Origin of the sequence: Nannocystis sp. RBIL2, from assembly GCF_026626745.1 — a bacterium.
GTDB lineage: Bacteria > Myxococcota_A > Polyangia > Nannocystales > Nannocystaceae > Nannocystis.
Map to the genome: position 1 here is coordinate 4669413 of NZ_JAPNJW010000002.1, position 230686 is coordinate 4900098.

At 71.4% G+C, this 230686-nt stretch carries 191 protein-coding genes, 1 tRNA gene and 1 pseudogene (2 of these 193 only partly in view); 125 read left to right on the top strand and 68 right to left on the bottom strand.

Annotated features, from left to right (window positions below; genetic code table 11):
- Window positions 1-269: the final stretch of a VWA domain-containing protein gene (locus OV090_RS43360; RefSeq protein WP_267710783.1), read on the top strand. The gene continues 832 nt to the left of window position 1, outside the view; only the last 269 of its 1101 coding nucleotides appear in the window; its start codon lies off the left edge, out of view; its stop codon occupies window positions 267-269.
- A gap of 145 nt (window positions 270-414) precedes the next feature.
- Entirely contained in the window at window positions 415-1404 is a 990-nt protein-coding gene (locus OV090_RS43365; protein ID WP_267710784.1) for a DUF3578 domain-containing protein, read from the top strand.
- Between the two features lie 205 nt (window positions 1405-1609).
- On the opposite strand, the gene OV090_RS43370 is transcribed toward OV090_RS43365, so the two are convergent.
- A complete protein-coding gene (locus tag OV090_RS43370; RefSeq protein ID WP_267710785.1) occupies window positions 1610-1801 on the bottom strand; it encodes a hypothetical protein in 192 nt (63 codons plus the stop codon).
- Between the two features lie 227 nt (window positions 1802-2028).
- Between OV090_RS43370 and OV090_RS43375 the strand changes: the two genes are divergently transcribed.
- From OV090_RS43375 to OV090_RS43390, 4 genes are all read left to right on the top strand, one after another.
- Entirely contained in the window at window positions 2029-3639 is a 1611-nt protein-coding gene (locus OV090_RS43375; protein WP_267710786.1) for an NAD(P)/FAD-dependent oxidoreductase, read from the top strand.
- A 432-nt stretch (window positions 3640-4071) separates the two neighbouring features.
- Window positions 4072-5439, top strand: a complete 1368-nt coding sequence (locus OV090_RS43380) for a hypothetical protein (protein ID WP_267710787.1) — start codon at window positions 4072-4074, stop codon at window positions 5437-5439.
- A gap of 443 nt (window positions 5440-5882) precedes the next feature.
- On the top strand, window positions 5883-6608 hold the full coding sequence (locus OV090_RS43385; RefSeq protein WP_267710788.1) for a M15 family metallopeptidase: 726 nt from the start codon (window positions 5883-5885) through the stop codon (window positions 6606-6608).
- A 190-nt stretch (window positions 6609-6798) separates the two neighbouring features.
- On the top strand, window positions 6799-7227 hold the full coding sequence (locus tag OV090_RS43390; protein ID WP_267710789.1) for a hypothetical protein: 429 nt from the start codon (window positions 6799-6801) through the stop codon (window positions 7225-7227).
- Between the two features lie 59 nt (window positions 7228-7286).
- On the opposite strand, the gene OV090_RS43395 is transcribed toward OV090_RS43390, so the two are convergent.
- From OV090_RS43395 to OV090_RS43410, 4 genes are all read right to left on the bottom strand, one after another.
- Window positions 7287-8477 (bottom strand): DUF4328 domain-containing protein, encoded by a 1191-nt coding sequence (locus tag OV090_RS43395; RefSeq protein ID WP_267710790.1) that lies wholly within the window; start codon window positions 8475-8477, stop codon window positions 7287-7289.
- 9 nt (window positions 8478-8486) lie between these two features.
- A complete protein-coding gene (locus OV090_RS43400; RefSeq protein ID WP_267710791.1) occupies window positions 8487-9803 on the bottom strand; it encodes a hypothetical protein in 1317 nt (438 codons plus the stop codon).
- Window positions 9804-9866: 63 nt separating this feature from the next.
- Window positions 9867-11594, bottom strand: coding sequence for a GDSL-type esterase/lipase family protein (locus OV090_RS43405; RefSeq protein ID WP_267710792.1), 1728 nt, complete (start codon window positions 11592-11594; stop codon window positions 9867-9869).
- A gap of 28 nt (window positions 11595-11622) precedes the next feature.
- Entirely contained in the window at window positions 11623-13275 is a 1653-nt protein-coding gene (locus OV090_RS43410; RefSeq protein WP_267710793.1) for an MBOAT family O-acyltransferase, read from the bottom strand.
- A 996-nt stretch (window positions 13276-14271) separates the two neighbouring features.
- On the opposite strand from OV090_RS43410, the gene OV090_RS43415 reads away from it, so the two are divergent.
- Window positions 14272-15447: a hypothetical protein gene (locus OV090_RS43415; protein ID WP_267710794.1), complete on the top strand. Its 1176-nt coding sequence runs from the start codon at window positions 14272-14274 to the stop codon at window positions 15445-15447.
- A gap of 53 nt (window positions 15448-15500) precedes the next feature.
- Here OV090_RS43415 and OV090_RS43420 read toward each other — a convergent pair whose 3' ends face one another.
- The 4 genes from OV090_RS43420 to OV090_RS43435 all read right to left on the bottom strand — a co-directional run bounded on the left by OV090_RS43420 (window position 15501) and on the right by OV090_RS43435 (window position 19823).
- Window positions 15501-17735 carry a serine/threonine-protein kinase gene (locus OV090_RS43420; protein ID WP_267710795.1) on the bottom strand — a complete coding sequence of 745 codons (2235 nt, stop codon included), beginning with the start codon at window positions 17733-17735 and terminating at the stop codon, window positions 15501-15503.
- A 3-nt stretch (window positions 17736-17738) separates the two neighbouring features.
- Window positions 17739-18308, bottom strand: coding sequence for a sigma-70 family RNA polymerase sigma factor (locus OV090_RS43425; protein ID WP_267710796.1), 570 nt, complete (start codon window positions 18306-18308; stop codon window positions 17739-17741).
- Window positions 18309-18411: 103 nt separating this feature from the next.
- A complete protein-coding gene (locus OV090_RS43430) occupies window positions 18412-18984 on the bottom strand; it encodes a hypothetical protein (protein ID WP_267710797.1) in 573 nt (190 codons plus the stop codon).
- 323 nt (window positions 18985-19307) lie between these two features.
- Window positions 19308-19823 carry a hypothetical protein gene (locus tag OV090_RS43435; protein WP_267710798.1) on the bottom strand — a complete coding sequence of 172 codons (516 nt, stop codon included), beginning with the start codon at window positions 19821-19823 and terminating at the stop codon, window positions 19308-19310.
- Window positions 19824-20286: 463 nt separating this feature from the next.
- Here OV090_RS43435 and OV090_RS43440 point away from each other — a divergent pair, with 463 nt between their 5' ends.
- From OV090_RS43440 to OV090_RS43450, 3 genes are all read left to right on the top strand, one after another.
- A complete protein-coding gene (locus OV090_RS43440; RefSeq protein ID WP_267710799.1) occupies window positions 20287-21849 on the top strand; it encodes a hypothetical protein in 1563 nt (520 codons plus the stop codon).
- A gap of 609 nt (window positions 21850-22458) precedes the next feature.
- Entirely contained in the window at window positions 22459-23181 is a 723-nt protein-coding gene (locus tag OV090_RS43445; RefSeq protein WP_267710800.1) for a hypothetical protein, read from the top strand.
- Between the two features lie 51 nt (window positions 23182-23232).
- The gene (locus tag OV090_RS43450) at window positions 23233-23901 is read left to right on the top strand and encodes a hypothetical protein (protein WP_267710801.1); all 669 of its coding nucleotides are present in this window, start codon (window positions 23233-23235) and stop codon (window positions 23899-23901) included.
- 69 nt (window positions 23902-23970) lie between these two features.
- Here OV090_RS43450 and OV090_RS43455 read toward each other — a convergent pair whose 3' ends face one another.
- On the bottom strand, window positions 23971-25428 hold the full coding sequence (locus OV090_RS43455; protein ID WP_267710802.1) for a peptidoglycan-binding domain-containing protein: 1458 nt from the start codon (window positions 25426-25428) through the stop codon (window positions 23971-23973).
- A gap of 184 nt (window positions 25429-25612) precedes the next feature.
- On the opposite strand from OV090_RS43455, the gene OV090_RS43460 reads away from it, so the two are divergent.
- Complete coding sequence (locus OV090_RS43460) at window positions 25613-27523, top strand: hypothetical protein (RefSeq protein ID WP_267710803.1); 1911 nt, start codon at window positions 25613-25615, stop codon at window positions 27521-27523.
- 179 nt (window positions 27524-27702) lie between these two features.
- Here the strand turns inward: OV090_RS43460 and OV090_RS43465 are convergent, their stop codons facing one another.
- From OV090_RS43465 to OV090_RS43475, 3 genes are all read right to left on the bottom strand, one after another.
- On the bottom strand, window positions 27703-29769 hold the full coding sequence (locus OV090_RS43465) for a CHAT domain-containing protein (RefSeq protein WP_267710804.1): 2067 nt from the start codon (window positions 29767-29769) through the stop codon (window positions 27703-27705).
- A 165-nt stretch (window positions 29770-29934) separates the two neighbouring features.
- Window positions 29935-38592: a LamG-like jellyroll fold domain-containing protein gene (locus OV090_RS43470; RefSeq protein ID WP_267710805.1), complete on the bottom strand. Its 8658-nt coding sequence runs from the start codon at window positions 38590-38592 to the stop codon at window positions 29935-29937.
- A gap of 214 nt (window positions 38593-38806) precedes the next feature.
- Window positions 38807-39853, bottom strand: a complete 1047-nt coding sequence (locus OV090_RS43475; RefSeq protein ID WP_267710806.1) for an AraC family transcriptional regulator — start codon at window positions 39851-39853, stop codon at window positions 38807-38809.
- 353 nt (window positions 39854-40206) lie between these two features.
- Between OV090_RS43475 and OV090_RS43480 the strand changes: the two genes are divergently transcribed.
- Entirely contained in the window at window positions 40207-40716 is a 510-nt protein-coding gene (locus OV090_RS43480; RefSeq protein WP_267710807.1) for a hypothetical protein, read from the top strand.
- A 54-nt stretch (window positions 40717-40770) separates the two neighbouring features.
- On the top strand, window positions 40771-41472 hold the full coding sequence (locus tag OV090_RS43485) for an MBL fold metallo-hydrolase (protein WP_267710808.1): 702 nt from the start codon (window positions 40771-40773) through the stop codon (window positions 41470-41472).
- Between the two features lie 122 nt (window positions 41473-41594).
- On the opposite strand, the gene OV090_RS43490 is transcribed toward OV090_RS43485, so the two are convergent.
- Together OV090_RS43490 and OV090_RS43495 are read right to left on the bottom strand one after the other, a co-directional pair.
- Window positions 41595-41957, bottom strand: a complete 363-nt coding sequence (locus OV090_RS43490; RefSeq protein WP_267710809.1) for a hypothetical protein — start codon at window positions 41955-41957, stop codon at window positions 41595-41597.
- 446 nt (window positions 41958-42403) lie between these two features.
- Window positions 42404-42931, bottom strand: coding sequence for a DUF4142 domain-containing protein (locus OV090_RS43495; RefSeq protein ID WP_267710810.1), 528 nt, complete (start codon window positions 42929-42931; stop codon window positions 42404-42406).
- Window positions 42932-43464: 533 nt separating this feature from the next.
- On the opposite strand from OV090_RS43495, the gene OV090_RS43500 reads away from it, so the two are divergent.
- A complete protein-coding gene (locus tag OV090_RS43500; protein ID WP_267710811.1) occupies window positions 43465-44088 on the top strand; it encodes a hypothetical protein in 624 nt (207 codons plus the stop codon).
- Window positions 44089-44160: 72 nt separating this feature from the next.
- Here the strand turns inward: OV090_RS43500 and OV090_RS43505 are convergent, their stop codons facing one another.
- Window positions 44161-45234 (bottom strand): hypothetical protein, encoded by a 1074-nt coding sequence (locus tag OV090_RS43505; protein WP_267710812.1) that lies wholly within the window; start codon window positions 45232-45234, stop codon window positions 44161-44163.
- Between the two features lie 456 nt (window positions 45235-45690).
- Between OV090_RS43505 and OV090_RS43510 the strand changes: the two genes are divergently transcribed.
- The 10 genes from OV090_RS43510 (at window position 45691) to OV090_RS43555 (ending at window position 59981) form a co-directional block, all read left to right on the top strand.
- Complete coding sequence (locus tag OV090_RS43510) at window positions 45691-47187, top strand: CoA-acylating methylmalonate-semialdehyde dehydrogenase (protein ID WP_267710813.1); 1497 nt, start codon at window positions 45691-45693, stop codon at window positions 47185-47187.
- Window positions 47188-47240: 53 nt separating this feature from the next.
- Complete coding sequence (locus OV090_RS43515; protein ID WP_267710814.1) at window positions 47241-48563, top strand: aminotransferase class III-fold pyridoxal phosphate-dependent enzyme; 1323 nt, start codon at window positions 47241-47243, stop codon at window positions 48561-48563.
- A gap of 10 nt (window positions 48564-48573) precedes the next feature.
- Window positions 48574-50238 carry an efflux RND transporter permease subunit gene (locus OV090_RS43520; protein ID WP_267710815.1) on the top strand — a complete coding sequence of 555 codons (1665 nt, stop codon included), beginning with the start codon at window positions 48574-48576 and terminating at the stop codon, window positions 50236-50238.
- A 64-nt stretch (window positions 50239-50302) separates the two neighbouring features.
- A complete protein-coding gene (locus OV090_RS43525; RefSeq protein ID WP_267710816.1) occupies window positions 50303-50698 on the top strand; it encodes a DoxX family protein in 396 nt (131 codons plus the stop codon).
- Between the two features lie 208 nt (window positions 50699-50906).
- Window positions 50907-51890: a calcium-binding protein gene (locus tag OV090_RS43530; protein ID WP_267710817.1), complete on the top strand. Its 984-nt coding sequence runs from the start codon at window positions 50907-50909 to the stop codon at window positions 51888-51890.
- Between the two features lie 386 nt (window positions 51891-52276).
- The gene (locus OV090_RS43535) at window positions 52277-53002 is read left to right on the top strand and encodes a hypothetical protein (protein ID WP_267710818.1); all 726 of its coding nucleotides are present in this window, start codon (window positions 52277-52279) and stop codon (window positions 53000-53002) included.
- Between the two features lie 250 nt (window positions 53003-53252).
- Entirely contained in the window at window positions 53253-54764 is a 1512-nt protein-coding gene (locus OV090_RS51265) for a Rieske 2Fe-2S domain-containing protein (RefSeq protein WP_267710819.1), read from the top strand.
- Window positions 54765-54767: 3 nt separating this feature from the next.
- Complete coding sequence (locus OV090_RS43545) at window positions 54768-55562, top strand: sterol desaturase family protein (protein ID WP_267710820.1); 795 nt, start codon at window positions 54768-54770, stop codon at window positions 55560-55562.
- A gap of 88 nt (window positions 55563-55650) precedes the next feature.
- Window positions 55651-56796 carry a hypothetical protein gene (locus OV090_RS43550; RefSeq protein WP_267710821.1) on the top strand — a complete coding sequence of 382 codons (1146 nt, stop codon included), beginning with the start codon at window positions 55651-55653 and terminating at the stop codon, window positions 56794-56796.
- A gap of 407 nt (window positions 56797-57203) precedes the next feature.
- The gene (locus OV090_RS43555) at window positions 57204-59981 is read left to right on the top strand and encodes a PAS domain S-box protein (protein ID WP_267710822.1); all 2778 of its coding nucleotides are present in this window, start codon (window positions 57204-57206) and stop codon (window positions 59979-59981) included.
- An 89-nt stretch (window positions 59982-60070) separates the two neighbouring features.
- On the opposite strand, the gene OV090_RS43560 is transcribed toward OV090_RS43555, so the two are convergent.
- Entirely contained in the window at window positions 60071-61180 is a 1110-nt protein-coding gene (locus OV090_RS43560; RefSeq protein WP_267710823.1) for a histidinol-phosphate transaminase, read from the bottom strand.
- Window positions 61181-61210: 30 nt separating this feature from the next.
- On the bottom strand, window positions 61211-62515 hold the full coding sequence (gene hisD / locus OV090_RS43565) for a histidinol dehydrogenase (protein WP_267710824.1): 1305 nt from the start codon (window positions 62513-62515) through the stop codon (window positions 61211-61213).
- 78 nt (window positions 62516-62593) lie between these two features.
- Here hisD and OV090_RS43570 point away from each other — a divergent pair, with 78 nt between their 5' ends.
- Window positions 62594-63745 (top strand): hypothetical protein, encoded by a 1152-nt coding sequence (locus tag OV090_RS43570; RefSeq protein ID WP_267710825.1) that lies wholly within the window; start codon window positions 62594-62596, stop codon window positions 63743-63745.
- 184 nt (window positions 63746-63929) lie between these two features.
- A complete protein-coding gene (gene metK / locus OV090_RS43575) occupies window positions 63930-65087 on the top strand; it encodes a methionine adenosyltransferase (protein ID WP_267710826.1) in 1158 nt (385 codons plus the stop codon).
- Between the two features lie 179 nt (window positions 65088-65266).
- Here the strand turns inward: metK and OV090_RS43580 are convergent, their stop codons facing one another.
- Window positions 65267-65698, bottom strand: a complete 432-nt coding sequence (locus OV090_RS43580; protein WP_267710827.1) for a hypothetical protein — start codon at window positions 65696-65698, stop codon at window positions 65267-65269.
- A gap of 210 nt (window positions 65699-65908) precedes the next feature.
- Between OV090_RS43580 and OV090_RS43585 the strand changes: the two genes are divergently transcribed.
- From OV090_RS43585 to OV090_RS43650, 14 genes are all read left to right on the top strand, one after another.
- Window positions 65909-66706, top strand: a complete 798-nt coding sequence (locus tag OV090_RS43585) for a dihydrolipoamide acetyltransferase (protein ID WP_267710828.1) — start codon at window positions 65909-65911, stop codon at window positions 66704-66706.
- A 4-nt stretch (window positions 66707-66710) separates the two neighbouring features.
- The gene (locus OV090_RS43590; protein ID WP_267710829.1) at window positions 66711-69155 is read left to right on the top strand and encodes a hypothetical protein; all 2445 of its coding nucleotides are present in this window, start codon (window positions 66711-66713) and stop codon (window positions 69153-69155) included.
- Window positions 69152-72619, top strand: a complete 3468-nt coding sequence (locus OV090_RS43595; protein ID WP_267710830.1) for a tetratricopeptide repeat protein — start codon at window positions 69152-69154, stop codon at window positions 72617-72619. Before OV090_RS43590 ends, OV090_RS43595 begins: the two co-directional genes overlap by 4 nt.
- Before the next feature lie 14 nt (window positions 72620-72633).
- Complete coding sequence (locus OV090_RS43600) at window positions 72634-74466, top strand: tetratricopeptide repeat protein (protein ID WP_267710831.1); 1833 nt, start codon at window positions 72634-72636, stop codon at window positions 74464-74466.
- Window positions 74467-74789: 323 nt separating this feature from the next.
- Complete coding sequence (locus OV090_RS43605) at window positions 74790-75131, top strand: hypothetical protein (RefSeq protein WP_267710832.1); 342 nt, start codon at window positions 74790-74792, stop codon at window positions 75129-75131.
- A 183-nt stretch (window positions 75132-75314) separates the two neighbouring features.
- A complete protein-coding gene (locus tag OV090_RS43610) occupies window positions 75315-75944 on the top strand; it encodes a MotA/TolQ/ExbB proton channel family protein (RefSeq protein WP_267710833.1) in 630 nt (209 codons plus the stop codon).
- A 105-nt stretch (window positions 75945-76049) separates the two neighbouring features.
- On the top strand, window positions 76050-76625 hold the full coding sequence (locus tag OV090_RS43615) for a biopolymer transporter ExbD (protein WP_267710835.1): 576 nt from the start codon (window positions 76050-76052) through the stop codon (window positions 76623-76625).
- Window positions 76625-77158 carry a biopolymer transporter ExbD gene (locus OV090_RS43620; protein WP_267710837.1) on the top strand — a complete coding sequence of 178 codons (534 nt, stop codon included), beginning with the start codon at window positions 76625-76627 and terminating at the stop codon, window positions 77156-77158. The genes OV090_RS43615 and OV090_RS43620 overlap by 1 nt, the downstream gene beginning before the upstream one ends.
- Before the next feature lie 250 nt (window positions 77159-77408).
- A complete protein-coding gene (locus tag OV090_RS51270; RefSeq protein WP_267710839.1) occupies window positions 77409-78743 on the top strand; it encodes an AgmX/PglI C-terminal domain-containing protein in 1335 nt (444 codons plus the stop codon).
- On the top strand, window positions 78740-79399 hold the full coding sequence (locus OV090_RS43630; RefSeq protein ID WP_267710840.1) for a hypothetical protein: 660 nt from the start codon (window positions 78740-78742) through the stop codon (window positions 79397-79399). The genes OV090_RS51270 and OV090_RS43630 overlap by 4 nt, the downstream gene beginning before the upstream one ends.
- Window positions 79400-79639: 240 nt before the next feature.
- Window positions 79640-80977 carry a hypothetical protein gene (locus OV090_RS43635; RefSeq protein ID WP_267710841.1) on the top strand — a complete coding sequence of 446 codons (1338 nt, stop codon included), beginning with the start codon at window positions 79640-79642 and terminating at the stop codon, window positions 80975-80977.
- Between the two features lie 19 nt (window positions 80978-80996).
- Complete coding sequence (locus OV090_RS43640) at window positions 80997-81608, top strand: polysaccharide biosynthesis/export family protein (protein ID WP_267710842.1); 612 nt, start codon at window positions 80997-80999, stop codon at window positions 81606-81608.
- An 11-nt stretch (window positions 81609-81619) separates the two neighbouring features.
- Window positions 81620-82222 (top strand): imidazoleglycerol-phosphate dehydratase HisB, encoded by a 603-nt coding sequence (hisB, locus tag OV090_RS43645; RefSeq protein ID WP_267710843.1) that lies wholly within the window; start codon window positions 81620-81622, stop codon window positions 82220-82222.
- A 240-nt stretch (window positions 82223-82462) separates the two neighbouring features.
- A complete protein-coding gene (locus OV090_RS43650) occupies window positions 82463-83503 on the top strand; it encodes a hypothetical protein (protein WP_267710844.1) in 1041 nt (346 codons plus the stop codon).
- A 110-nt stretch (window positions 83504-83613) separates the two neighbouring features.
- Here the strand turns inward: OV090_RS43650 and OV090_RS43655 are convergent, their stop codons facing one another.
- Window positions 83614-84147 (bottom strand): hypothetical protein, encoded by a 534-nt coding sequence (locus OV090_RS43655; RefSeq protein WP_267710845.1) that lies wholly within the window; start codon window positions 84145-84147, stop codon window positions 83614-83616.
- A gap of 61 nt (window positions 84148-84208) precedes the next feature.
- Between OV090_RS43655 and OV090_RS43660 the strand changes: the two genes are divergently transcribed.
- Together OV090_RS43660 and OV090_RS43665 are read left to right on the top strand one after the other, a co-directional pair.
- Window positions 84209-85834: an acyl-CoA carboxylase subunit beta gene (locus tag OV090_RS43660; RefSeq protein ID WP_267710847.1), complete on the top strand. Its 1626-nt coding sequence runs from the start codon at window positions 84209-84211 to the stop codon at window positions 85832-85834.
- Window positions 85835-86184: 350 nt separating this feature from the next.
- A complete protein-coding gene (locus tag OV090_RS43665; protein ID WP_267710849.1) occupies window positions 86185-86595 on the top strand; it encodes a tetratricopeptide repeat protein in 411 nt (136 codons plus the stop codon).
- Window positions 86596-86676: 81 nt separating this feature from the next.
- Here the strand turns inward: OV090_RS43665 and OV090_RS43670 are convergent, their stop codons facing one another.
- Together OV090_RS43670 and OV090_RS43675 are read right to left on the bottom strand one after the other, a co-directional pair.
- Window positions 86677-87381, bottom strand: a complete 705-nt coding sequence (locus OV090_RS43670; protein ID WP_267710851.1) for a putative DNA-binding domain-containing protein — start codon at window positions 87379-87381, stop codon at window positions 86677-86679.
- Window positions 87372-88211, bottom strand: coding sequence for a DUF692 domain-containing protein (locus OV090_RS43675; RefSeq protein WP_267710853.1), 840 nt, complete (start codon window positions 88209-88211; stop codon window positions 87372-87374). The genes OV090_RS43670 and OV090_RS43675 overlap by 10 nt, the downstream gene beginning before the upstream one ends.
- 257 nt (window positions 88212-88468) lie before the next feature.
- Between OV090_RS43675 and OV090_RS43680 the strand changes: the two genes are divergently transcribed.
- Window positions 88469-89170, top strand: a complete 702-nt coding sequence (locus OV090_RS43680) for a hypothetical protein (protein WP_267710855.1) — start codon at window positions 88469-88471, stop codon at window positions 89168-89170.
- Between the two features lie 75 nt (window positions 89171-89245).
- Here OV090_RS43680 and OV090_RS43685 read toward each other — a convergent pair whose 3' ends face one another.
- Complete coding sequence (locus OV090_RS43685; RefSeq protein ID WP_267710857.1) at window positions 89246-89656, bottom strand: DUF488 family protein; 411 nt, start codon at window positions 89654-89656, stop codon at window positions 89246-89248.
- A gap of 89 nt (window positions 89657-89745) precedes the next feature.
- On the opposite strand from OV090_RS43685, the gene OV090_RS43690 reads away from it, so the two are divergent.
- Window positions 89746-90906: a hypothetical protein gene (locus OV090_RS43690; protein WP_267710859.1), complete on the top strand. Its 1161-nt coding sequence runs from the start codon at window positions 89746-89748 to the stop codon at window positions 90904-90906.
- A 617-nt stretch (window positions 90907-91523) separates the two neighbouring features.
- Window positions 91524-91913 carry a hypothetical protein gene (locus tag OV090_RS43695; protein WP_267710860.1) on the top strand — a complete coding sequence of 130 codons (390 nt, stop codon included), beginning with the start codon at window positions 91524-91526 and terminating at the stop codon, window positions 91911-91913.
- Window positions 91914-92058: 145 nt separating this feature from the next.
- On the opposite strand, the gene OV090_RS43700 is transcribed toward OV090_RS43695, so the two are convergent.
- Complete coding sequence (locus tag OV090_RS43700) at window positions 92059-93072, bottom strand: metallophosphoesterase (RefSeq protein ID WP_267710861.1); 1014 nt, start codon at window positions 93070-93072, stop codon at window positions 92059-92061.
- A 112-nt stretch (window positions 93073-93184) separates the two neighbouring features.
- Between OV090_RS43700 and OV090_RS43705 the strand changes: the two genes are divergently transcribed.
- The 7 genes from OV090_RS43705 (at window position 93185) to OV090_RS43735 (ending at window position 99659) form a co-directional block, all read left to right on the top strand.
- Complete coding sequence (locus OV090_RS43705) at window positions 93185-94168, top strand: hypothetical protein (protein ID WP_267710862.1); 984 nt, start codon at window positions 93185-93187, stop codon at window positions 94166-94168.
- A 101-nt stretch (window positions 94169-94269) separates the two neighbouring features.
- Entirely contained in the window at window positions 94270-94539 is a 270-nt protein-coding gene (locus tag OV090_RS43710) for a hypothetical protein (protein ID WP_267710863.1), read from the top strand.
- 300 nt (window positions 94540-94839) lie between these two features.
- Entirely contained in the window at window positions 94840-95088 is a 249-nt protein-coding gene (locus tag OV090_RS43715) for a hypothetical protein (protein WP_267710864.1), read from the top strand.
- A 283-nt stretch (window positions 95089-95371) separates the two neighbouring features.
- On the top strand, window positions 95372-95707 hold the full coding sequence (locus OV090_RS43720; RefSeq protein WP_267710865.1) for a hypothetical protein: 336 nt from the start codon (window positions 95372-95374) through the stop codon (window positions 95705-95707).
- A 241-nt stretch (window positions 95708-95948) separates the two neighbouring features.
- Window positions 95949-97082 (top strand): ligase-associated DNA damage response exonuclease, encoded by a 1134-nt coding sequence (locus OV090_RS43725; RefSeq protein ID WP_267710866.1) that lies wholly within the window; start codon window positions 95949-95951, stop codon window positions 97080-97082.
- Between the two features lie 184 nt (window positions 97083-97266).
- A complete protein-coding gene (locus tag OV090_RS43730) occupies window positions 97267-98853 on the top strand; it encodes an ATP-dependent DNA ligase (RefSeq protein WP_267710867.1) in 1587 nt (528 codons plus the stop codon).
- Window positions 98854-99152: 299 nt separating this feature from the next.
- Window positions 99153-99659, top strand: coding sequence for an OmpA family protein (locus tag OV090_RS43735; protein WP_267710868.1), 507 nt, complete (start codon window positions 99153-99155; stop codon window positions 99657-99659).
- Here OV090_RS43735 and OV090_RS43740 read toward each other — a convergent pair.
- Window positions 99656-100540, bottom strand: a complete 885-nt coding sequence (locus tag OV090_RS43740) for a LysR family transcriptional regulator (RefSeq protein ID WP_267710869.1) — start codon at window positions 100538-100540, stop codon at window positions 99656-99658. The genes OV090_RS43735 and OV090_RS43740 overlap by 4 nt on opposite strands.
- A gap of 80 nt (window positions 100541-100620) precedes the next feature.
- Here OV090_RS43740 and OV090_RS43745 point away from each other — a divergent pair, with 80 nt between their 5' ends.
- The 4 genes from OV090_RS43745 to xth all read left to right on the top strand — a co-directional run bounded on the left by OV090_RS43745 (window position 100621) and on the right by xth (window position 104638).
- Window positions 100621-101535 carry an alpha/beta hydrolase gene (locus OV090_RS43745; RefSeq protein WP_267710870.1) on the top strand — a complete coding sequence of 305 codons (915 nt, stop codon included), beginning with the start codon at window positions 100621-100623 and terminating at the stop codon, window positions 101533-101535.
- A 494-nt stretch (window positions 101536-102029) separates the two neighbouring features.
- Complete coding sequence (locus tag OV090_RS43750; RefSeq protein WP_267710871.1) at window positions 102030-102629, top strand: hypothetical protein; 600 nt, start codon at window positions 102030-102032, stop codon at window positions 102627-102629.
- 8 nt (window positions 102630-102637) lie between these two features.
- Window positions 102638-103483 (top strand): hypothetical protein, encoded by an 846-nt coding sequence (locus tag OV090_RS43755; protein ID WP_267710872.1) that lies wholly within the window; start codon window positions 102638-102640, stop codon window positions 103481-103483.
- A 348-nt stretch (window positions 103484-103831) separates the two neighbouring features.
- On the top strand, window positions 103832-104638 hold the full coding sequence (gene xth / locus OV090_RS43760; RefSeq protein WP_267710873.1) for an exodeoxyribonuclease III: 807 nt from the start codon (window positions 103832-103834) through the stop codon (window positions 104636-104638).
- 229 nt (window positions 104639-104867) lie between these two features.
- On the opposite strand, the gene OV090_RS43765 is transcribed toward xth, so the two are convergent.
- Window positions 104868-105518, bottom strand: coding sequence for a hypothetical protein (locus tag OV090_RS43765; RefSeq protein ID WP_267710874.1), 651 nt, complete (start codon window positions 105516-105518; stop codon window positions 104868-104870).
- Window positions 105519-105642: 124 nt separating this feature from the next.
- Complete coding sequence (locus OV090_RS43770) at window positions 105643-107130, bottom strand: sigma 54-interacting transcriptional regulator (RefSeq protein ID WP_267710876.1); 1488 nt, start codon at window positions 107128-107130, stop codon at window positions 105643-105645.
- A gap of 111 nt (window positions 107131-107241) precedes the next feature.
- Here OV090_RS43770 and OV090_RS43775 point away from each other — a divergent pair, with 111 nt between their 5' ends.
- On the top strand, window positions 107242-108426 hold the full coding sequence (locus OV090_RS43775; RefSeq protein ID WP_267710877.1) for a cytochrome P450: 1185 nt from the start codon (window positions 107242-107244) through the stop codon (window positions 108424-108426).
- Between the two features lie 49 nt (window positions 108427-108475).
- Here OV090_RS43775 and OV090_RS43780 read toward each other — a convergent pair whose 3' ends face one another.
- Window positions 108476-109372: a hypothetical protein gene (locus tag OV090_RS43780; protein ID WP_267710878.1), complete on the bottom strand. Its 897-nt coding sequence runs from the start codon at window positions 109370-109372 to the stop codon at window positions 108476-108478.
- Between the two features lie 531 nt (window positions 109373-109903).
- Between OV090_RS43780 and OV090_RS43785 the strand changes: the two genes are divergently transcribed.
- Genes OV090_RS43785 through OV090_RS43795 form a run of 3 tightly spaced genes read left to right on the top strand, consistent with a single transcriptional unit; the run spans window position 109904 to window position 112919 of the window.
- Complete coding sequence (locus OV090_RS43785) at window positions 109904-110860, top strand: HlyD family efflux transporter periplasmic adaptor subunit (RefSeq protein WP_267710879.1); 957 nt, start codon at window positions 109904-109906, stop codon at window positions 110858-110860.
- Window positions 110860-111798, top strand: coding sequence for an ABC transporter ATP-binding protein (locus OV090_RS43790; protein ID WP_267710880.1), 939 nt, complete (start codon window positions 110860-110862; stop codon window positions 111796-111798). The genes OV090_RS43785 and OV090_RS43790 overlap by 1 nt, the downstream gene beginning before the upstream one ends.
- Window positions 111795-112919, top strand: coding sequence for an ABC transporter permease (locus OV090_RS43795; RefSeq protein ID WP_267710881.1), 1125 nt, complete (start codon window positions 111795-111797; stop codon window positions 112917-112919). The genes OV090_RS43790 and OV090_RS43795 overlap by 4 nt, the downstream gene beginning before the upstream one ends.
- A 34-nt stretch (window positions 112920-112953) precedes the next feature.
- Here OV090_RS43795 and OV090_RS43800 read toward each other — a convergent pair whose 3' ends face one another.
- Window positions 112954-113145, bottom strand: a complete 192-nt coding sequence (locus OV090_RS43800) for a hypothetical protein (RefSeq protein ID WP_267710882.1) — start codon at window positions 113143-113145, stop codon at window positions 112954-112956.
- 316 nt (window positions 113146-113461) lie between these two features.
- Between OV090_RS43800 and OV090_RS43805 the strand changes: the two genes are divergently transcribed.
- The gene (locus tag OV090_RS43805; protein WP_267710883.1) at window positions 113462-117484 is read left to right on the top strand and encodes an N-6 DNA methylase; all 4023 of its coding nucleotides are present in this window, start codon (window positions 113462-113464) and stop codon (window positions 117482-117484) included.
- 55 nt (window positions 117485-117539) lie between these two features.
- On the opposite strand, the gene OV090_RS43810 is transcribed toward OV090_RS43805, so the two are convergent.
- Both OV090_RS43810 and OV090_RS43815 read right to left on the bottom strand, forming a co-directional pair.
- Window positions 117540-118676: a hypothetical protein gene (locus OV090_RS43810; protein WP_267710884.1), complete on the bottom strand. Its 1137-nt coding sequence runs from the start codon at window positions 118674-118676 to the stop codon at window positions 117540-117542.
- A 355-nt stretch (window positions 118677-119031) separates the two neighbouring features.
- Window positions 119032-119367: a CHRD domain-containing protein gene (locus OV090_RS43815; RefSeq protein WP_267710885.1), complete on the bottom strand. Its 336-nt coding sequence runs from the start codon at window positions 119365-119367 to the stop codon at window positions 119032-119034.
- Window positions 119368-119379: 12 nt separating this feature from the next.
- Between OV090_RS43815 and OV090_RS43820 the strand changes: the two genes are divergently transcribed.
- Window positions 119380-119598, top strand: coding sequence for a hypothetical protein (locus tag OV090_RS43820; RefSeq protein ID WP_267710886.1), 219 nt, complete (start codon window positions 119380-119382; stop codon window positions 119596-119598).
- A 342-nt stretch (window positions 119599-119940) separates the two neighbouring features.
- On the opposite strand, the gene OV090_RS43825 is transcribed toward OV090_RS43820, so the two are convergent.
- Both OV090_RS43825 and OV090_RS43830 read right to left on the bottom strand, forming a co-directional pair.
- Entirely contained in the window at window positions 119941-120528 is a 588-nt protein-coding gene (locus OV090_RS43825; protein ID WP_267710887.1) for a hypothetical protein, read from the bottom strand.
- Between the two features lie 36 nt (window positions 120529-120564).
- Complete coding sequence (locus OV090_RS43830) at window positions 120565-121062, bottom strand: hypothetical protein (protein ID WP_267710888.1); 498 nt, start codon at window positions 121060-121062, stop codon at window positions 120565-120567.
- Window positions 121063-121200: 138 nt separating this feature from the next.
- On the opposite strand from OV090_RS43830, the gene OV090_RS43835 reads away from it, so the two are divergent.
- Window positions 121201-121277: transfer RNA gene (locus OV090_RS43835), tRNA-Arg, on the top strand.
- 240 nt (window positions 121278-121517) lie between these two features.
- Here OV090_RS43835 and OV090_RS43840 read toward each other — a convergent pair.
- Entirely contained in the window at window positions 121518-121880 is a 363-nt protein-coding gene (locus OV090_RS43840; protein WP_267710889.1) for a VOC family protein, read from the bottom strand.
- A gap of 28 nt (window positions 121881-121908) precedes the next feature.
- Window positions 121909-122811 carry an AraC family transcriptional regulator gene (locus OV090_RS43845; RefSeq protein ID WP_267710890.1) on the bottom strand — a complete coding sequence of 301 codons (903 nt, stop codon included), beginning with the start codon at window positions 122809-122811 and terminating at the stop codon, window positions 121909-121911.
- Between the two features lie 92 nt (window positions 122812-122903).
- On the opposite strand from OV090_RS43845, the gene OV090_RS43850 reads away from it, so the two are divergent.
- Both OV090_RS43850 and OV090_RS43855 read left to right on the top strand, forming a co-directional pair.
- A complete protein-coding gene (locus OV090_RS43850; RefSeq protein WP_267710891.1) occupies window positions 122904-124451 on the top strand; it encodes a c-type cytochrome in 1548 nt (515 codons plus the stop codon).
- A 127-nt stretch (window positions 124452-124578) separates the two neighbouring features.
- Window positions 124579-127053 (top strand): PAS domain S-box protein, encoded by a 2475-nt coding sequence (locus OV090_RS43855; protein ID WP_267710892.1) that lies wholly within the window; start codon window positions 124579-124581, stop codon window positions 127051-127053.
- Window positions 127054-127163: 110 nt separating this feature from the next.
- On the opposite strand, the gene mutY is transcribed toward OV090_RS43855, so the two are convergent.
- Window positions 127164-128243 carry an A/G-specific adenine glycosylase gene (mutY, locus tag OV090_RS43860; protein WP_267710893.1) on the bottom strand — a complete coding sequence of 360 codons (1080 nt, stop codon included), beginning with the start codon at window positions 128241-128243 and terminating at the stop codon, window positions 127164-127166.
- Between the two features lie 150 nt (window positions 128244-128393).
- Between mutY and murC the strand changes: the two genes are divergently transcribed.
- Genes murC through OV090_RS43875 form a run of 3 tightly spaced genes read left to right on the top strand, consistent with a single transcriptional unit; the run spans window position 128394 to window position 131050 of the window.
- Window positions 128394-129818, top strand: coding sequence for a UDP-N-acetylmuramate--L-alanine ligase (murC, locus tag OV090_RS43865; RefSeq protein ID WP_267710894.1), 1425 nt, complete (start codon window positions 128394-128396; stop codon window positions 129816-129818).
- Window positions 129819-129823: 5 nt separating this feature from the next.
- The gene (murB, locus tag OV090_RS43870) at window positions 129824-130783 is read left to right on the top strand and encodes a UDP-N-acetylmuramate dehydrogenase (RefSeq protein WP_267710895.1); all 960 of its coding nucleotides are present in this window, start codon (window positions 129824-129826) and stop codon (window positions 130781-130783) included.
- A 9-nt stretch (window positions 130784-130792) separates the two neighbouring features.
- A complete protein-coding gene (locus OV090_RS43875; protein WP_267710896.1) occupies window positions 130793-131050 on the top strand; it encodes a BolA family protein in 258 nt (85 codons plus the stop codon).
- A gap of 7 nt (window positions 131051-131057) precedes the next feature.
- Here the strand turns inward: OV090_RS43875 and OV090_RS43880 are convergent, their stop codons facing one another.
- The gene (locus OV090_RS43880) at window positions 131058-131618 is read right to left on the bottom strand and encodes a Uma2 family endonuclease (protein WP_267710897.1); all 561 of its coding nucleotides are present in this window, start codon (window positions 131616-131618) and stop codon (window positions 131058-131060) included.
- 189 nt (window positions 131619-131807) lie between these two features.
- On the opposite strand from OV090_RS43880, the gene OV090_RS43885 reads away from it, so the two are divergent.
- The 8 genes from OV090_RS43885 (at window position 131808) to OV090_RS43920 (ending at window position 139021) form a co-directional block, all read left to right on the top strand.
- Window positions 131808-132305, top strand: a complete 498-nt coding sequence (locus OV090_RS43885; RefSeq protein WP_267710898.1) for a redoxin domain-containing protein — start codon at window positions 131808-131810, stop codon at window positions 132303-132305.
- A complete protein-coding gene (locus OV090_RS43890; RefSeq protein WP_267710899.1) occupies window positions 132302-132841 on the top strand; it encodes a thioredoxin domain-containing protein in 540 nt (179 codons plus the stop codon). Before OV090_RS43885 ends, OV090_RS43890 begins: the two co-directional genes overlap by 4 nt.
- Before the next feature lie 3 nt (window positions 132842-132844).
- A complete protein-coding gene (locus tag OV090_RS43895; RefSeq protein ID WP_267710900.1) occupies window positions 132845-133303 on the top strand; it encodes a (2Fe-2S)-binding protein in 459 nt (152 codons plus the stop codon).
- A complete protein-coding gene (locus tag OV090_RS43900; RefSeq protein WP_267710901.1) occupies window positions 133300-134289 on the top strand; it encodes a xanthine dehydrogenase family protein subunit M in 990 nt (329 codons plus the stop codon). The genes OV090_RS43895 and OV090_RS43900 overlap by 4 nt, the downstream gene beginning before the upstream one ends.
- 24 nt (window positions 134290-134313) lie before the next feature.
- On the top strand, window positions 134314-136506 hold the full coding sequence (locus tag OV090_RS43905) for a xanthine dehydrogenase family protein molybdopterin-binding subunit (RefSeq protein WP_267710902.1): 2193 nt from the start codon (window positions 134314-134316) through the stop codon (window positions 136504-136506).
- 129 nt (window positions 136507-136635) lie between these two features.
- Complete coding sequence (locus OV090_RS43910) at window positions 136636-136941, top strand: hypothetical protein (RefSeq protein WP_267710903.1); 306 nt, start codon at window positions 136636-136638, stop codon at window positions 136939-136941.
- Complete coding sequence (locus tag OV090_RS43915; RefSeq protein ID WP_267710904.1) at window positions 136938-137981, top strand: AAA family ATPase; 1044 nt, start codon at window positions 136938-136940, stop codon at window positions 137979-137981. The genes OV090_RS43910 and OV090_RS43915 overlap by 4 nt, the downstream gene beginning before the upstream one ends.
- A gap of 194 nt (window positions 137982-138175) precedes the next feature.
- On the top strand, window positions 138176-139021 hold the full coding sequence (locus tag OV090_RS43920) for an STAS domain-containing protein (RefSeq protein ID WP_267710905.1): 846 nt from the start codon (window positions 138176-138178) through the stop codon (window positions 139019-139021).
- Window positions 139022-139090: 69 nt separating this feature from the next.
- Here the strand turns inward: OV090_RS43920 and OV090_RS43925 are convergent, their stop codons facing one another.
- Window positions 139091-139495, bottom strand: a complete 405-nt coding sequence (locus OV090_RS43925) for a hypothetical protein (protein ID WP_267710906.1) — start codon at window positions 139493-139495, stop codon at window positions 139091-139093.
- Window positions 139496-139507: 12 nt separating this feature from the next.
- The gene (locus tag OV090_RS43930) at window positions 139508-139648 is read right to left on the bottom strand and encodes a hypothetical protein (protein WP_267710907.1); all 141 of its coding nucleotides are present in this window, start codon (window positions 139646-139648) and stop codon (window positions 139508-139510) included.
- A gap of 133 nt (window positions 139649-139781) precedes the next feature.
- On the opposite strand from OV090_RS43930, the gene OV090_RS43935 reads away from it, so the two are divergent.
- The gene (locus tag OV090_RS43935) at window positions 139782-141077 is read left to right on the top strand and encodes a site-specific DNA-methyltransferase (RefSeq protein ID WP_267710908.1); all 1296 of its coding nucleotides are present in this window, start codon (window positions 139782-139784) and stop codon (window positions 141075-141077) included.
- Window positions 141078-141208: 131 nt separating this feature from the next.
- Here the strand turns inward: OV090_RS43935 and OV090_RS43940 are convergent, their stop codons facing one another.
- Complete coding sequence (locus OV090_RS43940) at window positions 141209-143569, bottom strand: serine/threonine-protein kinase (RefSeq protein ID WP_267710909.1); 2361 nt, start codon at window positions 143567-143569, stop codon at window positions 141209-141211.
- Window positions 143570-143901: 332 nt separating this feature from the next.
- On the opposite strand from OV090_RS43940, the gene OV090_RS43945 reads away from it, so the two are divergent.
- On the top strand, window positions 143902-144123 hold the full coding sequence (locus tag OV090_RS43945; RefSeq protein ID WP_267710910.1) for a hypothetical protein: 222 nt from the start codon (window positions 143902-143904) through the stop codon (window positions 144121-144123).
- A gap of 489 nt (window positions 144124-144612) precedes the next feature.
- On the opposite strand, the gene OV090_RS43950 is transcribed toward OV090_RS43945, so the two are convergent.
- Window positions 144613-145008 carry a hypothetical protein gene (locus tag OV090_RS43950; RefSeq protein WP_267710912.1) on the bottom strand — a complete coding sequence of 132 codons (396 nt, stop codon included), beginning with the start codon at window positions 145006-145008 and terminating at the stop codon, window positions 144613-144615.
- A 1244-nt stretch (window positions 145009-146252) separates the two neighbouring features.
- Between OV090_RS43950 and OV090_RS43955 the strand changes: the two genes are divergently transcribed.
- Window positions 146253-146954, top strand: coding sequence for a hypothetical protein (locus OV090_RS43955; protein WP_267710913.1), 702 nt, complete (start codon window positions 146253-146255; stop codon window positions 146952-146954).
- 549 nt (window positions 146955-147503) lie between these two features.
- Here OV090_RS43955 and OV090_RS43960 read toward each other — a convergent pair.
- A complete protein-coding gene (locus OV090_RS43960) occupies window positions 147504-149042 on the bottom strand; it encodes a DUF4215 domain-containing protein (protein ID WP_267710914.1) in 1539 nt (512 codons plus the stop codon).
- Between the two features lie 355 nt (window positions 149043-149397).
- Here OV090_RS43960 and OV090_RS43965 point away from each other — a divergent pair, with 355 nt between their 5' ends.
- Window positions 149398-150594 carry a hypothetical protein gene (locus OV090_RS43965; protein ID WP_267710915.1) on the top strand — a complete coding sequence of 399 codons (1197 nt, stop codon included), beginning with the start codon at window positions 149398-149400 and terminating at the stop codon, window positions 150592-150594.
- A gap of 135 nt (window positions 150595-150729) precedes the next feature.
- Here OV090_RS43965 and OV090_RS43970 read toward each other — a convergent pair whose 3' ends face one another.
- Complete coding sequence (locus OV090_RS43970; RefSeq protein WP_267710916.1) at window positions 150730-151623, bottom strand: LysR family transcriptional regulator; 894 nt, start codon at window positions 151621-151623, stop codon at window positions 150730-150732.
- Window positions 151624-151736: 113 nt separating this feature from the next.
- Here OV090_RS43970 and OV090_RS43975 point away from each other — a divergent pair, with 113 nt between their 5' ends.
- Both OV090_RS43975 and OV090_RS43980 read left to right on the top strand, forming a co-directional pair.
- Complete coding sequence (locus OV090_RS43975) at window positions 151737-152480, top strand: glucose 1-dehydrogenase (protein WP_267710917.1); 744 nt, start codon at window positions 151737-151739, stop codon at window positions 152478-152480.
- 137 nt (window positions 152481-152617) lie between these two features.
- Entirely contained in the window at window positions 152618-153316 is a 699-nt protein-coding gene (locus tag OV090_RS43980; RefSeq protein WP_267710918.1) for a metal-dependent hydrolase, read from the top strand.
- A 50-nt stretch (window positions 153317-153366) separates the two neighbouring features.
- Here OV090_RS43980 and OV090_RS43985 read toward each other — a convergent pair whose 3' ends face one another.
- Complete coding sequence (locus OV090_RS43985) at window positions 153367-154245, bottom strand: hypothetical protein (RefSeq protein WP_267710919.1); 879 nt, start codon at window positions 154243-154245, stop codon at window positions 153367-153369.
- A 140-nt stretch (window positions 154246-154385) separates the two neighbouring features.
- Here OV090_RS43985 and OV090_RS43990 point away from each other — a divergent pair, with 140 nt between their 5' ends.
- The 7 genes and pseudogenes from OV090_RS43990 (at window position 154386) to OV090_RS44015 (ending at window position 160057) form a co-directional block, all read left to right on the top strand.
- A complete protein-coding gene (locus OV090_RS43990) occupies window positions 154386-155228 on the top strand; it encodes a PQQ-binding-like beta-propeller repeat protein (protein ID WP_267710920.1) in 843 nt (280 codons plus the stop codon).
- An 18-nt stretch (window positions 155229-155246) separates the two neighbouring features.
- Window positions 155247-155381: pseudogene (locus OV090_RS51275) on the top strand (NmrA family transcriptional regulator); the annotation flags it as partial.
- 97 nt (window positions 155382-155478) lie between these two features.
- Window positions 155479-156570, top strand: a complete 1092-nt coding sequence (locus OV090_RS43995; RefSeq protein ID WP_267710921.1) for a hypothetical protein — start codon at window positions 155479-155481, stop codon at window positions 156568-156570.
- Window positions 156571-156679: 109 nt separating this feature from the next.
- Complete coding sequence (locus OV090_RS44000; RefSeq protein WP_267710922.1) at window positions 156680-157255, top strand: hypothetical protein; 576 nt, start codon at window positions 156680-156682, stop codon at window positions 157253-157255.
- 467 nt (window positions 157256-157722) lie between these two features.
- Window positions 157723-158514, top strand: coding sequence for a methyltransferase domain-containing protein (locus OV090_RS44005; RefSeq protein WP_267710923.1), 792 nt, complete (start codon window positions 157723-157725; stop codon window positions 158512-158514).
- A 272-nt stretch (window positions 158515-158786) separates the two neighbouring features.
- Entirely contained in the window at window positions 158787-159668 is an 882-nt protein-coding gene (locus OV090_RS44010) for a TIGR02587 family membrane protein (RefSeq protein WP_267710924.1), read from the top strand.
- Entirely contained in the window at window positions 159665-160057 is a 393-nt protein-coding gene (locus tag OV090_RS44015) for a hypothetical protein (RefSeq protein WP_267710925.1), read from the top strand. Before OV090_RS44010 ends, OV090_RS44015 begins: the two co-directional genes overlap by 4 nt.
- A gap of 60 nt (window positions 160058-160117) precedes the next feature.
- Here the strand turns inward: OV090_RS44015 and OV090_RS44020 are convergent, their stop codons facing one another.
- Both OV090_RS44020 and OV090_RS44025 read right to left on the bottom strand, forming a co-directional pair.
- On the bottom strand, window positions 160118-160789 hold the full coding sequence (locus tag OV090_RS44020) for a CPBP family intramembrane glutamic endopeptidase (protein WP_267710926.1): 672 nt from the start codon (window positions 160787-160789) through the stop codon (window positions 160118-160120).
- A gap of 154 nt (window positions 160790-160943) precedes the next feature.
- Window positions 160944-163649 (bottom strand): serine/threonine-protein kinase, encoded by a 2706-nt coding sequence (locus OV090_RS44025; RefSeq protein WP_267710927.1) that lies wholly within the window; start codon window positions 163647-163649, stop codon window positions 160944-160946.
- A 165-nt stretch (window positions 163650-163814) separates the two neighbouring features.
- Here OV090_RS44025 and OV090_RS44030 point away from each other — a divergent pair, with 165 nt between their 5' ends.
- Window positions 163815-164207, top strand: a complete 393-nt coding sequence (locus tag OV090_RS44030) for a hypothetical protein (RefSeq protein ID WP_267710928.1) — start codon at window positions 163815-163817, stop codon at window positions 164205-164207.
- 69 nt (window positions 164208-164276) lie between these two features.
- Here the strand turns inward: OV090_RS44030 and OV090_RS44035 are convergent, their stop codons facing one another.
- Genes OV090_RS44035 through OV090_RS44045 form a run of 3 tightly spaced genes read right to left on the bottom strand, consistent with a single transcriptional unit; the run spans window position 164277 to window position 169132 of the window.
- Complete coding sequence (locus tag OV090_RS44035; protein ID WP_267710929.1) at window positions 164277-167084, bottom strand: serine/threonine-protein kinase; 2808 nt, start codon at window positions 167082-167084, stop codon at window positions 164277-164279.
- A gap of 3 nt (window positions 167085-167087) precedes the next feature.
- Window positions 167088-168116 carry an ADYC domain-containing protein gene (locus OV090_RS44040; RefSeq protein ID WP_267710930.1) on the bottom strand — a complete coding sequence of 343 codons (1029 nt, stop codon included), beginning with the start codon at window positions 168114-168116 and terminating at the stop codon, window positions 167088-167090.
- Between the two features lie 56 nt (window positions 168117-168172).
- Window positions 168173-169132 carry an ADYC domain-containing protein gene (locus OV090_RS44045; RefSeq protein WP_267710931.1) on the bottom strand — a complete coding sequence of 320 codons (960 nt, stop codon included), beginning with the start codon at window positions 169130-169132 and terminating at the stop codon, window positions 168173-168175.
- 193 nt (window positions 169133-169325) lie between these two features.
- On the opposite strand from OV090_RS44045, the gene OV090_RS44050 reads away from it, so the two are divergent.
- Window positions 169326-170714 (top strand): sigma-54-dependent Fis family transcriptional regulator, encoded by a 1389-nt coding sequence (locus tag OV090_RS44050; RefSeq protein WP_267710932.1) that lies wholly within the window; start codon window positions 169326-169328, stop codon window positions 170712-170714.
- 102 nt (window positions 170715-170816) lie between these two features.
- Here the strand turns inward: OV090_RS44050 and OV090_RS44055 are convergent, their stop codons facing one another.
- On the bottom strand, window positions 170817-171545 hold the full coding sequence (locus OV090_RS44055; RefSeq protein WP_267710933.1) for a hypothetical protein: 729 nt from the start codon (window positions 171543-171545) through the stop codon (window positions 170817-170819).
- Window positions 171546-171648: 103 nt separating this feature from the next.
- Between OV090_RS44055 and OV090_RS44060 the strand changes: the two genes are divergently transcribed.
- The 5 genes from OV090_RS44060 (at window position 171649) to OV090_RS44080 (ending at window position 177442) form a co-directional block, all read left to right on the top strand.
- Window positions 171649-172170 carry an EF-Tu/IF-2/RF-3 family GTPase gene (locus OV090_RS44060; protein WP_267710934.1) on the top strand — a complete coding sequence of 174 codons (522 nt, stop codon included), beginning with the start codon at window positions 171649-171651 and terminating at the stop codon, window positions 172168-172170.
- A 139-nt stretch (window positions 172171-172309) separates the two neighbouring features.
- Window positions 172310-173116 carry a hypothetical protein gene (locus OV090_RS44065; RefSeq protein ID WP_267710935.1) on the top strand — a complete coding sequence of 269 codons (807 nt, stop codon included), beginning with the start codon at window positions 172310-172312 and terminating at the stop codon, window positions 173114-173116.
- 263 nt (window positions 173117-173379) lie between these two features.
- Complete coding sequence (locus tag OV090_RS44070; protein WP_267710936.1) at window positions 173380-173634, top strand: KTSC domain-containing protein; 255 nt, start codon at window positions 173380-173382, stop codon at window positions 173632-173634.
- A 195-nt stretch (window positions 173635-173829) separates the two neighbouring features.
- On the top strand, window positions 173830-174777 hold the full coding sequence (locus OV090_RS44075; RefSeq protein ID WP_267710937.1) for a hypothetical protein: 948 nt from the start codon (window positions 173830-173832) through the stop codon (window positions 174775-174777).
- A 400-nt stretch (window positions 174778-175177) separates the two neighbouring features.
- Complete coding sequence (locus OV090_RS44080) at window positions 175178-177442, top strand: hypothetical protein (protein WP_267710938.1); 2265 nt, start codon at window positions 175178-175180, stop codon at window positions 177440-177442.
- A gap of 33 nt (window positions 177443-177475) precedes the next feature.
- Here the strand turns inward: OV090_RS44080 and OV090_RS44085 are convergent, their stop codons facing one another.
- Window positions 177476-177802 (bottom strand): hypothetical protein, encoded by a 327-nt coding sequence (locus OV090_RS44085; RefSeq protein ID WP_267710939.1) that lies wholly within the window; start codon window positions 177800-177802, stop codon window positions 177476-177478.
- 403 nt (window positions 177803-178205) lie between these two features.
- Window positions 178206-178751: a hypothetical protein gene (locus OV090_RS44090; RefSeq protein WP_267710941.1), complete on the bottom strand. Its 546-nt coding sequence runs from the start codon at window positions 178749-178751 to the stop codon at window positions 178206-178208.
- Window positions 178752-179031: 280 nt separating this feature from the next.
- Here OV090_RS44090 and OV090_RS44095 point away from each other — a divergent pair, with 280 nt between their 5' ends.
- The 3 genes from OV090_RS44095 (at window position 179032) to OV090_RS44105 (ending at window position 180567) form a co-directional block, all read left to right on the top strand.
- On the top strand, window positions 179032-179502 hold the full coding sequence (locus tag OV090_RS44095) for a hypothetical protein (protein WP_267710942.1): 471 nt from the start codon (window positions 179032-179034) through the stop codon (window positions 179500-179502).
- A gap of 150 nt (window positions 179503-179652) precedes the next feature.
- On the top strand, window positions 179653-180192 hold the full coding sequence (locus OV090_RS44100) for a hypothetical protein (RefSeq protein ID WP_267710943.1): 540 nt from the start codon (window positions 179653-179655) through the stop codon (window positions 180190-180192).
- A gap of 3 nt (window positions 180193-180195) precedes the next feature.
- Window positions 180196-180567, top strand: coding sequence for a hypothetical protein (locus OV090_RS44105; RefSeq protein WP_267710944.1), 372 nt, complete (start codon window positions 180196-180198; stop codon window positions 180565-180567).
- Between the two features lie 39 nt (window positions 180568-180606).
- Here OV090_RS44105 and OV090_RS44110 read toward each other — a convergent pair whose 3' ends face one another.
- The 3 genes from OV090_RS44110 to OV090_RS44120 all read right to left on the bottom strand — a co-directional run bounded on the left by OV090_RS44110 (window position 180607) and on the right by OV090_RS44120 (window position 183957).
- Window positions 180607-181560 carry a hypothetical protein gene (locus OV090_RS44110; protein ID WP_267710945.1) on the bottom strand — a complete coding sequence of 318 codons (954 nt, stop codon included), beginning with the start codon at window positions 181558-181560 and terminating at the stop codon, window positions 180607-180609.
- Window positions 181561-181623: 63 nt separating this feature from the next.
- Window positions 181624-183012, bottom strand: coding sequence for a hypothetical protein (locus tag OV090_RS44115; RefSeq protein WP_267710947.1), 1389 nt, complete (start codon window positions 183010-183012; stop codon window positions 181624-181626).
- A gap of 153 nt (window positions 183013-183165) precedes the next feature.
- Window positions 183166-183957: a DUF1295 domain-containing protein gene (locus OV090_RS44120; RefSeq protein WP_267710948.1), complete on the bottom strand. Its 792-nt coding sequence runs from the start codon at window positions 183955-183957 to the stop codon at window positions 183166-183168.
- 196 nt (window positions 183958-184153) lie between these two features.
- On the opposite strand from OV090_RS44120, the gene OV090_RS44125 reads away from it, so the two are divergent.
- Window positions 184154-185479: a cytochrome P450 gene (locus OV090_RS44125; RefSeq protein ID WP_267710949.1), complete on the top strand. Its 1326-nt coding sequence runs from the start codon at window positions 184154-184156 to the stop codon at window positions 185477-185479.
- 248 nt (window positions 185480-185727) lie between these two features.
- Complete coding sequence (locus OV090_RS44130) at window positions 185728-187149, top strand: hypothetical protein (RefSeq protein ID WP_267710950.1); 1422 nt, start codon at window positions 185728-185730, stop codon at window positions 187147-187149.
- Between the two features lie 102 nt (window positions 187150-187251).
- On the opposite strand, the gene OV090_RS44135 is transcribed toward OV090_RS44130, so the two are convergent.
- Entirely contained in the window at window positions 187252-187827 is a 576-nt protein-coding gene (locus OV090_RS44135; RefSeq protein WP_267710951.1) for a hypothetical protein, read from the bottom strand.
- A 7-nt stretch (window positions 187828-187834) separates the two neighbouring features.
- Between OV090_RS44135 and OV090_RS44140 the strand changes: the two genes are divergently transcribed.
- The 6 genes from OV090_RS44140 to OV090_RS44165 all read left to right on the top strand — a co-directional run bounded on the left by OV090_RS44140 (window position 187835) and on the right by OV090_RS44165 (window position 196976).
- Complete coding sequence (locus tag OV090_RS44140; RefSeq protein ID WP_267710952.1) at window positions 187835-188293, top strand: hypothetical protein; 459 nt, start codon at window positions 187835-187837, stop codon at window positions 188291-188293.
- Window positions 188294-188900: 607 nt separating this feature from the next.
- Window positions 188901-190310, top strand: a complete 1410-nt coding sequence (locus OV090_RS44145) for an N-6 DNA methylase (protein ID WP_267710953.1) — start codon at window positions 188901-188903, stop codon at window positions 190308-190310.
- Complete coding sequence (locus OV090_RS44150; RefSeq protein WP_267710954.1) at window positions 190303-191589, top strand: restriction endonuclease subunit S; 1287 nt, start codon at window positions 190303-190305, stop codon at window positions 191587-191589. Before OV090_RS44145 ends, OV090_RS44150 begins: the two co-directional genes overlap by 8 nt.
- Window positions 191590-192187: 598 nt before the next feature.
- Window positions 192188-193906, top strand: a complete 1719-nt coding sequence (locus OV090_RS44155; protein WP_267710956.1) for a hypothetical protein — start codon at window positions 192188-192190, stop codon at window positions 193904-193906.
- 270 nt (window positions 193907-194176) lie between these two features.
- On the top strand, window positions 194177-194983 hold the full coding sequence (locus OV090_RS44160; protein ID WP_267710957.1) for a hypothetical protein: 807 nt from the start codon (window positions 194177-194179) through the stop codon (window positions 194981-194983).
- 238 nt (window positions 194984-195221) lie between these two features.
- Window positions 195222-196976: an amidohydrolase family protein gene (locus tag OV090_RS44165; protein ID WP_267710959.1), complete on the top strand. Its 1755-nt coding sequence runs from the start codon at window positions 195222-195224 to the stop codon at window positions 196974-196976.
- 295 nt (window positions 196977-197271) lie between these two features.
- On the opposite strand, the gene OV090_RS51280 is transcribed toward OV090_RS44165, so the two are convergent.
- Entirely contained in the window at window positions 197272-198105 is an 834-nt protein-coding gene (locus OV090_RS51280) for a Kazal-type serine protease inhibitor family protein (RefSeq protein WP_267710960.1), read from the bottom strand.
- Between the two features lie 664 nt (window positions 198106-198769).
- Complete coding sequence (locus OV090_RS44175; RefSeq protein WP_267710961.1) at window positions 198770-199720, bottom strand: DUF6748 domain-containing protein; 951 nt, start codon at window positions 199718-199720, stop codon at window positions 198770-198772.
- A gap of 258 nt (window positions 199721-199978) precedes the next feature.
- Between OV090_RS44175 and OV090_RS44180 the strand changes: the two genes are divergently transcribed.
- The 3 genes from OV090_RS44180 to OV090_RS44190 are packed head-to-tail and all read left to right on the top strand — an operon-like array spanning window position 199979 to window position 202317.
- On the top strand, window positions 199979-200560 hold the full coding sequence (locus tag OV090_RS44180) for a TetR/AcrR family transcriptional regulator (protein WP_267710962.1): 582 nt from the start codon (window positions 199979-199981) through the stop codon (window positions 200558-200560).
- Window positions 200561-200578: 18 nt separating this feature from the next.
- A complete protein-coding gene (locus OV090_RS44185; protein WP_267710963.1) occupies window positions 200579-201814 on the top strand; it encodes an acetyl-CoA C-acetyltransferase in 1236 nt (411 codons plus the stop codon).
- Between the two features lie 20 nt (window positions 201815-201834).
- Entirely contained in the window at window positions 201835-202317 is a 483-nt protein-coding gene (locus tag OV090_RS44190) for a PaaI family thioesterase (RefSeq protein WP_267710964.1), read from the top strand.
- 18 nt (window positions 202318-202335) lie between these two features.
- Here OV090_RS44190 and OV090_RS44195 read toward each other — a convergent pair whose 3' ends face one another.
- Window positions 202336-203019 (bottom strand): hypothetical protein, encoded by a 684-nt coding sequence (locus OV090_RS44195; protein ID WP_267710966.1) that lies wholly within the window; start codon window positions 203017-203019, stop codon window positions 202336-202338.
- 85 nt (window positions 203020-203104) lie between these two features.
- Window positions 203105-204037, bottom strand: a complete 933-nt coding sequence (locus tag OV090_RS44200) for a methyltransferase domain-containing protein (RefSeq protein WP_267710967.1) — start codon at window positions 204035-204037, stop codon at window positions 203105-203107.
- Window positions 204038-204090: 53 nt separating this feature from the next.
- Here OV090_RS44200 and OV090_RS44205 point away from each other — a divergent pair, with 53 nt between their 5' ends.
- The 3 genes from OV090_RS44205 to OV090_RS44215 all read left to right on the top strand — a co-directional run bounded on the left by OV090_RS44205 (window position 204091) and on the right by OV090_RS44215 (window position 207464).
- Window positions 204091-204894 (top strand): DUF1338 domain-containing protein, encoded by an 804-nt coding sequence (locus OV090_RS44205; RefSeq protein ID WP_267710968.1) that lies wholly within the window; start codon window positions 204091-204093, stop codon window positions 204892-204894.
- A 172-nt stretch (window positions 204895-205066) separates the two neighbouring features.
- A complete protein-coding gene (locus OV090_RS44210) occupies window positions 205067-205924 on the top strand; it encodes a hypothetical protein (protein ID WP_267710970.1) in 858 nt (285 codons plus the stop codon).
- Window positions 205925-206303: 379 nt separating this feature from the next.
- Window positions 206304-207464, top strand: a complete 1161-nt coding sequence (locus OV090_RS44215) for an acyl-CoA dehydrogenase family protein (RefSeq protein ID WP_267710971.1) — start codon at window positions 206304-206306, stop codon at window positions 207462-207464.
- A gap of 163 nt (window positions 207465-207627) precedes the next feature.
- Here OV090_RS44215 and map read toward each other — a convergent pair whose 3' ends face one another.
- The gene (gene map / locus OV090_RS44220) at window positions 207628-208389 is read right to left on the bottom strand and encodes a type I methionyl aminopeptidase (RefSeq protein WP_267710972.1); all 762 of its coding nucleotides are present in this window, start codon (window positions 208387-208389) and stop codon (window positions 207628-207630) included.
- A 356-nt stretch (window positions 208390-208745) separates the two neighbouring features.
- Between map and OV090_RS44225 the strand changes: the two genes are divergently transcribed.
- Window positions 208746-210059 (top strand): cytochrome P450, encoded by a 1314-nt coding sequence (locus OV090_RS44225; RefSeq protein ID WP_267710973.1) that lies wholly within the window; start codon window positions 208746-208748, stop codon window positions 210057-210059.
- A gap of 288 nt (window positions 210060-210347) precedes the next feature.
- The gene (locus tag OV090_RS44230) at window positions 210348-210677 is read left to right on the top strand and encodes a LysR family transcriptional regulator (protein WP_267710974.1); all 330 of its coding nucleotides are present in this window, start codon (window positions 210348-210350) and stop codon (window positions 210675-210677) included.
- 143 nt (window positions 210678-210820) lie between these two features.
- Here OV090_RS44230 and OV090_RS44235 read toward each other — a convergent pair whose 3' ends face one another.
- On the bottom strand, window positions 210821-211531 hold the full coding sequence (locus tag OV090_RS44235; RefSeq protein WP_267710975.1) for an EF-hand domain-containing protein: 711 nt from the start codon (window positions 211529-211531) through the stop codon (window positions 210821-210823).
- Window positions 211532-212042: 511 nt separating this feature from the next.
- Between OV090_RS44235 and OV090_RS44240 the strand changes: the two genes are divergently transcribed.
- On the top strand, window positions 212043-213764 hold the full coding sequence (locus tag OV090_RS44240) for a VCBS repeat-containing protein (protein WP_267710976.1): 1722 nt from the start codon (window positions 212043-212045) through the stop codon (window positions 213762-213764).
- Window positions 213765-213994: 230 nt separating this feature from the next.
- On the opposite strand, the gene OV090_RS44245 is transcribed toward OV090_RS44240, so the two are convergent.
- From OV090_RS44245 to OV090_RS44265, 5 genes are all read right to left on the bottom strand, one after another.
- Window positions 213995-214699 (bottom strand): nitroreductase, encoded by a 705-nt coding sequence (locus tag OV090_RS44245; RefSeq protein ID WP_267710977.1) that lies wholly within the window; start codon window positions 214697-214699, stop codon window positions 213995-213997.
- 210 nt (window positions 214700-214909) lie between these two features.
- Window positions 214910-215725 (bottom strand): NAD(P)-binding domain-containing protein, encoded by an 816-nt coding sequence (locus tag OV090_RS44250; RefSeq protein ID WP_267710978.1) that lies wholly within the window; start codon window positions 215723-215725, stop codon window positions 214910-214912.
- Window positions 215722-216468 (bottom strand): NAD(P)-binding domain-containing protein, encoded by a 747-nt coding sequence (locus OV090_RS44255; protein WP_267710979.1) that lies wholly within the window; start codon window positions 216466-216468, stop codon window positions 215722-215724. Before OV090_RS44255 ends, OV090_RS44250 begins: the two co-directional genes overlap by 4 nt.
- Before the next feature lie 30 nt (window positions 216469-216498).
- Complete coding sequence (locus OV090_RS44260) at window positions 216499-216930, bottom strand: MarR family winged helix-turn-helix transcriptional regulator (RefSeq protein WP_267710980.1); 432 nt, start codon at window positions 216928-216930, stop codon at window positions 216499-216501.
- 252 nt (window positions 216931-217182) lie between these two features.
- Window positions 217183-217866 (bottom strand): TetR/AcrR family transcriptional regulator C-terminal domain-containing protein, encoded by a 684-nt coding sequence (locus OV090_RS44265; protein WP_267710981.1) that lies wholly within the window; start codon window positions 217864-217866, stop codon window positions 217183-217185.
- A 71-nt stretch (window positions 217867-217937) separates the two neighbouring features.
- On the opposite strand from OV090_RS44265, the gene OV090_RS44270 reads away from it, so the two are divergent.
- The 4 genes from OV090_RS44270 (at window position 217938) to OV090_RS44285 (ending at window position 222597) form a co-directional block, all read left to right on the top strand.
- Complete coding sequence (locus OV090_RS44270; RefSeq protein ID WP_267710982.1) at window positions 217938-219443, top strand: FAD-dependent monooxygenase; 1506 nt, start codon at window positions 217938-217940, stop codon at window positions 219441-219443.
- A 163-nt stretch (window positions 219444-219606) separates the two neighbouring features.
- The gene (locus tag OV090_RS44275) at window positions 219607-220518 is read left to right on the top strand and encodes a hypothetical protein (protein WP_267710983.1); all 912 of its coding nucleotides are present in this window, start codon (window positions 219607-219609) and stop codon (window positions 220516-220518) included.
- 284 nt (window positions 220519-220802) lie between these two features.
- Window positions 220803-221048 (top strand): hypothetical protein, encoded by a 246-nt coding sequence (locus OV090_RS44280; protein WP_267710984.1) that lies wholly within the window; start codon window positions 220803-220805, stop codon window positions 221046-221048.
- A 415-nt stretch (window positions 221049-221463) separates the two neighbouring features.
- Window positions 221464-222597, top strand: coding sequence for a hypothetical protein (locus tag OV090_RS44285; RefSeq protein WP_267710985.1), 1134 nt, complete (start codon window positions 221464-221466; stop codon window positions 222595-222597).
- A gap of 91 nt (window positions 222598-222688) precedes the next feature.
- Here OV090_RS44285 and OV090_RS44290 read toward each other — a convergent pair whose 3' ends face one another.
- Complete coding sequence (locus OV090_RS44290; RefSeq protein ID WP_346660416.1) at window positions 222689-224281, bottom strand: R3H domain-containing nucleic acid-binding protein; 1593 nt, start codon at window positions 224279-224281, stop codon at window positions 222689-222691.
- A 594-nt stretch (window positions 224282-224875) separates the two neighbouring features.
- On the opposite strand from OV090_RS44290, the gene OV090_RS44295 reads away from it, so the two are divergent.
- From OV090_RS44295 to OV090_RS44315, 5 genes are all read left to right on the top strand, one after another.
- Window positions 224876-225574: an ABC transporter ATP-binding protein gene (locus tag OV090_RS44295; protein WP_267710987.1), complete on the top strand. Its 699-nt coding sequence runs from the start codon at window positions 224876-224878 to the stop codon at window positions 225572-225574.
- Window positions 225558-227993 carry an ABC transporter permease gene (locus OV090_RS44300; RefSeq protein ID WP_267710988.1) on the top strand — a complete coding sequence of 812 codons (2436 nt, stop codon included), beginning with the start codon at window positions 225558-225560 and terminating at the stop codon, window positions 227991-227993. The genes OV090_RS44295 and OV090_RS44300 overlap by 17 nt, the downstream gene beginning before the upstream one ends.
- Window positions 227994-228269: 276 nt before the next feature.
- Window positions 228270-228767, top strand: a complete 498-nt coding sequence (locus OV090_RS44305) for a hypothetical protein (protein ID WP_267710990.1) — start codon at window positions 228270-228272, stop codon at window positions 228765-228767.
- A 44-nt stretch (window positions 228768-228811) separates the two neighbouring features.
- Window positions 228812-230197 carry a multicopper oxidase family protein gene (locus OV090_RS44310; protein WP_267710991.1) on the top strand — a complete coding sequence of 462 codons (1386 nt, stop codon included), beginning with the start codon at window positions 228812-228814 and terminating at the stop codon, window positions 230195-230197.
- 136 nt (window positions 230198-230333) lie between these two features.
- A protein-coding gene (locus OV090_RS44315; protein ID WP_267710992.1) for a fibronectin type III domain-containing protein crosses the window boundary here: on the top strand, window positions 230334-230686 show its 5' portion. 103 nt of this gene lie beyond the right edge of the window; the window shows 353 of its 456 coding nt (coding positions 1-353); it begins with the start codon at window positions 230334-230336; its stop codon lies beyond the right edge, outside the window.

Consider the following 230686-nt stretch of genomic DNA (forward strand, 5'->3'; position numbering starts at 1 on the left):
CACAGGCGCTCGCCGACGCGTTCGCCGACATCGTCGACGGCGTGCGCGACTGCAAGCTCACCCTCGACGGCACCGTCTCCGAGGGCGGCGAGGACCAGTGCACCGTCTACGTCAACGGCGAGATCGTCCCGTTCGGCGACGACAACGGCTGGCAGCTCAACAACCCCGGCGAGGTCGAGCTGGTCGGCGACGCCTGCGACGCCATCCAAAACGGCGAGGTCCAGGTCTCGATCAAGTGCGCCTGCGGCGTGGTCGTCCCGCCCGGCTGAGCGCTCGCGCTCGTCATTAGACAGTGCGAAATCGACCGCGGGAGCGATGCCGCCCCCGCGGCAAAACCGCGAGCGGAAGTGCCCACAAAGGCTTCATGACGGCAGGCGAAGACGCCTGTAGGATCGGCGATCAGGTGATCGCTGGATGCGGGCGGAACTCGAACATTGGGCTAGAAACTATCCCGTCGAGCGTAACAAAGGTGACGCCGCTTTTGCCGGCTCCCACATGGTTCAGTTTGTAGCGACCGTGCTCCCCGACGCGATCCGGGATCGGATTCCCGAGCTCGCTGGTCGCTATCTTGTGAAAGGCAGCGCCGGTCAAGGCAAGTGGACCTTCACGCCATGGGTAGCCCTCCTTCACCCGGCGGTCACGACCTCAGTACAGGACGGTTACTACATCGCCTACCTCATGAGCATAGATGGGTCGTCGATCTATCTCACGCTCAACCAGGGCTGCACCACTCTCAAGAATACCGTCGGCCTGGGTGCAGCGCGCGAGGAGCTCGGACGAAGAGCGGTGCTCATGCGGGGACGTATCGCTCACCATGTGAGACAGATGAAACCAGGGGCACCCGATTTCGGAACACAATGGTGGCGGGCAGATCTTTACACGGCGGGAAACATAGTCGCCATTCGCTATGATACTGCGACCTTGCCTGATGAACCCCGGCTCATAGCGGATCTCTCCGAAGCAACGGCACTGTACGAGGCGCTACGACGAGAAGGCGGATGGGACTCACCCGAGGAGATCTTTCAGGAGTCCGAAGCGGCCAAGGAGACAGGCTCGTTCGTCCACGCAAAGAAGTACCGGCAACATCGCTCGGTCGAACGACAATCGACCCATTCCAAAAAGGTGAAGAAGCTCCAAGGATATCGCTGCAAAGGCTGCGACATCTTGTTGACGGAGAGGTATGGCAGCATCGCGCACCAACTCATAGAGGCGCATCACCTGACGCCGCTCAACACCTTGGATGAAGGGGTCGAGGTCCGATTCGATCCGGCCACAGACTTCGCCGTGCTCTGTCCGAACTGTCACGCGATCATCCATCGGATGGACGATCCATCGGACCTGGAAGGTTTGCGGCGTCTGGTTCAGACGGCTTCCTCGAGAACTTCCTCCCCGTCCTCGGGATGACGAGCGCGCCACCTCGCTCTGCCGCGGCGCCTCTCCCGCCCGCCTAGCAGGTCGCTGAAAAATGGCGACGGAGCCCGCGAAGCCGCCCCACTCATCATCGAGAAGTGCCCTGCGCGGCCGAATTCGGCCATGTTCTGTCCGAATGGACATGCCGATTTGGGCCGGCCGGGACTTTTTCAGCAACCTGCTAGACCGGACTCGGCGCTCACCCGCGATCCACGCGCGGTCGCAGCCAGCGGTGCCGCACCGGCACCACGGGCACCACGAAGTCCTTGAGCGTCGTGCGGCGCTCCTCGCGGCCGCGGCGCAGCGCCTCCGCGCGTTGAGCACGATCGCTGATCGCTCCGAACAGCCCGAAGGCGACGAACATCAGGAGCAACAGGACGAGCGGCGTCATCGTGTGTGACCTCCTCGCCTCGAGCGTGGGACCGATCGGGCCCGTGCGCCCTCGTGATCGCGCGAACGCCAGCACAGGCCCCGTCAATCGCTCGTGTACTGTCGTGCTCGCCGGCGTCGCTGCGGCCGCCGCCCGGCGCATGCCCGAACACGCGAGCTTGGCGGGCTCTGCCGCCGTTCTGCGCCCTGCCGCCACCGCGGCCGCCGCGCGCTGTATGCTGGGCGCGCATGTCCGACCGCCCTGTGCGTCACCCCTGGTCGAAGAACCTCCCGTCCGGCTTCGCCGCACCTGCACTTTGGGACAGCATCGTCATCGGCTCCGGCATGGGCGGCATGACCTGCGCCGCCATGCTCGCCGCGCTCGGCCAGCGCGTCCTCGTGCTCGAGCAGCACTACGTCCCCGGCGGCTTCACGCACAGCTTCAAGCGCGGCAAGTACCACTGGGACGTCGGCGTCCACGCCGTCGGCGAGGTCACCGAGCGCAGCATGCCCGGGCGGCTCCTGGCCGGGCTCACCGGGCGCCGGCTGCAGTGGGCCTCGCTCGGCCCCGTCTACGACGCCTTCGTCTTCCCCGACGGCCTCCAGCTCGGCTTCCCCGACAACCCGCAGGCCTTCCGCGCCCTCCTGCACGACACCTTCCCGGCCGAGCGCGACGCCGTCGACGCCTACTTCGCCCGCGTCCGCGAGGTCTCGGCGGCCATGCGCTCGTACTACCTGGCCCGCCTCGCCCCGCCCTCTGCACATGTCTTCATGGACATGTTCACGAGGACAGCCCGCCGCGCCTTCGGCGAGACCGCCAAGCACGCGCTCGACCGCCTGACCGACGATTCGCGGCTCAAGACCGTCCTCGCCGCCCAGTGGGCCTACCACGGCGCCACCCCGAGCCGGGCCTCCCTGACGATCCAGGCGCTCGTCACCAAGCACTTTCAGTGGGGCGGCTATTACCCCGTCGGCGGCTCCTCGGCGATCGCCCGCGAGCTGCTGCAGACCGTCGCCGACGCCGGCGGCTACACGCGGATCTCCGCCGACGTCGAGCAGATCCTGCTCGAAAACGGGGCGGCCGTCGGGGTGCGCCTGCGCGACGGCGAGGAGATCCGCGCACGCCGGGTGATCAGCGCGGCGGGCGTATCTTCGACCGTGCAGCGGCTGTTGCCGCGCGAGGTCGCCGACACCCGCTGGGCCGCCAGCGTCCGCGCGCTGCCGCCGGCCCCGGCCCACGTCTGCCTGTACCTCGGCTTCAAGGGCGACATCCGCTCGGCCGGCGCCGGTGCTTACAATCAATGGTACTACGATACTTGGGACACCGAGGTCGACGCCTGGGACATCACCGACCCCGAGCGGCTCGCCGACGCGCCGGTCCTGTACTGCAGCTTCCCCTCGCTCAAGGACCCCGCCTACGACCCCGGCCCCGAGCAGCGGCACACAGGCGAGGTCGTCACCTTCGTCCCGTGGGACCGCTTCTCCGGCTGGCTCGGCACCCGCTGGATGCGCCGCGGCGACGACTATGATCAATTCAAAAAGGTGCTGCAGGACCACCTGCTCGGCCAATTTCTGAAAAAACTGCCGGGCCTCGCGCCCATGATCGATCACGTCGAGCTGTCGACCCCGCTGTCGACCGAGACCTTCGCGCGGCCGATGCAGGGCTCGATCTACGGCATCCTCCCGACCCCCGAACGGTTCGCCAACCCCTACCTGCGACCGCGCAGCAAGATCGCCGGGCTCTTCTTCGCCGGCAGCGAGGTCGCCACCGTCGGGGTCATCGGCGCCATGATGGGCGGAGCCCTCGCCGCCGCCGCAGTCGACCCGCTCGGCGCCACCCGCCTCCTCCGCAGCCTCTGACAGCACGTTTTTTTTTAAAGACTCGCGGCGTGCTGACGCCGCAGCGCTCGAACGACCCGCGACTGCGGAGGTCGCGGGAGACGTCGCGTTCTGCCGATCGCTCGGGAAAAGCAGGAGCGCGGCGGGGCGCGAAAGCGAGCGGCACGGGGCCACGAAGGTCACGAAAATTTCTGTGACGGGAATCGGCGCGGTCGGAGATGGGACCGTCATGCACACGCGCCCTCCACCACGTCCTTCGTCCTCGCCCCCGAAAGTGCGGCGTGGGACGGCCTGGACGACGGTGACACCGCCTCCGGCGCCACGGCCGCGGCCTCGCCATTGACGACGAGCCCGACCGACGACCACACACGACAAAGCTGCCAACCGGCGACGACGACGCTGACGGTAATACCACCGGCAGCGCCGGGTCGCCCTGATTCGGAGTTGATTCCAATGCGTTCCCTACACACCTTCTATTGCTTCGCCCTCCTTCTGACTGCCTGCCCTGGCCCGAACTCGGCCACCTCGGCCAGCGATTCCGGTGACGACTCGACCACCGGTGCGACCGGCGATCCCACAACCGGTTCGACCAGCGATGTCCCCACCGGCGGAGACACCGAGCAGTCCGTCGATCGGGTCGACCTCGCCTGCGACCTCATGCGCGAGGCGTGCGAGCGGCAGGTCGCGTGCGGCCACGCGATCGTCAACAACAACCCCGGCGGCGTCGATGCTTGCCTCGCGGAGCAGCGGTGCGAGACCGTGAGCGAGCTGCTCGACTTGCCGAACATCGAGCTCGACCCGGACGCCGTGGCGGCGTGCATCGCGGCGCTCGAAGCCGCGAGCTGCGGCGAACTCGTCACGCACGGGTTCGACATCGATCCGGGCTGCTCGCAGTACCTCGCCGGTACCCTCGGCGAGGGCGAGGCCTGCCACGGCGGTCTCGTCTCCGACTGCGCGCCGGGTCTGTCCTGCGTGTCCGAGGACGACACCTGCCCGGGCTCCTGCGTGGCCGTGCCCCCGCCTTGCAGCGAGGGATCGTGCGGCGCCGACGCGTTCTGCACGTTGGACGGCTGCCAGCCGCGGGCCGCGCTCGGCGAGGCGTGCGACGAGACGAAGATCGAGCTCGACAACCTGAGCGACAGAGCTTGCGCGGCCGGGAGTCATTGCGAGGACTCCGTCTGCGTGGCCGACCTCGGCGTCGGCGCGCCGTGCGGCGATCTGGACGTGCACGCCTGCGGCGACGGGGCGTGCGTGTGCGCCGATCTCGATAATTGCGATGATCCGGCCGCTTTCGCCTGCGGGCCCGCGCCCGGGGCGGGTGAGCCGTGCTCGACCGCCTTCGATTGCACCGATGGTCTCTATTGCGACTTCGACGCCGGTGGCCGCTGCGCCGCGCGCGGGGGGCCAGGCGAGGCGTGCAACGATTCGTTCGGCGCCTGCCTCCATTCGCTCGTGTGCGCGGACGGGACGTGCGTCGACGAACAGGAGAGCGTCTCCGACGTGCCCTTGTTCGAGGAGGGCGAGAGCTGCATCGGCGGCGGCTCCTGCCCGCTCGGCACGGCGTGCACTTGCGACGACGCGGACTGCCTCGACAAGCACTGCGTGCCTGCGCCCGGCCTCGGGGAGAGCTGCGAAGCGCAGGACCTCGACGGCCACGCCTGCTCCGAAGGCCTGTGCGACATCATCGCCAGCCACACCTGCGTGCTCCCGGGCGCCGCGGGGGAGACCTGCCCCGTGGACGGCTTGACCTTCGCCTGCGCCTCGCTCCTCTGCCTCGAGGGCCAGTGCGCATCCGCGGAGCAGACGCTCTGCCAGGAGTGACGCTTGTTCGGCCGCGGTCCGCGGGGCCCTGAGCCTCGCGGCCGCGCCCGTGCGAGGGCCTTTGCGGGGGCCCGATCGAACGCCGGCGACCGACACCGGGCGCTTCGGCGACGTGGCCGCCGGCGTCGCGGGCCATGACGATGACCCCGGCGGACTTCGGCGTGCTCGTGGCGCGGCTTCCCGCAGCCGGGGGTCGCTGCTAGTCTCTCCGCTCGCAGGCCGCGGCGGCGAGGACAGCCATCATGCAAGACCGGCTTCGTCACGACCGTGATCGCGCCCGTGCCGCCCACGCAGGACGGGCCGATGCTTCGACCTGGGATGATACTCAGTCCGTCGCGTCCGGCCCGCGATCGGCGATCTCGCGACACCTGGGCCTCCTCGTCCTCACCGCCGCCTGCGCGCAGCATGCACCTGTCCCCGAGGACATCCAGCGCCCCACGGCCGTGAGTGAGCGCCCTGTCCGCGCAGATTCATCCGATGTCCCCGAGGACATCCATGCCCCATCCGCGACTGACTCCGCGGACTCATCCCATATCCAAAAAAACAGTTCTCTCCCACTCGATCAACCTGTCCCCGCGGACATCTCGCCCCGCCTCGCCCCCCCGCCACCTGGCCTCGTCGACCTGCGCGCCGAGCTGCCCGGCGCCTGCTTCGACGTCCGCTACGCCACCGCCGACAACTTCACCGGCGCCGTCCTCCCGGGCTACGCCGCCGCGGGCGCGTGGCTGCGGCCGCGTCCCGCCGGCGCGCTCGCGCGGGTCCAGGCCGCGGTGAGCGCGGAGGGCCTCACCCTCCTCGTGTACGACGCCTATCGGCCCGCGCGGGCCAGCCTCGCCATGGTCGAGTGGGCCGAGCGCAGCGGCCGGCGGCAGCTCGTCGACGCCGGTTACATCGCCCGGCGCTCCGGCCACAACCGCGGCGACACCCTCGACCTCACCCTCGCCCGGCCCGGCACCTGCGAGCCGCTCGACATGGGCACCGCCTGGGACCACTTCGGCCCCGAGAGCCACTACGCGCGGGCCGGCGGCGACGCCCTCGCGCATCGCCGGCAGCTGCGTCGAGCCATGCAGGCCCAGGGCTTCACCCCGTACGACAAGGAATGGTGGCACTTCACCTTCCACGATCCCGACGCCGCCGCGCTCGACATCCCGTACCAGCCAGCTCCCTGATCTTTTGCGCCAGCGCCCGCGCCCGGCCCGATCTCCCGCGAACCGACACGAATCCTCCCCCTCGCGGGTCGCCCCGCGCGACGAACCTCGTTCTCCCGCGCTCGCTCGTCACTCTTCCCCCACTCGCAGACATCGACCCCCGGTTTGACAGCTCGGGGGCGCGCTGGGAGCATCGCCGGCGGAGGTCCGAATGCGCCCACTGCTGTCTGTTTCACTCCCCGCGCTCGCGCTCGCGGGCGTCGCCCTCACTGCCGGCGAGGCCCAAGCCGGCAAGGGCATCGTCCTTATCACCCACGGCGAGAGCGTCCTGCATTATGACGACCTCACCGGCGACGCCAAGAAGTTCGCCGACGAGACCACCGGCCACGAGGTGAAGGTCGGCTATCTCTACAGTCACTTCGGCGTGTTCTGGCTCGACCTGTGGACCTGGGACGGCAAGTATTGCCTCTACCACGGCGACGACGTGTGGGAGCTGACCCCGGAGGACGCCGCCGGCCTGCTCGGCGTCAAGGTCGACGACCTCGGCAAGCCGCTGCTCTACCGCGTCCCCCTGGGCATCCTGATCCTGCTCGGCCTCGGCGTCGGCTTCGGCCTGTGGCGCCGCTTCAGCCGCGATTAATCGCACCCGCGTCGGGCTCGCCGAATGGCGCGAGCCCGACTGCACTCATTCGCATACGATCACATCTTGGCGCGCATCGTCCGCACCAGGTGCCACAAGATCCCGTAGGCCGCGAGCACCACCACGAGCCCGCCGATGCCCGAGCTCGTCATGATGTAGAAGTCGGCCGCCGGCTCCGGCAAGTGGAACCCGCCGCCCGCCGGGAATGACATGTACCAGTCGCTGCCGTCCGCGCGGCTGAGCTGCGCCCGCATCCCGCGCATCATCTCGTTGGCGATCTGGATCAGCCACGCCACCCACCACACCAGCACCATCAGGCCCGCGCCGGCCCCGACCACGGCCTTGTAGGCCCCGCGCACGATCAGCGGCGGCATGAAGAAGTTGGCCACCGGGATGATCCACCCGGCCACCGCCATCCCCGGCCCGAACGGCGTCTTGCCGCGCTTCGCCGCGTACACCTTGTACAAGAACACCAGCAGGGCGACCCCGATCACCAGCGACAGCAGCGTGTAGAGCGGAACCACCGCCGGCCACAGCTGATGGCTCAGCGACGGCACCGTGTACGCCAGCGCGAACATCACCAGCGGCAGGCCGAAGCGCACCAGCAGCAACGCCTCGAGCAGCGTGCCGGGCTTCGGCCCCGCCGCCTCCGGCAGGCGCCGGATCGTCGACCGCCCCGCGCTCGTCCGCGCCGCGCCGGCGGCCACGAACGCCGCCGCGGTCACCGGCTCGAGGCTGCTCTCGAGGCCCGCCAGCGAGACATTGAGGATCTTCTCGAGCTGGGTCTTGAACGCCTGCAGGTCGAGGCCCTCGTGGAACCCGTAGTTGCTGCGGCTGCCGTCGGGCCGCGTCTCCGCCAGCACCGCCTCCTTCGCGTGCACCTGCCCGGTGGCGAGGTCGGCGCAGCGCTCGTAGAAGAACACGCTCGGCGCGCCCGCCCGCCGCACCAGCGCCAGGAACATCGCCTCGTTGGCGTTGAGCGCCGGCGGCATCGACACCACCACGACCTCGACGTCGCCCGACTTCACGTGGCCGACCACGTCGAGCTTCGCCATCTCGAGCCCGCCCGGCGCCAGCCCCACGTGCGGCAGCGCCTCGGCCAGGCCCTTGCCCGACTCGGTCCACAGGAAGAACAGGAACGCCTCGCGCTGCGGCCCGGTCAGCTCGGCGAACATGCGGTCGGGCGCGCGGAACGTCTCCGCCGGGATGACTTTCTTGGCGAACGAGAAGTGGTGCTGGCGTGCGGACATGCGGAGCTCTCAGGGCTGGGCGATGGTGGCGAGGAGCGCGGAGTAGTCGTCTTGGCAGATCGAATGGAACTCGAGCGGCCCGAGGCTGGCGCCGACCTCGAGCATGCGCACCGGCGGCCGGGCGACCTGCGGGAAGTCGGGGTCCTGCGGGTTCGCCAGCACGCAGCCGGGGCCGATGCCGAACAGCTCCTGATCGGCGGGATCGGGGTCGTCCTCGAACACCAGCGGCACATCGCCGGTCTCGAAGCCGACCGGCACGCCGGCGATCGCCAGCAGCCGCACCCGCGCCCCGCCGGTCTTGCTCGCCTGAATGTCGGCGAGCAAGCCGGTATAGCGCGACACCGGCCACAGCACCGCGTCGTCGTCGGCGACGTGGGGCTCGCCCTCGATGTCGTGGTTGGTCGCCGGGCACGCCGTGTACGTCGGCGCCCCGCCCTCGCACCGGACCCCCGCGTTGAAGCACACCGCACTGGTCGCGTCCGGGCGGTCCTGGTTCTCCCAGAAGATCTTGTTGTCCTGGAAGATGGACTTGAACGCCGGGTTGTAGCTGCAATCGACCTCGTCGGTCAGGAGCACAACCACCAGGTCGGCCTCCGGCCGCAAGAACCCGTACTCCGGCTGGTTCGCGTCCATCGACCGGACCAGGGCCATACGCATGCTCTCGAGCTGCGACTCGAAGCCGCAACCATTCACCCCCCGCGGCAGCGCGCACTGCAGCGCCTGCACCAGGCTCAGGCCCTCGTCGGCGAGGTTGGTGACGCCGCCGGTGCGCTCGAACCACGGCCGCACCTCCGGCTCGGGCTCCAGGCTCGTCGGCGTCGGCACGAGGTCGAACGCCCCGCGGTCGCACACGTCGGTGCACGCGTACGAAAAATCTTCCATGTTGAACGAGAACTCGCCCTTCGCGACCCGTTCGATGCAGCTGAGAGTCGCCATCGCCCCGTTCTCCGGCGTCGTCTGGGCCGACGGGCAGCGCGGATTGCCGGCGTCGGTCGTGGTGACGCCGATTCGCAGGTCGCGCTCGGTGTTCACCAGCGCGGCGATGTTCTTGGCCAGCCGCGCCTGCTCGTCCGCCATCGAGCCGGAGTTGTCGATCACGAACAGCACGTCGATCGCATTCGTCCCCGACGGCCCGCCCGTCGTCGTCGGCTCACCCGTCGTCGCGCTCGTCGTCGGCTCGTCGCCCGAGTCGTCCGGCTCACCCGAGGGCCCGTACGTCGGGCCTTGAGTCTGACCGGCGCTGACCGTCAGCTCGTCGAGGATGCTGCCCTTGCCGCCGCAGCCGGCCACGGCCAGCGCGAGGGCCCACGTCACCGGCGTTCGCACGCCGCGACTGTACCAAGCTTCGCCAGGAGCCGCGGGCGCGATTTCGCGCCGCTCTCGTCTTCGTCAATCCCCGGTCAGCGCCTTGACCGGCGTTCCTGCGACGCGCTTGCGATAATCGACGTACCCCTGCATCAGCGAGCGGTACAACATGGCGCCGACCACCTTGTGGCCGTGATGGGTCAGGTGCGACAGATCGCCGGCGCCGAGGGCCGGTGACGAGCGGACCCACCGGCCCATCGAGCCCGCGCCGCCCATCGCCTCGTAGGTGTCGAAGAAGGCGCAGCCCTCGGTCTCGGCCACCTCGCGCTGGGCCTGGACCAGCTTCGTCACGATCGGCCGCGTCACGATCTTGCCCGAGCCGTCGCGCTCGCCGTGGTCGAGCGGCGCCATCACCAGGCACGGCAGCTGCGGGTCGGCCTTGCGGAACAGCTGGATCACCGCCGAGTACTCCGCCTTGTACTTCTCCATCGAGCCCTGAGTGTTCATGTCGTTGCCGCCGAACATGAGCACCAGCAGGTCGGGGTCGCGGCGCTGGATCTGGCGCTGCAGGTGCTCCGCGTCGAAGTTGAGCAGGCGGCGGGTGAGCGCGCCGATCTGGCTCATCTCGTCGTAGACCACCCCCGGCACCGTGCGCTCCATCGCCACCCCGTAGGCGCGGACCTTGCCGCCGCCGGCCGCGCGGACCGACAGGGTGTGTTCGCCGTCGTCGGTCTCGATCACGTGCCAGCGGTCCTCGAGCTGATCGGCCGCCGTCTCGAGCTCGACCGGCTCCTGATCGTCGAGCTTGAGCCGCAGCTTGCCGCCCTTCGGCAGGCCGGCGTACCACACCTCGTAGCGGGCCACCTTGCGGCCCATCGGCCCCTTTTGCGCCGTCGACAGCCGGATCTCCGCCCCGCCGGCCGATTCGAAGGTCGTCCCGCCGACCCCGTAATAGCCGTCCTTCTTGCAATCGAAGATGATGAAGCAATGTTGCCACTGGCTGCGCTCGTCGAAGCGCACGCCCTGGTGGCGGTAGCTCGCGTTGGGCTGGCCGAGCAGGTGGAAGCCGTGGCCGGCGTCGCCGAAGCGGGCCTGCAGCTTGCTGCGGATCGCCCCGGTGATCCCGTCGTTGCCGATCGCCGAATCACCGTAGTGCATCGCCCGCGTCACCGCGCCCGGCAGGCCGAGCTGCGTGCGTGTCAGCGCCGCGTAGAAGCGGTCGAGCGCCTCGGGCCGCTCGAGCGGCACCTCGACCGGCAGCGCGTCGTCCTCGTGCGGGGCGAGCGGCGGCACCTTCTCGTCCTCCTGCACCGGCGTCGCGCGGACCTCGACCTCCTTGAACTCCTCGACCTCGGCCTTCTCGGCCTCCTCGCGGGCGACCGCGATCGCCTCCTTGACCTCCGCGTCGGCGACCTCGGCCTTCTGGCCCATCCCCAGCAGTTCGCGGCCGATCAGGTTCCAGAACGGCACGTACAGAAACTCGCCGGTGTCCGGGTCCGTCGCCAGCGTCCACGGCCGCACCAGGTGCAGGCAGCCGAGCCCCTCCGGCCCGGCCGCCGCAGTGACGCAGGCCGCCAGCGACGCCGCCACCGAGCTCTCCTGCGTCTCCGCGGTCTCCGCCACCTCTGCGGCCGGCGGCGCCGGCACTGCGTAGGTCAGCCCGATCGCCAGGCCCAGCCCGATCATCGCCCCGATCGCCTTGCGGAAGGTCCCGGGCGGATAGCTCGCGCCGTGCTCCTCGTCGCGCGTGAGGTCGACCTTGACCTTGCGCTCCTCGCCGTCGAGGAGCCCCTCGTGTTCGTCCGCGGCCATGGCTCTGCTGGTCACCTTGTCATGCCCCTCAGAACTGGAAGTAGATGTTGGCCCGCGGCCCGCTCGACAGCAGCAGGTGGATCGCCAGGCCCAGCGCCGCGAGCAGCAGCCCGATCAGCGGCCCCGGCAGGCGGCGGAACACCGCGTACGTCTCGCGGTCGGTCAGGCCCTTCGGCGTCAGCAGGTGGTAGCCGATCCCGAACAGCAGCACCGCCCACACCGCCGGCGTGATCAGGCCCTCGCGGATCCCGTGGGCGTCGAAGCGGAGCAGCCCCGCGATCATCTTGCGCGAGGTGTCGAGGTCGTCGGCGCGGAAGAACACCCGCGACAGCACCGTGAAGTGGAACGTCAGCAGCACGTGGAGCGCGGTGTTCCACGCGGTGCCCGTCTCCGGCAGGCGGGCCACGATCAGGAACATCAGCACCGCGAAGCCGGCCAGGCCCAGGCTCTCCGGCTGGCCGAGCTGCAGCACCCCGGTCGACAGGCCGTACACCGCGCCGAACAGCAGCAGCATGCCCGTGACCCACATCGCCCGCGTCTTCGCCGTCCCCGCCCCGCGTTTGCGCAGCCGGTTCCAGCGGTTGAACACCATCGCCAGCGCGTGGATGTTCGAGTACAGGATGAAGTTCCAGCTGGCCCCGTGCCACATGCCGACCAGGAACATGGTCAGCCACAGGTTGAAGTACACCCGCCCCGGCGAGCCCTTGCTGCCGCCGAGCGGGAAGAACACGTAGTCGCGCAGCCAGGTCGACAGCGTCATGTGCCAGCGGCGCCAGAACTCGCCGAGGTTCTTCGCCTGGTACGGCCGCTCGAAGTTCTCCGGCAGCACGAAGCCGAGCATCAGCGCCACGCCGATCGCGATGTCCGTGTAGCCGCTGAAGTCGGCGTACAGCTGCAGCGTGAACGCGTACAGCGACAGCAGGATCTCGAGCGACGTGTAGTTCTCCGGCGCGTTGAACACCGCGTCGGTGAACTGCGACGCGATCCAGTCGCCGAGGATCGCCTTCTTCGCCACGCCGATCATCACGCGGTACATCCCGCGCGTCATCGTCTCGGCCGACAGGCGCGGCGGGCGGTGCAGCTGCGGCAGGAACTCGTGCGCGCGCACGATCGGCCCGGCCACCAATTGCGGGAAGAACACCACGAACAGCGCGAACTTGCGGAAGCTCGGCTCCGGCGTCAGCCGGCCGCGCCACACGTCGATCGTGTAGCTCAGCGTCTGGAACGTGTAGAAGCTGATGCCGATCGGCAGCAGCAGCTCGAGGTGCGGCACCACCACCGACATCCCCAGCGCGTGGGCGACGTCGGAGAACACCCCGAGGAAGAAGTTGGTGTACTTGAAGTAGCCGAGCAGCCCGAGGTTGCCGACCAGGCTGACGCCGAGCCAGAAGTTGCGGACGCGGGCCGCGGCCGCCTTCGTCCGCGGCTCCTTGCTGTCGAAGGCCGCGCGCTGCTGCCAGATCTGGTGCGAGCACACGTAGTCGAGCACCGTCGACAGCAGCAGCAGCCCGACGAAGTACCACGGCGGCTGCAGCGGCTCCGTCTCGGGCCCCGCCATGTAGAAGAAATAGCTGGCCGCGATCAGGAACAGGACCCGCATCACCGGCACGTGCGACAGCCCCCACGAGATCAGCAGCACGGGGACGATGAAGAGCAGAAAGTCGAAGCTGACGAAGAGCATCGGTTGCCGGCGACGTCGGGCGCCCACGCTACCCGCGCGGCCCGAGAACGCGAAACTTTTCCCTAAAAATTCACAGGGCGCTTCGCTCACGCTATAGGCGCAATTCGGGACACCTCCGTCTCGTCGGCGGCGGCGGCGGCCCGCTCGGGGCGGCGGGAGCGACCGCCCGACGCGTCGCCACCCCGTCCGATCGGGCCACTCCCTCCCTCAGACCGCTCGCGGCGATGGCGGGCCCGCAGGGGCAGACCATGCTTGGCATGGCGTGAATCGGAGCTCCCGCGCCCGGCCCGTACCCAGAAAGACCGGCCCGCGAGCTTGCGGCCACGACGCTGCGCGAGGCCGAGGTCACCGTCGTGAGCGGCCTCGGGAGCTGAGTTCGCGCCAGACGCGCCGAGGGAGAACCCACGTGCGCTCGCAGCCCTTGATGCTTCAGCGCCCGGAGCGCCCGGACACCTCTGGGAGTGAGCGGGACCTCCGCATCCACGCCAGACCTGTCCTGAAGGACAGCCACTTTGCGCGTTCACCGATGCGGAGGCGACCGTCGGACAGCGAGAGGCAGAGGACTTTCTCGCAGCTGTCGAGATGCACGTCTACCCTGCCTCCCAGCGAGGGGCGGCCCATGGACCGTCGACTGATGCCGCGCTCGGACCGGCGACGGGGATACTGCCGAAATTATGTATATATATATATATATATATATGACCTTTAAGACATATCACGAAGCACAGTCTTGATGTCGCGGCGGGAACTTGCGCTCGAGCTCTGAGGCTCCGCGGTGCGGCCGGCCTCGCGGTACTCGTCGCCCAGGTAGCTGACGACCATGCGGGTCCCGAAGTACGCCGCGCCCAGGCTGGCGATCGGCTGCTTCAGCGCGCCCAGAAAAGGCGTTCGGTGGCCGCCTGGTCGCCGGCGACGCGGTGCGCCCGGCCAGGCCGACCTCGAAGGCGGTACGCGAGCCGGTTGCCCTCGAGCCGCGGTTCTGTGTAGCGTGCGGAAATGCCTCGAACCACCGGCCCATGGGCGGTCACCACCGCGTTGACGATCGCGGGATGCTCGACCGGCGATCGGCGGCGCGAGGTCGACGCGGCGCCGTCGAAGATCGACGACGGCGCAGTCGCTGCCACGCGACCGCAGGATGACTCGCCGACGTTGCCCGGCGCGTGGGGGCCGGCGCCCGGCCGGATCGTGGACATCGCGGCGACCGACGACACGCTGTTCCTCGCCGACGTGCCGGAGGCGGGGCACCCGATGCGCGTGCATGCCGGGCGCTGGCAGGGCGGGCAATGGCGGTGGGAGACGCCGTGGAGCGTGCCGTGGCCGCCGACAGTCCCTCCTGGTCACGATCTCGCGGGCAGCGACGCGTGGCTCGGCGTCGACGCGGGCCCGGACGGCACCCACGTCGCGCTCGCCCGCATCGAGTACCAGGGCGGCTCGCACGGCATCGCGCTCGCCACGCTGAACGACGGGGCGTGGACGGACCGCGCGGAGATTTCCAGCCCGACCGACTCCGACATCGCCTTCGGACGGCCGGCCCTGCGCCGCGGCGACGCGCTGTGGACCGCCGACGGCCACGATCGCCTGTGGCACTACGCCCGCGCCGGCAACCGATGGCAGGGGCAGCCGATCGCGGCGCCCCAGGGCGGCACGCTCCGGGCCTGGCCGCCGATGGATTGGATGGCCGACGGCAACCGACTGGTGGTCGCGTACGACGACGCTGCGGCGAAGCCTGCGCTCGCGCTGTATTCTATTAAAAACATCGGCGGCCATGCGCTCGCCGGGACCCGGGCGCTGCCGGGTCCCGTGAGCGCGCTGGCGTTCGCCGGCGCGGAGCTGCTCGTCGGCTTCGCGCGCCCGGGCGCGGATGGGGCGATCGTCTGGGCGCTCGCGCCGGCGCTGCCCGATCCGCTGGCTCCGGCGCGTCGCCTCGAGTTCCCCGCGCCGGCCGATCCGAAGCTCGAGCACCTGTCGGACCTCGACGTCTCCGCCGACTGGGTCCTGGTCCTGCAACCCGACGCCGCGTGGGTGCGCGACATCGGAGCCGCGGGCCCGCCGCGTGCCCTCGATCTACCCCCCGCGGACGACGGCGAGCCGCGCCGGCCGTCTGGCGTGTTGATGGGCTCGTTCGCAGTGCTGCTCGTCGACGGTCGACTCGGGACCTTCGCGCTCGAGTGAGCCGATATGCCTATCGATATATGTCCTTTCGGACATAAACAGCGCATCCTCGCCTAGTGTCGCGGCGGGAACCGGCGCTCGAGCGCCGCCAGCTCCGCGGTGCGGCCCGTCTCGCGGTACTCGTCGCCCAGGTAGCTGGCGATCATGCGGGTCCCGAAGTGCTCCGCGCCCAGGCTGGCGATCGACTGCTTCAGCGCGCGCAGAAAAATGCGTTCGGTGGCGGCACGGTCACCGGCGGCGCGGTACGCCCTGGCCAGGCCGACCTCGAACGACAGGCGGTACCACGGCGGGAGGTCCGTCTCCTGGTCGAGGAGCTGCAGCGCGTGCTCGAAGGTGGCGATCGCTCGGCCCGGCCGGCCGACGCGGCGGTAGGCCGTGCCAAGGTCCATGAGCGAGGGATACGCCGGCAGCCCGCGCCCGGCGAACTCGGCGGTGATGCGCTCCCACTCCGCGACCGCGGCGGAGGGATCGCGGTCCCACAGCCGCTGGGCGCGAAACAGACGATATGCCATCAGATCGATCTGCTCGCGCGTGGTCGAGGCGCGCGCCCCCAAGAGCGCGTGGGCGTGGCCGAGCAGCGGGGCGTCCGCGTGCCCGCGCTGCATGGCCGCGAGGGTCGCCACCGCGAGCCGGGTCGTGACGCGCGCGCGGGCCCCCTCGTCCAGCTCGTGCGCGCGCACCGAGAGTGTGGGGAGGAGCCAGGGCTCGGCGGCATCGAGGTCCTCGGGCGGGCCGGCCGCCCACGCGAGCTCGAGCCGGACCTCGGCGACCTCGAGGTGATCCTCGCCCTTCTGCGCGATGCGTTCGTCGAGCGCCCGCCGCAGCAGCGCCTCGGCCACCTCGGACTCGCCCGCGCCGCGGAACAGGCGGGCCAGCACGACCCGCAGCTCGGTGTCGATCTCGGGGTCCTCGTAGACGCGCTCCTGCGCGAGCAGGCTGCGGCCGTAGTCGAGGATCTGGCCGACGGTGAGCTCGCGCGCGCGGAGGCCGTCGGCGCTCGCGTTCGTCACGAGGTCGACGAGGAACGCCGAGATCGTCTCGGCAGTGCGCCGCTCCTCCTCGAGGTGGGCGGCCTGGACCGCCATCGCCACCGAGAAGCCGACGAGCAGCGCGAGCCCCAGCGCCGCCGCCACGAGCGCGCGCCCATGTCGCCGCAGGAGCTTGCCCGCGCGGTAGCGGAGCGTGCCCTGGCGCGCCTGCACGGGCAGCCCACGCTGGTAGCGGCGGATGTCCTCGGCCAGCTTGTCGATGGTGTCGTAGCGCCGCGCGGCCTCGTGCCGCAGCGCCTTGAGCACGATCGCGTCGAGATCGCCGGCGACCTGCCGCCGCAGCCGCGCCGCCTCGCGCTGGTCCTCGCGCGTGCCCCGGCTCGCGCTCGCGGGATCTGGCGCGCTCGGCCGGCGCGGCTCGGGCGGCGCCCTCCCGTGCTCGGAGTCGACGACCGCCGCGTCCGCGTGCGGCAGCCGCCCGCTCAGCAGCCGATACAGCACCACGCCGAGCGAGTACACGTCGCTCGCGGTGGTCAGCGATTCGCCTGCGCGCTGCTCCGGGCTGGCGTAATGCGGCGTGTGCGGCCGCGGGCCCGCGCGGGTGGTCTGCAGCGTCGACGCCCCCGCGGGGTCGAGCAGCTTGGCGATCCCGAAGTCGAGCAGCTTCGGCGTGCCGTCGGCCATCACCAAAATGTTCTCGGGCTTGAGGTCGAGGTGGAGCACCAGTCGGTGGTGGGCGTAGTCGACCGCGTCGCACACCGCGAGCACCAGCGCGAGCCGCTCGGACAGGCCGAGCCGGCGCTCCTCGCAGAAGCGGTGCAGCGGCGCGCCCTCGATGGGCTCCATCACCAGGTAGGGCCGGCCGTCGACGTACGTGCCGCCGTCGTACAGCCGGGCGATGTTCGGGTGATCGAGGCGCGCGAGGATCTGCCGCTCGGCCCGGAACCGCCGCACGAAGTCGCGGCCGTACAGCCCCGGCGCCAGCAGCTTGACCGCCACCTCGCGCTCGAACTCCTGATCGTCGCGGCGGGCCAGATACACGTCGCCCATGCCGCCGCTGCCGAGCCGGCGGATCACGCGATACGGCCCGATGCTCGTCGGCTCGTCCTGCTCGGGCAGGGGCTCGGCGGGGTGCTCGAGGAAGTCGCCGGCGCGGTCGTGCGCCGCCGCCAGCTCGAGCGCCTCGGCGCGCAGCGCAAGGTCGTCGGAGAGCGCGACCACGACGGCATCGCGGCGCTCGACCGGGCAATCGAGCGCCGCCTGCACGAGCTCCTCGAGCTGCTTCCAGCGATCGGTCACGGTTCACCTGCCCAGCTCGCGGAACAGCCACGCGCGGGCCATTCGCCAGTCGCGGACCACGGTCGCGCGCGAGCAGCCGAGCAGCTCGGCGGTCTCCTCGAGCGACAGGCCGCCGAAGAAGCGCAGCTGGACCAGCTGCGCCTTGGGCGGATCGATGGCGCCCAGCCGGGTGAGCGCGTCGTCGATCGCCAGCAGTTCGGGCGCCCGCACGATGCCCACCTCGGTCTCGACGTCGTCCCAGCCCGCGAGCGTGCCGCCGTCGCGTTTGCCGGCCAGGCGGGCCCGCGCGTGGTCGACCAGCACGCGGCGCATGGCCTGGCTGACGACCGCGAAGAAGTGGCGCCGATCCTGCCACTCGATGCGGTCGCGCGCCATCAACCGCGCGTAGGCCTCGTGCACGACCGCGGTCGGCTGCAGCGTGTGATTCATTCGCTCGCCGCGGAGCTGGCGGCGGGCGATGCTCCGCAGCTGGCCATACACGACGACGATGAGCGCCTCGCGGGCCCGCTCCTCGCCGGAGCTCCACGCCTTGAGCAGGCCCGTCAGGTCCACCGAAGACTCGTGGTCCGTCATCGATCCTCGATCATGCGCCAAAAGATCTGTCGATCCCAGAGGGGGTCCACGGGGCCGGGCGATCCGTCGCTACCGCGGCGGATCACCGGCCCCATGGCGCGGGCTACGGGTTCTGAACGTCCGGCTTCAGGCACCCCGTGCCGCAGCAGACGCTCTTGCCGGTGCCGCTGAGCAGCGGGCTGTTGGCGTTCACGTCCCAGTTGCCGTTCGCGTCGACGTTGATCCCGTGGATATAGATGGTCTCGACCTCGCCGGTCTTGAGCGACGCCGGGGTGTTGATGGAAAACCCGTGATACTTGTCGGTGAACGGCAGGTCGCCGCGATAGAGGTCGGCGAGGACGGTGGCCACGTGCTCGCCATACGGATAGGGCGCGTAGCGATCGATGGTGACCCAGGTCGGCGCAGTCGTGTCGCCGTCCTTCACCCAGCCGGCGATCTTGCTGCAATTGAAGGTGTCGTGGGTACCGACGGGCGTGAAATAGTTGCCGGCAGAAGGCCGCGGGCCGGTGGTCAGATCGGGGAGACCGGGCAAATCCCCCTGCTCCTCCGCGTCCCCGGCGTCCTCCGCCGTCTCTTCGCCCTCCGCGTCCGCCAGCTCGCCTCCGGCCTCGTCGACCTCCGCGAGCTCCTCCCCCACCCGCGGCTCCACGTCACAGCCGAAGGCCGCCCAGCTCATCAGCAATACCGTATTCAAGAACATGCGTTGCATTTCGCCTCTCGTTTCTGCGAGTCATGGCGGCGGTCGCCTCGATCGCCGCCCTCACCGGGAAAGGCGAGAAGCCCGGTCAAACCGGCTCACGAATTTTTTAAAATGCGTCGAGATTCTCGTCGGGCGAGTCCGCGCGGAATCGTCGCTACGGCCGGCGCCATTTCGTGCGCGCACAAATGCGCCCGCGGTCGTGCCTCGTACCACGTCCGCCGGCTTTCGCTGTGAGCCCACCTTCGGTCCAGCGCGTCGCCAACCACGCGCGCACGGTCGCGGCGTCCGGGCCCGATGCTTCAGTAGGCTTCGTCGCGCGCGGACATCCACGTCTCCCAGGTCAGCCCGACGACGAGGTGTTCGAGCAGCCGCGCGTCGGCGACCTCGAACTCGAGGGTCTGCACCATTTGCAAATCGCGGAACGCGGGGAGCTCGGGGCTGCTGCTGTTGTTCTGTGCGTGCCACGCCGCGGCCTTCTCGAAGTTCGCGTTGCTGAGCTCGACGATCCGGACGATCTCGGCCTCGGCGCTCTCGATGAGCTGCTCGTTGAACGCCTCGTCGTGGTTCGCCTGGAGCCCTTCGGAGTACGCGACCAGGCGCGCAGGGGCGCGGGCCGCGAGCTTCGTCGCGCTCTTCTTCGTCTGGTTCGTGTCCTTGTAGCTGTCGCGCAGCGCGTGGTGCGCGTCGGCGAGGAGCTGGAGCCCGAGGCACTTGTTGGCGGGCACCTCGGGGTACTGAAAGTTCAGGAGGAGCACCCGCGCGCGAACGGTGCGCTCCTCGAGGGCCTCGATGGTGATCTCGTAGGTCGTGCTCATCCGAGGGTCTGTACCAGAGACGGCGTGGACGACGCGAGTTCAAATTCCGAGGCCCCCAGTGAGCGAGCGTACTCGCCAATGGATTGGCTCAGCGCGAACGGGACAGAGCGTGGGTGGACGAACGGACCGACAATGGGTGCTGTCATTTCAGAGGTGCTAGCCGTGCGCCTGGGCTACGACCCATCACTCCTGGCCACGGTCGCGGAGCGCCTCGCGCGGGCGGTGATGCAAGAGCACTCGCTTCGAGCGGCGAGAACACCGCCGCGCGCCTGAATCAGGCCGACTCGCGCCGTGGAGCCGCCGCCGCAATTGATCCTGACGCCGCCGTCACTGACCCTCCTGACGGTGCCACCGCGACCATGCCGCCTCGATCCGGCACGACGAGGCGCGGCGACCACCAGCGACCGCGATCCGGCCATTCTCCGGGCGGCGACGACCGACCTTTTTCTTCAGCAGAGCGACCATGCCTTCACGCGACGACAGACGCCACGAGTTTCAGCGCCGACTCCTGACCTGGATCGGCGGATCTTTCCTCGCGCTGGGATGCACGCTCGACCCCGCGAACGACATCGAGCTCCGCGAGCTGAGCGAGGGCACCGACGCGTCGACGGACGGGCCCGGCACCACGGACGACTCGACGACCGACGAATCATCGACGAGCACCGGCGCTCCGTCCGAGTGCGGCGACGAGAACGTCGACCCGGGCGAGGACTGCGACGACGGCGGCGAGTCGGCCGAATGCGACGACGACTGTACCGCGCCCGTCTGCGGCGACGGGGTGCTCAACCTCCTCGCCGGCGAGGTCTGCGACGACGGCAACCTCCTCGGGGGCGACGGGTGTACGCCGGCCTGTCTGGCCAACCCGAAGATCGTGCAGATGGTGATGAACAGCTTCCACACCTGCGCGGTGCTCGACGACGGTGCGATGCGGTGCTGGGGTCGCGGGCAGCTCGGCGCGCTCGGGTACGAGAACATGGACCACCTCGGCGACCAGCCGGGCGAGCTGCCGACGCCGGATGTCGACGTCGGCGGGCACGTCGTGCGCGCCAGCACGGGCATCCACCGCACCTGCGCGGTGCTCGACACCGGCGCGGTCCGCTGCTGGGGCAGCGCCTCCTTTGGCGCGCTCGGGAACGGCCTGGCGAGCGGCTTCTTCGGCAACGATCCAGGCGAGATGCCGCCGCCCGACGTCGCTGTCGGCGTGCCGGTCAAGGACATCCAATCCACCGGCCTTTACAGCTGCGTGATCACGCAGGACGACAACGTGCGCTGCTGGGGCACCGGCACCGGCGGGCGCCTCGGCTACGGCAACACCAACGCGCTCGGCGACCAGCCCGGCGAGCTGCCCGTGCCCGACCTCGATCTCGGCGGGCCCGTCGCCCAGCTCTCCGTCAGCGAGACGCACGCGTGCGCCCTTTTGCAGGACGGCACGCTGCGCTGCTGGGGCAGCAACTTCTACGGCCAGCTCGGCTACGGCGACACCAACCACCGCGGCGACGCCCCCGGCGAGATGCCGCCGCCGCCGGTCGACGTCGGCGGTCCGGTCGCCCGCGTCACCGCCTCGACGGACTTCACCTGCGCCGTCCTGACGAGCGGCGAGGTGCGCTGCTGGGGCCGCAATTCGGGCACCCAGCTCGGCTACGCGGCGAGCGGCACCGCCGTCGGCGACGCGCCCGGAGAGATGCCGCCGCCGGCGCTCGCCCTCGCGGACGACGCGACTGCCGTGTCTCTCGGCGCAGGTCACGGCTGCGCGCTGCTGCAGACCGGCGCGCTGCAGTGCTGGGGTAGCAACAGCTTCGGCGCCGTCGGCGTGCCCTTCGCCTCTACCGTCGCCGCGCCGACGACCATCGATGTCGGCGGCCCGGTCATGCACGTGGCCAGCGGCAACAGCCACAATTGCGCCGTGTTGACCGATGACACGCTGCGTTGCTGGGGCGGCGCAGTCTTCGGCAGGCTCGGGCTCGGGCATGAGGATGTCATCGGCGACGACGAGACGCCGGCGTCGGCGGGGCCGGTCCCGTACTGACCCCAGATCTTGTGGGCGCCCCCGATGAAGGGGCGCCTGCGAATCGATGCCAGGGGCCATTCCTTTTCCTCGGCGCGTTTATGAGATCGGGGCGAATATGCACATTGCCCCGCGCACGCCGGTAGGGCACGGATCGAGCGTATGGCACGTCGCCTGCGCGGAATCTCCGGGTCCCGCCAATTGCGCACAGGCCCGTCGGCCGCTTCCGCGAAACAATGCGGACAAGCCCCCGTCACGCGCCCGAGTTGTTCCGCCTCCCAGGGCGACGTACCGTGAGCCATCGAACGCTCGCGCCAAACCGTTCGTGCGCGACGACGGCCCGCTGCGAAAGGAGCATCACGGAGCCGCCCATCGCCGCGCCGAATCTTCTTCGACCCGGTACAAGCCCATAAGGCGCCCCCCGATTTTTCGCTGAAGTGCAATTGATCGCGGGCTCGCGTCCACTGTCCCGCAGGGGCGAGAGGCGCGGGGGCAAAAATCGTCCTTGCCTCGACTCACGGCATACCGCCGCGGGTTCAATCAAGCCTGTCGTCGAATTGTGCTACAGAAAAGCGCAAACGCATGAGCCAACCTACTTTGACTGGTAGCCTGGAAATCTACGAAGAGAGCGTGCGGCCCGCACGCGCCCGTTTCGCCGCTGGCGAGTGGGTGACGCGGGTAATCGGCGGCGAGCTGACCCCCGACGCCCTCGAGCTGTTCCTCCTCTCCTTCTGCGCCCTCGGCGTGCAGATGACCGCCCCGGTCGAAGGGTGGATCCGCCGCGCCGGCGAGCGGTGCCTCGCCGACGGGCTGAACGAGATCGGCAACGCCCTGGTCGCGCACGCCCGCCACGAGGCCGGGCACGACGCGATGATGGTGGACGACACTCGCTCGCTCGCGGCCTGGCGCGAGCAGGCGGGCCGCCCCGTCCCCTCGCTCGAGAAGTTGCTCGCGCACCCGCCGACGCCGGGGATCCAGCGCTACGTGCGAGTGCACGAGGACGTGATCGCCGGGCCCGCGCCGTACGCCCAGATCGCCATCGAGTACGAGATCGAGCGCCTCTCGGTGACCTACGGCCCGAGCTTCATCGCCCGCTGCCTCGCCGACCTCGGGGCCGACGTGAAGCAATGCCTGAGCTTCGTCCAGGACCACGTCGAGCTGGACGTCGGCCACACGAAGTTCAACGCGAGGAAGCTCGACCAATTCCTGAAGCAGCGCCCCGAAGCGCTGGACGACCTGGTCGCGGCCGGCTCCGAGGCGCTCGCAGCCTACGACCAATTCCTGGGCGACGCGCTCGCGCTCGCGCTCGGCATGTCCGCCGAGACGCAGGCGCGCGGCCCGGTCGCGTCCTGACAGGGCTCGCTCGCCTGGCGCGAGCCGGCTCTACCCTCATTAGGAGATGTCGTGACCCAAGCTTATTGTGTGTTGCTCCCGGGCTCTCGACCCGAACCGTCCGGCGCGGACCTTCACGCCGCCGCCTATCGCTGCTGGTACGAGTCGTGGAGCGAGGCCTTCCGCGAGCTCGGCAAGCCGGGGCCGCTCCACTCCGACGCCTTCACCCGGCAGAAGGAGATGTGCGCGCTGTTCATAGGCGAGCAGTGCATGGCGCTGAGCTTCATGACCACGGTGGACCTCGAGTACCCGATCGCGCGGGCCGACTCGTACTTCCACAACTGGTCCGAGCGGGCCCTCAGCTCGCTCGCCCGCGACGGCAACCTCGTGATGCTCAACGGCAACTTCACGGTCCACGCCGACGCCCGCCGCGCCGCCCCCGGCTTCTCACTCAAAGACGTCCTCCTGGGCCTGTGCCTCGAGCGCTTCCTCGAGTCGCCCGCCACTGCGATGACGGGCGCCGTTCGCAAGACCCGCAACGTGCACGGGCTCGTCCGCCGCTGGGGCGCCCTGACCCTCGAGGAGGACAAGCCCTCCGGACACGGTGACCTGGTCGACCTCGTCGCGTTCTACAAGCCCGAGGTGAGGCGCCGCCCCCCGCTCGAGTTCGACGCGACGGTCCGCCAGCTGTGGGACGCCCGCACCGTCGTGCGCCCGCAAGCATCGTCCCCCTGGGGTTGACGACCGCCTCGGCCGCGCAGCGGAAATCCCAATGAGGGTCGTGCGAATTGCTCGCACGACCCTCGCTACTCACGATTCACGGCCGGCGGTGAAGCTGCCGCGGACGCGGGACAGGTCGAGCGCATAGGTATCATAGCTCCCGGACTTGACCCGCTTGCGCTCGTCGCAGACCCTGGCGACAAACGCGTCCTCGAGCTGCTGGTTCCAGTGGTAGGGATCTGCGAGGTCGAGCTTCGGGTTGCGCGCCTGGAGCTCGGCGATGAAGCGATTCGACCACGTGGTCACGTAACCGGGCATCCAGTTGTGAAGGCGCACCAGCACCGCCAGGCCGCGCTCGGAGGTGATGAATCGGCGCACCGCTCCGCCCCCGGAGCCATCGGCCCGCTTGGCTACGTGCTTGACGATCGCGCGCGACAGGAAGCTCCGGCGCCAGAACTCGATCTGCCCGAGCTGGATCGCCGGGTCGTTGCCGGCCAGCATGAACGCCCCGAGCAGCCGCGGCTCGGTGCGCACGTGCTTCCAGCCGTCGTTGCCGCGCAGCGTCCGGCCCTCGCGGGTCGTGACCACCACGTGCCAGCCGACCTTCGTCTGGCCGTTCTTCCACGGGTACTCGCCGCGGGCCACGTCGAGGCCGTTGGCGGCGAACCACTTCTGAAAACTCGCGCGGCTGCGCGGGCTCTCCTTGAGCTCGGCCAGCAGCGCCGCCAGCGTCCCCGCCTGCCCGGCGAACTGCGCCATCCCCCACGACACGATCTGGTCGTCCCACGTGTTGATCGCCCCGAACGCCCCGCCCGACTCCTTCAGCGCGTTGGCTTGCAAGATCTTCAGCTCGCTGCCCGAATAGCCGAGCGCCAGGATCTGCGAATCGCTGAGCAGCCCCTTGCGCGCCCCCTTGTAGCGGCTGACGTTGTGAGGCTTGTAATTGCGAAAGTCCGGGGTCCAGTACGAGAACTTCACCGCGTCGTCGCCGCCGCGGATCGTGTACTCGGTGACGCCGTCGACCTGCTGCTCGCTCACCTGCAGCGCGCCTGTCTGCGTCGCCGGGCTCGCGGGCGGCTGCACGACCGTGCTCGCGGCCGGGGCGCTGCGGCCGGTCAACCGCTCGAGCGCGGCGAGGGTGCGCGGCCCGACCTGGCCGTCGACGGTCAGCGCCCCGCCGCCGAGCGCCTGTGAGCGGCGCTGAAACAGCTGCACCGCCCGGATCGTGCGCGGCCCGATCTGGCCGTCGACGGTCAGCGCCGGAGCGACCAGCGCCTTGAGGGCGCTTTGCAGCCAGCGCTCGCGCGTGCTGGTGTCGGCGAGCGCGAGCGGGTTGCCGCCGAAGCTGACCGGCCCCTCGTCGTCATCTTGTTCGGCCTCCGGGTCGAAGTCGGCCCAGGGCTCGTCGGCGAAGGCCGCGGCGTCGAGCGCATCGCCCTCGGCCGGCGCTTCGAAGCTCAGCAGCCCCTCGGGGTCGACCCCCGGCGGCGTGGTGTCGGCGATCTCGCGGGTGGGGTCATTCGGGTCAGGGAACAAATTCGTCGGCATGATCAACTCCTGCGGCGAGCGCGGCGAAATTCCGCGCTCTCCGTCATCTGGTCATTATTCTGAAGTGTGCGCAATGAAGCGCAGGTGGAGGTCCTGTGATGCGAACGCGGCGCGGAATCGTCGCACCGCGTCGCCGTTCGCAATTGACATTGCAATCGCGGCGGTGCGGCCGTAGGGTCGCACCATGGATCTGCAGAGCCCCTTGTACTTCAACGGCGTCAATGTCGGCACCGGCGCCTATCTGTTCCCGCCGACCAGCGCCGACGAGCTCGGGCGCCAGCTCGGCCGCGCCGCCGCGCCGGTCGACCCGCAGCACACCTGTCACCTCGCCGACCTGCGCGCCCGCGTCGACGCGCACGTCACCAGCCATTACGGCGTCAAGCCCGGGCTCGACGCGAACGACCTCGCGCAGGCCGGCTGGGCCGCGGTGTTCCCCGCGACGCGGCCGGACACCCCCGAGGCGGCGCGTCAGGACGCGATCGCCGAGGCGCTTCAGCCGCTGCTGGCCCTGCGCAGCGCCCAGGCGAGCGCTCATGATGGACGGCTCTTCAAAATCTACCGCGGCCCCGACGGCTACCGACCCGGCGAGAGCAAGCAGAAGTTCCTCGCGCGCCTCGGCGCCGGGCCCGGCCCGGCCGACCCTGTCAAGGTGCCCTATTACTTGCTGCTCGTCGCCTCGCCGGAGGAGCTGCCGTTCTTCGTGCAATACCAGCTCGACGTGCAATACGCGGTCGGCCGCCTGCACTTCGACGAGGTCGCCGAGTACGCCGCGTACGCGCGCAGCGTGGTCGCGGCGGAGACCGGCGGCCTGCAGCTCGCGCGCGAGCTGGCGATGTTCGCCGTCAGCAACCCCGACGACCCCGCGACGCAGCTCAGCAGCAAGCACCTGGTCGCGCCGCTCGCCGATTTGCTCGCTCCGCATGCGCCGGGTTGGGCCATTCGCCGCCATGAAGGCGAGGCCGCGAGCAAGGCGACGCTCGGGCGATTGCTCGGCGGCGACGCCACGCCGGCGCTGCTGTTCACCGCGAGCCACGGGGCAGGCTTCTCGCGCGGCGACCCGCGCCAGCGCGCGCACCAGGGCGCGCTGATCTGCCAGGACTGGCCCGGCCCCGCGCAGTGGCGCGAGCCGCTGCCGCAGGACTTTTATTTCGCCGGCGACGACCTCCGCGCCGACGCGAGGCCGCACGGCCTCGTCATGTTCAACTTCGCCTGCTACGGCGCGGGCACGCCGATGTACGACGATTACGGCCAGCGTGCGGCCAGCACCACGCGCACGCCGATCGCCGACGCCGCGTTCCTCGCCGACCTGCCGCGGCGCCTGCTCGCGCACCCGAACGGCGGCGCGCTGGCGACGATCGGCCACGTCGAGCGCGCGTGGGGCTGCAGCTTCCTGTGGTCCGGCAGCGGCAAGAAGACCGGATCTGGCGCCCAGCTCGCGGTGTTCGAGGGCGCCATGCGCGAGCTGCTCGGCGGCGCCCGGGTCGGCGCGGCGCTCGAGTGCTTCAACGAACGCTACGCGGAGCTCGCCTCCGACCTGAGCGGCGAGCTCGAGGAGATCGGCTACGGGCGCCAGTTCAACCCGCGCGAGCTGGCCGACATGTGGACCGCCAACAACGACGCCCGCGCCTTCGCGATCGTCGGCGACCCGGCGGTGCGCCTCCCGCTCGCGCCGATCGGCGAGCCCGCCCGCCGGATTCCGCTGCCCGCGATCGAGGTCGGCAGTGCGGAGGCTGCTCCCGAGTTCACCCTGTCCGACGCTGCGCCCGCGACGATCGATGATTCGCAGCCGGCAGTGAAGACCCTCGAGCAGGCAATGCGCAGCCTCGGCGACCTCGAGGTCCGCACCTTCGTCACCTCCGACCTGAAGGCGGTCGCCACCGCGGGCCGCGAGCAACTGCCGGCGCTGGCGGAGCTGCGGCTCTTCACGCGCATCGGCCCGAGCGGCGACGTCGACACCCTCGTCCCTGGCGACGACAAAGGGCTCGACGGCGAGCTCGTGAAGCTCCACCTCGAGCTGGCGAAGCAGGCCCAGGCCCAACGCAGCGAGCTGCTGCGGGCGCTGCTCGCCGCGCTCCGGTCCGAAAGCGCCGGCTGACGGCGCTGACGAAGAGGCACCCGCTGCCGCCGCGCTGCCAGATCCGCCCTGCGCGGGGCTGGTTCGTCCGCGGCGAAGAATGATATGTCTCTTAAAACATATCATGGCAGTATGGGTCCTGCGCCGGACGGACTCGCCAGCGACGAATGATGATATGCCTTTTTGTTTTCAAAGGCATATCATGGCAGTGTGCGGTGATGGAGGCCGCCGGCCGGGTCGAGGCCGAACACGTGCAGCTCGCCCGCGCCGTCCTCGGCGGCGACGAGGCGGACGAGCGCCGGGCCGCCGAGCGCGACGTGAGTCCCTGCGCCGGAAAAGCAAAAGGCCGCGCCCTCGCCGTCGATCGCCAGCAACGCGACGTCGGCCCCCTGCAACGCGGCGATCGCATCTCGGTATGCCCCCACGATGCGCTGCCACGGGCCCCAGGGGCCGCCGGGCTCACGCTCGCCGCGGTGCAGCAAAGACCCGTCCTCACCGATGGCAGTGAGCCGCAGGCGGCCGCCGGCGTCCGCGAGCATGTGCACGCGCCGCAGCTCCGTCGCCAGTCGCCGCCAATCGCGGTACTCGCCGCGGATGTCCTGCGAGGATTGCCACAGGCTGTGATCGGTGCGCAGCGTGAACACCGACAGCGGGCCGCGGCCGTCGCGGGCCAGGCCGATCTGCAGGTGCTGCTCGTCGTCGTCCTCCCAGTCGCCCTCCCATTCGTCCCACGCGCCGCCGGCCGTGCGCTGTGCGCACGATTGCAGCAGGCCGCCGCTGTCGACTGCGAGCGCAGTGAACGCGCCGCGCAGGCCGCAGGCGACGACGAGCTGCGTCGCCTCGCCGGCGAGCGGCTGCCGTCGACCCCAGCCTCCCGCGTCGGTGCGCTCGCGCCAGGTCACCTCGCCGCGGGGGCCGATCGTGAACAGCGACAGGACGCCGCGCTCGTCGACCGCCGCGCACGCATCGACGACGCCGGGCTGCGGGGTCTCCCACGCGCCCCACGGGCCGCCGGGCCGCTGCTGTCGGCGCACATGCAATTGCCCGGTCTCGGCGTCGACCGCGAACAGCTCCACACAGCCGTCGCGCCCGCGCGCCGCGCAGACGCCGTGATACGGCCCGCCGAGCGCCTGCCATGCGTCGGGGTCCGGATCTCTGCTGCCGGCGACGTCCGTCTGGATACTGGGTATGAACAATCTTTGCGATTCGCCGGCGACGGCCGCCTGCGGTATGAGCAATCGATTGTCGGCGAGCGCGCTGTACAGCACCGGCACCGCGCTGCCGCGCAGGCCGCCGGTCAGGAGGATCGCGCGCGCCCGGTTGGCCGCGCGGTCGACCTCGCCGACGGCCCACAGCTCGCCGTACAGCGCGCGGGTGAAGGCGCGGCCGGTGTCGATCGGCATCAGGTCCTGCATCGCCAGCACCGCCGGCACGCCTGCCGCAAGCACCGCGGGGGCCAGGCCGCGCCGCGGATCGTCGACGCTGCGGGTCGCGCTGCTGCAGACCATCAGGACCACCAGGCGTGGCCGGCGATCGAGCCGCTCGAGCATCGCCGCGAAGCTGGCACCTGCGACGCGCTCGATCCCACCTTCGGGCCGCTCGAGGAACAGGGCCACCTCGCCCTCGCGGAGGACGCCGTGGGCCACCAGGTGCAGCACGTCGTGGCCGCCCTCGAGCGCCGCCTCGAGCGCGACCAGGCTGCAGCGGCCGGCCAGGGCCGTGTGCGCGACCAGCCCCGCGGGCGCCCCGGCCATCGCCGCGGCCAGGCAGGCCTCCTCGCCGGGCCGATCGATGGCAGGCAGCCCGTAAGCGTCGAGCCCGGCGGGCGCCGCGACTGCGCCGAGGACCCGCAGCGGGCGCCCCGCGACCGGCTCGGGCAGCGCCCACGACCACGGCACCTGGCGTGAGAAGGGCGTGTCGCGGTCGGCCGCGGGGACGCGCGCGGTGGCGGCCGCCGAGGTGTCGCGCAGGGCCTCCCACGGCAGCGCGTGCAGCTCGGGCGCGTCGTCGTCGATGCGCAGGCAGATCCGCCGGCGCGGCGCGAGGGCTGCGGCGAGCCGCCAGGCCTCGCGCGCGGCCGCGTCGAAGGCCGCGAACAGGCGCGCGCCTTGCTCGTCAGGGCCGACCTCGGCGACCGCGGCCAGCGCCGCGGGGTCGAGGGCGCCGGCCGGGAGCTCGCGCCCCTCCAGCCGGCTCTCCACGACCAAGCCGCGGCCGATGCGAATGTAGAGAGTCTCGACGCGCTCGCTCTTGTGCGTGACCACCACGATGTCGCCTCGTTGCTGAAAAAAAGAGTGTCGAGCCGTGCTCGGCTCGATGTGTATGCAATGTCGATTCGCCCGCCCTGCCTCCATGGCCTCAATGGGGGCAGGGCGAGCACGGGCAGCGCGGCCCGGCTGTGCTCGCAGCGCCGGGCCGCGCCGCCGTCGCGGCTACGGGTTCTTCGGCGCCTGCAGCAGCTTGAGCATCAGGTCGACCTTCTGCTCGAGGCTCTCGACGCGCTTGTCGACCGTCGGGGCCGCGGGGGCCGCGGGCAGCGGGCGCAGGTCGGCGCCGAAGTTGGCGAGCGCCGGGCGCTCGACGTACGTGACGCGGTGCAGCACGCGCCACGCCTTGTTAGTGCGGCCGCGGGTGTCTCGCAGCGCGCGGGCGTTCTCCGAGTTGCCGCTCAGCCACTCGGGGTCGACGACGTAGGCGAAGAAGTCGTCGAAGTGCTGCGTCGCTCCCTCGAGGTAGAAGCTCATGAAGCGGTAGCGCCCCACCTTCTCGCCGGGCACCAGCGGCCGGTCCTTGTGGTCGGTGACCCCGCGGCTCTCCACCCCGGAGAGCGACACGCCGAGGCCGAAGCCGCGGCTGGTCGAGACCGTCTTGGTCAGCGTCTGGCTCATCTGCATGTTGAACATGCTGGTGAGCTCGACCCCGACGCCGCCGACGAACACCTTGGCCTCGAGGCCGAGGGCGAAGTTGACCGACGCGTTGCTGCCGACGCTGTGCAGCACGCTGCTGGCGAACTGCTGCTGCTCGGTGTGGAGGCCGCCGTTGGCGTCCCACACGTACGTGTTGACGATGTTGCGCTTGCCGGCGCGGATCCGCAGATCCTCCATGCGGCTCTGCCACGCGTCGAGCCCGCGGGTGGCGTTGTACAGCTGCTCGCGGTCGGCGAACGCTTTCTCGATCTGCGCCCGGCGCTCGGCGGCGCGGTCCTCGTAGTCGTCCTGCGCCGCGCTGCCCGCATCGATCACGCCGTCGGCCGCGGACGACTCCGACGCTGCCCCGCCGGATGGCGGCGTGTCCTCCTGGCGGCGCACCGTCACCGCCACGGGCGCGTCGCCCTTGTCGATCTCGTCGGCCAGGTTGTCGTCGCCGACCGGGCCGAGCGACTTGAGCGAGGCGTCGAAGTTGAAGAAGTACGCCTCGCGCCGCTTGTCCTGCTCGGCGATCTGCCGCTTGAGGTCGTAGGCCTCCTGCAGCCGGTAGTAGCTGGCCGGGTAGCGCGAGCCGTACTGCGCCCGCAGCTCGGGCACGTGGGCGAAGAAGCGGTCGCTGGTCGGCGCCGAGCCGGTCATGCCGTCGAGGCTGCCGGCCATGGTGTACGCCGGGTTGATGAGGAACGAGACGGTGTTGACGTCCGGCGGGATGTCGGCGTTCGGCACCACCTCGTAGCCGACCATGCGCCCGCTGCCGCGCAGGCTGGTGACGAACACGTCGGCCAGCCCGGACACGACCAGCGCGTAGCCGACGTTCTTGGGGATGAAGCGGTTGCCGAGCTGGGGGAACCGCGGCTGCTCCTCGAGGGTGCCGCGCAGCTCGAGCCGGTCGGTCATCTTGAGGCTCGAGCTGGCGCCGATCGTGCTGGCACGGGTGCTGCCGGTCGCGCCGCCGGTGGAGCCCTTGATCCCGATTCGCACCTTGGCGAGGTCGGTGCTGAGCCCGAACCCCAGGGTCAAACCGATGAGGTGCTCCTTGGTGGCCTCGTAGCCGACGAACAGGTCGGTGCTGCTGCCGAACTTCTCGTCCTTCGCGCGGTTCCACTGGAACGCGACGTCGTCGGAGGTCGACAGCTCGACGGTGGCGGCGCCGTTGTAGCTCGCCGACATCGTCAGGTTCTCGCTCGGGACCGGCGGCGGGCCCTCGATGTAGCCGAGCAGGGTCGGCTGGAACTGGGCGTTGCCGACCCACCGCAGGTCGAGCTCCTCGACCCGCTGCTCGGCGAACAGGCGCACACCGCGGGCCGTCTCGACCGCGAAGGCGCGGCGCATCAATGCCATCATCGCCGTACCGCCGGGGCGCTGGCCGATCGTGTCGTACTCGGCGACCACCATCGCCTCGCCGCGCAGCTCGCCCGCCTGGCGACCGATCGGCGCGTCGAGGGCGACCCATGGCGCGCCGCTTACCGCGCCGTGGTTGCCGCGGCCGGACACGTCGCGCAGCTGCCCGCCCTGGGCCTCGGTCATCGGGTAGTAGGCGACGAGGCCCGGCTCGCGACCGGTGAGCAGGGTGCGGCTGTTGGCCGCGATCTCGTCGTCCTTGAGCGCGAGCGACCACAGCCGCACCTCGGCGACCCGCCCGAACTGCTTGCCGCCGCCGCCGTGGTTGCCGATCGTGACGACGGTGAGGGGGGCCTTGTAGACGGTGTTCTTGATCTCGTCGAGCCGGGCCTGGTTGCCGGCCCGCATCTGCGCGATGGACCGCAGGTCGCCGACGCGCTGGCCGTCGATGTAGAAGGCGGTCGTCGACGCAGAGCCGCTGCCGCTGGCGACCACCGCGAGGTGATGCCAGCCGGTGGCGAGGCGGGATACGTCGAAGCCGCAGTCGACGATGCCGCGGAGCCACATGCCGAGCATGTTGTCCTTGACCAAGATCTCGCACTCGCCGATCACGCCGAACAGGGTGTTGCAGTAGCCGGTCTTCGGCAGCGGGGTCTGGAACCACGCCTCGACGGTCCAGTCGTCGCCGAGCGAGACCGGGCGGTCGAGGCGGACGATGTCGCCGGGGTTGCGGAAGTTGAGGCCGGCGCGTCCGAGGGTCGGACGCCAGGCGTCGAAGCTCGCGCCCTTGCCGTCGCGCGTGGCCTGATACCGGAGCTCGCGCATCCGCCCGCGCACGTCGAGCCAGCTGAGCTGGACGTCGCCGTCGCAGGTCTGCGTGGCGGTGACGCGCCCCGGCGGGCGCACGAAGGCCAGCAAGGCTCCGAGAGTGGTCAATCCCCGCTTCTGCTCCTTGCGCAGGAGGGCGAGCTGCGGCGCGTTGGCCTGGTCGGCGATCATGGCGGCGAGCACCGGGCCGTTCACGCCGTCGATCGCGGCGCGCACCGCCGGCAGCTCGGTGCCGTCGATCGCGGTCAGCCGGGCCTGCCAGGCGTCGCGCAGGGCCTGCGAGGCCTGCTGGGCGGCGCGCAGCTGCTCGAGCTCGGCCCGCTTGGCGACGAGCCGGCGGTTGCAATCCTCGAGCGCGACCCGGCTGGCGATCGTGATCGGCGAGTCGCGGACGACCTGCAGGGTGAACTGCTGGTTGGCCTCGTTGTGCGAGTCGTACTGGATGACGGCCTCGCCCTGATCGCTGCTGCCGTCGTACACGTCCAGCACCTTGCCGCTGTGCTTGGCCCGGATCACGTAGGTGTTGGCGACCCCGGCCACCGCCTCGAAGCGGAACCGCTGGTTGTCGCCGCCGGTGTAGATCCACTGGTGCAGTCGGGCGCCGTTGTCGTGGCTCGGGCCCTCGACGTCGACCACCATGCCGTTGTTGTGGCCGGGGCGGAGCAGGAACCAGTCGTTCAGCGACGGGACGGTGACTTGCCCCGCGGCCTGGTTGGGGTCGGCGTAGAACAGCTCGTTGTCGGTGCCGCGGTAGCTGATCTGGATCAGGTCGGCGCCGGTCGAGTTGCTGGCGCCGTCGATCGCCAGGGCCATGCCGCTGTGCCGCGGGGTGATGCGGCAGTAAGAGAACATCGGCATCTGCTGGTGCTGCGCGCGCACTGCGGACAGGCGCGCGTGCTCGGCCTCCAGCGCGGTGACCTCGGCCTGGACCGCGGCGATGCGGGCCGGGCGGTTGGGGTCGACCGCGAACGCGAGCTTGTCCTCGAGCACGCGCTTCTCGACGAGCAGCGTCCCCTCGTTGCGCTCGCTCGCCGCCAGGGCGGCCAGCTTGACGCCGAGGTCGGTCGGCGCGGCGGAGGCCGGCGCGAGCGTCGGCTGGGCCGCGTACTCCCACTCGGTGATCGCTGCCGGCAGCTCGACGAGCCGGTGGCGGCGCAGCTCCATCGCGGTGCACGTGCCGGCGACGTCGACGAGCTTGAAGGCCCGCATCAGGCTGGTCGTCGGCGGCACCGCGAACTGGCACGAGGCCCGGACCCAGCCGCCGCCGATGTCGACCAGCTGGGCCGCGATCGGGGACAGGGTCGCGTCGGGGACCGCCGACTCGCGGCTCTTCTTGAACCACGGGGCGAACTTGAGGCCGGTGAGCGTGCCGCCGATCGGGCGCAGCTCGACGCTCTCCTCGTAGGCCCCGCCGCGGACCACCGCGACGAGGTCGTCGTTGCGGTACTGGGCGTTCTCGGCTCGCTGGATCTGCACGTTCGACACGTACGGCGCCCCGACCACCAGGCCGTGGCTACCGTTCGGCGAGAAGTCGTAGGCCCGCTGCACCCGCTGCGGCGTGCTCGCGCGCACCGGCGCGTCCGAGGCCACCGCTCGTGCGCCGCCGGTCACGACTGCGTCGAGGCGCTTGCTGGTGAGGTCGACCAGGCCCGCGCCCGCGCCCTCGCTGCCGCGCCAGTATCCGACCAGCTCGGCCTCGTCGCCGACCAGGCTGCGGCCGCGGTCGGCCGCGATCTCCTGCGCCGTGCGGGCGCGGCTCCACAGGCGCAGCTCCGTCAGCAGGCCGGTGAAGTACTCGACGTTCCTGTCGTCGAGGCTGCGGCCGATGATGAGCGGGGTCTGATCGACGATCAGCGTCTTGCCGGCGAGCGAGCCGCTCGCGCGCTCGATGCCGTCGTGGAAGGTGCGCGCGGTCTGGCCGTCGTTGGTGATGGCGATGTGGTTCCACTCGCCCCAGCGGATCGTGCCACGCGGCGTGTCGGGCGGGCCCTCGGTGGCGCCGGTGTTGGTGTGGTAGCGGTGGTGGACGTAGCCGTCGCGGTGCAGCCAGATGTTGAAGTTGCGGCCCGGCTTGCCGACGAGGCCGACCCACTCCTGCGTCGGTCGCTCGGGCTTGATCCACACCTCGACGGTGTACTTCTGCACGCGCAGCGCCGCGCTGTCGGGGACGAGGGCGCAGTCGCCGTCGCCGGCGAAGGCGAGCGCCCACGGCGTGGGGTCGACCTCCTCGAGCGCGCCGAGCTTCCAGCAGCCGCACAGGCCCTCCTCCTGGCCGTTGACCGGCTCGAACATGCCGCTGGCGATCTGGGCGTCGCTGCGGGCGACGCTCCACACGCGCACGTCGGCGATGCTGCCGGCGAAGTGCTCGCCGCGGACGCGCCCGATCGTGAAGTTGGTCACCGGCGTCGGCACGTCGTGGATCGCCGCCGGCGCGTCGGTGGCGATCGGGGCGCCGTCGAGGTAGAGCCGGCGCGTGTTGGTGGCGGCGTCGTAGCTGGCCGCGACGTGGTGCCAGCCGTCCAGCAACGGGGCCGTGCCGCAGGCCATGTCCTGGCCGCCCCACTCGTGGCGCAGGCCGGTCGGCGTCAGGCTCAGGCTGTTGACCCGGTTGGCCGCGCCGTGCTCGCCCCACGCGAGGATGCCCCCCGCTGTCATCGAGCGCGGGCGGATCCACGCCTCGACCGTATAGCTCGCCGCGCCGGTCGGGACCTTCGCGTCGCGCACCGCGACGTAGTCGTCGACGCCGTCGAAGTTGACGCCGCGCCGCTTCAGCGACGCCAGGCGCTTGACCCCGATCGCGCTGCCGAGCGCCCACGGGGCCTCGAGCGCGAACTGGCCGGCGTCGATCGGCGTCACCGGATAGATGCTGTTGTACTCGGCGGTGCCGGTGATCTGCACGGCGTCGCCGATCACGAGGCCGTGGTTCGGCGCGGTCACGATCAGCTTGTTCTCGGGCGTGCGCCGGTACGAGGTGACCGCGCCGTCGAAGGTCAGGCCGGTCTCGCGGGTGACGACCTTCTCCCAGCGGCCGATGCCGTCCTCGAGGCCGGCGAAGTCGACCTCGATCTCGAAGGTGTCGCTGCCGGTGGCCTTGACCAGGAAGCGGCCGTTGTAGTTGCGGGTGCCGCGGAGCTCGACGCTGTCGCCGATCTTCAGCTTGTCCGCGCCGCTGCTCTGGACCGCGACCTTGTCGCCGCTGCCGCGCCGCAGGGCCGCGATGGCGCCGGTGACCGGTTGGTTGACCTGGGCGGCGACCACGTTCTCGAGCGTGTCGAGCGGCAGCAGCAGCTCGCGGCGCTCGCTGTGCAGCACGCGCTGGCTGGTCGGCGCGTCGGCGAGGCGCGACAGGGTGCCGTCGGTGGCCGCGGCGAACGACAGGACCGGCGTGCCCTGCGAACCCGCGGTCACCAGCATCACGCGCACTGCCGTGCGCAGGAGCATGCGGGCGCCCGAGGCGGTGGCCTGCTCCTCCTGCAGGTCGTAGCGGACCGCGCACAGGCTGCGGACCGGGCCCTGCAGCGCGGCGCCGAGGTCGATCACGGTGCGCTCGACGCCGGGGAGCAGCGAGCCGTCGGCGCTGGAGGTGCGCTGCTGGGGGTCGAACAGGCCGGTCTCGGACGAGAGGAGCGAGACGACCTCGACCTTGCTGCCGGCGCCGTGGACGAAGAAGTGCCAGCGCTGACGATCGACGTCGCGGGTCGGCAGCAGGACGACCGCGAACAGGCCGTCATGCACGCCGGCGACCAGCTTCAGCTCGGTCGAGGGCTCGTAGAACGGGGCGCCGGCGGTGTCGGAGAAGTCGAGCGAGTCGAAGGTCTGGTCGGCGGCGCCGCTGGTCGGCAGCAGCGGCTCGTGGCGCTTGCGCGAGCGCTTGAAGCGGACCTCGACCTTGGGCACCAGCTGGTTGGTCATGCCGTCGAGCACGAAGCGGTCGACCAGCAGCGTGCCCGCGGTCGACTGGCGGAACACGTAGAGGAAGCCGAAGCCCGAGACCACCTGCACCGGCGCGATCGCGGTGTCGGCTGCGGTGTGGTAGCGCGAGCACAGGACGTACTTCGAGGTGTCGACGTCGTAGGTCAGCGTCTTGGCCTCGCGGGCGAGCACCGAGGTGTCGTCGGCCTGCGCCGGCAGCTCGAGGTCTCGCCACGGCTCCCAGCCCGGGCGGGCGTCGCCGGTCATGGCGACCGTGTCCTCGAACCCGGACTGCTTGACCGTGTACTGCACGCGGCCGTCGGCGCGGGTCGCGAACACCAGCACCTTGCCCTCGTGGGTCACCGTCGTCACCTGCGCGCGCCGGGCCTCGATCGGCAGCAGCGAGGTGACCTGCACGCAGCCCTCCTCGCGCGTGCCGGCGCGGCCGTACTGCGACTGATCGCGGGCGCTCGCGCCGGAGTCCTCGTCGAGCTTCCAGTAGCCGGCCAGGCCGCGCTCGTGGCCGGTGAGGCCGCGGGCCATGGCGGCCTGGATCTCCGCCTCGCTGCGCACGCAGGTCCACACCCGCACCTCGGCGATCAGGCCGGCGAAGGGGCTGCCCTCGGGGCTGTTGCCGATCATGCAATTGGGGCGCGCGGCGGCCTTCGGCAGCTGGGCCGGGCCGGAGGCGACGAGCTTGCCATTGGCGTAGAGCCGGACCTGGCCGACCGGATCGAGGACGCCGCAGATGTGCGTCCAGCGGCCGGCCGGCATCGTCCCGGCGGGCGCGTAGAGGCCCTTGTCCGCGTTGTCGGCGGCGACGGCGAACAGGCCGAAGCCGGTGCCGTCGCCGTTGGCGAGCAGCATCACGTGATCGCCGCCGTAGGTGGTGTGCATCTCGAACACGCGGGACCACGCGGCCGCGGCCTGCGGACGGACCCACGCCTCGACCGTGCAGCCGCCGCTGAAGTCGAGGGTCATCGCGGGCAGGCGCACGCGCGAGTTGCCGCTGAAGGCGCTGACCTTGATCTCCTCGCCGGGCGCCGCGTAGGTGCGGCCGGTCAGCCGCGGCGCGACCCAGCTCGCCTCGCCGACGACCGCGCCGTGGCGGCCGTTGCCGCTGTGGTCGCGCGCGACCAGGCCGGCCGCGGCGTCGAGCGGCCAGTAGCCGAACAGACCGGCCTCGTCGCCGTGGAGGCGTCGATTCATGGCCGCCTGGATCTGCTCGGCGCTGCGGGCGTAGGTCCACAGCCGCACCTCGGAGGCGAGGCCGCGGAGCAGCGCGTCGGGCCAGTTGCTCTTGCCGACGTAGTTGCGCGAGCGCTGGATGTTGTTCGGCAGCCACAGCTGCCCCTGGGCCACCAGCGCGCCGTTCTTGTAGATGCGCCCGTAGCCGCCGGCGTCGACCGTCGCGGCCACGTGGGTCCACGCGTTGAGCGGGAGGGCCCCGGGCGCCGTGACGACCTTGACCTGATCGCCGCGGAAGATGCTCAAGTTCAGGTCCGGGCTCGTGCCGGTGTTGGCGAACACGATGTTGTCGCTGGCCGGTCCGTTGCCGAGGTCGAGGATCCGCGAATAGTTGCCGAACGCCTCGTGCCGCACCCACGCCTCGACGGTGAAGCCCTGGCTGAAGTCCGGGTTCATCGGCGGCAGCGCCACGTGGGCGTCGGTCCCGTCGAACTTCAGCGCCGGCGCCATCTCCTCGACGCGCCAGATCTCCGCGGCGCTCGTGTTCGAGGTCGTAGTCGGCGTGCCGTTGGGCAGCACGCTGAGCAGCTTGCCGTGCTGCACCGACCGCACGAACACGCCGCCGCCCGGCGCCGGCTCGACGCGCCACTGCTCCGCCTCGCCGCGATGGGTGGAGCTCGCCAGAGCACCCTGCGCAGTCGAGGTCAGCAGCTTGCCGTGGTCGCTGCGCAGGAAGACGCGGCCGTCGTCGCCGGCGACCTCGATCGCCCAGGTCTCCCACCACAGCTTGTTCTCGTGGGTGTAGATGTTGCCGTTGGTGTCGGCGCCGAGCTGCTTGTTCAGCGCGCTGTTGCCGAGGATGATGAACTTGTCGAGATACCGGGAGAGCGGCACGAGGTCCTCCGAATCCGCGGCGGTCCTCGGGACGAGCCCGCGCCGCGATGGGTGAGCGAGCGGACGACGCGACGCGGACCCGTCCCACGGGCCACTGCATCACGCGACCGAGCCGACTCGCGGCGCCTCATCGGTCGCCGCTGCGTCTGCACCGCGGATATTCGGCGCGGACCGCCGGCGCCACCATGGCCGGTCGTGCCGATGATTGGGCCGATCACGCCATCGCGTGCGCGTGCGCCCGGTACTGCCCGGGCGCGGTCCCGGTCCACCGCTTGAAGGCGCGATAGAACGCGCGCAGATCGGTGAAGCCGACGCGGCTTGCGATCTCGCAGATCGTCAGGTCGCCGGCGGCGAGGTGACGCAGCGCGAGCTCGCGGCGCACGTCGTCGAACAGGTCCTGGAAGCTGCGGCCGGCGTCCTGCAGGCGGCGCTGCAGCGTCCGTTGCGACATGCCGAGGCGCTTGGCCGTCTGCGCCACGTTGAGCGCGGCCTCGTGCAGGTGCTCCGACAGATCGCGCCGCACGAGGTCGAGGAAGTCGTCGGCCGGCAGCCCGGCGATGTCGGCGAGGTGACGGTCGAGCAGCTCGAGCAGCTTCGGCGAGCGCGTCGGCAGCGGCCAGTCGAGCTGCGCGCGGTCGCAGATCAGGGCGTTGCAGGGCCGGTCGAAGCGCACCGGCGCCGCGAAGATGCGCTCGTACTCGTCGAGGTCGGCGGGGCGCGAATGCGTGAACCACACCTCGCGGAGCGGGAACGGCCCGCCCAGCAGCCCGCGCAGGCGCAGCAGCACGTTGCCCAGCACCGCCAGAGTGCCGTGCGGGCACGGCACCACCCGCGTCCCGCCGTCCTTGACGAAGCGCGCCAGCGAACCGTCGGTCTCGAGGCACACGCGCGTGCGCCGGTGAAACACCGAGAAGAAGCGGACCAGCCGGTGCAGGGATTGACCCACGGTCGGGCACACGCGCGCCGCGTGATAGAGGATCTCCGGACACTGGCTGTCGACCACCGCCTCGCCGACGTGCAGGCCGAACAGCGGGTCGCGCAGCATCCGGGCGGCCTCGTCCCACAGCCGCCACTCGACCACCTCCGACACCCAGCCGTCCGACTCTGCCAGCGCGGCCTCGGGCAGGCCGATGCGGTCCAGCAGCTCCTGGGTGTCGAGCCCGCGGGCCGCCGCCGCCGCGACGATCATCTGCACCCCCGTGATCGAGAACGACCCGAGCTTGAGCTCGGGCCCCGGCAGCGCCAATTGAACTCCCCCCATGAACCATCCCCCCTGTCGCACGGAGGCCCGCCTGACGCTCAGACAGCTCCGACTCATCCGCCCCCGCGGCGGCGCCTGATAGTGTCGCCGGCCGCGCAACGGATCACCCGCGAAACCGCCCCTGCCGGGCAGTGGCGGGCCTCCTGAGGGGGATCTCGGGATGCGGGCCGCAGGCCCGTGAGCGACCCGCGGGCCGCTCGCGCGAGGCCGCTTCACCCTCGACGACCGTCGCCGCGTCTCGCAAATCGCTTGACACGCCGACGCACGCCACGCGCCGCGTGACGAACATGAAATCTGCCGAGCGCGGCCGCGTGTCACCTCCGCACGGAGCCGCGTGGTAAAATGCAGTCGCTTTGCATCGCACGCTGCTGTACCGAACGAACCGCCTCGCCTTCTTCGCCTGGTGGGCTGCCATCACCGTCGGCGTCGGCGCCGTGCTCACCCTGGGCCTCGGCTTGCTGCTGAGCTTTCGCGCCGAGTCACTGATGTTCGCGTCGCTGACGGCGGTCCCCCTGGTCGCTCTCGTGACGCTCATCGTGCTGATCGTGCAGACCGATCAGCCGGGGCCAGGTCTGACGAAGCGCCCGTTCATCGAGCTCGTGTGGGGCCCGGGGCAGCTCAGCGTGCGCGACCCGCAGGGGGCCGTGCTCGGCAGCGTCACCGACGGGACGCTCCGGGTGCAGCGCATCAACGTCGGCAGCCGCATGCAAGCGGCCCTCTCGCTGCGGACCCACACCGTGCAACAGCTCGTGGTGCCACGCACCCCGCGAGGCCCGTGGCCCACCGTCCCTGCGGTCGGCGCCGAAGACGCGCGGCTCGTCGAAGACGCGGTGTACGACGCGCTGGCCGCCCACGCGCAGTGAAGCCGCCCGCGCACTGCAGCCCCGTACGCGCTAAACTAAACTCGGAGGTGCGCGATGGAGACGCGAGTCGACGAAGTAGCCGACGGGATCTACCGGCTGAACACCAAGGTGCCCGGGTTCAACTTCAATCAGTACTTGATCGTCGACGACGAGCCGCTGCTGTTTCACACCGGGCCGCGCGGCCTGTTCGAGAGCGTGAGCGCGGCGATCGCCCGCGTCATCGGGCTCGAGCGGCTGCGCTGGATCGGCTTCTCGCACGTCGAGGCCGACGAGTGCGGCGCGCTCAACCAACTCCTGGCCGTGGCGCCGATCGCCTCGCCGCTGTGCAGCAAGGTCGCGGCGATGGTCTCGATGACCGACCTCGCCGATCGTCCGCCGCGCGCCCTGGCCGACGGCGAATCGCTGACGCTCGGCCGGCGCAGCGTGACCTGGCTCGACGCGCCGCACGTGCCGCACGGCTGGGAGTGCGGCTACCTGTTCGAGCGCGAGACCCGGACCCTGCTGTGCGGCGACCTGTTCACGCAGAGCGGCGGCAGCGACGTGCCCCTCACCGAGTCCGACATCCTCGGTCCGAGCGAGGCGTTCCGCGCCGAGATGGACTACTTCGCCCACGGCCGCCGCCAGGCCGAGCTGCTCGAGCGGCTGGCTCGCACTCAGCCGACCACGCTCGCCTGCATGCACGGCAGCGCCTGGCGGGGTGACGGCGGCGCGCTCATCCGGGCGCTCGCCACGACCCTCGAGCGCCCGCTGCAGTGAGCTCGATGAAGCGCCGGACGCGGAGCTTCCTCGGACGACGACTCGGGTAGCTCGCCGACTCGCCAGGGCGCGAGAGGGCAGCCGCCGATCGGCGACTGCCCTCTCCTCGGATCGCGCCGGCGTCACTCCGGCTTCTTGCCGCCGTGCTTGGCGACCACCGCCGCGATCAGCGTCTTGCCGGGCTCCTCGGCGCACGTCTTGAACAGCCGATAGCCCATCGCCGAGCGGTTCTTGTCGTAGCACTCGAGCACGTCCTTGTGCTTCTCCTCGAGCTTCTGCGCCTGACACTCGGCCTTCACTTCCGACTTCAGCGTCTTCATGATCTCGGGCGAATCGCCGGTCTCCTTCGCCTCGAGGATGACGATGCCCGCCAGCGGACCGGCCGCCTTGGCGCACAGGGAGTCCTCGTCGCCGCCGGAGCAGGCGGGAGCGACGAACGCCGCGACGAACAGCGCGGCCAGCGAGAGCTTGATCGACAGGGTCATGACATTCTCCTGGGGGTGAGAGAGAGCGACGCAGCAAGCGGTCGCATCCGCGGCGAGCATCGCACGACCGGCCGTCTCGCGCCCACGTCCCTCGGCGCAGGCCTCATCGCCGACGTGGGGCTTCTTGGCCTCGACGCCCGCCCATGCTTTCGATCTCGTCAGGCGCCTCGCATGCATCGGCAACGACAGGCGACCAGAAGCCGCCGGGAAGCCGCAGAACGGCCTTCTGTGTCGAGATCTGCCCCTCTCACCCATGGCCCCGATCGTCGCGGGCGAGTCACGGCGAGGTCAGCCGTTCGCCGACCTCGTAGCGACGTCCTCCCGCCTCGCCGGCCCTGCATCGCGGGCTTCGCCACCTCGGCCGAGGGACTTCGCCTCCACCCTGGAGCCGCGGACTTCGCCGCCTCCGTGATCAGCCAGCCTCGCCAGCCAACTCTCCGCCGACCTCAACTCACCGGCTTCGCCAGCGCCGCCCGCAGCGCCTGGGCGGCTGCCAGATCGGCGGCGGCCTGCTCCACCACCGCCACCAGCTCCTGCTGCAGCGCCGGCGCCTGCGCGTACGGCCGCGACTTGTTGTTGATCGCGTCGATCACCAGCATCAGAGTCTCGATCTGTCCTTTCAGCCAGGCGTCGTCGAACCCTGGCCCGCGGCCCAGCGACGCCAGCCCCGGCGATGCCCGCCTGGCCGCGAAGCGCAGCCCGTCGCCCGTGTCGCCGTCCACCGCGCGCTGCTCCATCTCATGACTCAGGGCGGCCTGGCGCCGCTGCCCTGCGATCGCGTGGCGCGTGATCGTCTCGGCCAGCGCCCGCACCCGGCGATCCGTCCCGCGCGTGCGCCCCGGCGCAGCGGCTTCGCGGTTGACCGCGTGGATCGTCGCCAGCACTCCGAGCAGCTCCGCATCGGACGCCGGCGGGCTCGGCAACGCCGCGGCCGGGAGCGCCGGAGCGGGCGCGGCCTGAGCCGGAGCCGCCATGACCGCGAGCATCGCCACCAGGACAACGGACCTCCCCATCGACATGCCGACAGCCTGGCCCGGGCCGACCGCGCGGGGTCGTCCTCCGCGTGCTCGCCCTGCCGGGCCACCTCGCGCTCGCGCCTCCTCGCGCCCGTCCGCGTCTGCGCGGGCGCCACCGGTCGAACGTGTACCCGCCCCCACACTGTCCCTCTCGACATGTCCTGCGCGACACGTGGGCGGCCGCCCGCCCGGTGCGAGGGCGAGCCTCAGCGGACCGATCCGCGCCGACCTCTCCACGTCCTCGCGACCTCCTTGCCGCCTCGCGGGGAGAACTGACAGTCGCTCTCGATTGCGAAAAACCACGTCGACCTCGGCGCTCGTCGTTCCCATCGCTACCGCCTGTCTCATCGAACAGATTGTCCCGCCGACGCCATCTCCGAGCCGCCCATCTCGACTTCCAGAACATTCCTCTCCCTCTCCTGCGCGACTTGTCCGCCCAGGTCCGCCGTGTCACCTTCCGCAGCATGCACTTACGTCGCTTGAACTGCGCCATGAGCCTTCTGTTGTTCGCCTGCGGCACCGGCAAGGATGCCACTGCCACGGCAGCCACCGAGGCGAGCGGTGACGACGGCACCGCCGCCACGGGCATCGCCACCGACCCGACGGAGACGCCGGACACCACCGCCAACAGCGTGACCATGCCGCCGGACACGGAGACCACGGGCGAGCCGCTCGCGCCCGACTGCGCCTGCCTGGCGGACGAGGCCACCTGCGGCGAGGAGCTGTGCCCCGGCGTCGGCCTCTCCTGCGAGGAGCCCGCTTGCGAGCCCGACCACCCCGTCAACGACGAAGGCGCCCTGGCGTGCGCCCTCGAGGCCCTGCGCGACCGCAAGCCCGGCAAGGTCTCCTGGTTCATCCAGGAGAGCCTCGGCCAGTACGCCTACGACACCAGCGTGTACATCCAGGCCGACGGCAACGCGATCGTCACCCGCTCCGGCGGCGCCGACCTGTGCAGCTACTGGGGCCCCGACACCCGCAACACCCTCAAGGAAACAACCTACTTCGCCGACTGCCTCGACCTGGCCACCGGCCGCGAGCGCTTCGACTGCCTCACCGACGGCCTGGGCGACGAGCTGCTGGTCTGCATCCCCGAGGAGCAGAACTGCGAGTCCTAGCCCGAGCCCTGGGCGCCCGTCTCACGAATGTCTCGAGGGACATGTCCATCGAGACATTCTCCATCCTGCCTCTCACTGCGGGATCAGGCACCCGCACGCGTCCTTGTCGCCGTCGTCGGGCGCGTAGTCGAAGCAGGTCGCGTCGTAGGCCTCGCACAGCCACGCGTGGCCGTTGCCGCACAGCGTCAGCACCGCGTCGGGCAGCATCGGCGCCCCGCCGAGCAGGGGCGCCTCCGCGAGGCCGAGCTTGGTGGCCGGGGCGACCACTGCGCCGAGCGGGTCGATGATCGCCGCGCGGGCGTCGGGCGCCGTGCTCATCACCAAAAAATTCTCGCTGCCGGCGATCAGCGCGATCCCGTCGAAGCCGGTCAGGCCGACCTGGACCGGCATGTCGACGCGGTGGATCTCGCTGAGCCCGTCGCGCGACAGCACCACCAGCTCGTCGGACCCGTAGCTGGCGATGTAGAGGTTGTCGTCCAGGCCGAGCGCCAGGCCGGCGCAGATGCTCATGCCGAAGCCGAGCTGCTGCGGCGGCTCCAGCACCGCCAGAGTCACAGGGTCGACCTCGACGAGCACGCAGCTCTGATTGATGAGCAGCCCGCGCTGCAGCTTCGCGTCGTACGTCGCCCCGTCGAGCTGCGGCAGCGCCTCGGCCGGCACGTCGAACACCTCCCCCTTCGGCGTGCCGTCGGTGGTGAAGCGGCGCGCCTTGCCGCTGAACGACATGATCATCACCTCGTCGGCGTCGCCGTTGTAGAACGACGCCTGCAGCACCTTGTCGGGGATCCCCGTGTCGATCTTCTTGACGTAGGTGAAGGCCGTCGTGTCGGCCACCGCCTGCGGGTCGCAGAAGTTCGGCTCGGTCGTGCTGGTCGACAGATCCGTCGTGCTCGTGACGCTCGTCGTCGTCGACGTCACCGCAGTGGTCCCGGTCGGCGTCTCGCTCGTGCTCGTCGTCGCCGTGCCGGTGCCGGTCGCGTCCCCGGACGTCGAGCTCGAGGTCGGCGCCTCGGCGGTCGTGCTCGCAGTGGCGCCGGTCGTCGACGCAGTCGTCGTCGCCGACGCCTCGCCTCCGGGGCGGCCGTCGTCGCCGCAGGCCGCGAGGACGCACGAGGTGAGCGAGAGGACCAACAGTCGCGCGAGCATGATCGGACCATAGCCCAGCGCCGCCACGCGTGGGGCTCGATCACGCGCGACCGCGACAGGCCATCGCGACACTCGCCTCATGCAAACCCCGTCGCCCGGCTGCGTTCGCCCCGGGGTCGCACGCGCCTACGCTCGCACGCGAGGACCGGCCCGCGCCCGATCGGCGTGAGCATCGACCTGTCCCGAAGACCACATCACTCCGCGCGCACGTCGGGCCGCGCGGGCCCGCGGATCCGCGTCGCACAGGACGCCCTCGCCGACGCCCGCGGCGACGCGCCCGCCGGCCGCGCCGACCTCCGCCGCCGAACCCGCCTGCGATTTTCGCCGCGACCTCCCGGCCCGCGACCCCCGCACCGGCGAATTGCCGGCCAGATCCGCGTTCCGGAGCCAGCCTGCGCCGCCGGGCCCCCTTTCGCCGCGGCGCGGCCTGGGATATCCCTCACCTTGAACCGCGCCATGACGAACGACCTGCGCTTCCCTGCCCGCAGCTACGACTTCACGCCCTACGTCCAGTGCAACAACTGGATCGGCGGCGAATGGACCCCTTCCGCCGCCGGCGACAGCCTCTCGGTCGACAACCCGCGCCACGGCAAGTCGTTCGGGCAGGTCACCATGTCCGGCGCCGCCGACGTCGCCCGCGCCGTCGAGGCCGCCAAGGCCGCCTTCCCCGGCTGGCGCGACACGCCGATCAAGGAGCGCGTGCAGGTGCTGTTCCGCCTCAAGGCCCTGCTCGAGCGCGACCTCGAGGAGCTCGCCTGGCTGGTCTCGCACGAGAACGGCAAGGTCATCGGCGAGGCGCGGGCCGACGTGCTCAAGGGCATCGAGTGCCTCGAGTACGGCATCAGCCTGCAGAACATGGTCGCCGGCGAGCAGCTCGACGTCAGCCGCGGCATCAACTGCAGCATCACCTACGAGCCGCTCGGCGTGTGCGCCGGCATCGTCCCCTTCAACTTCCCGATCATGGTCCCGCTGTGGATGCTCCCGCAGGCGCTGGTCTCGGGGAACACCTTCATCCTCAAGCCGTCCGAGGTCGTCCCCTACGGCGCGATGAAGCTGGCCGAGCTGCTGCGCGAGGCCGGCCTGCCGGCGGGCGTGTTCAACACGGTCAACGGCGGCCAGCCTGCGGTCGAGGCGATCGCCGATCACCCTGACATCAAGGCCGTCGGCTTCGTCGGCAGCACCCGCGTCGCCAGGGCCGTGTACTCGCGCAGCGCCGCCGCCGGCAAGCGGGCCCTGTGCCTCGGCGGGGCCAAGAACCACCTCCTCGTCGTCCCCGACGCCGACCTCGAGCTGACCAGCACCACCGTCGTCGCCTCCGCCTACGGCTGCGCCGGCCAGCGCTGCATGGCCGCCTCGCTGATGATCGCCGTCGGCGAGGTCGATCCGATCATCGACGCCATCGTCGCCCACGCCAGGAAGCTGCGCCTCGGCGAGGACATGGGCCCCGTCATCCACGGCGGCGCCGTCGAGCGCATCGACAATTACATCGCCGACGCCGAGCGGCGCGGGGCCAAGGTCCTGCTCGACGGCCGCGGCGCCAAGAGCCCCGGCGGCGTCGGCCACTGGGTCGGCCCGACGATCCTCGACCACGTCAAGCCCGACATGCCGGCCGGCTGCGAGGAGATCTTCGGCCCCGTCCTCTCGATCGTCCGCGCCCGCACCGTCGACGAGGCGATCGCCATCGAGAACGCCAGCACCTACGGCAACGCCGCCTCGATCTTCACCCAGAACGGCGCAGTCGCCCGCTACTGCATCGAGCGCTTCGAGGCCGGCATGTGCGGCGTCAACATCGGCGTGCCCGTCCCGCGCGAACCGTTCTCGTTCGGCGGCTGGAACCAGTCGCTGTTCGGCGCCGGCGACCTGACCGGCTGGGACGGCCTGCGCTTCTGGACCCGCGCGCGCAAGCTGACCACCCGCTGGCAGCTCAGCAAGGACGCCACCTGGATGTCCTGAGGGACATGTTGTTCTTTTAGCGAAGACCTGCCGAGCGTCTCGAGGATCCCGCCATGGACAGCCGCACCATCGTCGAACTCTGCAAGCAACACACCATGTGGTCGTGGTCGAAGAGCGGCCCGCTGCAGCCGCTCGCGTTCGAGCGGGCCGAGGGCGTGTACCTTTACACCCCCGAGGGCAAGCGCTACCTCGACTTCAACAGCCAGCTGATGAGCGTCAACATCGGCCACAGCCACCCGAAGGTGCTGGCGCGCATGAAGGACGCGATCGACGGCCACATGCTGTTCGCCGCCCCGAGCGCGGCCACCCCGGTGCGCGCGCGCCTGGGCCAGCGCCTCGCCGAGCTCGTGCCCGGCGACATCAACTCGTTCTTCTTCACCCTCGGCGGCGCCGAGGCCAACGAGAACGCGATCAAGGCCGCCCGCCTGTACACCGGGCGGCACAAGATCCTCAGCCGTTACCGCAGCTACCACGGGGCCACCCACGCCGCCATGCAGATGACCGGCGACCCGCGCCGCTGGGCCAACGAGCCCGGCGCGTCCGGCTTCATCCGCGTGATGGACCCGATCCCCTACGACTTCTCCTTCGGCACCACCGACGCCGAGCGCACCGCCAATCACCTGCGCTACCTCGAGGAGGTCATCCAGTACGAGGGCCCGCACACGATCGCGGCGATGTTCGTCGAGACAGTCATCGGCACCAACGGCATCCAGCCGCCGCCCGAGGGCTGGCTGGCCGGCCTGCGCGCGCTGCTCGACAAGTACGGCATCCTCCTCGTGTGCGACGAGGTCATGTGCGGCTTCGGCCGCACCGGCAAGCTGTTCGCCTTCGAGCACTTCGGCGCCCAGCCCGACATCCTCACCATGGCCAAGGGCCTCACGTCCTCGTACGTCCCGCTCGGGGCCATGGGCGTGACCGACAAGATCGCCGCCCACTTCCGCGACAACGTGTTCTGGGGCGGCCTCACCTACAACGCCCACCCGTTCTGCCTCGCCGTCGCCGAGGCCGTCCTCGACGTCATGCTCGAGGAGGACATGGTCGGCAACGCCGCGCGCATGCAGCACGTCATGCTCGCCGAGATGGCCGCGCTCAAGGCCAGGCACCCGAGCGTCCGGGACTTCCGCGCGATCGGCCTGTTCGGCGCCATCGAGCTGCAGAAGGACCGCCAGGGCACCCGCATGGCCCCCTACAACGGCTCGCACCCGGCCATCGACCGCATGATGGCCTTCTTCAAGCAAGAGGGCCTCTTCACCATCTCGCACTGGTGGACCCTGATGTGCAACCCGCCGCTGTCGATCACCGAGGCCGAGCTGCGCGAGGGCTTCGCCATCATCGACCGGGGCCTACAGATCACCGACGAGGCCGTCGAAGGCTGACCGTATGGACATGGCGCGAAGGCCCTGTCGCTTCGGCCCTGTCCTCTCGGTCATCCTCGCCCTCGCCGCCTGCACCGCCCCGCCCCCGCCGCCCCAGGCCGAGCCCGCGCCGCCGGCCCCGCCGGTGCAGGTCCGCGTCGAAGTGGCCGTCCCTGGCCTCGCCGCCGGCGAGCTCGAGGCCCACGTCGCCGCCCCGCTCGAGGACGCCCTGGCCCGGCTCCCCGCGGTCCGGCGGCTCCACGCCCGCAGCCTCGACGGCCACGTCGACGTCGTCGCCACCCTGACCGACGCCGGCGCGATCGCGGCAGTGCGCGACGCCCTGGGCGGCGTCGTCGCGAACCTCCCGACTGACGCTGAACCCCCGCTTCTCCACCGCCTCGACGGCGTCGTACCCGCGCTGGCGATCGCCACCCTCCCCGAGTCCGCCGACGCCGTTCGCAGCGCCCTCGAGCGCACCGTCGGGGTCGGCCGCGTCGAAGTCTGCGGCGTCGGCGAGCGGCGCCTCGCCGTCCTCCTCGATCGCTCCCGCCTCGCCGGCGTCCCGATCGACGCTCTCGTCGACGCAGTCACGACCACCCTCGCCGACCCCGACTCCGCGCCCCTGTTCGAGCGCCTCGTCACCCGCCCGATCACCGCCAACCTGCAGCTGCGCGACGTCGCCGTGCTGCAGGACGGACCGCGCCCGTCCCCCTGCCGGGCTTACGCCGCGCGCGGCCCCGTCTCCCTCGTCACCGCCTTCACCCAGTCCGGCGCCGACCCGAGCGATGTCGCCGCCCGCGCCCGCCCGCACGCAGTCGACCTCGTCTCGCCCACCGTCGACTTCTTCGCCGACCTCGTCCCCGCAGACGGCGAGCTCGCGGTCCTCGGCGCCGCGCTGCCGCCCCGCGACGACCTCGGCAGCAGCGTCGCGGCCTGCCTCGCCGCAGTCCCCGACCTGCCGGCCTGGGCCCTCACGGTCACCGCGCCCGGCCCCGGCCAGCCGCTCGCGCGCGTCCGCCTGCTGGCCGGCCTCACCACCACCTTCCCCATCGAACATGTCCGAATCACCATGTCCAAATGCACAGCCGGCGCCCAGGTCGCGGTGTTCGCCCCGCGGGCCCATGCCGACCACGTCGTGAGCCTGGCCGTGCAGGGTCCCGACCCCGACCTGCGCGCCGGCCTCGCGCGTCGCCTCGGCGAGCGCCTCGCCGGCCTGCCCGGCGTCACCGGCCTGCGGGTCCTCGCGCCTGGCCCGGGCGCGCAGGCGGTCCAGCTGCGGCGCGAAGCGCTGGCGGCCCACGGCGTCCCGCTCGCCGCCGCAGTCACGGCAGTGCGCCTCGCCGCCGGCCCGCTCACCGTCCGCGGCCCGCTACCGGCCCTCGGGCTGCGCCCCTGGCCCGAGCTCGCGGCCGACATCGACATGCTCGATCGGACAGGTCCCCTCGACCAGCAGGTCCGCGATCTCCACGTCGCCTCGCCGTCCGGCCCGATCCCCCTGAGCGACCTCGTCGAGCTGCAGGCCTCCTCCTCCGGAGGACCCCTCGACCGAATCGATCGCGTCCCGACCGCCGCCGTCGAGGTCCGCCTGCGCCGCGCGGCCGACGGCGACGCGGTCCGCCGCGAGATCAACCAGTTAGAGCTGCCGCCGGGCTTCGTCGTCGCCGAGGGTGGCGAGTTGCCGGACAAGGGCCCCTGAATCGGCGGTCACACGCGTGTGCCTGCTTGTGCGGCCGGCGCTCGCTCGTCAAGCTGCTCGGGTCATGACCCAGTCCCAAGCCTCCAACCCCTGGCCGCGACGCATCGGCATCGGCCTCTCGGTCCTCCCGGTCGCGATGCTGCTCTTCAGCGCCTCGGCCAAGCTCGGCTCCAACCCCGAGGCAGTCGCCGGCTTCAAGGCGATGGGCTACCCCGACGGCGCGCTGCTGAAGATCGGCATCGTCGAGCTGATCGTCACGATCCTCTACGCCATCCCGGCCACCAGCGTCCTCGGCGCGATCCTCGTCACCGGTTACCTCGGCGGCGCGGTCGACGTCCACGCGCGCATGGGCGACACGCTCGGCAACATCCTCTTCCCCGTGATCCTGGGCGCCCTCGCCTGGGGCGGCCTCTACCTCCGCGACCCTCGTCTGCGCGCCCTCCTGCCGCTGAAGCGCTGAGCTCCCCGCGGCCGCCTGGGCTGCTGCGAAGGCGCGCGCAGCAGCCCGTCCCGGGTCTGTCGGACCCACCGCGGCTCCAGAGTCATGCCGGCCGGGATCATGAACTGCGCGCACGACAGGCCTGTCGCGCCGCGAGCGCCCGAGAGCCGGCATCGTCCAAATTATTCAATGATCTCGCCGTGGCACGAGCCTCGCTTTAGGGGCCGGCATGCTGACCCGCACCGTCCTGTCCCTCTCCGCGCTCCTGCTCACCCCCGCCCTGATCGCCTGTGACAGCAAGCCCGAGCCGGGCGACGAGACCGGCAACATCGCAGCCAGCGAGGGCACCGACGGAACTGACGGGACCGAAGGCACCGAGGGCACCGAAGGCACCGAAGGCACCGGCACCGCGAGCCCCGGAGATCCGACCGAGGGCACCGCCGGCGAGAGCGAGACCACCAGCGGGCCCGTCGAGGAGACGCCGTGCACGCCGGAGATCGTCGGCGAAGCGCGGGCCTGCGAGGGCGGCACCCAGTTCTGCGCCACCGACTTCAACTACCCGGACGCCAAGCACTTCTGGGGCCCGTGCCTGGCCGAGCCGACGTGTAATCCGGGTGACGAGCAGGGCTGCCTGACCTGCGATCTGCAGGCCGACGGCCAGCCCCAGTGGGTCGACTACTGCGACGACGGCGGCACCACCACGCCGCTGGTCTTCAACTTCGGCGCCGACCCGGTGCGCTACCACAGCACTGCCGCCAGCTTCGACCTCGGCCCGGCCTGCGGCGCCACCGACTGGCCGACCGCCGTCACCCCGTGGCTCGCCTTCGACCGCGACGACTCGGGCGCCATCGAGGCCGGCCGCGAGCTGTTCGGCAGCGCCACCGTCCTGCGCGGCGGCAGCCTGGCCGACAACGGCTTCAGCGCCCTCGCCGAGCTCGACCAGGACCGCGACGGCAAGATCTCCGCCAGCGACCCCGCCTTCGCCCGCCTGCTCCTGTGGGCCGACCACGACGCCGACCGCCGCTCCACCTCGTGGGAGCTGACCCCCATCACCTCCCTCGGCATCGTCGCCATCGGCCTGACCTACCGCGCCGACTCGCGCTGCGACGGCCGCTCCAACTGCGAGATCGAGCGCGCCGCGTTCACCTACCGCGACGCCCTCGGCCGCGAGCGCGTCGGCGAGGTCGTCGACGTCCACCTCGCCTGCCAGTGAGCCCCGCTGCCCCGTGAAGGCCGCGCCGGACCCGTCCGGCGCGGCCTTTCGCCGTCTCCGTCGCTCTCGCTGTCATATTGTTTAAAGGACATGACCGAACGGACATGTCCTTTCATTCACCCGAGGGCTCGGCCGTCGCCACGGGCCGGCCGGCGCCCCGCTCGTGACGCCGCCGGCGGCCCGTGGATCTCCCGGCTCCCCCGGGCGACCGACCTCGACCTCGCGACCTGCGCGGCCGCGCGCCCGGCCGCCGACATGTCCGAAGAGACAGCCCTCGTCCCCCGCCGGGGCCCGGTCTGGAGCCTGCTGCAGCCGGGGCTGCCCGCGCGGCCTCCGCCGTCGTTGCGCCGGCCCCCGGGCGGGCGTAGGCTTTGCGACACTCCACCATGTTTCTCGGCATCCGACGCGCGATCTCCCTCCTCCTGCTGAGCCTCTACTTCTGGAATTTCCTGCTCGTCGCCCTGGTGGGCCCGGAGGACCTGTACGCCTGCTACGCCGCGCTCGCCGCGGTCTACGGGGTGGCCTTCGTCGGCGTCGCCGCCGAGTGGTTCTGGGCCCGGTGGTTCGCCATCGGCCTCGGCCAGTTCGGGGCGTTCTCGCTGCTGGCGCTGCCGCAGACCGGGCCTGAGCCGTCGCTGCTGGTGTTCGGCATCTCGCACGTCCTGGTGGCGCTGTTCCTCGGCGGCGAGGGCATGGCGGCCCGCTACGAGCGGAGCGAGGCGTGCGTCGAGCGCTACAACTTCCAGGAGGAGTCGCTGATCCTCCTGCGGCGCTCGATCAAGTCGGCGGGCATGTCGCTGCCCTTCCTCATCCTCTTCACCCTCGCCCCGCGCCAGGATTTGCTGCACCTGACCGCGCTGGGCCTCGGCGTCGCCGCCCTGGTCGGCCTGATTCGTGCGCGCACGTGGGGCCTGTTCGCGGCGGCCGGCGCGGGCGCGATCGCCCTGGGTGACGGCCTCGGCCTGTTCGGCGCGCCGACCCACGGCTACTTCCTCACCACCCCGAGCGGCAGCCTGATCCTCCACGGGCCCGGCTTCGCCCTGCTCGCCTCGCTGATGCTGCTCGTCCCCCTCGCGTTCGCCCGCCCGCTCGCCCGCTGGCTCCGCGCCTGAAGGGCCGCCCGGTTCGCGCCGGTCCTTTCAGCCATGATCTTTGGGCCAGGTCTTTCGAGACCTGGCCCTTTGTACATGTGCGAACACGCCCGATCACCCCATCATGCGAGAGCGAGCGAACCACGAGCGCCGCCCGCAATGCTGCCGCAGCGGCACTTATCTACTCGCCGCTGGGGGCCCGGGCCCACGAGCAATACCCGGAGTCCCCCCTCGTTGATTCGCGAGACGCGCGCCGGTACCGTGTGCGGCCGTGGGCGCTCGTTTTCCTTTCCCTTCGTTTCCGCGTGGTTGGTTCGTCATCGGCTTCCCCGAGGACATCGCTCCCGGGCAGGTCAAGACCCTCCGTTACTTCGCGCAGGACATCGTCGTGTTCCGCACCGAATCGGGCGTGCTGTCGGCGGTCGACAAGGTCTGCCCGCACCTCGGCGCGCACCTCGGCGGCGGCCACGTCAAGGGCGAGTGCCTGCGCTGCCCGTTCCACGACTGGGGCTTTCGCACCGACGGCGTGTGCGTCGACGTCCCGTACGCCCCGAAGATCCCGCCCAAGGCGGCGGTGAAGACCTGGCACATCCGCGAGCAGAACGGCGTGATCCTGGCCTGGTACTGCCCCAAGGGCGAGGCGCCGGCCTACGAGGTCCCGGTGCTCGAGGAGGAGGGCTGGACCGGCAACAAGACGGTGCGGTGGGTCGTGCGCTCGCACCCGCAGGAGGTCGCCGAGAACACCGTCGACTGCTCGCACCTCGGCCCGGTCCACCACGTCGGCCGCACCGACGTGCTCTCGGTCGAACAGGAGGGCCACTTCATGCGCGTCGTCCTCCACATGGAGGCCTCCGGCGCGCCGATCGACATGCCCGACGAGTTCAACGACGTCCAGCTCGACGTCAAGCTGTACGGCATCGGCCACATCGTCTCGTCGACCACGGTGCTGACCTCGGACATGCGCACGCGTCAGCGGATCTACCCGACCCCGATCGACGAGGACACGATCGCCATCTTCGGCGTCAGCAACATCAAGCAGATGGCGGACGAGGGCTACACCCACGAGATCGAGGACATCTTTTATAAAGCGTTCCTGGTCGACTTCCCCAAGGACTTCCCGATCTGGGAGAACAAGGCCTACCTCGACAAGCCGATGCTCGCCGGCGGCGACGGCCCGATCGGTCGCTACCGCCGCTGGTGCCGCCAGTTCTACGACTACCCCGAGGCCACCGCCGCCCAGCCGACCGCAGCTCCCGCGTCCGCGGCCGCCCAGCCGACCACCGCGCTCGGCAAGCTCAAGGGCTGGCTGCGCACCCTGGCCCAGGCCCCGGCCGCCAACAGCAACGGCGGCAGCAACGACCACGACAGCAACAACAACGACGGCGGCCTCGACGCCCACCTGATCGACCTCGGCCCGCGCAAGCCGCGAGCCGCCGCAGTCACCGGCAAGTTCGCCTCGGTCGGCGACTACTTCGAAACCCTCGAGCGGCGCTTCAACCCCGCCGCGGCCGGCGACCTGACGGCCGTCATTCAGTGGGTGCTCACCGGCGACAAGGCCTGCGCCTACTTCGCCGAGATCAAGGGCGGCAGCGTGCAGCGGGTCGCCGGCACTCATCCCGCGCCGACGATCACCATCGAGATGTCGGCCGAGGACTACCTGCTCATGATCAACGGCGAGCTCAACGGCGCCCGCGCCTTCTCGACCGGCCGCGGCCGGCTGCGAGGCCCCGTGCGCCTGGCGATGAAGATGCAGCGCCTGTTCCCCCTCGAAGCCGCGGTGTGAACCATGGACGAGTTTCTGCGCTGGCTCGTCCTCGCGTTCTGGTCGATCGTCGGCGGCCTCGCCATCGTGTGGGGCGTCGCCGGCTACTACCACCTCCGCTACTACGTCCTCCGCCGCCACGAGCCCGAGACCTGGAAGTGCCAGCCGAAGCGCTGGCTCCGGCCCGAGCAGCAGCGGCAGGCGATGCGGCTGACGACCCTGAACATGACGGTCGGCGGCCTCCTGTCGGGCACCTTCATCTGGAGCCTCGACCGCGGCCTTCCGACCGGCCTCTACTTCGACTTCGCCGAGCGCGGCTGGGCGTGGTTCCTGTTCAGCAGCGCCGCCTTCTTCGTGCTGGTCGACCTGCTGGCCTACTACGCCCACCGGGCGATGCACCACAAGCTGGTGTTCCGCCAGGTCCACTCGTGGCACCACCGCTACGTCGCCACCACCCCGTTCGTGGTCACGGCCATGCACCCGGTCGAGTTCTTGACCTTCCAGGCCGTCACCTTCGTGCCGATGTTCTTCCTGCCGATCTACTACCTCACCGCGATCACAGTCTTCGTCTACATCCTCGTCTTCAACATCATCGACCACTCGGGCGTGAAGCTGAGCTCGCGCTGGCCGTGGCAGGGTCCGACCAGCTTCCACGACGATCACCACGCCCACTTCCACTGCAACTTCGGCCAGTGCCTGCTGCTGTGGGACCGCCTGCACGGCACCCTGCGCCGCAAGAACCGCCGCTACGGCGCCGACGTCTACGGCGGCAGGGGCTCGGGCGGAAGCAGCGACGACGACTTCGTCAGCTACAAGTAATCCATCCTCCGCGGCGACCTCTCTCGCCGCGGATCACCTGCCCGACGACCGCGTCCGCCGCGACTCTCATCGCCCCGATCGGCACCGCATGCACGCCCCCTGGGACCTCGCCCCGCACCTCCCCTGGCACACCTTCTCCAACCCCGCCGACCAGTGGTCGGTGATGCCGTCGTTCCTGCTCGGCGAGTACCTGTTCTACGCCTGCGCCGCGCTGGCCTTCACCCACGCGTGGAAGCAGGGCGCCGAGCGGCGCAAGCACCTGCTCGCGTGGTTCGGCGCCCTGCTGGCCGGCACCGCCAACGACATGATCTTCATGGCGCTGCCGCTGGTCGACAACTTCTGGCAGGCGCAGGGCACGATCATGCTGACCCCGCGCCTGCCGCTGTACATCCCCTGCGTCTACGTCTGCTTCATGTACTTCCCGACGGTGTCGGTGTGGCGCCTCGGCCTGCCGCCGCTGGCCCGCGCCGCCCTCACCGGCCTGGCCGGCAGCCTGTTCTACGCCCCCTACGACATCACCGGCGCCAAGTTCCTGTGGTGGACCTGGCACGACAGCGACGCCCCGATCGCCAGCCGACTCCTCGGCGCCCCGATCGGCAGCACCATGTGGGTCATCACCTTCGTCGCCGCGTTCTCGTGGCTGCTCGGCAAGGCCACCGACCGCGACCCCGCCGTCTCCGGCAAGACGGTCGCCAAGGGCCTGGCGCTGGTGTGCGGCCTCAGCACGCTGCTGATGATGCTGCAGCTCAACGTCCTTCAGCAGCTCGACGGCGGCGTCCCGGGGCCGATCGGCCTCGTCACGGTGATCGCCGTCTACGGCCTCCTGATCTGGCGCGGCAGCAAGCACGCGAACCCGGCCGAGCCGCGCCGCGCCGACCGGATCCTCCACGCCGCGGTGGTCCTCTACTTCACCAGCCTCGCGGTGATCATGGCGGCCTTCACGCCCGAGACCCACGTCAGCACGAGCATGCATCAGACGTATGGCCAGTGCCACGTCGAGGCCACCGACATCACCGGCCACACGCGCTGGCTGTACGTCTGCGCCGAGGATTTTGACGAGGACTACTCGTTCGAGGCCGTCAAACTGCCGAGCGACGGCGACGAGTGGTACACCGTCACCGGCCGCCCGCACACCAGCTATCCAAAATGGCTGGCCGGCGTGTCCGGCCTCGGCCTCGCCGGCATCGCCCTCTACTCGTTCCTCCTCGGCCCGCTGCGCCGCCGTCGCCGCTGACACTCCTTTTTTAAAAGAGACATGTCGCCGAGGACATGTCCTGTCCGAGCGCGTGACCTCGATGCGCCGACCGCATGACGTTGAGGACATGCTCTGATGAGCATGTCCTTTTGGACATGACAGCCTCGGTGCTCTCGCCCGGCCGCGGCCTTCCCCGGAGCCCGTCCGGTCAAAGCCGCCGGTCGCGTGCGGGCGAGCCGGCGTGTTCGCGGCCGGCCGGCACCGACGACCGCCCCCGGCTGACCGCCGCGCCCCGCCTCTCTCCCGCGGGTCAGCCCGGCCAACGATCTCGCGCACCGCCCCTCCTCGCCGCGACACCCCCGGCGCCGCGCCCGCGAAACGCCGCACCGCCCGCGCGCGCATCGCCGCCCGGGCGCTCGCGCGTCACCGGGTTCACACCTTCGGGCATGGTGAGTCGCGTCGCCGCCGACGAGCACGACAGCACGGACGGGCTAGGCGAGGTCGGCGACGCGCCCGCCGATCCTCGCGCCTCGCCGAGCCCCCGCGCCGCCTCGCCCCCGGCGCGTCCCCCTTTAGCCCCGCGCCTGCTCGTCTCGCTCGCGCTCCCGTTCCTCGCGCTCGTCCTTCAGCTGCTGCTCTGGCGCCTCATCCCGCGCACCTGGTTCCTCTTCTTCTACCCCGCAGTCTTCTCCGCCGCCGCACTCGCGGGCCTGCGCGCCGGCCTGAGCACCACCGCATTGTCGGCGGTCCTGGTGTGGTGGTTCTTCGTCCCGCCCGCGCAGCAGCTCGTCAAGCACGACCCGGCCGCGCTCGTGCCGATGACTGTGTTCGTCGGCATGGGCATCGTCTTCAGCGTCTTCCACGAGCGCTTGCGCCGGGCCGAGCGCGCCGCCGCCGACGCGACCCGGCACCTCGCCTCCTCGCTGGTCCATCAGGCGCCGGACGGCATCCTCATCGCCGACCCCGCCGGTCGCCTCACCCAGGTCAACCCCGCCGCCTGTCACATGCTCGGCTACTCGCGCGACGAGCTGCTGGGCCTGACCTTGCTCGACCTGCTGCACATCGACGCCACCGATCCCACCGACGTCCTGCACGGCTTGCCCGACGCCTTCGAGTCGAGCGTGCGGCGCAAGGACGGCACCGAGCTGCCGGTCGAGATCCGCGCCAGGCTGCTCACCGACGGCCGCTGGCAGGCCTTCGTCCGCGACGTCTCCGCGCGCCGGCGCGTCGAGGAGGCCCTGCGCGAGCGGCAGTCCGACCTCGATCGCGCCCAGTCCGTCGCCGGCGTCGGCAGCTGGCGACTCGACCTGCGGCGCGACGAGGTTACGTGGAGCGACGAGAGTTACCGGATCTTCGGCGTCCCGCACGGCACCCCGCTCACGTACCGCCGCTTCCTCGACCTGCTGCACCCGGACGACCGCGCGCACGTCGACCGCGCGTGGCAGGCCGCCCTGGCCGGCGTGCCCTTCGACGTCGAGCACCGGATCGTCGTCGACGGCGAGGTGAAGTGGATCCGCGAGCAGGCCGAGGTCGACCTCGACGGCGCCGGCGTCCCGCTGCGCGGGATCGGCACCGCCCAGGACATCACCCTGCGCAAGCGCGCCGACGAGGCGCTGCGGCGGGCCCACGACGCCGAGCGGCGGCTCCGCGCCGAGCTCGAGGACCTCACGCGCGCCGCCGCGGCGGTGTCCGAGGCAGTCGCCGACCTGCCGCGCTCCGACCTCGCCACGGTGCTGCAGGTCATCGCTCGCCAGGCCCAGACCCTGACCGACGCGCGCTACGTCGGGCTCGGCATCGGCACCGACCCCGCCGTCCCCTTCGACCCGTGGATCTCCCTCGGCGTCTCCGAAGAAGTGGCCCGCCGGATCGCCCGTAACCCGCGGCCGATCGGCCTGCTCGGCGCGGTCGCCCGCGACAACCGCATCATCCGCACCCGCGACCTGCACCGGCACACCGCCTTCGGCGGGTTCCCGCCTGGCCATCCGGACATGCGCAGCTTCCTCGGCGTCCCGATCCGCTTCCACGGCCGCCCGGTCGGCAACTTCTTCCTGGCCGACAAGATCGGCGCCGACGAATTCTCGGTCCAGGACCAGCGGCTCATCGAGCTGCTGGCCGCCCGCGCCGGCGCGGCGATCGAGATCGCCACCCGCTACGTCGGCGAGGCGTTCCAGCGCGCGTGGCTGCAGACCGTCCTCGACCAGCTGCCCGAGGGCGTCATCGTCGTCGACAGCGAGAGCACCATCGTCCTGCGCAACCGCGTCGCCGCCGCGCTCGCTCGCCGCTCGGGGCTCGTCGGCCACCCCGAGGATCGCCTTTACGACGTCCGCGACCCCGCCGGCACGCCGGTGCCGTTCCAGCGCACGCCGGCCAACCGCGCGCTGCGGGGCGAGACCCTCGTCGGCGTCGAGTACGTCATCGTCGGTCCCGACGGCCGCGGCCTGCCGGTGCTCGTCAGCGCCACCCCGCTCGTCACCGACGGCGAGCCTGCCGGCGCCGCGATCGTGTTTCAGGACATCAGCGCGCTCAAGGAGCTCGAGCGCCTGCGCGAGGAGTGGACCTCCGTGGTCGCGCACGACCTGCGGCAGCCGGTCGCCGTCGTCGAGCTGACCGTCGACGGCCTCCTGCGCGGCCACCCGGACGCCGCGCCAGAGCGGACCCGCCGCGGCCTCGAGCGGATCAAGACCGCCAGCCGCCGCCTCGGCCGCATGATCGACGACCTGCTCGACGCCTCGCGCATCGAGTCGCGCCGCCTGACCGTCCAGCCGCGCCTCGTCGACCTCGCGGCCCTGGCCGCCGGCGCGGTCGAGCAGGCGCGCGAGACCTTGCCCGGCGCGCCGATCCGCGTGGTCGCCGAGGGTCCGCAGCCGGCGTGGGTCGACCCCGACCGGATCCACCAGGTCCTGGACAACCTGCTGTCGAACGCCGTGAAGTACGGCGAGCCGGGCCGGGAGATCCGCGTCGACGTCGGCCCGCGCGACGACGCAGTCGAGCTCGTCGTCGTCAACCGCGGGGCCGGCATCGCGCCCGACCAGCAGCACTCGCTGTTCTGCCGGTTCGCCCGCACCCGCGAGGCCCGCGAGGGCCCCGTCCCCGGGCTCGGCCTCGGCCTCTACATCTCGCGCGGCATCGTCGAGGCCCACGGCGGCCGCATGTGGGTCGAGAGCGCCCCCGGCGCGACCACCAGCTTCCACTGCCTGCTGCCGCGCGAGCCGCCGCGGGAGTGAGCGGTCCTTTCGGACATGTTCTTACAAACATGCACAAATAGACATGCCCCCCAGGGCATGCCCCTTCGCGCATGTCTCTTCGGTCCGGCTCAGGTGGCCGGGTAGCCGGGGATCACCTCGACGAGCGCCTTGGCCAGCAGGTCGAGCTCGGCGTTGGTGCCGACGCCGACGCGCAGGCAGCCGGCCAGGCGCGGCATGGCCGAGGCGTCCTTGACGAGGATCCCGCGCTGGGCGAGGGCCTCGGCGACGCGGGTGGCCTCGCCGGCGGGGTCGAGGCGGACCACCGCGAAGTTGGCGTGGGCCGGGAACACCTTGGCCTTGGGGATCTTCTCCAGCAGCCCGACCAGCTTCTGGCGGGCCGCGAGGCTGCGGGTCAGCATCGCCTTCTGCACGCCGTCGAACTTGGTCAGCACCAGCTCGGCGATCGCCTGGCTGGTGGCCGACACGTTGTAGGGGTTGCGGACCACGTTGAGCGGCCGGCGCAGCGCCGGCGGGGCCACGAGGTAGCCGATCCGCAGCGCCGCCAGCCCGATCTTCGACAGCGTCGACATGTACACGACGTTGTCGGGCAGACCCTGGCGCCACAGCGTCGCCCCCGGCGAGTACGAGATGTAGGCCTCGTCGAGCACGAACACCGTCGCCGGGTGCTGCGCGATCAGGCGCTCGATGACCGCCGAGTCCCACAGGCTGCTCGTCGGGTTGTTCGGGCGGGCCAGGAAGCACAGCGCCGCGCCGGTGGCGACCCCGAGCGCCTCGTGCATCAGCGTCTCGTCGAGCTCGAGCTCCTCGGTGAGGGGCACCTCGAGCACGCCGATCCCGCGACAGCGGGCCGCGTGGCCGTACATCTGGAACGTCGGCGTCGGCACGACGATGAAGCTCGGCTCGCTCGGCCGGCCGCCCAGCGCGGTCAGCAGGAAGCCGATCAGCTCGTCGCTGCCGCAGCCGAGCACCACCGCCTCCGGGTCGACCGCGTGGCGCTGGGCCAGCAGCGCCCGCAGCTTGCGCCCGGACGTGTCGGGGTAGCGGTTCAGCTCGAGCTGAGCCACTCGCTTGCCGACCTCCTGCACCACCTCCATCGGCCACGGCTCCGCCAGCTCGTTCGCCGCCAAGCGCGCCTTCACTGGCACCGGCTCGATGTCGTACACGTCGAGTCCCGCCAGCGCGGGTCGCAGGTGGCGAGTCCACTCAGATGTCGTCATGAACATGTCCTCCGGGTCATGTCTGAAAAGCTATGTCGTTTCGCGCAGCCGCAGCTCCGCCGCGCGTGCGTGGCCCTCGAGCCCCTCGGCTCGGGCCAGGCGCGCGATCGCCGGCGCCTGGGCGGCCAGCGCGTCGCGGCCGAGCCGCAGCACGCTGGTGTGCTTGACGAAGTCCCACACCCCGAGCGGCGAGGCGAAGCGGGCCGCGCCGGCCGTCGGGAGCACGTGGCTGGGGCCGGCCGTGTAGTCGCCGGCGGCCTCGGGCGTGAACGCCCCGACGAAGATCGCCCCCGCCGTGGCGATCTGCGGCGCCACCGCGTCGGCGTCGGCGAGCAGCAGCTCGACGTGCTCGGGCGCGTAGGCGTTGACGGCGGCGACCATCGCCGCGACGTCGTCGACCAGCACCGCGGCCCCGTGGTCGCGCAGCGCCTGCGAGGCGATCTCGGCCCGCGGCAGGTCGCCGAGCTGACGGGTCAGCGCCGCGATCACTGCGGGCACCAGCGGCTCGCTGTCGGTGATGAGGATCGCGCAGGCCAGCACGTCGTGCTCGGCCTGGGCGATGAGGTCGGCGGCGACCAGCTCGGGGTCGGCGGTCGCGTCGGCGACGACCACGATCTCGCTCGGCCCGGCGATCCCGTCGATCGCACACAGCCCGAACACCTGGCGCTTGGCCGCGGTGACGTAGGCGTTGCCGGGCCCGACGATCTTGTCGACCCGGGGCACCGTCGCCGTCCCCAGCGCCAGCGCGGCGATCGCCTGCGCCCCGCCGATCTGGAACACCCGGTCGATCTCCGCGATCTCGGCCGCCAGCAGCACCACGTCGGGCGCCCGCGGCGTCACCAGGATCACCTCCGGCACGCCGGCGACCTTGGCCGGGATCCCGGCCATCAACACCGACGACGGGTAGGCCGCGGTGCCGCCCGGCGCATACACGGCGACCCGGCGCAGCGGCGCGACCCGGCTGTACAAAGAGACATCTTCGATCTCGAGGCCGGTGTCGGCCTGGGCCTGCGTCTCGTGGAACACGCGGATCCCGTGGGCCGCGGTGACGAGGGCCGCGCGCAGGTCGGGCGACACGCGCGCGGCCGCCTCCGCCCGCGCCTCGCGGGAGATCTCGAACTGCTCCGGCGTCAGCGTGCGCTGCTCGAAGCGGCTCGTGAGCTCGCAGACCGCCGCGTCGCCGCGCGCCCGCACGTCCGCGATGATTGCGCGCGCGGCCGCGTCGGCCTCGCCTTCGAGCCCTGCCGCGCGCGAGCAGAGGGCCCGCCAGGTCGACTGGTCCTCGGCTCTACCCCCGCCACGGAGGTCGAGCGTGCGAAAGCCGAGGTCTCGCATGGCTCGCAAGGTACAGCGCTCACGGCCCTGACGGAAGTGAAACCCGCCCGGTTCTTGGTTATCCTGTCTGCTGCGCAGATGTCGCCCGCCGCGCACCGCACAGCTCGCGTCCTCGCGCCTGCCCGCGCGGGCCTCCGCGTGCCGGTCGCGGCCGGGCTCGGGCTCGCGCTCACGCTCGCGCACGTCGGCTGCACCGCCCCGGGCGCGGAGACGACCGAGGGCGCCGGCACCGAGGACAGCAGCACCAGCGGCGTGTGGGCCGAGGCGCCTGCGCCGGCCGACGCCTGCGCCGAGGCCCTGCTCGTGTCGCACGGGCGCTACCGCGGCAACCTGCGGGCCATGACGGCCGACGAGGCGATCGGCGGCGTCTGCGGGGGCGGCGGGGCCGACGGCTTCCTCCGCGTCGAGGTCCCGGTGCGGGCCGATCTGACCGTCGCGGCCCGCGGCGTCGGCTTCGCCCCGCGGCTCTCGTTCGCCCCGGACGACTGCCTCGGCGGGCGCGAGATCGCCTGCGCCGCCGACGCTCCGCTCGCGCTGCAGGACCTGGCCGGCGGCACCGTCCTCCGCCTCGCCGTCGGCATCGACCCGGCTGTCTTTTCGGACCTGAATCAAAAGCCAGCCCCGGAGGACGCCCCCGACCCGCTGAGCTACGACCTCGAGATCGGCCTGACCCGGGTCCTCGACGCCGGCGAGGTGTGCGAGCCGGCCTCGCGCGGGCGCTGCGTCGCCGGCACCCTGTGCATGGCCAGCGCCCCCGGCGACACCCCCGAATGTACGACCTTGCCGGCCGACACCTGCAGCACCGCCCTGCGCACGCCGGTGGTGCTGGGCGCCGACGGCGAGGCCGCGCTGGTCGTCGACCCGGCCTTGCCGCAGACCGACGCCCACGCCCATACGTGCGGCGGCGCCGGCCTGCGCGAGCGGGTCCTGCAGCTCGACCTGCCGGCCACACCGCCGGCGCGAGCGCTCGAGATCACGGTCAGCCGTCCGGACGTCGGCCTCGCAGTGCGCGCGCCCGGCTGCCTCGCCACCGACGAACTCGCGTGCGCGGCCGGCACCGATGCCCCCGCGCGGGTCGTGATCGGTCGCCTCACGAGCCTGCGCGCCGCCGGCGTCGCGCCCTATCTGTTCATCGAGTTGCCGCCCGACAGCGAACGCGACCCGGCCTTCACGCTGAACCTGCGCCTCGTGTCCGAGCCGACGCCCTGGGGCATGCCTGGTGCACCGTGACGCTTCGTCGCGCGCGTGTGAGGGTTGAATAAGAAGTCGCGTGATCGGCGGAGCCGGTCCGCGTGAGATCGTCGCGAATGGGCCGCAAAGCGCTTGCCCTGCGCAAAAGGCGCGCATATGCTCGCGCCGCGCCCGCGGGTGCCCATCCTTACGTCAACCGCCGTTCACGGCACCGAGAGTCAAAATGGCAAGCCGACTGTTCACCAGTGAGTCCGTCACCGAAGGTCACCCCGACAAGATGTGCGACAAGATCAGCGACTCGATCTTGGACGCGATCCTCGCCCAGGACCCCCGCGCGCGCGTCGCTTGTGAGTCGCTGGTGAAGACGGGCTACGTGAACGTCGCCGGCGAGATCACCACCAGCACCTACGTCGACATCCCGCGGATCGTCCGCGCCACCGTCCGCACTATCGGCTACACCAGCTCGGACATGGGCTTCGACGCCGACAGCTGCGGCGTGCTCGTCGCCATCGAGGGTCAGAGCCCCGACATCGCCATGGGCGTCGACGAGGGCAGCGAGAAGGAGCAGGGCGCCGGCGACCAGGGCATGATGTTCGGCTACGCCTGCACCGAGACCGACGAGCTGATGCCGATGCCGATCAGCCTCGCGCACAAGCTGACCCGTCAGCTGACCGAGGTCCGCCGCGCCGACAAGAACAGCTTCCTGCGCCCCGACGGCAAGAGCCAGGTCACCGTCGAGTACGACGGCGGCCGCCCCGTCCGCGTCGACACCGTCGTCATCAGCACCCAGCACAGCGCCGAGGTCTCGCAGGCCAACCTGCGCGAGTTCGTCATGGAGAGCGTGATCAAGAAGGTCGTCCCGGCCGACTTGCTCGACGCCAAGACCAAGTTCCACATCAACCCGACCGGCCGCTTCGTCGTCGGCGGGCCGATGGGCGACAGCGGCCTCACCGGCCGCAAGATCATCGTCGACACCTACGGCGGCATGGGCCGTCACGGCGGCGGCGCCTTCTCGGGCAAGGACCCGTCGAAGGTCGACCGCAGCGCCGCCTACTACGCCCGCTACATCGCCAAGAACCTGGTCGCCTCGCGCCTGTGCAGCCGCGCCGAGATCCAGCTCGCCTACGCGATCGGCGTCGCCCGCCCCGTCAGCATCGCCGTCGACACCTTCGGCACCGGCAAGCTCCCCGACGAGAAGCTGGCCCAGCTGGTCGAGGCCCACTTCGACGCCCGCCCGGCCAAGCTGATCCAGGAGCTCGACCTCCTGCGCCCGATCTACGCCCAGACCGCCGCCTACGGCCACTTCGGCCGCAGCGAGCCCGACTTCAGCTGGGAGCGCACCGACCGCGCCGAGGCCCTCGCGGCCGCCGCCGCCCGCTGAGCCCCCGCGGCTCCCCACTCGCAGCGCGACCCCGGCCCCGTGCCGCGGTCGCGCTTCGTCTTTTCGGCCATGTGCATGGAGACATGTTCTTTCAAACATGTCCATTCGCGCATGTCCGAATGCTCCTGCACCCGTCGGGACGAGGACCGACCCCGCGCGCCCGCCGTGGTCCGGCGCTGTCAATCCTCGAACAACGCCGCGACCATACGGTCCAGCTCCGCGTCCCCGCGCGCCAGCTCGGCGGACACGCCGAGGCGGTCGAACCAGCGCCAGATCGCCGCGGGGTCGCGGAGCGGCGCGTCGCCGTCCCACAGGTCCGTGCGGAGCTTCCGCTTCACATGCACGTTGAGCGCCGCGATCTGGCGGTCGTCGGCCGCGAGCAGCTCGATCAGGGGTCCTCCGCGGCACAGGCAGCTCAGGGCCGGCTCCTCGACGATCGGCAGCGCCGCGCGCAGGGCCGCGAGTTCCGCGGCGTCTGCGACCTCCGCGAACAGCCCGTGAGCGCCGCTGGGCCCCAACCGCACGCGCACCCGCGTCGTCCCGGCCAGCGCCGCGTCGAGCACGGCCTGGGTCGGCGGATTGGGGCACCACACCAAATCTCGATAGTCCATCGCTCCAGAGTGCAGCAGGACCGCCGCGGACTGGCCACTTACTCATGACGAGTCGCCGCACCGCACGAGCGATTCACTCGTGGCCCCAGCACGATCTCCACGCGCGGTCGCCGCTGGTTCGATCCCGCCCTCACCCTGCACGCACCCTCGGAGCCCCGCGAATTGTCTCCCGACTGGCTCAGTTTTACGCGCCTTGGTAGCCTGTCTGCGATGGTCGCCTCGCCGTCGCGCCGGCTCTCCGTAGCAGCACTGATCTTCGCCCTCGCCGGCGCGGGCATGTCGGCCCACGCCGCTCCTGCCCCGAAAAAGGCCAAGGAGGCGGCCCCGGCCGCGGCGCCTGCGTCTGCCGATCCGGCGCCGACCCAGCCGGCCGCGCAGACCCCCGCCCCGGCCAAGAGCGAGGGCGGGCTGCTGGGCGAGGACCCGGCCGCGAGCGCGCGGACCTCGGACCTCTACGGCGACCGGCTCGACGGCATCGAGGCCGAGGTCAACAGCCTCAAGGACAAGATCTTCCGCAGCAAGGCGCGGCTGGCTGTCCTTCGGGACACGGTCATGGCGGGCGTCGCCGCCGGCGGCCGCGTCGTCCTCGCTCACCGCAACCTCATGGGCGTCGGCTTCCGCCTGGTGCGGATCGTCTACACCCTCGACGGCGCGCAGATCTTCGCCCGCAGCGACGAGTCGGGCGGCCTCGACGCGGAGGACGAGATCCTCGTGTTCGACGGCACCTTGCCGCCCGGCCCGCACGAGGCCCGCGTCGAGCTCACCTACCAGGGCCAGGGCTACGGCATCTTCACCTACCTGCGCGGCTACACCTTCAAGTCGCCGCAGACCTACAACTTCAACGTCACCGAGGGTGGCAGCTTCAAGCTGGTCAGCAAGGGCTACGAGCGCGGCAACCTCACCACCGAGATGAAGGACCGCCCCGCCGTCGAGTTCCAAGTCGTCGGCCAGGACGGCGCCGCCGCGGCCGCGGCCAAGGCCGAGCCCGCGGCCGCGCCCGCCAAGTGACCCCATGTCGCGCGCCCTCGCCCGCCTGGCCCTGGCCTGCGCCCTGCTCGCCCCCGCGGCGGCCTCGGCTGCGCCATGGGACATGCCCGTGAGGACAGGTCTCTTCGCACCTGTCCCTTCCGGCATGTCCTTGCGGTCACCCGTGCTCGCCGCCCCCGGCCCGCGCGTCGCGGCCCCCGCCGCCGACGCCGCCGCCCCCAGCGGCGACGCGAGCCGCCTGCTCAGCGACGCCGAGGACGCGATCAAGGCCGCCGAGCAGGTGACGCCGACCCCCGCCGGCCCGAGCGCGTCCGACCTGGCCGAGCGCCTGGTCGCAGGTCAGGTCCAGCTCGAGGGCGGCGACGCCGAGGGCGCTGCGATCGTCTTCCTCGACCTGCTGGAGAACGCCCCCGGCACCCCGGCGGCGGTCCAGGCCCGCTACTACCTCGGCGAGGCGCTGCTGCAGCTGCGCATGCGCCGGTGGGCCAGCGAGTGCTTCTCCCTCACCCTCGCCGACGCCGGCCCCGAGGCCCGCCGCCTCCACCAGCGCAGCGTCGCCCGTCTGCTCGAGCTGGCCGCCCCCGCGCGCGCCCGCGGCCACGCGCGCAAGCAGGGCCTGTCGGTCATGCCCGAGCTGCGCGCGCGCATGCAGTCGGTCGGCCTCGACGGCGACCGCGGCCCCGGCAGCGAGCTCAGCGCCCTCGACGTCACCCGCCTGCGCGGCTGGGTCGCCGCCGTCCCGCCCGACCAGCGGATCGCCGAGCTGCGCTACGCCTGGGGCCGCTTCCTGTTCCTGTCGAAGGAGTACGGCGAGGCGCTGGCCGAGCTCGACGGCCTCGCCCCCGCCGACCTGCCTCTCGGGACATCCGCGCCGGCCTGGCGCAGCCTGCTGCGCGCGACCTACGTCGCCGGCGCCGCCGCGGCCGCGCTCGGCCGCCTCGACGACGCGATCGTCCGCTTCGACCGGATCGTCGCCACCCGCAGCCTGCCCGGCGCGGCGGAGCAGGAGATCCGCGAGCTCGCGTGGATGGCCCGCGCGCGCATCTTCCACGACCGCGCCGACTACGACGCGGCGCTGCTGTCGTACCGCTCGATCGGCCGCGCCTCGCCGCTGTACGCCTCGGCGCTGTACGAGATCGCCTGGACCCTGCTCCGCGCCGACCGCCACGAGGCCGCCCTCGCCGCCCTCGACCAACTGCTGCGCGAGACGCCCCACAGCGCCGCCGCGGCCGAGGCCAAGTCGCTGCGCGGCAAGCTGCAGATCCGCCGCCGCAACTGGAAGGCCGCCGAGGACGAGTTCGCCGCCCTGCGCCGCCACTTCGACGACCAGTACAAGGCCGTCGCCCCGGCCCTGGCCGTCGGCAGCGACGCCCTCGACTACGTCGGCGCCGTCATCCGCTCCGACCCGCGCCACTTCAGCCTCGACACCCTCGTCCCGCGCGCCGCCATCCCGCTGGCCCGCAGCCTGCCGCGCGCGGTGCAGGCCGAGCGCCTGGCCCGAGAGACAGGTGATACCGAGCACCTGCTGCGCGAGACGATGGCGCTGCTCGAGCGCATGGAGATCGCCGCCGCCTCGCCCGAGCGCGCCCTGCTGTTTACCGACCTCGGCGCGCACTGGCAGGCCCTCGACCGCGCCGGCCGCGACCTCGGCGAGGCCGGCGAGGCGCTGCTGTCCGCCGTCGGTCGCAGCCCGACCCGCGGCCTCGCCGACATGCGCCGCACCGTCGACGCCCTGTTCGAGCGGCCGTCGAAGCACCTCCGCCGCGTCACCGAGCTCGCCGAACCGCTGGCCTCCGCCCGCGCCGAGACCACCGCCCTGCGCGCGCGCCTCTACGGCCTCGAGTACGCCCACCGCGAGTCGTCGCGCCGCGGCTCGCCCGACCCGTTCTTCCAGGAGGCCGCGGCCCTGCGCGGCGAGCTCGGCGCGCTCGAAGACAGCCTCGCCGAGGCCCACCGCGGCCTGCAGACCGCCCGCGCCACCCTCCGCTTCACCGACCCGCTGCCCGGCACCCGCCGCGACGCCATCGCCGCCCACAACGTCCTCGTCGGCAACCTGTGGCCCGGCGGCGGCGGCGAGGGCGTGCGCGAGCAGTGGCAACGCCGCCAGCGCCTGCTGATCCGCCTCGACGCCGCCCGCAAGCGCCTCGGCGCCGCCGCCCAGGCCCGCCTCGCCCGCGCCGTCGTCGTCCTCCAGGAGGAGCGCGACAACCTCACCCGCTACCGCGACGAGCTCGAGGCCCTGCGCCCGCGCGCCGACGTCACCGCCGCCGAGGCCGTCCACGCCGGCGTCCGCGACGTCGCCGCCGACCTCCGCTACTGGACCATCCGCGCCGACGTCGGCCTGCTCGACGTCGCCTGGGCCACCAAGGAGGCCGAGCTCGAGCTGGCCCGCGACCTCGAGCGCACCCGCGACCGCAGCGTCAAGAACATCGACCGCGCCGTCACCGAGGCGCTGGAGGACAGCGAGTGAAGCGCCTGTCCCTCCGGCCATGGCTCTTGGCACCTGCCCTATGGGCCCTGTCCCTTGCGACAGCCCCGCCGGCCGCCGCCCTGCCGCGCGGCGAGCTGCCGCCGCCGTCGGGCTGGCAGGGCGTCCTCGGCGAGCCGGGCTCGGGCCTCGCGCGCGAGCCGACCGGCGCGGTCGACCGCCGCGTCCTCTCGGTCCCGCCGGCGCGCCTGCCGAAGACCGCCGAGGACGACAAGGCCCTGGCCGACCTCGAGACGATCTTCGCCCGCTACCGCCGCGCCGCCGCCGTCGCCGCCGACACCCTGGCGATCGTCACGGTCGTCGAGGCCGAGCGCGGCCGCGGCAAGCTGCAGAAACAGCTCGACGGCGAGATCGCCGCCCACAAGGCCAAGGCCCTGCAGCTGCGCGAGGCCGCGATCGCCCGCTACGACGGCTTCCTCAAGCAGAACCCGTCCGACCCCAGCTGGACCCCCGAGATCCTGTTCCGCCTGGCCGAGCTCCACTTCGAGGCCGACAACGAGCGGTTCCAGCGCGCCGAGTCCGAGTACGAAAAAGCTTTGCTCGCGTTCGAGGATCGCAAGGACAAGAAGAAGACCGACGTCCCGCCCGAGCCGCCGAAGGTCGACTACTCGAAGAGCGTCGCCCTCCTGCACGACCTCAACGCCCGCTTCCCGACGTATGTCCACGCCGACGCCGCGCTGTACCTGATGGCGATCCTGCGCTTCGAGGAGGAGCGGTTCGACGAGAGCCGGCAGACCATGCTCGCGCTGGTGTGCGCCGACCGCTACGGCGTCCCCGGCCCCGACGGCAGCGGCGTCGTCCCGGCCAAGAACTTCCGCGCCGGCGACTACAACGGCTGCAACCCGCGCAAGCCGGGCAGCAAGTACGTCGCCGAGACCTGGCTGCGGATCGGCGAGATCCACTACGACCTCGACGAGATGCGCCCCGCGCTCGAGGCCTACACCGAGGCCGCGCGCGACACCCAGGGCCCCTACTTCGACGAGGCGACGATCCGGATCGCCTGGACCCTCTACCTCCAGCGCGACTTCCCCGGCGCCGCCGCTCGCCTCGACGACTACGTGCGCCTGGCCGAGAGCATGAAGGCCGCCGGCGACGACTCGGCGATGGCGCTGCGCGACGACGCCATCCGCTACATCGCCAAGTGTTACATCGAGGACGACTGGGACCTCGACGGCAACCCCGATCCTGCCGTCGGCTTCGCCCGCCTCGAGCGCGACTACAAGGCCCGCGGCGGCGAGAAGCACGTCCCCGAGATCTACGCCGCGCTCGGCGACCTCTACGCGTTCCAGACTGACTTCAAGCTGGCGATCAAGATCTGGGACTCCGCCCTCGCCCGCTGGCCGACCGCCGCCGCCGCCCCGCTGCTGCAGAAGAAGATCCTCGACGCCCAGGTCGCCCTCGGCGACAAGACCGGCGCCCGCACCGCCCGCGACGCCCTCGCCAACAACTACCTGCGCGGCACCCCCTGGTTCTACGCCAACGAGGCCGACACCGAGGCGATCGACGCCGCGATGAAGCTGGTCGAGGAGGCCCTGGTCGCCAGCGCCGTCGAGCGCCACGCCTACGCCCAGAGCCTGCGCGCCGCCGGCGACCCGCGGGCCGAGGAGGAGTACAAGAAGGCCGCCGCCGCCTACGCCGCCTACCTCCTGCGCTACCCCGACACCCCGTCCTCGTATCAATACCGCTACGACTACGCCGAGAGCCTCTACTACAGCGGCCAGTACCTCGAGGCCGCGCGCGAGTACATCACCGTGCGCGACAGCAACACCGCGGCGAGCCGCCAGGTCGACGCCGCCGAGGGCGTGGTGTTCTCGCTCGAGGCCTACGTCGAGGACGAGCAGAAGGCCGGCAAGCTGACCATGCCGGACATGCCGAAGCAGGACGTCGTCAAGCCGCCGTTCGACCCCAAGCCGATCCCCGAGGCCCTGGTCGCGCTGCAGGCCGCCTACGACAAGCTGGTCGCCATCAAGCCCGACGCCAAGGCCGCCGGCAGCCTGGCCTTCAAGTCAGGTGCGATCAGCCAGCGCTACATGCACTGGGACGAGGCCGAGACCCGCTTCACCCGCGTCATCGACGACTACTGCGGCGAGAACGTCGCCATCAACGCCGGCTTCTCGATCATCGACGGCAAGGTCATCCGCGGCGACCTCAAGGCCGCGCAGGAGTGGACCGAGAAGCTGCTGCAGAAGGGCTGCGGCGACGCCGAGCAGAGCGAGAAGTTCGCCGGCGACCTCAAGACCCTCGGCAACGCGGTCCGCTTCCAGGAGGCCAACCAGCTGTTCGAGGCCGGCGAGTTCGAGGCCGCCGCCGACCGCTACACCGCGCTGGTCGACCAGGCGCCGAAGGACCCCAACGCCGACCGCGCGCTCAACAACGCCGCCGTCGCCTACGAGAAGATCGGCCGCTTCGGCAGCGCCTCCAAGACCTACGAGCGCATCTACAAGCAGTACCCCGACAGCGAGTTCGCCGACGACGCCCTCTTGCGCTCCGGCCTCAACCACGTGCGCTTCTTCGAGTTCGACGACGCCGTCGCCAGCTACCTCGTGCTGGCCCAGGACGAGCGCTACAAGGCCAGCGAGCACCGCCTGCTCGCGCTCAAGAACGCCGCCGACCTGCTCGACAACCTCCAGCAGTACAGGAAGTCGTCGGACCTGTTCGTCCGCTACGCCGCCCAGACCACCGACCCCAAGGAGGCCGCGGACGCCAGCTTCCGCGCCGCCTCGGTGCTCGGCAAGACCGACGACCACAAGGCCGCCGAGACCGCCTTCGGCGCCTTCCTCTCCAAGTTCGGCGCCGACCCGACGCAGGCCGCCAAGTCGGTCGAGGCCCACCTGCGGATCGGCGAGGCCCGGGCCGCCCGCGGGGACCGCAAGGGCGCGGAGACGGCTTACCGCGAGTGCGTCGCGCTCTACACCGCGCGCGGCCTGCAAGCCGCCTCCGACGCCGCCGACTTCCCGTCCGAGGCGCAGTTCCTGCTGTCCGAGTACAGCCTGTCCGACCTGCTCGATTTCAAGCTGACCGGCACCGGCAAGAAGTTCGCGGACAGCGCCAAGGTGCTGTTCGACAAGGTCGTCGCCGCCAGCAAGTCCTACGACTCCGTGTTCCCCTACCGCCGGATCGAGTGGGTGCTGGCGGCGATGTTCCGCCGCGGCTACGCCTTCGAGGTGACCGCGATCAAGATCCGCGAGGCCCCGGTCCCGCGCGAGCTCAAGGAGTACAGCGAGCCCTGGTTCGCCTACAAGGACATCGTCGAGACCGAGGCGGGCAAGTTCGAGGCCAAGGCGATCCAGCTGTACGAGGAGACGATCAAGCGCGGCAAGGAGTACGGCGTCGCCAGCGAGTGGACGAAGAAAGCGCTCGAGCGCATGAACATCTACAAGCCCGACCAGTACCCGCTGCTGCACGACGCCAGCGTCGACCTGCAGGTGGAGGATCGGCGCAGATGACTGCCCTTCGGGACATGTCCCTTCGCACCTGTCTCACGGGACTGGTCCTGATCCTCGCCTGCGACAAGCCGGCCGGCGAGTCGACCCCGCCGGGCAAGACCGCCGCCGAGCCCGACGCCAACTGGCAGCCCGAGGCCGTCGACAAGCCGGCCGAGGCCGCCGCGGACGACAAGGCGCCGGCCAAGAAGAACCGCGACCGCGACCCCGAGGAGGAGCGGCGCAAGCTGGCCGCCTCGCACCAGCAGAGCCAGCAGGCCGGGCAGTCGCTGCGCCAGGGCGACCTCGCTCGCGCCCTCGACCTGTCGCGCGAGGCCCTGCGGATCCACGAGCAGAACGTCGACGCCATGCTCGTGATGGCCGAGGCCTTCCTCAAGCAGGGCAAGCACGAGCTGACCCAGACCGTCACCAGCTCGGCGCTCGCCATCGACGCCAAGGTCATCACCCCCGAAGAGACCTCGCGCGCCTACAACCTCAAAGGCTTCGCCTACCTCGCCGCCGACAAGCCGACCCTCGCCACGCAGTCGTTCCGCAAGGCCGCCGAGACCGACGCCGGCAACGCCACCGCGTGGAACAACCTCGGCGCGCAGTACCTCCGCACCGGCAACTTCAAGACCGCCGCCGAGTGCTTCGTCTACGCGCTGAAGCTCGACCCCAACTTCTTCAAGGCCCACCTCAACCACGGCAGCTCGCTGCGGGCGCTCGGCGACGTCGTCGGCGCCGAGAAGGCCTATCAGACCGCCCTCCGCCTGCGCGCCGACTACCCCGACGCCCACTTCGACCTCGGCGTCCTCTACCTCGACGCCCCCGAGTTCCCCGGCCTCGACATCACCACCCGGCTGCAGCGCGCGCTGATCCACCTCGGCAAGTACCGCGACCTCGCCCTCGCCGGCGGCGGCAGCACGGCCAAGGGAGATCGCTTCACCGACGATCTCGCCCGCGTCAAACGCGAAACCGGCGCCAATAAACCCCGTTCTGCCCCGGGCAAGGAGTCGGTGAGCGTCGCCCAGGCCGATCTCTACATCGACCTGGCCAAGAAGGGCCTCGAGCGCGAGAAGCGGCGCCTCGAGCGCGAGGGCAAGGCCCCACCTGCCTCGAAGGACAGCCCGCCGGGCAGCCCCGGAGCCGCGGGCGCGCCTGGCCCGAAGGACAGCCAGCCGTCCGCCGCGGCCACGCCCGCCGCCGGCCCCGGTTCACCTGGCCCGAAGGACAGCAGCCCCAAACCGGGCGATCCGGCCGGCGCCGCCGCGACCCCGCCCGCTGGCGCGCAGCTGGGCCAGGGGAGCCCGCCGACCGGCACCGGCACGGCCAAGCCAGGCACCACCCCGCCCGCTGGCACCACCCCGCCGGGCCCGTCTTCTGCCCCTCCGTCCGGCCCGGCCTCCTCGCCCGCGACCTCGCCCGCGACCGCCAAGCCGGGCGCCCCTCCAGTCGCCAGCCCCGGCTCCGCGCCCGCGACCGCCAAGCCCGGCGCCCCTCCGGTCGCCAGCCCCGGCTCCTCGCCCGCGACCCCGCCCGCGACCGCCAAACCCGGCGCCCCTCCGGTCGCCAGCCCCGGCTCTTCGCCCGCCCCCGCCCCTGTCAAACCGGGCGCGACCACGCCGCCGCCGGCCACCGCCAAGCCGGGCGCCGCGCCTCCCCCTTCGGCCACGCCGCCGCCCGCCGCCAAGCCGGGCGCGACCCCGCCCGCCGGGACCCCGCCCGCGGCCGCGCAACCCGGTGGAAACGCCGGTTCTCCGCCTCCCACGGCCAAGCCCGGCGCCGCCACGCCGCCGTCGGCCCAAAAGCCCGGAAGTGCGGCATCGCCCACCCAGAAACCGGGCAGCGGTGGGGGCGGGAGCGCCCCATGAGAAAATCGCCGGGAGTGATCTCCGGCCACCGGAAAAAATTCGCGAACCGGTGTCGCCGACCGAGACCGCCGCTCCACCCCGCCCGTTTGCCGTCCACCGTGGCGATGGACCCTCGCAGCGAGACGATGGCCGGCGAATCGACGGGCCTCGCGGTCGTGGACGCCATCCGCCCCGCCCTCCGCCGCGCCGCCGCTCACCCCAGCGTCCGCCTTTCGGCCTGGGGGACGCCGCCAACTCGTTGGTGGAATTCTCCGCGGCATTCACTGTATAACGCGGTCGTGCTCCGCTCACGCCGTTCTGCCGCCGCTCGCCCCCTTTCGGGCTTGAGCTGTGCGCGGACGTGGCGGCTGCTCGTCTTCCTGTGTGTGCTGGCGCCCGCCTCGGCGCTCGTTCTGGCGCCCGCGCTTGCGCTCGCTGCACCCCCACCGGCGCCCGCATCAGGGTCGGGCGCCAAGTCGGCCAAGGCTCCGGCCACGACCCCCACCACCAACCCCGGCGGCAAGAAGGTGATCTCGCTCGACGACGAGTTCCTCGTCGAGGGCCAGTTGGAGAAGCCGAGCGCGTTCTACGTGCTGCGGCGCTCGTCCACCGACTACGACTGGGCGCGTCTCGACGCGACCATGACGCCGCTGGTGCTTGAAAGTGTCTGGGATCCTTTGTTCTAATCGACCCTGAAAAAGCTTCAGGCGCCTGCGGGCCTGAGAAGACAACGCGGGTCGGGCGCTCTCCGCGCGCGAAAGCTCCCGCACCCGAGTCGAACCCAACAACAACCACCACAGCCGGGACGAACCCGGTCCACGAGCGACACATCGGGATCACACCCCGGTCTCTGAGGAGGATAAGCGGCCATGGATTTTGCGCAGTTTTACCAGGAAGGCGGCGTCTGGATGCACCCCATCGCCGTCTGCGCCGTGCTCGGCGCCGGCGTCATGATCGAGCGGTTCATCTTCTTGTTCTTCCGCTTCAACATCAACGGCGCGCAGTTCTTCAACCAGATCCAGAAGCTGGTGATGGCGAACAACATCGACCGCGCCATCAAGCTGTGCAACGCGGCTGACAAGGCCGCGCTCGCCCGCGTGATGAAGGCCGGTCTGACCCGCGCCAACAAGAGCGAGGCGGACATCGCTGCGGCGATCGAGGAGGCCATGCTCGAGGTCTCGCCGGCGATCACCAAGCGCATCTCGATGATCGCGGCCGTCGCGAACATCGCCACCCTGCTCGGTCTGCTCGGAACGATCTTCGGCATGATCGACGCCTTCACCGCGGTGGCCGTGGCGGCCGCCGACCAGCGGTCGCAGGCACTCGCGAAGGGCATCTCGATCGCCATCAACACCACGGGCTTCGGCCTCATGGTGGCGATCCCGCTGCTCTCGGCGCAGGTGTTCATTCAGGGCCTGGCCAAGAAGATCGCCGACGAGGTCGATCTGTACGCGGTCAAGCTCGAGAACCTCCTCGCCGCGCGGGTGCGTCAGGGGTAACGCGGTCCGGCTCGATGCCTGCTCTCCGGGCCATGTCCTTTGAGACAGACAGCGAGCCGACCGCACGACCAACACTCCACCCGAGCGAAAGAAAGGAGGTGAGCGATGGCACGAAAGAAGTTTGAAGAAGAAGAAATCGAGGCGAACCTCTTGCCGGTCATGAACGTCATGTTCCTGATGATCCCGGCGCTTCTGATGGCGATGGAATTCGCCCAGATGGCCTCGATCAACGTCTCGCCGCCGAAGTTCGCGGCCGCTGCTCAGCAGAAGGACGAGCAGGAGAAGAAGGACGAGAAGCCGCTCAACCTCAAGGTCTTCGTCATGGAGGACGGCTTCCGCGTCAGCGCGGACGGCCAGCAGGAGGGCGCCGAGGCCGGCAAGTCGCAAGACTCGAAGGCCCCGACGATCGGCCTCGCCAAGCAGGGCGCGCCGCTCAACGACTACGAGCGCTACGACTACGCGCAGCTCGAGTCCAAGGCCAAGAGCTACAAGCAGTTGTTCCCGAACGAGGTGGTGGTCACGGTGAGCGCCGAGGCCAACATCCCGATGCAGTCCATCATCATGACGATGGACGCGCTGGCCGGCACCAAGTGCAAGATCGCCAAGTCCCTCAAGGGCGGCGAGAAGATCCCCGACGAGTGCTACTTCTGGCAGCCGATCGTGGAAGGGGGTGCTAGCTGATGTCCCCCGAGCAAGAGGCATTCCTCGCCAAAAAGAAGGAGCGGGCCGCAGCTCGCCGGGCCAAGCCGGAAGAGAAGGCCAACCTCGGCATCACCTCGCTGATGGACATCGTGTCCATTCTCGTGGTGTACCTGCTGAAGAGCTACGCGTCCGACCCGGTCGTCATCAACCCGACCGCGGGCCAGAAGATCCCGATGTCCTCGGCCGACGCGCCGATTCAGGACGGCATCCCGATCTTCGTCACCACCCGCGGCATCACGTTCGACAGCAAGAAGATCGTGACGATGACGCCCGACGGCGACATCGACCCGTCGCAGGTGCAGAACCACCTGATCGGGCCGCTGTACGACCAGCTCGCCGAGGAAGTCGACAAGGCCAAGCAGTTGGCCGAGCGGCAGGGCAAGCCGTGGAACTCGCGGGTGATCCTGGTCGGCGACCAGGACCTCAAGTTCAGCGTCCTCGTCGATGTCATGTACACGACGGGCCGCGCCGAGTTCTCCGAGTACTCGTTCTGCGTGATCAAGAAGAGCTGATCGAGCTCGAGCCTGGACGAGGGCCGGCAGCTCTTGCGAGAGCCGCCGGCCCTTCGTTTTTGCTCGCGGATCGGGTCTGAGCATTCGCTTGGCCGCGGCCCGCGGAATCCGTCGGCGCGCCGCGTGAAGTCGCATTGACGTTGCGCGCACGGCGGTGCGAGCACCCTTGTTCCCAGGTCCGATCGCGGCCGGGTCCGGGAAAATTGGCGCAGGCACCACAAATCAACTACATCCGCTAGACTTCCTACGCGTGGTTGCCCGGTCCAAGGTACTGCGGATCGCCTCGATCATCGACGGCCTGGTCTGCGACGAGCTGCATCAGAGCGCAGCCGAGGCGGTGACCGCCGGCACCGACGTCGGCAATCAGTTGGTCTGCTTCGGCCCTGCGGTGCCGAAGCGCCACGTCCTGTTCATCGTGCAGGAGGGCCGCTACGTGCTCGACCTGCCGCCGCGCGTCGGCGGCCAGCTCGTCATGCGCGGCCGCTCGGTCAACCTCGGCCAGCTGTGGCGCAAGCGCCTGCGCGAGGACCCGCGGGCGCGCAACCTGCGGGTGGTGCTCGACCCGAGCGCGCGCGGCAAGCTCGACGTCGGCGAGACCACCCTGCTGTTTCAGTTCGCGGCGCCGCAGCCCGTCCCGCCGAAGCCGCCGTTCCCGGAGGAGTTCAAGGCGCGTCCGTCCAACATGTGGACGCGCCATGACATGGCCACGCTGATGGCCGCGTTCATGCTGTTCGGGCCGTACTTCATCTGGGCCTCGAACAAGCACATCGATTACGCCATCGAGCCGGAGATCGACGAGCGCTTCTTGCGGGTGATGAACCTCGACAAGCCGAAGAAGAAGGAGCCCGAGGAGGAGAAGAAGGACGACGCGGAGGAGGTGCTCGCCAAGGAGGACGAGAAGCTGACGCCGAAGCCGGACAAGGTGATCGACAAGCCCGTGCTGACCCAGAAGACCTACTCCAAGGAGTCGATGGACAAGGCGCGCGGCGTCGGCATCGCGCGGGTCCTCGGCACCTACGGCGGCGACGGTCCGGGCACCGTGTTCGACGTCATTCAGGGCACCGAGAACAACCTCGGCGAGCTGTTCGCCGCCGGCATGACCGCCACCGTCCTGCCCGACGGCACCGTCGTCAGCCCGTACGTCCCCGGCGGCGAGGGCATCAGCGCGCAGGGGGCGATCGTCGGCACCAAGGGCTTCGAGGCCCAGGGCCCGGAGCTCGCCGAGCTCGAGAAGAAGGAGCGGAAGATCAACTCCTCCGTGAAGAGCTCCGGCGCCGATGTCTACGGCGACGCCGACAAAAAGGCCGTGCAAGCCACGATCCGCCAGCGAACGGGCGCGCTGCAGGCTTGTTATAACAAGGCGTTGCAGACCAATCCTGGCCTCGCGGGCAAGATCTCCTACACGATCACCATCAGTGTCATGGGCACCGTCACCGAGGTCCGGATCAACGAGGACACCCTCCAGGACGGTGGTGTACAGACGTGCACTGTCGCCAAGATCAAGGGGTGGCGGTTCCCCACCACGCCAGGGGCCGAGCAGGCTTCGGACGTGACCTTCTCCGTGGTATTTTCTGGAGGGTCATGAGCACGTTTTCAAAGCGCGTCGTCCTTGCCTGGGGGTCCGCCACGTTGCTCGCGGCGAGCCCCGTCGGAGCTGCCCCTTCGGCCAGCCCCGCTCCAGCGCCCGCGTCGCCCGACGCGGGCGTTGCTGCATCGACGCCCCCCGCCGCCGACCCGTTCGCCGCCGGCGACGCCGCGCCCGATGCGGCGGCCGCCGCTGCCGCCGCTGCCACCACGTCATCGAGCACCTCGGCCGGAGTCGGCAGCTCCCGCGGCACGATCGAACGCGGCATGACCGAACTCGGCACGCTCCTCACCCGCGCCCGGCAAAGCGGCGACATGGGCCGTACCGCGTGCGTCCAGGACAAGCACGACCGCGCCGAGATCGTGCTCGAGGTGGCGACCGGCGAGCTCTTGGTCCTGCAAGATTCGTCGGCTGACGGGCAGAGCCGCGCCTTCGCCGGCGAGAAGCTGAGCGAGGCCGCCGAGCGCATCTCCGGCCTCGTCGGCCAGGCCAGAGCGTGTCAGGGCGATCAGGAGCAGAAGCGCAGCGACGCCCAGAACACCGCCAATCAGCCGAAGACAGTCATCCCGACCGACCCGACGTCGAGCAGTTCCGGCATCCAGCGCTTGCCGCCGCGCATCGACCCGCGTCCCCCCGTCGCCAGCCCCGTGATTTGACCTCGCCCGCGCCGTGCGGCCTCCGGAGCCGCTGGCCACACGCGCGTCGGTCTGTCTCGCCGCCCGGCCCTCGCCAGCGGACAAGGCACACGACGCTCGCGGTTCGGACTTGGCGCTCACAATTCTCGCCTCTGGGCTGAGATTCGCTAGGCTGTACCCTCTCGCCTTCCCTTGCGCCGACTTAACCAGCCAGCCCCCAGGTGGGCGCTCCACTGCCTCGTCGCCGTGGGGACGATCTGCATGGCCCTCTCGATCCGGCTCGCGCACGCAGCCGGCTCGAACGCCACGGGCAACCTGATCGGCAGCGTGCCGCGCACCGAGGACGGCGCAGGCATCAAGCTCGGCCCACGCTCGACGTTCCACCCCGGCTTCGCGCTGATGATCGGCGGCGACAGCAACGTGTTCTGGAACCGCAGAGGCGACCACGGCGGGGTCAGGCCCGCGGCGCTGGTCATGCCGGTCGCCTGGCTCGGCATCGGCAACCGCGAGGTCCGCGACGGCGTGCTGCAGAGCGAGGTCGAGGCGCAGCAAGATCGCAAGATCGACTACAACATCCGTTTGACCGCGGGCTACCGCGCCTTCATGGCCCGCGCCGAGGAGATCCGGCGTCTGCCTCGCTTCAGCGTCGACCTCAACGCGCACTTCGTGATCGCCCCCGGGCGCCGCTTCAGCTTCAACATCACCGAGTTCTTCTCGCGCTTCGCCGACCCGCGCAACTACGACGCCGGCGTCGGCTACAACTACAACCGCATCGACCACCGCCTCTCGCTCGGCTTCATCTACCGGCCCGGCGGCGGCCGCTTCAGCATCGGCGCCAACTACCTCAACGAGGTCCTGTTCTTCGAGGCGCCCGACGTCTACAGCGGCGACCGCTACATCCACGGCGCCGCCGCCGAGGTCAAGTGGCGCATCGCCCCGCGCTCGGCGCTGCTCGTCAACTACTCGTTTGGCCACACGTATTACTTCAGCTGCAACGCCAACACCGATCCCGACTGCAACGAGGACAACAACGCCCACCGCGTGTACCTCGGCTTCCGCGGCCAGATCGCCAAGCGCTGGACCCTCGACGCCATGGCCGGCTACGGCGCGGGGCTCTACTACGACGACGAGAACGGCCCCAACTTCCGCGGCTTCATCGGCGGCGTGCGAGCGGCCTACTACCCGACGCTGCGCACCCAGTTCTTCGCCCAGATCGATCGCCAGTTCAGCGACTCGCTGTTCGGCAACTACTTCCACGACATCGCCGGCCGGATCGGCGGCCTTCACACCTTCCGCTGGAAGATGTACGCCGAGCTCGGCTTCTCGATCGTCGGCCGCCGCTACGCCGGCCTGCCGATCCCCGGCCGCGAGACCCGCATCGAGTCGTACGAGAACGCGCCCGGGTTCGTCCGCTCCGACACCCTGTTCGCCCTCGGCGCCAGGGTAGAACAGCCGTTCGGCCGCTTCTTCGTCGTCGGCGCGCGCTACGACATGATCGTCGACCGCACCGACTTCATCGCCCACTATCCCGGCGGTCTGACCGACTTCGGCGGCTTCGCCAAGCATGTTGCCATGGTCCTCGGCGCCGTGAGATTCTAGCCGTCCGCGGCGTCTGCTCATGTCTGCCCGTCCCCGCAGCAGGCTCTCCTGGCTCGGCCCCGGCCTCGGCCTCGTGCTGGCCTTCGGGACAGCTTGCGACCGTCCGGCCCGCGTCGAGGCGCCGGTGATCGCCCCGAGCGCCGGCCTGCGTCCCGGCGACGAGCTCGACATCCGCGTGTTCGACGAGGACCGCTTCAACGGCACCTACGCGGTCGCCGAGGACGGCACGATCGACTTCCCGATGGTCGGCGGCGTGGCAGTCACCGGCCTCACCAAGGACGAGGTCGCCCGCCAGATCGAGACCCGGCTCGCCGACGGTTACCTCAACCATCCGCACGTGGTCGTCCAGATCAAGGAGCGGGGCAACCGAGAGATCAGCATCCTCGGCCAGGTCAACGAGGCCGGCTCGCTCGGCTGGCGCGACGGCCTCACGCTCGTGCAGGCGGTCTCGCTGGCCGGCGGCCTCACCCCGTTCGCCGCGCCCGCGCGGGTCAAGCTGACGCGCCGCACCGGCCGCGGCGACGAGACCGTGACCTTCGAGATCTCCCTCTCCGCCATCGTCGACGGCCGCGCCGAGGACCTGGTCTTGCGGCCAGGTGACATCGTGTTCGTGCCCGAGACCCGGATGTAAGCGAGGCCCCCGTGAACCCTGTCCGCACCGCCCGCGTCGAGCGAGTCACCCGCGAGACCCAGATCACCGTCGATCTGACGCTCCCGTGCGACGCGCCCGCGCGCCACCACATCGACACGCCGGTGCCGTTCCTGTCGCACATGCTCGAGGCGCTCGCGCGTCACGGCGCGATGCAGCTCGAGGTGCGGGCCCGCGGCGACACGCACATCGACGATCATCACACCGTCGAGGACGTCGGCCTCGTGCTCGGCAGCGCGTTCGACCGGGCTCTCGGCCCGCGCCTCGGCATCTTCCGCTACGGCCACTTCTCGCTGTGCATGGACGAGGTCCTGGTCGACGTCGCCCTCGACCTCGGCGGCCGGCCCTACCTCGTCTACGACCTGCCCGGCGTGGCCGGCAAGCGGGTCGGCAGCTTCGACTGCGACCTCGTGCGCGAGTTCTACCAGGCCTTCGCAGTGCAGGCGCGGATGAACCTGCACATCCACCAGCGCGAGGGGGGCAACGCCCACCACCTGGTCGAGGCCAGCTTCAAGGGCCTCGCCCGCGCGCTCCGTCAGGCCTGCGCCTCCGACCCCTACGTCGGCGTGCCCTCGACCAAGGGCACGATCGGCTGACGCGTCGAGCCGCTCGAGCACGAACCGCGCCCTGAAATCACAGCGAGCCGCGAGGTTCGAGGGGCACCAACCCAGGTTGGGTGAGCCCAAGTCGGGTCCGCGAGATCACGCGACTTGGCAACGGAGATGGCGCCTGGCCCGGGCCCGTCCTGCGCACTATAGTGCTCCTGCGCCTCTCGAAGCGGGGCGCCGTGAATGCTCGGGGGCTGACGCGACGCCGCCCTCTATTGTCGGAGTTCCATGCCGTCTGCCCGAATCCTCCTGGCCGTGCTGCCGGGCCTCATCGCCTGTGGGCCTGACATCCCCGAACCGATCTGGAAGGGCGAGCACCTTCACTACGGCTCGACGACGAGCGAGCCGATCTGTCGGGGCTCGTTCTTCCGCCAGGAGCAGCACGCGCTCCTGCTGGCCGACCTCCTCGGCCTCGAGTTGACCGAGGTCATCCGCTACACCAAGGTCGCCGACCGCGAGGAGATGGCCGAGTACTGCGAAGGTCTGAAGGCACTCGGCTGCGCCTACGTGGACGATCCCTACGCTTTCGGCATCCACGGCTTCAGCTTCCACGAGATCACCCACGTCGTGATGAACTCCGCCGGCATCGAGGGGCCGCTCCCGTTCCGCGAGGGCTTCGCCGAGGTCTTCAGCGACGGCGCCGGCTCCAGCACCGCCGAGACCCCGCTCGCCGACGTCCTCCACGGCTTCAAGCTCGACGACAAGGACTACCAGACGGCTGGCCGGTTCGCGCGGTTCCTGACCGACCGCCACGGCCTCGACCGCTACGTGCTGTTCCTGAAGAGCGCCGACTCGCAGGCGAGCTTCGACCAGTTTTCGCCTGTCTTCGAGGACATCTTCGACGAGCCTCTCGCCCAGGCGATGGCCGACTTCGAGAGCTACCCGTCGTGCCGCGAGATGAGCAACCGGGTCGCCTTGGTCGACTGCAGCCTGCCGCTCACGCCGTGGGACGGCCGAGTCGTCACCCTCACCGCCGACGTCGCCTGCGACCAGGACGACGTCCTGGGCCCCGCTCAGGACGACGTGATGTTCACGACCCGCGGCTTCGAAGTCACCGAGGCCGGCAATTACTTGTTCGTGGCCTCGCAGCCTGAGGGCTGGTCCGGCTTCCGCATCGTCAAGTGCGGCTCGTGCCAGGACAGCTTCGACAAGGAAGTCCAGCCGGGCGAGATCACGTCTTACGACCTCACCCCGGGCCGCTACTACGTGCTCTTCGGCCGAAAAACCGAGGCGCCCGCCACCCTCTGGCTCGCCGTGGGCCGGCAGTGACCGCTGCCCGGCCTGAACGATCGCCCCGAGACCGAAGCACGAGCCGCGAAGGCGATCTCGCAACGAGCCTGGGGGCATCGATCCCGGGCCTGTGCGGCAGAGGCTCCCCGTTAATTCTTGCTCATCTGCGTCTTCTTCGTCCGCGCCTCGCCCTTCTTCTCGTAGCCGGCGCTCAGGCAATCGCCGGATGAGCCGGCCTTGGTGCAGGCGTCGGCCAGCGCCGCCTTGCAGGCCTCATCGCTGCTGACCTCCGAGGACGCCTCGCCGTCGAACATCGGCGCGATCGCCACCAGCGTCAGCGTCGTCGAGTGTGACACCGGCCCGCCGCCGCTGGCCGACATCGACGACTTCGACACCGACCACTTCGTCTCGTCGCGGCAGGTCGCGCGCTCGGCCTCCGGCAGCTTGGCGCACACGTCCGCCCAGGCCGCCTCGTCGGCCTTGGCCGGGTCCTCGCCGTTGCCCTTGCCGGTGAGCTCGCCGACGGGCTTCTTCGCCACCTGAATGCTGCAGCGGTACTCCGTCTTCGGCCCCTGCGGCTGGCTCGGGGCCGCCTCGCTGCCGCCGCCGCCGCCGCAGGCCGCGAGGCAGGTCGCCAGCCACAACACGGACGCCCTGGGGGTGCTCTTGCGCTCTTCTCGCATGCCGCGCCCATAGCACATCTGCGCGCGAGCTCGCCGCGATTCCTGCTATTTTCCGCCCGCCATGTCCGACGCACCCAAGCGGCCGAGCACCCCCGATCCGCGCGCAGCCCTCGAACACCGCGAGCGTCTCGCCGACAGCTTCGCCGGTCCGAACCTCGTGTCCGGCGGCGACAAGGACCTGGCGGTGGCCGAGAAGGGCGCCGCCACGGCCGTCGAGCGCCTGCACAAGAGCGGGCGCCAGACCGCCCACGAGCGCATCGAGCTGCTCCTCGACCCCGGCAGCTTCGTCGAGCTCGACCGCTTCGTCACCCACCAGTGCCCCGACTTCGACATGCCGAGCAAGAAGGTCTACGGCGACGGCGTCGTCACTGGCCACGGCACCGTCGAGGGCCGCCCCGTCTTCGTGTTCGCCCAGCAGGCACCTGTCTTTGGGGGCAGCCTCGGCTGGGCCCACGCCATGAAGATCTGCAAGGTCATGGACATGGCCACCACCGTCGGCGCGCCGGTCATCGGCCTCAACGACAGCGGCGGCGCGCGGATCCAGGAGGGCGTCGCCTCGCTGGCCGGCTACGCCGAGATCTTCAAGCGCAACGTGCTCGCGTCGGGCGTGGTCCCGCAGCTGTCGCTGATCCTCGGCCCGTGCGCCGGTGGGGCCGTCTACTCGCCCGCGCTCACCGACCTGGTGCTGATGGTCGAGCAGAGCTCGTACATGTTCATCACCGGGCCCGACGTCATCAAGACCGTCACCCACGAAGAGGTCACGAAGGAGGCGCTCGGCGGCGCCGCCACGCACAACGAGAAGAGCGGCGTGGCCCACTTCGCCTGCCCCAGCGAGGCCGCCGCCGCCGCGATGACGCGCGAGCTGCTCGGCTACCTGCCCTCCAACAACATGGAGGACCCGCCGCACCGCCCCACCGCCGACGACCCGAACCGCGCCACCCCCGAGCTGGCCGACTTCGTCCCCGTCGACGCCTCGCGCCCCTACGACATCCGCACGATCATCCGCGCGGTCGCCGACGACGGCGCCTTCCTCGAGGTGCAGGAGCACTTCGCCCGCAACATGGTGATCGGCTTCTGCCGCATCGACGGCCGCAGCGTCGGCGTCGTCGCCAACCAGCCGCTCGTCCTCGCCGGCTGCCTCGACATCAACGCCTCGGTCAAGGCGGCCCGGTTCGTGCGCATGTGCGACGCCTTCAACATCCCGCTGTGGACCCTCGTCGACGTCCCCGGCTTCCTCCCCGGCACCGATCAAGAGTTCAACGGCATCATCCGCCACGGCGCCAAGCTGCTCTACGCCTTCGTCGAGGCCACCGTCCCCAAGGTCACCCTCGTCACCCGCAAGGCCTACGGCGGCGCCTACGACGTCATGGCGAGCAAGCACATCCGCGCCGACGTGAACCTCGCCTATCCGACCGCCGAGATCGCCGTCATGGGCGCCGAGGGGGCCGTCAACATCATCTACCGCCGCGAGCTCGTCGAGGCCAAGAACCCCGCCGCCCAGCGCACCGAGCTGCTCAACAACTACCGCGACCTGTTCGCCAACCCCTACAAGGCCGCCGAGCTCGGCTTCATCGACCAGGTCATCCGCCCCGAAGACACTCGCCGCCACGTCTCCCGCGCCTTCGCCCTGCTGAAGAACAAGCGCCAGGAGAACCCGCGCCGCAAGCACGGCAACATCCCGCTGTGAGCGACCTGCTCTAAAAGACAGGCCCTCGCAAGGCGCCCGGTCGACCTGCCCTGAAAGACAGCTGCTCGCTCGCGCGGGCCCGCCGAGCGAGCGACTCCCTGCAAAACACAGTGGCTCGCTCGCGCGGCACGGCTCCCCCCGAGCACCGGGCGAGCGCGCGCGGGGGCTCGCCCGCGACGCCGAAGCAGCGCACGCGTGGCCCCAGCGCAGCGAGGAGACAGCTCGTGCCCACGCCTCCGTCTCCTGCCGAGCGCCGCCGACGCGCCAGCCTCATCGCGCCTGCGGCCGCGCGCGGCGCCCCTCGCTGTGCTGGATCCCCGCCGCGGCGCGAAATGTGTCAAGCTCTCCGCATGTCCCCGCCCCGCGCCCTCCTCGCCCTCGCGCTCCTCGGCGCCTGCGCGCGGACCGGCCCGAGCTCGCGGACCCTGCACTACATCGACAAGACCCTCGTCACCAGCGCCCCGGTCGACCACCGCGCGTACGGGGCCTACATGCAGGCCCGGCTGGCCCTCGACGCTCAGCCGCCCGACCTCGGCCGCGCGCTGCAGCAGATCGACCTCGCCCTCCGCTACGACCGCGACGACCCGCACCTCTGGACGACCCGCGGGGAGATCGAGCTACGCCTCGGCGACGTCGACGCGGCCCGCCGCAGCAGCGCCCGCGCCCTCGCGTTCGGCCCCGGGTACCCGCCGGCGCTCCAGCTCGCCGCCCAGCTCCAGCTCCCCGGCGGCCGCCAGGTCGCCGAGGCCCGCGCCCGCTGAGGCTCCTCCGCTGCCTGGCCCCAGGACATGTCGCCTGCGACATGCCCGATCGCACATGCCCGAGAGGGCATGTCGTTTCATTCACTCTGCCAGCGCGCCGACGAAGATCCCCGCCGCGTGCAGATCTCCCACCACCTCGTCGTCCCCCCACGGCCCGGGCGCCCCGGCCAGCGCCGCCTCGATGGCAGCCAGCTCCTCCTCGGTCGGCGTCGCCCGGCAAGCGTCGAGCTCGCGGTCGCGCCACACCACCACCGCGCTCTCGCCCGCGACCGGCTCCTCCGCCCACACCTCCTCGGCCAGCCAGCCGGCGACGTCCCACGCCCCGCGCAGCACCACCACCGAAGCGGCCGCCCGCAGCGGCCCCTCCGCGCTGTCTCTTGTTTTTTTAAAAGAATCATCGGGCGCGCTCTCGGCCCGCCACGTCGCCCACTCGAGCGCCGCCAGCTCGCCGAGCCACGCCGGCGGCCCGACTTGCCCCGCCAAAAATTCCCCGAACCCGGCCGCGTTCTCGTTGAGCTCGAAGCTCTGCGCCGGTCGCTCGCGGAAGTACGCCGCCACCAACGCGTCCCACGCCGCCTCGCCCGAGCGCACCGTCACTGCCGCGCGCGTCCCCGCGTGGATGACGTCGATCGCGTCGCGCCGCAGCTTGCGGCACGTCTCGGCGTACACCTGCAGCCCGAGCTCCAGGCCCGGCGACGACTCGCCCAGCGATCGCGCCACCGCCGTCGCGTCCGCGCGCCCCTCGACGAGCGGCCGCAGCGCCGAGAACAGCGCCATCAACCGCATCCGAGCCCCTCCAGCGCCCGCGCCGACTCGCTGCGCGCCCGCGCCGCCTCGGCCAGCAGGGTCTCGATCGGCGGCACATCCGTCTCCCACTCCACGATCGTCGGGATCGCCCGCCCCGCCTTGCGGATCGTCCGGCGATACAGCGACCACACGCGCTCCGGCACCGGCCCCGTGTGATCGTCGAGCAGCAACGGCCCGCGCGGTCGGTGCCCGGCCACGTGGATCTCCCGCACCCGCGCCAGCGGCAGCGCGTCGACGTAGGCCTCCGGGTCGAGCCCGTGATTGTGCGCGTTGACCACCACGTTGCCGATGTCGAGCAGCAGCCCGCAATCGGCCTCCTCCACCACCGTCCGCACGAACGCCGGCTCGGTCAGCGCGTCGTCGGGCAGGCGCGCGTAGGTGGCCACGTTCTCGAGCACCAGCTCGCGGCCGAGACGCGCCTGCCCCTCCTTCACCCGCCGGACCACGTACGCCACCGCCTCCTCGCTGTGCGGCAACGGCAGCAGCGCGTGCGTGTAGGCGCCGCCGATCCGCCCGAAGCACAGGTGGTCGCTCCACCACGCCAGCCCCGGCGCGAGCGCGGCGATCATCGCCAAAAATTCTTCGTCGAGCGGCTCGGGTCCGCCGATCGACAGAGAGATGCTGTGTCCCACCGTCGGCCAGCGCTCGCGGCAGGCGTCGAACAATCGCCGGCGCCTGCCGCCGAAGCGGGCCCAGTTCTCCGGCATCACCTCGATGAAGTCGAGCGACGGATCGGCCGCCAGCAGCGCCTCTGCATATTCGTGCAGCAGCAACACGCCGACCCCGTCGTCGGGAATCCTCGCATTCATCGCTCGTCTCTTTTTTTAAATGTTCATACCGCGGGCGGACCCGCGGTATCGTCTCAGGTCGCGCCGCTAGCCCTTGCAGGAGCCCGCGCGCACGTTCGTCTTGACCTTCACCCCACTCTTGACACCCTTCTTCTGCTGCATCGCTAATCCTCCTGTTAAGGTCCAAGAAGGCTAGCCGACGCGATCTTCACATGCAAGGCGCGCCCGCGCTCGACGGGCCGCCAGATCCGCGCCGCGGTTTGTTATCGTCATAGTCCATGCCCGCCCACGTCCTCTCGCTGCGCGAGCCTCGATTCGGCAGCCCCGTCGCCGCCGAAGTCCACGGAGACGTCACCGTCGCCGCAGTCGCCAGCGCGTGGGGTGGGTGGTCCGGCCTCGAGGCCGAGTGCCCCGCAGTCGACGGCGCGCAGACCTCTCTCGTCGCCGACGCGCGCGCGGGCGAGACCGACTGGCGCGCCGCGCTGGTGCGCGCATTCGCAGCCGCCGCGGCTCACCTCGATCGCCTGCCGCCGCCCGAGGACCCCGAATGGACGCCGATCACCTGCCTCACCTGCGCCGTCGTCACCCCCGCGGGCGTGTTCGTCGGCTGGCTCGGCGCCGTCACTGCCTGCGTGCTCGACGACCGCCGCGTCGTCCGTGAGTCCGAGCCGCACACTCTGATCCGCAAGCTGCTCGCCGAGGGCAACAAGACCGCGGCGCTGGCCGGCATGGCCCAGAGCCTGGGCCACATCATCGTCCGCACCCTCGGCCCCGCGGGCCGCAGCCCCTCCCTCCCGGAGCTCGTCGAGTGGCCGCCGCTGCGGCCCGGCGAACGCTTGCTGCTGACCCCGCGGGCCACCGTCGCGGCCCTGCGCGGCCACCTGCCGCTCGCCCCCGCCGGCGGCGCTCCATGGCTGCAAGCCGCAGTCTCGACCTGCGACGAGGCCGGCCACCGGATCGGCGCACTGATCGAGCCATGATCCTGCCCGTAAGAGCATGCTCTAAAAAACATATCCCAAAGGACATTCTCATCTGAGCATGTCCAACGCCTCGCATCAACCTGTCTCTTCGAGCAGCAGCTCGCGCAGCATCGTGCGATGGCAGCGGCTCTCGTCGACGCACGCGCTCGAGCACAGCAGCGTCACCGTCTCGCCGCCTGCCACCCGCTCCGCCAGCGCCTGCACCTGCGCGTGCGCCGGCTCCTTGCGCATCTCGCTCAAGTACCGCCGCCGGAACATGCGATCGCCGATCGGCGCCTGCTCCTTGCCGTGGAACGCCCGCAGCAGCTCCGGGCTCGGGCTCACCTCCTTGATCCACTCGTCCCACGTCGCGTCCTCGCGCCGGACCCCGCGGGGTCGGTAGCGGCACACCAGGATCCGGGTCCCGTCGCCGCCGTGCGCGGGATCGTTCCACCGTCGCGTGAAGATCTCACCGGCACCGGAGCGCATGTGGGCGGCCGCCGTCATCGTCAAAAAATCATGGCACGCGCAGCCTCAAGCGCCGATCAAAAGCCCGCTTGCCGCGCGCTCGCCCGCCCGTCACCCTCTCTTTTTAAATGATGCTCTCGCGGTCGACCTCGCTCGCGCTGCTCGCCGTCCTCTTCGCCGCGCCCCGGCTCGTCCACGCCGCCGCGCGCTGCGAGCTGACCGGCCCGCTCGCCCTCCTCGGCCGCGTCGCCGGCAGCGACGGCCTCGCCGGCGAGTTCGACGTCCGCCGCGGCGACGCCATCGACGTCCACCTCGTCGCCCCCGGCCGCCTCGACGGCAAGCCCGTGCTCTTCTCCGACACCCGCGCCGCCCGGCACGTCTCGTGGTCCGGCTCCGGCTGTCCCGAAGTACAGATCCGCTGGCGCCGCGTCGAGCCGCGCATGCAGCACGTCACCACCCCCGCGCCCAACGCCGCGATCGCCATCTACGCCAACGCGGTCGTGTTCGGCCCCTCGCACGGCACCTGGCTCGGCTACGACCGCATCGAGTACTTCGAGACTGCGCTGCCCGCCGGCGACGACCGCTGGACCCTCACCGTGCGCGACGCCCGGCCCAGCGACGTCGCCCTCGCCGACGCGCGCCTGCCCGAGTATCGCGACCTCGGCACCATGCGCCTCGCCGCCACGGTAACCGGCCCCGACGCCGTCGCGCGCGCCACCCCCGACGCCGACGACGCCCCGCGCGGGCAGATCGGCGACGACGTGTTCCGCTACAGCGTGCGCAGCGGCGACGGCCTGTTCGGCTGGCTCACCTCCTACTTCAACGTCCCCTACGTGTTCGGCAGCGCTGGCGTCGGCGCGCGCAGCCAGGCCGAGCGCCGCGTCGGCGCCGACTGTGCCGACCTCATCGTCGCCGGCCTGCGCCGCGCCGGCCGCCGCGACCTCGCCTACTCGAGCGTCGGCGGCCTCGTCCGCTCGCTGCAGCGCCTCACCGCCCCGCTCGAGGTCCGCGCCCGCGGCGAGGCCCTCGAGGCCGCCACCTACGTCCCCCGTCCCGGAGACATCCTCGCCCTCGACTACATCGGCAGCGCCGAGCTCCCGCGCCCGTGGGACCACATCGTCGTGCTCGCAGTCGACCGCAGCCCCGGCGGCGGCCCGGCCGACGGCCGCCTCGGCCCCGACGACCTCGTCGCCGACATCGGCGACGCCCAGGGCCTCAAGTTCGCCCCGCTCGGCGCCCAGGGCGACGTCCGCGTCCTCGTCCTCCGCGCCCGCGGCATCGACAGTTGACATGAATGACTATGCCCTCGAGAACATGTTCTCTTAAACATGCTCCATTGGACATGACCTTGTGATCATGTCATGAGCCATTCCCTGGCGCCTCGCACCGCCAAGTCCACCTTCAACCTCTGAACATGAAGCTTCTACGCTGCATCGTCCTTCTGGCGGCGGCATGTACGCCTGGTCGACCCGCCGGGCCGGGCACGGACAGCTCCGGCGACGTTCAACCTTCGAAAGGGGCCTCCGGCGCCACGACGACCGCGACCACCGGCACGTCGAGCACGAGCGACGAGGGCAGCACCTCGGTCGAGCCGACTTCGGGCTCTCCCGCCGACATGCCCGGCGTGTCCTGTGACGTCTGGACGCAGGACTGTCCGCCAGGGATGAAATGCGCGCCGTTCACCGTCGGGAATTTCCTCGACGAGACCCGCTGCGTGTCCGTCGACCCGGACCCGCAACAGGTGAATGGACCCTGCCAGACGTCGGGGACGGCGGATGAGCCGACGGACGATTGCGACGTGGGGCTCGTCTGTGGATATACCGACGAGAACGGCGCTGGACGATGCATCCCGCGGTGTTCGGGGAGCCCTTCGAGCCCCGGGTGTCCGGAGCCGAACGAGACCTGTTTGACCTTGAACCAGGCGGGCACCGTCAACGTGTGCCTGGCAGGCTGCAGCCCGCTCGACCCTGTCTGTCCCGCGGGGGCGTCGTGCCTGATGGCGGGGAGCGTCGATGACCAGTTCTTCTGCGTCGACGCGGCCGACCCCGTACGGCTGGAGTACGGCGCGGCATGCCTGGTCGAGAATCAGTGCGGCGCGGGCCTGCTCTGCATGCCGAATGCACACGTCCCCGGCTGCGCCGGTGACAGGTGTTGCACGAACTTCTGCGATCTCGCAGAAATGGAGGCGTGCCCCGCGGCGCCCGGGCAGGTATGTGCACCGTGGCCCGGTCCATACCTCGACTGGGAGCCGCCGCCGGGGCTGGAGAACGTGGGGTTCTGCAGCGCCGCGATGTGACATCCTTCGCCGCCGCGCTCGAAGGATCGCGGCGCGCCCGACCTCGACGCCCCTTCGGCACGACGTGTCTCTTCGGACAGCAAGGCGGCGACCGGCGCAGCGAGGAGCCGCGCGTCCGAGCACCTCGAACGCGCGTTCCTCTTCCTCACACCGGATCGGCCGGCAGCGTCACCCCGAGCGCCGACGCCAGCGCCAGCAGTTGCTGCGGCGACGAACAGCCGAGGTGCTCCGGCGACAGCTTCCCGGCGCGCCGGCGCAGCAGCCACGACCCGGCGGGGTGGGCCGCAGCGGCCCGTCCGAACTCCTCGCCCGCGGCTTCGCCGATCCGTGCCACCTCCGCGTCGAGGCGCTCGCGCAGCTGCGGCAGCGCCCCGCGCAGGCTCGTCACCCACCCCTGCACGCGGTCGAGCACCGCGCCGTCGAGCTCGGGGTCGCGGAGCGAGCGGACCTTCTTCTCGACCTGCTCGAACGTCATCGTCTGCCACGGCAGCGTGCGCAGCACCGGCGCCTGCCATTCGCTGCGCACCCGCTCCCAGTGATCGGCGCGCGCCGGCACCGACACGATCTTGAACTGCGGCAACAGGAGCCCCGTCAGCCGCATCCCGTGGCACACCCCGGTGTCGAGGCCGAAGATCCGGTCGCGCAGCACCAGCGGCTCCGGCCCGACCACCGAATGGCCGAACACCACCGGCTTGTCGTCGGTGTAAAACTCGTACCAGGGCCTGTCGCCGTAGCGTTCGCGCAGCCGCGCGTCGCCCGACGTCGTGCCCGCGCGCACGTCCTCCGGCACCTCGTCGAGCGGCACCCCGGGGTAGAGCCCCCAGTGGACCACGCGCACGTCGTCGCGCTCCCAGTGGTACGGCAGCGTCGCCATCCACCGCACGTGGTCCTCGTAATCCGCCCCGAGCTGCAGCTTCGCCACCTGCTGCGAATACGACAGCACCCCGCGGATGTGCTTGCGCTCGTGGTTGCCGCACAGCGCCAGCGAGTTGGGGCGCGAGCGGAACAGCTCGACCACCGCAGTCGGGTCGGGCCCGCGGTCGACGAGGTCGCCGACACTGACCACCAGATCGTCGTCGCCGATCCCCGCGCGATCGAGGAGGTCGAGCAATTCGGCGTGACAGCCGTGGATGTCGCCGATGATGAGCGTGGACTGCATGACACGTACTCCTTCGGGGCGCGCGCCGATGCGCTCGCCGCCGCCCGCCAAGCATCAAAACCGCGCGGCGAAATTCCGTCGCCGCGTCGTGTCCGGGTATAAAAGCCGCCTCGTGCCCGCGCGAGGACAAAATTCCGGACAGCCGACGTGGGCCGTCTATCTCGACGGTCTGGTCGAGGAGCACGGCTCTCTCGCCGCGGTCAGCGAGCGGATGGCCGCGCTGCACGGCTGGCGCGAGGACGTCGACAGCATCACCCGCGCCCTCCGCCGCCTGCGCCTGCGCGGCAGCCTGCCCGGCGGCAAGTGGGGCGACCGCCTGCTGCGGACCTTCGGCCTGCCGGCCAGCGTCGACGCCCGCCTGCGCTTCATGGGCAGCTATCACTCGCGCTTCGTCGACCTGCCGGTGCCGCTGTGCACCGACCTCGTGCAGCTGTGGGACCGGCCTCCCACCAGCGAGAGCCGCGGCGGTCGCTTGTGGCTGTCGCTCGCGCGCGCCACCCTGGCCTTGCGCGCGCGCCAGCCCGACGAGGCCGCCACGCACCTGAGCACCGCGAAGCTGCTCGCCGCCGACGACCCCGCCGCGCAGATCGAGCTCGCCCTGGGCGAGTCATTGCTCGACAGCCGGGCCCGGCCCACCTCCGTCTCGGCCGCGCTCGCCCACGTGCCCGAGCTACTTCAATCTCTCACCGGCCCCGACGCCGACTGCCTGCGCGCTCGCTATGTCGGCCAGGTCAGCCACGCCCTCAACCACGCCGGTCGCATCGACGAGGCCGAGGCCCTGCACCTCGCCCTGCCCGACACTCTCGACACCCACCCGTTCGCCCGCAGCCGCCGCGCCAACGGCCTCGCCTACGGCCGCTTCCGCCACGGGGACCTCGCCGCCGCCCTCGTGCACGCCCGCCTCGCCGCGCGCCACGCCGGCGACGCCGGCCACGTCCGCCTGCGCGCCATGGCCCTCCTCATGGTCGTGCGCGTCGCCGCCGGCACCGCCGAGGCCGACGACGCCCTCGCCCGCGCCCGCACGATCGCCCAGGCCCTCGAGGACGCGACGCTGCTGTCCCGCTGCGATGCCGCCCAGCGCGGCCGCCTGCCGTGATCGCAGCATTTTCGTCGCTGCCATCATTCGCGCCGGCCTCGCCAATTTATCCGCGAAAACCCCTACCGCTCCGGTCCGCGCCCGCGGCATCCTCTCTTCCCATGCTCACCTCCCGCGCGCTCCTCCTCACCCTCGCCGGCCTGCTCGGCGCCTGCGCCAACAAGTCGAACCCGCCGCCGGCCGAGAGCCCCGACGGCCAGAAGGCGTGCACGATGGAGGCCAAGCTCTGCCCAGACGGCAGCGCGGTCGGCCGCACCGGCCCCAACTGTGAATTCGCGCCGTGCCCGGCCCCCGCGAGCGACGCTCCCGCAAGCGACGCCCCCGCCCCGCCGCCCGGTGAGCCGCAAAACGCCGCCCCGCCGTCGCCCTGAACGCGCCCTCGCCACGCCAACCTCCCGGCCGTTGCGACACGCCCGCTGTGCGACATGCTGGAATGGACATGTCCATGGGGACATGTCCATAAAAACATCTATTAAAACAGCCCGCCCCACGGCGCCCCGAGTTCGCCCCGTCCTTACGATCCGCCTCAAAAAATGTCCCTCATGACATGTTCTTCAGAGCATGTCCCGAAGCGCCCCTACCCTCCGCCCTCCTCACCGACCTCAGCCACACACCGCTTCCCTGAAAAGAACTACCGCCCGGGCGGCGGACGCGGCATCTTTGCCCCTCTCATGAACACCGCCCGCACGCTCCTCTTCATCGCTGCCGGCCTCGTCGGCGCCTGCGCCGGCAAGTCGGACAAGCCGCCCGCCGAGAACCCCGACGGCCCGCAGGCCTGCACCAAGGAGGCCAAGATCTGCCCCGACGGCACCACCGTCGGCCGCACCGGCCCCAATTGTGAATTCGCGCCGTGCCCCGAGCCCGCTGGCGAGACCGCCGGCGGCGAGACCCCCACGCCCGCCGAGCCGCCGGCGCCCTGACCGGGCCCTCGCGCGTCGCACTCGCGGCGCGGCCGCGGGCCCGTCGCATCGGCGCGATACCGAGGTCATCGCGCCGAATCGAACGGCGCGAGTCAATCAGCGCTCCGCCTGCGAGGCCTCCGGCTCGGAGGTTTCGCGTCTCACGCTCCCCGGTCGGGCGGCCGCTGCGGCGGCCTCGCGCGCCCTCGCGCCTGCGTCGCGCCACTCCACCTGCGGCCCCGTCCTCGCCGCCGCGGCCCGGCCGGTCGGCACTCGGCCCAGACCGTGCCGACGAGGTGTCCCTGTGAACCGGAACCTGCATCTATCGTGCGCCCTCGCCTCCGCGGTGCTCCTGGCCGCGGCGCCCGCCCTCGCCTACTTCGTCTGCCCCGAGGAGCGCGCCTCGCCGCCCGAGACCGAGCCGGCCTCGTTCGGCGTCACCAATCACAGCGCCGCCGACATCTACCTCTACTGGCTCGACCTCGAGGGCCAGCGCCAGTTCCAGGCCACCATCTACGCCGGCGGCTACCACCTGCAGAAGACCTGGCTCGGCCACGTGTGGGTCGCCACCACCGTCTACGAGGATTGCCTCGCGACCTTCGTCGGCGAGCTCGACCACGCCGAATACGACGTCTTCTGAGACCAGGCCGGCCGGCTCCACCTGTCCCGCGGGACATCCACGGAGGACTACGACCTCCGGTCCGCTCCCCGCCCTCGCGCCACCTGTCCCTCCGGACATTTTTATTTGTTTCATCAAAGCCGAGCCCGCCACGCGTTCTCCGCCGTCGTCGCCGCCCACCGGCCGCCGCGCGAAATCAAGCCGTCCCCGGCGGCCCCGGCGAGCCCCCTCGATAGCGCGCGCTAGGCTGCTTCTCGCCGCGATGCGCGACCCACTCGTCGAACTCACCGAGCGCGGCCTCTACTGTCGGGCCGGCGATTTTTACATCGACCCCTGGCAGCCTGTCGACCGCGCAGTCGTCACTCACGCCCACGGCGACCACGCCGTCGCCGAGTGTGCACATTACCTCACGGCCGCGCCCGGCCGCGGTCTTTTGGCCCTGCGCGTCGGCGAGGGCGCCGACATCCAGCCGCTCGCCTACGGCGACCCGATCGTCCACCACGGCGTCGGCGTCTCCCTGCACCCGGCCGGGCACATCCTCGGCTCGGCCCAGGTCCGCATCGAGCACCACGGCGAGGTCTGGGTCGTGTCCGGCGATTACAAGCTCGGCCCCGATCCGACCTGCGCCCCGTTCGAGTCGGTGCGCTGTCACTGCTTCATCAGCGAATCGACCTTCGGCCTGCCGATCTTCCGCTGGGCCCCGCCGGCCGCGACCATGCAGGACGTCGCGAATTGGTGGCGCGTCAATCAGCAGAGCGCCCGGACCTCCCTGCTCCTGTGCTACGCGCTCGGCAAGGCCCAGCGCCTGCTCGCCGGCGTCGACCCGGAGATCGGCCCGATCTACGTCCACGGCGCAGTCGAGCGCATGACCGCCGTCTACCGCGCCGCCGGCGTGCGCCTGCCTCCCGCCCCGCCGGTGCTCGAGGCGGCCCGCAGCGCCGACTTCGAGCGCGCCCTGATCCTCGCCCCACCGTCGGCCCAGGGCACGCCGTGGACCCGCCGCTTCAAGCGCCCGGTCCGCGGCTTCGCCTCCGGCTGGATGCAGATCCGCGGCACCCGCCGCCGCAAGGTCGTCGACCGCGGCTTCGTCCTGTCCGACCACGCCGACTGGAACGAGCTGCTCGCGGCGATCGCCGGCACCGGCGCCGAGCGGGTGTTTCTGACTCATGGCTACGCCCAGGCCATGGCCCGCCACCTGCGCGAGCGCGGCCTCGACGCCCACCCGCTCGCGACCCGCTTCGTCGGCGAAGGCGGCGGCGAGGAGCTCGCGGCATCGCCTGCATCATCGGACATGCCCGAACGACCAGACGACGACCTGGCTGCCGCTTCCGACCCGTCCGAACCCCCAGAGGACGCCCTGACCGAGCCGCCGGACGCCGAGGGAGAGCCGGCATGACCCCCGCCCCGCAGCTCCAGCCCGCCGGGGCGCATGACCCCCGCGCCATGTCCCAGGCGCCATCCTCTCGCCGAGGCCGAGCGATCTCTCCGCCTGTCCTTATCGCCATGTCCCATGCGCCACCCGGTCCCGCGCATGTCCTATCGGCCATGTCATCACATTATCACTCTCGCGGAGCCGCGTCATGAGGGCCTTCGCCGCGCTGTACGCCGCGCTCGACGAGACCACCCGCACCAGCGAGAAGGTCGCGGCGATCCGCGCCTACCTCGCGGCCGTCCCGCCCGAGGACGCCGCCTGGGCCGTCTATTTTTTGATCGGCCGCAAGCCGCGGCAGGCCGTCTCGACCCGCAAGCTCCGCACCTGGGTGAGCGAGGCCGCCAGCGTGTCCGAGTGGCTGTTCGACGAGTGCCACGAGGCCGTCGGCGACCTCGCCGAGACCGCAGCCCTGCTGCTCCCGCCGCCGACGCGCACCACCACCCTGCCCCTGCACCGGTGGGTCGAAGATCGCCTGCTCCCGCTCGCCGGCAAGGACGAGGCCGCGCAGAAGGCCGACCTGCGGGCCGCCTGGGACGAGCTCGACCGCGGCGAGCGGCTCGTCTTTCACAAGCTGATCACCGGGGCCTTCCGCGTCGGCGTCTCGCAGCGGCTCGTCATCGCCGCCCTCGCCGAGCTCGGCGAGCTCGCCCCCGCCACAGTCGCCCACCGGCTCATGGGCGCCTGGCAGCCCTCCGCCGCGCAGTTTCGCGGCCTCGTCGCCGCCGAGTCCGACCAGCCGACCACCTCGCGACCCTACCCGTTCCTGCTCGCGCACCCGCTCGAGGGCGACCCTGCCGAGCTCGGCCCGCGCGACGCCTGGCAGGCCGAGTGGAAGTTCGACGGGATCCGCGCCCAGCTCGTCCGCCGCGGCGGCCAGCTGTTCGTATGGTCGCGCGGCGAGGAGCTGATCGGCGAGCGCTTCCCCGAGCTCGCCCCGGTCGCCGGTCGCCTGCCCGAAGGGACAGTTTTGGACGGCGAGATCTTGCCGTGGAAAGACGGCGACATCCTCCCGTTCGCCGAGCTGCAGCGGCGAATCGGCCGAAAGAACCTGTCGCGCACCATCCTCGCCGAGGTCCCCGTCACCTTCCTCGCCTTCGACGTGCTCGAGGCCTCCGGCCGCGACATCCGCGAGCGCCCGCTCGGCGAGCGCCGGCCGATCCTCGAGCAATTGCTGGCCCCCCTGGTCGGCGACGTCCTGCGCCTGTCCCCCCTCGTCGCCGCCGCCACCTGGCAGGAGCTCGGCGAGCTGCGCAAGGGCAGCCGCGCCCGCAACGTCGAGGGCCTGATGCTCAAGCGCCGCGCCGCCCCTTACGGCGTCGGCCGCGTGCGCGGCGACTGGTGGAAGTGGAAGCTCGACCCGCTGGCCGTCGACGCGGTGCTGGTCTACGCCCAGTCGGGCTCCGGCCGCCGCGCCAGCCTGTTCACCGACTACACCTTCGCGGTGTGGCACGAGGGCGCCCTCGTCCCGTTTTGCAAGGCCTACTCCGGCCTCACCGACGCCGAGCTGGCCGAGGTCGACCGCTTCGTCCGCGCCCACACCCTCGAGCGCTTCGGCCCCGTCCGCGCGGTCACCCCCGAGCTGGTGTTCGAGATCGGCTTCGAGGGCATCGCCCGCTCGCGCCGCCACAAGTCCGGCATCGCCGTCCGCTTCCCGCGGATCCTCCGCTGGCGCCGCGACAAGCAGCCGCCCGACGCCGATCACCTGAGCGCCCTCGAGGCCCTGCTCGGCGCCTGAACGAGCGACAATGGCCATTGCCCCGATGACAGAACCCGACCTCGTGAAGATCGGATGGGGTCGTGAAGATCCCGAATGGCTCATCCACTGATGAAACCGGATTCGGACGCCATCATTCTGTCGTTATAGACAGACCGGCCCCACCCCCCTCCCGGGCCGCGTTTGCCGCGCTCCGGCGCGTCGCTTCGCCGCGCTCTGCACATTCCCCGATTGCGACCCGTGCGGACCTGTGCGACGAACGCCCGCCGCGCTCCGACGAATGGCGCGCGCCAGACGTTTTCGCCAGGAGACATACGATCGTGAAGCCCGGAATCCTCTCGACCCTCGGCCTCGTGAGCGCCGTCCTCGCGTGCAAGCCTGCGAACCCTGCCGAGCCCCCGCCCGAGCCCGCCGCAGCCCTGCCCGAGCCCGCGCTCGCGCCCGCCGCCGTCGCCGATCCCGCAGATGTTCACATCGAGGGCGACCACCTCGTCATCGACCGTCACATCAATTTCGAGTTCGACAAGAGCGAGATCCTCGCGGACTCCTTCGATCTGCTCGACCACGTCGCGCAGCTCCTGAAAAATCACCCGGAGATCGTCAAGCTCCACATCATCGGCCACACCGACAGCGCCGGCGGCGCCGAGCACAACCAGAAGCTGTCCGACGCCCGCGCCAAGGCCGTCATGGAGGCCCTGCGCAGCCGCGGCGCCACGCAGACGATCGACGCCGTCGGCAAGGGCGAATCGCAGCACCTCTGCAGCGAGGACACCGACGACTGCCACCAGAAGAACCGGCGCGTCGAGTTCTTGATCGAGGCCGGCTAATCGAGCGCCGCCTCGGCCACCTCGTCGAGCCAGTCGACGACCGCGCGGATCTTCGGCACATCGGCCAGCGCCTCCGGCACCACGCGCCACAGCGCGCGCTCGAGCGGCGGCGCGTCGCGGTCGAGGCGCACCAATTCCGGGTGGCCCTCCGCGGCCGCCAATGTCAACACTCCCAGCCCGACCCCCGCGCGCACCAGCGCGTACGACGTGGGCACGCTGCCGGTCGCCGCCACCACCCGGCCGCGCGGCACCAGGGCCCGCATCCACCGCATCTCCGCCAGCCGGCTGTCGGGCGGCCCGAGCATCACCAGGTCGGCCTCGGCCTCCGGCGGCAGCGGGTCGAGCCCGTGGCGCTCGACGTAGCTGCGCAGCCCGTACAGCCCGAGCGACACCTGCACCAATCGTCGCACTCGCATCCCCGCCTCGGTCGGCCGGATCACCCGCAGCGCCACGTCGGCCTGCCCCGCGGTCAGGTCGAGCACCTGCTCCGTGCAGCGCAGGTCGAGCACCAGCTCCGGGTGGCGCTCGCGCAGCAGCGGCAGCTTCGGCGCCAGGAACGACGACGCGATGTAATCGAGCGTCGTCAGCCGCACCGTGCCCACTGCCCGCTCGGACGCCGCCTCGAGGTCGCGCGCCAGCTCGCGCACCTCCGTCGCCATGCGCCCGGCCGCCTCGACCACCCGCCGTCCGGCCTCGGTCAGCCGCCAGCCCTCGGCGTCGCGCACGAACAGCGCGGCCCCGACGATCGCCTCCAGCGCGGTGATCCGGCGGCTGATGGTGGTCGGGTCGAGCCGCAGCGCCCTGCCTGCCTCGCCGAGCGAGACGTGGCGGGCGAGCGCGAGGGCGATCCGTAGGTCGCGCCAGTCGAGGAGGTGCTGCATGGATGCAGTTGGAGACTGCATCATACTGCGTTGGCGCAGCCGCTGGTAGCCCGTACGGTTAGCGGGCCCCGGAGGTACGCATGCCGTCGGAAGACATCACCCTCAAGGCCCTCGACGGGCGCCCGCTGTCCGCCACCCTGCACGCCCCGCGCGAGGCCCCGCAGGCGGTCCTGGTCGTGCTCGGCGCGCTCGGCGTCCCGCGCCGCTACTACGCCCCGCTGTCCGCCTGGCTGGCCGAGCGCGAAATCGCAGTCCTGACCTTCGACTACCGCGGCGTCGGCGGCTCGCGCTCGGTCCCGCTGCGCAAGGACCCGGCCGTCCTGCTCGACTGGGCCCGCCTCGACGCCGCCGCCGCGATCGACCTCGCGCGCGAGCGCTGGCCTGGCGTCCCGGTCTGGGGTCTCGGCCACAGCTTCGGCGGCCAGGCCTTCGGCCTCACCGCGCGCGGCCTCGACCTCGCCGGCATCTTCGTCGTCGCCGCCGGCTCGGGCGACATGTCGCTGTATCCGAGCGGCCAGCGCCAGAGCTTCAAGGTCCGCCTCGGCATCGCCACCAACGTGATCGCCGCCCTGTTCGGCTACGTCCCCGGCCGCCTCGGCCTCGGCGAGGACCTGCCCGCCGGCGTCGTCCGCCAGTGGGCCCAATGGTGCGACACCCCCGATTACGTCCGCGGCGCCCTCGGCACCGAGTCGACCTTTTTTCATCGCGTCACCGCGCCGATGTGGTTCTACGACTTCACCGACGACAGCTACGCCCCCGCCCGGGCCGCCGCCGCCCTGCGCGGCTGGTACAACCGCGCCGACTCCACGCACCGCGTGATCGCCCCCGCCGACCTCGGCCTCCGCCGCGTCGGCCACTTCGGCCCGTTCCGCGCCGGCGCCCCCGAGCGCCTGTGGGACGAATTGCTCGGCGTGATCACCGGCGACCCCCGCCCGGTCCTTTCCGCCGACAATTACGCCGGCACCCCCGCCGCCCGCGCGAACACCCATTCGTAGCTGTCGCGCACAGGCCCTGCGAGAGTCCCATCAGATGTCTCTCAGGACATGCTCGTGCGAGCATGTCCGAAAGCGCGGACGAAATTCGGAGAGCCGTGGACGCTCGCTATCCCGCCGGTCTGTCTCGCACGCGCGGCACGAGACATGTCTCTCAGGACATGTCCAAATTATCACGTCCAGAGACCCGCCGCTGGCGGCCTGAGGTCAAAGCGTTCCGCCACTCGCGTCCGCTCGGCCCCGGCGACGGCCGCGTCCTGCCTCACCACCCGCTCCCCGCCGACACCCCGTGGCCCGACCGAACTCGGCCGCCCACCTGTCTCTTGAGCCATCCAGCTACCCCTGATCTGCACGCGTGAGCCGGTGCGGGGCCCGCGGGCCGCGGCCCCGTCACCCGCCGATTCGCCCGCAAACCCCTGGCGAACGCCGTCCCTGACCGCCGCGCACCCGGTCGCGCACTCGCGGCCGCGCCGCAACTCGACTACGATGCCCCGGCGATGGACGTCCACCGCTTGCGCAACCTGACCTTCCTGATGTCGCTCGGCGGCCTCTCGGCGGCGTGCTTCAACGACGAGGGCCCGCGCGGCAGCGGCACCGACCCGGGCGAGTCGACCGGCGGCACCACCGGCGGCGGCACCACCGACGCGGTCGACCCCGGCACCACCGACGCCGACACCACCACCACCACCACCGGCGCGGTCGACACCACCGGCACCACCGAGCCCGCCACGAGCACCACCACCGGGCCCGACACCACCACCACCACCGACGCCGCCACCACCGACCTCACGACCACCGCGACCACCGGCCCCGGCCCCGACGGCGACGTGTGCATGCAATACGGGACCACCTACGTCGCCTGCTACCCGCGGTTCGCCGAGTACCTCAACGCGATCGTCGAGGACTGCGAGGCGGTCGTCGAGAAGGGCGAAGAGGTCGACGGTCCCGCGTGCGGCCAGGCGTTCGAGGACTTCTACTCCTGCATCTCGTCGCTCGAGTGCCGCCAGATCGCGCAAGAGTTCAATCAGCCGGTGTTCTGCGCGATCCAGTACGAGCTGATCGAAGAGTTCTGCCCGGTCACCGGCAAGGACTTCTGAGGCGTTCCATGCTGTTCGTCTCCGGCACCAAGCGCAGCGGCACCTCGATGTGGATGCAGGTCCTGCGGGCCGCCGGCTTCCCCGTGCTCGGCGAGGCCTTCCCGCGCGGCTTCACCGAGGCCCTCCACCAGGCCAACCCCGCCGGCTTCTACGAGTCGATCCTCCGCCACGGCATCTACTTCCGCACCAACCCGCACCCGGTCACCGGCGAGTACTTCCTGCCCGAGCACGTCGAGGGCTACGTCGTCAAGGTGTTCGTCCCCGGCGTCATCCGCAGCGAGCGCGCCTACATCACCCATCTGATCGCCAACGTCCGCGAGTGGCGCGAGTACGAGGCCTCGATCCTCCGCCTCTACGCGCTCGAGCGCGAGGGCATGGCCGCCGCCGGACAACCTGTCCCCGAGGCCAGCTCATACTTCCCGCCGGCCTACGAGTGGTGGATGGAGAACTTCGCCCTCGTGCGCGACATCAGCCTGCGCCGCTACCCGGCCCGCCTGATGACCTACGACCAGGTCCTCGACGACCCCGTCGGCACCCTCACCGGCGTGCTCGCCTGGCTCGGCCGCGGCGACCTGGCCGCCGCCCTCCCGACGATCCAGCCGGCCTACCGCACCCAGACCCGCCCCAGCTCCGACAGCGTCCCGCCCGCGCTGGCCCGCGTGTTCGACGACCTCTACGCCGGCGTGGCCGCGCAGAAGCCGTTCCCCGAGTCGCTGCTGCGCGACCTCAATGCGACCAACCGCGCGCTGCTCCCCGAGCTGACGGAGATCCAGCACCGCGTGGCCCTGGCCCAGTCGCGCGGCGCGAAGCCCCCGGCCCCGCCCCGCCCCGCCGGCCTGCCCGAGCTCGACTGATCCCTGTCCATCCAGACATGTTCCAAAGAACATGACTGCAAGGACATGATATCTCGAACTCCAGCTCGGCCTCCGGACTGCGGCGCTCGCAGCACTCGCTCGCGCCCCGCTCCCGACGCACCCGCTGCGACCTCGCCCCGCCACTCGTCGAGGTTCGCGGTGCATCAGCATTCGATCGCGACGCGACTTCCGAGCTTCGCAGTCTTCGCGCGAGCCGACCGTGATCGCCAGGGAACGCATCCCGCTCCGCGTCGAACAGCGCCGGCCTTGCGCATCGGTGCGCGCGATCGCGCGTCGGCCGAGGCCGGTTGCGGCCCGGCGGGACGGCGGTCAAGCTGGGCCACCTCGATGTCCGCGCTGAAGCTCGCTACCTACAACATCAACGGCATCCGCACGCGCCTGCCGGTCTTGCTGCAATGGCTCGCCAAGGAGCAGCCGGACATCGTGTGCCTGCAGGAGCTCAAGGCGGTCGACGCCGACTTCCCGGTCGCAGAGCTGCGCAAGGCCGGCTACGGCGCGCTGTGGCACGGCCAGCGCTCGTGGAACGGCGTGGCGATCCTCGCGCGGGACGGCATGCCGCTCGAGAGCCGGCGCGGCCTGCCGGGCGACCCCGAGGACACCCAGAGCCGCTACCTCGAGGCGGCCGTCCACGGCGTCCTCGTCGGCTGCCTCTACCTGCCCAACGGCAACCCGCAGCCCGGCCCCAAGTTCGACTACAAGCTGGCCTGGTTCGACCGCCTGATCGCCCACGCCGCCACCCTGTGCAACGCCGGCATCCCGGCCGTCCTCGCCGGCGACTTCAACGTCGTGCCGACCGACGCCGACATCTACAATCCGAAGTCGTGGCGCAAGGACGCCCTGCTGCAGCCCGAGAGCCGCGCGCGCTACACCAAGCTGCTGTCGCAGGGCTGGCTCGACAGCCTGCGCCACCTCCACCCCGACGAGCCGATGTTCACGTTCTGGGACTACTTCCGTCAGCACTGGCAGCGCGACGCCGGCCTCCGCATCGACCACCTCCTCCTCAACCCCGAGCTCGCCCCGCGCCTCAAGAGCGCCGGCGTCGACCGCTGGGTCCGCGGCCTCGAAGGCACCAGCGACCACGCCCCGACCTGGATCACCTTCACCGGCTACGCAGTCCCCGCCAGCGACGACTGATTGTTATCTTTTTTGAAAATGCACATGTCCATTCGACAAATGCTCCGATGGACATGTCTTTGAAGACATTCGGGTGAACATACCGGGCCGCGCGATCGACTCGCGTGCCCGGCGACGGCCGCTGACGTCCCGGCATCGCCGAGTCGGGCAACCCACCGCCGCCACGGCTGCGACCGCGGCACTCGCCACGAGCAACGCCTGTCCCAAAGGACAGCGCCATCGCATCGCCTCAGCCGCGCACGCGTCGCCGCCGTAGCCCCAGCAGCAGCGCGAGCCCGCCGATCGCCGCGGCCTCCGGAGCCCCCGGAGCCCCGACGTCGCATCCGCTCCGCGTGCGCGCGCGCGGCGTCGGAGGCAACGCCTGCGGCTCATGCGGCGGCCCGCCGCCCCAGCACTGGAAGCACGACAGCGCCACCGGCGGCCCGCGTTTCGCCGTCGCGGCGCTCACCTCGTCGGCGACGCGGAACTGCAGACCGGCCGGCTGGGCCACCAGGTACGTCCCGGCCGCGAGCGGCTGCTCGAGCTCGAGCCGCGGCCATCCGAGGCACGTGCCCTGCTCGCGCAACGTCGCCTCCACCGGCACGAAGGTCCTCTCGTCGCTCGCGCGACGCAGCTCGACGCCCGACGCCGGCGCCGAAGACATGCATCCGCCGGGCCCAGGCTCTGTCGGCGGCCCCGGCGGCTCTTCCGGCGAATAGCGACGATCGCCGCAAGGCACCACCAGCCCCACGGGCAGCTCCGCCGGCCACACCCCGTCCTCGGGGCTCGTGCAATCGTCGAACACCAGCCGCACCTCGCAGCGCGTCAAGCAGGTCGCCCGCGCGGTCGAGGGCACATGAAACGAGGCGAGCGCTCCCAGGATCACGAGCAGCCGGCGCATGATCGACGCAATACCATATCGGCCGCGCTACTGCCAGCAGCAGCGCCCTCGCGTCCATTCCATCGCAGCGACGTCTCGCCGCGACTCCGGCGGCGCGAGGATGCTCGGTCCGCCTCGCCGGTTCTCACCCGCCCCGCCGCAGCCGGCGGTACAGCGTCGACGGGCTGATCCCCAGCTCCGCTGCCGCCCGCTGCTGATGCCCCCCGTGACGCTCGAGCGCCGCCGTGATCGCCGCCCGCTCGAGCTGCTGCAACGACCCACCGCGGGACCGCGGCGGCGGCGGCCCGATGTCGTCGGGCAATTCGCTCGCCTCGACCACCGGACCGGCCGCCAGCGCCGCCGCCCGCTCCATCGCGTTCTCGAGCTCGCGCACGTTGCCGGGCCACGCGTGGTGCAGCAGGCGCTCCTCCGCGGCTGTCCCGAGGGACATCTTGTTCCGCCCCGCCCGCGCGCAGGCGGCAGCCAGCAGCGCGCGCGCCAGCGGCAGGATGTCTTCGCGCCGCGCCGCCAGCGACGGCAGCCGCAGCTCGATCACTCGCAGTCGATAATAAAGATCGCGGCGGAAGCTGCCCGCCTCCACCGCTGCCGCGAGGTCGCGATGGGTCGCCGCGATCACGCGCGCGTGGATCGGCCGCGCATGGTTCTCGCCGACTCGCCGCAGCTCGCGCTGCTGCAGCGCGCGCAGCAGCTTCACCTGCATCGCCGGCGACATCTCGCCCACCTCGTCGAGGAACAGAGTGCCGCGTCCGGCCGCCTCGAGCATCCCCACGCGGTCGCGCATCGCCCCCGTGAACGCCCCGCGCGCGTGCCCGAACAGCTCGCTCTCCAGCAGCGGCTCGGCGATCGCCCCGCAGTGCAGCGCCAGGAACGGCGCCTGCGCGCGGCTCGATCGCGCGTGGATGAAGCGCGCCAGCCGGTCCTTGCCCGCCCCGCTCTCGCCCAGCACCAGCACGTTGCTGTCGACCGCCGCCGCTCGCCGCGCCAGCTCGAGCACTCGCAACATCGCCGGGCTACGCGTCTCCCACGCCTCCGCCGCCACCGTCGCGCCCCCGCGCGGCGACGACTCCAGCGAATCGTCCCACGCCTCGCGTGGGCGCGCCAGGAACCGGCACGTCGCGTCGCCGCGGGCCACGCAGCGGTCCTCGACCACCACGATCTCGCGCTGCTCCACGCAGCTCAGGTACCCGCTGGCGAAGCCCGCCAGGGTCCAGCACACCGGCTCCTCCGCCTGCCCGCAGTGCAGCAGGTGCTGCTCCGCCTCATACGAATCGCCGACCGTCGCCCCCTCCGGCGTCATCGGCCCCGTCCCTGGCAGCAATCGCAGCATCCCTTGCAAGATCCCCACTCGCCCGCCCGCGTCGCGGATCGCCAATTCGCTGTCCCACTCGAACCGCCCGCGCATCGCCTCCGCCGCTCGCCAGCCCTGCACGTGGCCGAACCGGCTCAGCAGCGCCCGCGCCCCTGCCGGACCGAGCGCCACCATCAGCTCGCGGCGCAGCGTCCCCAGGGCGGCGGCGTCGACGATGACCGCGCGGTGCCCCGCGAAGTGCAGCGCTCCGACCTCCGCGTCAGCGAGGAGCAGCGTATCGATGTCGAGGTCTTCGGCGCGCATGGTCCGGTCATTGTGACCGAGCGCGACCGGCCAGTCTGACCGAACCGCCCCGCCCCGGCCGTGCAAGTCCGCGGACTCTCTCGCTGGCACGCCGCCTGCCAGTGGCGGCGTATGCGAACCAGCATCGACATCCTCGCCCCCGAAGTGCGCGCCGATCCCTACCCGCACTACGCCCGGTTGCGCCGCGACCACCCCGTCTGCCTCGCCGAGCCTGGCGGCATGTGGCTCGTCAGCCGGCACGACGACATCATGACCGTCCTCCGCGACCCCGCCCGCTTCTCCTCGCAGGGCTTCCGCGCAGTGTGGGAACCGCCGTGGATCGGCTACAACCCCCTCGCGCGCTCGATCCTGGCGATGGACGGCCCGGCTCACGCCCGCCTGCGCGCCCTCGCCAGCCGCTCCCTCGGCCCGCGCGCAGTCGCTCGCCTCGAGCCTGCCATCCGCGCCCGCGCCGAACGGCTGCTCGGCGGACTCGAAGGCGACGTCGAGCTCGTCACCGCCTTCGCCGCCCCTCTGCCCGCCTACGTCATCGCCACCCTGCTCGGCCTCGACGAGTCGCTCGGCGCTCGCTTCAAGCAGTGGGCCGACGACTTCCTCTCGGTCACCCCCGAGCCGCTCGACGCCGCCCACGCCGAGCGCGTCAAGACCACCATCGCCGAGCTGTCCACCTATTTGAACGCGGTGATCGCCGACCGTCGCCGCGCCCCGATCGACGACACGGTCAGCGAGTTGACCCGATCCGAGCTCGACGGCCAGCGCCTCGGCGACGCCGAGATCCTCGAGTTCATGGTCGCCGTCCTGCTCGGCGGCCTCGAGACCACCACCCACTTGATCGCCACCTCGGCACTGTTCCTGGCCGCGCGCCCCGAGCTGTGGGTCCGCCTGCGCCGCGAGCCCGCGACGATCCCCGCCTTCGTCGAGGAGATGCTGCGCTTCGACGGCCCCAGTCAATCCTTGCCGCGCTTCACCACCTGCGACGTCCCCCTCGCCGGTGTCACCATTCCTGCGAACTCTCTGGTGCTCGTTTTGGTCGGCTCCGCCGGCCGCGACGAGCGTCGCTTCGCCGACCCCGACCGCTTCGACCTCGACCGCGGCGCCTCGGGCGGCGTCAACTTCGGCCACGGCGTCCACTTCTGCCTCGGCGCCGCCCTCGCCCGCATGGAGGCCCAGATCGCGATCGGCGCCCTCGTCCGCCGCTTCGCCCGCCTCGAGCCCCTGCCCGGCCCGATCGCCTACAACCGCACCATGACCGTCCGCGGCCCCGTCACCGCGCCCCTGCGCTTATTCCCGGCCTGAGCAGGAAGCTCGATCGGGAGTCGAACCGCTCCTATTGAAAAAACATCCATCACCGCGGCAGCCCTGCGAGCTCGCCGTCGCGGCCGATCACCCGGTACGTCGTCGCCGCTGCCGCCGTCATCACCACCGCGTTGCCGAGCAGCAGCAGCGCGTCGTGCAGGCGGTCGCCGCCTTCGGGCTCGCCGAGCGCCAGAGTCAGCCCCAGCCACACGATCAGGCGCACGAACGGGTACGCCATCGCCAGCCCGAGCAGCTGGCGGCGGCCGACCTCGTCCGAGTCGGCCAGCGCCGCCATCACCCCGATCAGCCCCGACGCCACGAAGTTGCGGGTCGGCCCGCCGAAGTCCTCTGCCGGCATCGTCCCGCCGACCAGCGCCCCCGTCAGCGCCGCCGCCGACAATGTCAACACCAGCGCCACCAGCAGCACCCGCAGCGCCTCGCGCGTCAGCTCCGTCCGCCTCGCCGCCACCCCGAGCGCCACGCTCAGCACCAGCGGCGAGAACGGCGTGAAGATCAGCGCCCCCACGGCCAGCAGAGTGTCGGCGTGCAGCATCGCGTAGCCGAGCAGCGCCGCCGACACGCACGTGCGCGCCACCAGGCTCGCGGTCACGTGGCAGTGGCGCCAAAGATCGTGGTGGACATCCGTCAGCGGCACGCCCGCCGGGATCGTCACGCGCTGCGCCGACTCCTCGTTGACCAGCGCCAGCACCTCGTGGGCCGAGAACCTGAACGTACGGCGGTCGAACAGCGGCGAGCACAGCAGCGAGCGCAAGAACTCGCGGATCTTCGGCGCCGACGACTTCAGCGTCAGCTCCTCCGCAGTCGCCGCCTCGCCGCCGAGCACCCGCACCTCGTGCACGCTCGCCTCCGCGATCCCGGCCGCGCGCGCCACGGCGAACACTGCCTCCGCGGAGCCCCGCGGCACGGTCAGACGGATCTCCCGCATCGCGGGCGAAGGATGGCGCCTCGCCCTCGCCCGGCCAGCCGGCCCGTCCTGCGCCCCCGCAGCCGCGCCTCGGCAGCTCCGCCGGCAAACGGCGCAGCCCACGCGGCACCGCCGTCCGCCCGACAGGGATCTGTTTCGAAGGACATGTCACTGCGCCGCCGCCCGAGCACCTGCTCAGCCTGCTCCTCGGCAGTTCTACAAAACACATCATCGCGCCGCAAGCCGCCCGCCCATCCGCATGTCCCCAAGGACATGTCATCGCCCGCCGAGCGAGGCCGACCATTTCGCCGCATGTCCCCAAGGACATACGATTCGGCGAGGCCGACGCCATTAAAAATGTCCCAAAGGACATATGGATCCTCCGAGCGACGCCACCGCATGTCCCCGGGGACAGCCGACCGCCCGCTCCTTGGTGCATGATTCTTTTAGAAGATGCCGCGCCTTTTGGGCCGCTCGCTTGCGACCGGGCCAGTCTTCCCTCTTACTCGCCTACGAGTCGGCGGCTGCGGGACCTCGATGGCGAGCTCGACCATGATGAGTCGCGTCCTGCTCGCCGCCGTCCTCGCTGGCGCCTGCGACGGCGCCCGCCGGGACCCGCACGCCGGGCAGTTTCAGGGCGTCATCGAGCTCGACGAGCGCGTCCTGGCCTTCGAGCTCCCCGGCCGCGTGCTCGCGGTCGCGGTCACCGAAGGTCGCTGGCTCGAGCAGGGCGACGAGATCGCCCGCCTCGACGACACCCTCGAGCGCCTGCAACGAGAGGCTCGCGCCGCCGAGGCTCGCGCCGCGCGGGCCGAGCTCGAGCTCCTGCGCGTCGGCCCGCGTCCCGAGGACATCGCCGGCCTGCGCGACGCAGTCACCGCCGCGCGCGCCGAGGAGGCCCTCGCGCGCAGCGAGCTGGCCCGCCAGCGACGATTGGCCGCCACTGGCACCATTCCTCCGGTCCAGCTCGAGCGAGCCGTCGCAGTCGCCGATCAGGCCACCGCGCGCCGCCAGGAGGCCGAGTCGCGGCTGGCCGCGCTGCGCAAGGGCGCGCGCAAGCAGGAGCGCGAGGCGGCGCGGGCCCGGGCCTCCGCGGCCGCCACCCAGGTGCGCGCGGCCGACGAGCGGCTGCGTCGCCACGTCCTGCGCGCCGACCGGCCCGGCCTCGTCCTCGACGTCCACCTCGAGCCTTACGAATTCGCCGGCGTCGGCACCCCCGTCGTCACCGTCGGCGACGTCCGGCGGCCCTACGTCGACATCTTCGTCCCCCAGGCGCGCATCGCCGAGGCAGTGCTCGGCGGCCCCGCGCGCGTCGAGGTCGAGGCCGCCGCCCTGCCTCTGCGCGGCCGCGTCGAGTACATCGGCAATCGCATGGAGTTCACCCCGCGCTTTCTCTTCAGCGAGCGCGAGCTGCCCAACCTCGTCATCCCGGTGCGCGTGCGCATCGACGACCCCGACGCCACCTTGCGCGCCGGCGCCCCCGCCTTCGTCACCTTGCAGGACGCCTGATGCCCGACTCCGACGAGCTCGTCGTCGACGCCCAGCACCTCTCGCGCCGCTTCGGCGCCCACGTGGCAGTGCGCGACGTCAGCCTGCAGGTGCGGCGCGGCGAGATCTTCGGCGTCCTCGGGCCCAACGGCGCCGGCAAGTCGACCGCCCTGCGCATGCTGTGCGGCGTCCTCGATCCCACCGGCGGCCGCGCAGTCGTCGTCGGCCACGACGTCGCCCGCGAGCCCGAGCGCGTCAAGGCCAGCATCGGCTACATGACCCAGAGCTTCAGCCTCTACACCGATCTCACCGTCGCCGAGAACATCGGCTTCTACGCCAGCCTCTACGGCCTCGCCGGCGCCACGCGGCGGCGGCGGATCGACGCGGTCCTGCACGAGTCCGAGCTCGCCGCGCGCACCGGCCAGCTCGCCGGCGAGCTCTCGGGCGGGTGGAAGCAGCGGCTCGCGCTCGCCTGCGCCACCATTCATCAGCCCCCGCTGATCTTCCTCGACGAGCCGACCGCCGGCGTCGACCCGCTGAGCCGGCGCGAGTTCTGGGAGCGGATCCACGGCCTCGCCGCCGCCGGCACCACCATCGTCGTCACCACCCATTACATGGACGAGGCCGAGCGCTGCCACCAGCTCGCCTTCATCTCCCACGGCGAGGTGTTCGACAGCGGCCGCCCCGACGACATCGTCGCCCGCGCCGGCCTGGCGATCGCCGAGTTCATCGTCGACGACGTCGACCAGGCCACCTATTTGTTGCAGGGCCTGCCCGGCGTCGAGGAGTGTGCGCATTACGGGCGCGTCCTCCGCCTCGCCGTCCACGGCGACGAGCCCGTCGCCGCCGCCCGCGCCCGCCTCGATCGCGCCGGCCTCGCCGTGCACGACATGCGCGAGAGTCGACCCACAGTCGAGGACGCCTTCGTCGCCATGGTCCGGCGGGAGCGGCGAGCATGAGACGTCTCCTCGCGGTCAGCCTCAAGGAGCTGCGCCAGCTGCGACGCGACCGCCTCACCCTGGCGATGATGCTCAGCATGCCCGTCAGCGAGCTCTTGCTGCTCGGGTACGCCATCAACACCGACATCCGTCACATCCAGACCGTCGTCCTCGACCGCGACCGCTCGGCCGCCTCGCGCCGGCTGGTCGTGCAGATGCAAGCGACCGGTTATTACGACATCGTCGGCGACGTCGAGAACTACGAGGACATCGCCCGCGCCCTCCGCAGCGGCCGCGCCACCGTCGGCCTCGTCGTCCCCGCGCGCTTCTCCTCCGACCTCACGCGCCGCCGACCCGTCCGCCTGCAATTGCTCGTCGACGGCTCGGACCCGCAGGTCCTCGGCACCGCGATCGACACCGCCACCGGCCTCGCCGCCGCTCGCTCCGCCGAACTGGCCACCCCCGGCCTGCCGCAGACCCATCCGCGTCCGACCCCCGCGCCGCTGAGCTTCGAGCCGATCATCCTCTACAACCCCGAGCAGCGGACCGCCGTCTACATCGTCCCCGGCCTCATCGGCGTCCTCCTGACCATGACCATGGTCATGCTCACCGCGATGGCGCTGACCCGCGAGCGCGAGCGCGGCACCCTCGAGGCCCTCATCGTCTCGCCGGCCACCCGCCTCGAGATCGTCGGCGGCAAGATCGCCCCCTACATCGCCATCGGCTACGGCCAGATGACCCTGGTCCTGCTGGCCGGCTGGTGGTTCTTCGACGTCCCGGCCGCCGGCTCGCTCCCGCTGCTCTACCTGCTCGCCGCCCTGTTCATCGCCGCCCACCTCGCCCTCGGCCTTTTGTTCTCGACCGTCGCCCGCACGCAGCAGCAGGCGATGCAGATGTCCTTCTTCTTCCTCCTGCCCAACATCCTGATCACCGGCTTCGTGTTCCCGTTCGAATCGATGCCGATCTCGGTGCAGCACCTCGCCCAGGCCCTGCCGCTCACTCACTTCCTCCGCGTGGCTCGACGGATCCTCCTCAAGGGCGCCCACGCCGAGGACATGAACCAGGAGATCGCCTGGCTCGCCGGCATCGTCGCCGTCTTCATCGCCGCCGCCGCCGTCCGCTTCAAGAAGAAGCTCTTATAAGAACGCGGCTGCCCGCTTTCACGTGGCGCGAGGCTCAGCGCGGCAGCACGATCGGCGGGATCGAGGGCGGCGGCGGGATCGAAGGCGGCGGCGGGATCGGGGCCGGCGGCGGCATCGTCGGCGGCGGCGGAATCGTCGGCAGCGATCGCGGCGGCGTCACGGGAGGCTTCACCGGCAGCAGCTTCGGCGCCGGCTCCCGCTCGGGCGCCTCCGGCAGCGGCGCCATCGGGGTCACCTGTGGAATCGGAGCCGGCCGCGGCGGCGGCTCGAACGACGGCGGCTCCGCCGAATCGGCGCTGGCGAATCGCCAGGCAGCCACGAATGCGAGCAACAGAGCGAGCGTCCGGCACCCCATTCTCATAAAAATGTCCCGATCGGGCCAATGCGCAAGGCCGCGCAGCCATGATTCACCGCCGCTCGCCTGCCCTCGCGCGGCGAATATGCAAAAGTCCACAGTGCCGGGAATCTCGCGCGGTTTCGCCCGAGCGCAGCACGCGCGGCTTGGACCCTCGATTCATCCTCGCTACCCTGCCCCGGCTCGCATGACCGAGCCTCGCACCCACGTCGTCGGCGCGCGCGTCGTGATCCGCGACGAGGAATGGCGGGTGCGCGCGGTCCGGACCACCGCCGCCGGCGCCGCCGAGCTCCACGTCGTCGGCCTCTCCTCGCTCGTGCAGGGCCGCGAGGCAGTGTTCCTCGACGACCTCGACCTCATCGAGACTTTGCGGCCCGAGGACACCGACCTCGTCCTCGACGACTCCCCGCATTGCCGGCGCGGCCGCCTGCAACCCGACGCGACGCCCCGTCGCCACGATCCTCTCGACGCTCCTTCGCACCGGCACGCCTTCGCCGTCACGACCGAACTCAAGCGCGGCGCCCGCGAAGCGATCGAGCAGCTCGCCGACGAGGTCGTCCATCACTGCCGCCACGCCGACCCATCGGCGATCGATCACCCCGAGTTCGCCGAGCGACTCACCCGCGAATGCGTGGTGTTCGTCCACCGCCTGCTGTTCCTGTTCTACATCGAGGCCCGCGGCGCCGAGCTCGGCGTCGTGCCGATGCACACCGACGCCTACCGCCGCGGCTACTCGCTCGAGTCCCTGCGCGACCTCGAACTCGCCCCCCTCGACACCCCGGCCGAGCGCGACGGCCATTACTTCGCGGCCTCGCTGAAGCTCCTGTTTCGCCTGATCCAGCGCGGCTACCCCGAGGCCCCTGTCCCAGCGCACTCCGATCATTCCGCCGGCTTCGTCCTGTCCGGCCTGCGCAGCGAGCTGTTCGACGACGCCCGCACCCCGATGCTGTCGAGCGCGCGTCTACGCAATCACGCCTTACAAACTATCCTGCGGAGATTGTCCCTCTCGCGTCCGCAGGGCAAGCAGCGGGCCGGACGGATCTCCTACGCCCAGCTCGGCATCAACCAACTCGGCGCCGTCCACGAGGGCCTGCTCAGCTTCACCGGCTGCTTCGCGCGCGAGGACCTGTACGAGGTGCGGGCCGCCGCCGACCGCGACGACGACGACGCGCGCACCTGGTTCGTCGGTCCTGCGCAGCGCTCCGCTTATTCGTCGGACGAGATCGTCCGCGTCCACCCGCCCGGCAAGTTCCTCTACCGCCTGGCCGGCCGCGACCGCGAGCGGAGCGGCTCTTACTATACGCCCAAGGTCCTGACCCGCTGCCTCACCCGCTACAGCCTCGCCGAGCGCCTGCCCGGCGCCAGCGCCGACGACATCTTGCAATGGACGATCTGCGAGCCGGCGATGGGCTCGGGCGCCTTCCTCAACGAGGCGATCGATCAGCTCGCCGACGCCTACCTCGCGCGCAAGCAGGCCGAGCTCGGCCGCACGATCGCCGCCGAGCAATACCCGCACGAGCGCCAGCGGGTGAAGTATCACCTCGCGGTCCACAACTGTTACGGCGTCGACCTCGACGCGCTGGCCGCCGAGCTCGGCAAGGTCTCTCTGTGGCTCGGTGTCCTCCACGCCGGCGCAGTCGCCCCGCACCTGGGCCTGCGCATCGCCGTGGGCAACAGCCTGATCGGCGCCCGGCGGGCAGTGTTCGCCGCCGACGAACTGGCGCCCGGCCGCGGGCCCCGCAGCGAACCCACCGCAATTCCGCTGACCGACGCACGACCGGACGCCAGCGTCTATCACTTCCTCGTCGCCGAGCCCGGCATGGCCGGCTTCGAAGACGACCGGCCGCTCAAGTCGCTCGCGCCCGCGGCGGTCGCCCGGATCCACGCATGGCGCCGCCAGCTCCTCGCGGTCGATCCCGAGCGCGCCCGCCTGTCGGCGATCTGCACCCGCATCGACGCCCTGTGGCGCGCCCACCTCGACGAGCGCCGCGCCGCGCTGCAGGCAGCCCGCCAGCCGCTCGCGCTGTGGGGCCAGCCCGCCGAATCATCGGACCGCCGCGCACCCGTCCCCGTCCCCGAAGCCGCCGCCCTCGCCCGCGCCGACGCCCCCGGCCGCAAGCTGGCCGCGATCATGGATTACTGGTGCGCCCTGTGGTTCTGGCCCGTCGACCAGGTCGATGCATTGCCGACCCGCGAGCAATGGCTCGCCGACGTCGAGCAGCTCCTCGCCACGCACGACCTCGATCGCGTCACCGCCAGCCCTGCCCTCGCGGTCGTGCGCCGCGTCGCCGGCGAGCAGCGCTTCTTCCACTGGGAGGTCGCCTTCCCCGAGGTCTTCGCCGCCGGCGGCATGGACATCGTCCTCGGCAACCCGCCGTGGACCAAGGTCGTGTGGGAGGAGGCCGGCGTGCTCGCCGAGCTGCAGCCGCGGCTCGGCATCGACAAGTCGGCCGCCACCGTCTCGCCGGCCGAGCGCCAGCGCCTCCTCGCCGACCCCGCCCCGCGCGGCCTCTACTTCCGCGAGCTGACCACCAACATCGGCACCCGCAACTTCCTCGGCAGCCGCCTCTACGCCCTCCTCGGCGGCACCGCCTCCAATCTTTATAAGGCCTTCCTCGTGCGCGCCTGGTCGCTCGCCGGCCCGCGCGCGGTCGTCGGCCTGTTCCATCAGACAGGTGTGTTCGACGACCCCGCCGGCGGCCCGCTGCGCGCCGAGCTCCACCGCCGCCTGCGCTTCGCCGCCCGCTTCCAGAACAAGCTCATGCTGTTCCCGGAGGTCCTGCACACCCGTCCCTACGCATTCACCATCTGCGCCGGCCGGCGCGGCGTCCCCGATTTCCGCTACCTCGCCAACCTGTACCACCCGCGCACCATCGACGCCTGCATGGAACACGACGGCAGCGGCGAGATCCCCGGCATCAAGGATGACGACGGCGCCTGGGACCTCCGCGGCCACCGCGACCGCCTCGTGCGCGTCGACGCCGACGCCCTCGCCCTGTTCCGCGCAGTGTTCGACACCCCCGACACTCCCGTGGCCGAGGCGCGCCTGCCGATCGTCCACAGCGCGACGCTTCTGGAGATCTTGCACAAGTTCGCCGCGGCGCCGCGGCGCATGCTCGACCTCACCGACGATTACACCGTCAGCGAGCACTTCCACGAGACCTACCAGCAACAGGACGGCACGATCCGCCGCGCCACTCGCCGCCCCGACGACCTCGCGCAGTGGATCGTCTCCGGCCCGCATTATTACGTCGCCACGCCGCTGGCCCGCGACCCCAACGAGGCCTGTCGCAGCCACATGGACTACACCACGATCGACCTCACCGCGATCGCCCCCGACTTCCTCCCGCGCACCAATTACCTCCCCGCCTGCGCCGCCGCCGACTACGCGGCCCGCAGCCCGCGCTGGCGCGACGCCCCGCTCGCCGCCCGCCACCGGTGGATCGGCCGCAAGATGCTGTCGCCCTCCGGCGAGCGGACCCTGATCTCCGCCGTCCTCCCGCCCGGTCCGGCCCACATCGGCGCCAGCGTCAGCCTCGCCTGCAGCGATGACGCCACCACCGTCCATTTCGCCGGCCTGACCGCCTCGCTGCCCTACGACTTCTGGCTCAAGATCACCGGCAAGTCGAACCTCAGCAACGACGTGATCAAGTTCCTGCCGCTGCCCGCCGCCGGGCGCGCCGCGATCGTCCTGCGCACCTTGCTGCTCAATTGCCTCACCGAGCATTACGCCGGGCTGTGGCGCGACCTGTTCGTCGAAGAGTTCCGCCGCGACGGGTTTTCCCTTGCCGATCCGCGGCTGCCCGCGCTGGCCGCCCTCGGCCCGCGCTGGACCCCCGAAACGCCGCTGCGGACCCCGTTCGCCCGCCGGCAGGCGCTGGTCGAGCTCGACGTCCTGGCCGCGCTGGCCCTCGGCCTCTCGCTCGCCGAGCTGCTGGCGATCTACCGCCTGCAATTCGCGGTGCTGCAGCAGAACGAGCGCGGCACCTGGTACGACCGCCGCGGCAAGGTCGTGTTCTCCGACAACATCCTGCTGGCCGACCTCGGCCTCGGCCGCCGCCAGTGGCTGCCGATAGTCGGTGCGCGCGCCGGCGATTCACTGCCGCCCTGGGCCTGCGACGCCCAGGGCCCCTACGTCCCGCCGTTCGACCGCTGCGACCGCGAGGCCGACCTGCGCCGCGCCTACGGACATTTCGCCGCGCGCCTCTGACTCTCCGCCTGTCCTGAGGAACATGTCACATGTTCATGAGGACAGGCGCTCGGTCTCACGGCAGGCGAATGCCGTCGACGCCCCACAGCGCCGTCGCCGAGCTGTCGGTCGGCAGCCGCGTCAGCTCGCCCGCCTTCCAGCGCTGCACGAACGCTCCGTCGTCGTCGCCCCAGCCGACCAGGAAGCCGAGCTCTGCGTCGACCAGGTGCACGGCGGTGTGCGGGTCTTGAACGTCCTGCGTCGTCCATTGGGCGCCGTCCCACAGCGCCAGGACGGGCGGGTGGGGTCCGAACGACAGGTCAGTCACCGCCATTCCGAAGCTCTCCGACGCGAATGATACCCCGGTGACGAAGTTGCGCTCCTCGATGTCCTCGACCCGCGTCCACGTCGCCTGTGCGTCGCGCGTGAGCAGGTTGAGCGGCTCGTCGGGCGTCGGCGCGTGGCCTCCCGCGGCCGCGACCGCGGGCGAGGCCACTGCGAGGCTGCTCAGCATATTGTCCATGCCCTCGCGCTCGCTCGTCCACGACGCGCCGTCCCAGCGGAGGATGCTCGACTGGCCCAGCTCCGAGAACGAGCAGACCACCGCGAGCCCGAAGTCGGGCCCGGCGAAGGCGATCTCATGGACCGTCTGGTCGCTGACGCCCTGCACCGGGTGCTCGACCTCGGTCCACGTCGCCCCGTCCCAGCGGAGCATGGTCCCGTCGGAGCCGCCGACGAACAGGATCTGGTCGTCGAGCGCCGCCACCGCGCTGAGGTTCGCCCCGGTCGGCGCGTCCATGGTCGTCCACGCGGCGCCGTCCCACGCCAGCACGACCCCCGCCGAGCCGACCGCGAACGCGCGATCGGCCGCGAGCACGACCACGTCGTCGAGCTCGGAGCTGACCGGCGACGGCATGCTCTCGCACCTGTCCTCGTCGCAGTGCAAGATCGATCCCTGCTCGCCGACCGCGACCACGAACAGGCCGCTCGCCGGAGCCTCGCCGGTCGTCGTGCTGGCGTCGGTCGTGCCTGTCGTCGGCACGCCGGTCGCGTCGCTCGTGGTCGGCCCCTCGGTCGGGTCACTCGTGCTCGCGCTCGTGCTCGTGTCGTCGCTCGTCGTGGAGTCGGTCTCGCTGCTCGACGTCTCGCTCGCGCCGCCGGCGTCGCCGCAGGCCATCCCTATCAGCGAGAGCACCGCGGCCGCTCGGATCATTGTCGAAGGAAGCAAAGAGTAGTTCATGTCGGCACCGTAAGCAGAAGGCGCCGGGTCTCGTGAGGGCGAACATTGCCCCCGGAGGTCCCGGCGCCGTGATGGTCGCTCACGGTCGACGAACGGTCCACCCCGGCCTGTCGGCCGGCGTCCTCGACCGTGAGCGGCCGACGCGCCAACCCCGAACAGTCGAGCGATTCCGGCCGATGCGCGCGCAGACTCGGCCCTGCACCCTGTTGCAGGTGCGGGTCGGTGCATTTTGCTGCATCCACCCACTCGCTGCAAAGCGCTGGATCTCCGCTTCGCAGCCGCTTTTGTGGCGTTCGAGGAACACGCCACCCGTGCGTACAATCAACGCTCAGCGCGGCGTGGCCGGGTGGAGCTGCCCGCGGATGTCGCCGTAATACGTCTGCCCGGTGGTGTGTAAATTAAAATAGAGCTCGCCGTCGCGGGCCAGTTGGGCCATGCCGGCCACCGTCGACACCTTGCTCGGCGCCACGCTGCCGAGCGACGGGCTCGGGATCACGCAACCCGAGGTGAACGCCCCGACCAGGCCATGCGCGTGCTCGACGGTCTGGACCAGGTGTTCGTTGCGGATCTCCACCGAGAACACGCTGTCGGCCAGGTTGCTCGGCAGGTCGGTGGCGTGGGCGAAGTCGACGAGGATCGGGCGAGGATCCCGGGCTTGCCGCAATGGATGTGGAACATGTTGATCGTCTTCGGATCGATGCCCTCGATCTTGACGTCGATGAACGCCCGGCTGAAATCGTTGGAGAAGCGGACCTGCCCGTGCGCGCGGTGGCCGGCGGCCTCGCGCGCGGCCCGGCTCTGCGACGGCGTGCTCGAGCGGAACTGCTTGGGCGTGGTCGCCGGCGTGTTCTCCTCCTCGTCGCCCTCCTGGTGCGGCGTCAAGAAGGCCTCGTAGACCGCGCCGATCTGGGCTCCGCGGCTCGGATCGAGCTCCCCCGCGCTGGCCGCCGTCGCCGCCGCCGCCGCCGGGGACGGGGTCGTCGGCGCCGCCTGCACCGGCGCCGGATCGGGCGCAGCCGTGGTCCGGCCCTCGGCCCGCGTGTCGCAGGCAATCAGCAAGATCGCACCCAGGAATACAACGCGTCGTCCGTCCATCGCTCGCCAGCGTAGCGAACTCTGCCGCGCCGCGATGGCGACACGTGGACACCGGGTGGTCCGAATTTGGACTCGAGCCCGCGCGCCCGCGAGCCGCCGTGCAGACGCCGGCATTCGAACCGCCGCGTGACCGCCAGTCAGCCTACGCCGCCTCGCAGAACACCTGCATTACCAGCTCGCTGAACGATCCATCGAGGTAGGCAGTGCAGGCGTCACCGCACAGCTCGACGATGGGTTCACCGTTCTGCTCGTATTGCACCCACATCACCTCGGGCTCGCCGCACGCGGCCCCGCCCTCGGCGAGCGGCACCTCGTCGAGCAGGACGGCCATGATCCACGAGCTGCACAGGGCGGCGACGATCCCGGTCGGCAGCACGCAGGTCCCGAGGTCCTTCGGCAACGCCGTCGCCCCGTTGCACTTGCAGCAATCGACGAACCGGTCGCAGCCCTCGGAGCACAGGTTCTGCGCCGGGTCGACGACGCATTCGCCGGCCGCCGTGGTCGCGTCCCCGGTCGAGGACGTCGGGCTCGTGCCGGTCGGCTCTCCCGTCGTGTCCGGCCCGGTGGTGACCATTCCCCCGGTCGTCGTGCTCGGACGCTCCGGGCCCGTGCCCGAGCTCGTCGCGTCCGCCGAGCTCGTGCTCGCGCCGGTCGAGCCCGTCGAGTCGCCCGGCGTCGACGGGCCGCAGGCCAGCGCGGCGATCAGTCCATACTCGAGCGACACCCGCATCGCCGGCCTCGCATCACTCGCCGACGCTCGCGGCGCTCACAGGAACGTCGCCATGTAGACCACGAGGCAGTACCACGGCGTGCCGGCGAGGATGATCGCCCGGCGGCCGCGGCTGAGGTCGCGGCGGGAGCCGCCGGCGATGAGCAGGCCGAGGGCGAGGCACCAGACCACCGCGGCGATCGCCACCGCCAGGGCGAACGCCTTGAGGATGAACGGCGCCATGCCGGGGACGAACAGGCCGGCGGCGGCGACGGCCGTCAGGAGCAGCGGCACGTAGGCCAGCGCGAGGACCGCGCGGGACAGCCACGGCCGCGAGTGGTCGTTCGCCCGGCGGGCGTGGGCCAGCGCCCACGAGGCGATGAACACCAGGGTGCCGAGCAGCGCCAGGGCCACCCCGCCGAGCACCAGCAGCTCCTGGGCGCGGCGGAAGATCTCCCGGAGGCGGTCGAGGCCGCCGAAGGCCCGGTCGAGGCCCTCCAGGAGGGTGGAGCCGAACACGGCGAGCGGGAGGAGCAGCGCGAACGCGGGGCGCATCGAGGATCAGTGTACCACCCCGAAGCCAGGACCCAAGGTCGCGGCCACGGGCGCGGCCGGCGTGGACCCGGCGCACGCGCACCCGGCGAGGGGCTTGCAAGCCGCGCCCTCCTGGGGTAGAGATCCCGTCCCCAACTTGCGTGTGTAGCTCAGTTGGATAGAGCGTTGGCCTCCGAAGCCAAAGGTCGCAGGTTCGACTCCTGCCACGCGCGCCAGCCCGAGCGCCGCCCGGACCCCGGGCGGCGCTCGTCGCTTTCGGGCCCGGACGCGCGCCGGGGCAGACGCCGGGCATGTCTCTTCGGACATGCCTGAAAGCGCAGGCGGCGCGGCGACGGCGAACTCGCCGCGAGGAGGCCGACCACGGGGCCAGCGCCCCGCGCGAGTGACGTCGCAAGCCTCGCGTCACATAATCATACGGACATGCCTTTTAACACATGTCCTGAAGGCCACATCCGTCAATCGGGCGTGTGGCACACCGCCTCGACGTTGTGGCCGTCGGGGTCGAGGACGAACGCCGCGTAGTAGTTCGGGTGGTAGTGCGCACGCAGCCCCGGCTCGCCGTTGTCGCGGGCCCCGGCGGCCAGCGCCGCCGCGTGGAACTGGCGCACCTGCTCGCGGCTCGCCGCGCGGAAGGCCAGGTGGAGCGGCTGGGCCTCGCCGGCCGGCGCGAGCCACAGCAGCGGCGCGCCCGGCAGGCCGAAGCCGGCGGTGGAGGCGTCCTCGTGGGCCGTCACTGCGCCGAGCGGGGCCAGGGCCGCCGCGTAGAAGCGGGCGCTGCGGGGGAGATCGCGGACGTTGAGATTCAGGTGGTCGAGCATGGGCCCGGTGTAGCCGGGGAGCCCGCGGCTAAACTTGGCGGATCTTGCGAATGTGGTGCTGCCGGCGCCAGCGCCCCGGCGACAGGCCGACCAGGCGGTGGAACGTGCGCACGAAGTTCGACAGGTCGCCGAAGCCGACCTCGAACGCCACCTCGGTGACCGGCACCTCGCTCTCGCACAGCCGCGCCGCCGCCCGCTCGACGCGGGTCTGCACGAGGTATTGATGCGGCGTCACCCCGAACACCGCGCGGAACAGCCGCAAGAAGTGGAACGGGCTCAGGCCGACGTGCTCGGCCACCTCCTTGAGCAGCAGCGGCTCGGCGGCGCGGGCAGCGATGTAGTGGGCTCCGGCCACCGCTCGCTCGCGGTCGCTCGCGCTCGTGCTCGCCCGCGGCGCCCGTGGTGAACCTGTCTGAAGGGCCAGCTCATCGAACACCGCGGCGGTCAGCGCCAGCGCCAGCGCCTCGACCTCGGGCGCGCCGGCCGGGTCGCGCGAGTCGGCCGCCGCCGCGACCGCCCGCGCGAGCGCGGAGATCCGCGGGCGCGGGGCCAGCGCCGGGGCCGCGAACAGCCGGCCCGGGGCCGCGTGGGCCGACGCCGCCGCCGCCAGCAGCGACTCCGACAGCGCGAGGCTCAGACACACGTCGCCGACCCCGTGCTCGTGCGAACACACGAACGCCTCGTCGACCTCGCCGAGCATCACCGAGCCGGCCACCAGCGCGTGGGTGCGATCGCGGCAGCGGTAACAGAAGCTGCCCGTGAGCACGAACGACAGCGACGCCTGGCGATGCTGCTCCGGGAACGGGCGGTCGCGGGGCCCCGCGTGGCACACGTGACGCGAGACCGTGATTTCGGGCAGCCCGGCCAGCAGCTCCACCCGAGGCACCGCGGCCGCGGGGTCGGCGCGAGACGGCGTGGGGCCTGGCGCCACCCGACCTGGTGTACCGACACCGCTCGCGCGGGTCAACCGCGCTCTGGCTGGCCCGCGCGAGTTGCGATACGGTCGCTAGCGCCAGGACGGCCATGGAAATCGCAGCGAGCGTCACCCTCGGACTCTTGTTCCTGATCTCGGGCTTCGCGTCCCTCTTCTTGATGTTCAAGCTGTGGGGCTGGCCGGACGGGCATCAACCGGGCATGTCCAAGGCGCCGCCGCATCTGGTGCGCCTGCATGACATCTTCAAGGTCGTCTTCACCGCGCTCTACGTGGTGATGATGGCGGTCATGGTCCCGCGGCTGTGGAACTACCAGGTCGAGCTGCCGCCGCGCTCGGCCGTCCACGTCAGCCTCGGCTTCTTGCTCGGCGTGCTGCTCCTGGTCGAGCTCGCGTTCTACCGCGTGTTCCGCCACCTGCAGGACTGGGTCCCGGCGCTCGCCACCGCGACGATCGGCTGCGCCGTGCTGCTGCTCGGCCTGTCGGTCCCGAGCGCCCTGCGCGAGTACGGCCTCGCCCGCGGCCAGGTCGGCGGCGGCGTCTACAGCGTCGAGAACCGGGCCCGCGTGGCCCGCCTGCTGCCGCTGGCCGAGATGCCGGCTGACGCCCCGATCGCCGACCTCACCACCGTCGACGCCCTGCGCCACGGGCGGGAGATCCTCGCCACCAAGTGCGTCGTCTGCCACGACCTCAAGACGGTGCTCGTCCAGCCGCGCGCCCCGGCCGGCTGGTGGCGCACCGTCGAGCGCATGGCCGACAAGCCGACCTTCGAGGACCCGCTGACCGAGCGCGAGCTCTACGACGTCACCGCGTACCTCATCGCCATCACCGGCGACCTCCAGCGCTCGGCCCGGCAGCAGCGCGAGCAGAAGCTCAAGCAGCAGCAGGCGATCGCCCCCGTCGACCCCGCCGCGCCGGCGCCCACCTACGACGCCGCCGCCGCGCAGAAGGCGTTCGAGACCCGCTGCAGCGAGTGCCACGAGCTCGCCGAGGTCGACAAGAAGCCGCCGACCTCGGCCCGCGAGGTCAAGGAGGTCATCGAGCGCATGGTCGCCGACAACGGCATGGCCGCGCCCCCCGGCGAGCTCGACCTCTGCTACGCCTTCATGGTCCGCAAGTACGCGCCGACCGAGGTCGACAGCGCCCCCGCCACCCTCGGCGCGGCCGTCGGCGCCGAGGTCCAGGCCGCCGTCGCGGTGGCCAGCGCCCCGCCTGTCCCGGAGGACAGCAAACCTGTCCCCGCGGACAGCAAGCCTGTCCCCACGGACAGCAAGCCCGCCGCGGCCCCGCCGCCGGCCGCCGAGCCCGACGTCATCCTCGACGACGCCCCACCCGCCGCCGCGCCCGCGCCCGCCGCCGCCAAGCCCAAGCCGGCCCCGGCCAAGGCGATCGACGCCCGCGGCCTCTACGTCAAGCACTGCGCCGCCTGCCACGACGCCAGCGGCAAGGGCAAGCCGGGGCTCAAGAGCAAGGGCATCCCCGACATGACCGACAAGAACTGGCAGAAGAAGAATGGCAAGGCCTCGGTCGCGCGGGCGATCAAGGCCGGCATCCCGGGGACGATGATGAAGGCCTTCGCCGCCAAGATGAAGCCGGAGGAGATCGACGCGGTCGCCGCCTTCGTCAAGAAGCTGCGTTGACGCCTGGGCGGCCGGTCCGCCGGGCACGGCGAAGCGGCCGCGACGACAGCAGCGCCCCCGGTCAGGGCCGCGGCGTCGCTCGCCGCTGGGGCGCCCGTCCTGCCGGCGCATAGTCGAGGGGGCGGCCATGACTTCCCCCAGCGCCAGCGGCCATCACGGCTTCAGTTTCGACGACCTCGAGCGCCTGGCGCCGCTGCTGTTCGGCTTGCTGGAGTATGCGCCGGAGTACGTGCTGCTGCTGTCGCCGACCGGGGTCATCCGCTATGTCAACCGGACGGTCGCCGGCGTGACGATGCTCGAGTTGATCGGCCGCAGCGTGTTCGATTACATCGAGCCCGAGTCGCGCGACGTGGCCCGCGCCTGCATCGAGCGGGTGGTCGCCACCGGGGAGGCCCAGACCTACGAGTGCCTCGGCACCGGCCCGCACGGCCGCCCGACCCGCTACGAGTCGCGCGTCGGCGCCATCAGCGAGGACGGCCAGGTCGTCGCGCTGCTCCTCATCTCCCACGACATCACCACGCGCGTGGCCATGGAGGCCGAGCTGCGCGCCAGCCGGGAGCAGCTGGCGGTCGCCGTCGCCGCCAGCGGCCTCGGCCTGTGGGAGTGGCACGTCGACAGCGACACGGTCGTGTGGAACGAGGTCATGCGCCAGCTCCACGGCTTCGCCCCCGAGCAGGTCCCGCGCAACTTCGCCGACCTCGTCGACACCCTCCACCCCGACGACCGCGCCGGCCTGGCCGCCCGCGCCCGCCAGGTCGCCAGCGTCGAGGACTTCGTCGACTTCGAGTACCGCATCATCAGGCCGGGCGGCCAGATCGCCTGGCTGCTCGTCCGCGGCAAGCCGGTCAAGGACGACCGCGGCCGCATCGTCAAGATGATGGGCGGCGTCGTCGACATCACCGCCCGCAAGCAGGCCGACGAGGCCCTGCGGCGCGAGGAGGAGCGCTACCGGTCGCTCGTCGCCACCCTCGCCGAGGGCATCGTCGTCGTCGACGTCGACGGCCGGGTCGTCACCTGCAACGCCAGCGCCGAGCGGATCCTCGGCCTCGGCCGCGCCCAGCTCCACGACCCGCTCGGCCTCGCCAGCCCGTTCCGCGCCGTCCACGAGGACGGCGCCCCGTTCCCGCCCGAGGGCTGGCCCGCCGTCCTGACCTTGAGGACAGGTGAGCCGCAGGTCGGCGTCATCATGGGCATCTACCGCATCGACGGCGTCCTCGTGTGGGTCTCCGTCAACGCCCAGCCGCTCTACCACGCCGGCTCGGCCGCGCCCTACGCCGTCGTCGCCTCGTTCTTCGACATCAGCGACCGCAAGCGCGCCGACGCCGAGCGCGAGCGCCTGCTCGGCGACGAGCAGCGGGCCCGCCGGCGCGCGGTCATCCTCGCCGAGGCCGGCAAGCTGCTGGTCTCGCAGCGCGACGTCCACGCCGCGCTGGCCGAGTTCGTCCACCGCCTCGTGCCCGAGTGGGCCGACCTCGCCGCCGTCGAGCTGCTCGACGACGACGGCCACTTCGGCCTCGCCCACCGCGTCGCCGTCGCCGCTGGCGACCCCGAGCTCGAGGCGCGCTACCTCGACCTGCGCCGGCGCCTGCCGCTGCCGGCCGACTGCCCGCTGCTCGAGGTACTGCAGCGCGACGAGGTGCGGCTGTCGTCCGCGCGGCCCGACGCCCCGCTGCTGGCCCTGCCCGGCGTCCCCGAGACCGACGCCTGGCTGGCCCTGCGCCTGCGCTACCGCGCGATCGCCCTCGTCCCGCTGGTCGCCCGCGGCCGCCCGCTCGGCGTCATGCTCCTCGCCACCCGCGGCCGCGCCCTCGGCCCCGACGAGCTGTCGCTGATCGACGAGCTGGCCCTGCGCGCCGCCCAGGCGGTCGAGAACGCCCGCCTCTACCACGAGATGGAGGTCGCCCTGGCCAAGCGCGAGGAGTTCATCGCGGTCGCGTCGCACGAGCTGCGCACCCCGCTGACGCCGATCGTCCTCCAGATCGATCGCCTGATCCGCCGCGCCCGCGGCGACGGCGAGTTCTCCGCCGCCGCCGCGCTGCCCAAGCTCGGCGTCATCCAGCGCCAGGCCGACCGCCTCCACCGCCTGATCGAGGAGCTGCTCGACGTCTCGCGGATCACCGGCGGCCGCCTCAAGATCGAGGTCGAGGACGTCGACTACGCCGAGCTCCTGCGCGCCATCGTCGAGCACTTCACCGAGCCGCTCGCCCGCGCCGGCTGCGAGGTCCACCTCACCGCCCCGCTGTACGCCTCCGGCCGCACCGACCGCACCCGCTTCGAGCAGATCGTCAGCAACCTGCTCGCCAACGCCATGAAGTACGGCGGCGGCAAGCCGATCGAGCTCGCCCTGGCGCAGGACGGCGAGACAGTCACCCTGTCGGTCCGCGACCACGGGATCGGCATCTCGACAGGCGACCAGGCCCGCATCTTCCAGCGCTTCGAACGCGCCGTGTCCGAGCGCCACTACGGCGGCCTCGGCCTCGGCCTGTGGGTCGCCCGCCACGTCTCGGAGGCGATGGGCGGGCACATCACAGTCACCAGCGCCCCGGGCACCGGCTCGGTGTTTATCGTCAAACTGCCCCGCCTGGTCGCCGAGGCGCAGTGATTCGCAGTCCTGCGAATCGCCAATGTCAACACCCGGCGACGCCACGCCCACCAATAAACAAAGTCGAGGCAGCGAGCCGAATCATCCGAGCCGCATTCGCGCCGAGCGCATCAATACCCGAGCCGCTCGAGCACCTTCTCCGTCACCTTCGGAATCCCCCCACGCGGCCGCTCGCCCGGCGCGATCCACATCCGGCCCGGGCCGTCCTCATAACCCGACATATGAGAAACATCGACGATCGCCGCCTCGCCGCGGCACGGCCACAGCATCCACACGCGGTGGGTGAACACGTGCTTCACTGGTTCGGCGAGCGCCTCGACCGACTTCACCTTCACCCCGGTGACCTCTGCGATCGCTCGTGGCGGCGCCCCGGCGCGGTCGGTGATCTTGCGTTCGATGAGCGGCAAGCACCACATCCCGGCCAGCAGCCCGTCGTTCGCGCGCTGCTCGAGCAGCACCCGGCCGTTGCGGCGGACCGCCACCGCCCACAGATCGTCGCGGGGGGACGGCGCGCGCTGCTTCGGCCGCGGGATCGACGTCTGCAGCCCCTTCGCCAGCGCCTGGCACTCGCTGCGGACCGGGCAGCCCTCGCAGCGCGGCCCGAGCGGCGTGCACACCGTCGCGCCGAGCTCCATCAACGCCTGCGCCAGCACCCGCGGCGGCCCTGCTTGCACGATCTGCTGCGCCATCGTCCAGTGGCCCGGCGCGCCCGCCTCTTGCAGCTTCGGGTCCTCGATCGCCTGCACCCGCGACAGCACGCGGGCCACGTTGCCGTCGACCAGCGCGGTCGGCCGCTCGAACGCGATCGAGGCGATGGCCCCGGCGGTGTAGCGACCTACGCCCGGAATCTGGCGCAGCAGCTCCGGGTCGTCGGGCACCTTGCCGCCGTGCGTGGTGGCGACGTGGCGGGCCCCCGCGTGCAAGAGGCGAGCGCGGCGGTAATAGCCGAGCCCGCTCCACGCCGCGAGCACCTCCGACTCGTCGGCTGCCGCCAGAGTGCCGATGTCCGGGAAGCGCTCCAGGAATTTCCCGTAGTACTGCTCCACGGTGTCGACCCGCGTCTGCTGCAGCATGATCTCGCTGACCCAGATGGCGTACGGGTCGCGGGTCCGCCGCCACGCCAGGTCGCGCTGGTGCTGGAGGAACCAGGGTTCGAGGAGGTTGGCGAGGCGATGCGCGAGATCGAGCACGGCGCTCCTATAGCATGTCCGGGCCGGAAATAAGCCCCCTTCGTCGGCACGTTGAAGCCTGGGTCGTCCCGCGCGGCTCCCGCCGTCGCCGGGTCTTTTTGTGTCCTTTTACCGGCGAACCAGTACACTCGCCGGCCAGCGTTTCCCCGCATGTTCCGCAAGAGCGACACACACATCCACTTCGTCGGCATCGGCGGGATCGGGATGAGCGGGATCGCCGAGATCCTGCTGGACCTCGGCTACCGCGTCACCGGCACCGATTTGGCCGAGAGCGAGACCACCCGGCGGCTGAGCGAGCGCGGCGCCGCGGTCCACCGCGGTCACGACGAGGCCCACCTGGGGGACGCCGATGTCGTCGTCATCTCCTCGGCGGTGCGGTCCGACAACCCCGAGGTCGTCGCGGCCCGGGCGCGCAAGATTCCAGTGATTCCTCGGGCCGAGATGCTGGCCGAGCTGATGCGGCTCAAGCAGGGCGTCGTCATCGCCGGCTCGCACGGCAAGACCACCACCACCAGCCTCGTCGCCACCGCCTTGCACGCGGCCGGCCTCGACCCGACCGTCGTCATCGGCGGCAAGCTCAACGCCCTCGGCAGCAACGCCAAGAACGGGCGCGGCAACCTGCTGGTCGCCGAGGCCGACGAGAGCGACGGCAGCTTCCTGATGCTCACGCCCACGGTCGCCGTCGTCACCAACATCGACGACGAGCACATGGACCACTACGGCAGCATGGAGCGGCTGCAGGACGCCTTCGTCGGGTTCGCCAACCGGGTCCCGTTCTACGGCCTGTGCGTGGTCTGCCTCGACGACCCCAACGCCGCCGCCATCCTGCCGCGCCTGCACAAGCGCTACGTCACCTACGGTTTCTCGCCGGAGGCCGACTACCGCGCGGTCGACGTCGTGCACGACGGCCCGACGACCCACTTCCGCGTGGTCGGCCAGGGCCGCGACCTCGGCCCGTTCTCGCTGCACATGCCGGGCGTGCACAACGTGCTCAACGCGCTCGCCACCATCGCAGTGTGCGAGTTCCACGAGCTGCAGCTGGCGGCCGTCGCCAACGCCCTGGCCGGCTTCGGCGGGGTGCAGCGGCGCTTCACGGTGCGCGGCACCGCCGGCGGCGTCATGGTCGTCGACGACTACGGCCACCACCCGACCGAGGTGCGGGCCACCCTCGCCGGCGCGCGCACCAGCTACCCCGAGCGCCGGCTCGTCGCAGTGTTCCAGGCCCACCGCTACACCCGCGTGCGCGCCCACCTCGACGGCTTCGCCGCCAGCCTCGACGCCGCCGACCTCGTCGTCCTCACCGACATCTACGCCGCCGGCGAGCCGCCGCTCGCCGGCGCCACCGTCGAGGCCCTGGCGGCCGCCGTGCGCGCGCGCCGGCCCGACCGCCCGGTCGTCCTCCACAAGCCGGTCGCCGGCCTCTCCGAGTACCTGGCCCGAGAGTCATGTCCCGGAGACCTGATCATCACCCTCGGCGCCGGCAGCGTCACCCACGTCAGCCGCGAGCTCGCCGCCCACCTCGACGCCCCGCGCGACCTCACCGCCGGCGAGCTCGGCGGCGCCGCGGTGGCGTGACCCCCATGAGCCTCACCCGCGGGCAGCGGCTGCTGGCCGAGCTCGGCGACATGGGCCTCCCGCCGGGCGCGCTCGAGCTGCGCCTCGACGAGCCGATGGCGCGCCACACCACGTTGCGGCTCGGCGGCCCGGCTGACCTTTGGGCCAGGCCGGCCGACCCCCGCGCCCTGCAGCTGCTGCTGGCCGCCTGTCACGCCAAGTCGATCGGCGTCAGCTTCGTCGGCGGCGGCTCCAACCTGCTCGTGCGCGACGCCGGCATCCGCGGCGTCGTCATCAACCTCGCGCGCATGAACCGGGTCGAGCGCCCGGATCCCGCCGACCCGGCCCGCGTCGACGTCGAGGCCGGCGCCACCACCGGCCGCCTGCTGCAGCACGTCACCACCTGGGAGCTCGGCGGCCTCGAGTTCCTCGGCGGCGTGCCCGGCAGCGTCGGCGGCGGCCTCATCATGAACGCCGGCACCTACCTCGGCGAGTTCACCAAGGTCGTCACCCGCGTCCACAGCCTGCACCGCGACGGCCGCGCGCGCACCCGCGAGCACGCCGAGTGCGGCTTCCGCTACCGCGGCTCCGACCTGCCGCCCGACGAGATCGTCGTCGGCGCCGAGCTGCGCTGCTGGCCGCGCGCGCGCGCCGAGATCGAGGCCGACGTCGCCGGCCTGCGCGAGCGTCGGCGCCAGCGCGAGCCCAGCGGCGTGGCCAACAACGGCAGCACCTTCAAGAACCCGCCGGGTGACTTCGCCGGCCGCATCATCGAGTCGGTCGGCCTCAAGGGCACCCGGGTCGGCGCCGCGGTCGTCAGCCCGGTGCACGCCAACTGGCTCGTCGTCGAACGCCCCGGCCCCGGCGTGCCCGAAGCGCGCGCCGCCGACCTCCTGGCGCTGATCGACCTCGTGCGCGAGCGCGTGCGGACGGAGACCGGCATCCAGCTCGAGCTCGAGGTCAAGATCGCCGGCGAGGCGGTATAACTCCGGCCCATGAGTCACCACCCGACCAACTTCCAGGGCTCCGTCATCGACGCGATCCGCGAGGCCATCCTCGCCAAGATGGCCGCCGACGACGTCCAGGTCTCGGGCGGCGGCGGCCACTACACGATCGTCGTCGTCTCGTCCGAGTTCGCCGGCAAGTCCATGGTCGCCCAGCAACGCCTCGTCTACGGCGCCATCGCCCACCTCATGGCCGGCGACATGGCCCCCGTCCACGCCGTCGACAGCCTGCGCACCATCGTCCCGTAGAGCCCACTCAGCCCAGGCGCTCCAGCAGGCCGTCGTACACGTCCGCCAGCGCCAAGCGACACGGCGGCGCGGGCAGCTCGACCACCGCAGCGGCCCCGGCCTCGCGCCGGTAATGCCAGCCCTGCGGCGCGCGCACGAACACCTCGATCGACAGCGCGTCCTGGCTCACCAGCAGGTACGCCTGCAGGCTGGCGAGCTGTTGGTACAGGGCCCACTTGCGCCCGCGATCGAAGCTCTCGGTCGACGGCGACAACACCTCCACGATCAGCGCCGGCCGCTCGACGAGGGGGCGCTCGAGCTGCTGGGGATCGCAGCTCACCACCACGTCGGGGTAGAGCACGTCGTTGCCGACGCGCACCTTCATGCCCTCGTGGAACGTGAAGCAGCCGCGCGGCCGCAGCTGCTGGCGCAGCGTCGCGGCGAGGTTGACGCCGATGTGCGCGTGGAACGTCGAGCCGCCGGCCATGGCGAACGCCTCGCCGTCGACGAGCTCGTACCGGTGCGCCTGCGTCTGCTCCCACGCGAGGAACTCCTCGAGGCTCATGCGGGGCTGCGGGACTGCGGACACACCTCAGCGTACCAATACACGCGCGCGGCCACCAGCGCGCCCCCGGGCGCCGGCCTCGCGTCTGCGGCGAGCGGCCCCAGGCGAACGTGCGGCGATGGTCGCCAATGCGGCCGGCGGGCCGCGGACCGTCGCCCCGGTGATTGACAGCCAGGGGCCTCGGGCCAGCCTTGGCGGGTGGAAGCGTCGTCCATGCTTCAGCCCGGAGCACGCGCTCCGGAGTTCGCGCTCAAGACCACGCCCGACCAGACGCTCGCCCCCGTCGACTTCCGCGGCAAGCCGGTCGTGCTCGCCTTCTATCAGGCCGACTGGAGCCCCGTGTGCACCGAGCAGATGGCCGTCTACAGCCTGATCATCGACGAGCTCCGGGCCCACGGCGCCCAGCTGCTCGGCATCGCCTGCGACGGCGCGTGGTGTCACCTCGCCTTCGCTCGCCACTACGAGCTGAGCTTCCCGCGGCTCTCCGACTTCGAGCCCAAGGGCGGCGTGTCGCGCCGTTACGGCTGCTACGACGCGGCCGAGGGCATGAGCGGCCGGGCCCTGTTCGTCGTCGACTGCGACGGACAAATCGCCTGGAGCTACCTCTCCCCGACCGGCATCAACCCGGGCGCCGACGGCATCCTCGCTGCGCTCGACGGCCTCGGAAAACTGTCATCGCGGCCGCGGCCGCAGGAAGGAGACCGACCATGAGCACCCTCAAGCCGCCGCTCGGCCCGCGCGATCACCTGCGCGGCGAGCTCTCGCGGCCGATCCACCTCGTCGAATTCGGCGACTTCGAGTGCCCCCTGTGCGGCCAGGCGCAGATCGTCGTCCAGGCGCTCGCGCGGGCCCTCGGCGACCAGCTCTGCTTCGGCTTCCGCAACTTCCCCGTCGTCGGCGCCCACCCGAACGCCCAGATCGCCGCCGAGGCCGCCGAGGCCGCCGGCGACCAGGGCAAGTACTGGGAGATGCACGACCTCCTGTTCGACGACCAGCACGCGCTCGAGGTCCCGCACCTCGGCCGTTACGCCGAGCAGCTCGGCCTCGACATGCACCGCTTCGTCGCCGACCTGCAGGCCCACCGCTTCCTCGAGAAGATCCGCGGCGACCTGCACAGCGGGGCCATCAGCGGCGTCGTCGGCACCCCGACCTTCTTCATCAACGGCATCCGCCACGAGGGCCCGTTCGACTTCGACTCCCTGCTCGCGGCCATGACCCTCGCCGCGCGCTTCCCCCGGGCGGGCTGAGGCATGGTCCGCCTCACCGTCAACGGCGAGCACCACGAGCTCGCCCTCGACCCGCGCACCACCTTGCTCGACGCCCTGCGCGACCACCTCGGCCTCACCGGCGCCAAGAAGGGCTGCGACCACGGCCAGTGCGGCGCCTGCACCGTCCACGTCGACGGCCGGCGCGTCCTGTCCTGCCTCGCCCTGGCGGTGGCCCAGCGGGGCCGCGAGATCATGACGATCGAGGGCCTCGCTCTCGGCGCCCACCTCCACCCGATGCAGCTCGCCTTCATCGAGTGCGACGCCCTGCAGTGCGGCTTCTGTACGCCGGGGCAGATCATGTCGGCGGTCGCGCTGCTGGCCGAGGTCGACCACCGCCGCGAGCTCACCGACGTCGCCATCCGCGAGCGCATGAGCGGCAACCTGTGCCGCTGCGGCGCCTATCCCAACATCCTCGCCGCGATCCGTCGGGTGCGCACATGAGGCCGTTCGCCTACGTCGAGGGCGTCAGCGTCGCCGACGCGGCGGCCGCCGTCCACGCCGCGCCGACTGCGATATTCCTCGCCGGCGGCACCACCGTCGTCGACCTCATGAAGCTCGGCGTGCTCGCGCCCGCCACCCTCGTCGACGTCCACCGCCTGCCGCTCGGCGACATCGAGCTCGACGATCGCCGGGCGCGGATCGGCGCCTGCGTGCGCAACGCCCAGCTGGCCGAGCACCCCGACATCCGCGCCCGCTGGCCGGTCGTCGGCGAGGCGCTCCTGTCCGGCATGTCGCCGCAATTGCGCAACATGTCGACAGTCGCCGGCAACGTCCTCCAGCGCACGCGCTGCCCTTATTATCGCGACCCGCACAGCGCCTGCAACAAGCGCGAGCCCGGCACCGGCTGCGCCGCCCGGACCGGCTGGGACCGCGACGCCGCGGTCCTCGGCACGAGCCCGCACTGTATCGCGGTGTTCCCCTCCGACCTCGCCACCGCCCTGGCGATCCTCGATACCATTATTTACACCCGCCGCGGCGACGGCGGCGCCCGCCGCCTGCCGTTCGACGGGTTTCACCGCCTGCCCGGCCGCTCCCCCGAGCGCGAGACGGTCCTCGATCACGGCGAGCTCGTCACCCACTTCGAGCTGCCCGACCTCGCCCTCTCGCGCCGCTCGCATTACCTCAAGGTGCGCGATCGGGCCAGCTACGAGTTCGCCCTCGCCTCCGCCGCGGTCGCCCTCGACGTCGAGCGCGGCCTCGTCCGCGACGCCCGGATCGCCCTCGGCGGCGTCGCCACCCGCCCGTGGCGCTGCCCCGCCGCCGAGCAGTCGCTGCGCGGCAGACGGGCCGAGCCGGCGGCCTTCCGCGCCGCCGCCGACCTCGCGCTCGCCGACGCGGTCGCCGGGGCCCACAACGGCTTCAAGATCGAGCTCGCCCGCCACGTCGTCGCCCGCGCCCTGACCGAGCTGGCGGCCCGCCCCGGGTGACGACATTCGCAGGAGGCCCTCGCAATGTCGACCACGAGCCCCCGGATCGGCGGACCCGCCGAACGCATCGACGCCCGCATCAAGGTCACCGGCCAGGCCCGCTACGCCGCCGACGTCGCGCTCCCCGGCCTCGCCCACGCCGCCCTCGTCGACAGCCCCGTCGCCTGCGGTCGCATCGTCGCCATCGACACCACTCGCGCCGAGCAGGCCGCCGGCGTGCTCCTGATCCTCACTCACCACAACCGCGGCCCGCTCGGCGACCTCCCCAACGGCGACGGCACCGGCCTCACCGCCGACCCGCGCCCGCCGCTCGCCGACGACCGCATCTATTACCGCGGCCAGCTCGTCGCCATGGTCGTCGCCGAATCGCCGGAGCAGGCCGCTCACGCCGCCGCGCTCGTCGAAGTTTTTTACGAGAAGGCGCCGTTCGTGGTCGACATCGACGACGGGGAGGGCACCCGCCTCGCCGACGCGCCGCGCCGCGGCGACTGTGACGCGGCCCTGCGCGCCGCTCCGGTGACGCTCGACGTCGTCTATTCGACGCCGATCCAGCACCCCTGCCCGCTCGAGCCGCACGCCACTGTGGCGCACTGGGTCGACCACGACCTCGTCGTCTACGACTCCACGCAATGGGTCCGCGGCGACCAGGCGGTGCTCGCCCAGGCCGTCGGCCTGCCGCGCGAGCGCGTCCGCGTCCTCGCGCCGTTCGTCGGCGGCAGCTTCGGCGCCAAGGTCTTCACCGCCGCCCACACCCTGCTGGCCGCAGTCGCCGCGCGTCGCCTCGAGCGCCCGGTCAAGGTCGTCCTGCGGCGCGCCGAGGTCCTCACGGCAGTGGGCCCGCGCGCCGCCACGCGTCAGCGGATCCAGCTCGCCGCTGCGCCCGATGGTCGACTGCTCGCGCTGCGCCACCACACCCGCAGCCACTGCGCGGTCGATCACGGCGTCGCCGACCGCGATCCCTTCTACGAGCCGACCAGCGGCGTCACTCGCACGCTCTACGCCTGTCCCGCGTACGAGGCGGTCCACGACATCGTCCCGCTGCACCTGGCCAAGCCCGGGTGGATGCGCGCCCCCGGCGAGGCCACCGGCCTGTGGGCGCTCGAGGGCGCCCTCGACGAGCTCGCCTGCGCCCTGCACCTCGACCCGCTGGCGCTGCGCCTGCGCAATCACAGCAGTCGCGACGCCCACACCGGCAAGCCGTACGCCAGCGAGCACCTGCGCGAATGTTATGAGCGCGGCGCCGAGCGATTCGGCTGGGCGCGCCGCGATCCGCGGCCTCGCAGCATGCGTGAGGGCGACGCCTGGCTCGGCTGGGGCATGGCCACTGCAGCCCACCCCGGCAACCGCGACCCCGCCAGCGTGTGCGTGCGCCTCGACCGCGAGCACGACCGCGTCCACGCCACGGTCTCGACCGCCGGCGTCGACCTCGGCACCGGCATGTACACCATGCTCGCAGTCGTCGTCGCCGACGCCCTCGACCTGCCGATCGAGTGGGTCACGGTCGAGCTCGGCGACACCCGGCTGCCGCAGTGCCCGATGACCGGCGGCTCGAACCTCACCGCCAGCGCCGCCCCGGCCGCCCAGGCCGCGTGCCTCCAGCTGCGCCGGCGACTGCTATCATTCCGCCGCACCCCCGACGAATCGGTCGACTGGCACGAATTGCTGGTCCGCGCGGGCCTCGACCACGTCGAGGCGGTCGGCACCACCGACGCGCGTCACGCCGGCGAAGCGCACGCCCATCACTCTTTCGGGGCTCAGTTCGTCGAGGTCCGCGTCGTCCCCGAGCTCGGGCGGATCCGCGTCACCCGCGTCGTCGGCGTGTTCGACGTCGGCCAGGTCGTCGACGCCACCACCACCCGCAACCAGCTGATCGGCGGGATCGTCTTCGGCGTCGGCCAGGCCCTGCTCGAGCAGCTCGTCCACGACCCCGTCCACGGCCTGCCCGTCCACGCCGACCTCGCCGGCTATCTGCTGCCCACCCACGCCGACGTGCCCGAGATCGACGTCGAGTGGTTAGGCGGCGTCCCCGATCTCGCCTTCAACTCGGTCGGCTGCCGCGGGGTCGGCGAGATCGGCATCACCGGCATCGCCCCCGCGATCGCCAGCGCCGTTCACCACGCGATCGGCGTCCGCCTGCGCGACCTCCCGCTCACCCCCGACCGCCTGCTCGCCGCGCTCGCAGCCGAGGCCGACGAGTCGGCCGGCCGCCGCGGATGACATGTCCCGGAGGACAGGATGATTCGCTCGGCGTGATCGGTCAATCGAGCAGCCCGCGAGCTCGACGGCGACCCGGACACCTTCCTCCCGTTCGAGCGCTGGCTGACGCAGCAGGAGCTGGGCCGGCCCGTGAACGGGACGTGGACGCCGAACAACGCCGCCGTGCTGGTGTACGGCCTCAGCCCCCAGAGCTTCTACTCCGGGGCCTATGTCGACATGGTGCGCTACGCCGGCAACGACTACGACGCGCCGATCAGCGTGCGTCAGACGATCACCGGGCCCCTCATCGAGCAATTGAAGCAGGCGTGGACGGTCGAGCGCGCGGGCCGCGGAGTGCGTCGCGCGGAGGCGTTGCTCCACCGGGAGGGCCATCCTCCGCTCGAGATCGAGACGAACGGCTTCACGACCGTGACGGTGCGGAGGCGCCGCGAATGAAGCGACCACGCGTCGCGCGCGGACCGAAGAGCCTGGTCTTGTTCGACAACAAGGGCGGGGTCGGCAAGACGACCTTGACCTTCAACCTCGCGCACATGTTCGCCAGGTTGGGTCGGCGGGTCGCGTTGATGGATCTCGATCCGCAGTGCAACCTGTCGGCGCTCGCGCTGCCTGATCACGTCCTGGAGTCGATCTGGGACGACGGCAAGCCGGGGCAGACCGTCGCGTCGTGCGTCGAGAAGGTCCGGATCGGCAAGGGAGAGCTGGCCCAGCCGGTCGGCTACGAGCTCGCCGACGACCTGTATCTCCTTCCGGGTGACCTGCGCCTGAGTCGCTTCGAGTCGCGTCTCGCCCGTGACTGGCCGCAGATCATGGCCGAGGACAACGAACTGGCGCTGCACGCGGTCACGGCGTTCGACCGTCTCGCGGTGAGCTTCGGCGCCGAACTCTTGCTCTTCGACGTGGGGCCGAGCCTGGGAGCCCTCAATCGCGCCGTGTTGCTCGCGTCCGACGCCGTCGTCGTCCCCCTCGCGCCCGATCTGTTCAGCCTCCGCGGCCTTCAAAACGTGGGCGAGGTGTTGCACGAGTGGCGAGAAGAGTGGGAGACCGCCCGCGTGAAGAACCTGCAGAGCGCGAGCCGCCGCCGCGAGCCGCCGCCGTGGCTGCCGCAGCGCGGGATGCAGCCGCTCGGCTACGTCGTCCAGCAGCAACTCACCATCGCCGACGAGCCCGTGCGCGCGTATCAGCGATGGTTGAAGCAGATACCCGCGAGCTTCGCCGAGGACGTGCTGCAGCGGTCGGATCCAGCCCCGGGCTCGGTCCAGGACGACCTGCACTGTCTCGGTTTTCTCCGTCACTTCGCCAGCCTGGTGCCGCTGGCGCAGGCCGCCCACAAACCGCTGTTCGAGCTGGCCCATGCCGACGGTGTGGTCGGATCGCAGTATCAGACGGTCGCCCGCGCGACGAAGGCGTTCGAGCAGTTGGCCGAAGCGATCCTGGTCAAACTCGACGCGCTGGGTGTCGTGACCGCCAAACAGTGAGTCGTCCGCGGGTCCGTCATGGAGCGCATGAACCTTCGGACAGGATCTCCCATGCCGCGGTCATGGAGCCGGGCGGGGACACGAGGCGGGGGCGCACAGCCGCGTCTGCGCGTGCGGGACGGGCGCCGGCGGAGGTGCCGGCGCTGGTGCGGACGCGTTTACTTGCGCGGGTGATTGATGCAGCATCGCCACCGATGCAGCGGCTGGTGGACGCGTTCCGGGCCCGGATGAACGACAACGTGGCGGAGTCCGCGGCCCGGATCCGGGCGGCCAAGCTGCCGTTCTACGAGGGCCTCACCGACGCGCAGCTGTCGGCCACGCTGGCTCGCGCGTTCGAGGCGGCGGCCGCCGACGTCGAGCGCGGCGAGCCGCACACGCTGCTGCAGCGCATGCGAGAGATCGCGATCGTCCGCTCGCAGAGCGGGGTCGCGGTGATGGACGTGGTCACGGGCCTGAACCTCGGGTTTCAGGCGGTGTCCGACGACTTCGCGGCGCTCTGGCCCGACGACCTCGAGCTCCGCCTCGGCTGGGAGCAAGCGCGGGCGAAGATCGCCTACGCGGGCGCAGCGATGCTGGCCGACACGTACCTCGAGGCCCGCGAGGCGGTGGTGCGCGCCCAGTCCGAGGCGCTGGTGCGGCTGTCGCTGCGCGTGCTGCCGCTGTACCCGGGGGTGGTGGTGCTGCCGCTGCTCGGCGAGCTCGGGGCCGAGCGCGCGCAGCAGATCACCGAGGCGCTGCTGGCGGCGGTGGCCCATCACGCGGCGGCCTACGCGTTGATCGATCTGTCGGGCGTGCCCAGCCTCGACACCGACGAGGCAGTGCAGCTGCTGGCCCGCGCGACGCAAGCGATCGAGCTGCTCGGGGCGACGCCGATTTTGGTGGGGATCCAGCCTGCCGTGGCGCAGTCGATGAGCGCGCGCGGGGTTTCGGTCCGCGCGCCGACGCTGGCCGACCTGGCGAGCGGCCTGCGCCACGCGCTGCGCGGCCTCGGCGTCGAGCTCACGCAGACGCGTCAGGCCGCGGCCGCGAGAGGTCTCTGAGCTCGCTGGATTGGGCCTCCGTACGCGCTCGCGTTCGCCGATTCGCGAGCGTCGACCGAAGAGTTCAAATCATGAATGCCGGGACGCAGAGCGTGCGCGGTACTTCGCCGACAGCAGCGGAACGTCGAGGTCGTCGGCGACTGCGCCCTCGCAAGGCCGGACGTCGAACGGCTGGTGGTGGATCGGCCGGCGCTCCTCGAGCCGGCGCAGCTGCGCATCGTTGGCCCGCTGCGTCACCGTCCCGACCCGCACGTAGGGCGTGCCGTTGACCTTCACCACCGGCGGCACGGCGTACGGCTGCACGCGCAACACGAACACCAGCTGGTCCTCGCGCTCGAGCGTCTCGATCTGCACCACCGGGTGCGGGATGATCTTCGTCGAGCTGATGAGGCTCACCAGCCTCTGCTGGATCTCGTCGGCGTTGCTGGTGGCTCGCGGGTACTTGCCGCACGGCCTGCCGGTCCGCGCATGCACGCCGAGGACCACCTAGCCCTCGCGCTTGCTGTCGGCGAGGTCGTTGGCGAAGGCGCACACGGCTTCGAGCATATCCTTGGCCTCGTGAGACTCTTTCCACTCGACATGGTCGGTCTCCTCGCGGAACAGGGCCTCGACGTCCTCGGGCGTCATGCGCCTCGAACTTACACGCAGGCGTCTTCTCCGGCAACGGCGCCTGCCCGTTCGCAACCCATGCGCCGTGTTCGCCCGCTCGCTCGCGCGGCACGCCAGGCCCGCGGAGAACGATGCTACCCTCGCGCGGGCGATGCCTGCACGCGGTCGACCGCAGCTCATCGAGGCCGACGACGCCTCCGCGCCGGCGTTGCTCGAGGACCTCGCGCTCGGTCATCGCGCCGCGCAGGCGGGCCCGGACGACCTGTTCGACAACCGGCTGATCCGCGGCGACAACCTCACCGTCTTGCGCGCGCTGGGGCCGGAGTTCGCCGGGCGGGTGCAATGCGTATACATCGACCCGCCGTACAACACCGGCCAGGTGTTCGCGCACTACGACGACGGCCTCGAACACGACCGCTGGCTCGCGCTGATGCGCCGGCGCCTGCTCCTCCTCCACCGGCTGCTCACCGACTCGGGCACCCTGTTCGTCCACATCGACGACAACGAGCTGGCCTACCTGATCACAGTCGCCGACGAGGTGTTCGGGCGGGACAACCGGATCGCCGTCATCACCTTCAAACAGAGCTCGGTCTCGGGGCCCAAGGCCGTCAACGCCGGGTTCGTCAGCACCGCCAGCTTCATCGTCGTCTACGCCCGCCGGCGCGCCGCCTGGCGGCCCGGGCGGGTCCACGCCGCGACCGCCCGCGACCCTCGCTACACCCGCTGGATCGACAACATCGACGACCCGTCCGAGCGCTGGCGGCTGGTCCCGCTGCGCCACGCGTTCGCGCGGGCTCGCGGCCTCGATCCGAAGAGCCTGCGGGGCGGCGCCCTCGAGGCCGAGCTCGAGGCCTTCGTGCTCGATTCGCCGCACCGGGTCGTCCGCACCGCACGGATCGCCGCCCGCGACGTCGGCGAGCCGGCGCGCCAGGTCCTGGCCCGTTCGGCCGCCGAGCCCGGGGTGGTCCTGCGCGCCGAGCGACCTGGCCGCGAGGACATGTACTTCCTCGGCGGCGAGCAGCTGATCTTCTATTCGGCCAAGGTGCGCGAGGTCGACGGCCGGCGGGTCACCGCCCAGGCGCTGTCGACGATCTGGGACGACCTCCTGCCCAACAACCTGCACAAGGAGGGCGGGGTCGAGTTCTCGCACGGCAAAAAGCCCGAGCTGCTGCTCAAGCGCTGCCTCGACGTCGCCACCGCCCCGGGCGACCTCGTGCTCGACTGCTTCGCCGGCTCCGGCACCACCGCCGCGGTCGCCCACAAGATGCGGCGCCGCTGGCTGGCCGTCGAGCTCGGCCCCCACGCCGAGACCCACTGCCTGCCGCGCCTGCGCGCCGTCGTCGACGGCGACGACAAGAGCGGCGCGACCGCGGCCACCGCCTGGCGCGGCGGCGGCGGCTTCCGCTTCTTCCGCCTCGCGGCCCAGGCCGAGCCGAGCGCCGGCTGACGCGGCGCTACGCCTCGCCCGGGCCTGCCCCTCGCGCGGCCCGGGTCACATGTCCTCCAGGACATGGCATTACGAGCATGCTCTCTCAAACATGCCCGTTCAAACATGCCCCTTCGGGCATGCCCTTCAGGTCAGACGATCCACATCGCCTCGACGCGCTGGGCGACCGTGCGGCGAACCTTCAAAAAGCGCGGGTCGGAGCGGACGGACGCCAGGGCCGGGCACAGGTCGAGCCACTCGAGGTCGATGAGGCGGGCCTCGCAGGCGCGCTCGATGAGCGCCAGGCAATCGTCGTGGAAGCCGCGGATGCCCATGATCTCGGCGCTGACCTGGCAGGTCGACGTGAGCATGCGGGGGCTGGGGCCGCCGCGGACGAACTCCTCGAAGCCGGCCCAGATCTCCTCGCGGGAGTAGTCGCCGAGCAGGCCGTGGGCCGAGAAGCTGACCGCGTTCTCGCGCTCGCCGTGGACCAGCGCGCGCGAGCGCTCGAGGCAGGTGCGGACGGTGTCGAGGTCGCCGAACCAGCCGGCCACGCGCACGCGGGTGATGAGGGCCTGGAACTGGAAGTGCGGCTGGTGCTCGAGCTTGTCGATGAACTCGTGGATCGCCGCCAGGTCGCGGCGGAGCGCGTGGACGCGGGCCACGTGGGCGTAGGCCTGCAGCAGGCTCGGCTCCAACGCCGCGGCCAAGCGGGCGCGGCTGACCCCGTCCTCGATGTTGCCGGCCTCGCACTGCAGCTGTGACAGGTACTCGTGGGCGTGGGCGTAGGTCGGCGCCAGCTCGAGCGCCTTGACGAACCCCTTGACCGCGTCGCGCCACTCGCCGACCTGCACCTCGTACATGCCGCGGGCGAAGTGGGTCTCGGCGAGGTCGGGCGCGACCTCGAGCGCGCGGGTCACCGCCTGGCGCGACAGCGCCGCGAAGTCGCGGGGCGAGCCCATGCGGTCGGCGAAGAACCACGCCCGCGCGAGGGCGACCGCGTAGCTGGCGATCGCCGGGCGGAACATCGGCGCCGCCTGCAGCGCCTCCTCGAGCAGCTCGATCGCCCCGTCGGGGCCGACGATGTGGCTGCCGATGATCTTGCGGCGGGCCCGGCGGTACAGCGCGATCGCCTCGGGCGTGCCGGTGCGGCGGTGGGCGTAGGTCGTCAGCTCGACCCGCAGGCCCTCGGCGATCTTCTTGCTGACGATCTCCTGCGCGTCGAGCAGGTCCTCGGCGCGGGCCTCGAAGCGCTCGTTGTAGACCTGCAGCCCGGTCTGGACCTCGACCAGCCGCGCCTGCACGCGCAGCAGCGTCGGCGTCACCTGCAGCGTCGCGTCGACCACCATCGCCGCGCCGAGCTCCGTACCGACCGCGCGCGGGTCGCGGGCGTCGCGGTAGCGGGCCGTCGCGCCGCTGCCGAGCACCCGCATCCCGCCGGTCTGCTGCAGCACGTCGATCACCGCGTCGGTCAGCGCCTCGCCGAGGTACGCCGTCGCCGGCGGCCCCTGGTAGCGCAGCGGCAGCACCGCGACCATCGGCGCCTGCAGCGTGCTGGTCGGCGTGGTCGCGCCGCCGTGGTGGCGCTGGGTCGACAGCGTCGCCAGCGGCCCGGCGCCGCTCGAGATCGTCTCGCCGCTGCCGACCAGCCACCCGCGCAGGCGCTCGGCGATCGCCGCCGCGCTGGTCGGCCGCCGATCTGGCTCTTGGGACAGGCACTGCCGCACCAGCTCGGCCAGCGGCTCGGGCGCGTCCGGCCGCACCGCCAGCACGTCGAGCGGCGGCTCGTTCAGGCGGGCCACCGCCGCCGCGAACGCGGTGTCGCCGGCGAACGGCAGGCGGCCGGTCAGCATCTCGAACAGCACCAGGCCGACCGCGTAGAGGTCGGTGCGGGCGTCGACCGGCGCGCCGGCGACCTGCTCCGGGGCCATGTACACCGGCGTGCCGAGCAGCCCCTGGGTGTGCTGGCCGTCGAGCGGGCGGGCGATGCCGAAGTCGGTGAGGACCACCCGACCCTCGGCCTCGAGCAGGATGTTGGCCGGCTTGAGGTCGCGGTGGACCACCCCCGCAGCGTGGGCCGCCGTGAGCGCCTCGCACACCGACAGGGCGATGCGGGCCGCGCGGGCCGGGGCCAGGCCGGCGACGCCCGTGTCGTCGCGCAGCAGCTCTTGCAGCGTCGTGCCGTCGACGAACTCCATGATCAAGAACGGCACCCCGCCGTGCTCGCCCATGTCGTGGGTGCGGGCCACGTTGGGGTGGCTGATCCGGCGGGCCAGGCGGACCTCGCGGCGGAAGCCCTCGAGCAGCTTCGGCGTCACCGACTGGCCGAGCACCTTGAGCGCGACCACGTCGCCGACCAGCACGTCGACCGCGCGGTACACCGCACCCATCCCGCCGCGCCCGGCGAGGGCCTCGATCCGGTAGCGATTGGCGTAGAGCTCCCCGCGCGGCGTCTCGTGCGGGGCCTCGTCGCCGCGCAGGGTCGGATCGACCTCGTAAAGCGGCCTGGACACGGACGCGAGCTTAGCAGGTGCCCCCCTGCCCGCGCCGCGCGTCGCGGCCCGGTCGCGGCCGCAGCGCACCTGGAGCTTCCGCACCTGCCCGCGCCGACGAGCGGGTCGTCACCTCTCCTGGAGCCGCCCTGTCCGGTCCGCGGCCGCGTGTCGCGGCCCGCGAAAGGTTTTCTCCGGCGACGCAGCGGACTCATGCACCCCTCCCGCCGGGCCTGCGAGATCTCTGGCGAGCTGCTCCGCTGCGAGGGCTATGAGCGGGTTGCGGAGCAGCGAGCCCGTCGACTTCACCGCCCGCCAGCGCGGCAACGTAGCCCGCCACGAGCAGCTGCCGGATGTCCGCGACCGCCCTCACGTGCGAGGCGGCACCGACCCAGGCCGCCACGACCGCTCCGGTCGCTCCGGCGCGAACCCGCATCGCCCTCCAGGGTAGCGAAGCGGCGAACGACTTCACCGAGCCCCGCAGCTCCGAGTTCGCGGCGAACATCGCCGGCAACGTCGCGGCGGACATCGACGGCGACGACCCCCCACGTCGCCGCTGTCGCCGATCAACCTGAGCGCTCCGCGAACCGTCCAAAAAATCCGCCCGCCGGGGACGCTCACTGTCGAATGCAGCGTCGGTCGTCATCCCAGCGGCACGCCGCTCGAACCCGGCGAAAGGAAAAGTGGACGCGGGCGTCTCACCGGCGCTCGAATCGACAAGAATGCGGCGAACGCCGAGCGCAAGCACGCCAAAGTTCTCTCCCGACCTGCGGGGACCCGCCGCGGTCCTGTGCCCGTTCCGGATGTCCCGCAACGGGATCGCGTTCGTCGTCCAGGTGCATGACGGGTGGACCCTGCAGGCACTGGGTCTCGACGAGCCTGCGATCGAACCGCGCAAGGCCTCGCCGCGCTCTGCATCCCCGCCGGTCCCGACGAGTTTCGAGCTTGTCGAGGCTATGAGTCCGAGCTCCCGCAGGCTCGAGACCCCTCACGGGCTCCTCCCCTTTTCTGGGGGACACTCAGGCCCGCAGCGGCTGTCCGGCCGCGTGCGGGCCTACGTGTACTTAGGGTCTCCCCCAGCAGATTGCTTCGAGCTGCTCGCCAAAGGCATCACAGTACCTCTCCGCCCGCTCAGCGCAGAGGTACCGACCCTGAGAGTTGGTGGTGTACTTGGGAGACCCCGTGACATACTCATAAGCACCCGGCGAATTGGTGCACAGAGCGAGGCAGTGGAGCCTCTGCGGACGGTAGGGGCTGGGGGGCAAGCAAGTCCCGCGCGGAACCGTTTCGTCGTCCTCGTCGGGTGCCAGGCTGAGCTCGCCATCCTCGGCTTCGAGCTCGGCCTCCGACCACAACTGTCGGTCATCCTCCACGACGTTCTCATCAGCCGCGAGGTTCGCATCCACGGGGGGCACCGCGATCAACGCCAGCCCAATGATGTTGGCAAAGAGATTCAGCATGTCTTCTCCTCCTCCTGTGAATCAGGATTTGCCCCCACTGTGACCCGACTGTATCCGCCGTCAAGCGAGGAGCTGCATCATTTTCATCTCGGCGCGAAGCGACATGCCATCGCTGGGTCCGCCTCGCAGCGACACCCGCTCGCACGGTAGCTCTGACAGAGCCAGTGAGGCCGCCGAGCGGCTATTCGACGCGGCAGGCGAGCGTTCCGTCATCGAGGAGCTGCGCGGGCCGTTCGGCAGCGTGGCGAGCAACAGCGGAGCTTTGAGTCGCTTGAAAATGATCTTCGAGTAAGGTGCGATGATTCATTTGGCGCGGCGACCCGCGAGCTGCGGAATTTCGCTGGCGACATTGGCGTGACAAGGCAACAGCGATCGACACCGCCACACCGGAACTTCGCCAGACCACGCCTTCTGAACGTTGCGCACGCTCGTCCACGGCATTGGAGCGGCCAGGCATGCTCCGGTCGTAGACGCGGACGGCGGTGTGATCGACTCGAACCTGCCGCTCGCAGAACCTCTCATGGGGTGGAAGCTGCCATGCTGTTCGTGGACGGCTGCAGTCCATCGGAGGGCTCATCGAGCCACCGCGCCTGCGCCTGCAGGATCCGGAGCCCGACCTCGAGCGACGCCGCGCAGTCTTCGGAAGCCGAGTGAGCGCGCGGGCCGACCGCGGCGACTCGGCGCGCGACAAGAGCGTCGCAACACTCCGACGACGGCCGCGCCTCTACTACCAGTGTAGCAGATCGCATTACTTGTAGTGCAAAATGACATTTACACAGCACAACTCTTGAATACACCGAGAGAACCCTACACTAAAGGCGCGGCGACCTCCGACACTGTCGCCGCGGACGCCTCGCTTAAATAGCAATACCACGCACTTACCACATATCGGCGTATCGGCGTCGGATTCACCGGCCGCCAGACAATGGCGAGCGCGGCGGGCGACGGCGACCAATCACGATAGCCACTCCCCAATTTGCCACAACCGCGGCTGCCGCCAGTTTTCGCGGAGCGCCGCCGGAAATTCCGATATTCGCGGCCCGATCCCCCTCTACGGGCGAACGCGGCGAGGTTTTGCCTGCGCCTGGGAATGCGGCTCGTCACAACCCAGAATTGCCCCCACGGTGGGTCAATGAATACTCCGAACCGACGTGTCGCCGAAGCTGTTTCGGTACGCGCCAACACGCCCCCGGCAACTACATCGGGGCACAACGAGACAACGAGAAAACACGGGAGGGACCCTCATGTTGCGTAAAATTGTGATGTTTTGTCCTGCCATCGCTATCGCGCTGCCGTTCGTGGCGGTGAACCCGACGATGGCGCATGCTTACACCTCGCAGGAGCCCGCCGAGATCGAGCTGGGGCAGGACGAGGGCGGCGCGGACGACCTCGGCCCCGCGGAGAGCAGCGGTGCGCGGTTCATGCCGGGGCAGAAGCCCGTGCAGAAGCCCCTCCAGCCGGGCAAGCCGGGGCAGAAGCCCCCGCCTGACGGAGGTGGTGACATCGTCTGTGACCCGCTCTGGCCCGATGAATGCGTGCCCGTCGACGGCGGCGGGGGTGACGACATCGTCTGTGACCCGCTCTGGCCCGATGAATGCGTGCCCGTCAACGGCGGCGGTGGTGGTGGCGGCGTCGTCTGTGATCCGCTCTGGCCCGACGAGTGCGTGCCCGTCAACGGCGGCGGCGGTGGTGGCGGCGTCGTCTGTGACCCGCTCTGGCCCGACGAGTGCGTGCCCGTCAACGGCGGCGGCGGTGGTGGCGGCGTCGTCTGTGACCCGCTCTGGCCCGACGAGTGCGTTCCGGTTGAGGGTGGGCAGTTCCAGGGCGGGCAGTTCCAAGGCGGACAGAAGCCGGTCAAGCCCGGCAAGCCCATCAAGCCCGTCACGCCGCCCGTCGTCTGCGACCCGCTCTGGCCCGACGAGTGCGTTCCGCTGAACGAGAATTGATGTTGGTGCTCGGATCTGATCGGCGCTACTGCTCCCGGGGTTGCCGCGCCGGACAGAGAACAGGCACCCATCGAAGCCCCGCTCGGACCTGATCGACGCAACTGTACCCGAAGGTGCCGCGTCGGGACAAAATGCCGCACCAATCGAGGCTGCGAGCGGTAATCATGGGCGATTCGTCGCTCCTGGCCGCGGCAAGCTCGATGCCGGCGGAGCGCAACCCGCCATAGAGGCGCCCGGCCTCGATAGTGCGATATGGGAGAGTTCGTCTGCGGAGGCAGCGTCAAGGTCTTGACGCTGCCTCCGCGGCGATTCGTGCTCGTCTAGCCCAGCCGCGCATGGTCCACCGAGCCTCAGAGCGCCGCGAGCAGCTCGCCGAGCAATAAGGCCCGCTGCATCATCTTCGCCAGCGTCCAGTGGCTAGCGCTGCCCGCCCCGGTGCCGCAGTTCGGCGCCGCCGCCAAGCCGGACCCCCTCGACGCGGCGCCGCCGCGCTGACTCGGCGCGCCGCGGGAGCATGTCCCTCGGGACATGTCATCAACCGCGCGTCCCTCAGCGGACGAAGATCTGCCCCGGCTTGCCGTTGAGGTCGCCGCCGACGCACGTATCGTAACAGGTGCGCCAGCCGCTGCCGGTCAGGCCGAAGCCGTTGCCGTCGACGTCGCGCATGTGGAACGAGTCGACGTTGCTGGTGAAGCCCATCCACGCCAGCATCGACGCCCCGTTCGCGCAGGCGCCCTGGATCGCCGTCGGCTCGCCGATGTAGTAGTGCGTGTTCTGGTGGACGTCGACGAAGTTGGCGACCACCGTGTGGCGGTAGATCGTGCCGGCGAACGCCTTGCTGCCGGCGTGGTTGCCGAACAGCACCTGCGTGAACACGACGCCCTTGCCGGCGACGTCGAGCGCGTAGGCGTTGCCGTCGTCGGCGAGCGAGCCCTGGGCCGCGCGCCAGCCGAAGCTGCCGCCGCCGTCGGTGTCGGCGCAGGCCGGCGCCGACGGGGTGTTGCGCGAGCGGCCGACCAGCGTCCAGCCGCCGCCGTCGATCGTCATCTCGCAGTACACGTCGAACGGCATGCGCGGCCCGTCGCCGTCGACGTCGATCTGGTAGACCCCGTTCGGCGTGCTCGGCAGGCCGCTCTTGAGCTGCTTGCAGTTCGTCGGCAGGTTGCACGAGCCGTTGACGCAGGCCCCCGTCGAGCAGTCGGTGTCCGCCGCGCAGTTCTTGCCCTTGTTGCAGGTCTTGCACGACCCGCCGCAGTCGACGTCGGTCTCGTCGCCGCTCTGGATGCCGTCGCTGCAGCTCGAGCTCTTGCACTCGACAGTGCACGCATCGAGGTTGCTGAGGTTGGCGTCGTCGCACTCCTCGACCCCGGCCTGCACCGCTCCGTCGCCGCACTCCGCGTTCAAGCAGGTGTTGAGGCAGGCGTCGGTGTCGACCTGGTTGCCGTCGTCGCACTCCTCGTTCGGCTGCAGCGCCCCGTCGCCGCAGGTGGCGCTCTTGCACATCGCCGTGCACGCGTCGGCGTCGTCGTCGTTGCCGTCGTCGCACGCCTCGCCCGGCCCGACGATCCCGTCGCCGCAGACCGCCAGCGCGCACGCGTTGGTGCAGTCGTCGCTGTCGGTCATGTTGCCGTCGTCGCACGCCTCGCCCGGCCCGACGATCCCGTCGCCGCAGCCGGCCGCCTCGCACGCGCTGGTACAGTCGTCGCCGTCGTCCGGGTTGCCGTCGTCGCACGCCTCGACCCCGGCCTGCACGAGGCCATCGCCGCACACCGCGAGCTTGCAGCCGGCAGTGCACGCGCCGGCGTCGTCGTTGTCGCCGCCGAGGTCGCACGCCTCGTCGCCCTCGACCTTGCCGTCGCCGCACTCCGGCATCGGCGGCTCCGTCGCGCCGCCGCCCATGTCGTCGCCCGGACCGCCGGTGGTCGGCGCGCTCGTCGACACCTCCGTCGGCGAGGTCATCGTCGACGGCGAGGTCATCGTCGCGGTCGACGGCGTCGACCCGAACCCGGTCGACGGATCTTCGCCGCTGGCACAGGCACCCAAACATGACGCGGCGACCACGAGACACGGAGCGACGAAGCGGTTCACGGCGCAGGACGCTATCAGATGGGGCCTGAGACCCTCAAGGCGCGCGACTTCGCCGCTGCGCAGCCGCCTGTGCATCTGCAGGCCCCGCCGCGCCGACGCGCGATCACGCCCCGCCGGCGGCCGCGTCGCCGCCGGCGCCGGTGCCACCAATCGCGGCGCCACGATCTGCGCATTCGCGAGGCGCATCGCATGTCCGAAGAGACATCCGATCACGCCCCGCCGCTCGGCCGCGACAGCGCCATCATCCCGCGACATCCGCGTCGTGGACACACGCACGCGCGAAGACAGGGGCCCGCTGGCGGCGCCCGCGGCCGTCGTGCATCCTCCATGCATGGCTTGGTTTACGCGGCGAAACATGACGATCTGGGGCGCGGCGGCGTGCCTGGTGGCCGGCTGCGGGCCCGCAGCGCCGGGCGAGTCCGGCTCCGACTCGAGCGAGGGCACCGGCCCGGGCAGCCCCGGCAGCGGCCCCCCCGGCCCCGGCTCCGCCACCGCCCCCCCACCGACCACCACGGCGACCTCCGGCGACGACACCGGCGCGACGGGCTTCGACACCGCCGACACCGAGATCCCGCCCGACCCCGGCGTCCCGCTCGAGCAGTTCACCTGCGCCGGCGCCCGCTGGCGCTTCGTCGAGCCGACGCAGAGCGAGCCGGGCGCGGCCCGCGTCGACTCGCGCGGACACCTGCGCGTGACGAGCTCGTGGTCGGTCCTCGACCTCGACGAGACCGGCCAGCTCGTCGGCCAGCTCGACGCCCCGTCGCCGTGGGGCTGGGGCGGCTTCGACGCGAGCGACAACCTGTACCTGTCGTTCCACGACGAGGTGAAGGGTCGCAAGGGGCTGCGCAAGTTCGCGGTGACCGGTGCGCCTTTCTGGGAGATCGATCGCGGCCCGCCGTCCGACCGGCACGAGTTCGCCGGCCGCGTGACTGTCGCGCCCGACGGCACGACGCTCGTCAGCGACCGCGCGCACGACCGCGTCGAGCGCTACGACGCCGCCGGCGCGACCGTGTGGGACAAGACGATCGTCGACAAGCGCTTCGACGACCCGTTCGCCATGAACACCGCCGGGGTCGCGGCGGCGCTGCGCCACGGCGCCGAGGGTGCGGTCCTCGCCCTCGCGCCCGACGCCTCCGTGCTGTGGGAGCACCCGTTCGCCACCGATCCGCGCGGCCACGCCGACATCGCCGAGAGCGGCGAGGTCGTGGCGGCGTCGTACAGCTGGCCGCCCCACGTGATCCGCCTGGCGGCCGACGGCAGCGTGCAATGGGACAAGGTGATCGAGCTGCCGCAGCTGGCCCACGGCGCCGTTGCCGGGCTGGCGATCAACGAGGCCGGCGAGATCGCCCTGGCAGTCCCCGCGCTCCTCGGCGACGCGAACGTGGCCGCCGCGGTCCGACTCGACGCGAACGGCGAGGTCGTCGCGGTGTACGCCTGCGATCCCACCAGCCTCGGCATGACCGTCGCCCTCGACGAGGCCGGCACGATCTATCTGACCGGGATCGTCTGGGCCGAAGACGGCGAGCACCTGTTCGCGGTCGCGCTCGAGTGAGCGCCGCGAGCTCCATCGACATGACCTCGGGGACATCCGGCCAACATCATGCACATGTCCCATTGGACATCCACGCCAGCTGGCAATGTCGACGATATGTCTCGTGGAACATGACCCTTAGGCGATCCACATGACTCACGCCAGCGCGCCGCGGAGGTGCTCGACGAACGCGCGCACGCGCGGGGTGCCGCGCAGCTCGACGCGGTAGAGCGCGGCCACCGACGCCCCCGCGGTCGTCCACTGCGGCAAGATCGCCCGCAGCTTGCCGGCGGCCAGCTCGGCGGCGACCAGCCAGTCGGGCAGCAGCGCCACGCCGAGGCCGGCGACGGCCGCGTCGCGCAGCACCGCCAGCACGTTGCAGGCCAGCACCTCGCGCACGGGCACCGTCTCCTCGCGCGGCGGCCGGGAGAAGCGCCAGCGGGTCGCGGGCGCGCCGGAGCCGTAGACCTGCACCAGCGCGTCGTGGCGGGCCAGCGCGGCCGGCTCCTTCGGCTCGCCGCGGCGGCGCAGGTAGCTCGGCGCGGCCACTGCCACGCGCGGCACGGTGAGCAGCGGCACTGCGATCAGCGCGTCCGAGGCCTGGGGCAGCAGCGTGGTCGCGCGGATCGCCACGTCGACCCCGTCGCCGACCAGGTCGGTCAGGCGGTCTTCGAGGCGCAGGTCGACGCGCAGGCGCGGGTGCGCGGCCAGCAGCGCCGGCAGCGTCGGCGCCACCCGCAGCCCGCCGAACGTCACCGACGCCGCCACCACCAGCCGGCCCTCGACCGCGTCGCGGCGGCGGGCCCCCGCCTGGGCTTCCTCGACCTCGCGCAAGATCTGGACGCAGCGCTCGTAGTACGCCCGCCCCACCTCCGTCACGGTCAGGCGCCGCGTCGTCCGCAGCACCAGAGTCGCGCCGAGCTCCTCCTCGAGCGCGCGCAGCTGGCGGCTGATCGCCGGGGTCGACAGGCGCAGGCGACGGGCCGCGGCCGACAGGCTGCCGCCCTCCACGATCCGCACGAACGTCGCCATCTGGCTCAGTAGATCCATCCCGCGAGTTTTTCCGATTGTTGCGCGCGACGCAAGAGTCCCTTGTGCCCGTCGGGTCTACTGCGCGCGGCCGCCTGCCGCCATGTTCTGCCGCAGACAGCGAGGCAACAACCATGGCCAACTTCACCGACAAGGTCGTACTCATCACTGGCATCTCTTCGGGCATCGGCCGCGCGACTGCGCGGGCCTTCGCGGCCGCCGGGGCCCGGCTCGTGCTCGGCAGCCGCGACGCGAAGGCCGGCGACGCGCTGGCCGCAGAGCTGCGCGAGCGCGGCGCCGAGGCGCTGTTCCTCGCCACCGACGTGACCGCCTCCGGCGGCCTCGAGGCGCTGGTGGCCGCCGGCCTGCGCCGCTTCGACCGCCTCGACGTGGCGGTCAACAACGCCGGGGTCGAGGTCACCGGGGCGATCGACGGCGGCGACGAGGCCGCCTTCGACCGCGCCTTCGACACCAACGTCAAGGGCGTGTGGCGGGCGCTGCGGGCCGAGATCCCCGCGCTCCTGCGCGGCCCCGGCGGCGCGATCGTCAACCTCGGCTCGGTCGCCGGCATGCGCGGCATGGCGGGCGCGAGCGTCTACGCCGCGACCAAGTTCGCGGTCGAGGGTCTCACGCGCTCCGCCGCGCTCGAGCTCGCGCCGCACAAGATCCGCGTCAACGCGGTCGCGCCCGGCCCCGTCGCCACGCCGATGCTCGACCGCTTCACCGGCGGCCACCCCGAAGTCATGGCCCAGCGCGTCCCGCTCGGGCGCCTCGCCGAGCCGGAGGAGATCGCCCGCGCAGTCCTGTGGCTGGCCTCCGACGACGCGTCCTACGTCACCGGCACCACGCTCGCCGTCGACGGCGGCTTCCTGGCGTGACGTCCCCGCATCGCTGCGCTCGCGGACGCACCGTCGGCGCGAGCGCAGCCACGCGCTCGCGCGCAGCAGCGCGCGAGTCGGCCGCGGCCTTCCGTTTGAACATGTCGCCCGGTCCGGCCTAAGCTCGCGCCCGCTTCATGGCCAACTTTCGCGTCCACGTCCTCGGTGCGGCGATCCCCTCGGCGCTCGCCGCGGGCCTGGCGGTCGCGGGCGGCCTGGCGACGCCGCTGGTCGGCGGCGTCTGCTTCGGCCTCGGCGTGCTCGGCGGCATGCTGCCCGACATCGACGCCGACAGCTCCGTGCCGACCCGCATCATCTTCGGCGCCCTCGCCGTGGCCGCGGCCGCGACCGCCGTCCTGGCGCTCCACGACGACCTCGCGCCGTGGCTCGTCGCGCTCGCGGCCGTCGCCGCCTTCCTGCTGATCCGCGTCGGCCTGCGTGGCTTCACCGCCTGGCTGTGCGTCCACCGCGGCCTCGTGCACTCGCTCCCGTTCGCCGCGCTGGTCGGCGTCGCTGCGGTGCTCGTCGCCTCGCGCGCCTTCCACCTCGCGCCGACCCCCGCCTGGCTCGCGGGCGTGTTCCTCACCGGCGGCTTCCTCGTCCACCTCGCGCTCGACGAGCTGTTCAGCGTCGACCTCGTCGGCGCGCGCATCAAGCGATCTTTCGGCACCGCGCTCAAGCTCGGCAGCCGTCGCCAGTGGTTCATCACCGCCGTGCTCTACGCCGGCGTGGTCGCCCTCGTGACGATCGCCCCGTCCGCCGATCCATTCGTGCGCGACGTGACCTCCAAGCGCACGCGCGCCGCGATCGCGGCGACGTTCGCCGGCATCCCCTGACTGTCAGTAGCGAGCGACCACGGTGCGACCCGGAAGCACCGTCGGCTGATTCACGCGCGTCGTCTCGCCGACGCGCCGTATCCATCCGCAGAGCTGATACTCTCGACCGAGTGGCCGAGTTTCGCTGCATTCGTCACGTGCCCGTCGGGCCACGGTTGCTCCCGAGCTTCAGCTTCCCGCTCGCGGACGCAGGGGTCACCGCGATCGAGCCCGTGGCCGCCGGCCTCTTCGTGATCCAGGGCTCCGGCGAGGCTCGCATCACCAGCGCGGATGGCTCGGTCGTCGCTCGCTTCCCGGCGTTCTGCTCCGCCTCCGTGATCGCGGGCACCACCCGCGTCCTGCTCGCCTCCTCGCTCGAGCTCGACGAGATCGACGCCGCGACCGGAGCGCTCACCCGCCGCGTCTACACGCTCCCGGAGGAGCAGAGCGACGACCTCGTGGCGGTCCGCTCGCTGTCCGCCCACCAGGCCGTGCTGTGGACCCGCGAGCGCGGCCTGCTGCTCCTCGACCTCGGCTCCGGCGAGGTCCTGCGCGCGCACCCGCGAGCCGACCCGGACACCGACCAGGCCGGCACCCTGCTCGCCCACCCCGACGGACGGCGCGTGCTCGCGTTCATGGCCGATCGACCGGACGACATCCTCGTCTGGGACACGCAGGACGGACGCAGCCTCGTGCTCGACGGCAGCGACCGCGTCCACTCCGTCGCCATCGCGCCGGATGGCCGCCACCTGGCCATCACCACCGCGCACACGCTCGCCATCGTCGACCTCGAGACCGGCGAGATCATCTCCGAACGCGACGCCAGCGATCCCGCGGCGCGGGTCCTGTGGCTCCCCGGTTCCGCGCAGGACCCCACACCGGCGCTCCTGGTCGCCCTCTCGAACCACCTGCAGCTCTTCGACGCCCGCGGCGACGAGCTCCTGTCGCACACACGGCTCCCCGAGCCCGCGCAGGCCCTCGCCGCCGCGCCTGGCGGCCTGGTGCTCGTCGCGGGGCGGACCACGTCGGCGCCTGGCAGCTCGGCTCCGGCCCACGCCGCTTCGACACCGCGGGCAGCGCGTACACCAGCGTGCTGCCCGAGCCCTCGCGCGGCGAGGCGCTCATGTCCGGCTGGGGCCTGCAGCCGCAGCGTTGGGACCTCGCGACCGGCCGGTTCTGCGGGCCCTTCAGCCTCGCCGGGCACGGCCACCCGCTCCGCGGCGAGTTCATCGCCCTCGCGCTCCCGACCCTCTTCATCTACGACAACGAGTCGATCGAGCTCCTCGACACCACGACCGGCAACATCCGCGGCGGTGTCCACGACCACGCGCTCGACGGCGGCCATCTGCTCGTCCGTCACGTCTCCGAGGCCCGCACGCGCCTGCTCTACGCGCGGCCTCCCCACGCTGCGCTCCGCGTCGCCGAGCTCCCGTCCGGCGCCATCTTCATCGTCAACGCCGGCGAGGACGTCTCGCTCGCGGACGCCGCCTTCCTCGATCCGGAGGGCGCGACCATCGTCTCGGGCCACCTCGACGGCAGCGTGCGGCTCTGGGACGCGGCGACCCGCACGCTCACGCGGACGATCGCCGGCCAGGGCGCCGTATCACGGCTCGTGGCGACCCGCGGCGCGATCTACATCGGACACCGCGACGGCCGCGTCACCGCCTTGGACGCGGCGACCGGCGCGACTCTCCACGCGTGGCCAGCCCACACCACCGCAGTGCTCGGCCTCGCGATCGATCCGGTCAGCGGCGTCCTCGCCACCGCGAGCGCCGAATCCGTGCGGGTCTGGCGACTCGAACGCGGCCCCGCCCTGCTCTGCGAGGAACCGACGAAGACCCCGCCCCGCGGCCTCACCATGGCGCCGAATTCCGTCCTGTTTCTCGAGGACGGCTACCTCGTGATCCTCGCGGCGACTCCTGCGGCGTCGTGAATCACGCGCTCCAGTCGCGACCTGTTCGCCCAGCTGCTCGACGGCCACAACGCCCACCTCACCGGCGACGTCGCCCGCGTGCTCGGCCGCCCCGCGCGAGACTTCCGCGACTTCGCCCGCGACGCGGCGCTCGCCCGGACGTGGGGCACCTAGGGGGCATGTCCTTCGGGACATACCCGCAAGCCGAGCCCGCCGCGAAGGGCCGGCAGGCTTGACAGCGCAGCCGCGATGCCGTGTCCTCGCCTCGCGCATGGCGACACCTTCCGACGACCTGTTCGAGCAAGTCCTCCCGCTCCTCGGCCGACGCACCGACGACCCCGCGGTCATCGCCTTCCACGCGGCGCGCGGCCTCAAGTCGCCGCCCGTCGTGACGAAGACCGACATGCTCTACGACGTCCGCGACAAGGAGGCCGGCCTGGTGTTGAACTACCAGGCGGAGGTGCGGCGCGCCGGCTTTTATCCGCCGCGCAAGGAGGGCGGCAAGTACGTCGCCTATCTGTCGTCGATCGAGTTCCGCCCGTCGTTCACCGGGCGCATCGCCGGCGAGTTCGCCGTCTCGCTGCCCGAGGCCGACGCGAAGGCGCTGGCGCTGCGGCTCGAGAACGGCACGTGGGACTCGCCGATGTACCGCGGTTACGTCGTGCGGCGCGTCGACGGCCACGAGGTCGAGTTCGTCTACGACCAGGACGACGACACCTTCGTCGAGGTGCGGCTCCAGCTCGAGGAGCTCGACGACGACGATCCTGCGCTCGAGAAGTGGGCCGCGGAGGCGCAGGCGAGCGCGACCCCCACGCCGGCGCGCGTGTTCCCGAAGCGCGGCAGCCGGGCGCCCAAGAACGAGCCGCTGCCCCCGGCGCTGGCGGCCCTGAACGAGCTGCAGGACGGCGACGGCCTCGGCGACATCGACTTCGAGATGCTGGCCGAGATCGAGGCCGGCGGGCCCAAGGCGTGGACCGGCAATCCGGCGGCGGAGCACGAGTTCCGGGTGTTCGCGCAGGACGGCTCGGGCGGCCTGGTGGCGTTCTGGGTGGTCCAGCACGACGGCGGCGCCGCACGGCCGCTGGTCGAGCAGCCCGTCGTCTTCCTCGGCTCGGAGGGCGAGGTCGGCCCGGTCGCCAAGGACCTCGCCGACTTCCTGCACCTGCTGGCCGCCGGCGTCGGCCCGTACGAGGTCGTGGAGTACGGGTCGACCGAAGGCGAGACGCCGCAGCCGGCCATCGCCGAGCTGGCGCGCAAGTTCTTTCCAGAGCGCGGCGACCGTGACGCCCAGACGATCGTCCTCGAAGCCCAGCGCGACTACGGGGACCTGAGCGACCGGCTCGCGGCCCTCAACAAGCGCTGACCGCGAGCTCGCCGGAACCGCGCCGCGCCGACGAGCCGCTCCCGCGGTCACGCTCCAGGCGGCGCCTGCCGGATCCGCCGCGGCGCGTGATGCTACGCTCGCCGCGCCGATGCCCGACGACGCGCCTCTCGACCGCACGCTCGCCGCGCTCGCACGCGGGGGGCTGAGCAACCTGCTCGTGCTCGGGCTCCGCCATTCCGACGAGCACCCGCTGCCGTTCTACCGGCCGCACCTGCTCGCGGGGTTCTGGCTCGAACTCAACGACGGGTTCGTCTGGTTCGACAACGATCAGGGCATCCTGACTGCGACCCCCGCCGCGCGGCTGCAGCTGCCCGACCGGATCGACAGCGACAGCGCCGAGGACCTGTGCATCCTCGGCGGCGAGGGCTTCACCCTCGATCCCGCGCGCGAGCCCGCCCCGATCTCCGCGCTCGAGCTGGTCGCCGAGGACGACGCGGCTCTGCGCGAGGCCAGGATCGCTGCGGTCTTCCTGCGCTGCACCGACGGCGCCGAGCTGTTCGCGCACGCCTGGTCGTTCGAGGGCGTCGCCTTCGGCCGCGCATCGGAGTACGCGAGCTGGCGCGAGGAGCAGCCGTACTTCGCGAACTGGGGCCGCTTCCGCTGGGAGGCCGCCGACATGCCGTGGACGTGGGCCTCGCGGCGGACGCTCGCCATGCGCCCGTGAGCCCGCGGGCGCGACGCATGCCCGCCGCAGGGCTGCCACGATCGCCAGGACGCTGACGCACGCGCTCTCCGGGGCGGCACGGGCTCGCCACGGGGCCGTACGAAGGACCTGCCCCTTCGGACATCCAAGCCGCGAACAGGACGCTGACGCGCGCGCTCTCCGGGGCGGCTCGCCATGAGGGCCGCACGAATGACCTGGCCCTTCGGACATCCTCGCCGCGCTGGGCCCTCGCCGGCCTCGGCGCAGCCCGCCGCGGCCTCGGCACCCTGGCGCGCCATTGATCGCGCGAACCTGCCCGCGGACACATGTCTCATTGAACATGCATCGAAGAACATATTCATCTCGACGCGTGGCATCCGGCTCGATGATCTGCCCCGATGAACATGCCCCAACGGCCATCTTTATCTGCCCTCGCCCGCTCCCGCAGGGCATTCCCACGCCCGGCCTCGGCGTTGTAGACTGCGGCCGTGCGACCCGCTCTCGGCCTCTCGCTGCTCCTGCTGGGTGCCTGCGCCGCCCCCGTCGCTCGCGCCGGCGCACCGCGGCCGGCGACGACCCCCTCCCCCGTCACCGCACCCGACCCCGCTCTCACAATCCCCACCGCCGACGCCCCCGAGGTCAGCGTCAAGCCTGGCATTAACGACGACTGGCGTCGGCGCGACACCCGGCGGCTGGTGCGGCGGCTGCAGTCCGAGTCGCGGGAGATCTGGGCCCAGCGCGAGCGCGTCGTCGACGTCGTCGCCGCCCGGCCCGGGGCCGTCGTCGCCGACGTCGGCGCCGGCTCGGGCTTCCTCACCTTGCTGCTCGCGCGCGCCGTCGGCCCCGGCGGCAAGGTCTACGCGCTCGACATCAACCCCGGCCTGCTCGACAACATCGCCGCCGAGGCGCGCGCCGCGGGGCTCGGCAACGTCGAGACGATGGTGACCCCCGAAGATCGCACGCCGCTGCCGCCCGACTCGATCGACCTCCTGTTCATGTGCGACGCCTATCACCACTTCGAGTACCCGCGCACCATGATGCGATCGCTGCGCGCCGCCCTGCGTCCGGGCGGCGAGCTGGTGCTCGTCGAGCTCGAGCGGATCCCCGGCAAGACCAGCCCGGCGATGCTCGACCACGTCCGCGCCGGCAAGGACGTCTTCCTCGCCGAGCTGCTCGCCGACGGCTTCGAGCTCGTGCGCGAGGAGGAGGTCGCGGAGCTGACGGAGAATTACGTCCTGCGCCTGCGCAAGCCGGCGAGCGCGGACGCGGCGCCGCGCTGACGACGAGTGCGAGCATTCGCCGGACGCCAATGCCATGAGTCGCGCCCTCGCCGCGCGCCGCCGCGCCGGTGACCCGCCGCGCGTGCGAGCATTCGCCGGATGCCAATGTCATGAGTCGCAGCGCCTTCGCCGCGCGCTGCCGCGCCGCATTCCTGGCCCGTCCCTCGAGCTCCGCGCCGCCGCAGGCCGCCCTCGTGGTCCGCGCCGGGCGCCGCCGGAGCTCGAGGCCCCTGCGCTCGGACGCCGCGCCGACGTGTTAGAAGGAGCCGAACATGACCGCCGCGAAAGACGACCTCGAGCGACGCGCCGGCGATCGCCGGCGATCGCCGACGGTCGACCAGTCGCTGCGGGAGTACGGGCGCGGCATCGCCGGGGGCCTGCTGTTCAGCCTGCCGCTGCTCTACACCGGGGAGATCTGGCGCGCCGGCGAGCTGCTCGCGCCGGAGCGGCTGCTGCTCGGCCTGGGCGGCGTGTTCGTGCTGCTGCTCGGCTACAACCGCTACGCCGGGCTGCGGCAGGACGCCGGCGCGCTCGAGGTCGTGCTCGACTCGATCGAGGAGCTCGGCCTCGGCCTGCTGCTCTCGGCCGCGCTGCTGGTCCTGCTCGGGCGCATCGGCCCCGACATGGCCGGGCCCGAGCTGCTCGGCAAGGTGCTGGTGGGCGGCCTGGCGGTGGCGATCGGCGTCTCGGTCGGCACCGCTCAGCTCGGCGGCGGCGACGACAACGACGGCGGCATGAGCGGCGAGCGCGACGACCTGAGCTTCCTCGGCCAGATGTCGCTGTCGCTGTGCGGCGCCGTGCTGGTCGCCGCCAACATCGCCCCGACCGAGGAGATCCCCGAGATCGGCGGCACCCTCCGCGAGTGGTCGCTGCTCGGCCTCACCGGCGTCACCCTGGCCGTCGGCGCGCTCGTCCTGCACTTCAGCGACTTCGTCAACACCTCCCGCCCCGAGGTGCGGCCGCCGCGGATCGCCGTGCTCAGCGGCTCGATCGCCAGCTACGTCGCCGCCATCCTCGCCTCGGTCGCCCTGCTGTGGTTCTTCGGCCGCTTCGACGGCTGCGACCTCCCGGCCTGCCTCGCGCAGGTGATCGTCCTCGGCCTCCCCACCGCCATCGGCGCGTCCGCCGGGCGCCTGCTCCTCCAAGCGCGATGACCATCCGCAAAAATTGGCTCGAATGGACCGTGTTCGCCGTCGGCCTCGCGCTGGTGCTCGGCATCGTCGGCTACCTCGTCATCCTCGCGGTGCGCCACGACGACCGGCCGCCGCGGCTCGGTATCCACGTCGGCGCCGCGACGCGCACCGAGGACGTCGAGCCCCCGCACTACGTGGTCCCGGTGACCGTCACCAACCACGGCGACCGCACCGTCGGCGACGTCCACGTCGAGGTCACCCTCGTCCGCGACGGCGCCCCCGTCGAGCGCACCGAGCTGACCCTGCCCGAGGTGCCCCGCCGCTCGAGCCGCGCCGGCGCCTCGACCCTGCAGACCGAGCCCGCCACCGGCCAGCTCCGCGCCCGCGTGCTCGGCTACAGCGAGCCGTGAGCACGCACATGCGCCAAAGGACATATCCTTTTGGACATGTCCCGAAGGCTTATCGCGCTCCTACGCGGGCGCAGCGTGTGACCGCGGCAGGCCGCGCAGCATCGCCAGGACGACCGCCGCGACCAGCAGCTCGGAGACCGCGAAGCCGGTGAGAAACGCGGCAGTGCCCGGCGCGCCGTGCACCGCCAGGGCCTGATCGGCGACGTTCCAGCCGAGGTGCAGGCCGATCGCCGGCCACAGCGACCGGCTGCGCAGGAACGCCACCGCGAACAGCACGTGGGCGGACCCGGTCGAGAGCAGCGTGAACAGCATGGCCACCGGCTGGTTCCACAGCCCCCACTGGACCCAGTGGTACACCCCGAAGGCGACCGCGAAGACGAGGATCGCGGTCCACCTGCCGCGGGCGTCGACCAGCCTCATGAACGGATAGCCGCGGAACAGCAGCTCCTCGACCAGGACGGACGACAGCAGGAACACCGCCGGCACCGAGAGATCGAGGTCGACGCGCCCGCCGAAGACCCCGCTCACGGTGAACGAACGGATCGCCACCATCGCCGCGCCGACGACGACGCCGAGCAGGCCGAGGCCGATCCGTCTGAAAGTCGGAGTCAGCCCGAGCTCGGACATCGGCTCGCGCTCGAGGCGGTAGACCAGCGCGGTCGCGGCGAGCACGAGGAGCGGATACGCGAACGGCACCCCGAGCAGGCCGGCGATCGGTATGAGCGCTGCCATGGCCAGGAGGTAGCGCGCGACGCGAATGAAGAGCACGCGCGACGGTAGCACGGCGCGCCGGCGGACACGAAGACCGCCGCGCACCCGCGGTCACGGCGCATGTCCGAAGGACCCTGTCCTCCGAGACATCCTCACAATGAATGCACCCGCGCCCTCAGCCCGCCCGGACCTGCAGCTGCGCCAGCGCCTGCTCGACCTCGGCGAACTCCTGCGCGCGGCCCGGGTCGCGCTTCAGCAGCGCGCGCGCCTGCTCGAGCGCGACTCTGGCGGCCGCGACCTCGCCGGTGCCCTGCAGCGCCCTCGCCTTGTTGCGCAGCACCAGCAGCAGCAGCTCCTCGCCGGGCTGGCCGGCGGCGCGAGCGACCGGCTCCGCTGCAGCGAATCGCTGCAGCGCCTCCGCGTGGCGCTGCAACGCCACCAGACTCTCGCCCAGGTTGCTCTCGGTGATCGCGCGATGCAGGTGGCCTTCGGGCAAGACGCGCTCCTGCAGCCGCAGCGCCTCGCCGTAGGCCGGCACCGCCCCCGCGAAGTCGCCGCGCCAGTGCAGCACCGCCCCGAGGTTGACCAGCGCCGCCGCCAGGTCCGGGTGGTCGCCCGGCAGCACCTGGCGGTAGATCGCCAGAGCTTGGCGGGCATGGTGCTCCGCGCGACCGAGCTCGCCCTCCGCGCTCGCCTGGCCCATCAGCGACGAGTGGGCCCGCCCGCACTCGACGCAGACCGAGCCGTACGTGTCGGTCCAGATCGCCAGCGCCGCGTCGAGCAGCTCGCGCGCCCGCGCCGGCTCGCCCGAGCGCAGCAGCAGCACCCCGAGGTCGTGCGCCACGCGGGCGCGCTGCGGGTGGCGCGGCCCCAGGTGCTCCGCGCCCAGCCGCTGCGCCTCGCCGAAGCTGGCCAGCGCCTCGTCGTGGCGGCCGAGCGCCTCGAGCGCGTTGGCCAGGCTCTGCAGCGTGCGGATCGACTCGAGCGGCGGACCGCCGGCGAAGCGCAGCCGCTCGTAGGCCTCGCGGTGCAGCCGCACCGCCTCCGCGTGGCGCCCCTCGGCCACTGCCGCGACCCCGAGCGCGTTGAGCAGCGTGGCCCGGCGCGGCCCGCTGTCGCCGATCCGGTCGAGCAGCGCCTGGGCCCGGCGCGCCCGCTCGCGCATGCGCTCGGGGTCGACCTGCAGGCGCGCCGCCACCGTCGCCAGCGCGACCCATCCGCTGGCCACAGTGTCGTCGAGGCCGCGCGCCTCGGCGACGTCGATCGCGGCCAGCAGGTTGCTCTCGGCCGCCGCGATCTCGCCGTCCTCGGCCCGCATGCGCCCGACGGTCAGCAGCGCGTCGGCCTGCAGCCCCGGATCGCCGACCGCCTCGGCCCGCGCCCGCACCTGCTCGGCCAGCCGCAGCGCCTCGCGCCGCATGCCCGCCGCCGCCTGCACCCGCGCTGCGCTCAGCGCCCGCCGCAGATCGTCGACGAGACCTGTCTTTTCAGCCATGTCGCCGTCGTCGCCGGCCGGCGCGCGACAAGCATCGATCGGCGGCAGCGCCTCGACCACGCCCATCGCCTGCTCCGCGTCCGCCCCGCCGGCGAACCCCAGCACCTCGACCGCGCGCCCGAGCCCCTGGGCCGCGCGCTCGAGGCAGCCGATCTGCCGGTGCAGCCGCGCCGCCGAATCCGCCGACAGCTCGCTCGTCGCCTCGCAGGCCCGCCGCCGCGCCTGTTGCCATTCGTCGGCGTAATCGTCGAGCGCCGCGGCCACGCGCCTCCCGAGCGCGCGCGTGTACTCGCCCGGCGCGGCGAAGCCGGCGACCAGCGCGTCGCGCTGCGGGGCCCCCCACACCTCGTCGATGCGGCGCGTCGCCGCCTCGCACGAGGCCGCATGCGGCCCCTCGCTCTCGGACGCCATCAGGCCGGCGAAGCCGCCCGTCACCAGCAGCACCACCGCCACCGCGATGGCCCGCCACCACCGCGCCGGGTCGCGCTCGAGCGCCGCGATCAGCGGCTCGAACGTCGCGTAGCGCTGCGAGGCCGCCGGCGCCAGGCCTCGCGCCAGCGCGCGGTCGATCCGCCGCGGCACGTCGCCCTTGCCCGGGCGCGCCGTCGTCGGGTCGCTGCGGTACTCCGGCCGCCGCCCGTGCAGCGCCTCGTACAGCGACACGCAGAAGCTGTAGATGTCGCTGCGGACATCGGGAGGCCGACCCGCGCGCTGCTCCGGCGCCATGTAAGCCGGCGTGCCGACCACCGCCCCGGTGCGCGTCAGCGGCGAGTCGAGCGACGACGAGGCGATCGGCGGAATCACCGGCGCGTCGCCGGCGACGTCGACCGCGGTCGGCCGGGCCAGGCCGAAGTCGACCACGTAGACGCGACCGTCGTCGCCGACCAGCACGTTGTCGGCCTTGAAGTCGCGGTGGACCAGACCGGCCGCGTGCGCCGCCTGCAGTCCGCGCGCCGCGGCCACGTACATCGCGACCGTGTCCCGCCACGGCCGCTCTTGCTCGCGCTGCCAGGCCCGCAGGGTCTGGCCGTGGATCCGCGCCATCACGATGAAGATCTGGCCGCGGAATTTCCCGAAGTCGTGCAGCTCCACCACGTTCGGGTGACGGACCTGCGCCAGCAGCCGGGCCTCGCGCAGCAGCCGACTCTCGAGCGACGCCGGCCCGTCGACGCGCGCCAGCTTGATCGCCACCTCGCGCCCGAGCATCGGATCGTGGGCCGCGTAGACCGTCCCCATGCCGCCGGCGCCGATCCGGCCCAGCACGCGATAGCGGCCGATCTGCTGCGGCTCGTCCGACTCGGGCGAAAGCTCGCCCCGCGGCCACGCGTCGGCGTCGACCGTGTCGCGGTCGACGAGCGCCTTGCTCTCGCGGGTGGTCGCCTCCACGTCACCGCCTCGCCTCGAAGCGTGCGATTCTCCTGCAGAAAGCCGGTAACACGCGGCCCGCTGCGTGACAAGGTCCTCACGGAGGGCGTATTCACGCGACCGGCCGTGAAAGTCGCGCGCGCGCCGTAGCCCGGCCGCGCGCAATTGCTATAGAGTCCCGCCTCGATGGCGAACTACACATCGACGATTCCCGTCCACTTCAGCGAGGCCACCGACGCCGCCGGCTATGTGCTGCTGCTCGAATCCGACGCCTCGGCCGCGGTGCCGCCGCAGATGAACCCGCGCGACCAGGTGACCGCCACCACCACCTCCTCCTCGGTCCAGTGCACCGTCGACTCGACGAGCGGCACCCCCGCGATCACCGGCGTCACCGCCACCCCGATCGGCAGCGCCCCGTCGGTCTCGTTCACCGCCAGCGCAGGCGTCTACACGGCCAACTTCCCTGCCACCGCGGCCGCCGACTACTCCTGGCGCGTCGAGGTCACGATCGACGCCACGGAGCGCCTCGGCAAGCTGATCGTGCTCGACCCGATCCTGATCATCCGCAAGACCAACTGAGCCCGCCCGGGCTATCGTGTGAGTGTCTTGAAGGCCATGTCCTGAGGGACATATGATCAATCCACCCGCTCACTGCGCTGCGAGCGGGTGGTCGGCGAGCCAGGCGTCGAGGACAGCGACGCGGGCCGCCCCGGCCTCGCCGCGGCTGGCGTGGAACGCCCGCGCCTCGCCGGCCAGCTCGCGCGCGCGCGCCCGGCTGGCGGGGTCCACCCACTCGAGCTCCGCCAGCAGCTCGGCCGCCCGCGCCCGGTGATACCGCGGCAGCGCGTCGATCTGCCGCTCCGCCTGCCGCGCGAACACCTCGTGCGCCAGCCTCAGCCGCTCGCGCGCGGCCGTCCGGTCGCCGCGGCCGAGCTCCGCCTCGCCCTGCACCAGCCAGGCCTCCGCGCGCGGAAGCTCGACCCACGGCCGGTCCGGGGTGGCGTACGGCGCCCACAGCTCCGCCGCCCGCTCGGCCGCCGCGATCGCCGCCGCGAACTCGCCGCGGAGCCGCGCTCCGTGGGCTCGCGCCAGCTGTCGACGCGCGTCGATCCGGAGCCGCGGCGCCCCGGCGTCGCAGGTCTCGGCGTCACCGTAGCGGGCCAGCGCGGCGGTCAGGTCGTCGCGCTCGCGGGCGATGCCGCCGAGCAACAGCCCACACTCGGCGCACGACGGGTCGTGCCGCGCCGCGGGAGCGACGACGCGGTCGTAGCCGGCGCACGCGTCGGCGAGCTGCTCATCGGCCTCCGTCAAGTCGAGTGCGGTGCGCCCGCGGTACAGCCGGAGGCCCAGCAGGTCGAGGTGGTCCTCGCCGAGCAGCTCGCGCAAGATCGCCTCCGACCGCGTGAACGCGTCGCGTCGGAGCGCCGGATCGTCGGTGAGGACCGCGAAGCCGCGCAGGAAGTTGGCCGACTCGAACGGATCGGCGTCGACCACCGACGCGAGATCGGCGGTCGCCTCGGCGATCGTCGCTCGCGCCGTCGCCAGGTCGCCGGCCGCCACGTGGACATAGGCGAGGTTGGCCTGCAAGCGGCGGCGCGCGAACGCCTGCGGGCCCTGGCGATCGACCAGCACCTGGGCCACCGGCACGTCGGCGAGGATCACCGCCGGCCGCTCCTGCCCGGTCTGCGCCCGCGCGTACACGAGCCGCGCCACCACCTCCGCGGCCGTCGGATCGTCGCTCGCGGCCAGCGCGTCGGCGAGGGCGAGCCGCAGCGCGCTCACTGCATCGGCCCAGGCCGCGCGGATCATCGCCACCCGCCCCGCGGCCAGGCGCGCCTGCCCGACCAGCCCGCGCTCGCCCAGCGCCTCGGCGTCGGCCAGCGCGCCCGCGATCTCGCCGTCCGCGTCGTCCAGGCGCCCGGCGTCGGCCAGCGTGCGCGCGCCGTCGAGTCGGCGCTCGACCGCCGCCATCTCGCCCTCGCGCGCCGGGTCACGCGCCGGCGCGGCCAGCAGCGCGTCGACGCGGGCGCAGTCGGCGATCGCCGGCAAGCCGGCGACCACGCGGACCACGTCGTCGCCGGGTCGGGCCGCGCGGACCAGCCGCACTGCCCCCTCGAAGGCGCTGCGGCGGCGGTCGAGGCAGCGGCTGCGGAGCCCGCGGACGGCCTCCGAGTCGACCCCGCGGCGGTGATCGAGGCAGGCCTCGCGCCGCGCCGCCGACCACGCGTCGGCGTAGCCCTGTAGCCCGTCGCGCACCCGCTCGCGCTGCCCCGGCGCGCGCGCGACCTCGACCAGCGAGCTCGCCAGCGACGCCTTCACCTCGTCGTTCCACAGCTCGGCCAGCCCCGCGTCCGCGCTGCAGGCAGCCTCGCCGGCCGGCCCTGCCCACGTCAGCGCCGCCGCGGCCGCGCCCCCGCCGAGCGCCACCAGGCCGCCCGCCAGCAGCCAGCGGCGCCGCCTGGCCCCGCGGTCGTGCGTGAGGTCGGCGAGCAGCCGCTCCAGGCTCGCGGGTCGGTCCGCGGGCGCGTAAGCGAGGCCGCGCCGCAGCTGCTCGAAGATCGATCGCGGCACCGGGCTCGCGGCCGGCGGCTCGGCCAGCGCGCCGGCGCGGATCTTGGCCAGCAGCGTCATCAGGTCGTCGGCGCGGAACGGGCGGCGGCCGTAGAGCGCCTCGTACAGCGCGACGCAGAACGCGAACAGGTCGCTGCGCGCGTCGGCGCGGCCGCCATCGAACTGCTCCGGGGACATGTACGCCGGCGTCCCGAGCAGCACGCCGCTCTGCGTCAGCGGCACCGCGAACGCCGTCGACGGCGCCGCCGCGGCCGGATCCGTCGGCCCCGCAGCGTCGCCGCCCGCGAGCTGCCGTGCGAGCCCGAAGTCCGCCACCCGGGCCCGCCCATCGCCGCCGATCAGCACGTTGTCCGGCTTGAAGTCGCGATGCACGATCCCCGCCGCGTGCGCCGCCGCCAGCCCGCGCCCGGCCTCGACGAACACCCGCACGATCGTCCGCCACGGCCGCGGCCCGGCCTCGAGCCACGCCCGCAGCGTCTGGCCCGCGACCAACTCCATCGCCAGGAACACCTGCCCGTCGTGCACCCCGACGTCGTGGATCTGCACCACGTTCGGGTGTGACAGCCGGGCCAGCGCCTGGGCCTCGCGCAGCAGGCGGACGCTCGACTCGGGCCCGGCGACCAGCAGCTTGAGCGCGACCCGTCGGTCGAGCTCCGGGTCGTAGGCCGCCAGCACCACCCCCATCCCGCCGGCGCCGAGCCGGTCGATCACCACGTAGCGACCGACGCGGCCCGACGTCGGCACCGCGCGCTGCAGCGCCGCGTCGCTGGCCTGGGCCGTGCGCCCCGAGGCCTCGGTGTCGGCGGTCCCCGAGGGGCTGCGATCGAGCGACGGCGTCGCCGGGTTGTGGCGCTCGCCGGCGCGGGTGATCTCGTCGTCGTCCACGGATTAACCTGTACTTCCGGACAGCTCAGGCAAACGCCAGCTCGTCCACTCGTGCTGCTCCGTCACCATCTGCGGCGTGCAGGTCGGCAAGGTGCAGAGGGCCGCGACCTCGGGGAGCGTCGCCAGCCGCGGGTTGCTCAGGCAGATCGCGCCGTCCTCGTCCCACAGGGCCTCGACGTTCAACCACAAAGGCGCCGTGTCCGGGCTCACCGTCTCCGCCAGGTTCTCCCAGTCGAGGTGGATGCCGTCCTCGGTGAACGAGACGCCTTCGCCGCAGTAGTCGGCGGTGATCATGCGGATCGTCGACTGCCGCTGGTTCACCGTCGCCGGCGTGCCCTGCCCGGGGAAGGCCTGGTTGGGGCCGTAGCCCATGCGCTTCATCTTGGCCACCGCGTTGCCGAGGCAGGCGATCGTGATCCACCCCGGAGCCACATCGACGATCTGCTTGCTGTGCTCGAGGTAGATCTCGCCGCTGATGATGGTCGACGTGATCACGTCCGCGCCGTCCTCCTCCGGATCGGGGCACACCGGATAGAGCTCGTTGTAATTCCCCGAATCGTGGTAGGCGAGGGCGTAGGCCGAGATCGCCGGGCCCTCGTCGGCCCATGACGCGATATTGCCGTCGAACCCGAGGATCTCGATGTCGATCTCCTCGGCGGGCTCCTCGGGGGTCCCCGCGCGGTACAGCTTGATCGTCCAGCCGACCAGCTCGCCGGCCGACGCCACGTCGGTGAGGGTGAGCCTGTCGAACGCCACCAGGTCGTCGCCCGCCGTGGTCAGCCAGTAGAGGGTGCCGAGCGGGTCCTCGATCCCGACCACGGTGATGCCGGCCTCGTTGGGGTAGCTGGACAGGCTGAGCTTGTCGATCGGGTACTCGTTGGCGTGGGCCGAATTCGAGCCGCTCCCGCCGCAGTTGGTGCATCCGGTGTCGTCGCGGAACTCGAGCTCGCCCTCCGGCTCGCTCGCGCAAGCCCCGGTCATCGCCGCCACCCCGAGACAACAAACAATTTTTTCAACGATACGCATCTTCATGACTCCATCTCCTTCTCGCCGTTACGCTCGCCGCCGTTCTGCACTCTTAAAAAGGCTCAGGGCACGCTCCAGGTGGTCCACTCGTGCGGCACCGTCGCCGCCATCTGCGTCGTGCACAGCGGCAGGGTGCACTGGTTCTGGACCACGCCGAGCGACACGAGCCGCGGGTTGCTGAGGCAGATCGCGCCGTCTTCGTCCCACAGCGCCTCGACGTCCGCCCACGCCGTCCCGTACGCCGACGGCACCGTCTCCGCGTCGTTCACCCAGCCCACGTGGGTGCCGAAGGCGGTAAACGAGTAGCCGGTGCCGCAGTAATCCGCGGTGATCATGCGGAGCGTCGCCTGGCGCTGGTCCAGCGTCGCGGGGGCGTTCGACCCAGGGAAGTTTTGGTTGGGGCCGTAGCCGAGCCGCTTGAGCTTGTAGACCGCGTTGAGCTCGCAGGCGATCGTGATCCACTCGCCGTTCACCGTGATGTCCTTTGTCTCGTCGTCGTACAGCTCGCCGCGGACGATGGTGGCCATGATCATGTCGTCGCCGTCCTCCTCCGGGTCGGGGCAGACCGGGAGCAGCTCGCCGTAATTCGCCGGGTTGTGGTACGCGAGCTCGTAGATGGACACGTCGGGCCCGTCCGTCGCCAGCGACTCGACCAGGCCGTAATCGACGATCTCGATCTCGATCAGGCCCGCCTTCTCCTCGTACAGCTTGATCGTCCAACCGACCAGGTCCTCGCCCACGGCCACGAAGGTGTCGGTCGTGGTATCCCACGCCCCCAGCTCCTGCCCGGACGTCCGCAGGGTGTAGCTCGAACCGAGCGGGCTCTTGATCGCAGTCACGGTGATCCCCGCATCGTTGGGCCAGCCGTACAGGTTGAGCTGGTCGATCGGGTAGCCGTTGGCTTTGGCCGAATTCGAGCCGTTGCCGCCGCAGTTGGTGCATCCGGTCGTCGTGTCGCGGAACGCGAGCTCGTCGTCCTCGTTCGCGCACGCCCCGGCCATCAGCCCGACCGAGCAAATCATCGTAATCATACGCATTTTCATGAATTCCATCGCCGTCGTTCGCCTCGGAGGTCCTTGGAGCACCGCCCGTTCCACCCGCACTTCCTCAGTCAATCTCCGAGCTTACGCGCCGCCGGGCGGATTTGCCCTGGTTGACCCCGCGAGGGCGCATGGGACAACATCCCCAATGTCCCCGGGGACACCGGGATGTCCCATGGTATCGCGCCAGCGCCCCGACGACGATGTGACACTGGAGCGCTCGCGCACGGCCGAGGTCGCGGCCGAACGGGGTTTCACGAGCGCCGCCCGGCTGGTGCTCGTCCACCCGCCCGAGCTCCGGCGCGTCGTCGACCTCGGCCCGGCCGCGATCACTCTCGGCCGCCAGCCGCCGGCACCGAACGGCCTCGCAGTCGCGCACCCGACCCTGTCGCGGATCCACGCCGAGCTCCGCTTCGACCGCGGCACCCACTGGCTGCGCGACCTGCAGTCGCGCAACGGCACCTGTCTGCAAGGACAGGCGATCAACGAGCTGCCGCGAGCGCTCGCCCACGGCGCCGTCATCCGCATAGGCGACGTCCTGCTGGTCCATGAAATCGCCCAGGACCCGCGCGGCCGCGTCGACCCGCCCGAGGTCGACCGCGCGGCCATCCCCGGCGACTCGCTGGCGATCGCGGCCCTGCGCAGCGCGGTGCTGCGGGTCGCCGAGCAGCGCAGCCCGGCGCTGGTGATCGGCGAGACCGGCACCGGCAAGGAGCGGATCGCCGCAGAGATCCACCGGCTCAGCAAGCGCCGCGGCGAGCTGATCGTGGCCAACTGCGCCGCCCTCAGCCCGACGCTGATCGAGAGCCAGCTGTTCGGCCACGACCGCGGGGCCTTCACCGGCGCGAGCCAGCGGTCCAGCGGCCTGTTCCGCGCCGCCGAGGGCGGCACCCTCGTGCTCGACGAGATCGGCGAGCTGCCGCTCGAGCTGCAACCCAAGCTGCTGCGCGCGATCGAGTACGGCGAAATCATCCCGGTCGGCTCGTCACGGGCGCAGAGCGTCGACGTGCGGGTCGTCGGCGCCACCAACCGCGACCTCGGCCGCGAGGTCGAGGCCGGCCGGTTCCGCCGCGACCTCTACGCCCGCCTCGCCCTCGCCGAGCTGCGCGTGCCGCCCCTGCGCGAGCGCCGGGCCGACCTGCTCGAATGGCTCGACCGCCTGTTCGGCTCCGTCAGCGGCACCTTCGCCGCCGCCCTGTCGACCAGCGCCGCCGAGGCGATCCTGCTCCACGCCTGGCCCGAGAACCTGCGCGGCCTGCATCGCCTGGTGATGGACTGCCGCAGCCTCACCGCCCCGATCCGCCCCGGCCAGCTGCCGACGTGGCTGACCACCCCGACGCCCACCGACGCTCCGCCGCCGCCCCCCGCCGAGGCCGTCGCCCCGCCCCCCGCCGCCAAGGAGACCCGCGCCTACCGCCCCCGCCCCCCGCGCGAGGAGCTGCTGCGCGTGCTCGAGGAGCACGAATGGAGCATCCGCGCGACCGCCAAGCACTACGAGCGCGACCGCAAGCAGATCAGCCGGTGGATCGAGTTTTACACGATCGCCCTGCCCGGCCACGAATGAACGAATCACCGCATGTTTTAAAAGACATGCCCTAATAAGCATGTCCTGAAGGGCATGTCTATTCGTGCGTCACCAATGCCTCCGCATGTCCTGAAGGCCACGTCACCCCGCGCCCCGCGGGTGCCCCGCCTCCGCATGCCCTGCAGCGTCGACTCGCCCCCGCCGGTGCTCCGCCTCTGCATGTCCTGAAGGCCACGTCACCCCGCGCCCCGCCGACGACCCGCCGGTGCTACCCTGACCGCGATGGCCCCGCCCGCCCCGCCGCGCCTGCCGACCCTCGCGGTCGGCGTGATCGGCCACGTGCACGACGGCAAGACGGCGCTCGCCGCCGCGCTCACCCGCGTCACCACCGGCCAGCCGCGCACCCACGAGCAACTGCTCGACTACTGCGAGCGCCTCACCAACATCACGCTCCTCGGCAAGTGCATCGAGTACTGCACCGAGCGGCGGCGGATCGTCCACTGGGACTGCCCCGGCCACGCCGACCGCTGCAAGAACACCATCAAGGCGCTGTCGCAGGTCGACATCGTCATCCTGGTCGTCTCGGCCGCCGCCGGCCCGCGCGAGCAGACGCGCGAGCACCTGCAGTGCGCGCGGGCCCTCGGCGTCACCCACGTGCTCGTGTTCCTCAGCATGTGCGACCTGCTGGACTCGCCCGAGCTGCTCGACCTCGTCGAGCTCGAGACGCGCGAGCTCCTGCAAGCGTGCGGCTTCGACGGTGACACTGCCCCTCTGATCCGCGGCTCGGCCACGCAGGCCGACCGCGGCGAATGGCGCGAGCCGCTGTATGCCCGGCGCGACGCCCTCGACGCCGCGCCGCTGCGCCTCCACGACGCCGCGGGCCCGCTGCTGCTGCCGATCGTGCGCACCTACAGCCGTTGGTACGGCCCCTGGTACGACCGGTGGAGGGCCGCGGCGCCGAGTGGCGAGCACCGTGCTGGCCGGACGCATCGAGCGCGGCACCCTGCACACCGGCGACACGCTCGAGCTCGTCGGCCACGGCCAGACTCGCCGCGGCCAATGCGTGCAGCTCCGCGCGTTCGAATGCGTGGTCGACGAGCTCGCCGCCGGCGAGTCGGCCGGTTGCCAGCTGACCGGGGTCCCGCCGTGGGACGTCACGCCTGGCATGGTCCTCGCCAGCCCCGATGCGCTCGCTACTCACCGCCGCTTCGTCGCTCGCCTGTCGCTGCCGCCGCGGCTCTCCGCCCGCCCGCGCAGCAGCTGGCGGGGCCCGACAGCGATCGCCAGCGGCTACCGGCCGCACCTCTACGTCCGCACCGCCGACATCAGCTGCACCATCACCCTGCCGGACGCCCCCCGCGCCGAACCAGGCGAGCGCGTCACCGCCGAGATCGTGCTCGACGTCCCGACCGTGCTCGCCGGCGCCCCCGGCTTCATCCTCCGCGACGCCCACTCGACGGTCGCCACCGGCGAGATCGTCGAGCTCCTCGACTGATTTTTCTTTTTATAATGATATGACCGAAAGGCCATGTCGATCAGACCTGGAGCGCGACACCTCAGCCCTGATCTCCAAAAAAAGAAAGCGCATGCTCTCCGAAATAGTCCGGCCCGCGACGCAGTCCTCGCTGCTCCGCATGTCACGCGCGCCACGGTTCCTCCTCGCCGCCACCCTGCTCTCACCCGCTTGCGCCGGCCGACGACATGAACCGCCGCTGACCGAGTCAGCCCTGCGCGCCGAGCTCGATCGCCACACCTGCGCGCGCTGGGAGCCGGAGGTGAAGCAGTGGAGCCTGCTCCTGTTCGACTCGAGCTGCGATCCCGCCCCGGCGTCCGGCGACGCCCAAGTGCTCACGCGGGCCGCCGTCGCCCGCCTGCGACCGCTGCTTCTCCTCACCGAATCAGCCCACGATCACTTTTATGAGGAGACCGCCCGCTCGCCGCCGCCGTCGCACGAGGAGGCCCAGCGCCTCGCCGACGCCGCAGTGTGGTCCGATCGCCTGCTCTCGGGCGCGGTTTGGCAGGCCCTCGCCCGCGAGCTCGCCGCCCGCGGCCTCGCCTGCGGCGATTGTCCGCGCCCCCGCGAGCCACCTCCAATCACGGCCCGCTGGGCCGAGTTCTTCCCGTACCTCGCGGCCTACGTCTGGCCAGTTCAACTCTCGGAGGGCGCTCCCGTCGAGATCTTCACATGCTCCGAAGTCCACGGCGCCGCCGCCTTGCCCGTCAATCCGACCCTGACGCAAGCCGGTCAACTCGCGGCGTTCGCCTTCGCCGAAGACGAGACCGCCGCTCGCCAGATCCACGCCCTCGCCAGCCAGGGCTCGCTGGCCGAAATTTTAAAATTGGTGCGGAGCTACCTCGATTCACCGGAGAGCCGCCGACTCGCCTGCGCCGCTCTCGCAGACGTCGCCTGGTTCACCGGCCTCCGCATCTCGGATTGCTGACCCCGCAACAAGAAATCGAAGCGCGGTCATCGGTGGAGTCACGCGCCTGAAGTTGTACCGCCAATCGCGAAGCTCTTCATGTCGAGCAGCCCGGTGCGAGATTCTTCGAGCCAAGCGCGGATCGATCCGGACTCGGCGAGACGCCGTCGTGCTCACCTTCTGCCCGTGGCAAGGCGCAGCAACAAAATACAGGGCTTCGCAGTTGCGCTGGGTCCGCTTGTCGATCGTAAAATCGCGCGTCATCACGAGGGTGGAGGCGCACGATGCCGTACTTCGACTCGACGGCGATCCGGCGGGCCGAGTACGAGCCGTCGACCCGAACCATGACGATCTGGTTCGTCGGCAACGACGACCCCTACGATTATCCAGAAGTACCGTCCGCCGTCTTCGACGGGCTGTGCCGCGCCGGCTCGCAGGGGCAATTTTTCAATGCTTGCATCCGCGACCTCTATCCCGGCCACCGCCGGTCTCGCCTGCGGCGCGCCGGCAAGAGACCCCACTCGAGGTCTCCGACCTGACCCGACCGGGCTGGCGGCGAGCTGGCAGCAGTGCGCTGCTCGCCGGGACCCGCCGTGACGCGATGGACGCCCGCCGGTGTCCCACGCACCGCAGGGCACGTGACGGCTCGCACGCGCCTGGCCGCAGGACCACGTCGAGGGAAGTTCCCCACTCGCTCCTGGCGGGGCCAAGATCGTCGCTCGACACCCCGACCCATGAGAACTCCGACGATGTGCCTCGTGGTCGCGCTCGCCTCCGGCGGGTGCCGTAGCTCCGCGCCGCCCAGCCCTCCGGGCGAGGACGACCGGCTGGTGCGCGAGGCCGACGTGGCGGTGAAGGAGGCGCAGCTCGGGTGGGAGCAGGCCGACGCGAAGGCCGAGCAGAGCCGGCAGGCCGCGCTCGCCGTGGGCGAAAGGATCGATGAATTCGTGGCCAGGGCCAAGGCCGCCGAGGTCGAGCGGGTGAGGTACGCGGGCACGCTCGCGGCGGCCCGCGAGGCGGCCCGCGAATGCACCGTCACGCGAGAGCGCCTGCTCGAGCTCCACCGGACTCTGCTCGAGTACGTGTCCGACCCGCGGCGCGACGCCGCGATCGAGGGCCTCGAGGCCTGCCGCAAGCAGGCTGCGAACCCCAAGAAGGCTGACGTCCAGCGGGACAACGCCGCCATGCGTCAGGAGGTCGCGTCCGCGCTCGAGGAGGCCTTCGACCTCACGTATCCGGACCAGCGCGGCCACCTGGTCGCCACGGTCAAGGGTGACGTGCTCGACGTCGCCCTGCCCACCTTCTCGGCCTGGGACGCCCCACGCTCCCAGCGCGAGGTCGAGAAGTGGTGCGACAGCTTCCCGAACTTCACCTCGATCGCGCTGCACAACACGCACGGCACCTTCAAGTGCCGCGCGAAGGAGCAGCCCAGGGACTACGCCGCGCGAATGTTGCGAGCGTCCGGGCTCGCGGCGCCGTGGGTGCCGGCGCCGTCCGGTCAGAAGACGATGCCCTCCACCTCGAGCGACGGCGACCTCGCCGAACTGAAGCGCCTGGGACGCGAGTTGGATGCAGCCATCGCCCAGTTCGAGGCCGACTCCCACGCGCTCCTGAACGCCCGGGCGCGCGCCGAGAAGGCGATCGAGCACTACGAGGAATTGCTCCGCCACCACTCGCGCTGACGTCGCGCGCCGCCGCGCTCTCCACCTCCGAACCGGAGCGGTGTGCTCGACCTCGGCCGACGCCCCCCGTCCTCATCCTCCTTTCGCTCGTTCGCTTCGACCCCCGCATGCATCGGCGCCGCGAGGACGGCCGCGCCCGAACGGCGTTGAGCGGCCTCGACGGCTCCATCGGCTCGCCAGGGACCGGCGTTCTCATTTTCTAAAACTGGTTTAAAAAGAACCGATCGTCGTGGCTCATCGGGTCCTGAAGACCACATTTTCGGGATATTTTTTAATACGTTGTAAAAAAACGCAATGCATTCTACCGTGCAGCGATGGTCCGATGGCGCGTCGATCGCTGACGTGATGCGCCGCTCCGTTCGCCCGCACCCATCACTCGCACCCCCTGAGGAGGCCCTCGATGCTTCGACCGCAACCCACCGCATCACGATGTTCGCTCGCTCTCGCCGCGCTGCTGCTCCCCGCGCTCGCCTGCGGGGACACGCCGCCTGCCGAGAGCACCGGCACCGGCGATAGCGCCACCACCGACGCCACCACGGGAGGCGGCGGCGCCACCACCGACGACGTCGTGCCGACCACCGGCGAGCCCACCAGCGGCGACCCCAGCAGCAGCGAAGGCAGCGATAGCAGCAGCAGCAGCGGGGGCGAGCCGGCCGGCTGCGACGCATCGAGCCCTTATTACGTCGAGCCCTACTTCGACCCGACCCCGCCGGCCCCCGACGCACTGTTGTGGAGCAGCCACGGCGGCTGGGCCCTGTGGGACTTCTGCCAGTGCAAGCCGGACGACACCGTGCTGCCCGAGGACCCGCGCGCCATGGTGCAGCCGGGCGTCAGCGACGGCCGGGCCGTCGCCTTCAACGCCTTCTGGAAGAATTGCCACGTCGATCCGGAGCTCGTGAAGGAGGTCGGCGCGCCCAGGACCTGCGGCGAGCTGCGCGAGCGCGCCAAGCGGGGCAGCGCCCTGCTCACCCCGAGCTCGATCGGCTCCGGCGCGCTGTTCTCGGGCACCGAGCCGCAGGACATCTCGGCCGGCTTCGGCATCGCCACCTTCCCCGCGACCCAGTACAACAAGCTGTGGCAGATCTGGGGCTTCCAGACGCGGCCCGACAACTTCGATGAGTTGGTCTCGCAGCGCTACGGCGCGCCCTTCGGACCGACGCCGAACCCTTATCCCTTGCCCGGCGAGGATCCCAACCTCACCAGCGGCGGCTCGGGTCGACTCCCGCAATTCTTCACCCACTTGCGCGAGCCCGACGGCACCTGGACCGGCAAGATCGGCATCACCTGCCAGGGCTGCCACTCCGGCAGCATCGGCACCGCGGACGACGGCCCCGGCCTCGGCCTCATGCTCGGCAGCGGCAGCCCGCTCGCCGATCACAACCTCTTCCTCCGCGACATGCTCCCGCTCGGCTACCTCGCCTCGGCGGCCACCATCGCCAACCTGAACCGCACCCGCGGGGTCAACAACGCCAGCGACGTGAACCTCGCCTTCCTGTTCCCGGACGAGGAGGGGTACGACCTCCAGACCCTGTGGGGCGTGCTCACCTCCGGCTCGACCGCCGGCATGAACACGCCGTCGTGGTGGAACATGGGCCACCGCGCGCTGAAGTTCGTCGACGGCACCTTCCCGATGGACGCGCCGCGCGTCGACATGGTGTTCTACACCCCGTTCTTCGGCCTCTTCGGCGGCATCCTCGGCCAGCTCAGCGAGTCTGGTCAGGACTGGATGCGCCAGCACGCCCCCGACGCCAACGACTGGATCGTCACTCTCAAGGCGCCGAAGTACCCGTTTGCGATCGACGAGGGCCTGGCGGGCATCGGCGCGGTCTACTTTCATACGCTCGACCTGTGGGCGCCGGAGCGCAGTAACCCGATCAAGAACCCCAAGGCCGGCAACGGCTCGTGCTCGAGCTGCCACGGGGCGTACGCCCCGCGGTTCTTCAACGACCCGGCGTGGCTCGCCCGGCCGGAGCTCGAGGGCGTCGCCAGCTACATCACCCCGCTCGACGTCATCGGCACCGACCCCGTGCGCATGGAGACCAACAACGAGGCAGTGCAGGTCGCCGGCGCCAAGAACTTCTTCGGCTACCCCGAGACCGCGGGCACCGACCAGGACTGCGGCCCGCAGAACCGCGAGGACCTGCGCGGCGATCGTGAGCTCGGCTACCTCGCGCCGCCGCTCCACGGCGTGTGGGCCACCGCGCCGTACCTCCACAACGGCTCGGTGCCCAACGTCTGGGAGGTCCTGAAGCCCTCGGAGCGCAAGAACATCTGGCTGCGCCTGTCGACGCCGCCGCGGCCCGACCAGGCCGGCGACGTCGTCATGGGCTACGACACCAGCCTCACCGCCTACGACGCCGAGAAGATCGGCTGGTACTACCAGGAGATCGCCTGCGAGGCCGGTGTGGGCGTGACGCCGTACATCGATTGCACTCCCGGCAGCGACAACGACCCGCTGGCCCAGCTGCTCCTCAGCACGCTCTATTCGAACTTCATCGGCGTGTGGAACATCCTCTATCCGCCGATCCTCACCGAAGCACAGATGGAAGAGCGGAAGATCTACAACACCCACATGCACGGCCAGGGCAACGAGGGCCACGAGTTCACGGCGGTGCTCACCGACGACGAACGCCTGGCGATCCTCGAGTACCTCAAGACCCTTTGAGGCTGCCCTCGTGCGAGCGCGAGAGACCTGCTGTCACGGGGACTCGGGCGGGACGAGGCTCGCACAGGTCGCGCGGTAGCGGGGCAGGCGCTTGTCGGCGAACAGGTCGAACAGCGCCCCGCCCCGCGAGCGCTGGTCGAGGCGCATGTGATGCACATCGCCGGCCTTGAACCGCCGCACGCCCTTGCCTGGCCCGTCCCGGCAGCGCGCTGCCCCCATTTCGGGGCAGCTGTGCGCGACGTACAGCTCGCGCTCGCCGTAGGTCCCGTCGATCACGTCGATGATCTCGTAGCGCATCACCACGACGATGTGCAGCACGCCGCAGCCTGCAGTGCTCTTCGGCTCGACCAGCCGTGCCACGACCGCGAGCTTGCGCGACGGCTCCGCTGCCGGCACCGGTTCGGCCGGTGCGCTCTCCGGAGCAGGCGGCGGACTCGTCGGCGGCTCACTCGTCGGTATCGGCGGCGCCGGGGATTCACTCGTCGGTATCGGCGGTGCCTGCTCTTCGGGCATGCGTGCCGCGGCCTCGTGCGCGGGAGCCTCGGCGGGTCGCTCGGGCGCTGCCGCGGGCGTCGTCTCGGCCGGCTGCGACGCGCACCCGATCGCGCCGAGGCTGAGGGACGAAGCCAGCGCGACACGTCCGAAGAGCGAAGCCCTGCGCGACCAGGGTATGCAACCAATCCCGGTCGCGCCCCCGGATGACCGAGAGCCTGGGCCGTGGCGCCGGTGGCTCCGCGTTGTCGAACGACCTGCGCTCATGGGCCTACCACGGCTCCGCGACGAGCTGGAGCGCAACGCCTGGCTGCGACAGGTCCCACGCCTCGCAGGCCTCGTTCGCGGCCCTGCGCTTGCAGCTCGCCTCGGGCTTGATCAGCGTGGTGCCACCGTCGCAGGGGATCACGCTGTCCCCCTGGTGCGTGACGGGCTCGCTCCCTGCCGCGAGATGGACCTCCCCACAAAGCGGGAGCGCGGCGCGGAGATCGGCGGCCTTCGCAGCGCCGTCGAAGCGGACCTCGCCGATGCGAATGGCCTGTTGCGAGAGAGCGACCTCGATCGAGACGACCCTGTCCCTCGCGAAGACCGTTCGATAGGGCCCCACGATCCGCACCTCCGCGTCGCCGCCATTCGCAGGAGAAGCACGGAGCCCGAACTCGTCGACCTCGGCGTGGCTCATCCCCAGCTTCACTGGACCGATCGACACTCCCGGAACGAGGACCGGAATCTCCGCCTGCCCGGTCGAGGACCGCTCGCCGCAGCCGAACGCGAGCAGGGCGAGGGCGAGCCCGAGCCTGGATGCGAAATGGGTCACCGGCCAAACGTAGCAGTCCGCCGCGCCCGCCAGGGACCCGTCGTGAGCAGGTCCGATCGCGCAGGGGCGGCGAAGCGTCGTCCTGCGTCCGTCGCTCCTCCGAACCGGCGACGCGCGGGATGGTGTTCGTCGCGGCCCCCGAGCGCGTCTCGACGCATCCGCTCGCGGGCATTTATGCGCGGTAGACGTCGTCCTCGACAGCGAGCGGCGCGGAGCCAGCCACCTCCGAAATTCGCGGTCTGCGGCGGTCTCGGGTGGTACATCTATCGTCGGCGCGACCATGCGAGATTTCGCCGTTCATCGAGGCGTCACGGCGCCGCTGCTGGCGCTCGGGCTGATCTTCGCGGACACGCCGACGGCGCTCGCCCAGGGGGCTGCGCCCGTCAGCCGGGCCCACGAGCCCACGAGCCCGGAGACCGTCCAGATCGCCACCGAGCCGCCGCGTCGTCCGCGACGGCCGTTGCTCGATCCATCGAAGCGCGAGCTGAGGCAGGCGCGGGGGTTCCTCGCCGGCGGCATCGTCCTGACGACGCTGTGCGCGGTCGGCTTCGGCCTCGTCACCTATACGGTCGTCAAGGCCGGCGATCGATTGCAAGGGTCGGCCGGCGCCAACACGTTCACTGCCGGCGGGGCCATGCTGGCGTGCACGCTCATGTCGATCGCGGGGATCGGCATCGGCGCTAAGCGTCTGCGAGCGCTCAAGACTTCCGGGCGGATCGCGTGGACCGGCGGGCTCGGGTTGCGCTTCTAGCAGGATGCTGAAGCAGGTCGAAGGACGCCGACGGCGGCGGCTCGTCGCTCCGCCGGCGACGCGCAGCGGTCGATCGGGCCGAGGTCGTCGTGCTGCTGACCCGCTGACGCGGCTTGACACGGCGGCCACCGCGTAGAACCGTCCTCGCGGATGCCCGAATACCTCGCCGATTACGACAGGTTCGGATTGCCGCCCGACGAGGCGCTGCGGCGGGTGATCGCCCGCGCCGCCGCCGATCCGCAATTCCTGGCCGACCTCGACGCCCTGTTCTTCAAGGTCCAACCGATGCTCGCCGAGCGCCTCGACTGCGAGGCGCCGCACTTCTTCGTCATGGCGCGGGACGGGGTCGGCAACGCGTGGGGCGTCTACGTCGACCCCGAGCTCGCCCCCACGCGCGGCACGCCGTGGGTGATGTGGGAGCACGAAGACGACGCGCTCAACTACGTCGCCGACGACACCGAGCAGTTCTTCGCGCGCTTGCTCGATTTTTGCGCATATCACCGCTGGTCGAGTGCGGGCTGCAGCTCGGCGTTCCCGGTGCAGGTCCGCCCGATCTGCTCGAGGCGCGACCCGTGGAGTGGCTGCCGCAGGGCCCGCTGTCGTCCTGACCGACGCTTCGAGCCAGGGGACGCGGTTCGCCGTCGCCCTCGACGAGCCGCCTCCACGCGCCGCACGCTCGTGTTAGGTTGAGACATGGACGACCTCCGTGCGTGGTTCGAAGCGGCCACGGCCGGCGGACGAGCGGCGCAACCGTCGGCCACATCGTTCCCGCTGGCCGCGACGCTCGCCGCCGAAGCGAGCATCCCCGGGGCAGTCGCCGAGGCCCGGGCGTTCTACGCCGCGGCCTGCTTCGACTGGGGCGGGGCGTGGGTCCACCGCCAGCGGATCGGCTCCCGCGAGGTGTTCTTCGTGCATGTCGGCACCGACGGCGACGGCGGGTGGCTCGAGGTCTTCGACGACACCGGCGCCTTCTTGTTGGCCGCCTCGCTCGACGGCACCCGCCTCGTCTGGGAGCCGCGCGACGTGGCGCGGGCCCGAATCGAATCCGGCGAGCCCCCGCCCTGAATCGAGTGAACCGACGTCGTGCTCGGCTCGGGATGACCGTCAGCGACCGCGACGCGTCGCGGGGGATTGCGCTGCAGGTCGCGGTCGACGTGCGGTCGGTGGGTTTCGCGAGCTCGGGCTCGCGGCGAGCGTCGCGAGATGGAGGAGGGCGTCGGCGAGCTCGTGGTGGAGCTGCGCGTCGGGGATGCCGGCCTCGCGGAGCTGGCGGCGGGCGAACTTCGACGCGACCCACAGGGTCGGGCCGGGGCGCTCGGAGAACCAGCGAAACAGCGGGTAGAGCATGGTGCCCATGCCCTCGAAGTTGCGCATGTCGACGACGACGGGCTCGTCGTCGCCGGCGCTGAAGAAGAAGTCGCCGAGGACTCGCTCCTCGGAGCTCGAGAGGCGGCTGAAGATCTGCAGACGACGCGGAGAACCGCCGCGGTCGCGCAGGGGTGGCCCGAGGTCGAGGTAGCCGTGCAGCTGCTCGAGGGCCGTGCGCGCGGGGTCGTCCAGGACCTCGGTGGCGAGGCGGTGCAGGGTCGCGAAGTAGGCGTGCGCGGGCAGGCCGGCGTCAGGGCTCCACGCTTCGAAGCGCGCCGGCGGAGCGTCTGCGGTGGTGACTGCGACGCGGAGGCCGATGCCGTCGCAGCCGCGGCGGTCGTCGGGGACGGACAGGCCGGGCAGGTCGCGCGCGAGGTCGTGGCGCAGCTGCGCGACGCTTTCGGAGCCGAGGACCGCGCTGTGGTCGGAGTGCGGCGGAAGCACGAGGGCGACCAGCTCGGCGAGCTCGGCGGGCGAGCGGGCGTCACGCAGGTCGGCGTTGCCGGCGAGCGCGCCCCACAGGCTGTCGGTGAACACGCGGAGGTGGACGGTGGTCGCGTCGGGCAGGAGCTCGACGGTCAGGAGGCTCTCGCTGTGGAACGACGGCTGGAACAGGACCTGGTGGCGCTCGCCGCCCGCGGCGGGCGGCGAGGCGCCGACGAGGAGCGTCCCGAGGAGGTCGAACTTCATGGGTCGATCCTAAGACTTTCTCGACCTCGCGTCGCCGGGTCGAGGACGCTCGCCCCTGCGACCTCAGCCCTCCGGCGTCCCGACCACGTTCTTGAGCGCCCACCCCGTCATGTCCGAATACGTGTAGGGCCCCACCAGCCCGCCGACGAATTCGGCCGTGTGCGTCTCCGGGTCGAGCACGTGCGCTCCGTTGGCGTCGGTGTCGACCATCCACACCTGCCCGTCGACGTCCACGCTGATCCCCGCCGGGTACTTCAGGTTCACCAGAGTCGCCGCGTCGATCAGCTCCACGAAGCTCGCCGAGTCGGTGTCCACGCGCAGGATGCCCTGTGACAGCGCCGCCACCCACAACTGGCCGTTCGCGTCCTCCTGCATCCCGCGGCTCAGCGACGTGTACTCGGGCGGCAGCGCCACGCTCGTCCAGCTCGCCGTCGACGGGTCGTAGCGCTGCAGCGAGCCCTGCCCGCCGACCCACGCGCGGCCGGCGTGATCGACGGTGAATCCGTACACCGTGAAGAACGACTGCTTCGGGTCGGGCACCGCGATGACTTCGTGACTCAGGTCGTCGTGACGCACGTGGACCAGCGGCCCGGTCGACCACGCCGCGCCCCAGAAGTCGTTGTTGGAATCGACCGCTCCGCCGTAGACCCCGAACCCGCCGTCGACCCCGGGCAGCGTCGTCGACGCCACGATCGTCCCGTCCGCGCCGCGCAGCAAGTACACCGTCGCGTTGCCCAGCGCGTCGGGAGCGCTGGTCCACACCTCCGGCTCGACGTGCGTCATGCAGCCGTCGCCGTCGATCACCGGCGTGCCCGACGTCCAGGCCGCCGGGCGCGACGCGAACCGCAGCGGCGTGTTCCACACCACACATTCGTCCTGCCCCCACGGCAGCACCTCGCTCGCGCCGGACGACGTCTCGATCGTCCCGCTGCCGTCGTGGTCGACGCAATCGGCGGCGCGGGCCACGATCTTGGTGATGCTGCCGGCGCGGTTGACCACCGCCACGTCGCCGCGCAGGTTGACCGACGTGCGCGAGGGGTCGGGTCCGGGCTCCGGGCCGGTGCGGTAGCGACCGACCTCCGTCCGCGACTTCGTATCGATCTTCGACACCGTCCCCTCGGGCGAGTTGGCGATCCATATGAAGCTGAACTCGAGGTCGCCGCCCTGGCAGCCGACCGGCATGCCGAGGTCGGGCTGCGCGCCGAGGTCGAACTTCACCGCCGCAGTCGTCGCGCTCGAGCTCGAGGATGACGTCGAAGACATCGCGGCCTCCGTCGTCGCTGCGCCCGTGGTCCCGCTCGTCGTCGCCTCGGCGCCGGTGGTCTCGACCTCGGTCGTCGCGGCGGGCGGCCGGTGCGGCTCCGTGGCGCCGCCGACGCTGAGGCCGCTGCTGCTGCTCTGGCCGGCGTGGCATGCGAGGCACAGGACGGACGCGAAGGCGAGCGTGCGCATGGTGGACCTCCGGGCGAGGACAACCTTGCTCGCAGTCCGCCGCGCGCGACCGTGACGCACACACGCCGCGCGCGCTCGCGGCGACGTCCTACACGGCCCGATCGCCCGGCGAACGCGCCCGCCTCGGGCCGCCGCGGCGCCCGCCTCGCGCGCTCAACGACGCGGGAACCACGGGATCAGCCGCGACGTGCTCCGCTGATAATCGGCGTAGTTCGGATACTTCGCGCGCGTCAGCTGCTCGGTGAACGTCGTCGAGCCGTGGAACAGCAGCGTCAGCAGCACCGGGCCGATGATCGCGACATTGACGAGGCCGGCCCCCGACGCGACCGAGAACGCATAGAACGTCCACCACATCGACACCTCGCAGAAGAAGTTCGGGTGGCGGGAGTAGCGGAACAGCCCCTGGGTCAGGAACTTGGGCCCGTAGGCCGCGCCGCGGTCGCGCTTGGCGTTCTGGAACCGCCACTGCTGCTGGTCGGCGATCGTCTCGCCGGCGAGCAGCAGCAGGAACACGATCGTCGCCAGAGTGTCGAGCGAGCCCCACGGCGCGGCCTCCGGCGTCGCGGCCACGTACGCCGGCGCTGCCAGGAGCAGCAGCAGGATGTTCTGGAAGAACGCGATGAACACCAGGTTGAACGCCGCGAACAGCGGCGGCGACAGACGGCGGCGCAGCTCGACCCAGCGGTAGTCCTCGCCGCCCGGCGCGTAGCCGCCCTTGCGCGCGAAGTTGAAGGTCAGGCGCGCGCCCCACAGCACCGCGAGGATCGTCATCACAGTCAGGCGCGGATCGCAGTGCGAGTGCGACGCGAACCATGCGACGTACGCGGGCGGGAGGATCGACCACAGGCGGTCGACCCACGAGTACTCGCGGGTGAGCGCGCCGAGCAGCCAGCACAGGGTGGCAGCGCCGAGGCACGCGAGGGACGCGGCGTGGAGTGGGTCCATGGCGGCATCCTATGTCCAAACCGCCCCGCGTGGCGACGAGCGCAGCGGGCCGGCAGAGCGCGGACGGTCGTCCGCACATGGCCTTGGGACCATGCCGGGCCCGTGCGCGACACCTGCGTTCGGCGCGGCCCGACGCGGGCTTCGGGGGCCCGCGCGTGGACGCGTCGAGATCTCTCCGCTATCGTCGCTGCCGCGTATGCTCGACATCCCGCTCCCCCGGCGGCTGCAGGGCCCCGGCAACATGCTGCACCTGGCCTTCCGGCCCGAGCAGTTCATCGCCCGGCAGACCGCGGTGGCGCCGATCCACCAGGTCGTCATGCCCTGGTTCTCGCCCTACCTGGTCGCCGACCCCGAGCTCATCGACGAGGTCCTGGTCGGCCGCAGCAAGCTGTTCATCAAGGACCGCTTCACCCGCGACCTCTCGCTCGTCACCGGCAACGGCCTGCTCGTCAGCGACGGCGACTTCTGGCGCCGCCAGCGGCGGCTGGCCCAGCCCGCCTTTCACCGCGAGCGGATCGCCTCCTACGCCACGGTGATGGTCGACCACGCCGAGCGCCTCGCCTCGACATGGCGCGAAGGACAGGTGCTCGACATCCACGCGGCGATGATGCGACTCACCCTCGACATCGTCGCCGACACCCTGTTCTCCACCGGCGTCGACCGGGCCATCGCCGACACCATCGGCGGCGCGCTCGACGTCATCATGGCGCGCTTCTCCGACTACACCTACGCGTTCCTGCCGTGGCTCGCCGGCCTGCCGCTGCCGAAGAACCGCCGGTTCCACGAGGCCCGCGCGCGCATCGACGGCGCCATCCGCGGCATCATCGCCGCCCGGCGCGCCAGCGGCCGCGACGAGGGCGACCTGCTGTCGATGCTGCTGCGCGCGCGCGACGACGAGGGCGGGCAGATGACCGACGAGCAGCTGCGCGACGAGGCCTTCATCCTGTTCGTCGCCGGCCACGAGACCACCGCGCTGGCGCTGTCGTGGACGTGGATGCTGCTGTCGCAGCACCCCGACGCGTGGGACAAGCTGCGCGCCGAGCTCGACCACGTCCTGGGCGACCGGCCGCCGACGCTCGCCGACGTGCCGGCGCTGCGCTACACCGACTGGGTCGCGCACGAGAGCATGCGGCTGTACCCGCCGGCGTGGAGCATCGGCCGCGAGGCGCTGGAGGACCTCGAGCTCGGCGGCGTCGCCGTCCCGCGCGGCGCTCAGCTGTGGATGTTCCAGTGGGCGGCGCACCGCGACGCGCGGTACTTCCCGCGGCCCGAGGCGTTCGAGCCCGAGCGGTGGGACGGCGACCTGTTGAAGAAGATCCCCCGCTTCGCCTACTTCCCGTTCGGCGGCGGCCCGCGCCTGTGCATCGGCAACAACTTCGCCATGCTCGAGCTCGTGCTGGTGCTCGCCACCCTCGCCCGCCGCTGGCGCCCGGTCGTCCGCCCCGCCGATCGCCCGCGCCCGCAATTCTCGATCACGCTGCGCCCCGCGGGCGGCATGCGAGCCACGTTGCAGCGGCGCTGAGGGCTCCGGAGCGCGGGCCTGCTCGCGGCGGAGGGCTCGCGGCGAGGCCGTGCGCGGGCGGAGGCCCCGCCGCGAGCGTGTGGCGTCGCGTCGGGTCGCAAGGCGTACATCTCCCGCGGAGATCCTCCGCGCTCGCACGAGGCGGCTTCTACGCCTGGCCCGGGTGTGGTTGAACACCCGGGGGCCTGCCCCATGGTTCTACCGTGCGTCACCAGTCCCCGGGGACAGGCGACGAGAAGGGAGGTGTCATGGCCGCAGTTCGCGTATTTCACGTCCGTCGGCCGCGTTGGCGCCGTCCCCTCACCATCGCCGCGATCGCGCTGGCCGCCGCGGTCACGCTCATCGGCCTGATCCCGTGGTCATGCGCCTCGCGCCCGGGCGACCGCGCGTCGCTGAACGGCGAGGTCGCCTCGGCCGCCGTCGACGTCGCCGACCTCGTCCGCGGCCGACGCGACTTCTACGGCGAGGACTTCGGCAACGAGGTGTTCTTCAGCGACGTCATGGGCGTGCTGCGCGGCCCGCTGCGGACCTGGCCGGCGGCGCGGGCCCTGTTCAAGCTGCGCGGCGCGGGCACCACCAACCTCGAGATCGAGCTCGCCGAGGACGTGACGATCGCCGGCCAGACCTACGCCAGGGGCAGCAAGCTCGGCACCGGCCTCGACGTCGCCGCCGGCTCGTTCTTGCCGCTCGGCGTGGTCGTCCACATGACGCGCTACGAGATTCGCGTCGGCATCACCTGCGCGCTGTGTCACTCGACCGTCGACCCGGAGACGCGACAGGTGATCCACGGCGCCGCCAACAGCGACCTGCAGGCCGGCCTGCTGCTCGCTCTGGCGCCGAACAGCGCGGCCTTCCGCCCGCACACCGCCGCCGCGCCGGGCCCCGACCCTGCCGAGGTCGAGGCAGCCGTCGATCGCACGCTCGCGGCCTGGCCGCCCGGCAGCTTCGACGCCACCCTCGACGGCGCCGCCAACCCGACGCGGATCCCCGACGTCTTCGTCCACGAAGAGGCCCCGTACGGCTGGACCGGCTCCTCGCGCGCGGGGCCGCTGTCCGGCCTCGCCCTCTACATCAACGGACCCACCGCCTTGCACGCCGTCAGCGCGCCGTACATCGAGCCGCCGGAGTGGGAGCGGATCGTCGGCATGGCCGCCTGGCAGGACGCGTTGCGCCCGCCCGAGGTCGTCGTCGACGCGGCCGCCGCGGCTCGCGGGCGCGAGGTGTTCGCGCGCGCCGGCTGCGAGCGCTGCCACGCGGGCCCGGCCTACACCACGCAGACGGTGCTGCCGCACGCCCGCGTCGGCACCGACCCGGCGCGCGCCAATGGCCAGAGTGGTTATAAAATTCCCGGGCTCGTCGGCTTGTGGTGGAGCGCCCCGTACTTGCACGACGGCGGCGTCGCCGTCGGCCCCGGCGAGAGCGTCGTCGGCGTCGGCAACCTCCGCGCCCGCGACACCCCGCTCGACCCGCGAGCCAGCCTGCGCGCGCTCGTCGATCGCGAGCTGCGCGCCCGCGTGATCGCGGCCAACCACGCCGACACCGCGCGCTGGGAGCTGCACGTGCGCGGGGTCGGCCACGAGTTCTGGGTCGACCCCGGCGCCGGCTTCACCCCGGCCGAGCAGAGCGCGCTCGTCGAGCACCTGCTGTCGCTGCGGATCCCCGGCAGCTGAGCGCCCGAGCGCCTGCTCGATCGAGCATGCCCCTGCAGACATGTCCTCGCGCTCATCCGCGGCGAGCCGCGCTCGCGCGGTATCGCGGGACCGCGATTCAGCTCAGCACTGCGACGGTTCGATCTCCGGGTAGCAGATCTCGCCGTCCTCGCAGGGATTGCCGCACAGCTCGTTCTGCTTGGTGCATGGATTGCACGCCTCGACGTCGTCGGCCTTGCAGCCGGGGCTGCCGATGAAGCGATCGACGCCCTCGATCGTGCAGCAGCCGAAGCAGTCGCACCCGTTCGGCGCCACGCAGCTGCCGGCGCAGTTCTCCCGGTCGCCGTCGACGCATTTGCCGTAGTTGTCGGTCATGTCGTCGGGATCGTCGGGGTCGAGCGTCGGGCTGTACTTGCAGTTCGGCCCGCCCGGCTCGAGCGGGTCGCACTTGAGGTTCCACTGGCAATCGCCGCCGCCCTGGCCGCCGTTGCCGTCGAAGTAGCAGTCCTGCTTGCAGGGGTCCTTGTCCTCGAGCGGCGAGCCGTACTCCGCCTCGCTGTCGTCGCACGGCCCGAAGCACTCCATGTCGCCGCAGTCGACCCCGCCGTCGCCGTCGTTGTCGAGGCAATCGCCGCACTGATGGACCTTGCCGTCGTATTCGCACACCCGCGGCGTACAGGCCGGCGGATCGTCGCCCACCCCCTCCGTGTCGCTCGCGCTGTCCGACGCGCTCGCACTGTCCGACGCGCTCGCGCTGTCCGACGCGCTCGCGCTGTCCGACGCGCTCGCGCTGTCCGACGCGCTCGCACTGTCCGACGCGCTCGCGCTGTCCGACGCGCTCGCGCTGTCCGACGCGCTGTCGGGCGCGCTATCCGAAGCGCTGTTCGACGCGCTCGCGCTGTCCGAAGCGCTGTCGGGCGCGCTCGCGCTGTCCGTCGCGCTCGCCGACGCGCCGCTGTCCGTCGCGCTCGCCGACGCCGACAGGCTGTCGCCGAGGGAGTCGCCCGTCATCGAATCGGTGCCCTCCGCCGTCGTCGTCAGGCCGTTCGAATTGGACGCACTCGACGTCGGGAGGTCCGCCGCCGTATCGGTGGCTGTCCCCCCGCTCGCGCCAATCGTCGTACCGCTGTCGCTCAAAGTCGCCGAATCCGCGTTCCCGCCCTGACCGCAGGCCGCCAGGAATAGCCCCACCGCGATGACCATCTTTTTCGCCATGGTCCGTTCATGCGATCGGCGTCACGAAGCGCCATCAATAAACCATCAAATCGGCGGTGCGTGCGCCGACACGCATCAGGGCATCCCTCGCGCCGGCTCCATTCGCTTGCGGGGTTCACCGCGCGGCGGGGCCTGGATCTCCGCGCTCGGGAATGCGGGGCTGGCGCCGACGCGAGTGAACACCTTCCTGTCTCGAAGGACAGATGCGCGGCGGCGATCACGCTCTTCGGAGCGCGAGAAATGACCGCGAGAAATGACCGAGATTTTTTGCGGCTCGAATGACCAATGTCCAGCGCCCCGGTGATTGCCGCGCATGTATGCCCCGTCACACGATTTGCTCGCGGACCGTGCCTCCGCGATCGCCGACGCGCGGCCACGAAAGCGCGCGTGGATGGGGCTGGGGTCCGTGGTCCGGCCGCGACCTGAACACCTGCTCTGGTCGTTGCATCGGCAAGTTCACCCCAGCAGAAGCCGGCGTCCGCGGCCGTTCGCGCGTGTTCTGCCTCATGCGCGATTGCGCTCCTCCCGCGTTCGGATTCGCGTATCCTCGCGTTCGGATGCAGCCGCGAATGCGCCGCGACGACACGACCCTCGAGCGCCAGCTCTGGCTCGCGGCGAACAAGCTCCGCCATCACCTCGACGCGGCCGCGTACAAGCACATCGTGCTCGGGCTCGTGTTCTTGCGCTGGGCCTCGAGCGGTTGGCCGGCGCTGGCGGCCGCGAGCAGCAGCCCGGACCTGGGCGCGCGCCTCGACGCCGCGTTGCTGGCGATCGAGCGCAGCAACCCCGCGCTGCACGGCGTGCTCACCCCGAGGTACGAGCGCTCGGGCCTCGACCCCGCCTGTCTCAAAGAGCTGGTCGGCCTGGTCGGCAGCGTCGACATCGCCGGCGACCGCGACCTGCTCGGGCGGATCTACGAGTACTTCCTCGCCGAGTTCGCCAGCGCCGAGGGCCGCAAGGGCGGCCAGTTCTACACCCCGCGCGGCGTCGTCCAGCTGCTCGTCGCCATGCTCGCGCCGCAGTCCGGCCGGGTCTACGACCCGTGCTGCGGCAGCGGCGGCATGTTCGTGCACAGCGCCCACCCCGACATCTGTCTCTTCGGACAGGAGTCGAACCCGACCACCTGGCGGCTAGCGAAGATGAACCTCGCGCTGCGCGGCCTGCAGGGCGACCTCGGTCCGGGCCCCGGCGACACCTTGCGCCGCGACCTCCACCCCGACCTGCGGGCCGAGTACATCCTCGCCAACCCGCCGTTCAACGCCAGCGCGTGGGGCGAGCCGGAGCCGAGAGATCCGCGCTGGCGCTACGGCCTGCCGCCGTCGCGCTGCGCCAACTTCGCGTGGGTCCAGCACGTCCTCCACCACCTCGCGCCGCGCGGCACGGCCGGGGTCGTGCTCGCGTGCGGCAGCCTGAGCTCGCGCCGCTCGGGCGAGGGCGACATCCGCCGCGCGATCGTCGAGTCCGACAGGCTCGACTGCGTGGTCGCCCTGCCGTCGCAGCTCTTCTACGCCACCTCGATCCCGGCGTGCCTGTGGATCTTCGCCGACGACAAGCGCGGCGGCGACGGCCGCGACCGCCGGGGCGAGGTCCTCTTCATCGACGCGCGCCACCTCGGCACCATGATCACCCGCACCATGCGCGAGCTGTCGCGGGCCGACATCGCCACGATCGCCGGCACCTACCGCGCCTGGCGGAGCGAGCCCGAGGTCGGCGCCGAGGCCGACGAGGCGACGCAGCTGGCCAGCGTCCCCGGCTTCTCGCGGGCCGTCGACCTCGCCGAGATCGCGCGACAAGAGTTCGTGCTGACGCCGGGGCGCTACGTCGGCGCCGCCGCCGAACCGACGCCTGACGAGCCGTATGCGGAGCGCATGCGTCGGCTCGCCGAGACGCTCGACGCCCAGCTCGTCACCGCCGCGGAGCTCGATCGCAAGCTGCGCGACCTCGTCCGGGAGCTCGACCATGAATGATCGGCGCACCATCCTCAGCCTCCTCCCCGGCGCCGCCGCCTTCGCGGGCCCGGCCGCGAACGAACGGCGGCTCAGCACGCTCGGCGCGCTCGGGCGGATCGTCATCGGCGGCACCCCGCCGGCCGACGACCCCGCGCACTTCGGCGGCTCGATCCCCTTCATCACGCCGACCGACCTCGACGGCCGGCGCACCATCGACAGCGCCACCCGCACGCTCACCGAGCTGGGCGCCCGCCTGGTCGGCGCCTCGCGAGTGCCGAAGGGCAGCGTCCTCTTGACCTGCATCGGCGCCGACCTCGGCAAGACCGCCTGCGCCGGCGTCGACGCGGCGATCAATCAACAGCTGGCCGCGCTCGTGGTCGACCCCCCCAATTGTCCGCGCTATGTCTATTACGACCTGCGGTCACGTCAGCGCGAGCTGCGGTCCGCCGCCGGCGGCTCGGCCCAGCCGATCCTCACCAAGTCGGGGCTGGTGCGGATCCCCATCGTCTTGCCGCCGCCGCGCCGGCAGCAGGCGATCGTCGAGGCGCTCGGCGCCCTCGACGACAAGGTCGAGCTCAACCATCGCCTGTGCGCCACTCTGGCCGAGATCGCGGGCGCCCGCTTCCGCGCGCAATTCGTCGACGTGCCCGCGCCGAGCGACTGGAAGCTGGTCCGTCTCGGCGAGCTGTTCGACCTCGACAAGGGCCTGTCGTACCGCGGCGAGCTGCTCGGCGACAGCGGCCTGCGCTTGCTCGGCCTCGGTGACTTCGGCGCGCGGCCCGAGCTCGACGTCGACGATTTCCCGCGGCGCTACTCCGGACGGCACCAGCCGCGGCACACGGTCGTCCCTGGCGACCTGCTGATCGCCAACACCGACCTGACCCAGCGCCGCGAGCTGCTCGGTGCGCCGCTGCGGGTCCCGGACCTGGGCGAAAGTCCGATGCTGTTCTCCCACCACGCCTTCGCGGTGCGGTTTTTGCCCGGCCGCGAGTGCTGGCGCGAGTTCGTCTATTTCGCCCTGCAGCAGCCCGAGTTCCGCGCGCGCGCGGCCGGGTTCGCGGCCGGCACCACAGTGTTGTCGCTGCCGCGCGACGCCGTGCTCGACCACGCGATCGCCCTCCCGCCGGAGCGGCTGCGGCTCGCCTTCACCGAGGTGACGCGCCCGCTGCTGGCGCGCATCGACCACGCTCGCCAGGAGTCGCGCGCGCTGGTCGAGCTGCGCGATCACCTGCTCCCGGGCCTGGTGTCCGGTGCCCTCGCGCCGCCGCGCGTCGGCGGCCCACGGGCCGTCCCCTGAGCTCGGCGGGATGACCGATCGCAAGCAGTCAATCGAGGTCCGGCCTCGAGGCCGGGGACGTGTGCATGCAGTACCCCAGGGGCAGCAATCACGGCGGCGCCGATTGACGGCAGGATGATTCGTTCCATCACCGGCCCGCGCGGCAGAATCTGACACCGCCGCCGCGAGCGATACCGGCGGCGATTCCATCGCCGGCCGCGGGGCAGGAACTGACACTATCGCTCGAGCCGGTGACAGGTCGCCCGGGCCGACCACGAGAGGCTCGCGCGAACCTCGGTTCGTGCGTAGCGAACCGACCGACTGTCCTTCGTTTGTGACGCACGTTCTTCGCTCGCCTCGCTCTCGTGGCCGGCGTGCGACCCGCATCACGAATGCGTGGCTCCGCCGCGCCCCGCGTCCTCGCAGCCGCGACCGCTGCAGCCACTGAATGAGGAAGGCGCTGCCCCGCGCGCCCCCCGCATGGGGGGCGTCGGCGGCGGCCGCTGGTCGCCCGAATCGGTGCCGGCACCCCACTGCGGCGAGCGCCTGCAAGGGGCCCGGCGACCCCTCGGGCGCGGCTTGCGACTCGGCGTACCTTGAGCGGCGGAGCCTGACTGTCATGTCTCGAGCGCGAACGATCGCCCTCATCGCCCTGTGCGCCTGCGGCCGGCAGGTCGGCGACCCGGCGTCCGATCCGCCGGGCGGCGGCTCGGCGCTGGCGGCTCCGGGCGGCGCGAGCGACCCCGGGGACGGCGAGTCGTGGACCTTGAAGTCGCTGGCGCGCGGCGCCGTGCTGTTCGACGACCTCGGCGATCACAGGCGTCCGGTCACCACGCAATCGCCACAGGCGCAGGCGTTCTTCGACCAGGGCCTGAACCTCCTCTATGGATTCAACCACGACGAGGCCGCGCGCTCGTTCGCCCGCGCGGTCGAGCTCGACCCGAGCTGCGCGATGTGTCTGTGGGGAGTCGCCTACGCCCTGGGCCCCAATTACAACATCCCGATGCTGGCCGACCGGGCGCACGCCGCCTGGGACGCGGTCACGCGGGCGCAGGAGCACGCGCAATACGGCCAGCCGGTGGAGGTCGCGCTGGTGGCCGCCCTGGCGCGGCGATTCAAGGGCTCGGAGTACGCCCCGCCGCCCGAGATGGAGGCCTATAACCGGATCTACGCCGCCGAGATGCGCGACGTCGCCAGGCGCTTCCCGGACGACCTCGACGTCCAGGCCCTGTTCGCCGAGGCGCTGATGAACGTCAATCCATGGCGGCTGTGGAGCGACGACGGGGTAGCCGCGCCGGGCACGCTGGAGATCGTCGAGACCCTCGAATCGGTGCTCGCGCGCGACGAATCGCACCCTGGCGCCAATCATTTCTACATCCACGCCACCGAGGCCTCGCCGCGGCCGGAGCGGGCCATCGCCGCGGCCGACCGGCTGGCCGCGCTGATGCCTGGCGCCGGTCACATGGTCCACATGCCGGCCCACATCTATCAGCGGGTCGGCCGCTACGGCGACGCCGCCGAGGCCAACCGGCGCGCGATCCAGGTCGACGCGCGCTACCTGGCCCGCGTCGAGCCGATCGGTTATTATCCGCTCTACCTCGCCCACAATTACGGCTTCCTCGCCTATGCCACCTCGATGCAGGGGCGCAGCGCCGAATCGCTCGAGGCCGCGCGCAAGTCGGCCGAGCACATGCCGCGCGACATCGTGTGCGGCATGCCGGGCATGGACTTCTTCTTGTCCGAGCCGCTGCTGGTGATGGTCCGCTTCGGCCGCTGGGACGAGGTCTTCGGCGCCTCCAAGCCCGACCCGAAGTACCGCACTCTGGTCGCCTTGTGGCACCACGCGCGGGGCATGGCGCTGGCGGCGACCGACGAGATCGAGGGCGCCTACGCCGAGGCGATGCAGATCCGCGACATCATGCGCCAGCTGCCCGAGGATCAGCTCGCGGGCCTCAATCAGGGCAGGCGCGTGCTGCAGCTCGCGGCCGACATCGTCGAGGCCCGCGCCGCCCAGGCGGAGCGCTCGCCGGAGACGGTCGCGCGGTGGGAGCGGGCCGTCGCGCTCGCCGACACCCTCGCCTACAACGAGCCCGCCGATTGGTTCTATCCGGTCCGTCACTACCTCGGCGCCGCCCTCCTCGACGCCGGGCGCGCGCGCGAGGCCGAGGTCGTCTACCGCGCCGACCTGGCGAAAAACCCCAACAACGGGTGGGCCTACTTCGGCCTGTGGAAGTCGCTGGCGGCGCAAAAGAAGAAGTCGGCCGCGCGGAAGGCCGAGCGGGACTACCTCGACGCGTGGGCGTTCGCCGACTTCGAGCTCGAGCGGACCGCGTTCTGATCGCAGGTCGGCAATCGTCATACCTCGCCCCGGGGCGGAACCGCGCCGGCAATGCGGCGCGGCAATGGACGAATGGGCCGCTGACCACAATGGAGTCATTCGCGGACACACGGGCGGCGGCCGATTCGCTGCAGCGCCTGGACGGCCTCGCCTGGTCGATCGAGCACCAGCGGACACATGCTCGCCGCAAGTGTCCGCCGACGGCCATCGGCATCACTGTCTCGTACGATTGCGATGGATGTTTCTACACGGATCGTGTAACCTCGGAGTGTGACCACGTTCGAGCAGATTCAACGCCAGCTCTGGGACTCCCTGATGGACCACGAGCGTCGGGTGTTCTTGCAGCTCATTCAGGACGAACTACCCAGTCTCACCTTGCGCGAGCTCGGCGAGATCCTCACCAGCCCCGCCGCACGCAGCGTCGGCACCCTTCCGGTGTCTTCCCTGCTCGGCGGCACCGCGGCCCCGGAGGTCACCCGGCCGGCCCCCGCCAAGAGCCCGCGCCGCGCCCCCGGGCGTGTCGCCGACAAGTCCGTCGATTCGCCGCCGACACCCCGCCCGCGATTGCGGCCGGTCTCCGCTCCGCAATCGCCGGTCTCCGACGGCGACCTCGCCGAGGCCGAAGCCGCCGCTGACGCCGCCGCCCGGGCCCTGGAGGCACCCGCGCCTGCGCTCGCGCTCGAGGCCCGCCCGGAACCGGCGGCCGCCAATCAGACGCCCAGGGCCTCGCGCAGCGAGGCGCCGCAGCGGCGCCCGCGACCCGAACCGGCCCAGCTCGAGATCGCGCCGGTCTCCGATCGCAGCAATGTCGACGTCGTGCGTAGCGCCATGTCTCGCACGCTCGCCCAGCACAATCGCTTCGATCCCGACACCCTGGTCATGAACGCCCTGCGCACCACCAGCGAGCCGATCCGGGCCAAGGACCTGCGCCCGCGCGTCGGCCTGCAGCCCGACGACCTGCGATCCGTGCTCAATCGCCTGGTCAAGACCGGCGCCATCCGCCGCGACGGTGAGGGCCCCGATACCGTCTATCAGGTCTTCACCGCCTCCGCCGAGGCGGCCGCCCCGCTGGCCTAGCAGCTCCCCTCGCCTTTACCCTCGCTCCGCCTCGAATCGACGCGGCGAGAACAAAGCTCGAACAAACCCTGGTCACGGCTCGCTCCGTCGTCCCCAGCACCCAGTCGCGGCCGACGTGCCTCGCACGATTCGCCGCTCGGTAGATTCCCCGCCGTATCAGCACCTGTCTCTCGAGACATCCGCGGATTCGCGGCCCCCGCGCGCTGTCCCGCCCCCGCGCCGCCTGTTACGCTGAGGCATGCGCCCCCAGGTCCTCCGCGGCGGCCTCGTGTTCGACGGCCTCGGCAGCCCGGCCCGTGAGCTCGACGTATGGGTCGACTCCGGCGCGATCGCGGCCCTTCTGCCACCGGGCTCGGCCGTAAGTGAGGACGTCGAGTCTGTCGACGTCCGCGGCTGCTGGGTCACCCCCGGCTTCCTCGACATCCACACCCATTACGACGCCGAGCTCGAGCTATGGCCAGCACTCGGCGAATCCGTGCGACACGGCGTCACGACCGTATTCCTTGGCAGCTGCGGATTGAGCCTGGCGGTCGGCGAGCCGGACGAGCTGGCCGACATGTTCTGCCGGGTCGAGGGGATCCCCCGCGCCTGCGTCGCGCCGATGCTTGCCCGCGTGAAAGACTGGGACGGGCCGGGCGACTATTTGCAGCACCTGGAGCGGCTGCCGCTCGGGCCGCACGTCGCCGCATTGCTCGGCCACTCGGCGATCCGCGCCGCCGCGATGGGCCTCGGCCGCAGCCTCGACGCGCGCGCCACCCCGCGCCCCGACGAGCTGGCGCGCATGAAGGCGCTGCTGCACGAGGCCCTCGACGCCGGCTTCCTCGGCCTGTCGATCAACACTCTGCCGTGGGACAAGATGGACGGCCAGCAATTCCGCAGCCGCCCGACGCCGTCGGTGTTCGCCTCGTGGTCGGAGTACCGGGCCCTCGCCGCCGTCCTGCGCGCCCGCGGCCGCGTCCTCCAGGGCGTGCCCGACGTGTCGACCAAGCTCAACGTATTGCTGTTCGCCGCCCTCAGCACCGGCATCGCCCGCGCCGCCCTCAAGACCACCCTCATCGCCATGATGGACGCCCCGCCCGCCCGCGGCGTCCACCGCGTCGCCGGCGTATTGACGCGACTCGTCAATCACCTGCTCGGCGGCGACCTGCGGTTCCAGGCCCTGCCCAACCCGTTCGACATGTGGGTCGACGGCATCGAGGTCCCGGTGTTCGAGGAGTTCGGCGCCGGCACCGAGGCGCTCCACCTCGAGGAGCCCGGGGCCCGCGCCGCCCTGCTGCGCGATCCCGCCTATCGTCGGCGGTTCCGCCGCCAGTGGCGCGATCGCCTGCGCGGCCGCGCCTACCACCGCGATCTGGGGCGCACGCAGATCCTCGCATGTCCTGAAGACCAGCTCGTCGGCAAGTCGTTCGCCGAGGTCGCCGCGGCGCGCGGGAGCGACCCGATCGACACCCTGCTCGACCTCGTCGCCGAGCACGGCACCGCCCTGCGCTGGCAGACGATCGTCGCCAACGACCGCCCCGACCGGCTCGAGTGGATCGTCCGCCACCCCTACGCCCAGATCGGCTTCTCCGACGCCGGCGCGCACCTGCGCAACATGGCCTATTACAACTTCCCGCTGCGCCTGTTGCGAATGGTCCGGGCCGCGGCCGCGCGCGGTCGCCCGATCATGAGCCCCGAGCGCGCGGTGCACCGGGTCACCGGCGAGCTCGCGCAATGGTTCGGCCTCGACGCCGGCCGGCTCGCCCCCGGCGCCCGCGCCGACCTCGTCGTCGTCGACCCCGAGGCCCTCGACGACCGCCTCGACGCCCTCCACGAGCAGCCGGTCGCCCCGCCCGCCGCTGGCGGCCCGTTCAGCGAGCTGCGCCGCCTGGTGCGCCGCAACGACGCCGCCGTCCGCCGCGTCCTCGTCGCCGGCCGCACGGCCTGGCAAGACGGCGCGCTCGCGCCCGAGCTCGGCCGCGAGCGCTTCGGCACCGTCCTCCGCGCGGGATGACATGTCCCTTCGGACATGTCATCAGTCATGCCAGCCGCTGGCGAGGTGCCCCGCCGCGCATCGGATGAACTGCCGTTCGGACGGCTCACCTTCCGCGTGAGCGCCGGCGACAGCGCGTCACCGGCTGTCTCAAAGAACAGCTCTGTAATCCTCGCATCGCCCGCGTGGGCGACGCCCGATCCCGGCCGACTGACGCGCTCCCACGCAGCGTGACATGTCCTTTAAACCATGTCACGCTGCGTGTGAGCGCCGGTGCAGCGACGCTCTCAAGCGTGCACCTGTCCCCTTGAAAAACTCACTTCTTCTCGCACTCGCCCGGATGCGCGAGCCCGATCCCGGCCGACTGACGCGCGCAGTCGTTGCCGTAGGTCTTGCCGTCGCAGCCGCACACGGGGTTGTAGTCGAACGTGCACGCCTCGGGCTTGGCCCGGCAGGTCCCGCCGATGTCCGCGCCGCCGCACTGGCTCGGATCGCAGAACTGGCCCTCGCCGCACGAGAGCCCGCGGATCCCGCCGCACTCCGGATTGGCGGCAGCGGCAGGCGTGCCCGCGCGCGTGTACAGCTCGCTGGTCACCAGCGCCGGCTTCGTCCCGTTGGGGCCCGTCACCTCCGAGGACGAGGCCGCGACGAGGATGCCCTCGGGCGTCTCGTACATCACCTGGCGGGTGGCGTCCTGGACCTCCTGCGACGCCCCGCTGGCCGCGAAGTCGACGCCCGAGACCAGCATGTCCCAGCCGGTGTTGAGGCGGAACGCGTGCGCCATCGGGCACGGCATCGCCGAGCACTTGGCGTGGATCCCTCGCAGCCGATAAAAGTCCCCGTTCGGCTTGCTGCCGACGCGCCCGGTCCAACCCTCGCTGACCTGCAGCACCCCGACGTCGGCGAAGTTCGGATCGGCCTCACGGCCGATCGTCCCGCGGACCAGCGCATGCCCCTCCGCGAACGCGGCGAGGAACGTGTTCTGGCCGTTCGCGTCGAGCTTCAGCGCGGCCAGGTCGACGGTGCCGACATAGCACTCCTTGTCCGCCTTGCCGTCGGCGCAGGTGGTGGTGCCCTGATTGACGCGCTGGACGTAGAAGCCGCCGCAGGCCGGCGCCGCGCACTTGCGGACGTCGCGGCGAGTCACCACGTAGAATGTCTCCTGCTCGGCAGCGCTGGGCCCGCTCTGGTCGTGGTCCTCCTCGGGATTCTTCGGGGCGGGACTGTCGCAAGCGGGGAAGAGCGACAAAACAGAGGCACAGGCCAACAAGACAAACGATGAATGGCGCATGGTGAAGAATTGCCTCGGCCGGAGGCGCGGGAGTTCTATGCCAAGACACCCGTGATGCAATAGCCCCGGCGCCGCGAACGCTCGTGACATAACGAGGCATCGCCCCCGCGATCCATCACCCCGCTTGCGACGCCGGCCCACACGTCGGTCCCGCGACCCCATGTCCGCCGTGACATGTCCTCTCCAACATGTCACGTGAATGTCTTTTAAAGAGAAGAATGCGCGGCGACGTCCGGCCGCGCCGCCCGGGCGCGAACGCTCCGCGAGGGTTCACACGCGCGGGCGCCGTCGCGTTCGTTCCGGACGCCTGTCACCGACATGTCCCTCGGGACAGATTTTTCACAATTCGCGGCCCCTTCGCTCCCCTGCACGCCGCCGCTGGCCGCCGCCGCACGTCCGACCTGCTCGCCCGCCCCGGTTCCGGGCGACGGCGCAGTCGACACGCACCGCTCAACCCCGCGACAGCTCGACCCGTCGAAAAATCACCGCGACATGTCCCTTCGGACACCTCGCCGCAACACCCTCAGTGCGAGCTCTTGCCCGGCGGCTTCGGCGGCGACTTGCACGCGCCCTCGTGCGCCCGACCCGTGCGGCCGAGCCAGCGCGCCCCATCATTGTTATAGGTCTTGCCGTCGCAGCCGCACACCGGCGCAAATTCGACGGTGTGCGCCCCGACCGGCCCGCTGCAGGTGCCGCGATCGATCGCCCCGCACTGCCCGGGCGGCGTCTGACAGAACTCCCCCGGCGCGCACATGCCACCCGCGCACGCGACCCCGCCCGCGGGGATCGCCCGCGTGTAGATCTCGCTGGCCACCATTTCCTGCATGCTGCCGCCCGGCCCGCGGACGAGCCGCGTCGTCCCTGCCACCAATACCCCGTCGGCCGTGGAGTGCATGGCCCGCCGCGTCAGCTCCTCGACCGCCGGCGACACCCCCGTGCCCGCGAGGTCGAGCCCCGCGATCACGGTGTCCCACCCCGCATTGAGGCGATACGCGTGCGCGAGCGGGCACGGCTCGCGGGTGCAGCCGGCGTAGATCCCGTTGAGGCGATAAAAGGCGCCGCTCGGCGCCGCCCCCGTGCGCCCGAACCAGCCCTCGCTGACGATCAGCGCGCCCTGCCGCGCGAGCGTGCCGCGGACCAGCGCCCGCCCGTCCTCGATCGCCGCGCGCAGCTCCTGCTCGCGCCCGGCCTCGAGCCCGAGCGCCGACAGATCGATCACACCGACGGGGCACTCCCGCCGCCGCGATCCATCACCACATACTGCAGTGTCATGATCGACGCGCCGGGCGGCGAAGCCGCCGCACACGAGCCCCTCACACTCGCGGTCGTCCTGACGGGTCACGCGATAGAAGGACTCCGGATCGGGCGCGCTGGCCGCCCTCTCGTCGACCTCCGCGCTGCCCTTCGGCGGCGCCAGCCGACCACACGCGGTCAACGACGACAGGACGCAGACTATCCCCAATGCGACGCGCATGACGAGCGAACCCCGCAGGTTCTATGCGATGAGACCCGCGCCGCAAGCCAATCGACTCATCCCCGCGTCGTGACGAAACGGCCCCGCGCGTCCGTGATCCGTCGCCCCCCCGACGACCGCAGGGGTCCTCCGAGTACACCCCGCTCCTACATGCGCACCACCGCACGGGCGCCCCTGGCGCTGCCCCCGCTTGACATCTCGAATGACGACCATCATATTACGGGCGTCATCCCAACCAACCCGCCAGGGAGGCCCGCCGTGACCGTCCGAACCGAACAGAAAGAGCGCACCCGGCAAGACATCCTCGCCTCGGCGACCCGGCTGCTGCGCGAGCGCGGGATCGGCGGGGCCAGCGTGGCCGAGGTGATGAAGGGCGCCGGCCTGACCGTCGGCGGCTTCTACGCCCACTTCGAATCCAAGGAGGCGCTGGTGTCCGCCTCGCTGCGGCAGTCGCTGCGCGAGCTGTGGGGCAACCTGGTCGCCGGCGCCGGCAAGCTGCGCGGCGTCGAGGCGGTCTCCTTCGTGGTCCGCCGCTACCTCTCGCGCAGCCACCGGGACCACCCCGGCGAGGGCTGCCCGCTGCCGGCCGTGGTGGCCGACGTCGCGCAGGCCGGCGAACCAGTGCGCGAGGGCCTCGCCCACGAGCTCGGCGATTACGCCGACGCCCTGGCCGAATGCATCGCCGACCAATCGGCGCCGAGCCGCCAGCGCGCGCTCGCCCTGCTGTCCCTCATGTACGGCGGCCTCAGCCTCGCGCGCGCCCTCAAGGGCACCCCCGTTTCCGACGAGATCCTCAAGTCCTGCCGCGACTTCGCGCGGCAGGCGTTCCGCAACGATTAGTCCCGGAGGACATGTATCATGGGCAAGGCACTCATCTTCGACGCTGTTCGCACCCCCCGCGGTCGCGGCAAGGCCGGCAAGGGCAGCCTCAGCGCCATTCACCCGCAAGAGCTCCTCGCGCAGACCCTCAATGGCCTGGTCGCGCGCGCCGGCATCACCGCCGCCGAGGTCGACGACGTGGTCGTCGGCAGCGTGTCGCAGGTCGGCGAGCAAGGCGCCAACATCGCCCGCAACGCAGTCCTGGCCGCCGGCTGGCCGCAAGAGGTCAGCGGCGTGGCGCTCAACCGCTTCTGCGGCTCGGGCCTGCAGGCCATCGCCATGGCGGCCTACGGCGCGGCCTCGGGCTTTCAACAGCTGATCGTCGCCGGCGGCGTCGAGAGCATGTCGCGCGTCCCGATGGGCAGCGACGGCGGCGGCCAGGACGGCCACAACGCCCGCCTACGCGAGCGCGTGTTCCAGATCCCCCAGGGCATCAGCGCCGACCTCATCGCCACCCGCGAGGGCTTCACGCGCCAGCAGCTCGACGTCTTCGCCGCCGACTCGCACCGCAAGGCCACGATCGCGGTCGAGCAGGGCCGCTTCCACCGCGCCCTCGTCCCGGTCGTCGATCCCGCCACGGGCCAGGTCGTGCTCGCGCGCGACGAATTGGTCCGGCCCGACACCAGCCTGGCCGGCCTGGCCAAGCTCGGCCCGTCGTTCGTCGAATTGGGCAACACGGCCGTCACGCCCGACGGCCGCACGCTCGACCAGATCGCCCTGGCCCAATTCCCCGACACTGCGCGCATCGAGCACTCGCACACCGCCGGCAATTCGAGCCCGCTGACCGACGGCGCCGCCGCGGTGCTGATCGGCTCGGAGGAGTACGCGCGGGCTCACGGCCTGAAGCCGCGGGCCGCGATCAAGAGCATCGCCACGATCGGCAGCGACCCGGTGCTCATGCTCACCGCGCCGGCCCCGGTGTCGCGCAAGGCCCTGCTGCAGGCCGGCATGCAGGTCGGTGACATCGACCTGTGGGAGATCAACGAGGCCTTCGCGGCCGTCGTGCTCGAGACCACCCGCAGCCTCGGCGTCGACCCCGAGCGCGTCAACGTCAACGGCGGCGCGATCGCCCTCGGCCACCCGCTCGGCGCCACCGGGGCCATGCTGCTCGGCACCGTCGTCGACGAGCTCGAGCGCCGCGACCTCGCCACCGGCCTCGTGACCATGTGCATCGGCGGCGGCCAGGGCATCGCAGTCATCGTCGAGCGCATCTGACCGAACAGGAGCTCCCCGTCATGTCGTCGACTCCCACCAATCCGCCGAAGAGCGACGCCCCGGTCATTCACCCGCGCGAATGGTTCGCGCGGGTGATGGCCGGGGAGCTCCCCCATCCTCCCATCGCCCGCCTCCTCGGCATTCGCATGCTCCGCGCCGAGGACGGCGTCGCCGCCGCCGAATTGCAGGCCGACCCCGAGCGCCACGCCAACCCCATGGGCACCCTCCACGGCGGCGTCCTCTGCGACCTCGCCGACCTCGCCATGGGCACCGCGGTCGGCTCGATCCTCGAGCGCGGCGAATCGTTCACCACCCTCGAGCTCAAGTCCAACTATTTCAAACCGGTGTGGAATCAGCTGCTCACCGCCAACGCGCGGATCGTCAAGCGCACCCGCACGATCTGCTACGTCGAGTGCGACGTCGTCGACGACAAGCAGAGCCTCGTCGCCCGCCTCGCCAGCACCTGCATGATCCTCCGCGGCGACATGGCCGCGGGTCGCTAGCATCCCGCGTCCTGCTGCTCACGGGCAGCGCGGGTCGGCCATCTGGACCATCTCGATCTGCTCGGGCGTGAACGGCAGCGGGTCGCAGCCGTGGCCTTCCTCGCAGATCCGGTCCCACTGCGGCGCTGCCTTCGCGTGGCAGTCGAAGCAGTTGCCGCCGAAGCCGTTCACCACGTCCTGGGTGCCGCGCGCCATGATCGTCGTGCCCTGCGCCGAGACCTCGAGCGCGAAGAACTCCCAGTCCGAGTTGTCCGGGGCCCAGCCCGCCGCGCGCTTGACCATCGCCTCGCCGGGGATCAGCTGAATCACGGTACCGACCGGATAGGTGCCGCCGGTCGGGCTGTTGGCGACCTCGAGGGCCTCGTCCGTGTGGCCGAGCAGGTTGGTGATGCGAAACTTGCGGACCTTCTCCCACTCGAGGATGCAGGTGAAGTCCTCGGCCTGCATCTCGAGGTCCTCCCCGCTGCCGCTCGTGCTGCTGCTCGACTCGCCGCTCGTGCTGCTGCTCGGATCGCCGCTGCTGGTCGTGCTGCTGCTCGAATCACCGCTGGTGGTCGGCGCCTCGGAGGTGCCGGTCGTCGCGGGGCCGGTCGAGGGGCTCGTCGTCTCGGTCCCGGTCGAGGCGGCGGTCGTCGTGCTGCCGCTCTCTCCGCACGCGGAGGCGAGGAACAGACACAGGAGATACTGCGGGCGGCTGGACATGGCGCACTATCACCAGCCCGCGACGCGCCTGGCAAGTCCCGCCATTGCGACACGGCCCCGCGCCGCGGCGCGAAATCGCGGGCCTTTACCGCCGGCGCATCACCGCAAAAAGCTCCTGGCGGTGGCGGATCAGCGTCGACCCGTGCGCCACCTCGAGCTGCTCGATGGCGAAGCGCGGCGCGAAGCGGCGCTCGACCTCGGCGCGGTCGGTCGTGAACGGCGGCCCGCCGGGGCGGCCATGGGCGTAGAACAGGCCCACCAGCATCCCGCCGGGCAGCAGCGAGTCGGCCACCGCCGTCACGTAGTCGTCGCGGCGGGCCGGGTCGATCGCGCAGAAGCAGGTGTGCTCGACCACCAGGTCGAACGCCGGCGGCTGACCTATCCGCGCGAACAGGTCCTGCACCGCGAACGTGATCGCCAGGCCCGCGGGCGTCATCGCCTGCGCCTGCGCGATCGCCGTCGGCGCCAGGTCGATCGCGGTCACGGTCGCCTCGAGCGCCGCCAGCAGGCGCGCCTCGTGCCCGCGGCCGCAGCCGGGGACCAGCGCCTGCATGCCCTTCGGGACATGTTCCGAGAACCATGCCACCAGCGGCGGCGCGGCCCGCCCGAGCTCCCAGCCGCCCGCGTCGGCCGCGAACAGCGGGTCCCAGAACCTCGCCTCGCCCGGGTTCGCGCCGGCGACGTCGGGCGTGCGCACGAACAGCTCGGCGCGGATCGCCCGGGCCACCGGGGCGATCACGTCGACGAACGCCTCGAACTCGGCCGGCGTCAGCCGCAGCCCCGGCCGGGCCGGGTCGTCGAGCGACAGCGTCGCGTGGCGGGCGAACGCGTCGACCGCGACCGCGCGGACCGGGGCGCCCGCGTGGCGGCCGAACGCCGCCCACATCGGCTCCGCGACCGCGTCGACGCGCGCGTAGGCCTCGCCCTCGAGGTCGCGGCCCTGCTCGCCGCGGGCGCCGACGACTACCGCGCGCACGTGGCGATCCGGCCGATGGAGCTTGAACGAACGGAAATCCACGCGTGCGAACTTTGGCGCGTCCGCGCCGCCGCCGCAAGCGCTATCCTGGCGTCGTGGCCATCCACGACCTCCTCGATCGCCTGAGGCGCGACTACGCCGCCTTGAACCCGCAGGTCGAGCGGATCGACGCGCTCCTGGCCGAGGCCGGTGAACACGTCGTCCACGACCACATCGCCCTGCGCACCTGGGGAGATCCACGCTGTGACATCGATGTCCTGGCGCGCCCGTTCGTGCGCGCCGGCTACCGCGCCGCCGGCGCGTACCGGTTCGCCGAGAAGCGCCTCGTCGCCCGTCACTTCGCCCACGACGACCCCGACCTCCCGCTCGTGTTCGTCAGCGAGCTCGTCCTCGATCAGTTCTCACCTGGCCTTCAGGACATGGTCCGAAGTCTCCTCGCGCAGGTCCCCGAGGCCATGTTCGCCGCGCCGGACCTGTGCGCGCGCGGCCGCCCGTGGCAGGTCGCCCACGCCGACGTCGAGGCGCTGCGGCGCGAGAGCGAGTACGCCGCCTGGCTGGCCGCGTTCGGCTGGCGGGCCAACCACTTCACGGTCGCCGTCCACGCGCTCGCGCGCCTCGGCGACCTCGCGGCGCTCGACGAATTCCTCAAGGCCCACGGTCTGCGCCTCAGCAGCGCCGGCGGCGAGATCAAGGGCTCGCCGGCGCAGGGCCTCGAGCAGTCGTCGACCGTGGCCGACGTCGTCGACGTCGAATTCAGCGACGGCACCTTCGCCGTGCCGGCCTGCTACTACGAGTTCGCGCGCCGCTGGCCCGGCCCCGACGGCCAGCAGTTCCGCGGCTTCATCGAGGGCTCGGCCGACAAGATCTTCGAGAGCACCGATCGGAGGCCCGTCTCGTGACCGCCGCACGCCGCCCGAGCTCGTGATTTTTTTGCGGGATCCAGGCCCGCATCGACCTCATGCGCACGCGCCACCGCGAGGCCCCCTGCTCGCGCGCATTGCCCTCGGACAGCGGCGCGTGCGCTGCAGTGAGCGCCTTGCGGGCTTGCACGCACACGCGTAACCTCGGGCCGTGGGCAAGGAGTCCAGGGCTCGCCGAGAACGGGCGCGGGGGCGTCAACAGCGGGCGGCGCCCACTGGCGGCCCCGCGACGCCGAGCGTGCGTGACACGGGCCCGGAACAATTGCTCGCCAAATACGGGGTCGAGCCAATCCCCGACCTCCCGGGCGAGACCAAGAAGTTCCACCTCAGGGTCCTCACCGACGTGCTCGCTGGCCACGACAGCCGCCCAAGGTCGATCGGGGCGCTCTGGGCGACCCAGACCTGGCACAAGCACCACGACGGACTCGCCGCATCTCGGCCGAGCGCGCTGCGCTTCGGTGATACGGAGATGCAGCTCGCGTGCAAGCCGGGCTGCAACCACTGTTGTCATTCCCCTGTCGGCGTGGTCGGCGCGGAGGCGGTGCTCGTCGCTCATGTCGTGGCCCGCACGTTCTCGGCCCAGGACCGGCTCGAGCTCGAGCGGCGGATGGAGGATCGCAAGGCTGCGCTGCAGCATGGCGACCCGCAGCGAGGGTACCTGTGCCCGCTCAATGTGGGCGGAAACTGCTCGGTCTACGAGTTCAGGCCGTTCAATTGCCGGATGTTCCACTCCTTCGATGCGGACGCGTGCGAGAGCATCCGCGAGGACGGACAAGCGCGCGGAGGCCTCCCGATCGACCGCGTCCGCAAGCAGTACGACAAGCTGATCGTCGCCAGCGCGAATGTCGCGCTCACGGCGCTGAAGCTCGACATGAGATTGCTCGAATTCATGGCGGCCCTGGAGCTCGCGCTCGCGGCCGGCGATGACAGGTGCGAGCGCTTCGCTGCAGGAGAGGACCTGTTTGCGAGCCTCTCTACCATCGCGTCGTCGGCGGCAGCGCCGGAATAGCGCGAAGGCACGACCGAGGGCCTGCGCGCCGCAGGCCGCAGCGAGGGCGAAGCGACCGCCGCGCTCGCCGGGCTCGGCCCGACGCGCGCCACGAGCTGCTGGTCCGCGCCGGCACCCACTTCGCCGAGTTCTTCTGTGGCAGCGCCGCGGCGTCGGTCTGGTGGTCCGTGACGCCGACGACAGGCCGCGGATCTCCCCCGACCTCGAGCTGCCGATGCGCGCCGTCTACGAGGCCCACGTGCGGGCCAAACGGGTCGAGTCGTAGCGCCAGGCGCCCGGCGGCGCGACTGCCGACCCCGGTGAGCAGCCGCAGCGATGAGCCATCGCACGCCCGGCGGGCTTCTGCGCCGGCGCCGAGCGGTGCCACCCTTTGCTCGACATGGAGCGACTCGCCTCGGACCTGCTGTTCAACCCCACGGAAGAGCACCGCATGCTGCGGCAGATGGTCGCCGACTTCGCCGCGCGCGAAGTCGAGCCGCAGGCCGCCGCGCACGACGCCAAGGGTGAGCTCAACGTCCCGCTGTTCCGCCGCCTCGGCGACCTCGGCCTGCTCGGCATCACCATCCCCGAGGCCGACGGCGGCGCCGGCATGGACGCGGTCGCGGCCGTCATCGTGCATCACGAGCTCGCCAAGTACGACCCCGGCTTCACCCTGGCGTACCTGGCCCACTCGATGCTGTTCGTCAACAACTTCTACCACTGCTCGAACGCCGAGCAGCGCTCGCGCTACCTGCCGCGCGTGCTGTCCGGCGAGTGGGTCGCCGGCATGGGCATGACCGAGCCGGGCGCCGGCACCGACGTCCTCGGCATGACCACCACCGCCGTGCGCGACGGCGACGGCTGGGTCCTGAACGGCACCAAGACGTACATCACCAACGGCTGCGAGGGCCACTGCTTCCTCGTCTACGCCAAGGTCGAGGGCCGGATCACCGCCTTCGTCGTCGACCGCGACTGCCCCGGCTTCCGCACCAGCAATCACATCGACAAGCTCGGCATGCGCGCCTCGACCATGTCGGAGCTGATCTTCGAGGACTGCAAGGTGCCCGGCGCCAACGTCCTCGGCGAGGTCGGCAGCGGCCTCACGCACATGATGCGCAACCTCGAGATCGAGCGCACCACCCTGGCGGCGATGAGCGTCGGCATCGCCGACCGCTGCGTCGACATCATGGTCCGCTACGCCGAGGAGCGCCACGCGTTCCGCCAGAGCATCAACCGCTTCGGGCAGATCCAGCGCTACCTCGCCGACGGCTTCGCGATGACCGAGGCCGCCAAGTGCCTGGTCTACAACGTCGCCCGCGACATCGGCCCCGACGTCCGCAACCGCGTCGGCTCCGACGCCGCCAAGCTGTTCGCCGCCCCCGTCGGCAAGCAGGTCGCCGACTACGCCATGCAGGTCATGGGCGGCGCCGGCTACTGCAAGGAGTTCCCGGTCGAGCGCCTGTGGCGCGACGCCAAGCTGCTCGAGATCGGCGGCGGCACCATCGAGGCCCACCAGAAGAATCTGACGAAGGACCTCACCGCCCTGCTCGCCAGAGGCTGAGCAGAACGGAAGATGTCCGAAGGGACATGCTCTCCGGAGCATGTCCCTTCAAGCATAAAGATTGCGCCGCAACGGCCGGGCGACCTCCGATGTTCCCGTCCGCGCGCGCTGTCGCGAGATCACGGACCCGCTTGCTCGCAGCGCCAGCGCGGCCCTCGCCCGCTCACGTCAGGACGCGCGCACCGTCGGCGGTCACGCACACCGTGTGCTCGAACTGGGCGCTCCACTTGCGGTCCGTGGTGACCACAGTCCAGCCGTCCTTCAGCACCTCGACCTCGGGGGTCCCGATCGTCAGCATCGGCTCGATCGTGAACACCATCCCCTCGCGCAGGCGCAGCCCGGTGCCGGCGCGGCCGACGTGGGGCACGTGGGGCGCCTCGTGCATGTGGCGGCCGATCCCGTGGCCGCCGAAGTCGGTCACAACTCCGTAGCCGCCGCTCCGCGCGACCTCGACGATCGCCGCCCCGATGTCGCCGAGCCGCGCCCCCGGCCGCACCGCCGCGATGCCGGCGTCGCGGGCCGCCCGCGTGGTCGTCACCAGCCGCTGCGCCTCCTCCGAGACCGCGCCGATGCAGAACGTCGCCGACGTGTCGCCGTGGAAGCCGTCGAGCTCGGTGGTCACGTCGACGTTGACGATGTCACCCTCGGCGAGCACCACGTCGGCCCGCGGCACCCCGTGGCACACCACCTCGTTGCGGCTGGTGCACACGCTCGCCGGGAACGGCCCCGGCCCCGCCCCGCGGTACCCCAGCTGGCTCGGTCGCCCGCCGCGCCGCGCGGTGTCCTCGCGCACCCACGCGTCGATCTGCCCCGTCGTCACCCCCGCGCGCAGCCGCTCCGCCACGTACGCCAGAGTCCCCGCCGCCGCCGCCCCCGCGCGCTCGATCGCCGCGATCTCGCGCGGCCCGTAGATCGTCACCGACATGCCGCGAGCGTGCGCCGGACCGCCGCGGCCGGTCCAATACTCTTTTGGTATGGCGCTCGCGCCAGCGCCTCGCGCATCACGACGGTCCCGAGCGCTCCCTGCACATCGATGGATGTCCTGTAGCCATGGGGCACGAATCACTCGCAGGTCACACCGCTGACTGCGGCCTCGTCGACCGCATGGTCTCGTCAATCGCGACCCGCCCCCGTGGAACGATGATTCACCCGCGCTGCCGATCCCACCAGCGCGCCGCGAAGCAAAGCTCGAAACGCATGCGAGCGGTTCGCCGCCGACCTCGCCGAATTGCGCCCGCCCCTCGCAGAAGCCTCGACCTGCGTGCACACTCGTCCTCGCCGATGAACGAGCCCACGCATCGACTCCCACCAGGGCCTCGGAGCGAGCTCTGGCAGACCCTTCGTTATCTCCGCGATCCGGTCGGATCGATCCTCGACCTGGGGCGGCGGCACGGCGACCTCTTCACCTTGCGGAGCCTCGGCGGCGCGATCGTCGTCGCCAGCGCTCCCGAGGCAGTGCGTGCCATCTTCTCCGCCGAGCCCGACACCTTCGCGCCGTTCGCCGCCGACGCCATGGCCCCCGTGCTCGGGCGCGGCTCGGTCCTCCTGCAGCACGGCGCCGCCCACCGCCGCGCCCGCAAGTTGATGCAGCCGCCGTTCCACGGCGCGCGCATGCGGGCCTACGGCGCCACCATGCGAGACAGCGCACGCGCCCACCTCGAGGCCGTCCCGTGCGGCCGCCGGGTTCCGATCGAAGATGTCTTTCGGGACATCTCGCTCGACGTCATCATCCGCACGATCTTCGGCGTCTCGGCCGGCGAGCGGGTCGCCGCCTGCGGCCGCGGCGTGCGTGACACCATCGCCGCGTTCGGCCCGCTGATCGCCACCTTCCGCGCCCTCCAGCGCGACTTCGCCGGCTTCGGTCCGTGGGCCCGGTTTCGCCGGCTGCTCGGCGGCGTCCACGACCTCCTGCGGCAGGAGATCGCCGCCCGCGATCCAGCTCGTCCGGGCGACGACATCCTGAGCCTCCTGGTCGCCGCGCGCGACGAGTCGGGCGCCGCCATGGACGAGCAGGAGATCGTCGAGCAGCTGTTCACGATGGTGATCGCCGGCCACGAGACCACCGCCACTGCGCTGGCGTGGGCCGTCGACGAGCTGTTGCGGCAGCCCGAGCTGCTCGGCGGTCTGCGCGAGGAGCTGCGGCCGCTCGGCGGCGATCCGGATCGCATCGCCCAGTCGCCGCTGCTCGACGCAGTGTGCGCCGAGACCCTGCGACTGCACCCCCTGATCCCGCTGGTCTCGCGCAAGCTGCTGCGGCCGTTCGAGGTCGGCGGCCACCTCTTGCCCGCTGGCACCGGCCTGGGCGCCTGCTTGCTGCTCGTCCACCTCCGCGAGGCCCGCTACCCCGAGCCCCTGCGCTTCCGCCCGCAGCGCTTCCTCGGCGGCAAGCACCCGCCGCCGCACGAGTACCTGCCGTTCGGCGGCGGCGCGCGGCGCTGCCTCGGCGCCGCCTTCGCGCTGCACGAGATGAAGGTCGTGCTGGCGACCCTGATCCTCGAGTTCGAGCTCGAGCTCGCCGCCGCGCCCGCGCGCACGGGGGTGCGCGCCGCCACGATCGGCCCGAAGGGCGGCGTCCCCGTGGTCCGCCGCCGCTGACGCGCCTGGTGATCTGCCGCGCGGTCACGCGGTCGCGCCGTCCCCGACAACCACCGCTGAAACGCGGCCTCCTGCTGACTTGCCGCCGCGACCGCGGACTCGCCGTCTCGATGGCCTCGCTGGGGCTTGGCCGCGCCCTGGTGCTCTGCCGCCGTTCCCGCGCAGCCTCGCCGTTCCCGCCGAGCACCGCTGAAGCGCGGTTCGCCTGCCGTGCTGCGGACTCCTCCCGTGTGCCCGCGCGACCGCGCAGGCTTGCCTGCCGCGGCCGCCCGCGCGTAGCCTGGGCGCGTGAGCCTGACCCAGATCAGCTACTTCGTCGCCGTCGCCGAGGAGCAGCACGTCGGCCGCGCGGCGCAGCGGCTGCACGTGTCGCAGCCGCCGGTGACCCGGCAGATCCGCCAGCTCGAGGACGAGCTCGGCACCCGCCTGTTCGACCGCACCCCGCGCGGCGTCCGCCTCTTGCCCGCCGGCGAGCGCTTCCTCGCCCACGCCCGGGCCATCCTCGCCGAGGTCGACGCCGCTCGCCGCGCGGTCGCCGAATCTTTATCAAAAGACATGCCCGATGGAGCATGCCCATTAGGACATGTCCCGATCGCCATGCGCGGCCAGCCGTCCTGAGCGGACCTGCAGCCCGGCCGCAGCGGCGCCGAAGAGCGCTCGGCCCTCCTGCGGCGGACCTCCGCGACCCATGAGAGAAGCGCCGCCGCCCGTGAGGGCAGCGGCGCTTCGGTGTTCCTGACCCGGCTTCGCGGGAGGTCGGCTCATTCGCCGCGCGGGCCGCGGTGCTTCTCGCCGTGGTGGGCCTGCTTGAACGCCACCAGCTCCTCGCGGGTCAGCTTGCCGTCGCTGTTGCTGTCGGCCTCGGCGAACTTCTCCGCCAGCTTGTGGTGCCCGGCCACCTCGTCGGCGGTCAGCGCGTTGTCGCTGTTCACGTCGAGCTTGGCCATTATCATCGCCGCGCGCTCGGCCGGGTCCTTGGGCCCGTCGCCGTGCTTGCCGCCGCGGCCCTTCAGCGCCTTCAGCTCCTCGCGGGTCAGCTTGCCGTCGCTGTCGGTGTCGGCCTCGGCGAACTTCTCCGCCAGCGGCCCCTCGGTGACCTCGTCGCGGGACAGCGCGCCGTCGCTGTTGGCGTCGAACTTGGCCAGCAGCTTGGTCGCCCGCGCCTCCGGGTCCTTGTGCCCGCCGCGGTCGCCGCGGTGGCCCTTCATCGCCTTGAGCTCCTCGCGGGTCAGCTTGCCGTCGCCGTCGGCGTCGAGCTCGGCGAACTTCGCCTCGAAGCGGTGGCCCTTGGCCTCTTCGCGGGAGATGGCGCCGTCGCCGTCCGCGTCGAACTTGGCCATGAAGCCGCCCTTGTGATGACCACCCTCGACCTCCGCGAGCTCCTGCTCGGTGGGCTCCTCGGTCTCCTCCTTGTCGCAGGCGACGAACAGGAGGGAAAGGGACAGGAAGGCGGCCTTGGTGATGCGTGTCATGGTGTGTCTCCTCGCACCGGGGGGCGGCCTTCGCCGCGCGGGTCAGGGCCCCGGCTCGCATCCTGATATTGGTCGCCCCCGGACTCCCTGCACGCCGGATTACCGTCGCTTTACAGAGGCCCCCGGCCGCCACAGGGGCAGAGCCCGTAGCACCCCCTGCGACCCGTTCCAGGCCATTTGCGCGGTTCCGCGCCGCGCTCCCGGTTACGTCCCGCCAACATTTCCCGCGGTACCCACCCGCCCGAACCCCGCCAAGCGCGCACGCCAGTACGCCGCTCGTCGCCGCGCTCCCAGGGCGCGCGACGCGAGCCCATGCGGCTCGATCGACGCCTGCGCGGCGTTCGGGCCCTGACGCAATTGATCGCAAACCGGCGGGAACTAACCCATCGAGGGTGCTGCCGGGCCCAGCGACCGGGTCGCACGCCGGAAGAACCCCGAGCGCGAGCATGCCCCGGGTCGCGCCCGCGCATCGCCGTCCTTTACGAGTCATCACCGCCGAGAGGAAACCGCAATGAAATGGCAATGGGTGGTCGTCTTGTCGACCCTGGTCGGTTGTGGCGACGACGTCGCCAGCACGGGGTTCAGCACGGGCACGGCGGGCGGGACCCTCACGACCGCCGGCACCGAACCATCGACCGGCACCGCCGGCCCGACGAGCTCCGACACCGTCGAACCACCGACCGGCACCACCGAACCGCCGACCGGCACCACCGGGCCGACGAGCACCGGAGCCACCACCGACGGCGCCAGCGCGACCTCGACCGGCGACAGCAGCGACGGCTCCAGCGACGGCGAGGATACCTCGCAGGAGCCGCTGCGCTGCCCGGTCCAGGCCGACGATCCGCCGCTCCTGGACTGTGAATTCGGCCCCCCGCTCGCGGCGTTCACCCCGACCCTGAAATGGCAGTTCACCCCCGACGATGGCCTCTCGTTCAGCACGACCACGCCGCTCGTCGGTAACCTGACCGACGACAACGGCGACGGCGTGATCGACCTGCAGGACACCCCGGACGTGGTGCTGCACGCGTTCGGCCCCCCGCCGCTGCACCCGAGCGCGCTCTACGTGCTCGACGGGGCCACCGGCGCGCTGCACTTCCGGATCTTGGATACCCACTGGCACAGCACGCCGGCGATCGGCGACATCGACGGCGACGGGATCATGGAGATCGTGGTGCAGGACCGATCGGGCCGCGGGGTCGTCGCCTACGAACACGACGGCGCCCTGAAGTGGCGCAGCGATTCGATCATCGCCTACTCCGAATACGCCAGCGCCGCCTTGATGCTCGCCGACCTCGACAACGACTGCGACGTCGAGATCGTCTTCGTCGACGCGATCCTCGACCACCACGGTCAGCTGCTCCACAAGTTCGCGCCCTACCCCCTGTACGAGCGGGAGCCGTCGGCCGCCGACATCGACGGCGACGGCGACCTCGAGGTCCTCGTCTCCGCGGGGGTGTTCCATCACGACGGCACGGCCCTGTTCCAGCCGCCTGCCTGGGACTCGCATGCCAGCGTCCCCGAAGCCGCCGACTTCGACGGCGACGGCCGGCCGGAGGTCCTGTTCAGCTCGCAGCACGGCCTGACGATGATCGAACACGACGGCACGGTGAAGTTCGCCGACCTCCTGCCGCTCGACCAGGAGGACGCCGCGTACCTCAAGCCCTCGGCGGTCTACGACCTCGACGGCGACGGCTCGCTCGAGTTCGTCAAGACCCATATCTTCTTGCTCAGCGCCTACCGCAACGACGCCGCCGTCCTGTGGTCCACGCCGAACCCCCAGCCCTCGTGGCCCGCCGCCGCGACGGTCTTCGACCTGCTCGGCGACGGCACTCCGGAGGTCATCCACGCCGACGAGAGTTTCCTGCGCGTGTCCGATCATACCGGCGCGACCGTGTGGAGCGAGCCCCACGGCGGCCTCGGCGATCTGAACCTCCCCGTGGTCGCCGACATCGACAACGATAAGGCCGCGGACCTCCTGGTCACGTCGCACGGCGGCGGTCTGACGTGGTACAGCGGAGCGCCCAACCCCTTCCCCACCCTACGTGCATACAGCGACGAGAACGATCGCTGGGCGCCTGCGCGACGGATCTGGAACCAGCAGGCCTACCACGTCACCAACGTGCGCGAGGACGGCACGATCCCGCAGTTCGAAGCGCCGCACTGGAAGGCGCTGAACACGATCCACGTCCAGGCCCACGTCGGCCCCGACGGCGTGTGCAGGCCGCCGACTTGAGGCGGCGTCCCGGGCAACCCGCATCCCCTTCGCCTCTTGGAGTTCAAGCGATGGCTCGCGTCTCCAACGCGTGGAGCCGAGCGCAGGCCGGCGTCGCTCCCGACGGCGAAACCGCGATCGCTCGTTCGGATGCCCAGCTCGCATTCACCCCAGCGCGCGATGTACCGCCACCTGCTGCTGGTCGGCCAGCCCGGCTCGGGCAAGACCACCTTCCTGCTGGGGCGACGGGGTCAGGCGTGGAACGTCACGCTTTGCTCAATCGGCACCTTACCGATCCGGTAGCGGTTGGCCGCGGCGGACCTGTCGGGGTAGCCGAAGGAGATGCCGAACAGCATCTTCGAGGACGGGTCGATGCCGAGCACCTCGCGGATGGTATCGGCGTACATCCCGAGCATCGTCTGCGGGATCCCGCCAAGTCCGTGAGCGGTAAGGGCTAGCAGGAACGTCTGCGCGTACATGCCGATGTCCGCCGCTACCCGCACGCTGTCGCCGACCTTGGGCATGAACAGGAGGGCGACGTGCGGCGCGCCGAAGAACTCGAGGTTGTACCGCGCGGCCGTCCGGCGCTCCTGGGTCGCCTCACGCGCGACCCCGATCGCTTGATAGTAGGCCGCTCCCTGGTCCCTGGCGCGTTGCCGGTAGACGCCGTCGAAGTCCTCGAGGTCGAAGCTGAAGTCGAGCGTGAACCGCCCGGCCTCGTCGGCCGCGAGGATGGCCTGGCTGAGTGCATCACGCTTCGCACCCGACACGATGTGAACCTGCCAGGGTTGCGTGTTGCAGTTCGACGGCGACCGCTGCGCGTCCTCGAGCGCCGAGCGGAGCAACGCAGCGGGCACCGGAGCGGGAAGGAAGCTGCGCACGGAGTGACGATCGCGAACGACATCGTGGAACAGGGCTTCGGTCATGTCTTGGGCCTTCATGTCACGCTGCGGCATGGATCAGAACCTTGCTCCCCCTCAGCCCGCTCTCGATACGGCAGCACGCGGCGCGGAACGCGACGAAGGGATAGATACGGTTGAGGGGTTTCATCTGGTGAGTGGCCATCACAGGCGTATCGAGACGCCCCTGCGAGCCCGTGGAGGCACCTGGCCACGAGCCCGGGCACTCCGACGGGCTTCTCATGTCCGGCCTGCCGACGTCGCGGTTCACATGAACAACATGCGATGCACGCGAATGACGAAATCGGCAGGCGGAACTTCCTTGCTCAGATCGCAGCGTTCGGAAAACACCGCAAACGCCAGATCGCGCCGCTTCGTCAGCCGATCCCGCTCGGCCCCGGCCAGCGCGGCCGGCAACTCGCTGCGGGAGAGGTCCGTGCAATAGGCGGGTGAGCCCGGCTGATGTCGCCACGACTCGGCGAGCGTGCCGGAATCGAACGCGTCGAACCCGGTCGCTTCGACCAGCGCCATCCCGACCTTCCGATCCGATTCGCGGTCGGCCGCGACGGGAAGCGCGATGCGGCCCGGCACTCCCGCCGGCTGGCCATTGTTGACGAAGGACTCCGCGATGATCGAGTTCCACGCCTTGACGATCGGCCGACCCAACTGCTCGGCCACCCACAGGCTCTCGACCTGACCGGCCTCGATCGCTGCGACCTTCCCGTCGCGCTGGGGGAAATAGTTCGACGTATCGATGACGACCGTTTCGGCGGGCAGCTGCGCGACCAGCGGCGCGATCGCGGGCAGGCGGTTGAGCGGGATCGAGATGATCGCCACGTCCACGTCCTGCAAGGCCTCGGCGGCCGTGACCGCCCGTGCGCCCGTCGCCAAGGTCTCGGCGTCGATGGTTTCCGGACCGCGTGAGTTGGCGACCTTCACCTCATGGCCGGCCGCCGCCAGCTTCCTCGTCAACGGCTTGCCGATGTGGCCCGTGCCGAGGATCCCGATCTTCATCTTCGTCGTGTCGTTCATGGTAGATCCTTGGGGGCTGCTAAACGTATGAGTGGTTGCGTCAAGGCTCACATGAACAGCGCACGGCTCAGGCGGACGCCGTATTCCGCATCTGGGTTCGTGGTGCCGTCCCCAACCCTTTCGATGATAGCCGCAACAGCCAGGTCGCGCCGCTTCGGCAATCGCGCCCGCTCCGCCGCAGCAAGAGCGGCCGCCATCTCCTCGCGGGTGAGGTCCGTGCAGTAGCACGGAGCGCCAGGCTGCTGCCGCCACGACTCGGCAAGCGTCCCTGCGTCGAATGCGTCGAGCCCGGTATCCTCGACGAGTGCCATTCCCACCTTGCGGTCCCTGTCACGATCGGCTGCAACAGGCAGAGCGATGCGGTCCGCGCTCCCCGCAGGCTTGCCCTTCTTCGCAAAAGAGTCGGAACCGATCGCGTTCCATGCCTTGACGATGGGACGGCCCAACTGCTCGGCCACCCACAGGCTCTCGACCTGACCGGCTTCGATCGCGTCGATCCTGCCGTCCCGTCCCGGATAATAGTTCGACGTATCGATGACGACCGTCTCGGCTGGAACGCTGGTGATGAGCGGCGCGACCTCGGGAAGGCGATTGAGGGGGATCGACAGGATCACGACGTCAACGCCGGCCACGGCTTCCGGCGCCGTGACCGCGTGTGCGCCAGAGGACAGCACATCGGCCGCGATCGTGTCCGGGCCGCGGGAGTTGGCCACCTTCACGTCATGTCCGGCCGCACTCAGCTTTCGGACCAGGGTCTTGCCGATGTGGCCAGTCCCCAAAATACCGATCTTCATGCTTGAAGCTCCTTGAGGTTCTTGAAGGTTTCACTCGCTCGCCGGGTGGGCGAGCGCTTCGAGCGTGCGACGGAGGTCGTCCAGGCCCTGGTCGGTGAGCTGGCATGCCGACTTGATCTTGTTCGAGATGCCCCGGACCTCGGCTTCGAGGGCGCGGCTACGGGGTGTCAGATCGACCAGCACGCGGCGTTCATCGGTGCGGTCGCGGGTGCGCGTCACGAAGCCGGCGGCCTCGAGCCGCTTGACCAGCGGCGTGATCGTGCCCGTGTCCATGTCGAGACGGGTGCCAAGTGCGCCGACAGTCTGTGGTGCGCCATTCAACAGCTCGAGGATCACGAGGTACTGGGGGAAGGTCAGGCCCAGCGGCTCAAGGAAGGGCTTGTGCAGGCGCGCCATTCGGTTCGCCGCGCCATAAAGCGCGAAGGAAAGTTGCGTGCCGACGGTCTGCCGTTCCGAGGTCATCGTTCTCTTGTGCGCTAGAAACTAGCGCGCTGCTGATAACCTGTCAAGCCGCCGGCTCACCCATCGCGCGCGCCCAGATCGGCGGCGTGGGCGCGCCCCCGCGCCGTCTGTGCTCGCTCACCTGGCAGGGCGGGCGGTCAGCTGCGCCATCGCCGCCACCTGGACGAGGAGCTCGATAGGGCGCCCTTCGCACAGCCAGCACGCGCGTCTTCAGCATGAAGCCGAGCGCTCGAGGCTCCCTTCCGCATCCTGCTAGCGCGCGGGCCGGCGTCGCTCTCGACGGCCGGTCGCTCGCGGGTCCGCCGGACGCACCCACTCGGCCCCTGTCGGCAGCTCTGCCCGCAATCCTGCGGTGATGAGCCGCAGACCGTAGTCGAAGCGCGCCTCGAGGTCGCCGTCGATCAGGTGCGAGAACGCGGCCGCGAGCTGAGGGAAGCGCGTCGGGTCGAGCGCCGCCCGCAGCCGCTGCGGCCCGTCGCCCGACGTCGTGCTCAGCGCCTGCTGCTCGAGGGTGAAGCCGATCACGTAGTACGTGATCGTCCAGGCGCCCCAGGCGACCGCCCGCAGGGGCAAGCCCGCCTCACGTAGCGCTGCCAGCAGCCGCTCGGAGATCCGCAGCGTGTTCGGCTGCGCCACGTACGTTCCTCCGAACACCCTTGCCCCGTCGCGATGGGCGAGCAACGCCGCGCGCAGCTGGCCCGCGAGCTCGATCGCCCGGGCGAGCCCTGGAGCGGCTGCGGGCGGGCTCGCGCCGCAGTCGGCCAGCATCGCCTCCGCCATCGCCTCGAGCAGCTCCTGCTTGTTCTTGACGTGCCAGTAGAGCGTCGCCGCCTTCACGTTCAGCTTCTCGCCGAGCCGCCGCATCGTCAGGCCGTCGAGCCCGACCTCGTCCAGCAGCTCCAGGGCCGCCTCCACCACCTGCTCGCGTCGCAGCATGCGCTTGACTTTCTAACACCGTTAGAGAACTCTAACACTGTTCGAGTTTTTCACTCGACGAGGAGGTCCTCATGAGGATGGAGATCGACGTAGTCGTCGTCGGCGCGGGCCCGGTGGGCCTGATGCTGGCGGCGGAGCTGGCGCTCGCGGGCGTGCGGGTGCGCGTCTTCGAGCAGCGGGCGCGGCGGACGGAGCAGTCGCGCGCGCTCACCCTTCACCCGCGGAGCCTCGAGCTCCTCGACCAGCGGGGCATCGTCGACCGATTCGTGCGTCGTGGTGTCCCGATCCCCAGCGCCCACTTCGCAGCGCTCGACACGCGGCTCGACTTCTCGCGCCTGCCGACCCCGCACCCCTACACGCTCTTTCTGCCGCAAGTGCACACCGAGGAGCTGCTCGAGGAGCGGGCCCGCGAGCTCGGCGTCGAGGTCGTCCGCGAGCACACGCTCGTCGACCTCGCGCAGACCGACGACGCCGTCGCCTTGCGGGTCCAGGGGCCCGGCGGCGAGCTCGACGTGCGGGCGCGTTACGCCGTCGGCTGCGACGGAGCCGGCAGCGCCGTGCGCCGGGCGATCGGCGTCGACTTTCCCGGCAGCGCGACCACCCGCACGGCGATCCTCGGCGACGTCGTCCTGTCCGACCCGCCGGCGCGCCCGGTCTCGCGGACGAACGCGCAGGGCCTGCTGCTGCTGGTCCCCCTCGGCGACGGCGCGCATCGGATCGTCGTCGTCGATCCGACGCGGGCGCAGGTCCCCGTCGCGGAGCCGGTCACGCTCGCGGAGCTGCGCGGCTCGGTGACGCGGATCTTCGGCACCGACCTCGGGATGCACGCCCCGCGCTGGCTGTCGCGCTTCGGCGACGCGACCCGGCTCGCCGAACGCTATCGCGTCGGCCGGGTGTTCCTCGCCGGCGACGCCGCGCACATGCACTTCCCCGCGGGCGGCCAGGGGCTCAACGTCGGCCTGCAGGACGCGACCAACCTCGGCTGGAAGTTGGCGGCCGCGGTCCACGGCTGGGCGCCGCCCTGGCTGCTCGACAGCTACCACGACGAGCGGCGCCCGGTCGGCGAGGCGCTCGCCCGGAACACCACCGCGCAGGGCAAGCTCATGGACGTCTCGCCCGAGGGCCTGGCCCTGCGCGAGCTGTTCGACGAGCTCCTCGCCATCCCGCCGGTCCAGCGCAAGCTGGCGGGCCTGATCAGCGCGATCGACGTGGCCTATCCCGCCGCTGTCGGCACGCACCCGCTGGTGGGGCGACGCGTGCCCGATCTCCACCTGGCCAGCGAGCGCGGCCCGCAGCGCCTCTACGCCTCGCTGCACGCGGGCCGCTTCGTGCTGCTCGCTCGCCCCGACGACCTCGAGTTGCGCGACGTCTGGGCGCCGTGGCGCGATCGGGTCGAGCTCGTGCTCGCGACCTTCGCCGCGGACCAGGACGAGCTCGAGGGGGCCACGCGGCTCCTGATCCGCCCGGACGGTCACGTCGCGAGGGCCGGCGACGACGTGTCGTCCCTGGGCGCCGTCCTGCCGCTCTGGTGCGGGCCCGCGGCGACCCGAGCTCCTCGACCGGCCTCTGGCGAGTGAGACCATGGCTCCTCGGTTCGAGCTCGCGCTGCACTCCCGAGGAGCACCCCGGCGATGCCAGCGGGGGCGCTCGCGCGCCACCCCGAGCGTGACGGCATGCGAGCTGCGTGGACCGCAGGGGGCCCTTCCCGGGCGTACGCGTGTGGCGTAGCCTCCGCGGCGCATGTCGAAGTCGGTCCTGGGGTTCACCGCGTCGTTGCTGCTCGTCTCACTCGCTTGCCGTCGATCCGAGCCGGCCGCGCCGGTTCCTCCGAGCGAGGCCGCGACGACCGAGGCGAGCGCGCCCGTGGCCTCGCCGACGCAGGCCGAGCCGGTCGCCGCGAAGGAGCCCGACTGCAGCCCGGCGACCATCGACCGCGGGGGCGACGGTTGGCACGACGGTGCGGCCTGCGTCGAGCGGCTGGTGCCCCGGTGCGAGCAGGGTGATCCCGAAGCCTGCATGGGCGCGGCGACGATCATGCTCAACGGCAGCGGCGGCGCGGCGCAGGAGCCCGCGCGCGCGCTGGCCGTGGTGACCGGCGCGTGCGAGCGCGGCAACTCGGTCGGCTGTCTGATCGCCGCGGTGATCCACGACAAGGGGCTCGGCGTCGCCGTCGATCCCGCGGCGGCGACCGCCTTCATCGACAAGGCGTGCGCTCTCGGTGATGCGCAGGGCTGCCAGGCCAAGGCCGCGCGCGCGCCGAAGAGCCCCGCGTTCATCGCCGAGGCCAACCTCTCGGTCGGCTCGATCGCCGCCGACGGGCTCGAGCTGCGCGACCTGATGTGCGACGTGACGGGTGGCATGCCGATGCTCGGCGCGCTCGTCATCGCCGGGTCGCTGGCGAAGCAGCGGCGCGCGCTCGACAAGTGCGCGCCGGCCGGTCAAGCGTTCGCGGCGACCTGGACCTTCGCCGGCGGCAAGACGCGCGACGTGGCGGCCAGCGGCGGCTCGCCTGCTGCCAACGCCTGCGTCGAGAAGGCGCTCGCGCGCACCGTGGCGACGCTCGACGGCCGCTGCGGCGCGATCGTCCTGGTCGGCAAGCTCGCGGGCGCCGAGGCGACGCTCGAGGCGGTGCGCAGCGGCGCCGCGAATTGACCGATCGGGGAAGCCAGCCGATCACCACCGCTTCGCTGCGAGTCGTCCACCAGGTCGGCTCGCCGCTGCACCACAGGTCGCGCGATGCTCCTGTCCCAAAGAGCATGTGTTGACAGGCATGTCCTTAAAACCATGTCTCGGCATTCAGCTCGGCACCGCGCGCTTCAGGCGCATGGAACATGGCGGACGCGGGGAGCCGACGGGCGAGTGGACCTCGCCGCGCCGCGCGTGTAGCCTCGTCCGATGCGTTGGACTTCTTATGGCATGAGTGTATCGGTGCTCGCGTGCATGGCGGCCTGTCCCGATTCGGGCAAGCCCGGGGAGGGCACCGAGACGGACGGCGGGTCGACGGCGGGCAGCTCGAACCCCGGGACGGACGGGGCGTCGAACACGAGCAACGGCGCGGAGACGACCGCGCCGACGCCGAGCACGAGTACGCGGTCGACGTCGGCAAGGCGGTGATCGATCCGTCGCCTCACTATTCGGTGCACCAGGAGGTGGTGCTCCGCCGCGTGCGGACCGGCGGCTGAGGGCGACGGCGGCGGCCGGCCCGTTCGGGTGTCTCCTAGGGCATGTCCGAAGGGTCATGCCCATGGCTGACAGGAGCATTCACGGCAGCGCCTCGTGCGACCCGCGCTCGGCCAGCGGACTCGACGGTTTTTAATACTCGGCGCGGCGGTCGGGTTTGGAGGAGGGCTGCAACACGTTCTACAGGCCATGCGCGCATGACTCCGACCGAGCTCGGCGATGAGGACCTGCGAGGAAGACATGAGCCTCGTAGCGACCACATTCGCGGCACACGACCAGACAGGCACCGGGAAAAAAATCGTCGGCGACCTTGGAGGAACGTTTCGTTCCGCGGCCTAAGGGCGACGAACACCGTCGCTAGTGCGCGAGCTCGTGCACTTGCCCCGACACGACGGTCGGTTCAAAGGAAGCACGACAATGGCACACCACAATTGGAAGTTCGGTTTCGTAGCGCTCACGCTGCTGGGATTCGCATGCGACCAGGCGCGGTCGGGCGACATGCGCGCGCTCACCGAGGTCACCCCGATGAATTCCGCCGAGGCGTGCGGTGAAGCCTCGGTCGAGCTCATCGCCGGACAGAACATCGACGTCGGGTCGGTCACCGTCTACAACGACGAGACCACGGTCTGCGTCGCGTTCGCCACCGAAGCCGACTGGTACCTGACCGAGACGCACCTCGCCATCGCCACCGAGCCCGCGGACCTCCCGCAGAAGAACGGAAACCCGATCCCCGGGCAGTTCCCGCTCCACCACGAAGATCTGTGGACGCAGCACGACGCTTTCTGCGTGCTGCTCGCCGACATCGGCGCGGAGCCGGGCGACCCCCTGTACATCGCGACCCACGCCGCGGTCGCGCAGGAGATCGATGGCGAGCTCGTCGGTGGAGAGACCGCGTGGGGTCAGGGACAAGACTTCCCCGGCAAGAACTGGGGCATGTACTTCGAGTACGTGCCATCGACGTGTGACGGGGGCGAGTCGTGCGGCTACCGCACGCAGACCCAGGGCGGCTGGGGCACCGTCTGCCAGGGCGACAATCCTGGCTGCTACCGCGATGCACACTTCGACGCGGCGTTCCCGGACGGGCTCGTCGTCGGCTGCGGCGACCTGCACGCGACGCTGCTCGGCAGCGCCGCCGTCGAGCGGGCGTTGCCGACCGGGGGCTCGCCGCGGGCGCTCCTGCCCGGGGAGGCCGTCTCCTACGACGGCTCCGACGCCGATCCGACCGTCGGCACCGTGCTCTTCGGTCAGGTCGTCGCGCTCAGCCTGAGCGTCGCGTTTGACGCGTTCGACGACTACAAGCAGGTCGACACGCCGGTCCCGCTGGCCGATCTCGTGATCGCCGACCCCGAGAGCCCCTGCGCCGGCATGAGCGTCGGCGAGGTGCTCACGGCGGCCAACGCCGCGCTCGGCGGTTGCCCTGCGACGCTCTCCGCCTCCGAGCTCAGCGATTGCGCGGCAATGATCAACGAGGCCTACGTCGACGGCGAGGCAGAGGTTTGCAGCGACACCCTCGAGATCCCGACCCCGACCCCGACCCCGATCCCCGGTTGAGCGGGAGGTCGGCCGTGGTCCGCGCGTCGCCGTGGGGGCGCGCGGGTCATGGAACTCGAGGGGGTGGTCGCGAGCTGACGCCGCACAAGGGTCAGGGCGAGACCGCCTCGTCCTCGTCGAAATCGTCGCTCCCCGCGGGACGGACGACCAGGTGGCGGAAGGGCTCGTGGCCCTCCGAGTAGACCTCGACGAGGTGGTATCGCGCCGCGATCCGGTGCTGCACCTTGCGCAACGGCGGCGTCTGAGCCCGCAGCGCCACTGTGATGTTCTCGCTCACTGCCCGCTCGATCGCCTGCTCGATCTCGACGATCGCCTCGCGGACGACTTCGTCATCCATGCCCGGCACCGTCGGGAAGGCCGCCTGCAGCGCGCGTCGCAGCTCCGAGCCGCTGTTGCGCTTGACCGTGTGCACCGGCCGACCCTCCTCCGCCAGTCGGCGGATCTTCTGGTCGTCCGCCCGGGCGCGCAGCGCGATGATCATGTCAGCATGCTCGGGGTTGTTCACGATCTGCACGTCCACCGCGACGTCGCGGAGAGCGCGGGCCAGGAGGTCGCGGCTGAGCGCGTGCAGGTAGACCCGCACCGGGCCCTCCCACGTGGCCGGGCTCCCCACCCGGATGCGGCTGGCGGGGACTGCGGGGGCCGCGGGCGCGGCCTCGGGGACAGCGGGCGCGGGAGCGCGGCCCGGCTGCCGGCGCTCGCCCCTCACGGCCTCGCCGGCGAGCAAGCGGTCGACCGCGGCGCCAGCGTCGTGATGCACCACGACCTCGTCGCGACCGACCATCTCGACCACGACATCGAAGGTGGGAGCGCCTCGACGCTCGGTGATCGTCTTCGCGGAGCGTCGCCGCCGCGCCTCCTCGTCTCCGAGCGTGACGGTGTGCACGCCGCCGACCAGGTCCGAGAGGGTCGGGTTCAGCACCAGGTTCTCGAGCGTGTTGCCGTGCGCCGTGCCGATGAGCTGCACCCCGCGCTCGGCGATGGTGCGCGCGGCCGCGGCCTCGGCCCCAGTGCCGATCTCGTCGACGACGATCACCTCGGGCATGTGGTTCTCGACCGCTTCGATCATCACTGCGTGCTGGCGGTCGGGCCGCGGCACCTGCATCCGCCGCGCGGCGCCGATACCGGGGTGCGGCACGTCGCCGTCGCCGCCGATCTCGTTGGAGGTGTCGACCACGACGACGCGCCGTCCCAGGTCGTCGGCCAGCACGCGCGCGATCTCCCGCAGCTTGGTCGTCTTGCCGACACCCGGCCGGCCCAGCAGCAGCACGTTCTGCCCGGTCTCGACCAAATCCCGCAGCAGATCGATCGCGCCGACCACCGCGCGGCCGACGCGCAGGGTCAGCCCCACGACCTCACCGCGCCGGTTTCGGATGACCGAGATCCGGTGCAGCGTGCCCTCGATGCCGGTTCGGTTGTCCTCGCCCACCGGGCTCAGCTCTCTGAGCACGGCGTCGATCTCCGCGCGGCTGACGGGCGTGCCAGCGAGGCGTTCGGCGCGGTTCTCGAGCCGCGCCTCGGGCGTGCGACCGAGGTCCATCACCACCTCGAGCAACTGAGCCGGCGCCAGCGCGCGCACGGCGCTCTGCAGCTCGGCGGGCAGGACCCCGATGAGAAGTCCGAGTTCGTGGTCCGTTGTGCTTGTCACGGACCCCACATAATGCCGCCCGGCGAGGTCCGCCATGGATCCGGGCAACGTTGGGCGCGTGCGCCTACGCGGGATCGGACAGGCCGCGGCCAGTCGAGCTCGGTGGCTCATGCTCGTGATTCACGGCCTCTGCTCTCCCAATTTCGCGGGGACCTCGTCTCACGAGACATTGGCAGGAGGGGGTCGAGCTCCGTCACGACGACCTGCAGGCCCGAGGTCCCGCCAGCCCGTGGATGGATCGCTACGCCTCCCGCGGCTCGAGCATCCGCGGGACGCATCATTCTCCGCTCAGTGCAATCGCCTGCTGAAGGCAATTGCCCAACCCGCAGAGATGAACGCGAAGCCAGCCGGACCACGAAGTCTGCTTCGGCGATGCGGTCGGCGCGGCGGCGACCGCGGTGTCCGGAAATGGGATCGGGCACGTCGTCTCCGAACACTGCCGGGCGCGCCAGCCGCCCTAATGCCGCGGAATCACATGTGGCACGCTCTTCGCTGGGAAGGGGGCGTGGGCAGTCCCAGGCAGCGGAGCCGGCTCGCCAGGTATCGCCGCAGGCTCGTCGCCGCGGCGCTCGCCGGCGCGTCGCTGGTGCTGACGACTCGAGCTCGAATCGCCGCACGAAGAGACAAGCAATGGCCGAACCACTGATCTGCTTGAAAGCGCTGACCCGTGTCTTCCACACCGACGAGGTCGAGACCCACGCGGTCGCCGACATTCAGTTCGACGTCCCGCGCGGGGAGTACGTGTGTATCGCGGGACCGTCCGGCTCGGGCAAGACGACGCTCCTGTCGATCATCGGCCTGCTCGACACGCCCACGTCGGGGACCTACCTGCTCGACAGCCGGCCGGTCTCGGGCCTGTCCGGCTCCGAGCGCGCGCGCGTCCGCAACGAGCGGATCGGCTTCGTGTTCCAGAGCTTCAACTTGATCGGCGACCTCACCGTCGCGGAGAACGTCGAGCTGCCGCTGACCTACCGCCCGATGGCGTCCGCCGAGCGGCAACGACGGGTCGCCGCGGCGCTCGAGCGGGTCGGCATGGCCCACCGCGGCCGCCACCTGCCGGCGCAGCTGTCGGGCGGTCAGCAGCAGCGCGTCGCGCTCGCGCGGGCGGTCGCGGGCGAGCCGCTGCTCCTGCTCGCCGACGAGCCGACCGGCAACCTCGACTCGAAGAACGGCGACGCCGTGATGGAGCTGCTGCGCGACCTGCACCGCTCGGGCACGACGATCCTGATGGTGACGCACAACCCCGATTACGCGCGCCAGGCCCAGCGCACGATCCACCTGTTCGACGGCCGCGTCGTCGAGGAGACCGTCCATGATCGCGTTGCTTAGAGAGCTGCGGTTCGCCGCGCGCGTGCTCGCCAAGAGCCCGAGCTACACCTTCGTCGCCGTCTTCACGCTCGCGCTCGGCATCGGCGCGAACACGGCGATCTTCTCGACGGTCAACGCGGTGCTGCTGCGCCCGCTGCCGTACGAGCAGCCCGAGCGGCTGGTCGTGCTGACCGAGACCCAGCCGAAGTTCGAGGAGATGTCGGTCGCGTACCTCAACTACGTCGATTACCGGCAGCAGAGCTCGACCTTCGTCGACATGGGCGCGTTCAACAACGCGAGCGTCAACATCACCGGCCAGGGCGAGCCGGAGCGGCTCAAGGCGCAGCAGTTCTCGCAGAGCGTGCTGCCGGTGCTCGGGGTGGAGCCGCTGCTGGGGCGCAACTTCCTGGCCGAGGAGGACCGGCCGCACGGGCCGAAGGCGGTGATCTTGACGCACGGGTTCTGGCAGCGCCGCTTCGCCGGCGACCCGGACATCGTCGGCGAGCCGATCACCCTCGACGGCGCGCCGTGGGACGTGGTGGGCGTGATGCCGCCGGACTTCCGGTTCTTCGGCACCTCCGACGTCATCATCCCGATCGGCCTGCGCGCCGACGATTTGAACTACCAGTCGCGCGGCAGCCACCCGGGGATCACCGTCGTCGGCCGGCTCAAGCCCGCCGTCACGATCGAGCAGGCGACCACCGACCTGCGGGCGGTCGGCGACGGGCTGGCGAAGATCCACGAGCAGGTCCAGGACACCCGCGCGCGCCTGCAGGACATGCACGAGGACCTCGTCGAGGACCTCCGCGAGGGCATCCTGCTGCTGTACGGCGCGGTGATGTTCGTGCTGCTGATCACCGCGGCCAACGTCGCCAATCTGATGCTCGCGCGGGCGATGACGCGGCAGAAGGAGATGCGGATCCGGGCCGCGCTCGGGTCCGGGCGCTGGCGACTGATCCGCCAGCTGCTGGTCGAGAGCTCGCTGCTCGGGCTCGTCGGCGGCGCGATGGGCCTCCTGATCGCGCTGTGGGGCGTCGACCTGCTGGCAGCCGCGCGCCCGCAGGCGATCGAGGTGCTGGGACCTGTCGAGATCGACGCCCCGGTGCTCGCGTACACGCTCGCGGTCGGGCTCGGCACCGGCTTGCTGTTCGGGCTGGTGCCGGCGATCTACGCCTCGCGGCAGGACCTCGCCCAGGCGCTCAAGGAAGCCGACCACCGCGCCACCGCGGCCGGCGGCCACCTCCGGATCCGCAACCTGCTGGTCGTCTTCGAGGTCGCGCTGGCGCTGGTCCTGCTGGTCGGCGCCGGCCTGTCGCTCCGCGGCTTCGCCAGGCTCACCGACGTCGACCCGGGCTTCGAGCCCGGGGACATCCTGACGATGGAGCTCTCGCTGCCGACCGCCCGCTACGACACCGCCACCGAGGTGCGCCGGTTCTGGACCGAGCTCGAGCGCCGCGTCGCCGAGATCCCCGGCGTCGTGTCGGCGTCGGCGTCGTCGGGCCTGCCGTTCGCCGGCGCCTCGGAGAGCTCGTTCCTGCTGGCCGGCGAGCCGCGCGTCATCGCCAACACCAAGATGGCGGTCGCATACTTCGTCGACGCCGGCTACTTCGAGACGCTGAAGATCCCGCTGCACGCCGGGCGCACGTTCACGACGCAGGACACGACCGAGACCCCGCTGGCGCTGGTCATCGATCAGGCCCTCGCCGACAAGTTCTTCCCCGGGCAGGACCCGATCGGCCAGCAGCTGCAGGAGGGCATGACCGACAAGGGCGTCGCCGAGATCGTCGGGGTCGTCGGCCACGTCGCCCACTACGGGCTCGACGGGCCGCAACGGACGCAGTACCAGATGTACTACGCGTACCGGCAGCTGCCCGAGCAGATCCAGGCGAGGGTCGCGTCGGGCATGACGCTGAGCGTGCGCACGCAGGGCGATCCGCTCGGGTACGCGACTCAGGTGCGCGAGGCGGTCACTGCGGTCGACCCCGACCAACCGGTGTTCGCGGTGCAGACGCTCGAGCAGTACATCGCGGACTCGGTCGCCCCGCGCCGCTTCACGAGCGCGCTGCTGTCGGTGTTCGCCGGGCTGGCGCTGCTGCTGGCGGCCGTCGGCCTGTACGCGACGATGGCCAACTCGGTGGCCCAGCGGACGCACGAACTCGGGGTCCGCATGGCGCTGGGGGCCCAGCCCCGCCACGTCGTGTGGCTGGTGGTGCGGCAGGGCCTGGTGCTGATCGTCGCCGGCGCCGCGCTCGGGCTCGTCGGAGCGCTGGCGCTGACGCGGCTGATGACGTCGCTGCTGACGCAGCAGGTCAGCCCGACCGACCCCGCGACGTACTTCGGCGTGACGCTGCTGCTCGTGGTGATCGGGCTGCTGGCGGCCTATGTCCCTGCGCGCCGAGCCACTCGCATCGATCCAATCGGGGCGCTGCGCCAGGAATGACCCGCTCGACGCGGCGCTGCCCGTGCGAGTGATGACCGCACGAGGCAGCGCCGCGGGCGGCGCAGCTTCGTCCTGTCGGGGCCTCGGACGCCCACTGCACAGCGCGATCGGCCTCATCACAAATGTCTGAGGCCGCTGCAGAATATTCTCAGGCCGGGCCCGCGTCGCCCGCGCTTGGCTTCGCTTCGCCAAGGATCTCGCAAAGACCCGGACTGGCACGTCCCGTGCTTGGCCTTACATTTTACGGTCATGCGTGCCTCCGAGATCCTCGCCGTGATGAGCGCCCTCGCCACCAGCGGCCTCGCCTGTACATCCCATCCGAAAACCGAAGCGACCGAAGTCCCCGCCGGGCCCGGTTCGCGCGGCGAAGCGTCCTGTCGTCACGACCTCGGCCGTTGCGGGGGGCACACGCCCGGCGACGGCGCGTGCAGGAGCGCAACGCCGGAGACTTCGAAAAACACCCTCGAAGACGTGGTCCTCGCGCCCGGGAAGTTCGCCGAGATCAACCTCGACATGGGCGAAGGGTCCTCGACCGAGGTGACCTTCGAGGCCACGGGCGGACCGCTCGAGTGGAATGTCCATAGCCACGACGGGGACAATGTCGTCATCCACGCCGAAGGCGCCGGCACCGACGGCAAGGTGCGCTTCGCGGCGCCCCGCGCGGGCCTCTATTCGTACCTCTGGAAGAACGCCGGCGCTGCTCCGGTGCGGCTGACGACCCGTCTCGCGGCGACCGGTCAGGTCCGCGTCCATTCCGTCGAACCCGCGCCCTAGCGAACCCGGAGAATCGAATGCGACATCCGATCATGAGAGCTCCGATGGCCGCGCTCGTGCTGCTCGCCTGCAACGGTGATGCGCGGACGAGGCCTCTGGAGGCGCCGGTCGGTCCGGTGCCTCTTGTCGACGTCGAGCCAGATCCAAACGCCATCGAGGTCAGCGTCGTCGCTGCGCCGAGTCGGTGGGCGTTCCTCCCCGGCAAGCCCGCCGACGTCTGGACCTACCACGACGGCAACGTGGACGGCGACGAGGGCCGCGTGCCGGGTCCGATGCTGCTCGGCAAGGTCGGCGACCACGTCACCGTCCACTTCCGCAACGACCTGCCGGAGCCGACGACGCTGCACTGGCACGGCATCAAGGTGCCGGCGATGCACGACGGCAGCAACGTCTCGCAGATGGCCGTCGACCCCGGACAGTCCTTCACCTACGAGTTCACGCTCACCGAGGCGGGCACCTTCTGGTTCCACCCGCACCTGAGAGCGGATGAGCAGATCGAGCGCGGCCTCTACGCGCCGATCGTCGTCCGCGGCGAGGACGACTTCACGGTCGACACCGACCGCGTCCTCGTCCTCGACGACGTCAAGGTCGAGTCGAGCGGCGAGCTCTCGCCGACGATCACCGGCCTGGACCTCATGGTCGGCCGGCAAGGCAACGTGCTCCTCGTCAACGGCGAGAGGCTCCCGCGCCTCGAAGCCCCTGCGGGCGGGCGCGAGCGCTGGCGCCTGCTGAACAGCGCCAACGGGACCTACTTCAACGTCAGCTTGCCCGGGCACCCGCTGCGCGTCATCGGCTGGGACGGCGGCCTTTTGCCCGAGCCCTACGAGGTCGACGATCTGGTCATCGCGCCCGGCGAGCGCTACGAGCTGCTCGTCGAACTCGGGGGCGCCGAGGGCGACACGATCGAGCTGCAGACGCTGCACTACGACCGCGGCCACGAGCTGCCGGACCTCGGTCCGCGGCCCCTCGCCACCTTCGCCCTCACCGCCCCTCCTGCGAGCCCTGCGCCGAGGTCGCCCGAGCCGCGAGGCAAGGTCGAGCCGCTGCCGGTGACGCCCGACACGCCGCGCCGCAGCTTCACGCTGTCTGAAGAGGAGCCCGCGAGCCCCACCGCCGAGCCGCGCTTCTTCATCAACGACGAGGCCTATCCCGACGTCACCCCCCTGGTCGTCGGGACAGGTGACGTCGAGGTGTGGGAGATCGTCAACGACGCCGAGATGGACCACCCCTTCCATCTGCACGGCACCTTCTTTCAGGTGCTCGATCAGCCGCACCTCGGCTGGAAGGACACCGTCAACGTGCCGAAGAAGTCGACCGTGCGGATCGCCGTCGACTTCGACAACCCCGGCCTGTGGATGTACCACTGCCACATTCTCGAGCACGCCGAGCGCGGCATGATGGGCGTCCTGCAGGTCGGACAGGCGCCGTAAGCGGCGCTGAGGACTCCTGCCACGCCCGGCGCGGCGGCTGCCGCGCCCTTCCGCGCGAGCGATCCGGACCGCAGCGACCGCGAAAATTTCCCGCGTAATGCTCCATCGCCCTCAACGTCCAGTGAATGACAGCCCCATGCGACACCGACACGCCGCCCCGCTCGCCCTGACCCTCACAGTCCTCCTCGCCGCTTGCGGCCAGGACCACAAGAGCACCGACGCCACGACTCACGCGGGCACGCACGGCGGCGCCGACACTGCGGACACGACGACCTCGAGCACGGGCGAGAGCTCGAGTCCGACCACCACGGCCGCGGAGCCGCCGGCGGCGCCGACCGACCTCGCGGGCAGCATCCTCGACGGTGGCGTCCACCTCACCTGGAAGGATGCCTCGGACAACGAAGATGACTTCGTCATCGAGAACAAGGCCGACGGCGACGCGGAGTTTTCGGTCGTCATCGAGCTGCCGTTCGACTCCGTCACCTTCCA

Bases quoted from the DNA above. Each gene is read 5' to 3' on its own strand.
- OV090_RS43775 (WP_267710877.1), top strand. From the start codon at position 107,242: ATGCGAACCAGCATCGACATCCTCGCCCCCGAAGTGCGCGCCGATCCC.
- OV090_RS44030 (WP_267710928.1), top strand. From the start codon at position 163,815: ATGGCGAACTACACATCGACGATTCCCGTCCACTTCAGCGAGGCCACC.
- OV090_RS43430 (WP_267710797.1), bottom strand. From the start codon at position 18,984: ATGAGCTGGGCGGCCTTCGGCTGTGACGTGGAGCCGCGGGTGGGGGAG.
- OV090_RS44305 (WP_267710990.1), top strand. From the start codon at position 228,270: ATGAGCGCCCTCGCCACCAGCGGCCTCGCCTGTACATCCCATCCGAAA.
- OV090_RS44215 (WP_267710971.1), top strand. From the start codon at position 206,304: ATGGAGCGACTCGCCTCGGACCTGCTGTTCAACCCCACGGAAGAGCAC.
- murB (WP_267710895.1), top strand. From the start codon at position 129,824: ATGAGCCTCACCCGCGGGCAGCGGCTGCTGGCCGAGCTCGGCGACATG.
- OV090_RS43790 (WP_267710880.1), top strand. From the start codon at position 110,860: ATGCCCGACTCCGACGAGCTCGTCGTCGACGCCCAGCACCTCTCGCGC.
- OV090_RS43570 (WP_267710825.1), top strand. From the start codon at position 62,594: ATGTCGCCCGCCGCGCACCGCACAGCTCGCGTCCTCGCGCCTGCCCGC.
- OV090_RS44255 (WP_267710979.1), bottom strand. From the start codon at position 216,468: ATGAAGATCGGTATTTTGGGGACTGGCCACATCGGCAAGACCCTGGTC.
- OV090_RS43475 (WP_267710806.1), bottom strand. From the start codon at position 39,853: ATGGGGGGAGTTCAATTGGCGCTGCCGGGGCCCGAGCTCAAGCTCGGG.
- OV090_RS44260 (WP_267710980.1), bottom strand. From the start codon at position 216,930: ATGACCTCGGAACGGCAGACCGTCGGCACGCAACTTTCCTTCGCGCTT.
- OV090_RS43520 (WP_267710815.1), top strand. From the start codon at position 48,574: ATGGCGCGAAGGCCCTGTCGCTTCGGCCCTGTCCTCTCGGTCATCCTC.
- OV090_RS43750 (WP_267710871.1), top strand. From the start codon at position 102,030: ATGGACGTCCACCGCTTGCGCAACCTGACCTTCCTGATGTCGCTCGGC.
- OV090_RS43690 (WP_267710859.1), top strand. From the start codon at position 89,746: ATGATGCTCTCGCGGTCGACCTCGCTCGCGCTGCTCGCCGTCCTCTTC.
- OV090_RS44300 (WP_267710988.1), top strand. From the start codon at position 225,558: ATGATCGCGTTGCTTAGAGAGCTGCGGTTCGCCGCGCGCGTGCTCGCC.
- OV090_RS44195 (WP_267710966.1), bottom strand. From the start codon at position 203,019: ATGTCCAGCCGCCCGCAGTATCTCCTGTGTCTGTTCCTCGCCTCCGCG.
- OV090_RS43840 (WP_267710889.1), bottom strand. From the start codon at position 121,880: ATGCTCGACCACCTGAATCTCAACGTCCGCGATCTCCCCCGCAGCGCC.
- OV090_RS44270 (WP_267710982.1), top strand. From the start codon at position 217,938: ATGAGGATGGAGATCGACGTAGTCGTCGTCGGCGCGGGCCCGGTGGGC.
- OV090_RS43915 (WP_267710904.1), top strand. From the start codon at position 136,938: ATGAAGCGACCACGCGTCGCGCGCGGACCGAAGAGCCTGGTCTTGTTC.
- OV090_RS43510 (WP_267710813.1), top strand. From the start codon at position 45,691: ATGACGAACGACCTGCGCTTCCCTGCCCGCAGCTACGACTTCACGCCC.
- OV090_RS43425 (WP_267710796.1), bottom strand. From the start codon at position 18,308: ATGACGGACCACGAGTCTTCGGTGGACCTGACGGGCCTGCTCAAGGCG.
- OV090_RS43585 (WP_267710828.1), top strand. From the start codon at position 65,909: ATGGTCGCCTCGCCGTCGCGCCGGCTCTCCGTAGCAGCACTGATCTTC.
- OV090_RS43955 (WP_267710913.1), top strand. From the start codon at position 146,253: ATGTTGCGTAAAATTGTGATGTTTTGTCCTGCCATCGCTATCGCGCTG.
- OV090_RS44000 (WP_267710922.1), top strand. From the start codon at position 156,680: ATGCCCGACGACGCGCCTCTCGACCGCACGCTCGCCGCGCTCGCACGC.
- OV090_RS43725 (WP_267710866.1), top strand. From the start codon at position 95,949: ATGCGCGACCCACTCGTCGAACTCACCGAGCGCGGCCTCTACTGTCGG.
- OV090_RS43780 (WP_267710878.1), bottom strand. From the start codon at position 109,372: ATGCGGGAGATCCGTCTGACCGTGCCGCGGGGCTCCGCGGAGGCAGTG.
- OV090_RS44265 (WP_267710981.1), bottom strand. From the start codon at position 217,866: ATGCTGCGACGCGAGCAGGTGGTGGAGGCGGCCCTGGAGCTGCTGGAC.
- OV090_RS43440 (WP_267710799.1), top strand. From the start codon at position 20,287: ATGCCTTCACGCGACGACAGACGCCACGAGTTTCAGCGCCGACTCCTG.
- OV090_RS43665 (WP_267710849.1), top strand. From the start codon at position 86,185: ATGTCCCCGCCCCGCGCCCTCCTCGCCCTCGCGCTCCTCGGCGCCTGC.
- OV090_RS44015 (WP_267710925.1), top strand. From the start codon at position 159,665: ATGACCATCCGCAAAAATTGGCTCGAATGGACCGTGTTCGCCGTCGGC.
- OV090_RS43710 (WP_267710863.1), top strand. From the start codon at position 94,270: ATGCTCACCTCCCGCGCGCTCCTCCTCACCCTCGCCGGCCTGCTCGGC.
- map (WP_267710972.1), bottom strand. From the start codon at position 208,389: ATGTCGGTGACGATCTACGGGCCGCGCGAGATCGCGGCGATCGAGCGC.
- OV090_RS43550 (WP_267710821.1), top strand. From the start codon at position 55,651: ATGCACGCCCCCTGGGACCTCGCCCCGCACCTCCCCTGGCACACCTTC.
- OV090_RS44150 (WP_267710954.1), top strand. From the start codon at position 190,303: ATGAATGATCGGCGCACCATCCTCAGCCTCCTCCCCGGCGCCGCCGCC.
- OV090_RS43895 (WP_267710900.1), top strand. From the start codon at position 132,845: ATGGTCCGCCTCACCGTCAACGGCGAGCACCACGAGCTCGCCCTCGAC.
- OV090_RS43630 (WP_267710840.1), top strand. From the start codon at position 78,740: ATGAGCACGTTTTCAAAGCGCGTCGTCCTTGCCTGGGGGTCCGCCACG.
- OV090_RS43525 (WP_267710816.1), top strand. From the start codon at position 50,303: ATGACCCAGTCCCAAGCCTCCAACCCCTGGCCGCGACGCATCGGCATC.
- OV090_RS43920 (WP_267710905.1), top strand. From the start codon at position 138,176: ATGCAGCGGCTGGTGGACGCGTTCCGGGCCCGGATGAACGACAACGTG.
- OV090_RS43755 (WP_267710872.1), top strand. From the start codon at position 102,638: ATGCTGTTCGTCTCCGGCACCAAGCGCAGCGGCACCTCGATGTGGATG.
- OV090_RS44065 (WP_267710935.1), top strand. From the start codon at position 172,310: ATGTCACGCGCGCCACGGTTCCTCCTCGCCGCCACCCTGCTCTCACCC.
- OV090_RS43560 (WP_267710823.1), bottom strand. From the start codon at position 61,180: ATGACGACATCTGAGTGGACTCGCCACCTGCGACCCGCGCTGGCGGGA.
- OV090_RS43935 (WP_267710908.1), top strand. From the start codon at position 139,782: ATGCCTGCACGCGGTCGACCGCAGCTCATCGAGGCCGACGACGCCTCC.
- OV090_RS44080 (WP_267710938.1), top strand. From the start codon at position 175,178: ATGCTTCGACCGCAACCCACCGCATCACGATGTTCGCTCGCTCTCGCC.
- OV090_RS43785 (WP_267710879.1), top strand. From the start codon at position 109,904: ATGATGAGTCGCGTCCTGCTCGCCGCCGTCCTCGCTGGCGCCTGCGAC.
- OV090_RS43650 (WP_267710844.1), top strand. From the start codon at position 82,463: ATGCCGTCTGCCCGAATCCTCCTGGCCGTGCTGCCGGGCCTCATCGCC.
- OV090_RS43655 (WP_267710845.1), bottom strand. From the start codon at position 84,147: ATGCGAGAAGAGCGCAAGAGCACCCCCAGGGCGTCCGTGTTGTGGCTG.
- OV090_RS43715 (WP_267710864.1), top strand. From the start codon at position 94,840: ATGAACACCGCCCGCACGCTCCTCTTCATCGCTGCCGGCCTCGTCGGC.
- OV090_RS43680 (WP_267710855.1), top strand. From the start codon at position 88,469: ATGCCCGCCCACGTCCTCTCGCTGCGCGAGCCTCGATTCGGCAGCCCC.
- OV090_RS43380 (WP_267710787.1), top strand. From the start codon at position 4,072: ATGCGTTCCCTACACACCTTCTATTGCTTCGCCCTCCTTCTGACTGCC.
- OV090_RS43460 (WP_267710803.1), top strand. From the start codon at position 25,613: ATGGATCTGCAGAGCCCCTTGTACTTCAACGGCGTCAATGTCGGCACC.
- OV090_RS43975 (WP_267710917.1), top strand. From the start codon at position 151,737: ATGGCCAACTTCACCGACAAGGTCGTACTCATCACTGGCATCTCTTCG.
- OV090_RS43580 (WP_267710827.1), bottom strand. From the start codon at position 65,698: ATGGACTATCGAGATTTGGTGTGGTGCCCCAATCCGCCGACCCAGGCC.
- OV090_RS43700 (WP_267710861.1), bottom strand. From the start codon at position 93,072: ATGCAGTCCACGCTCATCATCGGCGACATCCACGGCTGTCACGCCGAA.
- OV090_RS44020 (WP_267710926.1), bottom strand. From the start codon at position 160,789: ATGGCAGCGCTCATACCGATCGCCGGCCTGCTCGGGGTGCCGTTCGCG.
- OV090_RS43825 (WP_267710887.1), bottom strand. From the start codon at position 120,528: ATGCGGGTGTCGCTCGAGTATGGACTGATCGCCGCGCTGGCCTGCGGC.
- hisD (WP_267710824.1), bottom strand. From the start codon at position 62,515: ATGCGAGACCTCGGCTTTCGCACGCTCGACCTCCGTGGCGGGGGTAGA.
- OV090_RS43505 (WP_267710812.1), bottom strand. From the start codon at position 45,234: ATGCTCGCGCGACTGTTGGTCCTCTCGCTCACCTCGTGCGTCCTCGCG.
- OV090_RS43770 (WP_267710876.1), bottom strand. From the start codon at position 107,130: ATGCGCGCCGAAGACCTCGACATCGATACGCTGCTCCTCGCTGACGCG.
- OV090_RS43615 (WP_267710835.1), top strand. From the start codon at position 76,050: ATGGCACGAAAGAAGTTTGAAGAAGAAGAAATCGAGGCGAACCTCTTG.
- OV090_RS43905 (WP_267710902.1), top strand. From the start codon at position 134,314: ATGTCGACCACGAGCCCCCGGATCGGCGGACCCGCCGAACGCATCGAC.
- OV090_RS43830 (WP_267710888.1), bottom strand. From the start codon at position 121,062: ATGCGCCCCGCGTTCGCGCTGCTCCTCCCGCTCGCCGTGTTCGGCTCC.
- OV090_RS44045 (WP_267710931.1), bottom strand. From the start codon at position 169,132: ATGATTTGCTCGGTCGGGCTGATGGCCGGGGCGTGCGCGAACGAGGAC.
- OV090_RS43980 (WP_267710918.1), top strand. From the start codon at position 152,618: ATGGCCAACTTTCGCGTCCACGTCCTCGGTGCGGCGATCCCCTCGGCG.
- OV090_RS43850 (WP_267710891.1), top strand. From the start codon at position 122,904: ATGGAAATCGCAGCGAGCGTCACCCTCGGACTCTTGTTCCTGATCTCG.
- OV090_RS44010 (WP_267710924.1), top strand. From the start codon at position 158,787: ATGACCGCCGCGAAAGACGACCTCGAGCGACGCGCCGGCGATCGCCGG.
- OV090_RS43800 (WP_267710882.1), bottom strand. From the start codon at position 113,145: ATGGCGCCGCTGCCGGAGGCGCCCGAGCGGGAGCCGGCGCCGAAGCTG.
- OV090_RS44185 (WP_267710963.1), top strand. From the start codon at position 200,579: ATGGGCAAGGCACTCATCTTCGACGCTGTTCGCACCCCCCGCGGTCGC.
- OV090_RS43515 (WP_267710814.1), top strand. From the start codon at position 47,241: ATGGACAGCCGCACCATCGTCGAACTCTGCAAGCAACACACCATGTGG.
- OV090_RS43495 (WP_267710810.1), bottom strand. From the start codon at position 42,931: ATGGCGGCTCCGGCTCAGGCCGCGCCCGCTCCGGCGCTCCCGGCCGCG.
- OV090_RS43410 (WP_267710793.1), bottom strand. From the start codon at position 13,275: ATGCTCTTCGTCAGCTTCGACTTTCTGCTCTTCATCGTCCCCGTGCTG.
- OV090_RS43395 (WP_267710790.1), bottom strand. From the start codon at position 8,477: ATGTCCGCACGCCAGCACCACTTCTCGTTCGCCAAGAAAGTCATCCCG.
- OV090_RS43875 (WP_267710896.1), top strand. From the start codon at position 130,793: ATGAGTCACCACCCGACCAACTTCCAGGGCTCCGTCATCGACGCGATC.
- OV090_RS43365 (WP_267710784.1), top strand. From the start codon at position 415: ATGCGGGCGGAACTCGAACATTGGGCTAGAAACTATCCCGTCGAGCGT.
- OV090_RS43555 (WP_267710822.1), top strand. From the start codon at position 57,204: ATGGTGAGTCGCGTCGCCGCCGACGAGCACGACAGCACGGACGGGCTA.
- OV090_RS44070 (WP_267710936.1), top strand. From the start codon at position 173,380: ATGCCGTACTTCGACTCGACGGCGATCCGGCGGGCCGAGTACGAGCCG.
- OV090_RS43765 (WP_267710874.1), bottom strand. From the start codon at position 105,518: ATGCGCCGGCTGCTCGTGATCCTGGGAGCGCTCGCCTCGTTTCATGTG.
- OV090_RS43635 (WP_267710841.1), top strand. From the start codon at position 79,640: ATGGCCCTCTCGATCCGGCTCGCGCACGCAGCCGGCTCGAACGCCACG.
- OV090_RS43900 (WP_267710901.1), top strand. From the start codon at position 133,300: ATGAGGCCGTTCGCCTACGTCGAGGGCGTCAGCGTCGCCGACGCGGCG.
- OV090_RS43810 (WP_267710884.1), bottom strand. From the start codon at position 118,676: ATGATCCGAGCGGCCGCGGTGCTCTCGCTGATAGGGATGGCCTGCGGC.
- OV090_RS44100 (WP_267710943.1), top strand. From the start codon at position 179,653: ATGCCCGAATACCTCGCCGATTACGACAGGTTCGGATTGCCGCCCGAC.
- OV090_RS44245 (WP_267710977.1), bottom strand. From the start codon at position 214,699: ATGCCGCAGCGTGACATGAAGGCCCAAGACATGACCGAAGCCCTGTTC.
- OV090_RS43405 (WP_267710792.1), bottom strand. From the start codon at position 11,594: ATGGCCGCGGACGAACACGAGGGGCTCCTCGACGGCGAGGAGCGCAAG.
- OV090_RS43390 (WP_267710789.1), top strand. From the start codon at position 6,799: ATGCGCCCACTGCTGTCTGTTTCACTCCCCGCGCTCGCGCTCGCGGGC.
- OV090_RS44120 (WP_267710948.1), bottom strand. From the start codon at position 183,957: ATGGACCCACTCCACGCCGCGTCCCTCGCGTGCCTCGGCGCTGCCACC.
- OV090_RS43455 (WP_267710802.1), bottom strand. From the start codon at position 25,428: ATGCCGACGAATTTGTTCCCTGACCCGAATGACCCCACCCGCGAGATC.
- OV090_RS43795 (WP_267710881.1), top strand. From the start codon at position 111,795: ATGAGACGTCTCCTCGCGGTCAGCCTCAAGGAGCTGCGCCAGCTGCGA.
- OV090_RS44190 (WP_267710964.1), top strand. From the start codon at position 201,835: ATGTCGTCGACTCCCACCAATCCGCCGAAGAGCGACGCCCCGGTCATT.
- murC (WP_267710894.1), top strand. From the start codon at position 128,394: ATGTTCCGCAAGAGCGACACACACATCCACTTCGTCGGCATCGGCGGG.
- metK (WP_267710826.1), top strand. From the start codon at position 63,930: ATGGCAAGCCGACTGTTCACCAGTGAGTCCGTCACCGAAGGTCACCCC.
- OV090_RS44130 (WP_267710950.1), top strand. From the start codon at position 185,728: ATGGCCGCAGTTCGCGTATTTCACGTCCGTCGGCCGCGTTGGCGCCGT.
- OV090_RS43945 (WP_267710910.1), top strand. From the start codon at position 143,902: ATGTCCGCGACCGCCCTCACGTGCGAGGCGGCACCGACCCAGGCCGCC.
- OV090_RS43995 (WP_267710921.1), top strand. From the start codon at position 155,479: ATGGCGACACCTTCCGACGACCTGTTCGAGCAAGTCCTCCCGCTCCTC.
- OV090_RS44290 (WP_346660416.1), bottom strand. From the start codon at position 224,281: ATGGCGGACCTCGCCGGGCGGCATTATGTGGGGTCCGTGACAAGCACA.
- OV090_RS43610 (WP_267710833.1), top strand. From the start codon at position 75,315: ATGGATTTTGCGCAGTTTTACCAGGAAGGCGGCGTCTGGATGCACCCC.
- OV090_RS43545 (WP_267710820.1), top strand. From the start codon at position 54,768: ATGGACGAGTTTCTGCGCTGGCTCGTCCTCGCGTTCTGGTCGATCGTC.
- OV090_RS44235 (WP_267710975.1), bottom strand. From the start codon at position 211,531: ATGACACGCATCACCAAGGCCGCCTTCCTGTCCCTTTCCCTCCTGTTC.
- OV090_RS43415 (WP_267710794.1), top strand. From the start codon at position 14,272: ATGCCTCGAACCACCGGCCCATGGGCGGTCACCACCGCGTTGACGATC.
- OV090_RS44310 (WP_267710991.1), top strand. From the start codon at position 228,812: ATGGCCGCGCTCGTGCTGCTCGCCTGCAACGGTGATGCGCGGACGAGG.
- OV090_RS44145 (WP_267710953.1), top strand. From the start codon at position 188,901: ATGCAGCCGCGAATGCGCCGCGACGACACGACCCTCGAGCGCCAGCTC.
- OV090_RS44095 (WP_267710942.1), top strand. From the start codon at position 179,032: ATGCGAGATTTCGCCGTTCATCGAGGCGTCACGGCGCCGCTGCTGGCG.
- OV090_RS43745 (WP_267710870.1), top strand. From the start codon at position 100,621: ATGCCGTCGGAAGACATCACCCTCAAGGCCCTCGACGGGCGCCCGCTG.
- OV090_RS43600 (WP_267710831.1), top strand. From the start codon at position 72,634: ATGTCCCTTCGCACCTGTCTCACGGGACTGGTCCTGATCCTCGCCTGC.
- OV090_RS43620 (WP_267710837.1), top strand. From the start codon at position 76,625: ATGTCCCCCGAGCAAGAGGCATTCCTCGCCAAAAAGAAGGAGCGGGCC.
- OV090_RS44125 (WP_267710949.1), top strand. From the start codon at position 184,154: ATGCTCGACATCCCGCTCCCCCGGCGGCTGCAGGGCCCCGGCAACATG.
- OV090_RS43370 (WP_267710785.1), bottom strand. From the start codon at position 1,801: ATGACGCCGCTCGTCCTGTTGCTCCTGATGTTCGTCGCCTTCGGGCTG.
- OV090_RS43675 (WP_267710853.1), bottom strand. From the start codon at position 88,211: ATGAATGCGAGGATTCCCGACGACGGGGTCGGCGTGTTGCTGCTGCAC.
- OV090_RS43885 (WP_267710898.1), top strand. From the start codon at position 131,808: ATGCTTCAGCCCGGAGCACGCGCTCCGGAGTTCGCGCTCAAGACCACG.
- OV090_RS44225 (WP_267710973.1), top strand. From the start codon at position 208,746: ATGAACGAGCCCACGCATCGACTCCCACCAGGGCCTCGGAGCGAGCTC.
- OV090_RS44105 (WP_267710944.1), top strand. From the start codon at position 180,196: ATGGACGACCTCCGTGCGTGGTTCGAAGCGGCCACGGCCGGCGGACGA.
- OV090_RS43820 (WP_267710886.1), top strand. From the start codon at position 119,380: ATGTTGATCGTCTTCGGATCGATGCCCTCGATCTTGACGTCGATGAAC.
- OV090_RS44110 (WP_267710945.1), bottom strand. From the start codon at position 181,560: ATGAAGTTCGACCTCCTCGGGACGCTCCTCGTCGGCGCCTCGCCGCCC.
- OV090_RS43375 (WP_267710786.1), top strand. From the start codon at position 2,029: ATGTCCGACCGCCCTGTGCGTCACCCCTGGTCGAAGAACCTCCCGTCC.
- OV090_RS43950 (WP_267710912.1), bottom strand. From the start codon at position 145,008: ATGCTGAATCTCTTTGCCAACATCATTGGGCTGGCGTTGATCGCGGTG.
- OV090_RS43490 (WP_267710809.1), bottom strand. From the start codon at position 41,957: ATGACCCTGTCGATCAAGCTCTCGCTGGCCGCGCTGTTCGTCGCGGCG.
- OV090_RS43970 (WP_267710916.1), bottom strand. From the start codon at position 151,623: ATGGATCTACTGAGCCAGATGGCGACGTTCGTGCGGATCGTGGAGGGC.
- OV090_RS43930 (WP_267710907.1), bottom strand. From the start codon at position 139,648: ATGACGCCCGAGGACGTCGAGGCCCTGTTCCGCGAGGAGACCGACCAT.
- OV090_RS44275 (WP_267710983.1), top strand. From the start codon at position 219,607: ATGTCGAAGTCGGTCCTGGGGTTCACCGCGTCGTTGCTGCTCGTCTCA.
- OV090_RS44075 (WP_267710937.1), top strand. From the start codon at position 173,830: ATGAGAACTCCGACGATGTGCCTCGTGGTCGCGCTCGCCTCCGGCGGG.
- OV090_RS43485 (WP_267710808.1), top strand. From the start codon at position 40,771: ATGGAGACGCGAGTCGACGAAGTAGCCGACGGGATCTACCGGCTGAAC.
- OV090_RS43805 (WP_267710883.1), top strand. From the start codon at position 113,462: ATGACCGAGCCTCGCACCCACGTCGTCGGCGCGCGCGTCGTGATCCGC.
- OV090_RS44050 (WP_267710932.1), top strand. From the start codon at position 169,326: ATGGTATCGCGCCAGCGCCCCGACGACGATGTGACACTGGAGCGCTCG.
- xth (WP_267710873.1), top strand. From the start codon at position 103,832: ATGTCCGCGCTGAAGCTCGCTACCTACAACATCAACGGCATCCGCACG.
- OV090_RS43500 (WP_267710811.1), top strand. From the start codon at position 43,465: ATGAGCCTTCTGTTGTTCGCCTGCGGCACCGGCAAGGATGCCACTGCC.
- OV090_RS43855 (WP_267710892.1), top strand. From the start codon at position 124,579: ATGACTTCCCCCAGCGCCAGCGGCCATCACGGCTTCAGTTTCGACGAC.
- OV090_RS43730 (WP_267710867.1), top strand. From the start codon at position 97,267: ATGAGGGCCTTCGCCGCGCTGTACGCCGCGCTCGACGAGACCACCCGC.
- OV090_RS43535 (WP_267710818.1), top strand. From the start codon at position 52,277: ATGTTTCTCGGCATCCGACGCGCGATCTCCCTCCTCCTGCTGAGCCTC.
- OV090_RS44295 (WP_267710987.1), top strand. From the start codon at position 224,876: ATGGCCGAACCACTGATCTGCTTGAAAGCGCTGACCCGTGTCTTCCAC.
- OV090_RS43965 (WP_267710915.1), top strand. From the start codon at position 149,398: ATGACGATCTGGGGCGCGGCGGCGTGCCTGGTGGCCGGCTGCGGGCCC.
- OV090_RS43660 (WP_267710847.1), top strand. From the start codon at position 84,209: ATGTCCGACGCACCCAAGCGGCCGAGCACCCCCGATCCGCGCGCAGCC.
- OV090_RS43435 (WP_267710798.1), bottom strand. From the start codon at position 19,823: ATGAGCACGACCTACGAGATCACCATCGAGGCCCTCGAGGAGCGCACC.
- OV090_RS43890 (WP_267710899.1), top strand. From the start codon at position 132,302: ATGAGCACCCTCAAGCCGCCGCTCGGCCCGCGCGATCACCTGCGCGGC.
- OV090_RS44115 (WP_267710947.1), bottom strand. From the start codon at position 183,012: ATGCGCACGCTCGCCTTCGCGTCCGTCCTGTGCCTCGCATGCCACGCC.
- OV090_RS43670 (WP_267710851.1), bottom strand. From the start codon at position 87,381: ATGCGGTTGATGGCGCTGTTCTCGGCGCTGCGGCCGCTCGTCGAGGGG.
- OV090_RS44285 (WP_267710985.1), top strand. From the start codon at position 221,464: ATGGCACACCACAATTGGAAGTTCGGTTTCGTAGCGCTCACGCTGCTG.
- OV090_RS43740 (WP_267710869.1), bottom strand. From the start codon at position 100,540: ATGCAGCACCTCCTCGACTGGCGCGACCTACGGATCGCCCTCGCGCTC.
- OV090_RS43590 (WP_267710829.1), top strand. From the start codon at position 66,711: ATGTCGCGCGCCCTCGCCCGCCTGGCCCTGGCCTGCGCCCTGCTCGCC.
- OV090_RS44040 (WP_267710930.1), bottom strand. From the start codon at position 168,116: ATGAAGATGCGTATCGTTGAAAAAATTGTTTGTTGTCTCGGGGTGGCG.
- OV090_RS44155 (WP_267710956.1), top strand. From the start codon at position 192,188: ATGTCTCGAGCGCGAACGATCGCCCTCATCGCCCTGTGCGCCTGCGGC.
- OV090_RS44165 (WP_267710959.1), top strand. From the start codon at position 195,222: ATGCGCCCCCAGGTCCTCCGCGGCGGCCTCGTGTTCGACGGCCTCGGC.
- OV090_RS43685 (WP_267710857.1), bottom strand. From the start codon at position 89,656: ATGACGGCGGCCGCCCACATGCGCTCCGGTGCCGGTGAGATCTTCACG.
- OV090_RS43530 (WP_267710817.1), top strand. From the start codon at position 50,907: ATGCTGACCCGCACCGTCCTGTCCCTCTCCGCGCTCCTGCTCACCCCC.
- OV090_RS44240 (WP_267710976.1), top strand. From the start codon at position 212,043: ATGAAATGGCAATGGGTGGTCGTCTTGTCGACCCTGGTCGGTTGTGGC.
- OV090_RS44175 (WP_267710961.1), bottom strand. From the start codon at position 199,720: ATGCGCGTCGCATTGGGGATAGTCTGCGTCCTGTCGTCGTTGACCGCG.
- OV090_RS43640 (WP_267710842.1), top strand. From the start codon at position 80,997: ATGTCTGCCCGTCCCCGCAGCAGGCTCTCCTGGCTCGGCCCCGGCCTC.